The organism is Rhodophyticola porphyridii (assembly GCF_003688285.1).
GTDB lineage: Bacteria > Pseudomonadota > Alphaproteobacteria > Rhodobacterales > Rhodobacteraceae > Rhodophyticola > Rhodophyticola porphyridii.
This window is the reverse complement of the sequence record NZ_RCNT01000002.1, coordinates 222,547-448,579: the sequence shown is the minus strand read 5'-3', so window position 1 is coordinate 448,579 and position 226,033 is coordinate 222,547. Positions and strand designations below refer to the sequence as shown.

Here is a 226,033-nt window from a genome sequence, read left to right as displayed (position 1 = left end):
TACGGTCGCCTTTGCGGCTCTCCCCCGGAATGGCCTCGGTGATGACCACATCGGGCTCAAAGCGCGCCAGCCACTTCCTCATGGTTCGGACGGCTACGGTTGGGCTTAGCCCGGCGATGCGCGAGGTGCCCCAGTCCGTAAGCCGCTGACCAACAAAGAGGGCATAGCCAACCTTGCCGCTGGCCACGGCCACAGACAGCACCCTAAGCCCCTCCATGGCGCGCATCGTTATTGCTCAACCTTGAGCTCAGACGGGTCAGGGTCTTCTCACGCTGCAGCTTGCCCGGCCAGCGGGGGCCGGGCCCGGGCAGGCTCGGCAGCTGCGCTTGTAGCTTTGCCTTGGCATCCTCAGTGACCTCATTGAAGAGGCTTTGAAACGATCGGCCATAGATGAGTGAAAACTGGCAGACCTGTTCTACGGAGGGCAGGCGTTTGCCCGTCTCCAACGCGGACAGCGTGCTTTTGTGAACGTTGAGTAAATGTGCGGTGTCCCGCAGGGAGAGGCCGGACTTGCGACGGGCCAGCCTCAGGTCGAGTGCGAACTCGGTAGACATGATGTTTGTGCTTAAACTGATAAAGCCAGCCCCAGTGTACGGAGCTTCCATCCGTGCTGGTAGGTGCCGTCAGTTGCGTGATGCGCACGATCCTAACGCTTAGACCAGAAAACCACCAAGCCGGCATGGCCTTGCTGAACAAGCGAAAGGGTGAAACCCTTTCGCAGCAACCATACCGCTTTAGTGGTGGTTATAGCGGTTCTCTATTCCTTCGTACCGAACAGGGTATCAAAATCCCCGTCCTGAATGCTAGCCGTGCCCGATTGCCGTTGGAACAACCGAAGACACCATGGTGATGACGGGTGAGTGGCAGGAGTCTTGCGGGATTGACATTGTGAAATTGACAACTCCAGGTTAGCTCGAAAACACAATTTGTGAAATGTAGAGCAATCGTGACGCTAGGTCAGGGTTCACCAGGCAACAAAATCCCTCTACTATCGAATTAAAAGGAGCCGTGCAATGTTCTCTATCGTGTCGATAGGACTTCTCTATTTTCTTTTGCACACTTCCCCTTCAATAGATTTATTTACCTTCGAGCGGATGCTGGTGACAGAAGTCGTGCAAGCCGAAGATAAAATACAATCAAAGGAGTTACGCGCGTTTGCACAGCAAGCAGGTCCTGCTCGTTCTGATGAGCTTACGGATGAGCTTGCAGAGCGCTATGGCACCCCAGAAGACTGCGCTGGTTTCACCCCGGGGCAGCCGCCTGACGTGAGCGCATCCTTTGACTGGGGGGATCTCAATAGTGAGGGGGAGGTTGAAGCCTGTCTTTTTCATGTCTTCTCTGGCTTGAATACTCTCTCTGAAATAGAAGCCTGGCTCGCGCAGGAGGGGTTTGGGGACGTATTCCAAAGAGATGCTTCAAGCGTCGCCCATATCCACGGAGTGACCGGCGATCTGACGCAATTCTCTATGCGATGGGATACGAGAGAAAATGGGGCGCGCTACGGAGGCTGGTGGACTCGCCAGCGCCTTGCGCGCTTATCTCGCTCGACAACGGTAACGGTTTGGCATTCGCCGGAGAACGGCGTTACCCGCGTTATCGTTAACAACAACTCAATCTGGTCAAAGTAGGTGGAAAATGGGGCAGCTCATTCTAGCGGGGAATCGCATCAATCCGGGGCAATCCTTCGGTGAAGAGATTCTCGTAAATCCGGGATTTGGTCATCTGCAAATCGTCTATGGTGGTCAAGAAATCGAAGTGCAGGCTCCGGATAGTGTGTTTTTGGGTAATTGGGTATTCGAGCCAGTACGGCCACATACCGCTCCGGAAAACACCTATAACGCAGGTGTCGATGGATGGTATGCCGCCACCGCGATTGACGTAGGGAACAGAGATCCGGCGGACGTTTGGAATATCCTAGAACAGATTCACGATACTTTTATGGATTGGATCCCTCCAGTTGAGCTCCCCTACAATATCGATTTCAACAGCAATACCTATATAAACTCCCTCCTCTACTCTGTAGGAATTGATTTTGCAGAATATGAAGGTGCCGTCACACCGGCTGACATTGTCGTCACTACGACACCGACGCCAGATCCTTACAACCCCAATCCCGAGCCGGTCGTGACGATCTTTGACATGGGATTGGGTTTCCCAGGCTCTGGGTCGAACCTCATGACCGGAGATGTTCCGCTAACTGTAACCAATCCGATATTACCAACCTCACCACGAGTATCGGTGTTTACGCCGTCCTTCAACCTAACAGGCACCGAGTCAGATGACATCATTAGGACGGGCGGCGCGGATGATTCACTTCTTTCAAGTGTGGGGAACGACTATTGGGACGCAGGTGGTGGCGAGGATACGATCAGTTACCTCGCTGAGACCGGCACGCTCGACGTTACGACCTTCGAAGGTTTGACTTTTGTTAGAAAGGCCGCCGGAGGCGAAGATACGCTTGCGAATGTTGAGCAAGTCAACGGCAGTTCTTCAGACAATGTAGTCTCAATAGATGGCAACTTCTTTGAATTAGTGGCTGTTCCTGAAGTATCCGGCGGCGAAGCAGCGGATGGCTCAGAGCTTTCGGCCAACGAAGACCACGGCGATACGTTTGACATGAGTGGGATCACGGGGGTCTTCGAGACATTCTTTGATATCCGTAACGGCCATGTCGCCGGCGGCGCGTCAGCAGGCGACACTCTCGAGCTGGTGCTTAGCGCGGTCCATTTTGAGAATGTCATCGGTACGGGATCGAATGACGAAGTCATCGGCGACGCGGATAACAATCTTCTGTCCGGAGGCGCTGGTGCGGATACGTTGGACGGGGGCGCTGGCAAGGACTTCATCTATTTCGCCAGCACAAGCGGTGCCGTAGAAGTCGACTTCTCGACTGGAACCGGAACCGGCAGTCATGCCGATGGCGACACATACGACAACATCGAGGGTGTAGTCGGGACAGATGACGACGATACGTTCGTCTCTGCCTCAAACGGTGGGGTGGAGTACTTCGCCGGGGGCGCGGGAAACGACACCATAATCATCAAGAATGACCCTGGAATGGGGCTGTTTGGGCCTGAGGGTCCTCCAGATCCAGGAACAGCCGTTATTTGGGGCGGTAGCGGTCCTGACGAGATTTACTTCGAGGGAAGCACCCGGCTCATGGTCGTCAATATCGAAGGCCTTACGGAAGACAACTTTCACACGTTCGACCTCGATGACCTGGACTTGGGTCCTAGTTTCGACTGGACACTCATCGACGCCGTAATCATCAACCCTGACGCCGGTGATCGAATTTTCTACGAAGGATATGGTGAGCCGCTCTTTGGACCGCCAAATGATGATGCGCCGCCAAGCCTAGATTTCCATATGCTGACAGCACCATCGACCGGCAGCATTACGACGGAGGTGACCATTTCATCTCCAGAAGTGGACCCAGAAGAAGTTGTCGAAGAGGTGACGGTCAGCTTTGACGGTGGGTTTGGATACTATGCGCAGACCTTCCTCAGCGGGTTCAGCGGTCAAATATTTACGAGAGGCGCAGAGGCTGAACTTCTGGTCTTAATTGAATATGTGACTCGTCCTGAAGAATTTCGTTTTCCCGGCGACTGGGACGAAGACTTCGACCCCAATGATGCAGTTCAGGTTGTGCAATCCTTAGACGGCGACCTGAGTTTTCATGTATTCGAAGCCTATACCTTGAATGGCACCAAAGGATACAATCCGTTCGACGAGGATACGTGGCTCCCTACCTTGGATGCCAATGAATTCACCAGCTTTGTGGGCCCACCCGGTTTCTACATCGCGGGTGGGAGCATGAGCGGGGGCGTCATATCAGGCAATGGGTCCATTTCTTATACAATGGAAGACGATGGCAGCGGTTTCGCCACTCTTGTTGACGATGCATTCACAAATGGGGGCGGCACTCCAGCCCCAGCTCCTTCGCGACCGGGTTCTGTGGACGGAACCAACGGAAATGATGTCATCGGGGCCTTCTACACGGACCCTGAGACTGAGGGTGCAGGAACTGGTGACGATACTGTCGACGGCGCTGCGGGCGATGATGTCATCTATGGCGGCGCTGGCGACGATGCTATCTATGACGGTGCTGGCAACGACGCATCCTACGGCGACAGCGGCAATGATCAGTTCTTCGCCAGCGCCGGGGCAGACCACTATGACGGTGGCACCGGCCTTGATGAGCTGACCTACGCAAGCTCAACAACTGGTCTGACAATTGATTTGCTCGATTCTGCAAACAGCACCGGCGATGCAGCAGGCGACACGTTTAATAGCATCGAGCGTGTGGTCCGGACGGGTTTTGCTGACGTCATTCGTTTGTCCGCCGACGTGTCCGGCTTCGGCGGTGATGGTGACGACGAAATCACCGACGCGTCCGGCCTGGAAACCATGACCGGCGGCGCGGGTGCGGATGTCTTCGTCCTGGTGGCCGGGGATGGCGCCGAGGATATCATCACGGACTTCGAGGTCGCCTCGGACCGCATTGATCTCTCCGCCTGGGGTGTGCAGTGGTTTGACCAACTCACGATTGCCACCACACCGACGGACACAGCGGGATTTGTCGACGTGCAGATCTCTTACAGCGGGGAAAGCGTGGCGCTCGTGACGCTCAGCGATGCAGACGCGGCCAATCTCACATCGAGTAGCTTTGTGTTCGCTGCATCTGACCCCGACCTCTTCGGCACCGCCGGCAATGACCGCATTGATCACAACTTCACGGCTGCAGATGGCACAGAGGTTGGCGACACTGGTCAACGCATCTTCGCCGGGGACGGGAACGACCGGACTTTTGATGGCGCGGGTGATGATTTGGTGTTTGGTGAAGACGGCAATGACACGTTCCTCGCAGGTGCAGGGTCTGACCTCTACGATGGCGGGAACGGCAATGACGGCGTCTCTTATAGCGAGCCTACCAGCGGCGTCACAATTGACATGAATGACGCGGCGAACAGCACCGGAAATGCCTTCGGCGATGTCTACGTGGACATCGAGAATATGACCGGCAGTCACCATAACGACATCATCTTCCTAGCCGATGGTGTCCGCGGGTTTGGCGGCACGGGGGATGATGTCATTCATGACGCTGGCGGCTTGGAGATAATGACAGGCCATGGCGGCGTTGACACCTTCGTCTTCCAAGCGGGCGATGGGTTCAAAGATGCCGTGTCTGGATACGAAGCGGGCATCGACCTGATCGACCTCAGTGCCTGGGGCGTAACAAGCGTTGACGACCTCACTTTCGAACTCAAGGACATTAAGTCCAATGGCCAGGCTCATATTGACATTAGTTATGGAGTCGAAAGCGTCCGCCTCCTCAGCGTCGATATGGCGGCTTCGGTCACGCTCACGACAGATGACTTCCTCTTCGCGACGGTCTGATCTGGTTTAAGAAAAAGTCGCTCCCAACGTAGGGAGCGACCTGCTCTAGTACTCACTGGCCAACATCAGTGTCAGCACCCGCACTGTTTCGGTGGGATTGGCCGGATTGTCCGACCCAACACTGAGACTGCGGTCATAGTAGTCGATCTTGAAGAACAGCTTCTCTCCGTTGAGATCAAACGCGCCAAAATCATGCTCCCGATAGACATCATTGTCTGCCGAAAAGTCATTAAACGCGCGCATGGCCTTAACGGCGGCAACGACGAAGGCGCTGCCTTTCGCCTGCACGCCGCTTGTGACGAGCAATTGCCCCTGCCCCTCGCCACGACACCGCCAGGCATCGTTGAGGGTCCGAATCGTTTCCGTTGGTGCCTCGTCAGGTCGAGACCAATCCAGCTTGGTTTGGTCCTCACAAGCATGACAAAAGGCGTCGTCGAAGGTCTTTTCGAGCTCCCAGAGCCCGGCTGCGCTGTTCCAGCACGCCCAGGCATCGAGCGCCACGCGTTCTGAGCCGCAGCTCCGGCAACGCGGCACCATGCCGATCTCGTCCAGTGGTGTTTGTGTATCTGGTGTCATCTTTGCTCTCCTTTCTCCGGCCACGGCGAACGAAAGTGTTCGCCACAGCCCAGGAAAGGCGAGCGTTCAAAGAGCAATCTGAAGGTAGTCTACCAAGAGGCGCTGGCGCCGGTAGTTGCCTTCAGTTGTCCTGGACGCAACTCCTGCCGCCTACGGTCCAGACCTGCCAAGCGGCACACTGTCTGGCATGCGTCAGCCTGCCTCCATCACTCAGCTTGGGATCGCCTATCATCGGTATGGCGACCGGGCTTTCGGCATTACCCAATCCGACCGCCTGTCGCATCTCTATGTGATTGGGCAGACCGGCACCGGTAAATCTACCTTGCTGGGTCAGATGGCCCGCCAGGACGCCGCGCAAGGCATCGGGTTCTGTCTGTTGGACCCGCATGGGGATCTGGCCAGCGAGCTCGCCACAGCGCTGCCTGACGCCCTCTATTGGGATGTGGCTGATCCGGCTTCACCTTACGGATACAATCCGCTGACCCGCACCTCGCCTGCGCTCCGCCCGCTGGTGGCTTCCGGGCTCATCGAGGCGCTGAAAGCCCAATGGGCGGATGCCTGGGGTGTGCGTATGGAGCACTTGCTGCGCTATGCCATTCTGGCGCTCCTTGATACGCCGACGCCCGATCTCACGCAGATCATGCCGCTCTATCTGAACAAAGACTTCCGGGCGACAGTGCTGCCGCAGGTGCGTGACGAACAGGTTCGCGCCTTCTGGATCGAAGAGTTTGGCCGCATGAACTACAAGACCGCCATTGATGGCGTCGCCCCGATTGCGAATAAGCTGGGGGCGTTTTTGGCGCATCCGGTGGTCCGCCGGGCGCTCTGTGAGCCAGTTGAGCCGTTGCGATTTCGTCGGGCCATGGATACCGGTCAGGGGGTGATTGTGAACTTGGGCAAAGGTCGCTTGGGCGGCGACCTCGCCAATGTGATTGGTGGGATGTTAGTATCGTCTTTGATGCACGCCGCTTTCACCCGCTCCACTGTAGCGCATGGCGACCGCCACCCCTTCAATCTTTACGTTGACGAGTTCCATGCCTTCACCAGCGAAAGCTTTGCCCATCTCCTGGCCGAGACGCGCAAATACGGCCTGTCTGCCACGCTGGCGCAGCAGCACACCGCACAAACCAATCCCGGCGTGCTGGCCAGCATTCTGGGGAATGTGGGCACAGTGATGGCCTTTCGTCTGGGCGCGCTGGATGCGCCGCTCTTGGCCAGCCAATTGGGAGACGTGTCGCCGGAGACGCTGACCACCCAGCCGAACCATCAAGCCTACGTACGACTCTTGCATCAGGGACATCCGAGCCGGGCGTTTTCAATGCGCACGGTGCTCTAAGGGGTCGCGAAGTTGACCGGGCACAACCGGCGGCGACTATTGCTCCTGACCGCGCGAACGTAGGCTGTCCATATGATCGAAGACGAACACATCCAGCGACATCTCGAACTCTGCCAACGGGTCTATGAGCGCCTCATGGCGGAGGGCAAATGGCCATGGCCAGATTCGCCAAAATCTGAGGATATGGTAGAGTCCGAGAACCCTAAAACTGATGTATGAAACAGTGCTTTGGATACATTCGAGTGTCCACCCAGAAGCAAGGCGAGGGTGTATCACTCGAAGCACAGAAAGACGCCATCACGGCCTTTGCGAGTCAGAACGGTCTCACCATCACCAATTGGTTTGAAGAGAAAGAAACTGCGGCCAAGCGCGGACGACCCGTGTTCAACCAGATGCTCAAGCATTTGAAAAACGGCAATGCCAATGGCCTCGTCATGCACAAAATCGACCGCTCGGCCCGCAACCTACGCGATTGGGCGCTGATTTCCGAACTGCCAAAATACGGGGTGAAACCATACTTTGCCGCCGATGGGCTCGACTTCGAAACCCGTGGCGGACGCCTCTCCGCCAACCTCCAAGCTGTTATCGCTGAAGACTACATCTTCAACTTGCGGGAAGAGACCATCAAAGGAATGACCGGACGGTTGAAGCAGGGTCTGTACCCGTTTCGGGCTCCAATCGGGTATTTGGATGCTGGGCGAGGTAAACCGAAGGTGCCTGACCCCGCAAAGGCACTTCTTATCCGCACAGCATTCGAACTCTATGCCAGCAGGCAATACTCGTTGCGTTCACTCCAGTCCGAGATGACCCGACGCGGGCTGCGCAATCACGAAAACCAGCCGCTCACCCTGCGAGGCATCGAGACCATCCTCAACAACACCTTCTACACCGGCCTCATTACCATCAAGCGCACGGGCGAGACGTTTGCTGGTGTCCATGAGCCGCTCATCTCAACGCGTCTCTTTCGACGGGTTCAAGACATCAAATCAGGCCGGTGCGGCCCGAAAACGACCCGGCACAATCACCTCTTTCGAGGGTTATTTCGCTGCGGTCATTGCCAGGGTCCGATGACGCCAGAGCTGCAAAAGGGCCACTGCTACTACCGCTGCCAGAAACCGGATTGCCCCACGGCCACCATTCGTGAAGACCGTCTGGATGAAGCCATTCGGTATCGACTGCAAAAGCTGATGCTGACCGGAGATGCCGCAACGAAGCTGGAAGCAAGCTGGTGCAGCACCGACGCCGATGCGCAGTCTCAACGAGACCTCGCGTCGCTGGACCTTCGCATCGCCGACGAGGAGAAACGCCTCGAACGGCTCACAGACCTGCTGTTGGAGGGAACAATCGACAACGACATTTACCGTACCCGCCAAAGAGCAGGACGCATACGCCTTCAAGACCTAAAGGAAGAACGGGCCGCCGCGCCCAGTTTGGGCGACATCGCACGACACCGTCGTGATTTTCTCGAACTCATGAAAACCCTTTGTTTGCTTTACGAAATCGTCGATGCGCCGGAAAAGCGCGAAATCATCGAAAACGCGTTCTCGAACCGCGCGATCGCTGGGAAATATGTTGAACTAGAGCCGTATAATTGGCTCAAACGGCGCAAAAACCCGCCTTGCGTCCCCTTTGGTGACCCAGAGCGACACAAAGATACAGATTTGCCGGGTGTCCCCGCGGGGTGTGAGAGACTTGAGCGATTGCTATCGCTGCAAAGGCGCCAGGTCGTCCGCCCTGGTGGGTTCAGTGCCGTGAAATAAGTGCAGGTCCGGCACGCATACCCGGTGAGTTGCTCGTTGAGCTGTTCGCTCAGATGGCTGTACTTATACGGGCGGCATGAACAGAACTGTTTAGGTGATGGACGCTAAAGCGCCACCACCCTTCCGCCCCATCTATTAGAACTACTATATGTGCTTGAGATCTTCCTGTGTTCGGTCTTCGGTCGGATCCACAGTCGTTAAGGGCGGATTTTGTTGAAAAAGTCGGCATTAGAACGCGTTGAGGGCTGCCCTCATGCTCGGGTGTCGCCGTTTGGTTCGGGCAATCGCCCGTCGCGCCGCCTTGAGGCGTCTATCTGGCCGCTCAGATCATGCCGTGGCCTCCGAGTTGGCGCACTGAGGCCGCAGCTTCGCGAGTTTTCGGAGGTTCTGGGCGATGGCGGCGAGGAGGAATTCGTCTTTGGCACCATTGGGACCGCGCAGGCGTAGCCGGTTCAGGCCGAGGATGCGCTTCAAGTGGGCGAAGAGCATCTCCACCTTCTTCCGCTTGTCTCGGGATACCTTGTAGGCCTTGGTCTTGCGGCATTCGCGGGCGAACTCGCGTGCTTCCTCATGGGGTTCACGGGTGACGTATCGGGCCTCCGCTTTCGGGCAGCAGACTTCCTTGGATGGACAGGCCTGACATGTCGCCTTCAAGGCACGATATTTCTTCCGCCCGCCGGTGTCCTGACCCCTGTTCGGATCGGAGTAGTTCCGGCGATATTGCTTGAGGGCGTGTCCCTCGGGGCAGATGTATTGATCATTCGCCTCGTCCCATTCGAAGTCGGATCTGGACCAGGTGCCATCGGTCCGCTCTGATTTATCGATGACAGGGATGAAGGGGATGATGCTGCGCTTTTCGACCAGCCATCCAAGGTTCTCAGCGTTGCCATATGCCGTGTCGGCCGCCAGCCAATCCGGTCGAATGCCGAACCGCTTCTCCGTCCTGTCCAGCATGATCCGCGAGGCTCCGACCTCAGCCTGACGGATCGCTCTCGTGGCTTCGACATCCATGATCACCGAACTCTTGGTGTCGATCAGGTAGTTGGTGGCATAGGCAAAATACGGGCGGCTTTCCTCGGCGCGGGTCCATTGCGCAGCCGGATCGGACTTCGCCACGAACTTCGGCTGGACCGGCGACGCGGCCCCGAAGGCGGCATCGTCGAGTGTCTCCAGGTATTCCCGCGCCGCCCGGGTCCCGGCCTCACGCGCGACCTCCGGGCTCCAGTCTTCGGCAGCGATTGACCGAACCTTGTTGGCATCGGCGGAGATCAGGCTTGCATCGACAGCGAAACCTTCGCCCGCGACAAGATCCTCCCTCAGGCACCGCTCGACTGTGGCCTCGAAGACCTGCCGCAGCAGATTGCTGTCGCGAAACTTGCCATGGCGATAGCGTGAGAAGGTCGAGTGATCTGGGACCTTTCCCTCCAGGCCCAGCCGACAGAACCAGCGATAGGCGAGGTTCAGATGGACCTCGTCGCAGAGGCGACGTTCCGACCGGATGCCCATGACGTAACCGATGACCAGCATCCGGATGATCAGCTCTGGATCAATCGAGGGACGCCCCATGTGGCTATAGAATGGGCGCACGGCCTCCCGCATCCCATCCACGTCGAGGAAACGGTCGATCTCGCGAAGCATATGACCGGAAGGAACATGACGCTCCAGATCGAAGTCATAGAACAACTGTGCCGGTGCCGTTTGGGTGCCCATCATGACGAAATCCTCCAATCCCCTCATAATCAAGTGAATCAAAGGACTTGCCGCGCTGCAACAAAGACTTTTTCAACAGCATCGGCGGAGAACGGACTTTCGCTGCAGGTCCGAGTTGAGACGTGGTTCTAGCTGAAAGCAGACCTTTTACAATTGAGAGAACTTTAGGTCCAATCCAGGAAACTTTGCGAAACACTAAAAGGCCATGGTTTGCAGGTGTGATTTTCCTAATTGCCAAGATGGGCAGCTCTTGTTCTCCAAATGTTCGCTCGCTAAAATTCTGAACGGCGTCCAAGTGACATTCGAGCAGAGTTGGATTCGCATTGCCAATTTTTGAACCAAGAAAAGATGAGTTAGCGCAGCTAGACGACAGTCAGCTGGAGGAACTCGTTGCTAGACTGTGCGAAGCGGAGCTATCAGCGCGCGGTGGCTTCCTGCGTGATGTGAGATGGTCAGGATCGTTGACAGCGCCCGATGGCGGGGTGGATGTCAGGGTTACGGTAACTCGAGAGGGCTTCGACGGAGATTTTATCCCAAGAGCCGACAACGTGTTTCAGGCCAAGGCCAAAAGCATGGCGCGTGCCGAGATACTTGACGAAATGCTCTCGGAAGGGACGCCGAAACCCATCATTCATGAACTCGTCGAAAACAGTGGCTCTTACATCATTGCTTCGACTGAGGACTGCTCTCCGCCTATGTATCAGCGTCGTATCGATGCCATGAATGAGGCCTTAGCTGGTCTTGATAATCCCGATGCGATCCATGTGGACTACTACGATTGTTCTCGCCTCCTCCTATGGCTACGCCAGCACCCTACAGTCCAGATTTGGGTTCGTGAGGTTGTCGGCAGACCTCTTGCTGGCTGGCGCCCGTTTGGGAGATGGAGCGCCACTCCGGTGGACGCCAACGACGACCTAATATTGGACGATGGCGTTAGAGTGGTCGTTCCCTCAACCTCCCAACAGCCATTACAGCTTGGCGAGGCCATAGACAGTGTTCGGAGGCTAATAAACGCTTCACGAAAATCAATCAGGATCACCGGCCTTTCAGGTGTTGGTAAGTCTCGCTTCGTGCAGGCGCTTTTTGAGGACGGGGTTGGCGACACTCCTTTGGACCGTACCTCAGTGATCTACGCAGATATCGGTGACGAACCGGAACCATCTGCTCGCGCCCTAGTCGACGCAATGATAGCGCAGGGAGTTTCCGCCACTGTCGTCTTAGACAATTGCGCCTCTGACCTACACAATTCGCTGGCGTCGAGGCTCTCCAAGCAAGAGAATTCCCTCCGGCTGATTACTGTCGAGTATGACATCCGTGAGGATAAGCCGCAGACTACAGAAGTGGTACAGTTGGAGGCCTACGGGCCGCAAATTGCGGAGAAGTTGCTCCTTAGAAGGTACCCCGAACTGGGCAATGTGAACGCTGCAAAGATTGCAGAATTTTCAGAGGGAAACGCTCGGCTCGCAATCGCGATCGCTGATGCCGCACCAATTGATGAGACGCTTGGTCGGTTGTCGGATGAAGAACTCTTCAATCGTCTATTTTATCAAAGACACGACCTTGACTCTGGCCTCAAAGAGCAAGCCGAAGCTCTGTCGTTGGTATACTCTTTCTCAATTGAAAGTGACGAAGAGGGCGTAGATGAGCTAGCGCTTCTGGGCGCGCTGTGTGAGCAGACTAGGCTCCGAATGCATCGCGCAGCCCAAACTCTAGTTGATCGACAAGTCGCGCAGAAGAGGTCGCGCTGGCGAGCCGTTCTGCCACATGCGGTTGCCAACCGGTTAGCTTCCGAGGCCCTAAGCAATATTCCACTTGATCAACTCACAGACACCTTCGAGCGAAAGGCAAGCGCGCGCCTTTTGAAGTCCTTTGGCCGCCGCCTTGGCTTCCTGCACGAGCACCCTATAGCGGTCGAAATCGTAGACGGATGGGTATCCGAGGGAGGCCTCCTGTCCGACTTGTCAGCTTTGAACGAGCACGGTCGAGAACTCTTGATGCACATTGCACCCGTTTCTCCGGCTCGCGCACTCGAATTGGTAGAGGCTTCATTTGCAAACCCTGAAACCTTGGCATCCTTTGAGCCACGAGACTCATTTAGGTCGGTCGCGCTTAGCATATTGGTAGGACTTGCATATTATCCTGAGTTCTTTGAACGCGCCGTTGCTGCATTGCTTGTAGTGGCGGACCATGAAGACCCGGACAACAACTATGATAGCGTAAGAGGCAAGCTAAAGGGTTTGTTCCAAGCTTACCTATCTGGAACTCATGCCACTACTGCCCAAAGGGCTGAAATCGTTCGAGCTGCGCTGCACTCCGGCAACGAGACGCGAGTTCAGATTGGCGCCGAACTCTTAGACTCAGCGCTTGAGGCCAGCCGTTGGTCAAGCTCCAACTCGTTCGAGTTTGGGGCTCGACCACGAGACTATGGGCACAGCCCAAGCTTCGAGGAGCGGCTTGAATGGTTTAGGACTTTCATCGGCATCGCCTGTGACGCCTCCCAATCCGACTCTGAGACAATTTCTAAATCGTGCAGAAGGGTCCTCGCCGCGAACTTTCGTGGGCTTTGGCGCTACCCCGACCTTCGCGCTGAAATTATTGACGTTTCTAATGCCATTAATGACAAGCTGCCTTGGGTGGAAGGTTGGCACGCCGTGCGATCTGCGCTGTATTTTGACTTTCGGCGGGTCGCAGAAGAGAAACGAGATGAAGACGGAGCGGCGCTCCTTGCCTCGTTGGAAGAGAAGCTCGCTCCACAAGACTTGCTTTCTGAAATCGAAGCTCTCGTCATTGATCCGGGCAACGATATGTGGTCGCTGGACGAGGACTTCGATCCTGAGGAGCCTTCAAAATTTGAAGCATCTCGCAAGCGATTGAGTGAAAAGGCGCGGATCTTGGGTTGCCGCTGTCGCCAGTCTGATGGGATGCTTGAGGAGCAAGCCCATCGCTTGTTCAACCCGGGTTGGGCTCCGTACTTATTACCATTTGGAGAAGGCCTGATACGGTGCTCTTCGGATTGTCGATCTACATGGGAAACACTCGTCGGCGGCCTCAAGTCGCTCGATACAAAGCACTTTAACTATGGTGTTCTTTGTGGTGCGTTGAATGAGATTTCAAGCACAGATGAAGCCTTGACCGCTATGCTGCTAGATGAAGCAGCCTCTGACGAGTTGCTCCGCCCAATCATCGTGATGCTCCATCCGAAAGGGAGCTTCTCTGATCAAGACTTCGAACGCTGCTTGGCAGCGCTCCGTGGCACGGACAATCCCCGAGGGTTTGAGGATCTGCTTTGGCGGGAGGAGTATCAAGATTCAGGGTCGGCGAGAGCGGAGCAGCTCGCAAGAGTAATGGTGACGAAGGAAGGTGGCGAGCGGGCCCTTTTGGAAGGGCTCTCTATGAGACTTCATGATAAAAAGGACACTGAGGAGTTGCTCGGAACAGGCTTGCGCAGCGTAGCTCTTCGGGCGGCCGCAAAGCACTTGCTTGAACATGACAACGATCCGGGCGGGAATGGTGACTATCGACTGACCAAAGTCCTCGGGCACTGCCTTAGATACGATTGTGAAGATGCTGCGATTGGAGAGCTGCTTGACAGTCTGTTCGACCCGGAAGACGGGGCCGCAATGCGCTACTATCAGTTCGACTCTGCCGTCGCTACTATAGTCAAGTTCTTGTACGACCCGTTCCTTACCCGTGCTCTTCTCCAAGGTGAGATCAAGGATTACAAGCGTTTTCGTGCCTTTGAAGGAAGCTCACACTTCGAGAACCCACTTTCTCAAATTGAACCAACTGATCTTACTGCTTGGTGCGCAAACGCGGGCGAAGCCTCTGCTTGGAGTTTGGTTGCCCGAGCCATTTCGCCATTTGGAAGTAGTCGTGATGGCGGAATTGATGACCTAACGGAACAAGGCTTGGCGCTGATTACGGCCTCGCCGAACCCGGTTGAAGTGCTCTCGGTGTTTGTTGAACACATAGCTCCAATGAGCTGGTCTGGCAGTCGCGCAAACATCGTTGGCCAGCGGATAACGGCGCTTGAAGAAGTCTCCGAAGCGGCAATTCCAGGAGTGGCGGAATACCTTGCAGAGGTGGTGCCAAAGCTAAGAAAGGTGGAACAGGAAGAGCGCGACCGCGAGGCAAAAAGAGACAGAGATGACGAGCAAAGGTTCGAGTGATGTTGTGCGGCCCAGGCTCTCTCGATGCCTCCAATAGCGACAGGGCGGAAACCTCTGTGTTGCAGGTGCTCAACCTGCTGTATTCAGCGCTTGTTTGCGTCGCGTTCCCGACTTCAAAGTGCTAGCGGATGTTGGTCTCGCAGCGAATGGCGGCTCTGGCGGGCCGCGCCGCAGCATCTTGACCCATTGGCCAACGGCGGCTCTGGGCCGGTGTGACGTGGGGGGACGGATTTGCACCGCCCCCTCGCGGTCTACCAGCTCAAACTGAGGGCCCAAACCGCCATCTTGTGGTTGGCGTGGCTGCTCACCCAACTAGGCCCACAGAACCGCGAGAGCATCCATACCAGTTTTAAACGTTGCTTTCATGAAGTCCTCCATCGGTAAGGTGAGATTGATATACCAGTTCACGCAAACCCAGAGGATGAACAGCCACGCCCCGACATCTCCGACGGTGAAACCCAAAGTCATCAGCGCTGACCTCGAAATCTCACTGATTTCAAAGTGGGTAGTATTGGGAAGAAATTCAATGTCTGCTTTGCCGAAATTGCACCGTGGCATTCGCTGGTGTGGCGAAGGTCGGGAATGGGTTGCCATTCCAAGCCGACGCGGCCCGTTTCTTTGAGATACTGCAACCTACCTAATGGCGGCGATGAGCCTTTTCACCTAGTTCGTCATACTGATACCCAGAAATAACGCAGAACGAGGCGGGTAGAGCGGCGGACCAAACAATCGCGAGTAGCCTCAGGGTCATTCACGTGGCATCAGTCTATCGATGCAATGCCCTCCGATCCGCCAACTCGCCATCATATCCGACGACGCCGAATTGGCAGCGCGGCTCTCATGCATTTTCAATCGTCCGGGCTATTACCTGCCGATACTCGACGGCCCGCGAATGACTAGACCGGACGGCCGAAGCGAGGCGGTCCGGCGCAACAACGCGATTGCCAAAGCGGGCGTTAGACGGATCGCTCTTGCGGACCTGTCTGCCGAACAACGAGCGGCTATGGCCGACCTCCTGCCATCGCGAAGTATTTTGACAGCCACTGCTCAAGACCTAGCCCGGGTCCTTCAGAAAAATCTCCCTCCGGCGGTCTTGAAGTGGGGCAGGAGCCACATAGGCGTGGGCCTCCTCACGGCGCTGCGGAACGATCAGGTTATTGAGTTCAGTGATGGTGCTGGGACAAAAACCTACGAGCTAAATGGAAGAAGTCATCTCGTCGTGTGCGAGGCCGGTGAACCGCTCAGTGAGGTGATCGCCGCCAACTATGCATTCGCGCTCGATGCAGATCTTCTCACCATTCCGGAAGTAGACAAGGGCGTCGCCGAGGCACTCACTGAAGAACTGTATAGCCTGTACGACCTCCAAGGTCAGAGCGCCTCGGACAGTTTGGCTAAGCTGACCACGCGCGTCCGAGAGCTGTGCCCCGGAGTCGTTCCTCCCGAAGGTGGAAGTATGACGTTCTTCACCAGTCATATTCCCTACGGCCTTGGCTTTCCCGAGATTCCTTCGACCCATCTCGAAATCTATCCTGATCTCGGCGTATCCGTTCTAAACGGCCTTGCTGCTGGAAATGCGAACACGACGGGCGTCCGAAGTGCTGTCTTAGTGGACCCCGGCCAAACACAGGCGCCGGAAGTCGAGGTCGTTGCGCAATCACTGGCCAAGCGCCGGGTGTTCGTTAGGGCTTACCCTTGGAAGACCGCCAACGTCAGAGACATCACGAACACGGTCGAGCTATTTCCTTATGACTTCTTGCTGTTCGCTACGCACTGCGGCGATGCCGACGGCTATCGTTTCACGTACAAGTTCGAGGATGCCTCTGGGCGGAAGCGTCGTTTAGTTGTCGATACGGCGATTGGTATTGGTCAGACGGATGATCCCGATATCCTAAGCGTAATGCAATTCGAGCGCTTTCATGAGCTCGATGGAGTTAGTTGGAGCGATCCAAAGAAATCGGAAAAAATAGACGTCGGGACGGCCATTAAGGACTTCGTAGAGCTGCACCGCGCTAAGGAACTCGAACCTGTTGAGCGAGAGCTAATACCGCGCGTCTTGGGCTCGGCGGCCCTAAAAATGGCTGACCACAACTACATTGCGATGCCGAGGGAGCTTGCAATTCATGGCTCGCCGGTAATTTTTAACAACGCTTGCGCGTCGTGGCATCAACTTGCAGGTCGCTTCATGTTCGCCGGAGCGCGTGCCTATGTCGGAACACTCTTTCCAGTCACCGGTGCAGAGGCAGCACAAGTTGCTGAATACTTCGTCGAACATGACGAAGACATGCCTCTGGCAGAAGCTCTATGGCGCGCTCAAAGTCAGACTTACGGTCAACCGCAGGCGCGAAGGCCGTATGTTATTGCCGGTGTCTACCCTCAGTGCCTGCGCGTCCTGCTCGATGATGTTCCCTCTTACATTCAGAGTCAGCTTGAGAGTGCGCTTAAAGGCTGGGAGGAGCACAATTCTCAAGATGAATCGGAAAGTAAGTCGGTCGAAGAGATTAAACGGTACTACAAAGCTGAAATTGAGTGGTTTGAGAAGAAGTGGGCAAGCGGCAAAGCCAAGAACCGATCAAAGCCACGCCGCAAACGAAAGAAGCGGCTTTTCCGACCCTAGACACGTGCTTGGCTACGACGCGGCTAGACTTTTCCAATAGCCACAGCCAGACGCGAGCCATCGAACTTGGGACTGACGGAGCTTCGTCTAGATTCGGCACTCGCAGTTCGAAAGGGCGGCTGGGTCCGCATTCTGCGAGTTCACCCATCCCAACATTTCGCACGCGCGGCGAATGGCCGGTATGCGGGTGCGGATGCAGCATCTTGATTGGTCAGTGAACGGCAGCTCTGGGCCGGAGACTTCTTCATCGCAAAAGACGCATAGTCGACCCAGGATACCGCACAGTCGGCGACCAGAGTAGACGCCGATGGTGTTGCGCCGCTATCTCCACTTGGTAGGATCGCCTTGAGCACCGGAGCACTGAAGTATGGACGTTGAAAGCCCAATACCGCGCGCAGATCTTCTGGCGATGATCTCTGACCAGATTCCGGAGGTCTATCCGGACTACGGTATCAACAAGACCGAGGCTCTCGCCGCACGGGTTTTGGAGGATCTCTATATCTTGGCGAGATGTGCGATCAGCAAGTGCCGAGTGACTTACACCGATGCGATCACTCTTCGAGGCTATGGGAATAGGCAAAACGGCAGATGGCTGGATGACGTCTACAGCTTTGCAATTTCTCCTTTAGGATTCCCTGATCTCACTATGCTGGTGGTGAATGCAGCCACCGGTCAGCCGAGTGAGGACGCCTTCGAGGCACGCCGAAGCAAGCTCAGTGAGATCCAGATCTCAGAAGTCCCTCGGGAACAGAACCGGTGCATTTGGTTTGATGCCTATGAGGCAGTGCTCGGTCCACTGGAGCCTATTCCAGCAGAATATCACTACGCACGATCGGTGATGCCGGAGCCTCCATTGGAGGCCGAGATACGTCGGGCAGTCTCGAACGCGATCCAACGTGTGAATGGTGTCGGCAAGATGACCGTGAAGGTCGGAAAGGAGTACGTGGGCTCTGGGGACTACTCGGAGCTTTGTCTTCTGACGAGCCAGCTTCTGAAGAAGCAGAAAGGTCGCTGCGCCTTGACCGGCCAGCCTTTTGAGACGCGCTCGGCCACGGAGGGGGGCAACCAGGATGATCGACTGTCACTCGACCGGATCGACAACTCCCTCGGCTACTACGATGGGAACGTCCAGCTCGTTACGCAGTTCGCAAACCGCGCACGCGGGCAACTGTCGATCCAAGAAGCCCGGCGCCGACTCATTCAGTATGTGGAGACTTGATCGCTCGCATATTTGAACCGTTACCAGCGGCCGCTTTGGGGAAGCTGCAACGCAGCGAGACCGATCCCCGCGAATGACCGCATTGGGCCGTCCTTGCCTGGTTGGTGCTTGTAGGCAGTTGAACATGCTGCAACCGATCTAATAGTGGCAGCGAGCCCAGATTCACCGATGCTGCGCTATGCACGAATGTCGGCAATGCGCTCTCGCGACTACCGCTGAGGCTGAAAGTCTTTGCTCGCCAGTAACGCCGCCGCGCAGATCATAAGTGCTCCGCACACCTTATTCACAAGGCCGAAGGAAAACCGCTTTAGTGCCGTGGCCGCTCGGACTCCAAGCCATCCCCAAACCAGCAGAATTGCTCCATCAACCACCAAATACGTAACACCCAAAACGAGAAGTTGGGGCAGCACCGGCATGGTCGGGTCTATAAACTGAGGAAAAAGAGCACCGAAAAAGACTACGGAAAATGGGTTCGCCATCGAAGTCACAAAGCCTTGACGGAACAGTCGAAACGATTGGCCTGATGCATTGGCGGTAACGTCATCCGGCTGATCTTTTGAGAGAATAAGCTGAACACCGATCCAAACCAAATAGGCCACGCCAAGCCATTTGATCCAGATGAACGCAGTCGCTGAGGTCGCGATGATCGCGGCAAGACCAAAGGCCGCCCCCGTCATTTGCAAACTGTTGGCGGTCAAATCTCCGGCAATGGTGTATGCACTGCGCCTTAGCCCGTGCCTAACGCTGTTGGATATGATGAGAAGTTGACTGGTGCCGGGCGGGGTAGCGAAGAACACGGCGACAGCTGCCAAGTAGATCAAATAGGTTTCCATTGGCATCGTGGCGTTCCTTTATAGCAGAACCATCAAACTACGGCTGATGTCGCAAGATCGTCAAATCATAGTTGCGGTCATTCGCTTTAGAAACTGGGATGGCAGCTTCGTCCCGCGAACTGTGAATTCGTCCACCACCTGATCTTACTGGCGCAGCAAATGTCGGCAATGCGGGCTGCTATCGCAGCATGGCCGAGGGTTGGTCAAGGTCGGCAAAGGGCCGTCTAGATCTCGAAGTCTTCCAGCGACTTCCCCGCGGCCAGCGCCTCGTTAATCCAAGTTGGTCGCCGTCCTCGGCCGGTCCAGGTAATGCTTGGGTTGTCTGGGTGCCGATACTTCGGTGCAGAGACCTTCCTGGATGCATTTCCACCCACAAGCTCTTTCAGACTAAACCCGTGCTCTTTTGCGGCGGCCTCAGCTTTCACCAAAGCCGTAGTGCGCTGGCGGTTTTGATAGTCAGCAATAGCCTTTTGCACCTCTTTGTGGAGGTCCGCAACTCTTTCAGAGAAGGGTCTTTGAGACCCAATTTGGCCATGTTTCCGTTACTTCGTTCGGAAGTCGCAGCTATCCCAAATCGGTTGGGCAAGCAAGGACGTGACCCACAGAAGGACAGGTTAACCGCGAGAGTATCCTAGGCATTTCACACGGCGAGATTGCCCGAGTACGTTATCGCACCTGATTTCGGTTGCACGCCGTGGAACCGCTTAAGCTGTCAGCTCTGCTGCTCCATCAATACCAGGTATAGCGCTCAGCGTTTACCGAGTAGATTAAGCCCAGCCCGTCTCTTTCCGTATCAAATATCTCAACATTGGAGACATTGCAGACCACGCCATTGTGTTGCGGTCGCATCAGGACGCAGCGGTATCTGATGGTAAGGGTACTGTTAGCATAGGCCTCGTACACGCGTTCCGCAAACGCGTCATCGTTCACAAACAGGTTCACCGCTTCCAGGTACCATACGTTGTGCCAGCCGCGTTGCTGTGCAGCCGTTCGGCAGTCTCGTCCCAGCCCGGAAGGGCTGCGACGTGGGGCCATTGGTTCAGCAAGCAGAGCCAAAACCGACCATTCGCCAATATCAATCTGGCTGGGAAGACAGGCCAAGAACCGATGGCTACCCATCTGATAGGCGTCCCACGCGACATAGGTAGGCACCTGTTCCACCCAGATGACGATGTTGTCTGTTTGATAATCTGACCAAAACGCCTCCAGTTCCTCGCGGGCCTCTTCCTGGGCCCGGTTGGCCGCAAACGGAGACAGCCCCTCCGTCTCGACATCCAACCCAACGGTGTTGCGAAGCTGTAAGTACCTCTCCAGGAAGGCGGGTGTCAGGTCACTAATGCGCCATATGCCATCTCGCAAATCGGCCTCGACCGCAGACGCCGCACCGGGCAGCAAGAGGGCTAGGATGAGTGCTCTCAGCATCAGATACTCCCGTTTACTCAGTTCTTTGTTTTATGCACTGCGCCCACCCGGAAGATGTGGCGGGCGACCGCACCTAGTGTTCACGCTGCGCAGGGCGAGCCATGAAGATGCCCACCACCGGGGCGGCCAACATGATGAGGCTCACGATGCGCAAAATGGGGCCATTGCCCGTGGCCGCACCATAGCCGGTGTTATGCGCCAGCGCCTCAACCCACAGCGAGGGGGTGAAGAACCAGAAAGCGACGGCGGCAATCGCGACCACCGCAACGGGCCAACCGCGCGACCCTGCAAACGCGCTGATGGTCGCCAAGCCCAAGGCCACCCAACACATGGGCAGCCCAATGAACGGCATAATGGCACCGATGACCACAAGGATGAGCGCTGCCACGCCAAAACCACTTCCGACTGTCATGATTTTCTCCTTCGATTGAGTACAGAGTTCGGGGTAGATTTGCCTAGCTGGATAGGTTGCAGCCTCTATCGGCGGCAGCAGACACTACTGCCGCGCGCCGACCGGCCCAGCCACCCATCGGATTGACCCGACCCAGGGTGTCTCGCTGCAGACGGGCGTATTCTGTCCGCAACTGACCGCAGTTCATCCGACTGACCCGTGCCGCGTGGCTCACGGTTCGGTCGACTGAGGTGTTAGTGGCAGCTGTCATGCCCGCCGTGGTTATGAGTGGCACCGCGACCGCTGCCGCCGTCAGGCAGCCGCTCAGCAGCGTTGTCGCCAGCCCCAGCGCGACAAGAGTACAGAGTGTCCGGGCCGGTTTTCTCAACGTGTTTTGCATCACTTCCCTCCAAACTGGTTGCTGGCCCTACACCTGGCGGCTTGACTGAGCCGCGGGAGTGAAGCCGCGTCGTGTCAAAGCCTCAGAACCGGTAGCTCAGGCCCAGTGCGACTACGTTGCTACGCAGGTTGAGGTCGGTACCGCGATAGTCGAGCCTTATCCGCTCGACGCTCAGGTTCGTGAAAACGCTTTCGGTCAGCGCAAACTCGGCTCCAACCGTAATCTCCCGGGAGTTGAAATCGAACGAACCGGTTCCAAAATCGTCCGTGCCACGTCCGACCCGCGCGCCAAAGTATGGCATGATGCGTCCCATCGGGTAGCCCACTCTCAGACCAACTGCTGCACCGGTAATCGTTCCATCCAGCGCCGTTGCTGTTGTCACATTCGTCCCAGAGTAATTGCTCCGGCGGTAGGTGAGGTCACCGCCCACCACGAAATCTCCGGCATCGAAGAGGTAGCCAGCGCTGATCGCCAATCCGTTGGATGTGGCCGAGACCACGGATGCTGAATCGAAAGAGTCGGAGCTCGAACGATTTACGTTCAGGCCCAGATAGGCGCCCGAGAAGTCAACGTCGCCGTCTTGGGCGTTTGCGGGAAGGGCAAGCAACGCCAGCATTGCTGCCGAGAGTAGGGATTTCATAGGTCTCTCCATAAAGATTATGGGCTAGACCATTGTTTTGAAGAGCTTTCCCCACACTCACCCTGAAACACTATTGCTAATAGTGTACAATCGTCAAAGTCCAAGGTGTTGAGGATGTTGTGCTCCCTCACTGCATCAGATAGCGTATGCTGGCAATCGGCTAAGCTGTTGTTGTAGAGCATTTATCTGCCGCTGAAACACTATTAGCAATAGTGTTTCACTCAAGCCACACTTTGAGGCCTTGGGACGTACGCCGCCAGTTTAATGTTGGCTGGCCCAAACTATGACGCTCAATCCGTTTCCTCTATGAAGCTCTACAATCCGGCGCGCCAGCGCCTCTATATCAATGCCGAGGAACGGCAGCGTTTCCTGCGGGCGACCGGTGCCGCTGCACCCCAGGTGCAGAGCCTCTGCCTGACCTTGCTCTTGACCGGGTGCCGGATTTCCGAAGCGCTAGCCTTGACGACCTCGGCTGTCCAACCCGACGCGCAGACCATCACCTTCCAAACCCTGAAACGACGCAAGACTGGGGTTTTTCGCGAGGTGCCGGTGCCTGCAAGGCTGATGGTGCTTCTGGCGGAAGTACATGCTTTGGACATGGCAATGCCGCACGCCCCGCTTTGGACGCATGGCGACCGTCCCCTAAACCGGGTTACCGCCTACCGGTGGGTGAAGTCTGTGATGGCCCGCGCTGATATCATCGGCGCGCAGGCCTGCCCCAAGGGCTTACGCCACGGTTATGGCATCCATGCCATCAAATGCGGGGTGCCGCTCAACATGGTGCAAAAGTGGCTGGGTCATGCGTCGATGACCACGACCGCCATCTATACCAACGCGCTTGGAGCGGATGAATTGGCCATTGCTGAGCGGATGTGGCGCTAAATCTGCTTGGAAGTGCTCACCAGAACCGTTTACGCGACATCCTCCCGGTTTCCCTTGGCGACCAGCTGTAGACTGTCATCCGGCAACGGGCGCTGCATCTCCAGCGCGTCTTCGGTTGGGGCAGTGAGCCAGCGGTCAATCTCCTCGGCTGTCTGCAAGATAACCGGCATCGCTTTGGGGTGAATGGCACCGACCTCTCGGTTGGCATCCGTGGTCAAGAAGCCGAATAGGTCGTTGGTGGTCTCACCCTCCTTCAGCTTTCTGACCGATGTCCAACTCGTCCAGATACCCGCGAAAAAGGCCAGCGGACGGTCATCGCCAAGCGCAAACCACACCGGTGTCGGGGATTGTCCAGGCTGTTTCTCGTACTCAGAGAACGATGTGAACGGTACCACGCAGCGGTGCTGGACGCCCAACCAGCGCCGCCAATGGGGAGACTTCGTGTTCCGTACATTGGTCACGCCGGGGTCAGTCTTCTTGTTCTTCAGGGCAAAGGCTGGCGAGGGCATACCCCACCGCATCATGGACAGAACCCGTCCCGCCTCACCATTCCAAACAACAGGGGCTGCATAGTCCGGAAAGATACCCGATAGGGGCGGCATATTCCCGGTACGGTCGTCCCAGGCCTTCGCTATCTCTCGGATAGCGTCTTGCCCTTTGGTCATTGAATAGAGGTTGCACACGCTGAAGATATCCAGTCCCGACCAGGCCGCACTGTGGGCTGGAGACGTGTATATGCCCCGGTCGAGGCAATCGGCAAGCATCAGGTCAGGGAAGGCCTGCAGCAACGCCTGCGCCCCGGCCACATCCCGGAGATACACACCAGTAGCATCCATGGCGAGCGCGCTTGACGAATGCACGGCGTACTCGCCTGACCCCACCTCAGCAGCCAACCAGCGGTGCAGGTCGTCCATCCGTGCGCCGAGACCCCGTTCGGGCACGGCAAACCGCACCCGCACCGGGAAGGCCCGCTCATCAATCTTCTTCTGTGGTGTGGAGCGCCGAGACATCAGAAGAACATTACGCGAACATTTCGGTGAAGCAAGTCCAAATATGTGGTACGGCACTGGCCGAGTGGTCATTGTTTTACCCAAATCCAGTTCTATGAAGCACGCACCCGTCACCTGGAGCAAGACATGCGAATACTCACTGCCATCGTCGCCGTTGCCTTTGGACTTGCGATAGCCGTCGCGGCATCGGGTCAGTCCATCGCGCTCTGCGACAGTCCCAATCGCTACACCTGCATTGTGGACGGCGACACGCTCTGGCTCCAGGGCACCAAGTACCGGCTGGAGGGTTTCGATACACCGGAACCATATACGGATGTCTGCGGCGGCGCGGCAGAGGTGGCGTTGGCGCGCCAGGCGTCAGCGCGGCTGGCTGAGCTCTTGAACACCAACGATTGGGAGCTGGTGCCGAGCGGCGCGGTCGGGGGCCGGGGACGTGATTTGGCCACCATATACATCAACGGGCGTGATGTGGGGGACATCCTGATTGAGGAAGGGCTCGCTCGGCGGTGGCCGGACGGTGATGAGTTTTGGTGTCATTAATCGCAGGGCAACATCAAGGGCCGTCGGATGAGTCTTCTTCCCAGAGCGAGAGCTGGACGTTGCCAGACCCAATCTCCTTTATCTTTTCGTAGCTCACTGGGGCGCTGTTCTGCTCGAACACCTCCCCCAAAACCGCGTAGACGCTCTTCAGATACTGCAAATCAGCTCCATTGTTGTCCCGTCTGCTGGCTCTAATCCTGGTCAGGAAGAGGAACACACCAACGGGAATACCAATATAGGTGGCAATCATTTCCACCTGGCTGAACTTGATGTGCGACTTGTCGGCCATGATAGCATAGAGAATGCTGGCGGAGATTACCTTGTAGTCCCGCTTTGACCGCTTATCCTCCAAGGCAACGCGAGAAATTTCTTCCGCCGCCCTCTGGACATTCCCTTCAAAGTCCGAATCGATAAGTTCGCGGATAACTTCGATGATGATTCGCGGGTTCTTTGTCAAAGAAGCGTCCACTGATGGCTCCGCTAGAGGTTTGATTTCTATAATATCGAAAAAGAAAACTCTCGCAAACCCAGTATATTTTTATCTGAAATCCCGACTTGCTGTTTTGATTCAGCTGCTTAACAGGGGACAACTAAAAACCCGAGTGATTTCCTCGGGTTAAAGCGTCGCGCTCTGTGGATGGATTTGTGGACAGCGGGCTAGGCAGAACCCAACCCGCTGCCGTATTATGGAGTCACTGCAACGCAACTCCAGCTCGGCGGGCTTCCTACAGCCCTCCCAGCTACACCAGCCCTTAGGAGGCCGATATGCCGTCTAACTTTCTTCACCACCTCGAACGCCTCGCGCACATTTCGTACATGGCCACGGGAACGCCACACTATGCAGCTAAGGTCATCCCCAGCGCGTATGACTTCGAACTGGCCACGAAGCTGTTTCCGTGGGCGTTTCTGGTGTATGTCGCACTCGGTATCGTCGGAGCTCTTTTGCGGTTCTGGAGCGCACTCTGGCCCCGCATCACGGCGTTCTTTCGTCGCGACGGCGGAAAGAGCTAGGCGAGAATGAGACAACTTTGTGGCACGTATGTCCGCATCTCTTACTCTCTTTACTATGTCATGTAGGTGGTCAGATGCATAGCTGCAAGGCTGTGGATAACTAGGAGTGTGTCGACGCGACGTGGGCGCGGTGGCACACGTAGTGCGCTGTTCGAACTCACCCAATCGAGACACCGTCAAAGGCATAAGACATTCCGACATTAGTTCCCCCCAGGATGCCGGGCGGTTTCTACACGCTCCAAGCCGCTCCCCCCGACGCACCACCCGGAGTCACCTCAGAAAACCCCGGCGTTGATGAGCAGTAGACCAGCCCAAGAGCGTTCGTAGCCAGAGCCCCCCCGCCCCGTCAAGAATATTGACCATGCGGCTTCCTGACGTAACGATGGCCATTCTCAAAGTCGTTCGCATCGGCAATATTTCCCAATCATTCCCAGTCATGGCTGCCTTCAGGGGAATGAGCCCAGAAGGATGTTCTTTCGGACATGCACCCCGTAGGCTGGCGTGCTACATGTTGTGCAAGACTATGAACGCACAACAACCAATACGCAAGCTTGAAACAACTGCTGTATTCTTAGAGTGCAAAAATTTCGACTGGTGATTACAGGAGAGATAATCGCAGCTTGTAAAAACTCGCGACAAGAATTCGACGACATCGAGTTACGAAACGCATCACGAAAAAGTGATATTTGTTTCAATTGTGTCAACAGGTCGCTAACGGCCCTCAGCGTGTCGCAAAGGGTTCCTGTACCATACACACCTGCCCGTAAATCCCATTTCAAAGTAGTGCGCAGTCATTCAAAAGCTCAAATCACAGCAGAACTCAGCGGTCGCTAAGTCCAATAAATCGAACACCAAAGGATTTCTTGCCTAGACATCTTGCCGTTTCAGCTTCCCGTAACGCGCGATATGAGAGGGTTTTCCGGAGCAGTGAAGCACGAAACAAGGTCTGAGGGTTTCGCGGATTACACCGCTCCACCTCCAAAAACACCAACTCAGACCTCCCGTCAGGATACCTAACCCCATACACCCCATCGGGGATGATGAACGTCTCCAGCCGCTCATGCTTGCCGTTCGGGAACGTGTGCTCGATGGTACAGGGCATCTTCAGCGGGTTTGGCACGGTTGCTTTGGCCAGGATGGTGGCTGCGGGGATGAACGCGTTACCCGCCGTCGCCACTTCGAGCTCAATCTCTGCCAGCGCATCACATATGGCCACGCTATGGGCGAAGTGCTTGGGCGGCCCCTCGGTGTGCGTCCGGCTCAGCGTCGTGACCTCCGGCACCTCTTCGGTCAGCCAGCGCCTGCCCCGCGCGTTGATTTCGTAGATGTCTGGGGCGTTGAGATGGTTGAACCCCTCCACCTGCCGGTGTGGCTTGTCTATCAGGCGCCGGTCGAAGAGCTTGCGCAGGGAGTAGTTCACCGTCGCGATGGGTCGTCCGGTCAGTTTCTGGAGCGTGAGGCTCTTCAGATACCGATACTGCGCCAGACGAGTCAGGACGGCCTTGTCGGTCGCTGTGAAGCGCCAGGGGGCGTGTTTGAGGTGCTTCTCGGGGGTGAGGCGGTGACGGCGCGGCATGGGTCCATTCTAGCCGCCTGAGCGCCCTCTGAGGAGGACGGTCAGGATGGGGCAGCCTGGGTCACCATGTGTCCTCGAACGGCTCTTCCGCCGGAGGCTTGCGCCCCGAATCGCGCATGGTGAACCCCTCGCCCGCCACATTGGGCGCAACCGCATAGCGCGCCCGCTGATAGGCCCGCAGCTCCTCCATAGCATCACGCTTGGGCAGCGCCTCCATCGTGCCCACCGGGAAAGTCACCGGAATGGCCCGCGAGACAAAGCCTTTCACATAGGTGGCGAAGGTGAGCTTCGGCACATCCTTGATGGCATCCACGGACACGTTCATCTCGGAGGCCATGGCGCGGGCATCTGCCGCCGAGGTACCACCGGCCATGCGGATGGACGTATTGGCCTGGATGGAGCTCAGAACGGGTCTCGGGATATGCTCCAAGTCCTGGGTCGCCATGAACAACCCGATATTCTGCTTGCGGGCCTGAGACAGGATGACACTCACGTTCTTGTCCAGATACTCCTGCGCCTCATCGAGATAGACGATGCAGGGGATGCGGTCATCGCGCGGGATAAGTGCCCGCTCCGCCGCCGCTTGGGCAATCATCGCAATGAAGAACCGGCCAAAGGCTTTGGTGCCGGTTTCTTTCAAGGTGGCCTTGGACGTGTTGATAAGGATGAGCTTGCCCGCGTTCATCTCGGCAAACAGGTCGAACTTGCTTTCGGGGTTGGAGAACATGCGGTCGAAGATACGGTTTTCCAAGATAAGGTAGAGCCGCCGGATGACCGCTTCGCGCATCCGCTTGAAGCCCGGGTCATTGAACTGGTTGTCAAAGAAGGAGCGGGCCACGCCTTCCAGCCGGTCGATATACTGGCGATAGTCGCCGCCTTCGAGGATATCGAGGAAGGTGTGCAGCGTGGCGCCGGGGATTTCCAGCATCAGCCGCGTCACATAGCGGAAGATGACCGATTGCTGGCCGGTCAGGCTGGTATCCATGATGGATGCCAGCACAAACTCGTAGAGCTCCACCACTGAGTTGCGCAGCTGTTCCCGCTCCAGCGCCGAATAGCCCGCCAATCGGTCACCACCAGCCGAGAAGAGATTGATGGCCACGGGATAGTCGATGTCCTCGGGGTCGATGAGGACAATCTGCTCTTTCGGGATATCGAGCCGCAGGATGTTGTCTATGAGCTCCCGCTGGCTATCAATCACGATGACCGATTTCTGGCCCAAATCCGCCAGGTCATGGGCAATGTGATGCTGGATGGTCTGGGTCTTGCCGTGGCCGGTGCCCGCCACCATGAAGCAGTGCTCATAGCGCAGGGGCTCCGGCACGCCGAAGGGCACCTTCAGCTCAAACAGCCATTCCAGGGGTGTGCCCTGGAGATAGGCCTGCACCACATCCGGCTTGGTGTAGTCTTCGGGGTAGACTCCCTTGGCGCGGGCCAGGTTGAGGTCGATGGTCTCCCGCAGCCCCGCAAAGAGGTTGTAGTCATTCTCCTGGTAGAAGGGCATCGCCGCCTGCGTAACCGCCTCACGAGTGTCCTTCAGGCAATAGGCCACATCCGCCATCACTGTGCCCTCACTCTCGGGCGCCTGCCCGGCCACCGCGTCTATCGCCTCCGCCACCATGCCGACCGCTAACCGTACTTTGCGGCTATCGGATTTGTTCTGAGATATCTTGGCCAGGCTATCGCGATAGCGCGCACCTTCCACCGAGTTGCAGACCGCAGGTGGCTCGGGCACGTCAGGGGTCAGGAGCTCCCCCCGCAACAGCGCTTCGGCAATTGGCGTCACTTGCAGGCGAATGGCGTCCGGGTAATGCGCCAGGGCCCGCTCCAGCTCACCCGTGACCGAGACCGTCTTCGTTTGCCGCAGCACGTCTTCATAGAGCGCCAGCGTGAGCTCCCGGCTTTCCTGCTCGCGCCGCGCCGGATGGTGATACCAGATGTAACCCAAGAGCCCGGTGCCCCCGATGAGCAGCACATAAGGCGTGAGAAAGACCGCCAGAGTGAAGGTGACGGCCAGGAGGCCACAGATAATGACCAGCCCGGCAATCTCTTCGAAGAAATCAGATTTCAACAGTCTTGCTCTTGGCCGCCGTGCTGCCTTCTTCGAGCAGGGTCTTCAGCAGCTTCAGCCGTTCGACCACCGCCGCTTCGAAGTCTTTCGCGTCCACATGGTTCTCGGCCATGAACTCATACGAGCCGCGCAGCAGATTGCGCACCGTGAGATAGTAGATGCGCTCGTCGCGGTCGGGTCGGGCATTGTGTGGCACACATTCCAAAAGCACATAGGTATCGAAGTTCTCGCGCTTAATGAGCGCGCGCTCTTCTTCTGAAAACGTAACACTCACCGTTACCACCGGATGAGTTGTTTTACGGAGTATTCCTTTGGTGACATCTGAATGCGTGAAGTTGACGCGCATGGTACTCTCCCCAGTTATTCGGAGTAGTAATGCGGATGAACGGAGATGAGTCAAATGGTACTAGCAGTTAGTATTGCAGTATTTCCGGTTAGATATTTCTCATCTCCAAAGCAACACAGGTGGGCGAAGTTGAAACCCTGAGACTTCGCCCGACCAACCATCCCCTGAAAAGGGGATGAGTCACGGAAAAAACGTCGCGCAATGGGATGTGCTATGAAGTCGTATGAGGAGCGATGCGTTGGGTTTGCCCAACACCCAGACTTAGTTGCGGTAACTAACCTGGTCGCTCATTGAGAAACAGGTTTGTAGATACCTTGATTGCTCTCCACCAGACCGGCCTTCTTGAGGGCGGCGAGCGCATTGGCGACCGATTGCTGACTGCGTTTATCGGTCGCGTTTACAGCCTCCATAATCGTCACGCGGGCAATTCCTTCCGGCGCGGCGAAAATGACCTGACGCACCGTTTCCCGCACGCCGCCCCGTCGAGTCGTGGCGGCTCCGGCGCTTCGTGGGGCGGTCAAGCGGTAGGCGAGACCAAGCTGGTTGAGCTCCGCCACAGCGGCTTCAGCGCGCGCCAAGGCATCTGCTTTAGCCTTTGCCAACAGCTCTTGTTTACGCTCTTCCAGCGCGGCGAGTTCTTCAAATACGGACATGAGGTCTTCCTGTACGTCGTCTCCGAGCGGCCAGGCACCAGAACCGGTGCGTTAACTAGCGGATAACGATATAGCACAGCCAAGGCCGAGCGATAGGTGGGGCTATCACAAATGGGGGAAGGCACCACCCTTCCCCCGGCTCCGTCAAGAGCGAGCATTCAGGTGGGCAGCAATCCAGACGTCGATTTCCTCGTCAGACCAGAACACGCGGAAGCCGATCCTTACCCGTTTTGGGAACCGATTGGCGTTCTCCATGCGATCAATATGAGCAAAGCTAAATCCGACCTTTTCGCGCACCTGCTTCTTGGTAAGAAGTTTCATCACAACACTCCATATTGGGAGCATCGCGATGCCCGTGGGATTTGTCCCCAGGGAGCACTACCTTACGGGAGTGCTAGAACTTTGCGAAGTGCTTTCTGTATATTCGGTACGCACCAATAGCCATGAGCACGAGGCCAAAGAGCACCATTCCCGGTGGCGCAGCACCACCCTCGTTCACAATACCCGCCGCCACAAATACCAATCCTGCTATCAACCATACCATTACGCTATTCCTTCCCCAGTAGTTCAGACATAAAGTCTTCGTAGCGTAGTTGTGCTACCTTGGCTTCGGCAAGGAAATTGTGGCGAATGTATATGGCGGCTACTCCAGAGATAGTGCCCGAAACGTGATTGAGGAGCGCTTCGACAATATGAATGGGTGTGCCCAAACGGGCGTGATTGGTAGCAAAGGTGCGGCGTAGGTCGTGGAGCGTCCAGTGCGGCAGCGGCACTTCACGGTCGATGCGATATTTGGCTTTAGAAAAGCCGTTGAAGTACTCTAGGCGCGGCAGCAGCTCCGCCACCATCGGCGTGATAGGCAACCGATGCGTCCGCCGGTTCTTGGTGTGCTCGCCGTCGATGGTGAGCAAATCATCACCCGGCACGACAAAGGCGCATTCACCCTTCCGCAGGCCGGTCAGCAGCATCAGCTTCACGTAGTCTGAGAAGGGCGGGAAGTCATAGGTCCAGAGCTTCCGCACTTCATCATCGGACAGCACGCGGTCACGGGTGCCATAGCGCACCTTGCAGAAGGAAAACGGGTTCTTCTCCGCCAGCTCATGGCGGATGCACCAGTTGAAGAAGACCTTGGCGCTCATAATGGCGTGGGAGGTGTTGGGGAAGTCCTCTAAGCCAACGTCATCGAGGTAGGTCTTCTCTACTTTGCTCAGATAGTATTGGTAGTTCCAGACGGTCGAGGGCCGCAGACGTTTCTCACAATCAGCCAGGAACTGCGCGCGCGCCTCAGCAAGGGTGACGCGCAAGTCCTTTTCCTCGGGACGCTGCGCCAATATCACCTGAGCCTTACGCCGCGCGTCTTTCAAGCTGAGCACCGGGTATCGACCCAGCGTCTTGAGCCGCCGGTTCGGGCCATACATGACCACAAATGACTTGCGCCCGCCTTGGGAAACCCGCACGCCAAACCCATTCTCCCAGTAGGTCTTCTGACCCCGTTCTGGGAGCTTCATATTTTTGATGGAAAGCTCCGTTAGTCGCATTTTAGCCTCCTAAAACACCTGCGTTGCAGGCGATTTTCATGGAAGACTATGAGGAGAAGTCGAGCAAGAAATTATTTCTTTTCAGCTGCTTAGGGTCAGCATGAGGAGGTATGAGCACATCACTTTTTATGTTACAAATCAGATGCTCTACCAGCTGAGCTATAGGGGCAACTCTCTTGGTCTCTTTTCCGAGAACCTGCAGCGGATATAGCAACCAAAACCGAGCGGATGCAACGCAGAAAAGCAAGACGGCCAGTCAGGAGTTTTCTGTTTGAATATCCCCCGTCCCTTCGCGGGACCGGGTCGGCAGGAAGCATCTGGGCAGGCGCGACCGCTTCGAACGATGTGCCGCGCAGCTCAGCGGCTCCAGGCCGGATCTGTCCGGTGGTCACCGCATCCTGCTCAGATCGGGCCTGGCATTTCTTCTACCTGCGGGGGCCGCATTCGGGCTCAGCTCCGCAATACGCGGGGCGCTCCGGCCATTGAGAGCCAAGCCGGTGCACATGGCATCGTAAACCTTGCCGCTGGTTACGGTAACGGACGGCAGCCTGGTGGCCTGACGGGATGCGGCAGGCACCTGAGACCATCTCTGCGCCGGGGTTGCGTCCAGTCAAGGGCGTCCAGTGGGAAAAACTCCCGTTTCACAACCAAATCCACTGCTTTATCAACGCCGCGGGCTTGCAAATGAGAGCCGGACTACGCCGGACCGGACTTCCAATCATTTCGGTTTGATCCGAAGCCGCCCGGCCTGGTGCGCTCTGCCCTTCACCAATCGGCGCCGGTGCGTCATGGTCGTCCGTGTGAACCTGAAGCATATCGAAATCATTCTGGCCATCGAACATGCGGGCAGCCTGCGCGGCGCGGCCAAGGTGCTCGGGCGGACGCAGCCGGCGCTGACCAAGGCCCTGCGCCAGGCTGAGGCGGATCTGGGCACAGCGATTTTCGAGCGCGGTCCAAGCGGGGTCAGCGTCACCGCCCACGGCCGGACGGTGCTTCGCCGTGCCCGCGTCATCCACGAAGAATTCCGGCGGATGCAGGAAGACGTGAGCCAGATCAAGGGCGGGATCGACGGCAATCTGAGCGTGACCGTATCGCCCCTTGCGGCCACGAAGTTCGTGCCACAGGCGATGGCTAGGTTCCGGCGCCGGTTCGCGCGGGCGCATGTGCAGATTGATGGCGGCCATGAACCGATGGCCTTTGGTCCGTTGCGCAACGGCGCGGTCGATTTCGTGATCGGGCCGGCGCCCGGCGGCAGCGGCGCCAACGGTCTTCACGTCACCGAGATCGTGAAGACGCCAATTTGCGTGGTCACCGGGCGCGGTTCCAGATACGCGGGCGCAACCAGCCTCACCCAGCTTCTGGATGCGGACTGGATCATGATCGGCCCCAAGGAACGCCTGCCGATCGTCGCAGAGCGGTTTCGCGCGATGGGGTTGGTCCCGCCGGAGCCGCATCTGAACTCCGACAGTGTGCTGAGTATTCTGTCGATGCTGGCAGACAGCGACATGGTGTGCAGCTTTCCGACCCTGTTTCTGGACGATTTCGAAGGTGTCTGGCCCATCGTGCGGATCCCCGTCACTGAGGCCTTCCCGCCCGTTCCGATTGCCATAACCCATTCCGCGCAACGCCCCCTGACACCGGCGGCGGCGTTTTTCCGCGACTGCGTTCTAGCCGTGGCCGATGAGTTCGCCAGCCGCAAGGCGGGGTATTCCAAAAAGGTATCGCAGTAACTTTTTTGCACCTGCCCTACCCGCGCCGGATGCACTAGGCTTCCTGCGACAAGGGTGGAACACCGCCCCGGGGGAGAGCAGTCAGGGGGAGGACCTGCATGTGAACATTCTGTTCATCATGTACGACCAGTTGCGTTTCGACTATCTGAGCTGCGCGGGCCATCCGCATCTGCAAACGCCCAATTTCGATCGTGTCGCGGCGCGCGGCGTCCGGTTCACCAATGCCTATTGTCAATCGCCCATCTGCGGCTCCTCGCGGATGAGTTTCTACACCGGGCGCTATGCCTCTTCCCACGGGGCGCAGTGGAACGGCTACCCGCTCCGCGTCGGCGAGATGACGATGGGCGACCATCTGCGCAAGCTTGGCATGGAGTGCTGGCTGATCGGCAAGACCCATATGCGCGCCGACAAGGAGGGCATGGCGCGGCTGGGGCTGGACCCGGACAGCATCATCGGCGCGCGCCAGTCGGAATGCGGTTTCGATGCCTGGACCCGTGACGACGGGCTTTGGGGACAGGGGCCAGACGGGTTCTATGATGAAAACCGCTCCCCCTATAACGAGTATCTGAAATCCAGGGGCTATGCGGGCGAAAATCCATGGGCCGACTATGCGAATGCCGGGGTCGAGAATGGAGAGATCGCATCGGGCTGGATGTTCCGGAATGCCGACAAGCCCGCCAATATCCGCGAGCAGGACAGCGAGACACCGTGGCTTACGCGGCAGGCGATCAGCTTCATCGATCAGGCCAGCGGGTCATGGTGCGCACATGTCAGCTATATCAAGCCGCACTGGCCCTATATCGTGCCCGCCCCCTATCATGACATGTTCGGGCTCAATCACGTACCCGCCCCGACCCGGCACGACTGCGAACTGGACGACACGCACCCGGTTTTCAAGGCATTCCTGGAGGGCAAGATCTCCACCGCCTTCCAGCGCGACGATGTCCGCGCGAAAGTGATCCCCGCCTATATGGGCCTGATCAAGCAATGCGATGACCAGCTCGGCGTTCTGCTCGACCATCTGGTGGCCACGGGCCGGATGGAGGACACGATGATCGTGCTGACCTCGGATCACGGCGACTATCTGGGCGATCACTGGATGGGCGAAAAGGACCTGTTCCACGACCCGTCGGTGAAAATCCCGCTGATTGTCAGCGACCCGCGCGCCGGGGCAGATGCCACGCGCGGAACGACATGCGATGCGCTGGTCGAGGCGATCGATCTGGCGGCCACATTCGTCGAGGCGGCGGGCGGCGAGGTGCCGCGGCACATCATCGAGGGCCGTTCGCTGATGCCGTGGCTCCGGGGCGAAACGCCGGACTGGCGGGAGTATGTGATCAGCGAATACGACTACGCGGTGCGGCCCTTCGCGGCGGATCTGGTCGCATCCACGAAGGATGCCAGGTTGTTCATGGTCTTCGACGGACGCTGGAAGATGATCCATGCCGAAGGCGGGTTCCGGCCGATGCTGTTCGATCTGGAAACCGACCCCGAGGAATTTCACGATCTGGCGAAGAGCGGCGGCCACGACGACCAGATCGCCCATATGTACGGCCATCTGAGGGACTGGGGCCTGCGCATGTCGCAGCGCGTCACCCGATCGGATGCGGATCTGGAGGCGATGCGCGGCAAGAGCCTGCGCCGGGGCATCCTGCCCTTCCTGTACGACGGATCGGAAGTGCCGCCCGAACTCACCGAGACGTATCGCGGCGCGGCCCGGCAGATCCATCTGCCGCCGGACACGGACACCGGGTCCCATGACTGATCCAACCGCAGGGGGTGTCACGCGGCCCCGGCCCGACGACCGGATCGCCGATCTCCTTGCGGTGGGTTTCGTTCTGGTGATCCTGACCTATACGGCCAGTGGACCGATCTCGGATTTCGTGCGCTGGTTCGTGGAGACCACCACCGAGGGCTGGGCCGATATGAGCCGCCGCGAGCAGCGGGTTCTGCTGCGCGACCATTGGCTGGGCGGCGGCTATCGCGCGTTCGAGCGGGCATTTTTGCAACCCACCGGCCTGATACTTGGCCTGCCCATCGTCTTCGCCTTCGCGATCTCGCTTCTTGCTATGCGCGACACGGGCCGATGGCGTTGGATGCACCGGCTGATGGCGATCGTGGCGACGGGCTGTTTCGGGGCTTGGATCGTCAAGATCTATGCCACCGATGCCGGGCTGCTGCCCTCGGCGGAACCGATCGATTTCGTCGTGTTCCCGGTGATCATCGTGGTCACGCTTTACCTGACCTGGCGGCTCTTCGGGGCATTCATCGCGATCTTCTGCATCTTGTGGGTGATATACTTCTTCACCCGGGGCCTCCTGCCCGACTGGACGGGTATCCTCGCCGGGTCCGAGGCGACAGCCGCGCAGAACCTCAGGGCCATGGTTCAGAATTTCTGGGCGCAGACCGGGGGGTTGTTCGGCCAGCCGTTGCAGGTCGTCTCGGGCAGTGTGCTGATCTTCATCGTCTTCGGATCCGTTCTCATGGCGTCAGGCGCGGGCGATCTGCTGATGAAAATCGCCAACCGGCTGACCGGGGGATTTGTCGGCGGCGCCGCCCATTCCGCTGTGGCCAGTTCCGCCTTGTTCGGGACGCTGTCGGGGGCTGCGGTTTCCAATGTGGTCTCCACCGGCACGATGACCATCCCGGTCATCAAACGGGCGGGCTTCAAGCCCCATTTCGCAGGCGCGGTGGAGGCCGCGGCCTCCACGGGCGGCCAGGTCATGCCGCCGGTGATGGGGGTCGTGGCCTTTTTCGTGGCCGGCCAGATCGGACTTGAATACCGCTATATCGTGGTCGCCGCGATCCTGCCGGCGCTGTTCTACTATCTCGGCACCTTTCTGACGGTCTATTTCGAGGCGCAGCGTCAGGGTATCGGCGCGCTGCCCGCCGAGGCGCGCCCGCGGCTGGACCCCGGTGAACGCTGGCAATGCCTGGTGTTCATCATTCCGCTTGCCGTCCTGTCGACCTTTCTCTTCATCCAGCCTTCGGTGCCGAAGGCCGGCTTCTACGGCTTTGCCGCGGCGCTGCTCTCGGCGCTGGTGCTGTTTCCCGGGTTCCGCTCCCGCCGACAGGTCTGGCGCGCCTTTGTCGCCGCGGGGCGGATGGCGGCCTCGATCGTGACCATCGTCGCCGCGATCGGTCTGATCGTGGGGCTGATCCAGCTGTCGGGCTTTGCCGGGCGCCTTTCGCTTCTGCTGGCGCAGCTGGCATCCGGGCCGCTCTTTGTGGTGCTGATCGTCGTGGCGTTCGGCTCCATCGTGCTGGGAATGGGCCTGCCGCCGGGCGCCACTTATTTCATCATCGTCATCGCGCTCAGCTCTGGGATCGAGGCGGTGGGAATCCCGCCCCTGTCTCTCCATCTGTTCGTGGTCTTTTTCGCGGTCATGTCGACGGTCACGCCGCCTGTCGCGCTGGCCGCCTTTGCCGCCGCACCCATTGCCGGCGCCGATCCGATCAGGACCGGGTTCGCCGCGGCGCGGATCGGGATCGCGGGATTCCTGATCCCGTTCGTCTTCGTCTATCACCCGGCATTGCTCTACAAGTTGCAGGTGCTGTTCGAATGGTTCGGCGGGGAGCCCGCCAACTCCCGCGCGATGATGGATGCCGCCGAAATCTCCTGGGCGTCGCTTGCCTGGATCATTGCCGCCTTCACCCTGTCGCTCTGGCTTCTTGCCTCAGCGCTGGCCGGGCAGGAGGTGGCGCGGCTGACCCCGGTCGAACGGCTCTGTCGTGTCGCCGCCGGATTTGCGGTGCTTGTGCCCCACGCGGCCATCGCGGCGCCCGCCGCGGCCATTGGCGCGGCACTTGTCGCCATCCACCGCATCAGAAACTCACAAACCCGACCCACGGATCATCAGGAGGAGACGACATGACCCATTTCATCAAGGCCGCCGTTCTGGCGGCGGCGCTGGCCGGCGGGCCTGCGCTGGCCCAGGATCAGACGCTGCGCATGGCAACCATCGCCCCCAGCCTAGGCCAGGCGATCACGATGGCGACTTTCGCCAATATCGTGAATGACAATCTTGACGGGATCACGATCGAGGTTGCCGCAGGCGGGGCCGCCACGTTGCACCAGTTGGAGGTCGGGCGGGGCAATCTTGATTTCGCCATGACCTCGCCCACGATCTATGCGTTGCTGCAAGGCGGGAGGGCCATGTACCAGAACGAGGCCGACGCGCCCCAAGCGGCGGAAAACCTGCGCCTGCTGATGTGGTATCCCTACGGCAACTACCATTTCGCGGTCCGAGGCGACAGCGACATCCAGACGCTTGACGATATCGAAGGTGCAACCGTCTTTCTGGGCCCTCAGGGCGGGGGTGCGTATAACGCCGCCAGCCGCTGGATCGAAGCCACGACCGGCTTTGTGGTCGGCGAGGACTACGAGGCGATCAGCGCCAACTGGCAGACCGGGTTCCAGTCCTTCCTCGACGGCAATATCGAGATGTATGTGAATGGCTGCCTCGACCCGTGCCAGCAGTTCATCCAGTTCACCGAAACCGAAACCGTCCGCTTCATCGGCCCCGAAAGCGCCGAGGGCGCGGCGGTCACCGATTTTCTCGGCACCTTCCGCTGGATCGAAATGGTGGAACCGGGCCTCTATGAAAACCAACTGAACGAAACGCCGGTGATCTCCATGAACACGTCCGTCGGCATCGGCGTGCGCGGCGATCTGGACGAGGAGACGGTGTATCAGATCACCCGCGCCTTCTGGGAAAACCTGGACCAGATCAGCAGCGATGCCCCTTGGGTGGACGGCATCGATATCGACTTTGCCGTACAACAGCTGGGCTCGATGGAACTGCATCCCGGCGCCGCACGCTATTATCGCGAGGTCGGCGCGATCGAGTGATCTGTCGAGAGCCGCGGCCAGCCCTAGGTCGCGGCCATCCGCCATAAGCCGGGCACGTGCCTCCCGCTGCCCGGTCCGGACGCGGCCCTCCGGCACCGTCAGTCAGGATCGCCCGTAAGCAAGGGGGTTTGCGTCACGTCCGGCGCGTGTATAGGTTTGGCCGCAACGGAAAAAAGCGGTTTGGGTTTGTCAGTAATGCAGGTTGTCTATCACCTCGGCGCGCCATGCACCGATGAAGATCAACTGATCCAATCGCTATTGAAAAATCGCGCGGTTCTGGCCCGGAGCGGAATCGTCGTGCCACCGCCCGGGCGCTATCGCGCCGTGATCCGCGATGCGTCGCGCGCCCTGAAGGGCGCGCCCGCATCCATGGACGTTCAGGATGCGTTGCTCGATGCCATCACGGAGAGCGACCGGTGCGACCGGCTTGTCCTGTCGGATCCGCGCTTCATCTGTATCAATCGGCTGGTCGTTCAGGGGGCACAGATCTGGCCGATGATCGAACGGGAGACGACCAAGCTGCGCAATCTCTTTCCCGGAGCGCAGGTGGAATTCTTCATCGCGATGCGCGACCCCGCAACGCTGATCCCGGCAATGTTCAACGCGTCGCGTTTCAACGATTTCGACGAGTTCACACATGGGGTGCAGCCCAAGGCCGTCGCCTGGTCCGAGATGCTGCAACGGCTTAACCGTGCGCATCCCGATTGCCCGATCACCGTCTGGAACAATGAGGATACGCCGCTGATCTGGGGGGAGATCCTGCGCGAAATGGCGGGGCTTGGCCCGGGGCAGGTTCTGAACGGCGCCGACGACTTGCTGGAAAAGATCATGGAACCGGCCGGGTTCAAACGGATGCAGGCCTATCTGGCGCAGCATCCGCCCCAAACCGAGATGCAGAAGCGACGGATCGCGGCCGCATTTCTCGACAAGTTCGTTCTGGAAGAGGCCTTGGAGGAAGAACTCGACGCACCCGGCTGGACCGAGGAGCTGATCGAGGAGATCAGCGCGCATTACGAGGCGGATATGGATCACATCACGGCCGTGCCCAACCTGACCTATATCGCCCCGTAAACGCGGCTTGCCCGCCTTGGTCGGCACCCACCGCGCGGCCCTTGCCACCGGGGGCCGCCGCGCAGGGCTTTCAAGCGCCCCCCGCCGCCTGGCACCGGACAACCCCACGCGAAGCCCGCCGTCGCGCCTTCAGGTCTGGTCGGGAGGCCAGTCCGCCCGGATATGTCCGGCGACGATTTCTGCCCATTTCGCGTAGACATCCGGGCCCGGGTGAAACCCGTCCGGCGCCATCAGGGCCGCATCCATCTCGAAGCTGAGCGGGATGTAGCGGGTCCGAATATCCGCCGAGGCGAGGCGTCGGATGTGGACATCGAAACGTTCCGCCCGCCGGCCCAGCACCCATCTGAGCGGCTGCGGCAGCAGCGGAAAGTACCGCACCGGCGGCAGACCGGAGAGATAGATCAGCCGCGCCCCGAACCGGGTCTCCAGCAGGTCGACCAGCGCGGCCTGCCGCGCAAGCCATCTGCGAAGCGGCACGAGCTTTGTCACGTCATTCACGCCAAGCGCCACGATCGCGATATCGAAGGGGCCCGGGGCCGGGTCCTGCCGTGCCAGCCGGTGCAGCGTATCCTGCGTGGTCGCCCCCGTTTTCGCGATCAGATGCCAGTGAACCTGATACTCGCGGGAAAGCGCCCCGGCCAGTTGCCCGGACAGCGCCTGATCCTGCGTCGCGACGCCGACACCTGCGGCCGAACTGTCCCCCGCGATCAGGATCCGCAATACCGGCCCCTGCCCCACCCGCGCGCGGCGCGGACCGTCGGGTTCCGGCAGGTTCAACGCCTTTTTCCGGGTCCAGATCGCCTGCCCCGCCAAAAGCGGGAACAGGGCCACGCGAGCGAAAAGATCAAGCGCCATTCATCCCCCGGAGCAGGTCTTGCCTAGCGCATGCCAAGCGCTTCCTTGTACATTTCCAGAACCGCCTCTTCCTCGGCGATATCGTCGGGCTCGCGTTTGCGCAGCGCCACCACCTTGCGCAGGATCTTGGTGTCATAGCCACGCCCCTTGGCCTCGGCCATGACCTCCTTCTGCTGATCGGCGATATCCTTCTTCTCCGCTTCCAGCCGTTCGATGCGTTCGATGAACTGCCGCAACTCGTCGGCGGTCACACGGTAGCTGTCGGATTGGGGGGCGCTGTCGTCCATCATGTCACGGGCCTTTGCGTTTGGAGGATCGGGCAAAAGCTCTACCCTTCTGTCCGTGGGCCCGCAAGAGAGGCTGGACCTGTGTCTGGAAATTGCGCAAACTGAACGCCCGCAACGAATAGGAAATACGCCTCATGGAAGTGTTGATCTGGATTGGAACGGGTCTTGCGGCTCTGGGGCTTGTGGCCATAGTTTATTGCATCGTCGCGGCGATCTCCGCAAAGCGGGCCAACCTCTCCGATGACGAATTGCGCGCGCGCCTGCAGCGGGTTGTTCCGATCAATATGGGTGCGGTTCTGGCATCCGCGCTGGGCCTGATGACGGTCGTGATCGGCGTTTTTCTCACCTAGGTCGCGCACTGCCCGGCCCGGGCTTTGGGCGCCATCGCATCCTTCACCCGACCGCGATGATCGGGGACTGATGACAGCCCGCAGCACTAGCGACACGAACCTGTGCATACCGGCCCGGCTTTCGACCTCGACCGGTCTGTGCAGCCCATCTTTTCCGCCTGCCACGGACGGGCCTGCCGTTCGGTCGTCTGGCGCATTTTTGAGCCGCGTCACCTCCGGCCCGCGCGGGTCCGCCGCCAGCGCGCCATTGCCTTGCCGGGCAGTTTGACGCAGGCTCTCCTGACATCATCCCCAGAATGAAAGGTGCCGCCCATGCCTCGCCTCCTCCCTTCAGCCACAGCGCTTGGCCTGATCCTCTTTGCGGCCTCCGCGCTTGCCCAGCAGGCGGCTGATGCCGTCGCACCGGAGATCGCGACCGAAGCGGGGACCATGGCGCTCTCGGAGGCGGCCCTTGCCGCGGTAGCCGCGCGCGATGCGGGCCAGCCTGTGACATCGGAAAACTGGATGCTCGCCGCCGCCAATCCGCTGGCCGTCGAGGCCGGGGCCGACGTTCTGCGCGCCGGGGGCACCGCCGCCGATGCGATGGTTGCCGTGCAGGCCGTTCTGGGGCTGGTGGAGCCGCAATCCTCGGGGCTTGGCGGCGGGGCTTTTCTGGTCTGGTACGACGCAGCCACTGGCGAGATCACCACCCTGGACGGGCGCGAAACAGCACCTCTGGCCGCGACACCCACCCTTTTTCAGGACGAAAACGGCGAACCGCTCGGCTTTTTCGATGCGGTGGTGGGCGGCCTCTCGGTGGGGACGCCCGGCACACCCGCTTTGATGGAGGAGGCGCACCGGCGCTGGGGCCGCGCCAACTGGGGCGGCCTCTTCGACGCCGCGATCGGCCATGCCGAGGACGGGTTCCCCGTCTCCCCACGCCTGGCCGGGGCCATCGCCAATGATGCGGAGCGGCTCTCCACCTTTCCGGCGACGGCGGCCTATTTCCTGCCGGACGGCGCCCCGCTGGCCGAGGGCGCGCTGCTGAGGAACCCCGCCTATGCCACGACGCTACGCGCGATGGCCGCAGGTGGGGCGGATGTCATCTATTCCGGTCCGATCGCGGAAGGTATCGTCGACACTGTCCGCAGCGCCGAGGGCAATCCGGGTCTTCTGTCCTTGCGCGATCTGGAGATTTACGAGGTCGTCGAACGCGCCCCGGTCTGCGTGACGTACCGCGCCCATGAAGTGTGCGGCATGGGCCCACCTTCCTCCGGCGCGCTGACCGTGGGGCAGATCCTGGGCATGGCCAGCGCCTTCGATCTGTCCGCGCTCGGCCCCGACAGCGCCGAGGCGTGGCGGATCATCGGCGATGCCTCCCGGCTCGCCTTCGCGGACCGGGGTCGCTACATGGCTGACAGCGATTTCGTGCCGATGCCCACGCAAGGGCTGGTGGACCCGGATTATCTGGCCGATCGCGCCACGCTTCTTGAGGGCGATGACGCCCTGCCCGAGGTTGCCCCGGGAGAGCCCGCCTGGGATCACGCGTTTCTCTGGGCCGATGACCAGTCGCTCGAACTGCCGTCGACCAGCCACATCTCGATCGTCGATGGCGACGGCAATGTGCTGTCGATGACAACGACTATCGAAAACGGCTTCGGCGCCCGGCTCATGGCGCCGGGCGGGTTTCTTCTGAACAACGAGCTGACCGATTTCTCGTTCCGGACCCATGACGATGGCCGCCCCATCGCCAACCGGATCGAGCCGGGCAAGCGCCCCCGCTCCTCGATGGCGCCCACGATCGTGCTGCGCGATGGCGCGCCGGTGCTGGCCGTGGGCTCCCCCGGGGGCAGCCGCATCATCGGCTATGTGGCGCAGACCATCATCGCCCATCTGGATTGGGGCATGGATGTGCAGCAGGCCGCCGCCATGCCCCATCTGGTCAACCGGTTTGGCACCTATGATCTTGAAGAAGGCACCAGCGCCGTCGAGATGGAGGGGCCGCTGACCGATCTAGGATACGAGGTGAATATACGCGGCCTGAATTCCGGCATCCATGTGATCGCCATCGGCGAGACTGGGTTGCAGGGCGGTGCCGATCCGCGCCGCGAGGGCATCGCCCTGGGCGAGTAACCCTGTCTGCGCTTCCTCGATGCTTGCCGCGCAAGCATTGGGGGAAGCCGCTTCCTGCGGGGCTCAATCCAGACGCGCGCCGGTCTCCGCGTGAAACGGGTGGCAAATCTCGGGCGGCACCGAAATGCCGACCTGATCGCCGATCTCCGCGCGATAGTCTTTCGACGCCTTCACCGCGACCAGCGCGTTGCCCGCGCGCACCGTGACCATGGTCGCATCGCCCAGAAGCTCCATCGTATAGACCGGCGCGTTGATCTGCCCCTGCCCCGCCGTGGTCACCGCCGCATCCTCGGCCCGGAAGCCAAGCGAAACCTTTCCTGCGCCTGCGTTCAGACCACTGATTTCGACATTTCTGCCCCGGAAGGTTCCACTGTCGATCTGCCCTTCCATCAGGTTCATCGCGGGATTGCCGATGAAACCCGCCACGAAGGTGTTCGCGGGCCGGTCATAAATATCCGTTGGTGTACCCACCTGTTGCACCACCCCGGCCTTCATCACCACAACCCGGTCCGCCAGTGTCATCGCCTCGATCTGGTCATGCGTGACGTAGATCGTCGTGACCTTCAGTTCGTGGCTGAGATTCTTGATCTGCGCGCGGGTCGATACCCGCAGCTTGGCGTCGAGATTGGACAGCGGCTCGTCCATCAGGAAGACCTGCGGCTCGCGCACGATGGCCCGGGCAAGCGCCACGCGCTGGCGTTGCCCACCCGACAGCGCCGCAGGTTTGCGGTGCAGGAACTCGGTCAGTTCGACCATCTCGGCCGCTTTCCTGACCCGCGCGTCATGTTCCGCCTCGGGCACCTTGCGCACTTTCAGCGGGAAGCGGATGTTCTGATAGACATCCATGTTCGGATAAAGCCCATAGGACTGGAACACCATGGCCACGTCGCGATCCTTGGGGTCGAGTGTCGTGACCTCCCGGTCGTCGATCCAGATCTCGCCTTCGGTCGGATCCTCAAGGCCCGCGATCATCCGCATCGTCGTGGTCTTGCCGCAGCCGGAGGGACCAAGCAGAACCAGGAATTCCTGATCAGGGATCACAAGATCGAAGTTGTCGACACCGATGAAACTGCCCCAGCGCTTGCAGACATTCTTGAGCCGGATTTCCGCCATGGTCCCGCACCTCCAAGGGTCGCAGATCATCTAGACAGGCGCAGCCGGATCCGGCAACCGCCTTTGCATAGGAATGCAACAGGCTGGCGCACTAAAGTGGACTTATCAGGCAACCTGAAATCCGGTCGCCCGATCCGAAGACGGGAAAAGATCCCCGCCAAGCAAGGTGGCGATGTCAGACAGGCATATCGTTGAACAGATCGTCCAGCCTGTCATCTTCAGCGGATTGGGTCCTTTTCGCCTGCTCCGCCAGCTTGGAGCGTTTGGCAACCGTCGTATCGGGCTTTCGCTCCCCGTCTCTCTTTTGCTTGCGCAATTCCGTATGTGCGCCCTCTTTGGGGCCGTCCTTGGATGTCTCTGCCATGGCAGGCTTTCCTTTCTCTGGGGCCCATCCCTCGCCGTCGGTCGTTCAGATGGGCAAGGAGTTGATCGCCGCGCGATAGGTCACGCGACGGATCTGTCGGGCGTTTTCCGGACCGGTCTTCCGTTCCGGCGTCAGTTCGGCCATTCGCATTTGTGCATCCGCCGCCAGAACCTCCCGCTGCCAGTCCACATAATTGCGGATGAGTCGTTTCTGGACCGCCGTTCCGGCCTTGCGGCTGGTCAGAAAATCGTAAAGGGCCGCCTCCATTTCGGTATCGGGTCGTTTCGGTGCCATTGAATTTCCCCCCTTGCAGGCACCTCCCCACGTGCCTGCATCGAATTGCGTTCCGCTTTTCCTTATACAGCGCATCTCCTGCAGAATGGCGTGAAAGGCAAAAGATCCAACCGCTCTTCCGAGATCGCCTCATCGCATTTGGTGCACAAACCGTATTCGCCCGCCTCGATTCGTGCCAGCGCGGCCTTTATCTGGCGGATTTCCGCCTGACCGCTGACGCCCATCTGTTCCAAAACCTCGTCGTCTTCGCGCTCGGTCGCCAACTCCTCCCAATCCTTCGATTGATGGCTGTCGAGCTCGTCCTCGATTTCGTGCAGCCGCTCTTCGAGATCGGCCAATCGGTCGAGGAGCTGTTGTTTACGCCTTGCCAGATCGGTCATGGAATTCCCCCAATTGAAGGGGCTGCGCCCGTTCACAGCGCTGGCCCGACCCCGATCCTAGCGCCGCCCGACCGGGCCAGCTTTGACCTCGATCAAGCTGATCTGCAGAGCGGCCTTGACCTTGGCGGAAGAAACCCAACATAATTGACAATGCCAACTTAAACGATGGAGAGACCGATGCACCCAGAGATCACACCGTTTTTTGACGATGCGACCAATACCGTGTCCTATGTGGTGCGTGACCCGGGCGGCAAGGCTGCCGCGATAATCGACAGCGTGCTGGATTTTGACCAGCCGTCCGGCCGGACGACAACCGACAGCGCCGACGAAATCGTGGCCTTCGTCAAGGCCGAGGGGCTGGACGTGCAATGGGTTCTGGAAACCCATGTTCATGCCGATCACCTGAGCGCGGCCCCCTATCTGCAGGAGCAGTTGGGCGGCAAGATCGGGATCGGCAAGAACATCACCATCGTGCAGGACACCTTCGGCAAGATCTTCAACGAGGGCACCGAATTCCAGCGTGACGGCAGCCAGTTCGATGCGCTTTTCGCCGATGGCGACAGCTTCCATGTGGGCCAGATGCGCGGCGATGTGATGCATACGCCCGGCCATACGCCCGCCTGCATGACCTATGTGATCGGCGATGCGGCCTTTGTGGGTGACACGCTGTTCATGCCCGATTTCGGCACCGCGCGCTGCGATTTCCCGGGCGGCTCGGCCGAGGATCTCTACAATTCCATCCAGCGCATTCTGGCCCTGCCCGATGAAACGCGGGTCTTCGTCGGCCATGATTACAAGGCTCCCGGACGGGACAAATACGCCTGGGAAACCACGGTGGGCGAGCAAAAGGCCCTGAACGTGCATATCGGCGAAGGCCGCCCGATCGAAGAGTTCGTAAGGATGCGCGAGGAACGCGATGCCACTTTGGGCATGCCGCGCCTGATCCTGCCGTCGTTGCAGATCAATATGCGCGCCGGCCAGATGCCCGAGCCGGAAGACAACGGAACCTCGTATCTGAAGCTGCCGCTCAACACGCTCTGAACCGAAAGTGCCATCATGGAAATCCAGTATCTTTACGGCCTGCTTGGCGGGCTGATCATCGGCGCGGCAGGGGCGCTTTACCTGCTGGTTAACGGCCGGATCATGGGCGCGAGCGGGATCCTGGGCTCGGTCGTCGATGGGTCGGCCGCCGGCGATGACCGGACCGAAAAGCTGGCCTTCATCGGCGGATTGGTGGGCGCCCCGGCCCTGGTGGCGTTGGTCTTCGGCGCAAACCCCACCAATCTGTCCTCCAACATCGCGGTGATCGTCGCGGCAGGGCTTCTGGTGGGGATCGGCACCCGGATCGCGAATGGCTGCACATCCGGCCATGGCGTCTGCGGCATCTCGCGGCTGTCGCTGCGTGGAATCGTGGCGACCGTGTTCTACCTGCTGGCCGGCGGTATCAGCATGGTGCTGTTCCGCCATATCCTGGGGGTGATCTGAGATGCGCAGTGTTGTGGCCGCGCTTGCGGGCGCTCTCTTCGGTCTGGGCCTGATGCTGTCGGGCATGACCGACACCAACCGGGTTCAGGGCTGGCTGGATATCTTCGGTGCCTGGGATCCCACACTGGCCTTCGTTCTGGGCGGGGCGATCCTGCCGATGGCAGTGGCCTGGCGATTGACCCGGGCCACCGCGACGCCGGCGCTCGGCACGGCCTTTCCGCCGCCGCCCGAGCCGAAACTGGGCCGAAACCTGGTGATCGGCTCCACGCTTTTCGGCGCGGGCTGGGGCCTTGCGGGCCTCTGCCCCGGCCCGGCCATGGCGTCGCTTGCCTGGGGCGGATGGGGCGGTGCCCTCTTCCTTCTGGCCATGGTAGCAGGCATGGTGGCCACACCGCCACTGCGTCGGCGGTTTTCCAGTTTGGCCTGACAGAAAGGATGACCTTGCAGATGGACCTGCGACCGATCACCGAAACCTACTCCGTTGCTCCGCAACTGGAACCGTCCGACATGCCGGCACTGGCCCAAGCAGGCGTCAGCACCGTGATCTGCAACCGCCCGGACGCGGAAAACCCGCCCGCCCTTCAGGCCGCGCAGATGCAGGCCGCGGCCGAAGCGGCGGGGATCGCCTTCGTCTTCAACCCGATCATCGGCGGCGGGATGACCATGGACAACGTGGAGGAACAGGCCGACGCGATCGCCGGCGCGGACGGGCCCGTGGTCGCCTATTGCGCCAGCGGCAACCGCAGCAGCATCGTCTGGGCCCTGACCAGAGCGGGCCGGATGCCGACCGACGAGATTCTCGCCGCGACCCGCGCCGCGGGATACAATCTCGACGGCGTCCGGCCCCAGATCGAAGCCCTGGCGGAACAGTCGAAGGGGTGAACCGCTTCACGCCGACGGCGCAGGGCATTCTCTACATGCTGGCCGCGATCTTCCTGTTCTCGGCCATGGATGCGCTGGCCAAGCTGCTGACCGGTCGCTTCGACGTGTTGCAGGTGGTCTGGGCCCGTTATGCGGGCCAGACGCTGGTGGTGATGGCCGTCCTTGCCCCGCGGCTGCATCTGCTCATCCGCACCCGGCATCTTGAACTGCAACTGCTCCGCTCGGGCTTCCTCTTCGCGGCGACGGTCTGTTTCTTCACCTCGCTCAGCTTCATGGAAATCGCGTCGGCCACGGCGGTGATGAACATCCATCCGGTGCTTCTGACCCTGGGGGCCGCCCTGATCCTGCGCGAAGCCCTCGGGCCGCGCCGGATTTTCGGGATCGCGGCGGCGATGGCCGGAGCGCTGATCATCATCCGGCCCGGATCGGACATGTTCACACTTGCGGCCACCCTGCCCCTGCTCGGCGGCGTATTCTATGCAAGCTATGCGCTCAGCACCCGGTTTCTGGGCCGCGACGAGGGCATTCTGACCTCGTTCCTCTATACCGCGCTGATCGGCATGGTGGTGGCTAGCGCCATCGTGCCCTTCGTCTGGACACCGCCCGATCTGGCCGAACTGGGGCTGTTCCTGCTGTTGGGTATCGTCGGCGCGGGCGGGCAGCTTCTGCTGATCAAATCGCTTACCGTCGCCGAGGCGGGCGCTGTGGCGCCGTTCGGCTATGCCGGGGTGATCTTCGCCACGTTGTGGGGGCTCTTCGCCTTCGGGGAAAGACCCGATGCCATGACGATTGTCGGTGCGCTTGTGATCATCGGAGCCGGCGTCTATGTCTGGCACCGCGAAACCCGGGCCCGGCGCGCACCTCTGGCCGCGCCATCGGCCCGCTGAGCCCGCCTTGAGAGGATCCCGAGAGATATGGGCGTGTCCAATGCGCAAAGCTTCACCCCACGGGACTGGCTGACCGACCGCGCCGCGCGCGGGCTGATCGGACTGGCCCGCACCATGCCCTATCGCTGGCGTGTGCCGATGATGGGCTGGCTGATGCGGCGGGTGGTGGGGCCGGCGACCGGCGCGCGCGGGCGGGCGCTTGCCAATCTGGCCCATATCTGGCCCGACATGCCCGACGACCGCGCGGCGCGGATCGCCACCGCCGTTCTGGACAACACCGGCCGCACCCTGATCGAGAATTACTCGACCGCCGGCCTACTGGCGCGCGCCAAGAGCTGGGAGCCGTCGGGCCCCGGTCTGGCGGCCTTGGCCGACGCGCGCGCGGCCGGGCGCCCGGTGCTGCTGATCACCGGGCATTTCGGCAATTACGAGGCGGCGCGCGCCGCATTGACGGTGCGGGGCTATTCCATCGGCGGGCTCTACCGCCCGATGAACAACGGATACTTCAACCAGCATTACGTCACGACAATGGAGGGGTTCGGCGGTCCGGTCTTCCCCCGTGGTCCCAAGGGGGTCGGCGGGTTCGTCAAGCATCTGAGATCGGGCGGTCAGGGCGTCTTGCTGATCGACCAGTATTTCGCCGCCGGTGAACTCCTGGACTATCTCGGACAACCCGCGCCGACTTCGCTGTCAGCCGCAGAGATGGCGCTGAAATACGACGCGCTCCTGATCCCCTTCTATGCCCGGCGGAAGGAGAATGGCCTGGATTTCGACGTAACGCTGGAGGCCCCCGTCGCCCATGGCGACACCCGCGCCATGACGCAGGCGCTGAATGACAGCCTGTCGGCCAGGGTGCGCGAAACGCCAGAGCAATGGTTCTGGGTTCACCGCCGATGGAAACCCGGGCGGCAGGCCCGCTACTTCTCGAAACCTACCGACGACTAATCCAGCCGGGCCGCGCCCAGTATCGCGCCATAGCCGCTTGTCTGCACGATCACCGCCAGCGGGGTGTCATCCTGCGGACGGACGCGCGACTGGAAAACGCCCGCCCCGTCCCATTCACCGATCACCTGCCAGGAGGTGACCACATTGTGATACTCGGCGACCTGGCCCGCATTTTCACCGCGGCTGATACTCACCTCTTCATGGGGGGAGTATCCGACAAGCTGGACAACCATCATCGGGCGCGGCGGGGGCATGCCGGTTTCCGCACGCACGACATACTCCGCCCCTTGCCGGGTCACGACGATCTCGACCGGGTTCGATTGTGCACGGTGCAGGTTGATCAGATCGGCCACATTCATCGGCCGGTAGCCCACCACATGATCGACACCGCCGATGACCATCTGCGGCGTGTAGACCACAGTAGAACCGGCGGCATGCCCATAGCCGTGCTGGCGTGCGGTGTATTCCGGGGTCGCGAATGTGTCCGCCCAGCCGATGTAATCCCAATAATCCACATGCAGGCTGAGCGCGAGGATGTCCTCCCGCTGGGCCAGTTCGCCCAGAAGCGCATCTGCGGGCGGGCACGAAGAGCAGCCCTGCGAGGTGAACAACTCGACCACCACAAGTTCATCTGCCTGTGCGGCTGCCGCAGGCATCAGCCCGGCGCAGGCCATCAGGAAGGACAGTATCAGCCGCATGGGTCGCCTTTCGTCTTGGTGTTGCCCGACATAGCTAGCCGCGCGCGCTGCCAGTTGCCAATCAAGGATTTGCGAGACGGCGTTACAACCAGCGCCGCGTCCTCTGCAGATAGCGGCGGGCCTCAAGCCCGAACGCCCCGATCAGGCGTTCCTCTTCCGGCTCGATAAAGCGTCGGGTCAGGACCGCCACGAACAGAACCGGCAGCAATACCGGGCTGAGAACCCCCAGCCAAAGCACAAATCCCGTCAGGATCATCAGCATGCCCAGATAGATCGGGTTGCGGGAATATGTGTAGGGGCCCTCGACAATCAGGACCTGCGGATCGTGATGAGGTTCGATCGTGGTTTTCTTGCGCGCGAACCAGATCGCGGACCAGACAATAAGGGCCAGCCCCGCAAGGGCCATGACGCCACCCGCAACCCGAAACACCGGCCCGAACGCCGTGACCAAAGGCAACGCGCGCGCCAGAAACCACGCGAGGAAGAGAAACCCCGCCAGCCAGATCGGCGGAAGGTCGGTGAAGCCTTTCATTGCTGACGGGCCGTATTTCGATAGATCGCCGTCACTCGGCGAAACTGCGCTTCGACAAGACGGAATCCACGCTCTGTAAGAAAGCTGTTGACCTCGACGAAGGTGTGCTGCTGCGCGCGACCGCGTTCATATCCGCAATCCACGGCGACATAGTCGATATTCTGCAAACTTGCTTCGGCGCCTGCAAGGACTTCCGGCTCGGCCCCTTCGGCCTCAAGCTTGAAGATGTTCGGGCCGGCCGCATCATCGAGATCAACGGTATCATCCAGTCTGGCGCCCTGAACCTGCGTCGTGCCGATGCTGGAATCCATTTCGAATATCGAGCCATCGCCCGTGTCCGGCTTGCTATGGAATGTCAGCATCGCGGGCTCTTTCCACAGCGCGGCACGATGCGTTTCCGCGCGGCCGTCAAAATTGTTCAGATCGCAGCATCGCGCCTCGGCAGGTTCGGGTTCGAACGCCACGTAACGCATTCCGCGGTTCCGCGCCCAGAATCCCATTTCTCCGACATTTGCACCGCAATCGATGAATGTGCCGCCTCCGGGGATGTCCAACCGGTCGATCTGATACTGTCGGACCAGATCACTGATGGCTGCCTGCACGCCCCGCCGGTAGCGACGATGTCTGCCCCGGCGGCAGATATGGATGGCCGCGTCAGCATCACTGACAAGCAGCGTTCCATCAGGTCCGTGCGGCCTGACCCGGTGTTTGTATCCGCGCAGGGCGGAAACCAGGTTGACCCCCGCGCAATACGCCGGGAGAGGCACGGAATTGAGCAGGGAAATCAACTTGTCTTCCGGCGCCAACAGCATACCCCGTCTCTAGCTTCGCGCGCTCATAACACGGCTTACCAAGGGTTGAAACCGGCGCGCCGCAGGCATCGCACTGAAATCCGTCCACCACAACCCGAGCCGCCGCACGGATCGAAAAACCCTGTCGGCAAGCGGGATGAGGTCAATCCGTACCTTTCGCATCCAGTGTTTTCACATAGATCTCCGGCCAGTCCGCTGCCGGAACGATATGCCGGCGGCTGGCGGTGAACACGCGAAGAACCTGCCGCAAGCCCATCCGTATCTGCGCCATGATCCGCCGCCGTCGGAACCCGTATCTCCGGAGCGTCGAATACCCGTCCATGGCCGCCGGCTTCCGCACCACATCGATGAGAGAGGTCGTGGGGATCGCCTGCGGCACACCATAGGCCGCGCACTGGTCTAGCTGGATCGCCTGCGCCGGATCCGCCTGATAGCTGGCCATGTCGTAGGTCGCGCTGATGATCGCGTCGGATGGTCCGCCTACCGTGGCGGCGTGGCGCAGGAGTTTCCGCGCGCCGGCCGGTGTCACCACGTAGGCCGCGGATCCCGTCCGGTCCTGCCAAAGCCGCCGGATCGGGACCCCCGGATGCGGCACGCGGGCCACCAGCTTCTTCCGTCCGCGGGTTTCCAGACTGATATGCTCCACACCGCCCAGCTCGTCGACAGACTGCAGAAACCCGGGCAGACCGCTGGCCAGAACCGCGTCATCCTCAAGCACCAGACAGGGCGCATCCAGCACTAGAACCCTTCGCCAGGCCGCCATGTGGGACGCGCAAAGCGCCATTTCCGTCACCCGCAACGGGCGCTGCCAGCGATGCCAGACCGGATCCGCCGCCGGCGGGGTCAGCGTGGCCGGGGTGACCGCCTCGATCCGCTCCCAGTCGAACCCGAAATGCCGCATCTGTGCGGCCATGAACGCCATCCGGTCCGTGGCGGCAGCCATGTTGATGATCAGCACGCGCATCGGCTCAATACCGCCCGCCGAAAATCTCGAAATACTGATCCAGCACCCGATCCTTGGTGAATTTCGCCTCCAGCGTGGCGGTGCCTGCGGCCACCAGATGCGCCGCAAGGCCCGGCTCCTCCCTCACCCGCGCGATCGCCGCCTTCATACCCGCCACATCGTCGATCTCGACAAGCAGGCAATCCTGCCCGTCAGCCGCGAACCAGCTTGGCCCTTCGGAGCGTGTGGATATGGTCGGCACCTGCGCCTTCCAGCTTTCCAGAATGACGTTGCCCAGCGGTTCATGGCGCGATGGCATCACGAAAACATCGCAGGCGGCGACATGATGCATCGGCTCATCCACCCAACCCGGAAACCGGGTCCGCTCGGCCAGGCCAACCTCCGAGACAAGCGCCTCAAGCTCTGCGCGCCGTTCGCCGTCGCCCAACAGCCAAAGCCAGGCATCCGGAATCTGCGCGACCGCGCGGATCAGAACATCGAATCCCTTGCGATGCACGAACCGGCCCGAGCCACAGATCACGAAGGCATCGTCAGGCGTGTTCATCGAAGCCCGGTCGACCGGCACAGGCGTCACCTCGCGGGCAAAGTTGGAGATCACGAGGGCCGGTTTCCGCCAGCCCAGATCGCGGCAGGCCCGTACGATGCCGGGCGTGTTGCCGACTATCAGGTCGTTGTACCGGAAATTCCGCAAATGGCGCGGGTAGTCGCCCATACGGGTGAGCTTGACCGCGCCGGGATGGTTCGGGATCAACCGGGAGGAGCGCGACATCCACGCCATGATCACATCCGGCCGCCAATCGCGGATCATCCGATGCACCCGCCAGGTCAGCAGGGCCGAGCCGGGCGAGATGCGGCGATAATGGCTCTCGATGATCGGCCCAAGCGGGGCGATCTCATGCTTCCAGATCCGGTTTGGCCGAGTGACGAACCGCTGCTCCGCGCCGCGCTCGCCGAACGCTTGCACGAGGTTGACGAAAAACCGCTCCGCGCCGCCGTCCTTGCCGAAATGCATGTGCAGGATTTTCTTGCTCATTTCGTCCGACCTCGCGTTCGGCGCAACTGTCGTTCATAGCGCATCTGGTAGCGTAGGTTATGCCATGCCTGCCCGACACGCGATCGGTCTGAGCGCATCGCGCGGCGGGTTTGCCCGATCGTTCCCGTCTCCGCCTCCTGATCACCCACTTCAATCGGTGGCGGAGTGATGAGCGCGACGCGCAGACCCGTTTCCCAGAAGAATTTCTGGTCCTCATCGACGGGCCGGAAGACAGGCAGTGCGCGGGCAACGAGCCGCTCAGCACCGACTTTCGTCACGCCATAGCCGATGAGGCAGGTCGGCACGCGGTAAGGCATGCCGATGGTGAAGGGCCCAAGGGGCGCCGTGTCCAGCATCTTCGGTTCCGCGTCAAAGGAAAACAGTTTGACCATGTCCCAGCGCTTCTGAGGTATGCTCAACAGGCGCAGGGCCTCCCCCAAATGTTCATTGGCCGCGAAATCATCCTCGAAGATGAACCCGCCCCCTGCACTGCCCTCAGCAATTCCGCGCCACGCTTCGATGTGGCTCAGATAGCACCCGATTTCGGGGGGAACCAAAGGGTGCTTGGCGTCGCGCCTATTTCGCTCAGCGTCGTAAACTTCCGCCAGCTCCGCCTCGCTCAGGGCCCAGCCATTCACACCCTCGATCCGCAGCCACGGCAGACCCCGAGCCTCCAATTGGCGGGCACTGTTCTCCATCCGCCGGGTGTTGGCGGCCAGATTGATCACATAGGAGGGCCAGGGGTCCATTGGCAAACGGGCCTTATCTTGCGGAAAGACCCGCCCATTTATGCGCGGCACCGCCTGAAAACAAGCCAAGCCCGCCAGTCTTGCCCAGCCGCCCCTGTTCATGACAGAAGGCGCGAACAAGATCGGCCGGACCCATGCCCCAGACGCTGCCAGCTTTCGTCATCAACCTCGACCGTCGCCCTGACCGGCTGGAGCGGATCGGTGAGCATCTGGCGGAACGCGGGGTGACCTTTGAGCGAATCGCGGCCTGCGATGCCAGATCCGTAGCCGAGGAACAGATCGCGCGCGTCGTCGCCACTCATGGACCGCTTGGGCAACTGGGTCAGGGCGACCGAGCCTGTACCGTCAGCCACACGCTCGCCTGGGAGCAGTTTCTCAAAAGCTCCGCCAGCCACGGATTGTTTCTTGAGGACGACATCTATCTCGCCGGGGATCTGATGCAGATCCTGGCGGATGCTGACTGGATCCCGACCGAAACCCATGCCGTGAAGCTTGAGAAATACGGAGACGGCGCCTCCCGGCTGTTGCTCGGCCCGAAGATCGGACAAACACCCTCGGGACGGGCCCTGCATCCGATGTGTTCACGCCATGTGGGCGGCGGCGCCTATATCCTGTCGCGCGCCGGCGCCCGGGCCGCGCTGGACTGGCGCGGCCGGATCCGAGTGCCGGTGGACCATTTTCTCTTCAACGACACGGTATCCCCTTTGCGCCGGATGCTCAGACCCGCGATAATGGTGCCCGCCATGGCGACGCAGCGCGCCTATGACTACAACTCCGACATCGCCGCTCTGGGTAAGGCGGTCCGGCCCAGGGGCTTGCGCAAGACGCTGCGAACGCTCCGCCGGGGCGGCAACGAGATCAATCAGTCTCCGCGCCAGATCCTGCAATACCTGACGGGCCGGGCCCGGCTGATGGATGTGGAGTTTGCCGAAGCACCGCCAGCTACAACTGATAGCCGCCGCTGACGCCCAGGATCTCGCCGGTGATGAACCCGGCCTCCTGCGACAGCAGGAAGGCCACCGCGGCGGCAATATCCTCGGGCCGGCCGACCCGCCCGAGGGGTGTTTCCGCAATGACCTTCTCCACAATCTCCTGCGGGCGCGGCCTCTCCTCCAATTCGATCAGGCCCGGTGCGACGGCATTCACCCTGATACCAAGCTGCCCGAGATCGCGGGCATAGGCGCGCACCGCCCCGTCCAGCCCCGACTTGCTGGCCGCATAGGCGGCGGCGCCAGCCGGCGGGCGCGTCGCATTGATGGAGGAGATTGCGACAATGGCGCCGCCTTCGGGCAGAACCGCCCTTGCCGCATCCATCATGGCGATCGGCGCTGTCAGGTTGATCTCGATCAGCGCGCGGTGCGCGGCCGTCACCCCGCCGACGGGCCCTTCGGCCTTCCCCGCCGCATTGCACACGATCTCGTCCAGCCGGCCCGTGCGTTCGGCCACATCGCGGACCAATGCCTCAGCCGCTCCGGGCTGGCTCAGATCGCAGGGCAAGGCCTCGACCCGCTTCCCCAGTTCCACCACCAGCGCGCGCGCCTCGGCTTCGCGGCTGAGATAGGTGAACACCACCCGCCGCCCGTCTCGCGCCATGCGTCTGACGATCGCACGGCCGATGCCGCCCGCAGCGCCGGTAACCAAACAAACCCGATCGGACATAGCAACCTCTTTCATTTGCAGAGCATCGGCTGCTCTAGGGTTTCAACCGCAGGGAATACCTGAGCGACAGACAGGATAATCCTCCGTCAAGCAGGGCCGCCTGCGACATCGGCAACTGCCGGATTTCGTAGCCCACCCGGTCCAGCCGCTCCGCCGTCCGCGGGAACCCGTCCGACAGGAACACCGGCGCATTGAACCGGATCGCATTGGCTGCGCCCTCCTCGCCCGACGCGGTCTCGATAACGCGGTAGCCGCTGAAACAACCCGTCGCGGCCAGACGTGGCGACGCGAGGATCGTCTCCGGGTCCAGAAGGCTGCTTTCCGTCTTGAAATGCAATATCTCCGCAGGCGTCTCGACCACCCGCATCCGATAGCCGAGATCTTCGACGATCGGACGAAGCGCGGCGACACCGGCCGCATCCGTGCGGGCCGAAAGACCGACCATCACCTCCGTATCCGAACACAGAATGTCGCCGCCATCGACGCAGCCCGGGCCGCCAAGGTCGCGGATCTCCGGAAACAGGCGCGACAGATCGGGGCGAAGTGCGGCCACCTCTCCGCGGCGGGTCGGGGCCTCCGGGCGCAGAAGGATCGCGACACCGGCAAGACAGAGCGCCGGATCTTCGATGAACACGCTGTCGGGAAAGGCCTCCTGCGGCTCCAGCACAGTGACCTCTGCGCCGGTCCGGCGCAACGCGGCGACATAGGCCGCGTGCTCCCGCGCGAAGAGATCCGCATCGGGCGCACCCCGGTCTTCGGCGCGCAGCCCGGCTGTCACCGACCGGGATGGGGCGCGGCACAACGCATGGGTAAAGGTGATCGAATGCCCGCTCATCATGGGTCATCCTGCCCGCCACAGCCCCGGTGGCAAGCCCCAAACGAAAACAGCCCCGGCGCGGCGGCCGGGGCTGTTTCCCATGATCTTATATCAGGATATCAGGCCACGCGGGCCAGGTCGCGCAGGACGTAATGCAGCACGCCGCCATGCTCCACATATTCCTTCTCGATCGCCGTATCGATCCGGCATTTGAGCTGGATTTCCCTGGTGGAGCCATCCGCGTAGGTGATCGTGCAGGGCACGATATCCTGCGGTTTCAGATCTCCCGCCAGCCCGGTGATCGACACGGTCTCGTCGCCTTTCAGACCAAGGCTCTTGCGGGTGTCGCCGCCCGTGAACTCGAACGGGATCACCCCCATGCCGACAAGATTGGAGCGGTGAATACGCTCGAAGCTTTCGGCGATCACGGCCTTTACGCCCAGAAGGTTGGTGCCCTTCGCGGCCCAGTCGCGGGACGATCCGGCCCCGTATTGCTCCCCTCCGAAGATCACCAGCGGGGTGTCGGCCTCGGCATAGGCCATCGCCGCGTCGAAGATCGAGGTCTGCTGCCCGTCGGGCCCGAGCGTATAGCCGCCCTCGACACCATCCAGCATCTCGTTCTTGATCCGGATATTGGCGAAGGTCCCGCGCATCATCACCTCGTGATTGCCGCGCCGGGCACCGTAGGAGTTGAACTCCCGCACCGGAACCTGGCGTTCCACCAGATACTTGCCCGCGGGTGTCGTGTCCTTGAACGAACCCGCGGGGCTGATGTGGTCGGTGGTGATCATATCGCCCAGAATGGCCAGGATCTTGGCGCCCTCGATATCCGAGATCACGCCGGGCTCCATCCCCATGCCCTGGAAATAGGGCGGGTTCTGCACATAGGTCGATTGCGGCGGCCAATCATAGGTCTGGCTGTCGGTCGTTTCCACGCCCTGCCACTTCTCGTCCCCCTTGAAGACATCGGCATATTTCGACTGAAACGCCTCGCGAGTCACGGTCTTCTCGACCAGTTCGGCGATCTCGGCCTGGCTCGGCCAGATGTCCTTCAGATAGACATCGTTGCCGTCCTTGTCCTGACCAAGCGGCTCGCGGGTGATATCCACATTCATGTCGCCCACCAGAGCATAGGCCACCACCAGCGGCGGAGAGGCCAGATAGTTGGCGCGCACATCCGGGCTGATCCGGCCTTCGAAGTTGCGGTTGCCCGACAGAACCGAAACCCCGATCAGGTCATGGTCGTTGATGGCCTTGGAGATCTCCGGCGCAAGCGGACCGGAATTGCCGATACAGGTGGTGCAGCCATAGCCCACGAGGTTGAAACCGATTGCGTCCAGATCTTCCTGAAGCTCGGCGGCCTCCAGATAAGCGGAGACGACCTGGCTGCCCGGTGCAAGCGAGGTCTTGACCCAGGGCTTGCGGTTCAGGCCCAGTTGCCGTGCCTTGCGTGCCACCAGCCCCGCGCCGATCATCACATAGGGGTTCGACGTGTTGGTGCAGGAAGTGATCGACGCGATGACAATGGAGCCGTCATGCATCTGATAGGCGCCGCCCTCGGCATCGACATAGCCGCGCTTGTGATGGCCTTCGTCGCCGGGGATCGCGACAGGTTCGGGCGCGCCGCCCTCGCCTTCCCAGCGGATTTCCTCCTTCGGGCCGGCATCCTTGCCTTCGCGCTCGCCCTTCACATAGGCCGTGAAGGCCTTCGCGGCGGCATCAAGGGCAATGTGATCCTGCGGGCGCTTCGGGCCGGAAATCGCGGGCACGACCGTGCCCATGTCCAGCTCCAGCGTGTCGGTATAGACCGGCGCATAGCCCGGGTTCCGCCACATGCCGTTTTCCTTGGCATAGGCCTCCACCAGCGCGAGCGTGTCTTCGTCCCGGCCGGTCTGGCGCAGATAGCGGAGCGTCTCGTCGTCAATCGGGAAGAAGCCGCAGGTCGCGCCATATTCGGGCGCCATGTTCCCGATCGTCGCCCGGTCGGCCAGCGGCACATTGTCCAGCCCGTCGCCATAGAACTCGACGAACTTGCCGACAACGCCCTTTTCGCGCAGCAACTGGACAACCTTCAGAACCAGATCGGTCGCGGTGGTGCCTTCGACCATCTTGCCGGTCAGCTTGAAGCCCACGACCTCGGGGATGAGCATCGAAATCGGCTGGCCCAGCATCGCGGCCTCAGCCTCGATGCCGCCCACGCCCCAGCCCAGAACGGCGGCGCCATTGACCATCGTGGTGTGGCTGTCGGTGCCGACAAGCGTATCGGGGTAGGCGACAATCTCGCCGTTCTGATCCTCGTCGGACCAGACGGTCTTCGCCAGATACTCCAGGTTGACCTGATGGCAGATACCGGTGCCCGGCGGCACCACGCGGAAATTGTTGAACGCGGACTGGCCCCATTTCAGGAAGGTGTAGCGCTCCATGTTGCGCTCGTATTCGCGGTCCACATTCATCTGGAAGGCGCGCGGGTTGCCGAACTCGTCGATCATGACCGAGTGATCGATGACCAGATCGACGGGGTTCAGCGGATTGATCTTTTCGGGGTCGCCGCCAAGCGCCACCAGCCCGTCGCGCATCGCGGCCAGATCGACCACCGCCGGGACCCCGGTGAAATCCTGCATCAGCACGCGGGCGGGTCGATAGGCGATCTCGCGGGGGTTCTTGCCGCCCTGCGCCGCCCATTCCGCGAAGGCCTTGATGTCATCCACGCTGACCGTCTTGCCATCCTCGAAGCGCAGCATGTTCTCCAGAACCACCTTCAGCGCGGCGGGCAATTTGGAAAAATCGCCCAAACCCGCGGCTTCGGCGGCGGGGATCGAATAATAGGCGTAGGACGTGTCGCCGACTTTCAGCGTTTTGCGGGTGCCGGATGAATCGTGTCCAACGGTGATGGGCATGGGCTAGGGCCTCCCTATAATCCAGTGGAATTCGGTTGGTGCTGCCCCGGGCTATGCCACCAAGACCGGAGCCGATCAAGACCGGACAGACGGGGTGCGACACTTTTTGTATGCCATTGCATACCGTTTATCAACCCCCCGCCCGCAAGACAGCCGCGGCGCAACGTCCTGCGACACCGATCTGGGCCTTCCCTCGCCCCGGTGTTTCGGATACGCCTCGACCGATGCATATGACGGTCACCGATCTGGCCTGCGCGCGCGGGTCGCTACAAGTGCTTGCGGGCGTGTCTTTCCCCCTGTCGCCGGGCCAGGCCCTGATCCTGCGCGGACCGAACGGATCAGGGAAAACCACGCTTTTGCGCACCCTTGCGGGTTTGACCCCCCCCCTGTCGGGAAAGATCGTGGCCGAACCGGATGCCATTGCCTATGCCGGCCATGCGGACGGGTTGAAAGCGCAGCTGTCCGTGGCCGAAAACCTGCGGTTCTGGGCCGGGATATTCGGCGGCAGCGGGATCGATGACGCGGTATCCGCCTTCGATCTGGCCGAGTTGCTGGACCGGCCGGCCGGCGAGCTTTCCGCCGGTCAGAAACGTCGCCTGAGCCTGGCGCGGCTGTTGGTCACGGGTCGGGCGATCTGGTGCCTCGACGAACCGACGGTATCGCTGGATGCGTCCAATGTGGCGCGGTTCGCCGCCGCGGTCGGCGCGCATCTGGCCGGCGGCGGCAGTGCGATCATCGCAACCCATATCGACCTCGGCCTGCCGCAGGCCGACATCCTCGACATCTCGCCCTTCGTGGCCAAATCGCTGCCCGTAAGCGACCCGTTCAGCGACGAGGCCTTTGCATGATCGGGCTTTTCAAACGGGATCTGGCGCTGGCGGTGCGCGCAGGCGGCGGGTTCGGGCTGGGCCTTGCCTTCTTTCTGATCGTCACGGTGCTGGTTCCGTTCGGCGTTGGACCGAATACCGGCATCCTGTCGACCATCGCGCCGGGGATCCTCTGGCTGGGTGCGCTTCTGGCCTGCCTTCTGTCCCTCGACCGGGTCTTTCAACTCGATTGGGAGGATGGCTCGCTCGATCTGCTGGCCACATCCCCGCTGCCGCTGGAAAATGTCGCGGCGATCAAGGCGCTGGCGCATTGGGTGACCACCGGTCTTCCGCTGGTCGTTGCGGCACCGATCCTGGGCGTTCTGCTGAACCTGCCCGGCCCGGGCTATGGCTGGCTGATGGCATCGCTGGCCCTTGGGACGCCCGCCCTGTCTGCCATCGGAACCTTCGGCGCGGCGCTGACCGTGGGGCTGAAACGCGGCGGGCTGCTGCTCTCTCTGCTGGTGTTGCCGCTTTATGTGCCGACTCTCATTTTCGGCGCGCTGGTCGTAACCCGGGGCGCGGCCGGTCTTGATGCCACCACTCCGCTGGCGCTGCTCGCAGGCATTACGCTGGCCACCATCGCAACGCTGCCCTTCGCCGCCGCAGCCGCCCTCCGCGTCAATCTGCGCTAGACCTGCGCCCGCTTGACGTATTGTGGGCGCGCGCGGCCCCGCCTAAGTTCGCGTGCATGTCTTTCTGGGAATACGCAAATCCGCGCAAATTCATGGCCACTTCGGCCATGCTGCTGCCATGGGTCGCTACACTCGCCGCGCTCTGCCTGATCACCGGGCTGATCTGGGGCTTCTTCTTCACACCTGACGATTTCCGCCAGGGCTCGACCGTCAAGATCATCTATCTGCATGTTCCGGCGGCGCTGATGGCGATCAATGCATGGCTGATGATGCTGGTCACCTCGCTGATCTGGGTGATCCGGCGACATCATGTCAGCGCGCTGGCGGCCAAGGCGGCCGCACCGGTGGGCATGGTCTTCACACTCATCGCGCTGTTCACCGGCGCGGTCTGGGGCCAGCCCATGTGGGGCACGTGGTGGGAATGGGATCCGCGGCTGACTTCATTTCTGATCCTGTTTCTGTTCTACTTGGGCTACATGGCGCTATGGGAGGCGATCGAGAACCCGGATTCCGCGGCCGATCTCACCTCGGTGCTGTGTCTCGTCGGCTCCGTCTTCGCGATCATCTCGCGCTATGCGCTGGTGTTCTGGAACCAGGGTCTGCATCAGGGGGCAACGCTGTCGCTGGATGCGGAGCAGAACATCTCCGATGTGTTCTGGTACCCGCTTCTGGTCTGCATCGCGGGCTTCGTGTTGCTGTTCGTGGCGCTTGTCCTCTACCGCACACAGACAGAGATACGCGTGCGGCGGCTGAAGGCGTTGATCGCACAGGAAAGGATGGCCTGATGCCGGATCTGGGACAGTATGCCACCGAAGTGCTGACGGCCTATGCCGGATCTCTGGCGCTTCTGATCGCCGTGGTCGTCATGTCGGTCTGGAAAGCGCGGCGGGTTCAACGACGGCTGATGTCGGTCGAACAGCGGCGCGAGAAGTCTTCATGAAGCTCAATTGGCTCATGGTGCTCCCGGTGCTCCTGACCCTGGGGTTTTTCGCGATTGCGGGCGCGCAACTGATGACCAATCGCGACAACCTGCAGCAAGGGGTGGACAGCACGGCTCTCCCCTCCACGCAGGAGGGGCGCACGGCCCCCGATCTGGCGCTTGAGCAACTGGCCGACACGCCGCTTCTGACGCGGGCCGATTTGCAGGGAAATGGCCTCGTCATCCTGAATTTCTGGGCCAGCTGGTGCCCCCCCTGCCGGGCCGAACACCCCACGCTGACCGATCTGGCGGAGGCCGGGAACCCGCTTTTCGGCGTGAATTACCGCGACCGGGTCGATCAGGCACTGAGCTTTCTCGATGAACTGGGTAACCCTTACGACCGGATCGGGCGGGACGACGCCGCGCGCAATGGCCGGGACTGGGGCGTGATCGCGATGCCCGAGACGTTTTTCATCAACAATGACGGCGTCGTGGTGCATCACTTCCGTGGCCCGGTCACCCGGCGGGCGCTGGACAGCCAGATCATCCCGGCACTTGCCGCCGCGGGCTACGAGTTGATCCCGATTCCGGACTCAGTCGCGCCGGGCGGGTAGAAAACGCCTGCCCGGCTGACCATCCCATACGCCAAATGCCGCAGATAACCGCCTCAATGGCATCGAGACGCCTGCTTTTCTGGTTGATGATGTCCAGGCAATACGGCAAACCGCCCGAAAGACCTGCGCCGGTCCGATCTGCGCGCCAAGGCCTGCATCCGATGCAGTCGGCAGATCTCAGCCCGTGACTTCGACACGTCACGAGACAGAAGCCCTGCAGCCACGAAGGAATGGCTTTGGATCACGCTTCGGTAAAGATCCCGTCACTCAGCACACGCGATGGGACCAATGCCGCCAGTATGCGCGCTTTTGCTAGATCGCAAAAGGTGATCGCCCGGAAGCCGGACGGCGGCCCCTCAGTAGATGTAGCGGATCTGATCGGCCCAATACCGCTCCACCCGTTTCAGCGAGTGATTGATCTGATCGATTCCATCGGGGCCGAGAACGCCATGGGCCTGCAACCCGTCGGCATGGCGAGAGAACAGGTCGGCCACGACATCGCGCACATGGCGGCCCTTTTCGGTCAGCCGAACGCGGACCGAACGGCGATCGATCTCGCAGCGCTGGTGGTGCATGTACCCCATCTCAACCAGTTTCTTGAGGTTGTAGGAGACATTCGAGCCCTGATAGTAGCCCCGGGTTTTCAATTCCCCCGCGGTGACCTCGTTATCGCCGATGTTGAACAGCAGGAGCGCCTGCACGGCGTTGATGTCCAGAAGGCCCAGACGCTCGAACTCGTCCTTGATCACGTCAAGCAGCAGGCGATGCAGCCGCTCCACCAAAGACAACGATTCCAGATACCCGGCGATGAAGCCATGGTGGGTCGTCTCCGCAAGGGGGGCGTGCATACTCATTTGTAACTCCGCATATCTGCTCGAACCCAGACTTGCGGGAAAAAAACCAACAATGGGTTAAGAGCCGGACAGATTTGCAGAAGACGGCGAAAATTTGCACATATGGCCGGCGAAATCCCGCCGCAGCCTTCGGCACAGCCGAACACCCCGCGCCATACCGACCGTCAGAACTCCAGTTCGAACCCTGCCTCGATCCCGATGCTGAGACGGCCATCCGCGCTGCCGATGCCGTCGAGATAGGCACGCGCACCCGAGGTCAGCCCCCGCCCGTTGTCGAACATATAGCCCAGATCGATCCGGGCCCGTGCCGTTTCCCCCTCCCGCAAGAACTCCCGCGCCGCGCCCTGCCCCTCCGCCCGGGACCAGATCCCGGACATACCCCAGTTGATCGTCAGATCACCCGCATTCAACGCCACCGGCATTTCGAAATCCACGCCGAGCGACAGTTCGCTCAACCGCACCTCCTGCCTGGGAACGAGCGTGCCGAAGCCGTCCCGGTAGGTCTCCTGCGTGTCGCGGACATGGCTGAAGGTGAGACTGGGCAAGGTGCTCACGCGCGCCCCGTGATAGGCGCCCGTGATGCCCAGCATGGCCAGCCAGCGTTCGCCGTCGAACCGGTCAGCGGCCCCACCCGCATTGCGGATCTCGTTCCGCGTCCGCCCGTAGAGCAGGCGGCCTTCCACATAAAGCGGCTGGCTGCGGAGCTGGGCGGCGAAGTAGGGGCCGATCAACCAGCCCGTCCCGGCAAGGCTCATCCCGCCGGCGGTGGTCATTTCGGCCTGATCGAATTGCAGCATCGCGCCCAGAATGGCCGTTTCACCCAGATCCCAATGGCTGCCGAACACCGCCAGCGCATAGGTGGTGTCCCGCCCGGCATCGTCTTCGCTGCGCGCTCCTTGAAGCGACATCCAGACCGGGCCTCGCCCAGCGGTCCGAAGCGCGAAGTCGGTACGCCCCCGGGTGACGGACGCGGCCATGCGCCCGCCCTGCGGCCCGGTGAGAAAGCCGGTCAGCCCCGGTTGATTGGCGATCAGGTCGCGCGATCTTGCGGCCAGAAACGCCGCGATATCCTCGCGAGGGTCCGGCCCCTCCACCACCTCCGCGCTCAGGGCCATGGCCATCGAGGGCTCGCCTGAGCCGTCATGGGCCGCGCCATTCGGCACCGACAACGACATCACCCCCTGCCCGTCCGGCGTGATCGTCACGCTGAAGATCCTTGGGCCGCCCGAAAACTGGCTGGCAACCGCGTGACCCAGCACGATGTCAGAGGGCTCGAAGCCGTAAACGTCTTCCGAAAAGGTGAAGATCAGAGGCACAGGCTGCCCGCGGCGCAGCGGATCGGACAGCCCGGTGATCTGCAAGGCGGGCCGGGTGCCGTCAGGCCGCATTTCGAAGAGCGCTGACGCAAGGCTGGCGCGGCCCGCCGCATCCACCGCCGCACCCGCAGGCAGAAAGACGGAGTGGTCTGTGATCCGCGCGGTGACCTGAATGGAATAGCTGGCCCCGCTGCCCGCAAGCCCCGCCAGATCGGCGCCGGATGTCTGAAAGTCGCCAAGCGTCAGCCCCGTGACCGGCTCGGAGAACGTCACCGCCAGACTATAGGGCGTGCCCGGCGCCGCCGGTGTACCCGACAGCGTGACACCGGGCGCCGTCAGATCGGCAGGAACCTCGACCGATACGGCCCCGTTTCCGAGCCCGGCCAGATCCACCGCCCCGCCGGCCGTCACGGCAAGCCGGACAGGGCCGTCCGCTTCGGGCGTCACCGTCACCTCGTAGCGGTCATCGCTGCCGGAAAAGCCCGACAGCTGCGCATTGTCGGCGGACAGATCGGCCAGGGTGAAGCCGACGACGGGTTCGCTGAAGCGGATGGTCGCCCGTGCGGCCCCGGTGATCGGGTTCGGCAGCCCCTCAATCGTAACGACAGGGGCATTCAGATCGGCATATGTGTTCAGGCTTGCCGCATCGGTGCCGTTCCCAGCCGCATCCAGCGCGGTATCGGCGAAAAGACTGATCACCACCGGCCCTTCGGACCGGGGCGTGACGCGGGCGGTATAGCTGGCTCCGGCTCCGGCAAAATCGGAGACATCCGCATTCACTGCCGCAATATCGGCAGGCTCGAACCCGTTGACCGGCTCCGAAAAGCCGAAGGTCGCCACGAAGGGCCCGGCCACCACGGGGCCCGCTCCGCTTATGACCACGACCGGGCGGCTGACATCGGCCATGGCGCTGAGATCGGCGGAGGGTCTGTTGGCATGTCCGGCGGCATCCACTGCGGCGGCGGCCCGCACGCGGAGCTTGACCGGGCCATCCCCCTGCGGCGTCAGTGTCACGCTATAGGAAGCGGCCCCTCCCTCCAGAGCGCTGAGTTCGGCATTGCTGACGGCAAGCCCCGCCAGATCGAAGCCGGTTACCTGCTCCTCAAAGCGGATCTGCACGATAACCGGCCCCGTGATCAGATCGGGCAGGCCCGTCAGAACCGCGCCCGGTCCGGAGAGATCGGCCACCGCGCGCATCTCTGCAGACGCGAGGGAGCCGTTGCCCGCCCCGTCGACGGCCGCCCCGGCGGGAAGCCCGATCGCAACCGGGCCGTCCGCGTCCGGCGTGACGGTTGCGCTGTAGCTGGCGCCGCTGCCTACGAACCCGGACAGCCGCGCATTGCTTAGGGCGATGTCGCCCGCGTCGAAGCCGGTCACCGGTTCCGAAAACACGATGTCCACAACCACAGGACCCGTCAGGGTCGGCGGCAGTCCGGTGATGGTCCCGTTCGGCGCAGTCCTGTCGGAGCGGCGTGAAAACCCGGCCGGGGCGAAAGAGAGGTTGCCGGCGGCATCGGTTGCCGCACCGGCGTCGATTTCCAGGCGGATCGGACCATCGCCCGTCGGTGCAAGCACAGCGCCATAAAGCGCACCGCTGCCGGAAAATCCGGACAGGGTCGCGCCGCTCACCTCAAGATCGCCGATATCCAGCCCGCTGACCGGTTCATCGAACCGGATCGCAACCGGGATCGAGGCCGCATTGGTGGGCTCCGGCGCGGTGCTGTCGATCACCACGCCGGGGCCGGTATTGTCGAGCAAGATCTCGCGCTCATCCGCGCCGCGGACGGCAAGCTCGCGCAACGGGTTGCCCGCCAGATCGGCGATATCGCGCGAGGTGGCAAAGCCAAGGGTCACGGCCCCGTTCAGATCCGGAATATCGCCGCCGGAGATCTCGACCTCGTAGATCCGTGCCGACACACGCAGCACATCGACCGTCGCCGGGGTTGCCCCTTGAAAGCTCAGATCGCCTGCATCGACGCCGGTCACATCCTCGTCAAAGGCCACGCGCCAGCGCAGTTGATCGGCATTGCCGGGCAGGCTTGGCGGGGTCAGCCGCACGATGGTGTCGATCCGGGGGCCGCTCAGATCGGGCGCATAGACCCGCGCCAGACTGCGCGCCGCCGACTGATTGCCCGCCTGATCCCGAAAGGCACCCTCGGGCAGCGTCACCGTCACCGGGCCAGGTGCAGCGGGGGCGATCGTGATCGCCAGCGTCAGTGCATCCGTAAGGCTTTGGCCGGTGACCGCCCCGTTGGACAGATCCAGCACCGAGGCGTCGAAGCCCGTCAGCGGCTCATCGCTTTGCATCACCACGCGCAGGTCCCCGGTCGCGAACGGCTCCGGCGTGATGGAGCCGAGGCTGATCACCGGCGGGGTGTGATCCAGGTCAACCCAGTTGTCGGGTGCAGGCAGATGATCGGCCATCCCACCCAGCAACAGGCTGTTCCCGGCGGCGTCGACGATGTGGCGCCCGGGGGCGAAATCCAGCGTCACACGGCCCGTCAACGTGGCCAGATCGCCACCGGAGGCTTCGATCTGATAGATGCTCTCTCCCAGCGCGGTGACGGCCAGCCCGGCGCTGCTGCCCGACAGGACAAAATCTGCCGCATCCACGCCGCTGACGGGTTCGCTGAAGACAAGCTGCCAGCTCAGCCGGTCGGCATTGCTGGGATGGGTGGTGGGAAAGACCCGCGTGATCCCCGCCAGCCGCGGTGTTTCCGGGTCGAAGCGCCGCGACAGGCTGACCGGTCCGGCACTGCCCAACCCGATTTCGTCGCGGAAGGCCCCGGCAGGGATGCTCAGCTCCACCTGCCCCGGCCCGCCCGGCGCGATCCGGATCACGGCGCTCTGTGCATCGGGATAGCTGATATCGCGGAGCGAGCCGTTTGCGATCCGAAGCGCGGGCGCCATGCCGAAATCGAAGACCATCGGTTTGCTGAAGGCCAGGTGCACCAGCATCTCCCCGGTGGCGAATGGGCTCGTGGTCGGCGAGCTGGCGACGATGACGGGCGCGGTGTTGTCCACCTGCCATGCGGCTCCGCCGGGTGCCGCCCCCAGATGGCGCAGAGCTCTGACCGGCATCGCATTGCCGGCCCCGTCACGGATATCTGCACCGGCGGCAAAGCCAAGCGTGACGATGCCCGTCAGCCCTGCCAAATCCCCGCCCGAAACCCGGACTCGCGCCAGATCGGGGCGCACCGGATCGACCGAGCTGATCGAGGCCGTCGTGCCAGCCAAGGTGAAATCCGCCGCGCCAAGACCCGTGACATCCTCGTCGAACACGATCTCCCATGTCAGAACATCCGCGCTCGTGACCGGCTCTGCGGGGCTCAGATATCGGGCCTCGATCTGGGACGGGGCCGTATTGTCAATCCGGACCTCATAACTGCCCGATGGCCGCGCCGGGTCGAGCGGGTTGCCCGCCACATCCGTGATCGCGCCAAGATCCGCCAGATCAAGCGCCACAGTGCCAGCCGGCAGATCGGCCAGATCGCCGCCCGAAAACGTCAGGTGATAGACCCGCGGCTGCACCTGTGGCGTCGCCGTTCGGATCGCCGTGCTTCCGGTCAGCCCGATCACGGCCCCGGCGATCCCGGTGACATCCTCGGAAAAGGTCAGCGACCATGTCAGGCTGTCCGCATTGGTGAGTGCGGGGCCAAGACGGTCGACCGATATCAGGCGCGGCGCAGTCATATCGACCGTTCCGGTCACGGGGTCCGAAACGACATTGCCATTGCCGGTCCCGTCGCGAACCGCATCCCCGTCGACCGACACGCTTACCAGACCCGCCCCGACCGGCGTCGCGGTCGCGGAATAGACCGAGCCCGACAGGGCAGACACCGCGCTTAGCATCAGCACGGGCGATACGGTGATATCCTCTTGTGTGAAACCGCTCACCGGCTCGGAGAATGTGAAGGTCAGCGTCACCGGTCCGCGCAGATACTCGGGCATGCCGGTGATCGTCACGGTTGGAGGGGTCCGGTCGACCGGAAGGCTGACCTCGCTCAGCGCCGCGCTCGGGTTGCCGGCGGCATCCATGGCGACGCCCGCAGCCACGGAGAGGCGCACATCGCTGCCGGGTCCCGCCGTCACCCGCAACTCATAGCGCGCCCCCGCACCGCTGAACTCCGACAGGGTCGCGTTGACGGCGGTGACATCATCGATGTCGAAACCTGTCACCGGTTCGTCGAAATCGATGGTCGCGGTGAAGGCATCCGTGATCTCGCCCGGCAGGCCCGACAGGGTCAGGACCGGGCCGGTATTGTCGATGAGATATCCGTCATCCGCACCGATGGGCGCAAGATCGGCAATCGGTGTCCCGGGCAGATCGGTGATATCGTTCGCCGCCGAAAGGCGCAGGCTGACCGGCCCCTCCAATGTTGCCAGATCCCCACCCGACAGGGTGACGTCATAGCGCCGCGCATCGAGCGCTGTGACCGCAACCGCGGCCGTTGTGCCCTCCGCCACGAAATCCGCCGCGTCCAGCTTTGCGATATCCTCGTCGAACACCACCCGCCATGTCAGACGGTCCGCGTTTGTCCGCGCCTCGGCCGGTGTGGCCCGGGTGGTCGAGGCCAGCCGCGGCGCCCGACGGTCCGAGGTGATCTGCACCGCCGCCGCTGCATTTCCGTTTCCCGCCGCGTCTCGGACAGCGCCTGCCGCGATCTCGGCGCGGATCGGGCCATCTGCCACCGGAACCAGATCGAAGCCATAGCTCGTTCCCGTCCCCTGAAACCCCTCGACCGTTGCTCCGGTGACGGAGATATCTCCACCGGTCAGGTCGGCAACGCCCGCCTCGCTCAGGCTGACGGTCACGGGGATCCGTGCCGCATTGCTCGGGTCGCTGACCGGGCTTGAAAGCGTGACGCCCGGAGCCGTCCGATCGGAAATCACCGAGAACTCCGGCGCGGGCAGATTGCCCAGCCCGGCCGCATCCGTCGCCCGGTCCGCCGGCAGCGTCACGCGCAGCAGCCCGTCACCCGCGGGCAGCAGACGGGCGGCGTAACGATCGGCGCTGCCGGTGAAATCCGAAATTGTACCGCCGCTGATCACCAGATCGCCGGCCACGAACCCGGTGACCGGCTCAGTAAAGCGGATCTCCAGCGGGATGGCGGCAAGTGCGCTCGCATCGCGCGCGTCGCTCAGGATCGTGACGCCGGGCGGGGACGTGTCGAGCGTATAACCGGGCGCGTTCGTTCCGGTGGGCGTGAGGTCCGTCAGCGGGTTGCCCGCCGCATCCGCGATATCCTGGGTTGAGGCGAATTCCAGTGCAACTGGGCCATTCATGCCATCCAGATCGCCGCCCGCGGCGGTGACCCGGTAGATCCTGTCGGAAATCGCGCTGACCGACAGGCCCGCCGAACTGGCGCTCAGGCTGAAATCGCTCGCGTCAAGATTGCGCACATCCTCGTCGAAGCTGATCTGCCAGGTCAGCGGCCCCGAGGAGACCAGCGTTTCGGCCGGATCGTGGCGTTCGAGCGAGAGGACCCGGGGGGCGGTGGTGTCGGTCGCACCGGCGGAGGGCTCGAAACTCGTGGCCCGAAGCGTGGCGCTCTTGCTCTGGCCCGTGCCCGCCACAAGGCTCTCCACCGGGATCGTGATCTCCACCGTGTCGCGGGTGTAGCGGGCCGTGCAGCGATGGGCGTCTCCGGCCAGGGGCATGTCATAGGCCAGAAGATAGAAACTGCCTCTGGAACTGCTGATCTGAACCGGCGTGACCCCGGCGCAGGTGAAACCGGCGGCGGTTACGTCGGCGGGCCTGATCCGCAATGTGATCCGGTAGATGTCGTCGCGGGCGGCGAAGGTCTCAAGGCTGATCAGGATCCCGTCGGAAGGGAGGGAAAAGCTGGTGTCGCAGACCCCGGTGCCCAGATCGATGCGCTGCGCAACCGCGCTTCCCGCCGTGTTGGCCGAGGCGGACGGGCATGTCAGGCTTTGCGCCTGCGCGTGGGCAAAGGGCGCCAGACAGGCCAGAGCCAAAAGCACCAGAAACCCCGCGCGGGCCCGGCTGCACACCGCAAGGATAGCCCGGTGCCGCAGCCGCCACGAAAGGTTCGGTTCACTCGTTACTCTCTGAGGGCACGGGTCCGACAGCCCGTTTCTTCTCCCCATCCTGTCCCCAAGACGCTTAACCAACTGTTAAACAATCGTAAGAAACTGTTAATAAAGGATTAAAAGCGCCTGTTTTTCGGGCAGGAAGAGTGCAGGATCTGGGAAGTGGATCGGCGGGCTCGCCTCTTTCGGCCCACGTACCGGCGTCGCGGGTGGCGGGCCGTCCCGGTCAACGCGGCAGCGACGGGCCTGGCCTCACGGTCTCAGGCGCCGCCGCTGCGCACCGTGCCGGCCAATGTGCCGATAAAAGCGGCATAGGCCTCAGGCACCGCGGATTGGCCCGTAACCCATTGATAAAGATCGTGATCTGCCTCCGCCAGAACTGCTTCGAACAGGTCCAGCTCAGCGTCGGAGGCCGTTGGCAGATGCGCCGCGGCCCAACCGCCAAGGATCAGATCCATCTCCTTGATGCCCCGGTGCTCGGCACGTATTTTCAGACGCTTGATCCGGATATCGCGTGGTTCAGTCGTCACACCCGCCCCTCCGACAGGGCGATCCTCAAGCGCTTCTCCAGCCGCCCGAGCTTCTCCGCGATCTGGGATTGCTGGCTGCGCAGGGTCCGCATCTCGCTCAGCATCTCTTCGACGCCGGTCGGCAGAACCTCTTCTCGGTCGGGACCGTCCAGACCTTCGCCCTGCCCGGTCAGAAGCCACATGATCGACACGTTCAGCAGCCCTGCCACCATCTGCAACTTGTTGGCACGTGGCTCGCTCTGGTCGTTTTCCCAGGCCTTGACGGTCTTGGGTTTGATACCCAGACGCCGCGCCAACTCATCCTGACCCAGTCCTGCCGCCTCGCGCGCGCCGGCGAGGCGGTCGCCGAAGGTTGCAGTGTCTTCGTCAAACCAGCTTGATCCGAGTATGGCCTCTTGGGTCATGGGGTCTCCTGTTACGGTGTTGCAATCGGGATTTCGCGCCGATCCTGCGCCGGACATACGCGCGACTGCGCCTATCAAGACTTGATCGAGACGCGGCGCGACCCTAAGCATGGCCCTGCCCGTTGTAAACCGGATCGCCTGACGCAGGCGCGGTCCACGCTCCCCGGAGACCAGATATGCCCCTACTTTCCGAAACCCTGTCTCGTGTGAAACCCTCACCGACCATCGCGGTGTCGAACCTGGCCGCCGAGCTGAAGGCCGCCGGAAAGGACGTGATCGGTCTGGGCGCGGGCGAGCCGGATTTCGACACGCCGGAAAACATCAAGGCCGCCGCCAAGGACGCCATCGACGCGGGCAAGACCAAATATACCGCCGTCGACGGCATCGCGGAGCTGAAACAGGCGATCTGCGCCAAGTTCAAGCGCGACAACGGGCTGGATTACACGCCCGCGCAGGTCACCGTCGGGACCGGCGGCAAGCAGATCCTCTACAATGCGCTGATGGCGACGCTGAACCCCGGCGACGAGGTGGTGATCCCGGCCCCCTATTGGGTCAGCTACCCCGATATGGTGCTGCTGGCAGGCGGCGAACCGGTGATCGCCGAGGCGCAGGCGCAGACCGCGTATAAACTGACCCCCGAACAGCTTGAGGCCGCGATCACGCCCAAGACCAAATGGTTCATTTTCAACTCACCCTCGAACCCCACCGGTGCGGGTTATAGTGCGGAGGAATTGAAGGGCCTGACCGATGTTCTGATGCGTCATCCACATGTCTGGGTGATGACCGACGACATGTATGAACATCTGGTCTATGACGATTTCGAATTTGCGACACCGGCGCAGGTAGAGCCGGGTCTCTACGACCGCACGCTCACCTGCAACGGCGTCTCCAAGGCCTATGCGATGACGGGATGGCGCATCGGATATGCGGCAGGCCCGGAAGAGCTGATCAAGGCCATGCGCAAGATCCAGTCTCAATCCACCTCCAACCCATGTTCGATCAGCCAGTGGGCCGCGGTCGAGGCATTGAACGGGACGCAGGATTACATCCCCGCGAACAACGCCATCTTCAAACGCCGTCGCGATCTGGTGGTGGAGATGCTGAACGCCGCAGACGGGATAGACTGCGCCGTGCCGGAAGGTGCGTTCTACGTCTATCCGTCGATTGCGGGGTGCATGGGCAAGACCACCCCTGCCGGAACGGTGATCGACAGTGACGAGACCTTTGCCAGGGCCTTGCTGGAGGAGAAGGGCGTGGCTGTCGTCTTCGGCGGCGCATTCGGTCTCAGCCCGAACTTCCGCGTGTCCTATGCCACATCTGACGAGAACCTGAAAAACGCCTGCACCCGCATTCAGGAGTTTTGCGCGTCCTTAACCTGATCTCCGAACGGATCGGCGGACAGGAAGATCCTTTTTGGGAGCAGATTATCTGATCCCAAAATGGAATGCGCTATATGAGAGGCATTGGCAGATCTGTCCTTCAGGCGGCCTGCACAAAAAGATATGCTCGCTTGGTGCGCGATATTGGAATGTGGCTGGAACTCGTCGAGCAGGCCCGATCGGCCTGAGATGCATATGTGCGCGCCGCGTTTCCCAATGAGTATCTTTGGGTGAAATCTCTGGCAGTTTCCGCTGTCTACGCCCGGTTCTGCAGTTGAGGCGCAGGTTTGGTATCGGGCGCAGGCCAGGTCGTGGCAAAGGCATTGAAAACATGACGGATATTCGTGTCATAGAAACAGCGAATGGCCACAGTTGGACTTTCAAGCTGCACTAGGGATACGAGAACAAGCAAAGGCATGAGATCCGGTGTTGCACCGGATGGTACGCAACACCCGCCGCGCGAAGCCGTCACCGCAGGGCGCCCTTGTCACCGATCATCTCCGCCAACAGATCGAAAACCAGCCTGATCCGCCTGCTGGTGTGCAACTCGCGGTGAGTGGTCAGCCAGTTCGGCACAGGGATCGGCAGGAAACCAGGCGGATCGATCCTCTCGACCTCGGGGCTCAGTTCTGCCACCCAGTTCGACATTATGCCAATCCCAAGACCCTGCTTGACCAGTTCCCAGCAGGTAACCGTGTTGGCCGACAGCAGCGGGAAATTCGCCGGCGTCAGCGTCAGACCGTGCTGATGCAGGATCTCGATCATCAGTTCGACCCGGTCCATACCGATAAAGGCCGCATCGGCGAGATCGCTCACTGTGCGCGGTCGCCCGAAGCGTGCCAGATAGGCCGGGGCGGCATACAGATGCGCAGGGGTATCCGGCAGTTTCAGGGCCACTAGATCCGGCTCTGTCGGGCGGATATGACGGATCGCGATATCCGCCTCGCGGCGGCGCAGATCGCTCAGCGCATTGGAGGTGACGATCTCCACCGTGATATCAGGCGCCCGGTTTCGCAGCTCGGCCAGAACCCGGGGCAGTAGATAGGCCGCCGTGGCGTCACTGGCCGAGATCTTCACTTTCCCCGCGATCTGCTGGCTATGGCCGGTCGCGGCCAGCGAAATCCGCGTGGCGGCCTCCCCCATCTCGCGGACATGTTCGAGCAGATCCACGCCCGAGGGGGTCAGGGTCAGGCTTTTGCCCACCCGGTCGAACAAGGTCACGCCCAAAGCGGCCTCCAGCGCACTAACCTGCCGGCCAAGGGTCGGCTGCGCCTGGCCCAGGGCGCGGGACGCCGCCGAAAGAGAGCCCTCCTCCACCGTGGCCAGAAACGCCCGCACCTGGTTCCAATCGAAAGAGACAGATCGCCAGTCCATGCAAAAACGCATATATTGAATGCCGAAATATGCAATTTCTTTTATGGACCCGGTTCGCTAGCTGCAGGCTCAAGCAAGGAGACCTCGCAGATGATACCTCAATCGACCTTCTGGGATCGCACCGCGGCCCGCTACGCCAGATCGCCCATCCGGAACATGGGCGCCTATGAACAGACAATGGCCCGCACCCGCAGCTACCTGAACGCTGATGACCGGGTGTTCGAGATGGGCGCCGGCACGTCCTCCACCGCCCTCCTTCTCGCCCCGCTGGTGCGGCACTACACATCAAGCGATATCTCCGCAGAGATGGTGGCGATCGGCCGGGATAAGGCGCGGGATGCCGGGATCGGAAACCTTGACGTGGTGCAGGCGGAAGTCGGCGGACATCGCGCAGAGACCGATCCCTATGATTTGGTTCTTGCCTATAACCTGCTGCATCTGCTGCCCGACCCCGGCGCCGCCGCCCGGCAGGCCCATGCGATGCTCAGGCCCGGCGGGCTGTTCATCTCGAAAACCACCTGCCTGGCAGGTCAGCTCTATCTGCGCCCCCTGATTGCCGCGATGCAGTTTTTCGGCAAGGCACCTTATGTCAACTTCCTCGGCGCCGATACGCTGGAGGCGACCGTCAAGGACGCCGGTTTCGACATCATCGAGGCTGACAATCACCCCGCCGGCAAGCGGAACCGGTTTCTCGTGGCCCGCAAAACCCAGGCAGATCGTCGTATTGGACTTTGACATTGCCCCCACTCTGGCTAATTAAGGCAAAACGAGGGCACGAAAGCGACGATGTCAGATTTACCGGAGTTCTACTTTCGCATTCGGGAGAATGGCGCAGCCGTGTTTCGGATTGATACCGAAAACCGTCAGCGCCGGATCGAAATGCAGGAAATCGCCATGGCGAATATCCGCAATGGCGCGATCAAACCCCATGGCGATCGCATGCTGACCGAAGAAGAAGAAGCCGTGATCTTGGAGTGGATGGCCGAACGGCGTGAGGTGCTCGCAGATCGCGATATAGACGATATCCATCGCGCCATAGACTATCTGAACCTGACTACCCACTGGGTGCAATCCAGCGCCTCGGAAGAGGATCTGGAGGATGTCACCGACCGGCTGTTGCTGGCCATGCACGATCTGCGCAACGTCCTCGTTCGCAAGAAGGCCGACCGCCTGATGAAAGCCGACGACGCGGAGCAGCGCACCGGCTGAGCCTCGACATCGGTGGCGCCGCCGGCTGACCTGGGCCCGACAGAGCATTTCGACGCCTTTGCCAAATGAAAGCCCGGGTCGTTGCCACATATCGCCCGGCCCTGAGATCCATCAGACAGACCGTGTAGATCATCGACGCAGCACTGGTCGAAATTCGGGTCATCTGCCAGTGTTCGATTAGAGGATTGAGCGCTGGAGTTGAGGTTCTGTTTTGAAAATCATGTGCCTGAATGGATGGGGCGGAAAGCTCTACAAGGAGTTGCTTCCCTACCTTCGCGATACATCTCCCGACATCCTTTGTCTTCAGGAAGTGGTGCATAGCCCCGCGTCAGACAAAGACTGGCTGACGTACCGGGACGGCGACCATGTGTTGCCGCAGCGCGCGAATTTCTTCCTGGACGTCCATCATGCCCTTCCGGATCATGTGGCGGTTTTCTGCCCGGCGGCGCAGGGCGTCCTCTGGGACGGCGATCAGCCGATACCTTCGCAATGGGGGTTGGCGACCTTCGTTCATCGTTCATTGCCGGTCATCGGTCAGGTGCAGGGATTTGTGCATAAGGACTACTCCCCTGCGGGTTACGGGGAGCATCCACGCTCACGGGTCGCGCATGGGGTTCGGGTCTACGATTACGCGGGTGAGAGGTCGATAAGTGTAACGCATATGCACGGGCTTCGCGATCTGAACGGCAAGATGGACACGCCGGAACGTTCGGAACAGGCGCGCAGGCTGCTCGCCCAGTCCTGCCATGTGTCGGAGGCGGGCGACCTCAGAGTGATTTGCGGCGATTTCAATGTCGAGCCGGGAAGCGAAACGCTTCGGATCCTGAACGACGCGGGCTTTTCGGAACTCGTGACGGGGCGGGGTTTCGTAAGCACCAGAAACTCGCACTACACGAAACCCGGGAAATTCGCGGACTACATGCTTATCGACCGTGAAGAGGCCGTGCGCGCTTTCGACGTGGTCCGCGACCCCGAGGTGTCGGATCACTGTCCTCTCCTGCTCGATCTCTGACGGCAGATCGAACGCGGTCGTTCAGCCAAGGCCGGCAGACGGCATCGTGACACCGGAAAGCGTTGCGCCTCGGTTCGGAGCGTCTCACCCAGGGGCGGCACGCCGCATTGGCTGACCGCTTTGAAGAAACCGCGCCACTGCTCCCCCCTTAGGTTCAGCGGGCAGCAGTGGCGCGGTCGGTGCGGCGGATCGCGGCGAGCGTGACGGGCGGGCCGATGATCTCGAAGATAACAGTCGCGGCAATCGTCAGCGTCATGATCGTCGCGCCCCACTCCGGCACGGTCTCGGCTGCGAGAAGCGCCATGCCGACGGCGACGCCCGCCTGGGGCAGCAGGGCCGGGCCGTAGAGATGGACCTCCGGCTTCGGAACGCGGCCCAGCCTCGCGCCGATTTCCCCGCTGATCAGGCGCGCGACGATCCTGAGGCCCACATAGGCGGCGGTGATCCAGCCAAGCGACAAGAGCGCCTCCAGTTCAAGCGAGGCCCCTGCCAGCAGAAAGAACAACAGCATGAAAGGCAGCTCGATCCGTTCGATCTCGTTGAAGGCGTAGTCATGATGCCGGGCAAGATTGGCGATCATCGCGCCTGCGGTCATGCCGGCGATGAGAAACGACACATCCAGCCAGAGCGCCAGCCCCGCGGTCAGGAAAACGACGCCAAACGCCTCGATCTGAAGGGGTTCACCGGGCTTCAGCCGACCGGAAAGAAAAGCCGCAGGAGCGCCGATGACAAGGCCCAGCAGCACGGCGCCGCCAATATCGTGGACCGCGATCGCCAGAGGGGCGGACCAGCCATCGGATTGATGGATGAATGCAAGGCAGACGCTGAAGACGATCAGCCCCCAGATATCGTCGATGGCCACAATGCCGCCGATGGTCTCGGTGAAGCCGTTGCGCACGCCGGACTGATGGATCACGTCGGTGATGGCCGCGGGCGCGGTGGCGGTGGCGATCGCGCCCAGGAGCAGGGCGAGACCCGGCTCGAGGCCAATGGCCACAAGCCCCGCCCAGACAATCGCGGTCGTGCCGAAAACGATCAGCACCGATATCGCGAAGATCGCACGGCCATGGCGTGCCATGTTATCGCGGGTCAGATCCGCGCCAAGCAGGAACGCGACCATGGTCAGGGCCACGACCGAAATCGGTTCGAACCAGTTTTCGATGCCGTCGGGCAGAAACCCGAGCCCCGAGGGGCCCACCAGAAGCCCGAGCAAGAGAAGCAGCGTCACCCTGGGAAGGGGCGTCTTGCCGCCCAGATGATCGGCGGCAAGTCCGCAGAGGAAGAGCGCCCCGAGTGTCGCCAGGAATAATGACTGCTCCATGCCGCGGGGCCCGCTTCTGGCTTATGCGCTCGCCGGCGCCTTCGAACCCTAGCGCAACAGCTGGAGATCTTCCATGTCGATACCCAGCGGCGCGCTCAGATCCATGATCGAATCGTAGAGAAGCTCAAGCGAATACTGCGGATTGTGGGCATAGTTGCCGGGATCGGCTGTCACGAGCTTCCAGTTGAAAGCCGTGCGCAGGCTTCTGGGCGTCCATGACTGATAGGCAACCGGACTGCCCTCGGCCGTATCGATGACGCCGTCCCCGTTCGCATCGGAAAAGAAGTACGGAAAGCGCGTGCCGTCATAGATGACCGGCGCCCCGACGACCTCATCGCTGTAGTCCCGGATCATCCCCAGCAGGGTGTCGGCATTTCTTTCGATATCCGAAGAGATTCCCACCGATGTATCGCCGCTGCCATCATAGCTTTGCCGGGCGATGCGGATGTCTTCCGGGCGGTCGGCCAGGTGGCAGGTCAGACAGGGTTCGAATTCGACTTCGAGCGTGTGCGGTTCATGGCAGGAATTGCAGCTGGCAACGGGGCGGGCGTGAAAGAACCGGCCGGAATAGTCCTGCCCGTCATAATGATATCCCGCGGCCCCATAGCCGCCGAGCCATGTGGCCGCCGCCGTGGCGTAATGCGGATTGATGAAACGAAGCTCACTGTTGGGTTCGTCATCCGCAAGGCCCGAGGTCGCTTCCGCCACGTCGATGCCGGCGCTGCGCCCCTGATGACATGTCAGGCAGGACGCCTCGACACCGGTCACCGGATGGACAAGCCCGCTCGGGAAGGTGATTTCGGTAATGTCGGCCAGTCCGGCATTGTGACAGGTCCCGCAGTCGACGACGCCTCCGACATTGATCGGCCCGTCGACAACTCCCGCAGGGGTTCCGTCGAGGCCGTGGAAATCCCGGAATCCCTCCCCGGAGTGGCAGGTGGCGCAGGCGGCCCGGATCTCGCCATCGTCATCCCAATGGCTGAACGCGTCGGATGCCGCATTGGCGTGGGAGGATCTGAACCAGTCCGAAATCGCCTGATCGTTGTCGATCTCGATTTCGGCGGGTGTGAAGGGGCCGGACTGGGGCAGAGCGAAGGGGATGGCCTCCTCCTCCTCGCCGCTTGCGGTGCCCGGGTCTGTCTGGGTCAGGACCGGGCCGGCAAGGAAGATTGCGGTAAGCCCCGCCATCAGGACCATCGGAATCGATGAAGCAGAGGACGGCAACGGCATGATCAATCTCCTGTGCGTGGATCTCGCTGAATTCGGCCACTATATTGCGCCCACTGCACCGCCCACATTGATCTAGCTCATGTTTGGCGCCAAACGCTCTTGCTAACCTCGGCGCCTAGATCGTCACGGCAGGTCCAGAATACGCTGCCGGGCGAAAGCGCAATCAATCGGGGGCAGGATGACCATTCTGGGATCCGGAGCAGGGCTCAGTCCAGATCTCTTCTCTCCATCTTTTCTTCCGGAGACCGACACCGTGGTCACCGAAGAGGCGGCGGTGCGTGCGCCCTCCGGGCGTTCCCTTCATGTCACGCCGCTGGTCAGAGAAGGCGACATGGTCGCAAAGGGCGACGCCGTGGCCTGCCTGCGCCACGCCCCGGATGTCTGTTTCGTGGCGCCGATCGCCGGACAGGTGGCGAGGCTCTCGCTGCTGCCGGGCCGGAAGCTGTCGGAGATCGTTCTTTTTCGCGAGCCTGACGGTGCGGTCCGGCAACACGATCCCGGCCAGGCCGACGCCACGGCGGGCCTAAGGCGGCTGATGCAGGGCGCGGGCCTCTGGCCATGGCTGCGGCGGCGCCCCTTCGGCGGCATGCCGGCCCATGACGAAAAACCCTCGGCCATCTTCGTGATGGCGGCCGACACGCGCCCCTTCGCCCCCGACCCCCGCCAGGCGATTGCGGGGCGGGAGGAGGATTTCTCACGTGGCCTTGCCGCTCTTCTGCGGCTGACGGAGGGGCCTGTCATCGTGTGCCAGCAGGCCGGTGCGCCGCTGTTCGACCGTGGCGCGGATGACGGCCGGATCCGCACCATCACCCGCGGCGCGCGCCATCCGCAGGCCTCCGCCGGAATATGCATCCATCATTTTTTCCCCGCCGGCCTCGACGCACCGGTCTGGGATATTCACGCCGAAGACGCGGCGGCGCTCGGCACCCTGCTCGACACCGGAGAGCTGCCGATGCAGCGATTGGTGCATATTGCCGGCGCCGGGCTGCGCGACGCACGGACGGTTTGGACCCATCCGGGCGCCGATCTCCGCCAGCTGACGCAGCGGGTCGTTGCCCCGGGGCCGCATCAGTTGATCTCCGGCTCACCCCTCGACGGCCATCTGTCGCGCTGGCTGGCACCGCGCCACCGTCAGATCACCGTGCTGCCGCGCGAAACCGTCCACAGCCGCCCGCACTGGCTGGTCTCGGCCCTGACCCAATCGGCCGGCGCGAAACCGGCGATCCCGACCGCGGCCCTCAGCAAGGCGTTCGGAGGCGCGCTTCCGGCCGCACCGTTCATCCGCGCGCTCTCCGCCGGCGACGACGAGACCGCGATGAAGCTCGGCGTGCTGTCGCTTCTGGAGGAAGACCTGGCCCTGGCGGATTACGTGCTGAGCGAGACCGGCCAGCTCACCGCGCAGCTTCGCGGCATGCTGGCCCGCATCCGGACGGAGTTCGACGCATGATCCGGGGCCTCTGGAACCGCGAAACCGTCGCGCTCATGCTTCTGGCGGCCTATCTGCCGCTGGCGCTGTTCTGGCTCTGGCTGGGCGGAACCGGCGCGCTGGCGCAGCTTGCCCTCGCGGTGCTCGTGGTCGGCATATGGCATCTGGTCTTCATGCTGATGCGCGCGCAGGCCCCGTCGCTTGCCGCGCTGACCACGGCGCTCGCCATTGCCATGCTGGCCCCTGAGGATCTTGGCGCGTTTCGCCTTGTGCTGGGCGTCAGCTTCGGCGTGGTGATGGGCGAACTCGTCTTCGGCGGCTGGGGGCGCAATGTGGTGAACCCGGCGATCGTCGCGCTGTCGTTCCTGGGTTTCGGTTTTCCGGCCTTTTCGTGGCCGGTTTTCGACGCCCCGATCGCCTGGGCCGCGATCCCCGCCGCGCTGATCGGCGTGGCAAGCGGGGCCATGCCGGCGGCGGTGCTTGCAGGCGCCGCCCTGGTCGCGACCGGCGCCGTGCTGACCGGTATTCTGCCGGAGCAGGTGCTGCTCGCCGCGGGCATCGTTCTTGTGCTGCTTGTCGCCGACCCGGTGACCAGCGCGGCGACGACGCTCGGGCGCTGGATCAACGGCGCCCTATACGCGGGGCTCGTCACTTTTTTTGCATTTGGCTGGACCGGAGCCGCCCCGGTGCAGATCGCCGTGGCCGCGGCGCTGCTTACGTCGCTTGCCGCGCCGCTGCTGGACGAGGCCGCGTTGGCGCTCTGGGTCGCTCAACGCAGGAGGCGTCATGGCCGCACGTAACTGGAATCCCTGGCTCAGGTTGCTGGCGCTGCCGAACGAGAGCCGCGCCAAGACGGTTCTCGTGGCGTTTCTTGTCTCGGCCGTCTGTGCCGCGCTGGTCAGCGGGGCGACGGTGGCCCTGCGTCCGATACAGACCGCGAATCGCGCGGCCGAAGAGCAGGCACGTATCGCGGCGCTGGTGGAGGGCATTCCCGGCATGGCCACACTTCTGGAGCAATCGGGCGGTGCGCTTTCGACCGTCGTCATCAATCTCCGCAATGGCCGTGCCGCGGCGGATGTGACCCCGGCCACCCTTGATGCGGCGCTGAGCGACCCCGGCAACTGGACGGCGCTTGATGCCGGGCAGGACCTCGCCGGTCTTGGCCAGCGCCCCGATTACGCTCAGGTCTTCCTGCTCCGCGACGGGGACAGTGTGTCGCTCGTGCTGCTGCCGCTCAGCGGTCAGGGCTACGGCGGGCGCATGGATGCGATCCTCGCACTCAGGGGCGATATGAACACCATTGCGGGCATCGCCGTTACGCAGCATTCCGAGACACCGGGACTGGGCGCGCGGATCGAGGAAACCTCCTGGCAGGCGAGCTTTCCCGGCACCGAACTGCGTGACGATGGCGGTGAGATGCGCTTTCGCGTGGCGCGCGGTCCGGCGTCCGGGGTGCATGAAGTCGATGGTATCACCGGGGCCACGCGAACCGGGCGTGGGGTCACGCAGATGGTACGCTTCTGGCTGGGCCCGGACGGGTACGGGCCGCTCCTCGATGCCATTGATCGGGGAGAATTCTGAGCGATGGAAAAACGCACGGATCTCTGGGGCACCCTGACCGATCCGCTGATCCGGCAAAATCCGGTGACGCTCCAGATCCTCGGGATCTGCTCGGCGCTCGCGGTCACCACCACGCTTGCGACGGCCGTCACCATGTCGATCTCGCTGACCGTGGTGCTTACCCTTGCCGCGGGCTTCGTCAGCGTGATCCGCCGGCATATCCCGGACACGATACGCCTGATCGTGCAGATCGTCATCGTGGCCTCGCTCGTCATCGTGATCGACCAGATCCTGCAAGCCTATTTCGCCGAGATCAGCCGGGCCCTCTCCGTCTATGTGGGCCTGATCACCACGAACTGCCTCGTGCTGGGCCGGACCGAGGCCTTCGCCCGCCATCACAGGCCCCTGCCCGCAATGGTCGACGCGTTCGGCAACGGGCTTGGCTATTCGCTCATCCTGATCGTGATCGGCGGCTTGCGCGAACTGTTCGGCAAGGGAGAGCTTTTCGGCATCCAGGTACTTCCGCTGGCCGATGCAGGGGGCTGGTTCACGCCGCTCAGCCTGATGCTGCTGGCGCCGTCGGCCTTCTTCCTTCTCGGGCTCCTCGTCTGGGCAATCCGAAGCCTGCTGCGCGAGCAGGTCGAAGCCCGCGAGCACACACCCCCGCTCAGAACGGAGCCTGCGGAATGACCGATCTCTGGGGTCTCTTTGTCACTGCGGCCTTCGTCGACAACATGCCGCTGACGCTGTTTCTGGGGCTCTGCACCTTTCTGGCCCTGTCGAAGCGGCCCGAGGCCGCCCTGGGTCTAGGGGTCGCCATGACCGGTGTTCTTGGTGTGACGGTGCCGCTCAATCACCTGATCTATCAGGGGCTTCTGGCACCGGGCGCCTGGGCCTGGGCGGGCTTGCCCGAGCTTGACCTGTCTTATCTCTCGCTCATCGCCTTCATCGGCGTGATCGCGGCCTCGGTGCAGTTTCTCGAAATGGTGCTAGATCGGTTCTTCCCGGCGATCCATGCCGCGTTCGGGGTGTTCCTGCCCCTGCTGACCGTGCAATGCGCGATCCTCGCCGGCAGCCTGTTCATGGTCGAACGCAGCTATACGTTGGCGCAATCCGCGGTTTTCGGGCTGGGCAGCGGTTTGGGCTTTGCGGTGGCGGTGGCCATGCTTGGCGCGATCCGCACACGGCTGGCCTATGCCGATCTGCCGGACGGATTGCGCGGTCTGGGCATCGCCTTCGTGCTTGCCGGGCTCATGTCGCTTGGTTTTGCCTCCTTTGCGCAAATGGCAGCGGCGCAATGACGGAGGTTCTGCTTGGCAGTCTGATCATCGTGGCGCTCACCGTGGGCCTGTCAGCCGCGCTCATCGCCGTCCGGCGGCGGCTTGTCCCCGATACCGGGCTCGATGTTGCGGTGAACGGCGCGGTGCATGTGATGGCCCGCCGCGGCGACAAGCTTCTGGGAGTGCTGCATGACGCGGGCATCGCGATCCCCGCGGCCTGCGGCGGCACGGGCACCTGCGGTCTCTGCCGTGTCACCGTCACCGGCGCAGGGGCGGGCGAGCCCCAGGCGACGGAGCGCGGTGTGCTCTCGGCCCGCGACCGCCGGGCCCATATCCGCCTGGCCTGCCAGACCAGCCTGCGCGGCGACTGCGCGGTGCAGGTGCCCGACGACATCCTGAGCGCCGGCGGAGGTTTCGTCTGCCAGATCACCTCGACCCGGATGCTCGCCCCGCTTATCCGTGAGATCGTGGTGGATCTGCCTGCGGATCGCCCGTCGGAGTTCCGCGCGGGCGATTTCATGCAGATCACCGCCCCGCCCTACCAGCTCGACTTCGCCACGCTCGACCTGCCGCCCGCCTTCCGGGACGCGTGGGACGTCGCCGGATGGCGGTCGATGCAGGTGGGCTCCGAAGCCGAGGTGACGCGCGCCTATTCGCTCGCCAGCCGCCCCGAGGACAAGGGGCAGGCCGTGTTCAACATCCGCCTCGCCGTGCCGCCTGCGGGCCGCGAGACGGAGGTACCGCCTGGCATCGTGTCCTCCTGGCTGTTTTCGGTGCAGCCCGGCGACGACATCACGCTGTCCGGTCCGTTCGGCGATTTCCACGTTCAGCCGACCGGGCGCGAGATGATCTATGTCGGCGGCGGCGTCGGCATGGCCCCGCTCCGTGCGATGATCCATCAGGAACTTGCGCGGGGCACCGAACGCCGCATCCGTTATTTCTACGGCGCGCGGTCTGCGGCCGACCTGTTCTATTCCGAGGAGTTCGCCGCGCTCGCCGCTCGGCACGAGAATTTCAGCTGGACGCCCGCCCTGTCGGACCCGGCGCCGGGCGACCGCTGGACCGGCGCGACCGGTTTTATCCACGACACGCTCAGGGCCGAGATGAGCGGCCACCCCACACCCGAGGACTGCGAGTATTATCTCTGCGGACCGCCTGTGATGATCTCGGCGGTTCTGGCTACGCTGGAGCGGCTTGGTGTCGAAGCATCCTCAATCTTTTACGACGATTTCGGAGCCTGATGGACATGACGTGCCTACATACCCCCTCCAGACGCATGGCTCTCGGGCTGATCGGCGCGACGCTGGTCTTGCCGCGGGCCGCCAGCGCGGGTGGCCTCGACACCGTTTCGGGAAGCGCCTTCGGAACTCATTGGCGCATCGCCGCGCCGGCCGGCAGTGGCATTGCCCGGCTGGCACCCGGCATCGACAGCCTGTTTGCGGAGGTCGACCGGCAATTCTCGCCCTGGCGCAGCGACAGCGCCATCAGCCGTTTCAATACCGGCCCGGCCGGTCTGCACACGACAGGGCCGGCCCTGATCGCGGTGACCGCCGCGGCGCTGGACATTGCCGAGAGGAGCGCGGGCGCCTTCGATCCCACCGTCGGGCCGCTTGTTGCACGATGGGGTTTCGGACCGATTGACCGGGGCGGCGCGCCGGACTGGCGCGGGCTGTCTGCCGGACCGGCAGGGCTGGCCAAGGCGCGGGCCGGGCTGACGCTCGATCTCTGCGGCATCGCGAAGGGCTGGGCGCTGGACCGCGCCGCCGATCTTGCGCGCGCCGCCGGTTTCGAAAACCTCCTTCTCGATCTGGGGGGCGAGTTCATCGCACTTGGCCGGCACCCCGACGGGCGGGACTGGCGCCTTGCGGTGGAGGCGCCGCTGACATCCGGACCGCCGCCCGCGGCGTTGCGATTGCCCGACGGGGCCGCCGCCGCCACATCGGGCATGCGGGCGCAAAGCTATAGTCTGAACGGGCGTCTCTACAGCCACATCATCGACCCCGGCGCCCGGTCTCCGGTGGCGGGCGGGCTGCGCTCGGTGACCGTCGTCGCGCGGGACGCATTGACGGCCGATGGCTGGGCCACGGCGCTCTGTGCAGCGGGCGAAGAGGCAGGCCCCGCCCTCGCCGAACGTCACGACATCGCGGCCCTGTTTCTGATCGAGGATCAGGGCGCGGTGCACGAGATCCGGACCGGGCCGATCGCCGAGGTGATCCTGTGAGGGAGAGGGCGCGCTGATGGAAATCCTCTTCGCCATCGCTGTCGTCTCGCTGGCGGCCGGCGGGATCGGCCTCGGCCTCGTGCTCGGGCGGGGGCCGGCGCGGACAAGCTGCGGCGCGGCGGATCACCTTGCGGTCGGTCGCTGCGCCGACTGCCCGCTGCGACGGCGCGTGCAACGAAAGGACGGACAATGACGGAATACCGCATCGGTACGATCATGCGTAAGGACAGCCCGATCCTGACCGCCGAAACACCGATCCGGCGCGCGGTCGCGGTGCTGGTCGATGCACGGGCCGCCGCGGCGGCGGTGCTTGGCGATGACGGGCAACTGGTGGGTATCCTCACGCAGAAAGACTGCTTCCGGCCTGCGCTTCATGCCAGCTATCACCGTGAATGGACGGGACAGGTGGGCGATCACATGTCACGCACGGTGACCTCGGTCGACGTGGACGACGAGGTGATCCGAGTGGCCGAGATGTTCCTGGCGCATCCCCACCGCGTCTTCCCGGTGCTGGACGGCGCGCGTGTGGCGGGCATGCTGCACCGCTCGGATGTGCTGGCCCTTCTGACGCGTTTCGGCTGAGAGACCGCTTGGCCGCCACCGAGGCCGGCTTTGCGCCGCGTGTGGAGGGCATGCAGTTCAAAAGTCCCGGCGTGGCGGGTGTCACGTCACGATCCTTCTAATAAAAGACCGCGGCGAAGACCAATTCTGAAAGCAGACGATTCAAACTGAAAAGAACAGGTTTGAGCGCCACAGCAACCACTTCTGCGTCGCGAATGATGTTTTTGCACGTGGCATTCGTATCACGTTAGGTTTCGCCCGCACCGCCGCTTCATGCTATGCGTGGACCGGCACTTGGAAGGTGAAGTCAAAGCGGCTGGAAAGGTACCGGTGACCGATATGCATCACGCTTTCGAACGGGTATCGAGGCCATTGCTTTGCTGAAGCTTCGCATTGGCTTGATGTGCTTTGCGCTGCTGTTAGCAACGGCATCGAAAGCCGCTGCGTGCAACTTCTCTTCAAACGCGCAAATGGAGTCGCTTCTTTATGAGTTCGGATGGTCGTTGCGGGGCATACCAACAGCAAACAGCTTCGAGCGATCAGTTTCCGACCTGAGCTCCCGACGTCCCGGACGGTACCGCAAGACAGTTTTGACGCCGTTCGTCGGATGCAGCACTGTGCAGATTGAGGTCGTCCACGGCACGGCGATATGGCCGTGGATTGATTTCCGATCAATGGCCACCCGATCCGCATGGGATATTTTTTCCTTTGACCCGGGCGACATCGCCGACATCCGGCTGTCTCAAGGTCAATCGATGTTTTACGACAGCTCTCTCGATGACTCCTTTGGCCCCATAAGGGCGAGTCTTTTCCTTGAATGTCGAGGCGGAGAGAACTGCATAAGCCAATCATTCGAACTTCGAGCGATGGAAGGGGACGGACCCGTCATACAGGAATATGAGGTTGAGATCAGCGAAACTTATCTATGGGTGACCTTTCCAGAGGAAGACAGGGAGCTGTTTCAGATGGTCATTCTGGAATGGCTTCAATCTCGGTGAAATAAGTGTCCATGTCCTCTTTGTAGAACGCAAATGCTGCCGAGAAAACATTGACGTGGGCTAAGACGTGCCGGTCGGAAGAGGGCTATACCGGCTTGTAATCACCGCCTCCTTGCGGGGGCCCGTGACATGCCAGCGGGCGCTCCAATTGGGCCAGTCCGTCAGATCGTACCGCACCTCATATATGTCGGGCGGGCAGATATGGCGGGCCTCGGGCGCATCGCCGGTCAGCTCATGGAACGGTCGGCCGTCGTCGAAATACACCCGCAGCAGCCCCGCCTCCTCCCGCCAGAGATAGCGTCGTGTCGCCTGCATCGGGGCGGTGTCGCCATAGCGCAGCAGCCCGGTTTCGATCTGGGTCAGGCCGGTGCCGTCCGGCTGCCAGACGGCCTCTCCCTCCAGCAGGCCGGACAGCCCCGCGCGCCGGTCCTCGATCTGCCTGTCCAGCCGCCAGACACCTTCCAGATCGGCCAGCGCGATCACTCCGCAAACACTCCGGTCGAGACATTCCCCCAATCGTCGGTGAACCGCACCGCGTTGCCGCCATCATGGTGGAGGTCATAACAATCCCACGCATCGCCGGGGGGCCATTGGCTGCAGTAGCGCCCGCCTTCGGCCCGCCAATAGCCCCAGCTTGTCTCCGCCGCGCGATAAAGCGTGCGCCCTGAGGGCAGGAAGCGCTGGAAATCCCCGTTTTCGTAAACCAGATCATGGGCGGTCAAAAGCGCGGTCATGCCGCTATCGTCCAGCCGCTCCCACACCGTGCCCGCGGCTCCGAGTGTGCGGATACCGGCGCAATCGTCGCGGAACGCAGTAGCCATGGCGCCGATCCCGTCGAGCGGCAGGATCTCGGCCATATCCGCAGACAGCGCGAACTGCATCTCGCGGCCATTGCGCAACGCCTCCCACAGCGGCGAGGTCATCCCGACGGAAAACACGATCCCGCTGATCCCGGACCCGCTGCCGCCGCCCGTCACGCGGCCCTGACCCGGCATGGTGAACCCCGGGGCGATATCCAACGCATAGGCGACGGGGGTGCCGGTCTCGTAGCCGGCGGTCCCGACGCGGATCCGTATCTCTGCAAAGGGCTCCTCCGCACCGATTATGCAGGTTGCACGGAAGACCGCCGCATCCGCATGCGGGGCCCCGAAGGCCAATGTCATGCGGGTGTCTGCGGGGTCCTGATCGACAAGCCGGTCATAGCGCCAGGTCATCGTCTCCTGGGCGGCGCCCGGCATACCCGCCAGCGCCAGAAGGGCAGCCAGCATCAGGGGGCGATGAAAGGTCATGGACGTGGCTCCGCTGCCGAGAGGCTGGCCTCAGGCTAAGGCCAACCGCCCCCGGCGGACAACGGTATTCGCCCGGCCGACCCTGCGACACACCCGTTGCTTGTCCTTCGGGCGCGAGCTTCGTAAGACGGCGGCGCGCCCGCGCTTACCAGAAGGACCACCCATGATCCCCCGATATTCCCGCCCCGAAATGGTTGCCGTCTGGGAGCCTGCCACCAAGTTCCGCATCTGGTACGAGATCGAGGCCCATGCCTGCGACGCGCAGGCGGAACTGGGCGTGATCCCGAAAGAGAACGCCGAGGCCGTTTGGAAGGCGCGCGACGTCCCCTTCGACGTTGCGCGGATCGACGAGATCGAGGCCGTCACCAAGCATGACGTCATCGCCTTTCTGACCCATCTGGCCGAGATCATCGGCCATGAGGAGGCGCGTTTCGTCCATCAGGGGATGACCTCGTCGGACGTGCTCGACACAACCCTGAACGTGCAACTGGTGCGCGCCGCCGATATTCTGCTGGCCGACATGGACGCCCTGCTGGACGCCCTGAAACGCCGCGCCTATGAACACAAGATGGATGTCCGGATCGGCCGCTCCCACGGGATCCATGCCGAACCGGTGACCATGGGTCTGACCTTCGCCCGGTTCTATGCGGAGATGGACCGGAACCGCGACCGCCTGCGCGCCGCCCGTGCCGAGATCGCCACCGGCGCCATCTCGGGGGCGGTCGGAACCTTCGCCAATATCGACCCGGCGGTGGAGGCCCATGTCTGCGACCGGATGGGCCTGACGCCCGAGCCGATTTCCACACAGGTCATCCCGCGCGACCGGCATGCGATGTTCTTTGCCACGCTTGGCGTCATCGCCAGCAGCATCGAAAACATCGCGATCGAGATCCGCCACATGCAGCGCACCGAAGTTCTGGAGGCCGAGGAGTTTTTCTCCAAGGGGCAGAAAGGCTCCTCCGCGATGCCGCATAAACGCAATCCGGTCCTGACCGAGAACCTGACCGGTCTGGCGCGCCTTGTGCGGATGGCGGTGATCCCTGCGATGGAGAACGTGGCCCTATGGCACGAGCGCGACATCAGCCATTCGAGCGTGGAGCGGATGATCGGGCCGGATGCCACGGTGACGCTCGATTTCGCTCTGGCCCGGCTGACGGGCGTGATCGACAAGCTGGTGATCTACCCCGACAACATGCTGGCCAACATGAACAAGTTCCGCGGCCTCGTGCATTCCCAGCGGGTCCTTCTGGCCCTGACGCAGGCCGGTGTCAGCCGCGAGGATGCCTATCGGCTGGTCCAGCGCAACGCGATGAAGGTCTGGGACGATGGCAAGGATTTCCGCGAGGAATTGCTGGCCGATGCAGATGTCACCGCCGCGCTTTCGCCCGCCGAGATCGAGGAGAAATTCGATCTCGGCTACCACACCAAACATGTGGACACGATCTTTTCCCGAGTGTTCGGCGACTGATCGGCCAAGGGCGACCCCAGGGGCGGCAGGGCCGCGACCCGGGGTGCCCTGCTCCCGCGCGCCTGCGCCCCGAAAGTCCAAGCCTATCGTCGTGATAGGGTGTTCCGCATTGCCTTTGGTCCGCCCCATGCTACCCTTTCCCCTGCAAGTGACGACACCCAGGATCCGCACCATCAGGGAGACGCGCCATGCGCATCAGAACTCTACTGGCCGGCCTCGTGCTTATGGCCACGCCCGGTCTGGCGATCGCCGAATGCAATTGGGGCGCCGGCATGAACGAAGCATCGATCAGCTGCGCCCAGGGCACGACTTGGGATGACACCACGCAGCGTTGTGTCGCCAGCGTCAGCAGTTAACCACTCCGTCCCGGACCCTTCGCATCCGGAACGACCCTTAACACGCGTCCCCGTAGCCACGAGGGCGCGTGTTTTGGTAGTCACTCCGCGCGGGTCTTCCCCCCCCGCCTCGCTCAGGATCCTGCATGTTCCGTATCGCCGCCACACTTGGTCTGATCTGCCTGCCCATGGGCGCGCTTGCCGTGGGCCCGGAGGATGACCCGCCCCTTCCCACCCAAAGCACCACGACCTGCAGCGCAGGAATGATCTGGGATCCGGGCCTTGGCCGCTGCGCCGTGATCCGCAACAGCCGTCTGGGCGATGACGCGCTCTATCGCACGGCGCGGGAACTGGCCTATGCCGGGCGCTACGAGGATGCGATCGCCACGCTCGGGCAGATGTCCGACCCCACCGAAAGCCGGGTCCTGACCACGCTTGGATATGCCCACAGACGGGCGGGGCGGGTCGATCTGGGCATGGCATATTACGACCGGGCGCTCGCCGCCGATCCCGACAATCTGCTGGCGCGCGCCTATCTGGGTCAGGGCCATCTTCTTGCCGGACGCTACAACATGGCCCGCAGAGAGCTTGATGAAATCCGCGCGCGCGGCGGGGCGGGCAGCTGGCCGGAAACGGCACTTGACCGGGCCATCGCCGCAGGTGCGGCGTTCAGCGACTACTGACGCGCGGGCGTATCATCCGCCCGCGCCTTCCGGTGCCCGATCCGGCCTGCGCGACCGCCGCGCGCCCGGCCGATCCTCACCAAAAAACAACCCCTCCGGATGATTGTTGCACCCGGAGGGGTCTCCATGTAGGGGGGTGAACCGCCCTCGGTAACATACATGGCCCCGGCCTGCTCGACTGCGTGTGACCGAATGAAAACCGCAGACAGGCCGGGCGCACACGACTACTGGTTACTGGTCACGAGTTACGAAAATCATGAGTGCAGACGATAATCAGCCCCCGAGACGCGAAACGCATTTTTATGACGTGCTTGGCGCCCCCGTGCGGATCACGTATCGCGAATTGCTTCAGGTGCTGCCCCATCGCCAGACGGTTCTTTTCCTGATTGTCGCGCTGGCGCTCTACATCATGACCGACCGGGATGTGTTCTATCATCTGACCGGTCTGGCAGGGCATCAGGATCACGATCTGATCCCTCTCACCACCCTGATCCCGGCGGGGCTCTGGCTGGTGGAGGCAGCGGTGTATATCAGTGTCTATCTGGTCTGTCTCAACCTGGTGGAGCGGGCCGGGTTCACCACCGTCTACCTGCCGGTCGTGTCTCTGGTTGCAACCAGCACCGCCAGTCTTTTGCGCATGCTGATCGGCTTGCTGGTCCTGCCCGGCACACTTCATGACTTCGCCTACCGGCTGCTGGTCACCGAATTGTGGCTCTACATTTCCACCCAGGCCGTGGAACTGCTCTATTTCCGGTTCATTCTACCGGTCTGCAAGGCGCATCTGAACATCGCCGCCGCTCAGCCGAGTGCCCGAAGGGTCGTCGTCGGCAGACAGTCATTCGCGGCGGAGGAGATCGCCTATATGAGGTCCGAGGATCACTATGTCGAAATTCAGGTGCAGGGCGCGTCGCATTTCGTGCGCGCCCGTCTGTCCGACCTGATCGCGATGGCCGGGGAGGCAGGCGGATTTCAGCCCCATCGCAGCTGGTGGATCTCGCGCAATGCCGTGGCCGATATGGTCCGCAAGAACAGGCGTTACGTCCTGCGCCTGAAAAGCGGCGAGGAGGTGCCCATCGCCCGCGGAAAAACGCAGGAGGCACGCAACTGGCTGGATCGTTCATGAAGATCCGGCCCGCAGCAGGCGCCGGCGCTGCGCGGCATCCCGTGAAATTCGCCGAAAATCCGCGCCATTTAGCCGGGCGCTCGAAACCCCGGCTTAACCTCCCGCCGCGATGTTGCCCCGCAGGTGGGACTATTGGGTAACGGGGCGATGCGATGACGCAGGATGCTGAGATATTGGACGATGCGGTGCCTGACGCCGCGAACAGCCATGCGGCGGTGCAGCCGCTGACATCCGGCCAAAAGGCGGCCGTCATCGTGCGCCTTCTTCTGTCCGAGGAGGTGCCGCTTGCCCTTGACCGACTGACCCCCTCCCAGCAGGAGCGGCTGGCCCGCTATATGGCGACGCTCAGCCATGTGAACCGCGCAACGCTGGCCCGCGTGGTGCAGGACTTCACCACCGCGCTCGACAGTCTCGCGCTGACCTTCCCGGGCGGCCTGCCCGACGCACTGACCCTGCTGGAGCCGCATCTGTCCGCCCCCGCGCGGGAGGGGCTGATGGCCGAGGCAAAGGCCAACGTGCCCGCCAACCCGTGGACGCGCCTGGCGGAGCTCGACGACGAGGAACTTGGCGCCCTCATCGCCAGCGAAAGCGCCGAGGTCTGCGCGATCCTTTTGTCGAAGCTGAGCGTCGCGCGGGCCGCGGCCGTTCTGGGCAAGATGCCCGAAGACCGGGCGGAAGTGATCGCCCATGCGGTATCGCTCACCAGTACTGTCTCGCCCGACGTGGTCGAACGCATCGGCATGACATTGCTGGGCCAGATGACCGACAAGCCGAAAGCCGCCTTCAATGTCAGCGCGGTGGACCGGGTCGGTGCGATCCTGAACGCGGCCTCGGGCTCGATCCGCGAGGCGATCCTCGACGGTCTGGACAAGCGCAACGCGGATTTCGCGCAGGAGGTGCGCCGCGCGATCTTCACCTTCGAACACATCCCCAAGCGGATCAAACCGACCGATGTGCCCAAGATCCTGCGAATAGTGGACCCCGAAAAGATGATCGTGGCCCTGTCCTCGGGCCTGGTGGAGGCCCCGATCGCCACCGAGTTCCTGTTCGAGAACATGTCCAAACGCATGGCCGAACAGATGCGCGAAGAGGCCGAGGCCCGCGGCACACCCCGCCTGCACGAGGGCGAAGCCGCGATGGCCGAGGTCGTGACCGCCATTCGCGAACTGACCGATGCCGGCGAGATCCTGTTGATCCCGCAGGAGGAGGAGGAAGAGGTGTAGCCGCCCCGCCCCCCGCGCCCTATCATCGGGGGATATGGCGGAGGTGCGCGGATGGTTCTGCAATTCACGGATCGCGGCATTTATTGCCCGGCGGGAGATTTTCATATCGACCCGTGGAAACCCGTGCCGCGCGCGCTGATCACGCATGGCCATGCGGACCATGCGCGCCCCGGCCACGGAGCCTATCTCGCCACGCGCACGGCGGCCCCGGTGATCCGCCATCGTCTGGGCGATATCCCGCTGGACACGATCACCTATGGCGAAGCGCGCCGCATCGGTGATGCGCAGGTCAGCTTTCACCCTGCGGGGCATGTTCCTGGCTCGGCGCAGATCCGGGTCGAGATCGGCGGCGAGATCTGGGTCGCCTCGGGCGATTACAAGACTGTCGACGATGGCTTGTCGGAACCGTTCGAGCCCGTTCGCTGCCATGCCTTCATCACCGAAAGCACCTTCGGCCTGCCGATCTACAACTGGCCCGATCAGGCGGTGCTGGCTGCCGATATCAACGGCTGGTGGGCGGAGAACGCCGCCGCGGGCCGCACCAGCGTGCTTGGCGTTTACTCCCTTGGCAAGGCGCAACGGGTTCTGCGCCTGCTCGACCCGTCGCTTGGCCCGATCCTGACCCATGGCGCGGTGGAAGCGACCAACCGGGTGATCCGTGGCCAGGGTCTTGCCCTGCCCGACACGATACAAGTCACCCCCGATCTGGACGCCAAGGCCCACTCCGGCGCAATGGTTCTGGCACCGCCGTCGGCGCTCGGATCGGCCTGGATGCGTCGGTTCGGGGCTGTCTCCACCGGCTTTGCTTCGGGCTGGATGCGGCTCCGGGGGGTACGTCGCCGCCGGGCCGCCGACCGGGGTTTCGTCATCTCGGACCACGCGGATTGGGACGGGCTGAACAGCGCCATCCGCGCCACCGGCGCGGACCGGATTTTCGTAACCCACGGCTATACTGCGCAGTTTTCCCGCTGGCTCACGACCCAGGGCTATGACGCGGGCATCGTCGAAACCGATTATGGCGGCGAAACCCTCGACGAGGTGACGGAGGACGACCCGGCATGATCCGCCTGCTCCTCCTTTTCGCGCTGACCGCCACGCCCGCCTTTGCGCAGGATTTCTGCTTCTGCCTGCGCTGCACCATCGGCACCCATCGCAGCTTCGCCCCCCAGACCGAGGCGATGACGCCCACCGTTCCCCGCGGGCTTTGCACCGTGTCCGAGCGCCTTTTCCCCGGCACCGCAAACCCGGTTCCCGGTGATGTGGTGCTCTATATGAACCAGACACGGGGCGACGTGGAAATGGGCCGCGTCGTGGCTCTTGCCGGGGCAGCTGTGCAGATGATCGACGGGCAGCTTCACATCGACGGCGATGCGGCCGCCACCCTTGCGCTCCCGCCACTCACCCTTCAGCGGCGCACGGATGCGACCGGGGCGCGGCCCACCTGCCCCGCCGGCACACCTGTCGACGCGACCAGCTGCACCATCGCGCAAATCCGCGAAACGCTGCCGAACGGCACCAGCTATGCGATTCTGAATCTCGCCGACGGCACGGATCTCGATGACACCGCCCCGGTCACCGTGCCGCCCGATCACGTCTTCATTCTCGGCGATCACCGCGATCTGGCGCGCGACAGCCGCGTCGGCCAAACAGCGGGCGGTCCGGGCTTTGTAGCGCTTGGCGATATCCTTGGCATTCTGGAAAGCCCCGCACCCTATCTGGAGCGCCCGGAATGAACCGCTTCGCCGCCCTTTTCACCGCGCTGGACCAGACCACCAAGACCAGCGTCAAGACCGCGGCACTTGCGGCCTATTTCCGCGATGCGCCGGACGATGACAAGCTCTGGACCATCGCCCTTCTGTCCGGGCGGCGTCCGAGGCGCACGGTGACCACCACCAAGCTCCGCGAATGGGCGGCCGAGGTTGCGGGCATCCCGCTCTGGCTGTTCGAGGAATGCTATCCCGTGGTGGGCGACCTGTCGGAAACCATCGCACTTGTCCTGCCGCCCGCGACACGGCAAAGCGCGCATTCCCTGAGCCACTGGATCACCAGCCTGCGCGCCCTCGACAAGGCGGAGGATGCCGAAAAGAAGGCCGCGATCCTTTCCGCATGGGATCAGCTTCCGCCGACGGAACGGTTCGTGTTCAACAAACTGATCACCGGTGGCTGGCGCATGGGCGTCAGTCAGAAGCTGATGACCCGCGCCCTGTCTCAGGCCACCGGTATCGACGAGCCCGACCTCACCCATCGCCTGATGGGCGACTGGAGCCCGGAGACGACCAGCTTTCACACCCTTGTGGAGAGGCCGGATCCGGATGCCAGCCTCTCGCGCCCCTACCCGTTCTACCTTGCCTACCAGATAGATGGCGCCCCCGAAGATCTCGGACCCGTGACCGATTGGTTGGCGGAGCGGAAATGGGATGGCATCCGCGGCCAGTTCATTCTGCGCGAAGGTCAGCATTTCCTGTGGTCGCGTGGTGAAGACCTGATGACCGATCGTTTTCCCGAACTTGCGCAGCTGGCAGATTTCCTGCCCGATGGCACCGTGCTGGATGCCGAGGTGCTGGCCTTTGCCAATGAAAAGCCGTTGTCCTTTGCCCGGCTGCAACCCCGGATCGGGCGCAAGACCGTGCCCAAAAAGCTGCTGGCCGAGGCGCCGGTGATCCTGATGGCCTACGATCTTCTGGAATGGGAGGGTACGGATATTCGCGCGCGGCCCCTGTCGGAACGCCGCGCCCTGCTGGAGGGGCTGATCGCGGGCCTTCCGGGCCGCGTGCCGCTTCGCCTGTCCGAAGCGGTGCCGGCGTCCAGCTGGCCCGATCTGACCGCCGCGCGCGCGGCCAGCCGCGAGATCGGGGCCGAAGGTCTGATGCTCAAACGCCTGTCGGCGCCCTATCTCGCCGGCCGCAAGAAGGGCGATTGGTGGAAATGGAAGGTCGACCCGCTGACCATCGACGCGGTGATGATCTATGCCCAAGCGGGCTCCGGCCGGCGCGCCACGCTCTACACGGATTTCACCTTCGCGGTCTGGAAGGGCGAGACGCTCGTGCCCTTCGCCAAGGCCTATTCCGGCCTGACCGATGCGGAGTTCCGCGAAATCACCAACTGGGTCCGCAAGAACACCAAGGAACGGTTCGGCCCGGTCCGGTCGGTTGCACCCGAGCATGTCTTCGAGATTGCCTTCGAGGGTATTCAGGCCTCTCCCCGTCACAAATCCGGCGTCGCGCTGCGGTTTCCGCGCATGCTCCGCTGGCGCAGGGACAAACCCGCCAAGGAGGCCAACACGTTCGAGGATCTGCAACAGATGCTGGCGCAATATGGCTGAGCCGCCCGAAACCCCAGCCCTGCGCGCGCAGTACCATATCCGGCAGGGCGCGACAGGCTCGGAGATTTGGGATGTCCGGAAACTTGTCCGGCTGGCCAAAACGCTCCCGGTGTTGGATGTCCCGCTGGCCGAGATCGGAGAGCTGGACGAGGTCTATTGGTACGGCGGCGGCGATCTCCCCACGGTCCGCTCTATCGCCTCCCACGCAAGGTTGATGGCGGAGGCCGATCTCGCCTGGCCGATCCTGCTCTCTGCCGAAGGTCGGGTGATGGATGGCATGCACCGGGTCGCCAAGGCGGCGATGGCGGGCGAGGAAACGATCCGGGCGCGGCGGTTCCCGGTCACGCCGCCAGCGGATTACCGCGACCGCGACCTGGATGATCTGCCTTATGACTGAGATGCATTGGGCACGCCTCGACGCCGACCGCACACTGACCACAGGCGGCGACCCAGGCGCTGTTTTCCCGTTCTGGAGTTTCACCAAAACGGTGATCGCGGCCACTGCACTGAGCCTTGCGGAAACCGGGCGCATCGCGCTTGACGCAACCCTCCCCGGCGCGCCCTACACACTTCGCCAGCTTCTTCGCCATACCTCCGGTCTGCCGGACTATGGCTTACTGCCGAGCTACCATGACGCGGTGGCGCGGGGCGACACATCATGGGCGTTCAGCGATGTTCTCGCGCGCAGCCTTGCCCATACCCCGGCGCAGGATCCGCAGAGCCAGTGGCGTTACTCCAATATCGGCTACCGATTTGCCCTTTCCCATATGGAAACCGAAACCGGGCATCGGCTTGGCGATCTGATCAGGACGATGTTCACCATACCATTGGGCAGCACCACCCTGCGTCTGGCCCCCTCCCCGGGTGGGTTCGCGGGCATTCACTGGCCAGAGGGGCGCGGCTATGATCCAGGCTGGGTCTATCATCGCTGCCTGATCGGCACATCAACGGACGCGGCCCGGCTCCTCCGCCTGATCCTTGCCGCCCATCCTGGCATGGGGTCAGATCCGGTGCAGCTTGGCGACGGGCCTCCGGGGCGGCCCTGGACACATATCGCCTACGGCACCGGGGTCATGTGCGGCCGGATGGGCCCGGCAGGCTCCGCAACCGGGCATTCCGGCCTCGGCCCGTTCTCCGCCACCGCGGTCTATCACTTCCCCGATCTGGCGGGCGCGCCCACCGTCGCCGCCTTCACCACCGGGGCCCATGAGGGGCCCGCCGAACAGGCGGCTGTCGATATTGCACGCGGTCGCGTGACCTGAGCACCACGCCGCCCGTTTCCGCGCCCGGCCCCGTGTACCCGAGACATGGCCGCGCAAATCTGCTATGACTGGTACCTCGTCGAGGGCCGTAGCCGCCCGGGACCGGATGGCGCCGCGCCCTCTCACATGATCTGGGGAGGACCTTGAAGATGACCGCAGCCGATATCATCAGATATGCCCGCGCCCTCTACCGCGCGCATGGCGATCGGGCCGAAGCCGAAGCCGCCCAACGGGTACGCGTTGAAACCGATGCCGGGAATACCGCCGAAGCCGAAACATGGCGCCGCATCCGGCGTTCAATCCATGAGATGCGCGGCCCAAGAGCGACCTGACCGGCGACAGCCGGGCTGAACTGAACCCGACCGGAGCAGCACAACAAAGCGTTGTCGCCCGTATGGCGGCTGTGTGCAGTCACGCATGGCCCGAACGCGCGTCTGGCCTGCCGAACAGGCCGCGCCTTGGGGCAGGGCGAGCGTTGCATGAAAGGGCGCGTGGGCCTTTCCCAAGGGTCGTCAGCAGATGAGGTTGTTGTCCGCCTCTTCCTCGCGGGTTTCGTCATGCGCGGCGACCGCGATGCCGAAGGTCAGAATACCCACTCGTCCGGCGATCATCAGAACGATCACCACCAACTTGCCCAAGGGAGACAGATCCCCGGTTATGCCCATGCTGAGCCCCACCGTGCCCATGGCCGAAATCGCCTCGAACATCAGCACCTCGAAATCCGCCCCCGCTTCGGTCAGCCCCAGCAGGAACAGCGCGACGAACAGAAGGGCAACGTAATAGGCCAGCGCGGCCGTGGCGCTTTGCAGCCTTTCGGCAGGAACCCTGCGTTTGGCCAGCCGCACCTCGTCCCGTCCCTTCAGTGTCGAGCGCACCAGCCCGAACAGCGCCGCCAGCGTGGTGGTCTTCAACCCGCCGCCGGTGCCGGCGGGCGACGCACCGATCACCATCAGCCCCATTAACACCACCAGCCCCGCCATGGAGATCTCCCCAATCGGCCAGGTATTGAACCCCACCGTCGTTGTGGCGGTCATCACCTGAAAAAACGCGGCCAGCAGGCGGTCCCACGGGCTCAGTTCGGCAATCGAGGCGTCGGCCACGTAGAAGAGCACGGTGCCGCCTGCCAGCAGCCAGAAGGTCACCCGCAGGATCACTTTCGAGGTGAAGCCAAGGTGCCGGGCGCCCCCGGTCAGGTTGCGCCAGGCATCGACAACGATCAGGAAACCCACCGCCCCGAGGATCGATAGCGCGGACAAGGTCAGCACGACCGTTGTATTTGCCTGCATCATCTCGAAACTGGAAGAATTCAGGCTGAAGCCCGCCGTGCAAAATGCCGATATCGCGTGAAAAATCGCGGACCAGAGCGGATTGTCCACCCCTTCGGCCAGAAACGCCAGATAGAGGATGATCGCGCCCACGCTTTGCACCACGAAGGTGAAGATCACCACCGCGCTCAAAAAGCCGCGCACACTGAAATCCTCCGGCAGGCTGAACTCCGCCTTTATGGTCCGTGATCGGACCCGGCTCAGCCGGTCCTGAAACGCCAGCAGGGCGAAGGAGCCGATCGTCATGTAGCCCAGGCCGCCCACCTGGATCAGCAGGATGATCACACCCTCTCCGAACCAGGAAAAACTGCTGCCCGGATCGACCGTCACAAGGCCGGTCGTGGACACTGCGGAACTGGCGATGAACAGCGCATCCAGCACCGATACCGGCACCTCATGCGCAAGCGGCAGGCTCAGCAGGAACCAGCCGAATGCGGTGTAAAGCAGATATCCCAGCAGCAGAAGCTTGGCCGGATGCGTGCGCCTCAGCGTCAGGTGCAGACCCGCCCAGATCCGTCGCAGCCGGTTGGTCCGATGCCCGGATTGGGCCGCGTCCTTGTCCATCGCAAATCCTTCGCCAATCGCTGAATAACGCGGCCGGGCCGGGTCGGTTCCCTAGGCTCAGGCCAATGCGGCCCGTATCTTGGCAGCATTGGCCGCCAGAACGTCGCGGTCTTCCATGGTGCCGGGCGGCCGCAGGCTGACCCCCGCGTGACGCGGCAGCACATGGAAATGGAGATGGAACACCTCCTGCCCGCCCGCCGCCTCGTTGAATTGCTGCAAGGTCACGCCATCTGCCTCGAACGCGGCCATGACCGCATGGGAAAGCTTCTGTACCGAGGCCATGCAGGCCGCCAGTTGCTGTGGCGTCGCATCCAGAATGTTGCGTGCGCGGCTGCGCGGAATGATCAGCACATGGCCATCCGCCCGCGGCATGATATCCATGAAGGCGACTGTATCGTCATCTTCATAGACCCGCTCGGACGGCAGGTCGCCGTTCAGGATCTTCGCAAAAATATTGTCGGGGTCATATCTGGTCACGTGCCTGTCCTCGCTGGCTTTCTTCCGCAGACATAGCGTGTCCCCGCGCCTCAGGCCACATCCGCAACCGAGACGGGTCGGCGGCCCTCCGCCCATTCCCGCGCCGCCGCCCCGAAGGCCGCGAAAAGCGGGCGGGAGACGGGATCCTCCGCCGCGCGATACTCGGGATGCCACTGCACCGAAAGGGTAAAACCCGGCGCATCGGCGATGTAAATCGCCTCGGGCGTTCCGTCCCCGGCATGGCCGTCAATCACTACCCGGACCCCGGCCTGTTTGATCCCCTGTCCGTGCAAGGTGTTGGTCATCACTTCGCGCGCGCCCATCAGCCGGTGAAACGGGCCGTTATCGCTGAATGTCACAGTGTGGCGCAGCGCGAATTTCTCCTCAAGCGTACCATCGGGCGGCATCCTGTGGTTCATCCGGCCCGGCAGGTCGCGGATCTCGGGGTAAAGCGTGCCGCCCATGGCGACATTGACCTCCTGAAACCCACGACAGACCCCGAGAAACGGTTGCCCCCGCTCCACGCAGGCCCGGATCAGGGGCAAGGCAACAGCATCGCGGGCACGGTCAAAGGCGCCATGAGCCTCCGTTTCGGCCTCGCCATATTCCTCCGGATGCACATTCGGCCGCCCCCCGGTGAACAAAAATCCGGCGCAGGTCTCCAGCAACTCGCCGGTGGAGACAAACCTCGGATCCGCCGGGATCAGCATCGGCATGCCGCCTGCCACCTCTGCCACCGCTTCGGAATTCATGGTTCCGCCCGCATGGGTCGGGTATTCATCGTTTACCAGATGATGGTTGCCGATAATGCCGATAACAGGTCGCGCCATATGCTCTCCGCGTCGCATGATCCGCTTTCTATACCTGCCCGGCGTGCCTCTGCAAACCCGCAGCGGGGCGAAATCGTCTGTGCACCCACGCACGCGCGACAGGCCCGGCGTTCATGGCATGCGCGCGGTCACCTCGATCTCTATCTTCATGCGCGGGTCCTGCAACGCTGCCACGATCATCGTCGCGGCGGGCCGCACCTCGCCCAGCCAGGCACGGGTGACAGGCCAGCACGGCTCCCAATCCGTCCGGTCGGGCAGGATGTAGCGCACCCGCACTACATCCCGCATCCCGGCCCCGGCCTCGCGCAGGGCGATGTCGATATTGCGAAACGTCTGCTCCGCCTGCTCCGCCACATCCGTGCTGATCTCCATCGTGGCATAGTCGAACCCGGTCGTGCCGGCCACGAAGATCCAATCGTCGGAGACCACCGCCCGCGAATACCCGATTTCCGCCTCGAAGGCAGAGCCTGAGGAAATCAGGCGCCGGTTCACGCGGCCCCCTCGAACCCCGCGGCCGCGATTCCGGCAAGCGCCGCTTCGGCGTCGTTCTCGGAGCTGTCGCCGGTCACGCCCACGGCGCCGATCACCTCACCCGCCACATCCTTGACCAGAACGCCGCCCGGCACCGGGATCACCTTGCCGCCATAGGCCCCGTTCACCGCGGCCATGAAATATGCCTGCGCCTCGGCCCGCGCCATCTGCGCCGAGCCCGGCATGCCCAGCATCACCGCGCCATAGGCCTTGCCCCGCGCGATCTCGAACCGGCCCGGGCTGGCCCCGTCTTCCCGCTCGAAGGCCAGAACATGACCGCCCGCGTCCAGTACAACCACCGACAAGGGCTTCAATCCCATGGTCCGGGCCTTGGCCCGCGTTTCGGCAACCATCTGCCGGGCCTTCTCCAGTGATATCGTCATCCGTTACCCTCCATTAAGGTTAATGCCACAAGCGGCATCCCCGCCGCGCTGTCCTACGCGGCTTTCCATTCCAGCCTCCGTGCATGAAGGATCGGCTCTGTGTAGCCGCTTGGCTGCACGCGGCCCTTGAACACCAGATCGCAGGCCGCCGCGAAGGCGATCCCGTTGAAGCCGGGGGCCATCGGAACATAGGCGGGATCGTCGGCGTTCTGGCGGTCCACGACCTCCGCCATCTTGCGCATCACTTCCATCACCTGAGCCTCGCTCACCACCTGATGATGCAGCCAGTTGGCGATGTGCTGCGCGGAGATCCGGCAGGTCGCCCGATCCTCCATCAGCCCCACATCATTGATATCGGGCACCTTCGAGCAGCCCACGCCCTGATCGATCCAGCGCACCACGTAGCCAAGGATGCCCTGGGCGTTGTTCTCCACCTCGCGCAATATCTGCTCCTCGCTCCAGCGCCGATAGGCCGCAAGCGGGATATCGAGAAGCGCCGTGACATAGGCCCGCCGCCCGCCAGCGGCCAGGCTTTCCTGCACCGCGGCCACATCCACCTGATGATAATGCAGCGCATGAAGCGTGGCCGCCGTGGGCGATGGTACCCAGGCGCAATTCGCCCCTGCCCGCGGATGTTCGATCTTGGCCTCCAGCATGGCGGCCATCTTGTCTGGCATCGCCCACATCCCCTTGCCGATCTGCGCCCGCCCCTTCAGGCCGCATTCCAGCCCGATATCCACATTCTGGTTCTCATAGGCGGTGATCCAGGATTTCCGCTTGATGAAATCCTTGCGGCTGAACGGCCCGGCTTCCATCGAGGTGTGGATCTCGTCCCCGGTCCGGTCCAGAAACCCGGTATTGATGAACGCCACCCGATGTCTCGCCGCACGGATGCATTCCTTGAGGTTGACCGATGTGCGCCGTTCCTCGTCCATGATCCCAAGCTTGACCGTGTAGCGCTCCAGCCCCAGAACCGCCTCGATCTTCGTGAAACTGGCATCCGCGAAGGCCACTTCCTCGGGCCCGTGCATCTTCGGCTTCACCACATAGACCGACCCGGCAACCGAATTGCGCGCGCCTTCGGTCTTGCGCAGGTCGTGGCAGGCGATCAGCGTGGTGATCATCCCGTCCATCAGCCCCTCGAACGCCTCGGAGCCGTCCTTGAGCAGGATTGCCGGATTGGTCATCAGGTGACCCACATTCCGGACCAGCATCAAGGCCCGCGCCCTGACCTCCAGCGGGCTGCCATCGGGTGCGCAATACTGCAGATCGCCGGCCAGCTTCCGGGTCATCTTCCGGCCGCCCTTTTCGAAGCTCTCCTCCAGATCGCCCTTCATCAGGCCAAGCCAGTTGCCATAGGCCAGAACCTTATCCTCGGCATCGACGCAGGCCACGCTGTCCTCGCAATCCATGATTGCCGACACCGCCGCCTCCATGCGCACATCGGCCAGAAGCGCCTGATCCCGGCTCCCGATCGGATGAGCGCGGTCGAAGACCAGTTCCACATGCAACCCGTTATTGACCAACAGGATCCGGTCGGGCGCCCGCCTGTCGCCCACGTAACCCGCGAATTTTTCGGGCGCGACAAGCGGCTTGTCGTCGATCAGCAGGGCGTCCTTTTCCACATGGTAGCGCCTCACATCCGCATGGCTCGCCCCCACGATCGGAAACGCCTCGTCCAGAAACACGCGCGCACGCGCCACAACCCGCGCGCCCCGGCCACGGTCATACCCTTCGGAAGGCGGCAGGCTGCCCATCGCGTCGGTGCCGTAAAATGCGTCGTAAAGGCTGCCCCAGCGCGCATTGGCGGCATTGAGCGCAAAACGTGCATTGGTAATCGGCACCACCAGCTGCGGCCCGGCCACTGAGGCGATCTCGGGGTCGATCCGCGAGGTGTCGATCTGGAAATCCTCGCCCTCAGGCACCAGATAGCCGATCTCCTTGAGAAATACGTGATAGCTGTTCGGGTCATGCACCTGCCCGCGCCGCGTCACGTGCCAGTCATCAATCTGGCGCTGCAGCACCTCGCGCTTTGCCAGAAGCGCGAGGTTTTTCGGCGCCCCGTCATGCAACAGGTCCGAAAACCCTTCCCAGAAGGCCGCTTCATCCACACCGGTGCCCGGCAGCGCCTGCGTTTCTATGAAATCCGCCAGTTCCCGCGCCACCTGCAAGCCCGCCCGCGCAACCCGATCTGTCATCGTTGTCCAACCCTTTGCTGCCCGCCGCGGGGCCTTTCGCCATACAATGGTATGCAGTTAGAAAAAATCGGGCCGGGAGGCAAGGAAGCTGCGCGCCGATACAGCAGGAGATCAGCGCCGGCGCGCCCGATCCGCACGACACCGCAGCGAGCAGTACTGCACCTCGTCCCAGACATCCGCCCATTTCCGGCGCCAGCTGAACGGGCGCCCGCAGGTTTTGCACAGCTTTGTGGGCAAGTCACTTTTCTTCTTTGTAATCATATACCTGAACACCATACTAGATGTGGAAGATTCCGTTCATGACGCTCCCCTCCATCGCACCTAGCGCCGGAGCCCCTCGGGTCCAAACCTGCGCCTTCTTGCCCGCCGCCGCGCGCTGGCCTACCGTGCCAGCAATCCGCAACAATCTGTGAGCCGCTTCCCGTGAAAGACGCCGCCCCTACGGCCATTCATCTGGCCGATTACCGCCCCCCGAATTATTTGATCGACGAGGTGCATTTGAGCTTTCGGCTTGACCCGGGCGCGACGCGGGTGATCTCCCGCATCCGCTTTCGGGCGAATCCCGAAGGGCTGGACGATGGCAATCTTATCCTGGATGGCGAGAAGCTGCGCCTGGTGGAGGCCCGCATCGATGGCAGTCCCCTGACCGCGCTCGATTATCTGCTGACCGATACGCATCTGACCGTGCCCGCCGCGCGCCTGCCCGGAGACAGTTTCGTCTGGGAGGCCGAGGTCGAAATCGCGCCCAGGGACAACACTGCGCTGGAAGGTCTCTACATGTCCAACGGCATGTATTGCACTCAGAGCGAGGCGGAGGGCTTCCGCAAAATCACCTTCTACCCCGACCGGCCGGACGTCATGGCACCGTTCACCGTGCGGATCGAGAGTGAACTCCCAGTGCTGCTGTCGAACGGGAACCAGACCAGCCAGGGCCCCGGCTTTGCCGAATGGCACGACCCATGGCCCAAACCCGCCTATCTGTTCGCGCTGGTGGCGGGCGATCTCAGGCCGGTGTCGGACAGGTTTACCACGATGGATGGCAAGGAGGTGGCGCTCAACATCTGGGTCCGCCCCGGGGATGAAGACCGCTGTGGCTACGCGATGGATGCCCTGAAACGTTCCATGACCTGGGAAGAGAACGTGTATCGCCGCGCCTACGACTTGGATATTTTCAACATCGTCGCCGTTGATGATTTCAATATGGGCGCGATGGAAAACAAGGGATTGAACATATTCAACTCTAAATATGTTCTCGCCAGCCCCGAGACCGCCACCGATCGCGATTTCGATTTCATCGAGCGGATCATCGCCCATGAATACTTCCACAACTGGACGGGCAACCGCATCACCTGCCGCGACTGGTTCCAGCTTTGCCTGAAGGAGGGCCTGACCGTCTTCCGCGACCAGCAGTTCACCGAGGACATGCGCAGCGCGCCGGTTAAACGGATCGAGGATGTGCTGCAACTGCGCACCCGCCAGTTCCGGGAGGATGCGGGCCCGCTGGCCCATAATGTTCGTCCCGACAGCTATATCGAGATCAACAACTTCTACACCGCGACCGTCTACGAGAAGGGTGCGGAGCTGATCCGCATGCTGCGGCTGCTCGTCGGCGTGGAAGCCTATGATCAGGCCCTTCAGCTCTATTTCGACCGCCATGACGGTCAGGCCTGCACGATCGAGGATTGGCTGGCCGTGTTCGAGGATGTCACCGCGCGCGATCTGAGCCAGTTCAAACGCTGGTACACGCAGGCCGGCACGCCCCATGTGACTGTCCGCGAGCATTTCGAGGACGGGACCTATCGGCTCACCCTGCGCCAGACGGTGCCGCCGACCCCCGACCAGCCGCTGAAGGAGCCCGCCGTGATCCCGGTCGCCTTCGGACTGCTCTCGCCCGCGGGGATCGAAACCCATCCGACCCGGATCATCGAACTGGTGGACCCCGAAACCACGATCGTGATCGACGGGCTGGCCGAGAGGCCCGTTCCGTCGCTTCTGCGCGGCTTCTCTGCCCCGGTGATCCTGGATCACGCCCCGAGCTTCGAAGACCGGGCGCTGCTTCTGGCCCATGACACCGATCCGTTCAACCGGTGGGAGGCCGGGCGCAGTCTCGCACGGGAAACGTTGCTAGCCATGCTTGCGGACGGCACGGCGCCCGCGCCCGCCTTTCTGGACGGGCTTGCGCGACTGGCCGCGGACGAGACGCTCGATGCGGATTTTCGCGCCCTGGCGCTGGCGCTTCCGTCGGAGGATGACATCGCCCAGGGCGCGGTCGATGCCGGTCTGGTGCCTGATCCAACGGCGATCCATGCGACGCGCAAGACCCTGAAAGAGACAATCGGCCGTCACCTGAAACCCACGCTCGACGCGCTTTACGAGGCGATGGATCCGGGCCCCGTCTACAGCCCCGATGCCGGGCAGTCCGGCAAGCGCGCACTGCGCAACGCTGCGCTCGGCCTTACTGCACATCTCGATGCCGGAGAGCGGGCGCTCGCCCATTACGAGGCGGCCGACAACATGACCGATCAACTTGCAGGGTTCGGCTGCCTGCTCGATATCGGCGACCCCGACATCGCCACCCGGTTCCACGACCAGTGGCGGGATGACCGGCTGGTGATGGACAAATGGTTCCTGCTCCAGATCGCCCATGCGGCGCCGGAAAAGGCGGTGGCGCTGGCCGAAACCCTTACCGGGCACCCGCTGTTCGACTGGAAGAACCCCAACCGCTTCCGGTCGCTGGTTTCCGGCCTGACGGTGGGCAACCCGGCGGGGTTCCACGATCCGTCCGGGGCGGGCTACGCCTTTCTGGCGGATTGGCTGATCCGGCTCGACCGGCTGAACCCGCAGACCGCGGCGCGGATGTCCACCGCCTTCGAAACCTGGAAACGCTACGATGCAGACCGTCAGGCGCTGATCGCGGCGGAGCTTACGCGGATCGCCGGAACCGACGGGCTCAGCCCCGATCTGAGCGAGATGATCGCCCGGATACGCGCCTAGCGGATCGCCTGCGTCACCAGCCACAGGCCTGCGATCAGCACAGGCTGGTGCACCAGATAGATGATCAGGGAATGCCGCCCCGGCCAGGCCAGACGCCGCGCCACCGGGCCCGGCACCCTCGGGCGCGGCAGCCGGCCGGAAAGATCCAGACCGCGCGCCAGCGCCAGACCGGCCAGAAACGGCGCCAGCCAAGGGAAAACGGGCTCGTAATCCAGGGTTGGCGGCCAATAGGTGCCCAGCCCCGTCCACCAGAACCACGGCGCATTCAGGGCGTCGAACCGGACATATTGCGGCAGCAGGAATACCGCCAGCGCCACCGCCAGCGTGGCCGGCGCGGGCAGCCGCAGAAATGCGAGCCCGATCAGGCTGCATGCGGCAATCGAGTGCAGAATGCCGAAATAGATGAAGCTTTGCGGCATCGCCACATAGGTCGCCGCGGTGACCAGAAAGGCCGCGCCCGTCACCACGCCAAGCCGTCGCCAGAATGCGGGCCAGCGCATGCCGCGCCCATGGGCCAGCCACAGGCTGACACCGGCCAGAAACAGGAAACTGCCCGCCACCAGCTTGGCAAAGAGCGCCCAGCCCCCGGTGATCGCCGTTGCGGGCGGCACATAGCCGAACAGCGCGAGATCGAAGGTGAAATGATAGATCACCATCCCCGCCAGCGCCGCTGTCCGCGCCAGATCCAGCGCGGCGATCCGCGCCACGCCACCCGTTTCCGCCTCTGTCACGCTTGCCACGGTCCTGCCTCTGCCAGTTTCGGGGCAGAGTAGCGTCTCGGGCCGTCGCCGCCACCCCCGATCCGCAAAGACCCGCCCATCATCGTCCCGTCATCTTCGTTTCATCGGGGCGTCACGGAGATCGTGTTTCTGCCTGTCATGGATATCGCGGCCCGCACCGACCCGTTGATCGCCGAACGCGCGCCATGGCTCTTTTCGGACCGCCCGGGCATTGCTCGGGCGCGGGCGCTCTTGAACCTGCTTCTGGGCTATCGGCGCACGCTTGCCCTTGGCGCGGCGCTGCAACCGCTGCCAATGCACCAGATCATGGCCCATCTCGCCCGTCTGATCGCGCAAGACGTCACCGTCCGCGGGCTGGCCCATCTTCCCGTGTCGGGCCCCGCGCTGATCGTCGCCAACCATCCCACCGGCATTGCCGACGGGATTATCCTGCATCATCTGATCGGTCAGCGCCGGAGCGATATCTTCATCATGGCCAATGCCGATATTCTGCGCGTCCTGCCGCAGATGGAGGAGCTGATCCTGCCGGTGGAATGGCGCGTGGAAAAACGCGGGCACGCCAAGACGCGGGCGACGATGCTGGCGCTGCACCGCGCCATTGGCGACGGCAGGCTCGGGGTGATCTTCCCCTCGGGTCGTCTGGCAAAACGCCGGGGTCTGCGGCTTGAGGAACGCCCCTGGATGGCCTCCGCCGCGATGATCGCGCGGAAGTTCGGGCTGCCGGTGATCCCGGTGCATATCCGCGCGCGAAACTCGGCACTTTTCTATGCGTTCGACGCGCTCCACCCCAGCCTGCGCGACATCACCCTGTTTCACGAGACACTGAACAAAGCCCGCCAGCCGTTTCGCGTGACCATCGGCCGTCCCGTGCCGCCCGCCTCCCTGCCCGCTGACGGAACCGAAGCGATCGGTGTCCTGCGCCGCCGGACCTTGTCGCTTGCCGGACGCGATCACCATCCCGGGTTTTCGCTCCTCGCCGCCGGCCGCCCGGTCTTCGGCCAGCCGCTGGCCTAAGCTTTCCCAATCCGTGCCATATTGCGGGCGCAATACCGACCTATCCAGATTCGATGACTGGCGACTTCGAATATCGCGCCCGCCATGGCGGGCTTGCCCTCAGCATCGTGGCGTTTGCGGGCCTCGCCCTGCTTTCGGCGTTCCTGTGGCAATCGATGCCCGGTTTCGTGCTGCTTCTGATGATCCCGGCGCTTGCGGTCTGCCTTTGGCAGATGATCGTGACCCCGGTTTACGGGCTGCATCTGTCCCGCGATGTCTGGCATATTCTTGAAGGCCCGAACGACCGGCACCTGCCCACCGCCTCCATCGCCCATCTGCGGGTCAGCGACCGCGACGGCACCGCGCGGTGCACGATCGTGATGACCGATGGCGCGGAAATCGAGCTGCCCGATCTGGCCGTTCCCTCGCCCCTGGTGCTGATCCGCGAGGCCACGAACCGCGGCATTCCGGTGCGCGAGATCTGATCTAATCCGCCGATGTCATGCGCGCAGGCCGCGGCTGCGGCAGAACCGGCGCGGGCACCAGCCCGGCAGGGCGCAGAACCGGCCGGGTCGGCGGCCTGCAATACGCCTGCCGGCGAACCCAGTTCCGCATCTCCTCGCGCTTGCGGCGCGAATGAAACGGCCCCCAATCGGCGGCCACGCCGCGCATTCCTTCGGCAACGACCCCGTCACGCGGCACCGTGGCGGCCATGATCCGAATTCCGCAGCGCAGATTGGCGGCCCCGTCCAGCAGGCCCTGCCCGGTGCGGACCTCGCAATTGCGCCAGCGCGCGGTGCCGGGCGCGATCTGCACCAGTCCGAACCAGCGGCCACCGCCGCCCACGGCGCGGGGCCGGTGGCTGCTTTCATGCCAGGCCAGCGTGGAAACCAGCCCCGCCCAGAACGCCGCACGCTGTGCCCGGTCGGCCGCCTCATAGGCCGGGCACCAGGCCTCGATATCGCTTGGCACCACATCCAGCAGGTCCGATCCATGCCCGCGCAGGGCTGCCATCACCGCAAGGCTCCATCGCGTGGCCCGCGGATGGCGGCCGTCCCACTGCATCGCGGGCACCGACCATTCGGGGCGCTGAACCGGCATGGGGCTCAGCCACGGGGCCATGGCGGAGCCCTCGAAATCCGCGGGAAGATTGATCTGCGGGCTTACCGTCATCGTGGCGGCCGTCACGCCGCCATCGGCGCGGTCCACCTCCTGCGCGCCGAGCAATCCAGGCCAGAGCCCGATCAAAATTCCATAACAGGCCAGTCGCAAGTTCATGCGTAGCCCCCCTCCCAGATATAGCGCTGCACAGCCTGACGAGTCGTTAACCATACGGCAAGCCCGCCCGGGGCCGGATTCGGGAAACAATCCACAAGCCTGTGGAAAACGTGGGATTCACCCCTTCCGGCACGCCCTCGGGGGGCTCCGTCAGGGCAGTGTTTTCCACATCGCCTCTGTCGCGCATCCACTGTCTTCAGAGGTATAAATCCAGTCATCAACAGGGCATGCGGGCAAAACCGACCATGCAGCGCGGGAGGTTATGCCCGGCAGTAGCTTTGCTGGCTGATCCAGGCGCGCATCTCTTCGCGCTTGTTCCGCATCACCATCGGCCCCCAATCGGCCGCGATCCCGTCGCCACCGGCCGAGATGACACCGTCGCGCGGCACGGTATTGGCCCAGATCCGCAGCGCGCAGCGCAGATTGGCCTCGCCATCCTGAAGCGCCGTACCGCTGCGCGCCGCGCACCCGTAACCCCTTGCCGTCGCAGGGGCGATCTGGACCAGACCGAACCAGCGTCCGCCGCCGCCGACCGCCTCGGGCCGCCACGTGCTTTCGTGTTTCGCAAGCGCGGACAACAGCCCCGTCCAGAAGGCCGCGCGCTCCTGCACACTGGCCTCGGGATAGGCCGGACACCACGCCCTGATATCGTTCGGAACGATCTCGGTCAGCACGGCGGCGTCACCGTCCAGCATCGCAAGGGACGCTTCGGTCCAAAGCGCGCCGTCGGGCCGGAAATCCCAACGCATCGGCGGCGTCATGTTGCTGGTGGACATGTCCGGCGTGGCGGACACACATCCGCCAAGGCCCAGAAGCCCCACACATAAAACGATCCGACCCCAGAACTGGCTCATAACTGACCTCAAAAAGGAAACAATCTTGCAGGCACGGCTATCTGCCCTGCCGGGTGGCAGCATGCAACCTGTCCGAAAGTCCATAGGCCGAACCTTGCCGAAACCTCGCGGATCCGGGCAGTATTCCACTTGCTACATCGCGGTTTCATATGCCTCGCACACGTCGCGGCTCCACACGACAGATGGCCGCCGCCTCTTGCCCCACCCCGGCACCTCGCCTAAACCGCGACTGACATCCTCGTGGAGACCGACATGCTCGATCTGACCTATGACACGCCCAAGCCCAAAGTGATCCCCGGCGCCAAGCAGGACTGGGAACTTGTCATCGGTATGGAGGTGCACGCACAGGTCTCCTCCAAAGCCAAGCTCTTCTCGGGCGCCTCCACCAGTTTCGGGGCCGAACCCAACTCCAACGTCGCCTTCGTGGATGCCGGCATGCCCGGCATGCTGCCGGTGATCAACGAATTCTGCGTCGAACAGGCGGTGCGCACGGGCCTTGGCCTGAAGGCGGAGATCCACCTGCGCTCCGCCTTCGACCGGAAGAACTACTTCTATCCCGACCTGCCGCAGGGCTATCAGATCAGCCAGCTTTACCACCCGATCGTGGGCGAAGGCGAAGTCCTCGTCGAAATGGGTGACGGCACCGCGCGCACGGTGCGGATCGAGCGTATCCATCTGGAACAGGACGCGGGCAAATCCATCCATGACATGGACCCGTCCATGTCCTTCGTCGATCTCAACCGCACCGGTGTCGCGCTGATGGAGATCGTCTCCCGCCCCGACATACGCGGGCCGGAGGAGGCCGCTGCCTATGTCACCAAGCTGCGCCAGATCCTGCGCTATCTGGGCACCTGCGACGGCAACATGCAAAACGGCAATCTGCGCGCGGATGTAAACGTGTCGGTCTGCGCGCCCGGCCAGTACGAAAAGTATCAGGCCACGCAGGATTTCTCTCATCTGGGCACGCGGTGCGAGATCAAGAACATGAACTCCCTGCGGTTCATCCAGCAAGCCATCGATTTTGAGGCGAAGCGCCAGATCGCCATTCTGGAATCCGGCGGCTCGGTTCATCAGGAAACCCGGCTCTACGACCCGGACAAGGGCGAAACCCGGTCCATGCGGTCCAAGGAGGAGGCGCATGATTACCGGTATTTCCCCTGCCCCGACCTTCTGCCGCTGGAGATCGAACAGGAATGGGTCGATCATATCGAGGCCACCCTGCCCGAGCTTCCGGACGCCAAGAAGGCCCGGTTCATGGGTGAGTTCGGCCTGTCGGACTATGACGCCAGCGTGCTGACCGCCGACACCGCATCGGCGGCCTATTTTGAAGCCGTCGCCGCCGGCAGCGATGGCAAACTGGCCGCGAACTGGGTCATCAACGAGCTTTTCGGACGCCTCAAGAAGGAAGATCACGACATCACCGAAAGCCCTGTCTCGCCCGCGCAGCTTTCCGGCATCATCATGCTGATCAAGGCAGGTGACATCTCCGGCAAGATCGCCAAGGAGCTGTTCGAGATCGTCTATACCGAGGGCGGCGACCCCGCCGAAATCGTCACGGCGCGCGGCATGAAACAGGTCACCGACACCGGCGCCATCGAGGCCGCGGTGGACGAGATCATCGCCGCCAATCCTGATCAGGTGGAAAAAGCCAAGCAGAACCCCAAGCTTGCGGGCTGGTTCGTGGGACAGGTGATGAAAGCCACCGGCGGCAAGGCCAACCCCAAGGCCGTGAACGAGATCGTTTCCAGGAAACTGGCGGGCGGCTGACGGACCCAGGGGCCTTGACCTTGCTTCAGGACCCTTTTCGCTTATGATCCCGTCCGTCACGCGCGCGAGGGGCAAATGCAGAAATACGAGTACAAGGTTGTTCCGGCCCCGGAAAAGGGGGTGAAGACCAAAGGTGTAAAACCCGGTACGCCACGGTTTGCCCAGACTCTGGAAAACCTGATGAACGGGCTGGGCGCCGAGGGCTGGGAATACATCCGTGCCGACACTCTGCCCTGCACCGAACGTGCAGGGCTGACCGGCAGCCAGACCGTCTATCGTAACGTGCTGATTTTCCGCCGCGGTCTGGAGGGCGACACCGGTGAGACGGCCGAGACCGCCGCCGACCCCATCCTGATAGAGGCAATGACCGATCCGGAACCCGACCATACCGGCGAGACCGCCGAACCCGACGCAGCCCATGACAGCCCGCGCGAGGACAGCATCGCCGCGCAATAGCCCTAGCTGCGGATATCCAGCGACAGCGCGTGGATTTCACCCATGAGATCCCGACCCAGGGCCTCATGCACCGCGCGGTGTTGCGCGATCCGGCTCAACCCTTCAAAGCCATCACTTTGAATAGTCACGCGAAAATGGCTCTCTCCGCCCTCCTGATATCCCGCATGCCCCCGGTGACTTTCACTTTCGTCGATCACCTCCAGCAGCACCGGATCGAATGCCTGCGCCAGCCGTGACTGGATTTTCTCGGTTCGCGTCATTATTTTCGCCTGCCCCCTCTTCACCTTGCCGCCCAAAACTCTAAACTGGCTGCTCCGAGTCGAAAAGGCACTCTGATGACCGAAAAAGACCCGTTCAATTTCGACCTCCGCGTCTCCACCGACAAAAAGAAGCGCCGGGGTGGTCGTCGCGGCATGTCCGGGGCGTTCGAAACCTCACAACGGGTCTGCGAACATCCCGGCTGCGAGGAGGCGGGCCAGTATCGCGCGCCGAAATCTCCCGATGTGCTTGATGACTACCTCTGGTTCTGCCGCGAGCATGTGCGCGAGTACAATCTGAAGTGGAATTTCTTCGACGGCACGACCGAGGCCGAGATGGAGGCGCAGCTGGACCGCGATCGCGTCTGGGACCGTCCCACCAAGCCCTTCCGGCAATCGGCGGAGGAACGGGCCTGGGCCCGGCTTGGCATTGACGACGCGCATCAGGTGCTTGGCGGCAACGCCACGCGCAACCCCGGGAAAAGCATCACGGGAACCCGCAAGCTGCCCCCGACCGAGCGTCGCGCGCTGGACATTCTGGAGGCCAAGGACCATTGGGCCAAGGCCGAGATCCGCAAATCCTACAAGGCCCTGATCAAGGTGCTGCACCCGGATATGAACGGCGGCGACCGAACCGATGAAGATCGCCTGCAAGAGGTCGTCTGGGCCTGGGACCAGATCAAGGAAAGCCGCAATTTCAAGGACTAAGCTCGTAGCGGGCCCTTCGAACGCCGCCTCTACCGGTATCCGGTCGTGGCAGCGGATGCCGATCCCGGCATGACCGGTCATCGCGTCACGACCCTGATTCTGGGTGCCGGTGCGGCGGGCCTGATGTGCGCGGCCCATGCCGGGCCGGACACGCTCGTGATCGACCATGCCAAGGCGCCGGGAGAGAAGATCCGCATCTCCGGTGGCGGGCGCTGCAACTTCACCAATCTGGGCACGGCGCCTGAGAACTTCCTTTCCGAAAACCCCCATTTCGCGAAATCCGCGCTCAGCCGGTATACGCAGTGGGATTTTCTGGATCTGCTCGCCCGGCACCGGATTCCGTGGCACGAGAAAACCTTGGGGCAGCTGTTCTGCGACCGCTCCGCCAAGGACATCATCCAGATGCTGCTGGCCGAGATGCAGCCCGCCGATCTGTGGCTGAACAGTTCGGTCGAGGATATCCGCCATGATGGCACGGAGTTCGCCATCCGCCTGATCCGCGAGGGCAGGCCGGTCACGGTTATCGCACGCAATCTAGTGGTGGCGACGGGCGGGAAATCGATCCCGAAAATGGGCGCCAGCGCGCTTGGCTATCAGATCGCGGAGCAATTCGGCCACCGGCTGACCGACACGCGCCCCGCCCTCGTCCCACTCACGTTCAATGAAGAGATCAAGGCCGGTTTCGCGGCATTGTCCGGCACCGCTGTGGACACGCGGATCACCTGCAACGGAGCCAGCTTCGAGGAGGCGATGCTGTTCACCCATCGCGGCCTGTCCGGGCCGGCCATCCTGCAAATCTCGTCCTATTGGCGGGAGGGAGACCGGCTTTCCGTTCATCTTCGCCCGGATCAGGATATCTTCGGCTGGCTGCGCGACCGACGCATGGCGGAGGGGGGCAAGGCGATCGGGACCCATCTGGCGGAGATCCTGCCCCGCAAACTTGCCCGGCATCTGGCCGCCGAACTTGGCCTGTCGGGCAATCTTGCCGATCTGTCCGACACCGCGCTTCGCGGCTTGGCCGATGCTCTGACCGCATGGGAGCTGACCCCGACATCGTCGGAAGGCTACCGCACCGCGGAGGTGACGCTCGGCGGGGTGGCGACCGATCAGGTCAGTTCCAAAGCCATGGAATCGCAACGGGTTCCGGGGCTCTACCTGATCGGCGAGGTGATGGATGTCACCGGCTGGCTGGGCGGCTACAATTTCCAATGGGCCTGGGCGTCGGGCGCGGCGGCCGGACGCGCCATCGCCGGGCGGGCGCGCGCGCCCCTTACGTCCGCCAGAACGCCGCGGTGAACAGAACAAAAACCGCCATCAGTTCCAGACGGCCGATCAGCATGGCCGCCGACAAGATCCATTTCGCCGTGTCGTTCAGTTCCGCGAATGTGCCCGCGGGCCCGATCACCGGGCCAAGCCCCGGGCCGATATTGCCCAGTGCGGTTGCCGCACCGGACACGGCGGTGATGAAATCAAGCCCGGTCAGCCCCAGCAAGACGGCGACCACCCCAAGGGTGACGAAGAACAGAACGAAAAACGCCATGACCGAGTTCAGCACGTCCTCCGCCACCGGGCGGCCCTGATAGCGTGGCTCGAAAATGCCATGGGGCGCGTAGAGCCGTTTCACCTGGGTGGAGATTGACGCCATCAGAAGCTGGTAGCGGAACACCTTGATCGAGCATGAGGTCGATCCGGCGCAGCCCCCGATCAGCCCCGCAAAGAAGAAGACCACGACCGCGAAAGCCCCCCATTGCATGTAGTCGGCGCTGGCGTACCCGGTGCCGGTGACGATCGAGACCGTGTTGAACAGCGCCTTGCGCAGGGCAAACTCCCCGCCCGCCGCGTCGCCGAGAACCAGCCAGAGCGTCATGACCGAGACAAGCGCAAGAACGGTCAGGAAGAACGCCCGGATCTGGCTGTCGATCCAGAGCGGCCGGGCCGAGCCCGCCACCAGCTGAACATACCGCACGAACGGCAGGGCCGCGAGCAGCATGAAGACCACGGCGGCGTATTCCACTCCCGGCCCGAACGCGCCGAAAGATGCATCGGAATTGGCAAATCCGCCTGTGGCGACAGTCGTCATGGCGTGCACGATCGCGTCGAAGACATCCATGCCGAGTGTTGCATAGGCCGCCGCGCAGCATAGTGTCAGGGTCAAGTAGATCACCCAGATCCGGCTGGCGATTTCGGTGGCGCGCGGAAGGATCTTTCCGAAGGTGTCGAACCCTTCGGAGCGGAAGATCTGCATACCGCCGACCCGCAACTCAGGCAGGAACACCATCGCCACGACGATGATGCCGATGCCACCGAACCACTGTAGCAGACCCCGCCAGAGCAGGATGCCCTCGGGCAGCTGATCCAGCCCGGTCAGAACGGTCGAGCCCGTGGTGGTCAGCCCCGACATCGCTTCGAAAAAGGCATCCACATAGGCCGCCTCGGTCGCGCCGAAGACAAAGGGCAGCGCCCCGAAGACCGGCAACACGAGCCAGACCCCGGTGGTTAGCAGGAAGGTCTGCTGCAAGGTCAGGCCACGCGTCACCGCGTTGGCGCAGGCCAGTGTCAGGAACACGCCGATCACTATGGTGATCAGCGCGGCTTCGGCAAAGCTCTGCCAGTGACCGTTCTGCATGTAGAGATCGACACCCAAAGGCAGCAGCATCGTTGCCCCCAGCACCGATACCAAAAGTCCCAAAACGTAGCCCACCGGCCGCAGGTCAAACATGGCGCCGAGCGTTGGCGCGACGGCGCTTTGGTGTCAAGCGATAGAGCCTGCCGGGCCCTGCTGACGCCTGACAAACCGCCAGGGAAAACACGCCACTTTCTATTGAGTTGATAGGATAAGCGCGTTAACTTCACGTCAAGTCTCCAGATTATGGTTTCTTTTCATGCGGCCAACATCCGCGACATATCCCAGCCCCCCGTAGCCGCGACGGCCACGAGCAAGCCAGAGGAATTCATTGTGAACGACAAGCAAGACGGCAGAAAAACCCTTTCTGACAGCGAGATTTCCACATCCGTCAATCGCCGAGGCATACTGCGCGGCGCCGGCACCGCAGCGCTGGGCGTGACGATCGCGGGCGTCGGGACGAGCCGCGCCGAAGCCGGAACCGACAACGACAACGGCGCAATCACCGATCCGGGCGGGCGCGGGCGCGGCTATTGCCGGGCCTACGGATCCGGCGTGACCGATCAGGACAATGGCGCCTGGCGCGACCCGGGCGGAAACGGGCGCGGCGACGGCCGTCAGCAACGCGCCGGTTACACCGACCGCGACAATGGCACCTGGACCGATCCGGGTTCCGCAGGTCGTGGCGTGCCGCGCAATGCGGCCAGCGGCGTGACCGATGCGGATAGCGGCAATTGCTCCGACCCGGGCGGCAACGGCCGCGGATGATGCAGGCCTGACCATGTGACCGCGACACGCCCCCCGACCATTCGGGGGGGCGGTCCGCCGGATGATACGCGTTCCCGTAGCTTCCAAAGCCGATGAAAGGCCAGTGCCATGAGTGATGAAGAAAAGCCGAAATCGCCCGGCAAGTCCGATCTCGCCGACAGCAGTATCAAGACATCCCGCGGGTTGAACAGGCGGCGGTTGCTGAGCGGCATGGGTCTGGGCACCATTGGCCTCGGGCTCAGCGGCTGCGTTGCGACCCCCACCACGGTTGGCGGCGGGGTCACGGATTCCGATAACGGTCCGATCACCGATCCGGGCGGGCGCGGGCGCGGCGGCCTGCGCAGCAACCGCACCGGGATCACCGATGCCGATAACGGCCCGATTACCGATCCGGGCGGCTTCGGCCGTGGCGGCGGCGGGTTCACCCAGGTGCGAAGCGGCGTTACCGACCGGGATACCGGCGCCTTCGCCGATCCGGTCGGCAATGGGCGCGGCACCCGCCGAACGGGGCTTACCGATTCCGATCTCGGGATGAACGCGGATCCAGTCGGCTTTGGCCGGCGCGGGTTCTGAGCCGGGGGCGGTTCCCGCGCGCGTCAAAGTGACCGCCGGTTCGCCATCCGCGCCGTAGCGCGCGCGAAAAAAACGCGCCCGCCCCGACCCGACTGGCTCAGCCCACGTGGAACAGCGTGGCGAAAAGTTTCGGGTCCAGGCTGTCGGCGGCGAACGTCTCCCCCTCCGTCAGAACGCTGACCGCATCATGGCTGTGCAGGCTTTCCTGATGGCTGGCCACGACACGGAAATCGCCGATGCGCGGGTCGGCCTGCATCTGCTCGGCAAACAGACGCGCGGCATCTTCCACGAAAATGGGATTGGCGGCGTTCAGCTCAGCGAACGCCTGTTCGTCTTCGCGTTTCACCATCACCTGAGTTTCCGTAGGCACGGCGGCGCGGGCCATTTCCACCAGATCCTCGAACCACAGGCACCCAGCCTCGTTGTTCACCTCCACCGACAGCCGGGCGACGGATCGCTGCGAATGGGGCGTGGCGAGTTGCGCCCGTGTCGCGCGCGCATGCTCGCTCAGTTCCAGCGAACAGGGACAGGTGGAGGAATAGACGTAATCCAGATGGACGATCTTCTTGCGCACACCGCCCTGCTCGACCAGTTCCAGCGCGATATCGTAATACTGGTACCCGCTCAGGCCCGAACGCAGGCTCTCCACCCGCATCGGAAAGCTCAGCCGCATCTGGATGCGGGCATCGAAGCTTTCCAGATCGGTCTTGTAATCCTCCAATGCCGCCTCGATCACCTCGAAGCTGAAGGCCCGGTCCGCATGCCGGTAGAAAGACCGCATGATCCGGGACATGTTGATGCCCTTCTTCTCCGCGTCCAGGCTTACGGTCCCGGTAACCGAGGTTTCCAGGGCCAAGTCGCCATTGTCACGGGTCTGATAGCGGATCGGCAGCCGGAAATTGGAGATGCCCACATGCTGAATCTGCCGGTTTGCCCCCCGGATCAGGGAGGCCGGCCCGTTCTGCAGGTCGGGCAGCGTTGCCTTGTAGCCCGGATCCACCGCGAAATCGGCCGGGTAGTCACGGGCAAATTCCGGGTACGCCACGGCGGTCAGCAACCCGACCGCCGCCGGATCCAGCGCGTCGATCGCGCCCGCACCTGCACTCTCCGCCCAGGCTTTCAACAGGGTCAGCGCCCTTGCGGCCTCTTCCGTGCTTGGGGTTTCCGCCGTCGGTGTCACATGCAAATTCACGGGCAACCCCTCCTCTTCCTTCTCCGAGCTTTCGAATATGGGGCAAATGCCCGCGCATTCAAATCCCTGACCTGCCTTGTTTATACGCAAGTGCAGACCGCGCAGATCACATTCCGGGCAGATTGCGACGCCGCCCCGGTGCCGATCAGCCCCGGTAGCGGCCCACGAAGGCGCGCAGCATGCGTTCGGGCACGGTCACCTCTTCGGCCTGCACATTGGCCTTCAGCGCGTCGGCCTCTTCGGGCGCGAAATAGCCGCGATGCCTGTAGATATCTATCCGCATCACAAAGCTGGCGCTGTCGGCCTCGGGGTGGAACTGCGTGGCATAGAGATTTTTGCCCGCGCGGATCATCTGATACGGGCAAAGGTCGGATCTCGCCAGATGCACCGCGCCGGGCGGCAGCGCCTGAACGGCTTCCTTATGGCCGACGAAAGCCTTGAAATCGCGGGGCAATCCGGCCATGAGCGGATCGGCCGCGCCATTCTCGGTCAATCGGCATTCCACGGCGCCGATGGGTTCGCCATAGCGCGCCTTGCTGACCTCGCCGCCAAGATGCTTGGCCAGAATGCCAAGCCCATAGCAACAGCCCATATAAGGCATGTCGCGCCGCGTTATCTCGGGCATCAGCGACAGGATATCGGCCTCGATCCGCGCCTCCAGCGGGTCCTTGTCCTCAGGCGCGTCGCTCACGCATCCGGGTCCGCCCCCGACGATCACGCCGGAATACGCCTCAAGGCTCAGCGCGGGCAATGCCTGCTGATCGAGGCGGATGCGTCGGGTTTCCGCGGCGGTCAGGCCCGAGCGGGCCAGAAGTGCTGCATATTCCTCGTCCGCCGCCTCGTCTTCCGGCCGCAACTGGATGATCAGGAACGGTTTCAAAGGGACGCCTCCGCCGGCAGGTCGAGCCGCTTTTCCATCCGGTAGCGGTGGATCATAACTTCGTAGCGGAGGATCTCCTCGCGCTCCTTGACCCGCCATCCATGACGCTCGAACAACCGGCGGGCCAATGCGCTCGCCTCGGTCGTCATGCACCCGTGGCCGTCGGCGCGCGCGCGGGTCTCGGCCACCAGATAAAGCGCATCGCCCACCCCCTGCCCCATGGCGGCGGCGGCAACGAAGGCCAGATCGATGTAGCCGCCCCTGCGCGTCATGAAACCTACAGGCGCACCATCACGTTCGGCGACAATCGTGTCGGCGTCGGCCAGCCGCGTGGCCCAACCCGCATCCGTCGGCGGCGCGGGCGACCATGCGGCCACCTGCTCGGCGGAATAGAGCGCAATCGCCCCGTTCCGCACGGCGTCGTGATAGATCTCCCCGAGCGCATCGGCCTCTCCGGGCAGCATATCGCGAATGGTCAGATCCACCGTCATCTGGCCGCCGCCAAGGCCTGGCGCAGATCCGCCAGAAGATCATCCGCATCCTCCAGCCCGACACTCAGGCGCAACACCCCGTCGCCGATGCCGAGCGCGGCGCGCTGATCGTCGCTCAGCCGCTGATGGGTCGTGGTGGCGGGATGGGTGATGATCGATTTCGCGTCGCCCAGATTGTTCGAAATGGTGATGATTTCCAGGGCGTTCAGCATGCGGAAGGCAGCGTCGCGCCCGCCCTGCACCTCCAGCGCCAGAACCGTTCCGCCCAGCTCCATCTGCCGCATCGCCAGCGCGTGCTGCGGATGGCTGGGCAGGCCCGGATAGACCACCCGGCGCAGGCCCGAGGCCCCTTCAAGCCCCCGGGCCAGCGTCAGCGCGGTCGCAGCCTGCGCCCGGCATCTCAGATCGACCGTTTCCAGCGATTTCAGCAGCACCCAGGCGTTGAAAGGCGACATCGACCCACCGGTGTGCTTCAGATAGGGCTCCACCGTGTCCCGGATAAACGCCCGGCTACCACAGATGACACCGCCCAGAACCCGGCCCTGCCCGTCGATATGCTTGGTGGCGGAATAGACCACCACATCGGCGCCAAGCCCGATCGTGTCCTGAAACACCGGGGTCGCGAAAACGTTGTCCACGATCACCAGCGCGCCCGCCGCATGGGCCAGCTTGGCCACGGCGGCAATGTCGATCACCTCCAGCACCGGGTTCGAGATCGACTCGAAGAAAACCGCCCTGGTGTCCGGCCGGATGGCAGCTTTCCACTGGTCCAGATCGGTGCCATCGACGAATGTCACCTCAACCCCGAAACGCGCCAGCACCTCTTCAAGGATGTACAGGCAGGAGCCGAACAGCGCCTTGGCGCTTACCACATGGTCGCCCGCGCGCAGCATGGAGGTCAGCGCGCCATTGACCGCCGCCATCCCGGACGCGGTGGCAAAGGCATCTTCGGTGCCTTCCAGCGCGGCGATCCGGTCTTCGAACATTCGCACCGTCGGGTTGCCGTAGCGCGCATAGATGAACTCATCCTCGCCCGCCTCGATGAACCGGGCCTCGGCCTGTTCGGCGGTGTCGTAGACAAAGCCCTGGGTCAGGAACAGCGCCTCGCTGACCTCGCCGTACTGGCTGCGTCTCGTGCCCGCATGCACGGCGCGGGTGCGCGGCTTCCAGGGTCTGGCGGTGGTGTCCTTCATCGTTTCATCTCCATGCGCGTCCGGGCACAAAAAAACCCCGGACCTGGGGTGGCCGGGGCGCGCATATATCAAAGCACCTACGACCTCTTTAGCGGAGTGTTTTACGTGGCCCGCAATCCGGTAAACAAATCGCCACGCGGAAGGGATTAGGCCGCTGCCGTCTGCGGGTCAAGCGGCAAAAACGGCCGCGTCATCGCTGCGTCATGACCGCGTCACAGGGATTTTGCGCAGCCGTCACCTAAATGTTGCGGAAAGAACTTATCCACACCCCATAGCTTGTGGGGTTCATGCGATGCCGGTTTTGCCCGTCACAGCCAGGTCCAGCCAGATCGACGCGCCGGAGCGGCTGCGCGAGGCGTTGGACGCGCTGTCGACCGGCGCGACGGCGACGGTGATGGTTCACGGCTACCGGTTCTGCCCGCTGTCCGGGCCCGCCGACCCGCACCGCCATATCCTGTCGCCCGCCCCGCAGAGCGCCTGCTGGAAGGCGATCAGCTGGCCCCGGCATCTGCATCTGGACCGGCCCGGCGCGGGGTTGGGCATCGGCTTTGGCTGGCCCGCGACCGGGCCGCTGCGCGAGGTTGCGGCGCGCGCCGTTGTCGCGGGGCATGCGCTGGCCCAAACCATTCGGACCCTGCGCGACACGCGGCCCGATCTGCAGGTCAACATCATCGCCCACTCGCTCGGCGCACGGGTGGCGCTGGCGGCTCTCGACGATCTGGAGGCCCATGACGTGGCCCGGATGATCCTTCTGTCGGGCGCGGAGTATCGGGGCACGGCCGCCCGCGCGCTGGCCGGCCGCAGCACCCGGGTGCTGAATGTCACCAGCGGCGAAAACGCGCTCTTCGACCTGCTCTTCCGAGCCCTCCTGCCCGCGCCCCGCTGGCGCGACCGGCCCCTGTCGGCGGGTCTGGGGCACCCGCATCCGCGCTGGATCGATCTGGCCATCGACGCGCCCGCGCATCGGATGGCGCTGGCCCGGCTCGGCTACCCGATCCGGCCTCCTGCGACGCGCATCTGCCATTGGTCGGGATATCTGCGGCCCGGTCTCTTCCCGCTTTACCGCGCTGTCTTCGACCCCGCCCATGCCGCGCTTTTCGATCGGCTCGGCGCGGCGCTTCCGGCCCGACCGGCGCCGAAAAAGGTTACAAAGATAGCCGAATTCGCGAATTTTCGTAACCTGTTCACGGGCGCCGCCCGATCCTGAGCCCACTTGCCCCGCCCCCGGATCTGCCCGATGCTGCGCCCGAGCCACCCGGAGACCGCCGCGATGATCGATCTGTATTACTGGCCCACGCCCAATGGCTGGAAAATCACCATCGCGCTTGAGGAGATGGGGCTGCCCTATACCGTTCATCTGGTCGATATCGGTGCCGGCGATCAGTTCGACCCCGATTTCCTGAAAATCGCACCCAACAACCGAATGCCCGCGATCACCGATGCCGACGGCCCCGACGGTCGGCCGATCTCGATCTTCGAATCCGGGGCGATCCTGCAATATCTCGCGCGCAAGACCGGGCAGTTCGGCGGCCCGACGGAACGTGACCGGATCACCGTCGATCAATGGCTGATGTGGCAGATGGGCGGGGTCGGGCCGATGGCGGGGCAAGCGCATCATTTCCTGAAATACGCGCCCAATATGGACCCGCCGCAGGACCTTCCCTATGCGAAGGACCGATATCGCCGCGAAACCGGGCGGCTTTACCGGGTGCTGGATACCCAACTGGCCGAAAACGAGTTTGTCGCGGGAGACTTCTACTCCATCGCCGACATGGCGATCTGGCCCTGGGCAAGCCTCTGGGAAGGCCAGCAGCAGACGCTGGACGACAAACCGCATTTGGCCCGCTGGCTGGATCGGATCGCGGCGCGCCCGGCGGTCCGGGCCGGCCGGGCGGTCGCCGCGGAAAAACGCGGCGAAACCCGGGACAAGGCGGCCCAGGACCGGCTTTTCAAACAGAGCTGAGGGGGAAAATCGCCGATGCTTTCCCCCTTGCGTCGCCCCAATTCGCCGGATTTCTGAGCGACAGGCAGGCGACGCCCGGATCAATTCGGGCAAAAACCCTGCGATGTCTGGTTTTTGCATGCGAGACTGCCTATTCTAGTGGCTGAAACGAACCGGAGCTGAAATGACCTCCAACACCCTACGCGGCGTCGCTTTTGCAGCGCTTCTCGTGATCATCATGATGTCCGTTTTCGGCGGGTTCGGAGTGCTGTAAATGGCCAAACGGTACGGCGGAGAGTTCAGCCCCGAAGGCCGGCGGGATACCCGCGAAACGGTCACAGCAACCCCGGCACGCCCGCTGGAGGCGAGTTTCAAGGGCCGCGCGCCCGCCCGGCACGGAGCCAAGATCAACCTTCTGTTCATCGCGCCGCTCGCCGTCTTCTTCACCGCATTCTTCCAGTCGACAGTGGCCATGGCCACGGATCTGGCCGGCGCCGCGGTGTTGCTGCTTGCGGCCTGGTTGCTGCGCGACGGGATCCGCGCCGAGGATGCCTATAACGAACGCAAGGTCGCGCGGCGCCCGGCGATCCCGCGCAAGATATTCGCCTCCGTTCTCACGGCGGCGGGTGTCGGGTTGCTGGTGTTTGGCGGACAGTGGAACCCGCTTACGGCCGCGATCGCGGGTGCCGTTGCCGGTGCGCTGCATCTGTTCGTGTTCCAGCCCGATCCGATGAAGGACAAGGGGCTGGAGGGTGTGGACAATTTCCAGACCGAGCGTGTGGCCCGCAAGGTCGAAGAGGCCGAAACCCTGCTTGACGGGATGAAAGACGCCATCAAGCGCGCGCGGGACAGGCAGCTGGAGGCGCGGGTGGAGGGTTTTCAGCATACCGTGCGCCAGATGTTCCGCACCATCGAACAGGACCCCCGCGATCTGACCGGTGCGCGCAAGTATCTCGGCGTTTACTTGCAGGGCGCGCGCGACGCGACGGTGAAATTCGCCGATCTTTACGGCCGGGGCCGCGACCCGGAGGTCCGTGCCGACTATGTGCGGCTTCTGGACGATCTCGAACGCAATTTTTCAACCCGCACCCAACGGATGCTGATCGACGATCGCAGCGATCTGGATGTGGAGATCGAGGTCTTGCGGGACCGGCTGAACCGAGACAATCTGCATATCACGAGCGAGGAAACACGACATGACTGAAACTGTCCGGCAGCAAGCCGAAGCCGCCGCGAAAATGGTGGATGAGATCAACGCGATTGTGTTGCCCGATCCCTCGACCGAACTGGTGCCGCTGGCCGAGGCGGAGCCGCCCACGGCGCAGGAAATCCGCAGCCGGATGGCCGAGATCGACATGGCGGACACCAACTCCATCGTCAGTTTCGGCTCCAACGCGCAGGCGGAGCTGCAGGTCATTTCGCAGGCCATGCTGCAAGGCGTGAAAAACAAGGACGTGGGCCCCGCGGGCAACTCATTGCGCGAAATCGTGGGCACGATCCGTGGGTTTTCGGTGGACGAGCTGGACCCCAACCGCAAGCAGAGCTGGTGGGAGCGCCTGTTCGGCAAGGCCAAGCCATTCCATGATTTCATGGCGAAATACGAAGATGTGCAAAGCCAGATCGACAAGATCACCGACGAGCTTCTGGCCCATGAACACACGCTGATGAAGGACATCAAGTCGCTCGACCAGCTCTATGACAAGACGCTGAATTTCTACGACGAACTGGCGCTTTACATCGCCGCCGGCGAGGAGAAGCTGAAAACCCTCGACGAGACGGATATTCCCGCGAAGGAGGCCGAGATGCAGGCCGCGCCTGAAAACGATCAGGTGATGAAGGCCCAGGAACTGCGCGATCTGCGCGCCGCGCGCGACGATCTGGAACGCCGGGTGCATGACCTCAAGCTGACCCGCCAGGTCACGATGCAATCGCTCCCCTCGATCCGGCTGGTGCAGGAAAACGACAAATCGCTGGTGACCAAGATCAACTCCACCCTCGTTAACACCGTGCCGCTTTGGGAAACCCAGCTCGCGCAGGCGGTGACGATCCAGCGCTCGACCGAGGCCGCCAAGGCGGTGCGGGAGGCCAATGACCTGACCAACGAATTGCTGACCTCCAACGCCGCCAACCTGCGCGAAAGCAACCGCATGGTGCGCGAGGAGATGGAGCGCGGCGTCTTCGACATCGAAGCGGTAAAACAGGCCAATGCCGAACTGATCGCCACGATCGAGGAAAGCCTGGCCATCGCCGATGAAGGCAAGGCGCGCCGCGCCGCCGCCGAGATCGAGATGCAGAAGATGGAGGCGGAGTTGCGCGACACGCTGGCATCCGCCAGCGCCCGCGGCGACGGGACCGGAGCCAATGTGGGCGGGTCCGTGAACCCGGCCAGCTGACCGGCCTGGCGCGTAGGGGAACGAAAACATGATGCAGGGCAAGGGTCGGATCTGGGCCGGGCTGGTGGCGGTGGCCTTCGTCACCGCCGGGTGCGAGCTGGTCGTGCCGCCGGATCCGCCCGCAGCGCCCGCTCCACGTGTGACCCCGCAGGTTGCGCCGATCCCCGAGCCCTCGGCCGAAAGCCTCGCCTTTGCGCGTTACTACGCCGCCGTGCAGCAAAGGCTGGTGGCCGATGGCCTGCTGCGCACCGATGGCGGCGGGCCCGACACACCGATCTCGGTGCGCAATCTGGTGGCGAATTTCGAGCGCATCGCGCTGTTTGACGAATACGCGCTAACCAATGGCCGGTTCGTTCAGCAGCAGACGCCGTCGCGCCTGCGCCGCTGGCAGGCGCCTGTGCGGTTGCAGGCCCATTTCGGCGCTTCCGTCCCCACTGCGGACCGAAATCGCGACCGCTCGATCCTGGGGACCTATGCAACCCGGCTGGCGCGGGTCACGGGGCATCCGATCCGTCAGGTCAACAGCGGCGGTAATTTCCACGTGCTCTATCTCAACCGGGACGAGCAACGCGCGGCGGGCCCGCTGCTGCGCCAGCTTGTACCGAGCATCGGTGAGGAGACGATAGACGAGATCACCCGGCTGCCGCGCTTCACCTTCTGCTCGGTCTATGCGTTTTCCGAGGCGGGCGAGACCCCGAATTACGTAACCGCGATCGCGATCATCCGCACCGAACACCCCGATCTTCTGCGCCGGTCCTGCGTCCATGAAGAGGTGGCGCAGGGTCTTGGACTACCGAATGACAGCCCCACGGCGCGACCCTCCATCTTCAACGATGACGAGGAATTCGCGCTGCTGACGCGGCATGACGAATTGCTGCTGGAAATCCTCTACGACGAGCGTCTGCGCCCGGGCATGTTGCCCGACGAGGCCCGACCGGTGGTGGAGATCATCGCCGGCGAGCTACTTGGCGGGCAAAGCTGAGCCGCCTACATTCGTGTTCAAAGGAGACTTCACCCATGCCCATTTTCGATTTCCTCTCCGGCCAGTTCATCGACGTCATCGAGTGGACCGATGACACCCGCGACACCATGGTCTGGCGGTTCGAACGCCACGGTCACGAAATCAAGTATGGCGCCAAGCTGACCGTGCGCGAGGGGCAGACGGCAGTGTTCATCCACGAAGGACAGCTGGCGGATGTGTTCACCCCCGGCCTGTATATGCTGGAAACCAACAACATGCCGATCATGACCAGCCTTCAGCACTGGGATCACGGCTTCAAATCCCCCTTCAAGTCCGAAATCTATTTCGTCTCCACCAACCGGTTCACCGATCTGAAATGGGGCACGAAAAACCCCATCATGCTGCGCGATCCGGAATTCGGGCCGACCCGCATCCGCGCGTTCGGCACCTACACCGTCAAGGTCAAGGACGCCGCCCGGTTCATGGCCGAGATCGTGGGCACAGATGGCGAGTTCACCAAGGACGAGGTGACGTTCCAGATCCGCAACATCATCGTTCAGGCGTTTTCCCGTGTGGTCGCGGGCTCGGGTATTCCGGTTCTGGACATGGCGGCCAATGCCGGCGAGATGGGCGGGCTTCTGGCGGCAAAAATCTCGGAAACCATTGACCAATACGGGCTGGTGCTGCCCGAGCTCTACATCGAGAATATCTCCCTGCCGCAGGCGGTGGAACAGGCGCTGGACAAGCGCACCTCGATGGGTGTGGTCGGCGATCTGACCAAGTATCAGCAGTTCCAGACCGCCGAGGCGATGCGCGCGGCAGCCGAAAATCCCGGCGGCGATAGCGGCATGGGGGCAGGCCTGGGCATGGGGATGGGTATGGCGATGGCAAACCAGATGGCTCAGACCGGGCCCTGGGGCGCCGCGCAGGCGCGCTCGGGCGACCCCGCGCCCGCCGCCCCGCCGCCCCCGCCGGTCGAGCATGTCTGGCACATCGCCGAAAACGGCCAGACCAAGGGCCCGTTTTCCCGGGCCGATCTGGGCCGCATGGCCGGAGATGGCAGCCTGACCCGGGAAACCCATGTCTGGACGCAAGGTCAGGACGGCTGGAAAACCGCCGATGAGGTGGACGAGCTGGCGCAGCTCTTCACGGTCATGCCGCCACCGCCGCCCCCGCCTGCAAACTGACGATGCCGGGTCTCATCCCCCGCTCGGAACTACCCTCGTCAAAGGCATAGAATTCATGGCAGACGGCCTGTCCTCAAACCCCGGCGAAGAGCATCGCTTTCCATGCGACAACTGCGGGTCCGATTTCCGTTTCGACCCCGATCAGGGCAAGCTGGTCTGCGATCATTGCGGCAATGAACGAGACATCGAAGGCAACGGCCCATGGGCGGGCAGCGCCATCCGCGAGCTGGATTTCGTTTCGGCCATCCGCGACCAGTTGCCGGCCCAGGAGATGGAGGAAACTCGCGTCCTGACCTGCCCCAATTGCGGCGCGCAGGTGGAGTTCTCGTCGGAAATTCATGCAAAGGAATGCCCGTTCTGCGCCACACCTGTGGTCACCGATACCGGTACGCATCGCCATATCAAGCCCAAGGCCGTTCTGCCCTTCCAGCTGGATGAGGCGGCCGCCCGCGAGGCGATGGTCAGATGGTTGGGCCGGCTTTGGTTCGCGCCGAACGGCCTGCAGGATTATGCCCGCAAGGGCCGCAAGTTGGACGGGATCTACACACCTTACTGGACCTTCGATGCGGACACCCGCAGCGCCTATCGGGGCCAGCGCGGCACGGTCTATTACGAGACCCGGCGCGACAGCAAGGGCAACGTCAAGCAGGTGCCCAAGGTCCGCTGGCGGCGCGTCTCGGGCCGCGTTGCGCGATTTTTCGACGACGTACTTGTGCTGGCCTCCCGGTCGCTGCCCAAAAGGTATACCGACCGTCTGGCCCCCTGGGATCTGACCGCGCTCGACCCCTACACGCCGGAATATCTGGCGGGCTTCCGGGCCGAAGGTTACACAGTGGATCTGGAGGACGGCATGGTCGAGGCCCGGCAGATCATGGATGCGCAGATCGCGCGGGATATCCGCAGCGATATCGGCGGCGACCGGCAAAGAATCGACGCCGTGGACACCACCGTCTCCGACGTGACCTTCAAGCATATCCTGCTGCCGGTATGGCTGGCCGCGTATAAATACCGTGGCAAAAGCTATCGCTTCGTCGTCAACGGACAATCCGGCAAGGTGCAGGGCGAACGTCCTTATTCCGCCTGGAAAATCGCCTTCGCCGTTCTGGGCGCGCTGATCCTTGCCGCGATCGGGGGCTATCTCTACTCCGTTTACGGATAGATTGGCGGCACGGTCGGGCATCCGTCGCCAAGGCGATCCCCGTCTTCTGCCGGAAGAGAGTGCGAGCCTCGGAGTCATGCCTTACCATGCCGCACAAGGATGTATTGCGCTGGCGTTCCGCCCGGTTCAACCGCGCTTGATCGGCACCGATTTCGCGGTCTCATCGCGGGCCGGGGCCTTCTTCGACACCGTGATCGTCAGCACGCCGTCTTTCAGATCGGCCGCCACCTGGTTCGGATCCGCATCGGGCGGCAGGCGAAAACTGCGCGAAAATGCCCCGTATTCCCGTTCACTGAAATACCAGGTGTCGCCACTCTCTTCACGGCTTGATTTTTTCTCGCCTTTCACCGTCACCACACCTTCGGCCACGGTCAGATCAATATCCTTGTCGTCGACGCCGGGCAGTTCCATGACAATCTTGTAGGCGCTCTCGTTCGTCGCCGCCTCGGACGCGGGTGCGAACCAGTCGGCGACACGGGCGCCCATGCTGCGGAACGGGTCGTATAGCGAGGGCCAGAAGCCGCTTGTGTGGGATTTCTCGACCATGAAAACCTCCTTTTCAGATCAGATTTCTTGCATGTGAAAGTATCCAGCTAACGGGGTGGTCGCGCTTTGAGATGGGTCAAATCCGGCTGGTCTAACGCGCGTATCGCGGCTAGTCACATCAGGTGGCGGAGTGAAGGAGGCGTGGATGATCCTGTGTTGTGGCGAAGCGTTGATCGACATGCTGCCCCGCAAGACCGAAGACGGCGCGGCGGGATTTGCGCCCTACCCCGGCGGCGCGGTGTTCAACACCGCCCTGGCACTGGCGCGACTGGATGTGAAAACGGGGCTGTTCACCGGGCTTTCGACCGACCTGTTCGGCCAGCGGCTTGAGGATGTCCTGCGCCTGAATGGCGTCGGCTTCGAACTGGCGGCACGATCCGCCCGTCCCACCACACTGGCCTTCGTGACCCTGACCGACGGGCAGGCTGAGTATGCGTTCTACGATGAAAACACCGCAGGACGGATGCTTGCGGAGGCGGATCTTCCCGCAGATCTGGACGATGTGGAGGCCCTGTTCTTTGGGGGGATCAGCCTTGCAGTGGAGCCCTGCGCAACGGCCTATGAGGCCCTGTGCCTCCGCGAGCCAGAACAACGGGTGATCATGATCGACCCCAATATCCGTCCAGAGTTCATTGCTGATCCGGCTCGTTATCGCGCCCGTCTGGCCGCGATGCTGGCGGTGGCCGACGTGGTCAAGCTGTCCGACGAAGACCTGAAATGGCTGGAAGGCAACGGCCAGATCCCCGAGCTTGCCGCCGGGATTCTGGCGAAAGGTCCCGAGCTGGTGCTGATCACCGAAGGCAAGGACGGGGTGACCGCCTATTGGGCGGATGAGAAGCTGCACGTGCCCGCGCCGGTCGTCGAGGTGGTCGACACCGTCGGCGCAGGTGACACGTTCAATGCGGGGTTTCTCGCCGGGCTGGCGGACGCGGGCCGGCTGGACAAATCCACCATCGCCGAAGGCCTGGAGCCGGGCGTTCTGGAAGCCGCGCTGCGGCTTGGAACCGCCGCTGCGGCCGTGACCGTCAGCCGGGCGGGCGCCAATCCGCCCCGCCGGGAGGATCTTGCGTGAGAGCGCTGATCCAGCGGGTGAGCGAGGCCAGTGTGTCTGTCGATGGCCGCGTGATCGGACGGACCGGGCCGGGGCTGCTGGTACTGGTCTGTGCGATGGAGGGCGACACGGAACATCAGGCCCGGCAGCTGGCGGCCAAGACCGCCAAGCTGCGGATTTTCCGGGATGACGCCGGCAAGATGAACCGCAGCCTTTCGGATTGCGCCGGCAGCGCGCTGGTGATCAGCCAGTTCACTCTGGCCGCGGACACATCGCGCGGCAACCGGCCCGGCTTTTCCGGAGCCGCAGCGCCGGCAGAGGGCGAACGGCTGTATCTGGATTTCGCCAGAGCGCTTTCCGGGTTCGGCATCCCGGTGGAAACCGGCGCGTTCGGCGCGGATATGGCCGTCAGCCTGACCAATGACGGGCCGGTCACGATCTGGCTGGAGAGCCTCCCTGACGCCTAAAATTTAGGCAAACGCTTGAAAATACTTCGAAAACAAGGGGCCAACGCCCAAGCTTTCGCCAATTGGTTGCAGTCATTCCTTAACCCTATAGGTTGTAAGCATGACAAAAAGACCAACTTTTTTTGATGAAATGACCGGTAACACGGACGGCGCGCGCCGCCCCTACCAACCCTATGAAGCGTGGTTCCGGTCGGAAGATCTGCGCGAGTTGCGCAAGAAATCGATCGAGGCGGAGCGCTTTTTTCGCCGGACCGGCATCACGTTCAACGTCTATGGACAGGACGAGGCCGATGAGCGGCTGATCCCCTTCGACATCGTGCCCCGGATCATATCGGGCCGCGAATGGGCCCGGCTGACAAAGGGCATCGAACAGCGCGTGCGCGCGATCAACGCGTTTCTTTACGATATCTATCACCGGCAGGAAATTCTGCGCGCGGGCCGGGTGCCTGCCGAACTGATTTCCCGCAACGAAGCCTTCCTGCCGCAGATGATCGGCATGCCGCCGCCCGGAAACGTCTACACCCATATCGTGGGCGTCGATCTGGTGCGCACGGATGAAGACGAGTTCTACGTTCTGGAAGACAATGCGCGCACACCTTCGGGCGTGTCCTACATGCTGGAAAACCGGGAGACGATGCTTCAGATGTTCCCGGAGCTTTTCAGCCGGATCAAGGTGCGCGAGGTGAAGGATTACCCGGTGCAGTTGCGCCGGTCGCTGGCCGCCTGCGCCCCGCCGGCGGCGAACGGGGGCTGCACTGTCGCCGTTCTGACCCCGGGCATTCACAATTCCGCCTATTTCGAACACGCCTTTCTGGCCGATCACATGGGCGTCCAGCTTGTGGAGGGCAGCGATCTGCGCGTGATCGACGGGCGCATCGCGATGCGGACCACGCGGGGCTATCAACCGATCGACGTGCTCTATCGCCGGGTGGACGATGATTTCCTGGACCCGCTGAATTTCAATCCGGACTCGATGCTGGGCGTGCCCGGGATCATGGACGTGTACCGCGCGGGCGGCATCACCATCGCCAACGCACCGGGCACCGGCATTGCCGATGACAAGGCCATTTACAGTTATATGCCCGATATCGTGGAGTTTTATACCGGCGAAAAGGCGATCCTGAAAAACGTCCCCACCTGGCGCTGTTCGGAGCCGGACGCGCTGGCCTATGTCCTCGACAACCTGTCCGATCTGGTTGTGAAGGAGGTCCACGGGTCTGGCGGATACGGCATGCTGGTGGGCCCCGCCGCGTCGAAGAAGGAACTGGCCACCTTCCGCGCCAAGCTGGAATCGAAACCGGGCAATTACATCGCCCAGCCCACGCTGGCGCTGTCGACCGTGCCGATCCTGACACAGAAGGGGCTGGCGCCGCGCCACGTGGATTTGCGGCCCTTCGTCCTCGTCTCGCCCGACCGGATCAACATCACGCCCGGCGGGCTAACCCGCGTGGCGCTGAAAAAGGGCTCGCTGGTGGTAAATTCAAGCCAGGGCGGCGGGACCAAAGACACTTGGGTTCTGGAGGAATAGGCGCGATGCTGGGCAAAACCGCAGGTGGCCTGTTCTGGATGTTTCGCTATCTGGAAAGGTCCGAAAACACCGCAAGGCTGATCGATGCCGGGTTTCGGATCGCCCTGACGCGGCCCGACGGGGCCGATGACGAATGGGCGAGCGTGCTGCAAACCGCGGGCGTTGCCGATCTCTACCGGTCGCGCCATGACGAGCTGGACGCGGCAAGGGTGATCGATTTCCTGCTGCGCGACACGAGCAACCCCTCCTCCGTCATGTCGGCCATCGCGGCGGCGCGGCAGAATGCGCGGCTGGTCCGCACCGCGATAACCCGCGAGGTATGGGAGGCGGTGAACGACACCTACATGATCCTGAAACAGGCGCTGGCCCGCCCGGTGGCGCCGCGCAACCTGCCGGGTTCTCTGGCCATGATCCGCCAGCAATCAGCGCTGGTGCGCGGCGCGCTGCATGGCACGATGCTGCGAAACGACGTGTTTGATTTCTGCCGGATCGGCACCTATCTGGAACGGGCCGACAACACGGCGCGGATTCTGGATGTGAAATACTATGTCCTGCTGCCGTCGATCAGCCAGATCGGGTCGAGCCTGGACAATGTGCAATGGGAAACGATCCTGCGCTCGGTCGCGGGCCAGCGTGCCTATCGCTGGATCAGCGGCGGGGAATCGAGCCCGATCGGAATTGCCGATTTCCTGCTCTTCGACGGGCGGATGCCGCGCAGTCTGAGGTTTTCGGTGGGCAAGATCGCAACCAATCTGAGCTATCTGGAACGCGAATACGATCACCGCCATCACTGCCACGATCTGGTGGAGGCCCTGTCGGGGCGTCTGAACCAGACCACGATCGAACATGTCTTCGAGGAAGGTCTTCACGAATTCATCGTCGATTTCCTGGCCGATCTGGGACAACTGGGCGCACAGATCGACCGTGATTACAGGTTTCAGGGGTGACGACATGCGGCTGAAGGTTCTTCACACGACCACCTACCATTTCGACACGCCCGTGTCCTACGGGCTGCAACAGTTGCGCCTGGTGCCGAAAAGCAGCGCCGGACAACAGGTGCTGAACTGGCAGATGGAGATCGAAGGCGGCAGCGCGCAGACCTCCTTCATCGACCACCATCAAAATCAGGTCTCGCTGATCTCCTTCGATCCTCAGGCGACCTCGATCGTCGTGCATTGCGCCGGTGAGGTGGAAACCAGTGACGAGGCCGGCGTGATCGGCAAGCATGGCGGTTTCGCGCCGGTCTGGCTGTTTCAGCGACCCACTGATCTGACCCGCGCGGGTCCGAATGTGCGCCGCCTTGCGCGGGGGCTGAAAGACGAGATCGAGGACGATATCCCACGCCTGCACGCACTTTCGACCCGCATCATTGAAGCCGTGGCCTACAGGACCGGCACAACCGGCGCGGAAACCACCGCCGAGGACGCGATCGAGATCGGCTCGGGCGTTTGTCAGGATCACGCCCATATCTTCATCGCCGCCGCGCGCACCATGGGATACCCCGCGCGCTATGTCTCGGGCTATCTGATGATGGACGACCGGGTGCATCAGGATGCCAGCCACGCCTGGGCCGAGGTGCATATCCCCCCCCTTGGCTGGGTGGGCTTCGACATCTCGAACGGCATTTCCCCCGACCCGCGCTATGTCCGCGTCGCCACCGGGCTGGACTATACCGAGGCGGCCCCCATTTCCGGGTTACGCTTTGGTAACGCTGGCGAGGCGATGATGGTCGATATACAGGTACAGCAGCAGTAGCGGCGCGATCGGGCGTCTGCGGCGAAGGGACAAGACGGGTATGACCTATTGCGTGGGGCTGCGGCTCAACCGTGGGCTGGTTATGATGTCGGACACGCGGACCAATGCCGGTGTCGATAATATCAGCATTTTCAAGAAGATGTTCACATGGGAGACCGTGGGGGAACGCTCTGTCACACTGATGACAGCGGGCAATCTGGCCACGACGCAGGCTTTGATCAGCCTGCTGAACGAACGGGCCAAGCCTGCCGACGAACGCGGCGCGCCATCGATTCTCGAAGCGCCCTCGATGTTTCAGGTGGCACGTCTGGTGGGCGCCACCCTGCGGGAGGTGATCGCCGACCAGGCCGGGGAAACCGGGCAGGAGGCGGACAGCCCGTTTTCCGCCACGCTGATACTGGGCGGGCAGATCCGCGGCAGCGACCCCCGGCTTTTCATGATCTATCCCGAAGGCAATTTCGTCGAGGCCAGCGAGGACACGCCGTTTTTCCAGATCGGTGAGGCGAAATACGGCAAGCCGATTCTGGTGCGCGCCTATGATCCGGCGATGACTTTCGAGGATGCGGTGAAACTGCTGATGGTCAGTTTCGACAGCACGATCAAGGCGAACCTGTCGGTCGGGCCGCCGCTGGATCTGCATCTTTACGAGGCCGACAGTTTCCGCAATGGGCGCGTGCAGCGGATCGAGAAGGATGACCCGTTTTTCGAGATGATCTCATCCAGCTGGGGCGAGGCGCTGCGCGAGGCGTTTCAGCGTCTGCCCGCCTATTCGCTGGACGACTGAGCCGGGCCGGGCCGGGCCGAGCGGGCGGCGCTCAGCCGCGCGTGACGTCATGGCCGTAAAGCCATTCGAACTGATTGGCGGCGATCTGCGGCGCAAACCGGCTGGCCAGGCGCAGGGCGCTGTGTGCGGCAAACCGGTAGGGGCCGGGGCGAAGATGGTAGTTTTCGGCATTGCGCGAGGCGGCATCGACGATCCGGGCGCAGCGCGCGCGTCGCCGCGCGGTGTAGCGGGCAAAGCCGGTGGCCTGATCCGCCTCCGCCGCGAGGCTGTCAGCCAGAACCCACGCATCCTCCAGCGCCATGTTGGCGCCCTGTGCCAGAAAGGGCAGCGTCGGATGCGCCGCATCGCCCAGAAGCACCGCGTGGCCGTTGTGCCAGTGCTTGGCCAGCGGATGGCGGAACAGTCCCCACAGGAACACCTCCTCCGCCCCGTCCAGCATCTGCCGGATGCCGGGGGCGAAATCGCGGAAGGCCCGGCGAAGATTTTGCGGATCGTCCCGGTGGTTCCAGCCTTCGGCGGCCCAGCCATCGCGTTCCTCGACCGCGACAACATTCATGAGGGCCCCGTGGCGCAGCGGATAACGCACCAAATGCCGGCCCGGCCCCATGAAAACCTGCGCCTCCGCCGGAGCGGCGGCATCTTCCAGCGGGATCGTGCAGCGCCAGGCGACCTGCCCGGTGAAAAACGGACGGGTGCTGGGGTTGAGCGCGGCGCGCGTCGGCGAATGCAGACCGTCGGCGGCGACCAGACAGGCGACGGTTTCGGTCTCCCCGGTTGCAAAATGAAGTGCGATGCCCCCTGCCCCGTCGCGCAGCTCGCGGACCGCACGGCCAAGCTCGACGGTCACGCCAGCCTCGACCGCGCCGCGCCGCAATATCCCGATCAGATCGGCACGGTGCATCAGGTGATAGGGCCGGTCGCCACGGCTGAGGGGCAGCCGGAAAACCTCCGCGCCGCGCCGGAAATCGCACAGCCGCACGGCGCGCGCCAGGGGCGCCGCCTCGGCCAGCGCCGCGCCCAGACCAAGGGCGCGCAGAACCACCGCGCCATTGGGGCTGATCTGCAGACCGGCCCCCAGTTCGGCAATCCGGTCGCTTTGTTCCAGCACACGCACCCGCGCGCCCCGCTGCGCAAGGGCCGTGGCCGCAGCCAGCCCCGCGATGCCGCCACCCAGTACCGTAATCTCGCGTCCGATCAGCATCTTACTCCCTATCTGGTCGCACCGCTCAATGAAGAAAGGGCACCCGTCATGGATGCCCCTTCCTAATCGGTTCTGTCGCCCCAGGGGCTTGGATCAATCGTCGCGGTGGACCTTTTCGCGCCGCTCGTGACGTTCCTGCGCCTCAAGGCTCAGCGTTGCGATCGGCCGCGCGTCGAGACGTTTCAGCGAGATCGGCTCGCCGGTATCTTCGCAATATCCGTATTCACCCTCTTCGATCCGGCGCAGCGCCGCATCGATCTTGGCAATCAGCTTGCGCTGCCGGTCACGGGTCCGCAATTCCAGCGCGCGATCGGTCTCTTCGGAGGCCCGATCCGCAACATCGGGAATGTTCCGCGTTCCATCCTGCAGGCCGGCAACGGTGTCCCGGCTGCCAGCCAGAAGGTCTTCTTTCCAGGAAATCAGCTTGCGGCGGAAATACTCGACCTGACGTTCGTTCATAAACGGCTCGTCCTCCGCAGGACGATAGTCTTCAGGCAGAAAGACTTCGACTTTCATGTCACTCCCCTTATCGGGGCCGGAACGGTTTTCCATGTCTGGTTTTGCGCCCATCCGGCCACTCCCGCGCTTCGATTATCTGAATGCCACTTGCTTGTCACGTCCCTAATGTGCCGCTATGGCCAAAGCAAGGCGGCAGCCGCTCAGATTGCCGTGAAGCGCCATTTTCCCAAGGGGGTAGCATGAGATTCAGCGGCACGGACGATTATGTGGCAACCGAGGATCTGACGGTCGCCGTCAACGCCGCCGTGACATTGGAACGGCCCCTTCTGGTCAAGGGCGAACCCGGCACGGGCAAGACCGAACTGGCCCGTCAGGTGGCCGGCGCGCTTGGTCTGCCGATCATCGAATGGCACATCAAATCGACCACCCGCGCGCAGCAGGGCCTTTATGAATACGACGCGGTCAGCCGACTGCGCGACAGCCAGTTGGGCGACGAGCGCGTGAACGATGTGGCCAATTACATCAAACGCGGCAAGCTCTGGCAGGCCTTCGAGGCAGAGGAGCGGGTTGTGCTGCTGATCGATGAGATCGACAAGGCCGATATCGAGTTTCCCAATGACCTGTTGCAGGAACTCGACCGGATGGAATTCTTCGTCTACGAGACCGGCGAAACGATCGAGGCCCGCCACCGGCCCATCGTGATCATCACGTCGAACAACGAAAAGGAACTGCCGGATGCGTTTCTGCGCCGCTGTTTCTTCCACTACATCCGCTTTCCGGAGATGGAGGTGATGAAACGGATCGTCGAGGTGCACCATCCCGGCATCAAACAGGCGCTTCTGACCACCGCGCTGACCCAATTCTACGAGATCCGCGATCAGCAGGGGCTGAAGAAGAAACCCTCCACTTCCGAGGTTCTGGATTGGCTGAAGCTGCTTCTGGCCGAAGACCTCTCGCCGGAGGATCTGCGCCGGGACGGGGCCAGCGCGCTGCCGAAACTGCACGGCGCGCTGTTGAAGAACGAACAGGATGTGGCGCTGTTCGAGCGGCTGGCCTTCATGGCGCGCGGACAGCGATAGTGCTGCAGACCCTGGCCGACCCGATCCCGACCGGGCACGGCGTGGGCGACAGGCATCATGCCAGTCATGATCGCCACGCTATACGACGTGTGCGATGTCAACAGCCGATGCGACGTCGATCTCTACCCCTCCGTCGACCGCGCCAGAAAAGATACTGACCGCCTGAAAACAAACTGGTTTTTGGCAAAGGATCAAATTTGTGCCACATTTTCTCCCTAGCGACGAGTGCCAATACCGGACTGGACAAGGCAGGAGTTCCAGTGACATCTGAGATTTCCATCCGCCCGCTCGCACCCGGCGACAGGTCCGCCTGGCGCTCGCTCTGGCGCGACTACCTCGCCTTCTATGAAACCGACCTGCCCGACGAGATCTACGAGCTGACATTTGCGCGCTATACCGATCCGGCCCGGAACGATATGCTTGGCTGGATTGCATGGCAGGGCGGTGACGCGGTCGGCCTTGTCCATGTGATCGTTCACGCCCATGGCTGGAAGGTGGCGCCGGTGACCTATCTGCAGGATCTTTTCACGACGCCCGCCGCCCGGGGCAAGGGCGTAGCGCGCGCCCTGATCGAAACGGTCTACGCCGACGCCGATGTCGCCGGGCGGGGCGCGGTCTACTGGCTGACCCAAACCGACAATACCGCGGCGCGCGCCCTTTATGACCGCGTCGCCATAGCCACCGATTTCATGAAGTATAGCCGGAGTTGATGGTGCTGCGCCTTACGTTGCTTGCCGGCCTCATGGCCCTGTCCGCCTGCACCGCCCTACCGCGGATGGAAATTCCCGAACGTCGCGATGCCGCGCTGCCCGCCACATTGCCGCCGATGGCGCAGTTTGCCCTGCGTAGCGCCCCCGCGCCGGAGCGGTCCAACGCGGCGATTGCACGCGACATCCTCGATCTCAGCTTTCAGATGGAAAGCGGGCGCGAAATCACCCGGCTCAGCCGGTTCGAGGGGCCGATCACGGTGGCCGTGGTCCCGGGCGCGCCGGCCTCTCTCTCCGCGGATCTGGACCGGCTGCTGGCCCGGCTCCGCCGCGAGGCGCGGATCGACATCTCGCGGGTATCGCGTGACAGCGGCCCGGCCTCGATCGTCATCGAAACCCTGCCGCGCAGCCGGATGCAGCGCGTGGTGCCGCAAGCCGCCTGCTTCGTCGTGCCCCGCGTATCAAGCTGGAACGACTTCCGGCGCATGCGCAATGGCCGTGATCTGGACTGGACCACGCTGGAAACCCGACAGCAGATCGCGGTGTTCATCCCGTCCGACGTACCGCCCCAGGAGATCCGCGACTGCCTGCACGAGGAGGTGAGTCAGGCCATCGGGCCGCTCAACGATCTCTATCGCCTGTCCGACAGCGTCTTCAACGACGACAATTTCAACGCCGTGCTGACCGGGTTCGATATGCTTGTCCTGCGGGCCTACAACGACCCCGCCCTGAGATCGGGCATGACAAGGGCCGAGGCGGCCGCGGCCCTGCCCGGCATCCTTGCCCGGCTGAACCCTCAGGGCAATGGCGGTGGCCTCGGCCCGTCGGGGGCCAGCCCACGGGCCTGGATCGACGCCATCGAAACCGCGCTTGGGCGCGGCAGCACCAACGACCCGCGCCGCATCGCCGCCGCCCGGCAGGCAGTGGCGATCGCCCGGTCGCAGGGGTGGCAGGACAACCGGCTTGCCTTCTCCTATTTCGCGCTTGGCCGGTTGAGCCTCACGCGGGATCAGGATCTGTCGCTTGCGTCCTTTCTGGCCGCCGGGCAGATCTACCGGCAGATCGCGCCGGGCGGCATTCACATGGCCCATGTGAACATGCAGTTGGCCGCCTTCGCGCTGTCCTCGGGGCAGGCGGAGCGGGCGCTTGAACTGACCGGCGCGGCCCTGCCCGCCGCCACGCAGGCCGAAAACGCCAGCCTTCTGGCGACGCTTCTGATGATCCGGGCAGAGGCGCTGGATCTGACAGGTCGCCCGTCAGAGGCGCGCGCGGTCAGGCTCGACAGTCTCGGATGGGGCCGCTATGGCTTCGGCCGGACCGATGCCGTGGAGGCCCGGTTGAACGAGATCGCGGGGCTGGTGCCCCGGACCTGAACGACATTGCGATAGGGGGCAAAATGCTGAATCTGGTCGGGTTTGGTCTGGGCATTCTTCTGGGGCTCTGGACCGCCTATAAACGTGGCGGCAGCGCGCTCGATCTGTTGCACTACGCCACGATTTTCGGGCTGATCGGCTTTGTCGTCGGCGCCTTCGCCATGCTTGTGATCCCCGCACCGGCATGAGAGGCTGCGCCTCATGTTCCTGCCGTTCTTCGAAACCCTGCGCATGGCCCGCATACCTGTGTCATTGCGGGAATATCTCGGCTTTCTCGAAGGGGTTTCCGCCGGTCTGGTGACCTATGACGTGGATGGGTTCTACTACCTTGCTCGCACCGCGATGGTGAAGGATGAACGCCATCTGGACCGGTTCGACCGCGCGTTTGCCCATGCGTTTGGCGGGTTGGAGCAAATCACCCCGGAGCAGGTACTGGAGGCCGCCGAGATCCCGCCCGAATGGCTGGAGAAGCTGGCGGAGAAGCACCTGAGCGAGCAGGAGCGCGCCGAGATCGAGGCGCTTGGCGGGTTCGACAAGCTCATGGAAACGCTCCGCGAGCGGCTGAAGGAACAGCAGGGCCGCCATCAGGGCGGCAACAAATGGATCGGAACCGCGGGCACCTCCCCTTTCGGGGCCTATGGCTACAACCCCGAGGGGGTGCGGATCGGGCAGGACCGCTCCCGCCACCGCCGCGCGGTCAAGGTCTGGGACAAGCGCGAGTTCAGAAACCTCGATGGCGATGTGGAACTGGGCACGCGCAACATCAAGGTCGCCCTCAAGCGGCTGCGCCAATGGGCCCGCACCGGCGCGGCGGAGGAGCTTGATCTCGACGGGACGATCCGCGCCACCGCCGAGCATGGCTATCTGGACGTCAAAACCCGGCCCGAACGCCGCAATGCGGTGAAGGTGCTGCTGTTTCTCGATATCGGCGGATCGATGGATGACCATGTGCAGGTTGTCGAAGAGCTGTTTTCCGCCGCGAAATCGGAATTCAAGCATCTGGAACACTATTACTTTCACAATTGCCTGTACGAGGGCGTCTGGCGCGACAATCGCAGGCGGTGGACCGATCAGACGCCAACCTGGGACGTGCTCAACACCTACGGGTCCGATTACAAATGCATTTTCGTCGGCGATGCCGCGATGAGCCCCTATGAGATCGCCTTTGCGGGCGGCGCGAATGAGCATTGGAATGCAGAGGCCGGTCAGGTCTGGCTGGAACGCGCCTGCGCCCAGTGGCCCGATTTCCTGTGGATCAATCCCACGCCGGAGCGGCACTGGCGCTACACCCAGTCGACGCAGATGATCGCGGAGATCTTTCAGGGTCGCATGGTGCCGATGACACTGGAAGGGCTGGACCGGGGCATGCGGGAACTCAGCCGCTAGGACCGCGTGGCGCCCGGCCCGCCATCGGGCACGTCCGGATGGGCCTGTGCCGCGCGCGGTCCGCAGGCGTTGCAAGCCGCGCCCGACGGCCCCGAAATGCCTAGCGCGCGGAATGAGGATGCCAGGCGGGCAGCGCCATCTGCTCCGCCGGGACCCGGCGCAGGCAGAAATCGCAGACGTCGCAGCCCTGGGCCAGGGTGCCCGAGCGGCTGACTGAGACCGGGCGGTCGGAGGCGTTCACGATCTCTATCCATTGCGCATCCCAGGCGCACAAGATCGGGGTCAGATCGCTGCGCCCGGCATCCCAGAAGTAATCCGCAAAGGCGCATTCCGTGACCTTGAGCGTGGCGTGATCAGGCCCGTTTTCCTGGTGAAACCGCATGCCTGCGCCCCAGATCAGCCTTGCGCGCGCGCTCAGCCTGTCACCGTCCTGCGCCTGGCCCACGGGGTCAGACGCGGTCCAGAGCCAGGCCCGTGTCAGCCAGTGCGCCAGCCCCTTCCCGCTTTGCAGAAAGGCGGCCCCGGCCCGGTCGCGGGCGGCCCGCCGGTCCAGCCCGGCTTCCTCCAGCAACTCCGCCGCGGCATGAAGCCCGGTGGCCAGCGCCTCGTTGAAGGCGGTCTGGGCGCCACCGCCGGAGAAACCGCGGCGCGCGGCAAGCTGCGCCGCGCGGATCCTGAGCGCCTGATCGTCGATCTGCACGTCTCCGCCACGGTTCAGCGCCCGCAGGAACCCGCGCCGCCAAAGGGTGATGATCGCGTTGGTCATCTCGGTCTCCTCTTCGCATCTCAATCCATTGCCATCAGCACGCGAAAGGTCTTCACGGGCTACACGGGCGGGGAGCAATTTTCCGTCGAAATTCGGGCTCGGCAAACCGGGCCTTAAGCATGTCATCAAAAATGGTGTAAAGCCGGATGCGGTCTTCCAGCGAGATATCAGGCCTCAGCATCACGATCCCGCTGAAGGCCCCGTAATCGAGCAGCGCGATATCCTGCGCCATCGCCGGATCGACACCAAAGCGCATCTCGTATATCCGCGCAGTGAAGCTCAGCCGAGCCGCATCCGTCGCCGCCACCTTTGCGGCCAGGGCCGGGTCCCGGGCGGCAAGCTTCCGGATGTTAAGTTCCAGGTGCATGTCAAGCGCGATCATCTCCTGCACGATCCGCTCGAACGCCTCCGCATCGAACTGCTCCAGATCGAAATCGGCAATCGGGTTGTCCGTCTGGACCGCGCGCCAGTGATCCACCAGCGCCTCCAGAAACGTCGCCTGATCGGCGAAATGATGGTAGAACGATCCCTTGGTCAGTCCGGCCTCGGCACAGACCTTGTCGATACGCAGCGCATCGGGCCCTTCGGCGCTCAACAGATCAAGGCCAAGGGTCAACCAATCATCGCGATCAAATCTCTTGCGCGGGGCGGTCATGCGGCCAGCCCCCAGAGACCAAGGCCGATCACCGGCAGAAAGAGCCAGCCCTGGGGCAATTGCCCATAGCCCGCCCCGATCACAAGCGGCAGGATCAGACCAAGCGCCGCGAACCCCACCGCAAGGGCAACGCCCGCCATGGCAAGCCCGGTCGCGCCGCCCGCGCCAAGACCCGCGGCCAGAAACAGCCCCGCCATCGCCAACAGCGTGACCGAAACCAGATGCCAGCACAGATAGGCCGTGTCGCGCGCCAGATCGGGCAGATCCCGGCTTGCCCTGAGCGGTGCCGCCACCTGGCTGCCGCCGACGAACAGATGAATGCCGGCCCAAAGACCCGAGAGCGCGGAAGCGGCAAGAAAAGGTGTGGAGATCATCGGACCGACTCAATGTTGTTCAAATTTACATACCAGATGGTATGGTTCATGCAAGTCCCTATTGCCGCCCGCCTGCCAGTGCCCCATATCCTGCCTATGCTCAAGTTTACGCCCATCTTGCTGGCTATCATCTATGCCCTTGTGATGTATCAGTTTTCCGCCTGGCGCACCCGGCGGGAGCTGGATCAGCGCTCCACCGAACTGGCCGATCCGCGCCTGAAGGCGTTGACCGACCGGATGGCCGAGGCGCTTGGCGTGGAGCGGATCAAGGTGAATCTCTACGAGATCGATCCGGTCAACGGGCTGGCGGCGCCGGACGGGCGCATTTTCCTGACCCGTGGATTTTTCAACAAATACCGTCTGGGCGAGGTCAGCGCCGAGGAGATGGCCAGCGTCATCGCTCATGAACTGGGTCACGTCGCCCTTGGCCATGCGCGCCGCCGGATGATCGATTTTTCCGGACAGAATGCGGTGCGCGTGGCACTGGCCACGGTGCTGGGGCGGATCATCCCGGGCGTCGGTGTCTGGATCGCGAATATGCTCGCCTCGCTTCTGATGGCGCGGCTGAGCCGTCAGGACGAATACGAGGCGGACGCCTATGCCTCGGCGCTGCTGGTCAAATCCGGGATCGGAACCGAACCGCAGAAAAGCCTGTTCACCAAGCTTGAGGGGCTGACCGGGATGGGCGGGCGCGGCATTCCCGCCTGGTTGATGAGTCACCCGAAAACCCACGACCGGATTGCCGCGATCGAGGCGTTGGAGGCCCGCTGGGCCCGCGAGTTGCCACAGGAATAGGCGGCGGTCTGCGCCGCTAGACGGTAAGGGCCTTTCCCAGCCGGGGAAGGCGCGCGCGCTTCATCAGCTTGCGCAGATCAAGGTCTTCACCCGACAAGGTTTCGGCCTGCCGATACACCCGACGCACCACCTCTTCGATCACCTCGGGCGCCTCGGCCCAAAGCCCGCGCAGGAGCGCATCGGGATGCAGGACGCTGAGCCCCGGCCCCTCCAGTTCACGGGCCGGGAAATCCTTCAGATTCAGCGTGACGATGGCCTCCGCCCGACCCGAAAGCGCGGTGGCCAGCACATGCACATCGGCGGCATCGGGAAGCCAAAGGCGCGCCTCCAGCGCCGGATCGGGGGCGATTTCGGCGTCGGGCCAGAGGGCGCGCAGACGGGCAATTTCGCCCCGCGCAATCACCTCGTCCGCCGGGTCGCGGCGGGCCGCGGCGCGAGCCCATTCCTCAAGAATGCGCGCCGACCAGACCGGTGTGATCATCCCGGTCCCTGCAACGCCCATCAGGATCTCCCGCAGAACCGTGGGGTAGAGCACGCAGGCATCCAGGCAGGTCCTCATGGCAGCAGCCGGAACGCCAGTACCTTCAGATAACCGGTTTCGGTCAGATCGGGATGTTGCGGGTGATCGGGCCCGGCAAATCCGGTGTGGATCAGCCTCGGCACCCGCCCGGCCCGCCCGATCCCGCGCAGGCACGCCGCGCGGAACTTGCCAAGATCAGCGGCATGGGAGCAGGAACACAGGATCAGCACGCCCCCCGGTGCGACCAGCGGCGCGGCCAGCCGGGCGACACGTTCATAGGCGCGCAGGCCCTTTTCCAGCGCAGGTTTCGACGGCGCGAAGGCAGGCGGGTCGGCGATCACGAGATCGAAGCTCTCGCCCTCCTGCTCCAGCGCCTCCATGACCGCGAATGCGTCGCCCCTGCGCGTGGTGAGATCGGCTGCCCGCCCCATGGCGCGGGCCCCGGCAAGGGCCAGATCCAGCGCGGGTTCCGAGGCGTCGACGGCCATTGCGCCCGTCGCGCCGCCCGCCAGACAGGCCAGTGCGAAACCGCCGACATGGGAAAAGACATCCAGCACGCGGGCCTCCCGCGCCAGTCCCGCCGCGACCCCGTGATTGAACCGCTGATCGTAGAACAGCCCGGTTTTCTGGCCCGCCATAACATCGGCCATGTAGATCGCCCCGTTCATCGGAACCGGCATCGGCCCCTCGGGCGCGGCACCCCGCAAAACCACAGTTTCCTCGGCAAGCCCTTCGGCGGCGCGCGCGCGCCCGCTGCCGTTCTTGATGAGGGCCGTGCACCCGGTCAGATCGGCGAGGATTTCGCTCAACATGTCCAACCGCTCCTCCAGCCAGATCGCATTGGGCTGGATCACCAGTGTCTCGCCGAAGCGGTCCACGATCAGGCCGGGCAGAGCGTCGCCCTCGGCATGGATCAACCGATAATAGGGCGCGTCGAACACCTTCTGCCGCAGATCGAGGGCGGCCGCGATCCGCGCGCGGAGCCAGTCCGCGTCGATCACGGCGGTGGCGTCGCGATCCAGCATCCGAAAGGCGATTTTCGCCTCGACCGTGGCGACCCCCACCCCGACAGGCCGGCGATCCGCATCTTCGAGGATCGCCAGCGCGCCGGCGGGAATGCCGCGGGATCGGCGGTCCAGCACCAGTTCATCGGCCCAGACCCAGGGCGCGCCGTGGCGCAGTCTGCGGGCATCGGCCTTGGGTTTCAGACGCAGGGCGGGCAAAGAAGAAGGGGGCGCAATCATGCGCCCCCTCTATCTTGGATCGATCCGGTCCGAAAGGGATCAGTTGAGCCCGGCCACAAGCATCGGGTCGCCGCCAAACGCCTCGCCCGCCCAGGAACGCAGGCGCGCCTGGATGCGGTCGCGCTGAAAAATGCCGTCGCGCTCGGCAGCCACCGCATCGGGGCCGACAAGGGCCGGGAAGGTCACGTCCACATGGGTCGGCCCGTAAAGAACGGCACCGGTTTCGGCATGGCGGACCACCAGATCGAACTCGATTTCATGTTCGCCGCGGAGATTGCTGTAGCGGGTGCGGTCGGTCAGCGCGTGAAACCGGGTCATCACGAGGCGGACCTGCACCGGCACATCGCCGTCCAGCCGGGCAAGGGCCTGCCGCAGGGGCGGCGTCATCACATCGGCCACTTGCTGGTGCCGATTGCCAATCGGGTCTTCGCGCCAGACGATATCGGCGCGCGGCTTGATCGTATTGGCCTCGGACACGGTGAGCGAGGTCGGGACATCGACGACCAGCCCCTCCACCCGCCAGTCCTGCGCCAGAGAGGCCACGGACGACGGCGCGGATTGAGCGGAGCCGAACTCCAGCGGCGCGTTGCGGGTAACCGTACCGGGTGCGGAACAGGCCGAAACCGCCAATACCGTACCCAGGATCGCAAGTGAGATCAGACGTTTCATTCTTTTCCTCCTGCCCCCGAAAGACGGGCAACTCAGATATTATTCGGGCAAGGCTGCCGCTCAAAAGAGGCCGCAATGCGAAAACCCCGGCGCGCTGCCGGGGTCTTTTGGTGATTAAATCTTGTCTCAAATACGGCGCAATGCCGGTGAAACGACCCGCCCGCGCCGTGGCTGACACAACGGCAAAGACTGCCGCAGGTCAGCCCTGCGCGACCTGCATCCGCTGCTGGCCAAGGCGGTCGATCTCCAGAACCACCTCGTCGCCGGGAGCCAGAAACCGCGGCGGAGACATGCCCGCGCCAACACCCGGCGGCGTGCCGGTGGCGATGATGTCACCGGGATGGAGCGTGAAGAACCCGCTGAGATAGGAGATCAGTCTTGCCACCCCGAAAATCATGTGCCGGGTCGAGCCGTCCTGCCGTAACTCGCCGTTTACCGACAGGCGCAATCCAAGCGTCTGCGGGTCGCCGATCTCGTCGGGGGTCACCAGCCATGGGCCGATCGGGGCGAAGCTGTCGCAGCTTTTGCCCTTGGTCCACTGGCCTGCCCGGTGTTTCTGATAGTCCCGCTCGGACACATCGTTGACGGCCACATAGCCCGCGACATGGGCCAGTGCATCGGCCTCGTCCACATGTTTGGCGGGCCGGCCGATGACCACGCCCAACTCGACTTCCCAATCGGTCTTGGCGGATCCGCGGGGAATGTAGATCGTATCGGTCGGACCCGTTATGGCCGACGTCGCCTTCATGAAGATCAGCGGCTCGGGGGGTGGGGTCGCGCCGGTTTCCGCGGCATGGTCGGCATAGTTCAGACCGATACAGACGATCTTGCCGGTCCCGGCCACGGGCGGGCCGAGCCGGGGCATGCCGTCGACCACCGGACCATCGGCAGCGAGCCGGTCCAGCCGGGTCAACACGTCGCCGCCCAGATCCGCCACCTGGCCGGACAAATCGCGGATCCGTCCCTCGGCATCCAGAACGCCCGGTTTTTCCGCTCCCGCCTCGCCATAGCGCACGAATTTCATAAACTCACTCCCCTTCCTGCATGTCCTTGAGTCCCGTCACCGCGGCCCGTGCACCCGCCAGAATCCAGGCGTGTTCCGAGGCGATGAAAAACGCGCTGACCCCGTGGGCGCTTACGCGCGCGGCCTGCGCCGCATCCGCCACGAATGTCATGTATCCCTTGCCCGCAGTCCGCGCCGCCCGGCCCACCGTTTCGAATGCGGCCCGCAACTCGGCGCTGTCCTGACTGGTTTTTCCGTAAGCGACGCTCAGATCGGCGGGCCCCAGGAAGACCGCATCGATCCCCTCGGTCGCGGCGATGTCATCCGCGCAGTCAACCGCTTCCGGGTCTTCGATCTGGGCGATCACAACCGTCTCGGCGGCGCTTCGGGACAAAAGCTTGGCCATGCTGCCGGTGCCATAGCCCGCCCATCTGCTGGAGCCCGCATAGCCCCGCCCGCCATGGCCGAAGCGGGCGGCCTTGGCAATCTTCGCAGCGCCCGTCCCGGTCATCACATGCGGCACCACGACACCCACGGCGCCCGCATCGAGCGCCTGCAGAATATGCTCCGGCGCGGATGAGGCCACCCGAACCAGAACCGGAAAGCCGCCCGCGCGCGCCACTGCCAGACAATTCCCCAGACTGCAGCGATCGAAGGGCGCGTGTTCCTGATCGATGCATACGAAATCGAGACCGGAGAGCATCAGCACCTCCATCACGTCGACGGCGGGTGTCTTCATAAATGTCCCGGCCAGGACTTCCCCCGAGACGAGCCTTGATTTGAACGATGCCGGTGCCACGCGCCTGCCTCCCCCCAACGGGTAATTCTGCCGAGACCCTGCCGGGATCGCCGGGGGAATGCAATTGCCCATGGCCGGGCCGGTGTCAGGCGATGGGGCGTGCTGCCGGGTCGGAGCCGTCAGGGCCGGGGATTTGCCGGCCCGCAGCTTCGGGCATGCCCGGATCCTGCCCGTCACCGGGTGGGGCGGGCGCAGGGTCCGGCGGTGGCGCGGCCTCGGCGGATGACCCGGGAGACCGGGTGGCCGGCTCGGTTGTCAGGCGCACCGCGCGCCGGCCGCCTTGCTGGCCCAGACGGCCCCGCAAGACGATCCGGCCATTGCGGTCTTCAAGAGAGATGTTGGCCAGATCGGCGGCCTCGAACGGGATCAGATCTCCGGGCGCGAGACGCTCCAGCTCGGCCAGGCTGCGCACCCGGCGCATCAGGATCACGTCAAGATCCACCTCCGCTCCGACGATCGTCTGACGAAAGGCGGTCTGCCACGCCGGGTCCAGCGCGGAGCGCGCCGCCTGCTGCGCCGCCGCCGACCCCGACCCGGCGGGGACGATCAGCAAGACCTTGCCGGTTTTCGCACCCTCGCCCAGGCTCAGCTCCACCTCGAACTGGTGATATGCGGCATCGGGCATCAGAAGCGGCAATTGCCGCCGGTCGGCCAGCGGACCGCCAAAGCTCATCCGGCGGGGCCAGTCGACGCCCTGAACCCCGTCCAGCTCCGCCGCAAAGGCCGAAAGCAGCAATTCGATGAAATCCTTGGTCAGGGCGATGTCGATCTTGGTGAACGGCCGGTCGGGGCCCTGCACCGGATCGACCCGCCCCGTCGTCTGCACCTCGATCAGCGCATCGACGACCGGCTGCTGCAACAGGCACAGGCCGCGCGCGCCGTGGGGCGCATCCAGACCGGTCAGCAAGCCGCCATCGGGCAACCCGGTCAGAAGATCGCCGATCAGAAGCGACCAGCTTACATCGTCCCTGCCCGGTTCGGGCACAAGGCCGGCAAAGGGCGCGCCCGCCCGGCGAAGGGCCCGCTGAAAGGCGCGCCGCGCGCCTGCCCCCCGGTCCGCAGCCGGGGTGGCGCGCGCCCGTTTGGTCATGCGCTGCAGAACGGATAAGCTGGCGGTATCCGCCATGAATGCCGGCCCTTCAATCTGGAAAATCCCGCGGGCTTTATGCCCCATGCAGGGTTAAGAAACCCTTAGGCCGCGCGCAGGGCACGGCCCGGCAGCCGAACCCGGAACCGCGCGCCCCCCTGCCCCGGCACATAGGTCAGCCCGCCGCCCAGACGGCCCATGATCTCCCGGCTGATCGCAAGGCCGAGACCCGCCCCGGGGGCCTCGCCCGCCGTATCGCCCCGGGCGAATTTCTCGAAGATCAGCGATTGCTGGCGGGGTGCCACGCCGGCGCCGTTATCGGCGAACTCGACCTCGACCCGGCCGGGCAGCCGGAGAACCTCGATCCGCAATTCCGGTTGCGCCGCGTCGCAGTACTTCTGCGCGTTCGAGATCAGATTGATGAACACCTGCGCCAGACGGTCCGCATCGGTCCAGAGCGGCACCTCCTCATCGGCGCGGGTGCGCAGAATGCTGAGCCGCGTGCCGCCCACCAGCGCGCTGGTGGCATTCACGGCCCGGTCCAGCACATCGCCAAGCATCGTGTTGCCTTCGTTCAGCGTCACCCGGCCGTCTTCCAGCACGGCCAGATCCAGCAGATCGTCCAACAACCGCGTCAGCCGCAGGCTTTCGTCATGGATGATCCGGCTGAAGCGGGTCCGCCCCTCCGCATCCAGATCCTCGCTTTTCATCAGGATCTCGGAAAATGCCCTGATCGAGGTCATGGGCGTGCGCAACTCATGGCTGATCTGGCTGAGAAAGGCGTCTTTCTGCACCGACAGTTCGGTCAGTTTCTGGTTCGCCTCCCTCAGGCGCGCGGCGGTCTGGGCCAGCTCCGCCGATTTCGCCTCCAACTGGCTGGAATACTCCATCATCTGCGCGGTTTCATCGGCCACCGCGAGCAGATCGCGCACCGACACGCTGGCGCCGCCGGTGATCTGGCCCACCATCGCATTGGCCGTCGCCGCGCCGACGGAGCCTGCGAGTTCGCGCTCCAGCTTTTCAAGAAAATCGGGTGTCGGTTCGGGCAGGCGCGCCTCGCGGCCCTGCGCGGCGGCGGCGTCGCGGAACAGGCGCGCGGCGCGGCCTGCACCCAGAATCCGCTGCGCCATGATCAACAGGTCATCCGCCGTCCCGGCGCTGCCCTTCCATGCCAGCGGCGTGCGCGAATGCTCGTAGACATTCACGAATTGCGCGCCCATCAGACGTTCCATCGGGCTGGGGAACGTGAACAGCGACACCAGCACGAAGGCAAAACTGTTCACCCCGAGCGACAAGACCATCGCGGTCAGAAGCGGGTCTGCCCCGTCCAGCCCCAAGGGCGTGGCCGGTCTGAGCCATGTCAGACCGAAGGGCCCGTTTTCCAGAACACCCTGCATCAGACCCGCGGTCGCCGCATTCGGAACCAGCAACACCCAGCCCCATATCAGGAAGCCTAGCGCGATCCCGGCCGCCGCCCCGGCCCGTGTCGCCCCGCGCCAGAAAATACCGCCCAAGAGGGCCGGCAGTACCTGCGCTACCCCCAGAAAGGCGATCAACCCGATCGAGGCGAGCGCCTCCGTCCCGCCGGACATGCGGTAATAGACGAGCCCCAGCGTCAGAACACCGGCAATGCTCAGACGGCGGGCCATCAGCGCCACGCGGCGCATGTCGCCCGTCATGGGGTTTTCACCCTTCGTGGCGCGCATCCAGAGCGGCACGATGATATGGTTCGACACCATCGTGCTAAGTGCCAGCGCGGCAATGATCACCATCGATGTCGCGGCGGAGAAGCCGCCCAGAAACGCAAACAGCGCAAGCCCGTCCTGCCCCGCGGCCAAGGGCAAGGTCAGCATGAAAAGATCTGGGTTCGCACCCTCGGGCATCATGTGCAGACCGACCACCGCGATCGGGATCACGAAGACGCTCATCAGCAGCAGATAAAGCGGAAAGGCCCAACTGGCGGTGGCCAGGTGCCGTTCATCGGCGTTTTCGACGACCATCACCTGAAACATCCGCGGCAGGCACAGGATCGCCGCGCCGCTCAGCACCGTCAGCCCGACCCACCGCGCGCCGTTCGATGTCCAGGTGGCGATCGGGCTCTCCTCGATCCGCAGCAGAACGTCACGCGGTCCGTCCGCCAGCCCCCAGACGACAAAGCCGCCAACCGCCAGCAACGCGAACAACTTTACGATCGATTCCAGCGCGATGGCCGAGACCAGACCGGGGTGGCGCTCGTTCACATCCAGCGACCGGGTGCCGAAGACGATGGTGAAAAGCGCCAGCCCCCCCGCAACCCAGACGGCCGTGCTTTCCGTATCCGGCGCGCCAAGCGCGCCGGGGCGCGCAAAGACCGAAAAGGACAGCGTGACCGATTGCAGTTGCAGCGCGATGTAGGGCGTCGTCCCGATCACGGCCAGGATCGTCACCATCGCCGCCAGACCGCCGGATTTTCCGTAACGGCTGGAAATCATGTCCGCGATCGAGGTGATCCGCTGCGCGCGGCCGATGCGCACCATTTTCCGCAGCAGCCAGAACCAGCCAATGAACACCAGTGTCGGACCGAGATAGATCGTCATGAATTCCAGACCCGACCGCGCCGCCGAGCCGACGGCGCCGTAAAATGTCCATGCGGTGGTGTAGATCGACAGGCTGAGCGTGTAGACAAGTGGGGAGCTGAGCCAGCGGGCCTTGCCCTCGGCGGCACGTTTTTCGGCCAGAAACGCCACCCAGAAAAGGCCCGCGACATAGAGGACGCAGACCGCGACCAACCCGTCGAAGGACAGCATCCTAGCGCTCGCCCGGCTGATCCGGGTCGCTCGGCGTGATCCGGTCAAGCGCCCGGGCCAGCGCCGCGGCCACCACGATCAGGGCCAGCCAGACACCCAGGAAGTACACCAGCCACCCCGCCGTCGCACCCCCGACACCGGCATCGGTCGTCAGAATGAACACCGGCCCGAAGAACAGGAACGCCCCCAGCACGGGCAAGAGCTTGGCCGCGTCCTGCAACCGGTTCCGCCGATAGGTCCGGCGCTCAAGAAACACACGTTTGGCCATCGTGTCGCGGGTCCCTCTCGGGGTGGATTTGCCATGGCGGTTCATGACCCTTGTTCGGGCAACCCGGCGCCGTTCAGACTGACGCCACGGGCGACATCGCGCAAGGTCTCCACCATCTCCGCGTTCGAAAAGGGCTTGGTCAGATAGGCATTCGCGCCGAGCGACAGAGCCAGATCGCGATCCTTCGCCTGCCCCTTGGCGGTCAGCATCAGGACTGGAAGGGTCCGCGTCTCCGAGGCGTTCCGCAGATCACGCAGGATGTCGAGACCGGAGCGGCCGGGCAACATCACATCCAGCACCACTACGTCCGGCGTCAGGCGCGCCACCGCGTCCAACGCTGTTGCGCCATTGCCATGACCATGCACCTCCCACCCGTCGCGGGACAGGATAAAGCTTATGGCTTCCAGAATATTGGCCTCATCCTCGACCAGCAAAACCCGCGTGCCCAAACCGTTCTCCTCCGATGGTCAGGCGTCATGGAGTCAACACTGCCCGTTTTCTGTGCGAAGTCAAACGCCTGTTGGGCCAGCTCATCCGACAAGACTGTCCATGCGCCGGGCCGTGCAATCCTCTCGCGGGCAAACGGCGCAGCCCGGTCCGACGGGCTGCCCACCAGACCCGGCCCGCTTTTCCTCCACCGGGCGCAGCAGCATCGTCGCCCGCATCACGGGCTCCGCCCCGAACCCCGCCGCGTGGGCCGGCTGGCAAATGGACCAGGCGCTGAAGGTGGTGCCGTTCGGCAGATCCAGCAGGCTTGCCTCGGGCACCATCGGTTTGCTCAACGCCCGGTAGAGCGGCCAGAGCGGGCATCCGGCCCCAAAACGCGGAATCGAAAAAGCCCCGATCCGGCGGCGGAAGATCAGCGCGCCCGCCGCGTCGCAGACCGCCAGCCCGAACGGCGGCGCACCCTTGGACCGCGGCAGGCTTGCCAGACGCCGCAGAACCAGCGCCACGTCACCGCCGGCCATCGGCAAAAGCGGCTCGGGCTCGAAACCGCTGTCCAGTGCTGCGGCAAGAAACGGTTTCAGCGGCAGGCGCGCGGCATCCTCGGCGTAATTGCGCAGCAGGCGTTCGGCCAGCGTCCGCGTCGCGGGATCCTCCATTCCCGCCACGCCGACAAGGATCGCGCCGATCGTCCCGGGGCCGGCCTCCTCGATCATCGGGAAGTGATGGTCCATCGCGTCGAAAAACGCCTCCACCGTTTCCTGCGGCGTGGATGGCGCACCCTGCCGCCCGCCCTGACTTTCGAAATGCGACAGCATCGCCGTGGCCCGCGCCGACAGTCTTTCCGCCTCTTCATGCAGGTTGCGGTGAAAACGCCCGCGCCATTGCGGCTCTATATCCGGCTCGCGCACCAGAATATCCGCGGTCGAGCGGATCGCCGCGACGGTCGACAAAAGTTCGTGCATTGCCTCAGCCAGAACCGGATCATGGGCCAGCCGGTCATGCAGCCCGTCGACCAGCCCCTCAAGGCCCGCGATGCGTTTGTGCTGTGACGCGATCAGCCCGGCCCATCCCGGGAAGCGACCCGCCAGTTCATCGATCCGGCCGGTCTCGGGCGCCGGGCCGAAGGCGGGCGGGCTTTCCCCCGCCGCCCCCTGCAACGCATCGAACAGCGAGGCATCCGCCCCCTCGCTCAGCGCGGTCGGCTCCACCTCCAGTTCCCGGGCCAGATCGACCAGAAGCTTGCCGCCGATCCGGCGGCGGTTATGCTCGATCAGGTTCAGGTAGCTGGCCGAGATGCCCACCGCACGGGCCAGATCGCTTTGTCTGATCCCCATCACCGTACGCCGTTCCCGGATGCGGCTTCCGGTAAGCGCGTGGCGGCGCTGGGGCGCGGAGCGTTGGGTCATGACGTGCCTCGGAACTGGGCGTTGTCAAAAGTTGTATAGAAACGGTGCCGCGTCTCAACACACATGGCGTCGCAGGGTGGAAAAGCCCGTCCCGCCGGAAAATACCTAGAATTTGACCCGTCTGTTTCGCCGCGCATGTATAAGGTGTATGTTGTCCGGTGGGGGCGATAATGGTGTGGAGTACATCCCATGACCACATTCTCTCCGGTGTCCGGTCCTCCGGTTCCGGCACCCATGGCCCAAAGTCAGGCCCCTGTCAGTTCAAGCTCGGAACGGGCCTCTCCTCCCGCAGGCGGCATTCCCGCCCTCGGGCGCGAAGCGGTCACGCCCACGCGCGACAGCAACCGGTCCGACAGGTCAACCAACTCGACCCCTCAGGATCCGCCGAAGAATCCGCCGGTTCTGAAAGGGTTGAACGTGGAACCGCTGGACACCCGGCTGGTGGGCGATCAGGACAAGATCCCCAATCCCCCGCCGCCCCCGGGATCCGACATTCCGACAAGGCTGGCCGAGATGACGCCAACCGCACGACAGGTGGATCTGCGCCGCTGATCCTGCGCGCGCAGCCACTTGCCGCATCGCATCTGCAGACACCCCCGGCCCTGCCGGGCGGGGTGTGCCTGTGCTGCACGCCAACCGCGGATCAACGGTGCCGTTCTGCCAGCATCAGCTGTGTCCGTTTCAACTCGCGCAGGATCCGGTCCGCCTGAATCTGCGGCATCAGGCTCAGCTTCATCTGCAACGCCATCAGCAGTAATACGGCACCCGGCAGGCCCCATCTCAGAGCGCCAAGTGCATCGGCGGCCCCGAAGAACCGGATCGCGCAATAGGTGCCCAGGGCGAACAGGATGATCTGGATCACCATGACCACCCAAGTGACCCAGCCCAGTTTGCCCCGGAACTGCGCCAGCCCAAGCTGGAACCAGCCCTGCTCTTCGGTGGCGTCGAGGATCGCGCGATCCTCGGCTCTCAGAGCCTCTTCGATCAGTTGGTCAAGCTTGCTCATCGCAGTCTCCTTTCAACGCCTCTCTCAGTTTCAAGCGCGCATGCATAAGCCGGGATTTGACGGTGCCATGCGGGATATCCAGCGCCACGGCGACCTCGGCCACGCTCATGTCTTCCAAATAGAACAGCGCAACCGTGGCGGCATGATCCGGCGGCAGGGCGGCAACCGCCCCGCGCACCGCCCTGGCATCCGACGCATCGGGGCCGGCCTCGGGCGTTGCCACCGGCAGTTCGGCCGCGGCAGCGCGCAATGTCTCGCGGGAGGCGATCTGGCGCCTGATCTGCCGGGCCACCCTGCGCGTCACGATCCGCGTGGCCCAGGCCGGAAAAGCCACCGGGTCGCGCAGTCGCGGCAGGCCGCGCAGGATCTCCACCCAGGCCTCCTGCACCACATCGCGCGCCATCTCCCGGTCGCCCAGCAACCGCACCGCATGGGCCAACAGGCGCGGGCCGCGCAGATCGGCGATCTGCGAAAGGGCCGCCCGGTCACCCTGCTGCGCGCGGGCAACCAGCATCTCCTCCAATATCCGACCTGCCTGTCGCATCCGCCGTCTTTCTCGCTCTGTCAGGACTAAGGTGGCCGCCGGTGCCGAACCGGTTCATCGCAGGCGCATCAAATCGGCGAATTTGTATGAAAAAGGGCGCGGCCCGAAGGCCGCGCCCGCGTGTCACCCTGCGAAAGATCTACTCGCTCAATGCCTGATCGGTGATCATGTGGGTCCATGCGCCCTCGGGCTCGGCCGTGATGACCGGGTCGGATCCGCCGGCAAGCAGGGTCGCCACCGTCCGCTCATAGGCGGCCACGTCCAGCGCGCCGTTGGAGCCCGCGGTCAGCAACGCCACCTCCCCCATCATCCGGGTCTGGTGCTCCTCGGTCTGGGCGCCAGTCTCGTCGTAGTCCAACACGATCAGCGCCGCCTCATCGGGGTTTTCCTCGGCCCATTTCCACCCCTCCATGGAGGCGCGCACGAAACGCACCATCCGGTCGACGAACTCCGGGTCCTCAAGGTTCTCTTCCAGAACCCACATCCCGTCTTCCAGCGTCGCGACACCCTGATCCTCGTATTTGAACGTGATCAGATCGTCCGGTGACACGCCCGCGTCGATCACCTGCCAGTATTCGTTATAGGTCATCGTGGAGATGCAATCGGCCTGCCGCTGCAACAGCGGGTCGACGTTGAACCCCTGCTGCAGCACCGTCACACCGTTCTCGCCGCCATCGGTCGGGATGCCCAGCTGGCTCATCCAGCTGAGAAACGGATATTCGTTGCCGAAGAACCAGACGCCAATGGTCCGCCCGGCCAGATCCGCGGGTTCGGTGATGCCGGTATCGGCCCAGCAGGTCAGCATCAGGCCGGAGGAGGCGAAAGGCTGCGCGATGTTCACCACCGGCAGGCCCCGCTCCCGCGCGGCCAGCGCCGATGGCATCCAGTTCAGCATCACATCGGCCCCGCCGCCGGCCAGAACCTGCGGCGGCGCGATATCGGGACCACCGGGCTGGATCGTCACGTCCAGGCCCTCGGCCTCGTAATAGCCGTTCTCAAGCGCCACGTAATAGCCCGCGAACTGCGCCTGGGTGACCCACTGCAACTGCAACGTCACCTCATCGGCGACGGCTGCGCCGGTCGCCAGCCCCAGCGCAAGCGCGGATGTCATCAGATGTTTCATTTTCTTCCCTCCAAGTTGGTTCGTTTGTTGTTTCGTTACCGCTGCGACGGATGCCAGAATGTCAGCTTTCTCTCCAGCATGGCCATCAACCCGTAAAGCCCGGTGCCGGCCAGGGCCGCAACCACGATCGATGACCAGACCATATCCATGGCCAGCCGGCCCACCTCAATCTTTATCCGAAAGCCCATCCCGACCGTCGGGGAGCCGAAAAATTCCGCCACAATCGCCCCGATCAGCGCAAGGGTTGTGCAGATTTTCAACCCGTTGAAGATGAACGGCAAAGCGGCGGGCAGGCGCAGTTTGAACAGGGTCTGCCAATAACTGGCCGCATAGGTCCGCATCAGATCGCGCTGCATCACCTCGGACGCCTTCAAGCCCTGCACCGTGTTGACCAGCATCGGAAAGAACACCATCACCACCACCACGGCGGCCTTCGATTGCCAGCCGAAGCCGTACCACATGACCAGGATCGGCGCGGTCCCCACAATCGGCAGGGCGGCGATGAAATTGCCCACCGGCAGCAGGCCCCGTTGCAGAAAGGGCGAACGATCCACCGCCAGCGCCACCGCGAAGGCCGCTGCGCAGCCCATCACATATCCCGACATCGCGCCCTTCACGATGGTCTGCACGAAATCCGCCCAAAGCGTGTCGGTGGAGGTGATCAGCCGCGCCCAGATCGCCGATGGCGCAGGCAGGATGACGGGCGAAACCTCGTAAAGCCGGACGGCCAGTTCCCAGAGTACCAGCAATGTCGCGCCGAAGAGGATCGGTACCACAAAGCCGCCAATCGCGCGGCCCGAGTTGGACAGCCAGATGTTGATCCCCCATGCCGCCAGCCAGACCGCGAGGATCAGGCCAAGGCCCTGATCGGCGGCAAAACCCGCCAGAACGACCAGAAGCGCGACGGAGGGGCCGAGCCATGGGCTGCGCCAGAACGCGGTCATCGTGCCAATCCCATGCGTTTCAGCGTCACACGTTCCGCAAGGCCAATCAGCGCCACCAGCGCCGCCGCGCAGATCGCCGCCATGAACAGGGCCGACCAGATCTGGATGGTCTGCCCGTAATAGCTTCCCGTGAGCAGCCTTGCGCCCAGCCCGAACCGCGCGCCCGTCGGCAATTCGGCGACAATCGCGCCCACAAGCGCCGCGGCAATGGCAACCTTCAACGAGGTGAAGAGATAGGGCACCGAGGCCGGCAGCCGCAGTTTCAGCAATGTGGCCAAGGTGCCCGCCGAATAGGTTTTTAGCAGATCCATGTCCATCGCGCCGGGGCTGCGCAGCCCTTTGACCATGCCCACCACCACGGGGAAGAAACTCAGGTAGGCCGAGATCAGCGATTTCGGCAGCAGCCCCTCGATCCCGATCGAGTTCAGGACCACGATCACCATCGGCGCGATCGCAAGGATCGGGATGGTCTGGGAGGCGATAGCCCAGGGCATCACGCTCATATCCATCGCCCGGTTGTGAACGATCCCGATCGCCAGCAGAATGCCCAGTGTCGTGCCGAACAGGAAGCCAAGCAGGGTCGGCGCCAGCGTCTGATAGGCGTGGAAAAACAACGACCGCGGGTTGCCGCGCAGCTCGCCACGGCGCTCGCGCATCACCGGCTCCCCCGCCGTCGTCTCCCACAATTCGGCGAAGACCTGATGCGGCGTCGGCAGCACGGGCCGCTCCTGGTTCATCGCGTCGGCGATCACCTCGCCTGCACTCAGTTCCTCGCCTGCGCGCTCTGCCTGATCCAGCGTCCAGGCCCGGTTCATCCCCACGCTCGCCGCGTACCAGAGCGCCACGATCACCCCGAGAACCGCAAGGATCGGCATCACGTGATGAACCGTCCCGGCCATACCCCGCATCAGGCCCCCGCCCAGGCCTGCGCGCATCGCGCCGGTCCGGGACATGTCGGTCATCGGCCGGCCCTTTCCCATCTGAGCAGAACGTCCGGAAGACCCTCTTCATTATCGCCGTCGGTCTGGCGGATCTCGCGAAATCCCTCCCGGGTGTAGAAATTCCGCGCGCCGCGATTGGCGACGAAGGTCCACAACTTCAGCCTGTCGCGCCCGTCCTTCGCGACGTTCAGCAGCCCCCGGCCGATACCCAGCCCCGGCTTGGCGACATAGAGTGCGGTCACAAGATCGTCGTCCTCGTCCATCGCCAGAAACCCGTGGATCGGGTCGCCGGTTACCCAGACCCTCCGCTGCTCAAAGACGAAGTCGCGATAGAAATCGCGCACCTCATCGGCCGTATGCACCCGGGGCATCCAATCCCGGTCGTCGATCCAGCCATTCAGGATATCGGCGCAGGCCACCGCATCCTCGCGTCGGCCAGGCCGAACATCCTGCCTGATCGCCGTGTCAGTCATCATAGGCATGCCCCGCGCGCAGCCCCTCACGCACCCGGTGCGCGATCTCCAGAAACTCCGGCGTATCGCGGATGTCGAGCGGGCGCTCCTTCGGCAGATCGTTTTCGATCACGTCGGTGATCCGGCCCGGGCGCGGCGACATCACGACGATTCTGGTGGAGAGATAGACCGCCTCCGGGATCGAATGGGTGACGAAACCGATGGTCTTCTCCGTCCGCGCCCAAAGCTTCAGCAATTGCTCGTTCAAATGGTCGCGCACGATCTCGTCCAGCGCCCCGAAGGGTTCGTCCATCAGCAGCAGGTCGGCATCGAAGGCCAGCGCCCGCGCGATGGAGGCCCGCTGCTGCATACCGCCCGACAACTGCCACGGGTACTTCTTCCCAAATCCTTCCAGATCAACCAGTTGCAGGACGTTCCTGACCCGCTCTTCCTGCTCTGCGCGGCTGAACCCCATGATTTCCAACGGCAGCTTTACATTCTTCTCGATGGTCCGCCACGGGTAGAGGCCGGCGGCCTGGAACACATAGCCATAGGCCCTGTTTCGCCGCGCCTCGTCCGGCGTCATGCCATTGACGGTGATCGCGCCGCCCGTGGGATGCTCCAGCGCCGCGATGACCCGCAGAAAGGTGGTTTTGCCACAGCCGGAGGGACCGATGAAGCTGACGAAATCGCCCTTGTCGATCTGAAGACTGACGTCTTTCAGCGCATGGACAGGCCCATCGTTCGTCTGAAACGTCAAATCGAGGTTTTTCGCTTCGATGACAGGAGGTTGGGTGGCGGGATCTGCCATCCGATATTCCGGATCTCCCGCCATCACACCCCGCTCGGAATGTTCAGCGGATTACGCTCGATCTTGCGGGGCGTGTTCAGCGATTTCCACTTCGACAGCGCCTTCGACGCGCTGGCATAGGGCTTGCGCTTCACGAATCTTCCGCGCCCCGGCTGGGGCTGGCTGTTCTGCCCATAGGCCCAGACCACATCGCCGCGGGAGAGCGTGTAGCGCGGCTGCGCCGTCACCTCCATACCCTCGAACACATTGTAATCAATAATGGATTTCTGGGTGCTGACATGGATTTCCTTGCTTATGCCCGGATCCCAGACCACCACATCCGCATCCGCGCCGGGCACCAACGCGCCCTTCATCGGATAGATATTCAGGATCTTGGCGATATTCGACGACGTCACCGCCACGAACTCCTCAGGCGTCAGCCGGCCCGTCTCGACACCCTTGGTCCAGAGCATCGCCATCCGCTCTTCCAGCCCGCCGGTCCCGTTCGGGATGGTGGTAAAATTGTCCAGCCCCATGCGCTTTTGCTCATCGGTGAAGGCCGCGTGATCGGTGGCCACCACCTGCAACGAGCCCGCCGCCAGCCCGTTCCAAAGCCCGTCCTGATGCTCTTTCGAGCGGAAGGGAGGCGACATCACGCGGCGCGCCGCATATTGCCAATCCTTGTTGAAGTATTCGCTTTCGTCGAGGGTCAGGTGCTGGATCAGCGGCTCGCCATAGACCCGCATCCCCTTCTGCCGCGCCCGCCGGATCGCTTCATGCGCCTGCTCGCAGGACACATGGACGATGTAGAGAGGCGTGCCGGCCGCGTCGGCGATCATGATCGCGCGGTTGGCCGCCTCGCCCTCCACCTCGGGCGGGCGGGAATAGGCATGGCCCTCCGGTCCGGTGATCCCTTCGGCCAGATACTTCTGCTGCAGCTCCTGCACGATATCGCCGTTTTCCGCATGGACCAGCGGCAGTGCCCCCAACTCGGCGCAGCGTTTGAAGGAGGCATACATCTCGTCATCCTCCACCATCAATGCGCCCTTATAGGCCATGAAATGCTTGAACGTGTTCACGCCGCGTTCGTTAACAACGGTCTCCATCTCATTGAAAATACGCTCGTTCCAGTCGGTGATTGCCATGTGATAGGAGATGTCGACGCAGATCTGGTCCTTCGATTTCCGGTCCCAGTCGTCCAGCGCCGACAGCAGGCTGCCATCCTCCCCCGGCAGGCAGAAATCCACCAGCATCGTGGTGCCGCCCGCAGCCGCCGCGAAGGTGCCGCTTTCAAAGGTCTCCGCCGCGGTCGTGCCCATGAAGGGCATTTCCAGATGGGTATGCGGGTCGATGCCGCCAGGAATGACATAGGCGCCTTCGGCGTCGATCACCTCATCGGCTGACAGGTTCTCGCCAATCTCGGCGATCTTCTCCCCCTCGATCCGCACATCCGCCTTGAACTGGCGGTCCGCGGTCACGACGGTTCCGCCCTTGATCACCTTGCCCATGTCATCTCTCCCCTCATGTCGGCCTTACCCTTGCGTGCAGATCCCGCGCCCCTGGCGTGTCAGCAGGGGAATATACGTGTCCTCCACCGGTCCGCGATGCAGATACCAATAGCAATTGTCGTCCTGCAAAATCACATTGGTCAGATCCTGCCCCGGCGGCAGCAACGCCAGCGTCTGTTCGGAAAACTGGACGGACGGGGCGTTCGGATCCGCGGGCGGGGCCGGTTCGCAGGCGGCCAGCGCAAGAAACCCGCCAAGGACAAGCAATTTCTTCAATCTCTTCACTCCACTATCTGAGCTGTTTCGACAACGGCATGGAACAGCACATTCGCTCCGGCCGCCGCCCATTCCGGGCTGATCTCTTCTGCCTCGTTATGGCTAAGCCCGTCAACGCAGGGGCACATCACCATCGCAGTGGGCGCCACCTTGTTGATCCAGCAGGCATCATGGCCCGCGCCGGAGATCAGATCCCGGTGGGAATAGCCCAACCGCTCCGCCGCGCCCCGCACGGCGGCCACGCAATCCTCGTCGAACTTGACCGGATCGAACCCTCCAACCTTCTCGAACGCGATCTCAAGGCCCATATCCTTGCATATTTCCGACCCACCCGCCTTCAGGCGGTTTTCCATGTCCTCGATCACCGCCAGCTCCGGGGATCGGAAATCAACCGTGAACACGACCTTGCCGGGGATCACGTTGCGGGAGTTGGGATAGACATCGATATGACCCGCCGCGCCCACCGCATGGGGCGCATGGCTCCAGGCGATTTCGTCCACCAGTTCCAGCACACGGGCCATGCCGAGGCCCGCGTTCTTGCGCATCGGCATCGGTGTGGAGCCGGTATGGCTGTCCTTTCCGGTGATCGTCACCTGTGTCCAGCTGAGACCCTGCCCGTGGGTCACCACACCGATTTGTTTGCCCTCCGCCTCAAGGATCGGCCCCTGTTCGATATGCAGCTCGAAAAAGGCGTGCATTTTCCGGGCGCCCACCTCTTCCTCGCCCTTCCAGCCGATCCGTTCCAGCTCAGAGCCGAATTTCAGACCCTTCGCATCCTCGCGCTCATAGGCCCAGTCCTGGGTATGCACACCTGCGAACACGCCCGAAGAGAGCATGGCGGGCGCATAGCGCGTACCTTCCTCGTTGGTCCAGTTCGTTACCACGATCGGGTGCCTGGTCTTGATGCCCAGATCGTTGAGCGACCGGATGATCTCCAGCCCGCCCAGCACACCCAGAACCCCATCATACTTCCCGCCGGTCGGCTGCGTATCGAGATGAGAGCCGACATAAACCGGCAGCGCGTCGGGGTCCGTCCCTTGGCGCATGGCGAACATGTTGCCCATCTGGTCCAGCCCCATGGCGCAGCCCGCCTGCTCGCACCAGCTCTGGAACAGGGCCCGCCCCTCGGCATCTTCATCGGTCAGGGTCTGCCGGTTGTTGCCCCCCGCGACACCCGGGCCGATCCGGGCCATCTCCATCAGCGACTCCCACAAGCGCTCGCCATTGATCTTCATGTTCTCGCCGGGTGCCGGCATAAGATTTCCCCCGATAGTCCAAATTCTTCCGTGGCGATCTTAATCAAGATGCATCAGCACGTCGCGCAGTGTGCCGAACAACTGATCGATATGCGCTTTCTCGATGATCAAGGGCGGGCTCATCGCGATGATATCGCCCGTGGTGCGGATCAGCACGCCTTTCTCATAGCAATCCAGAAACGCCTGGAAGGCACGTTTCGTCGGCTCGCCCGCGATGGGCTCCAGCTCCACCGCCCCGATCAGGCCCATGTTGCGGATGTCGATGACATGGGGGCAATCGGCCAGCGAATGCAGCCCGTCCTCCCAATAGCCCGCCATGTCCGCCGCCCGCTGGAAAAGCCCCTCCTCGCGGTAGGTCTCCAGCGTGGCAAGACCGGCCGCCGAGGCGATCGGATTGCCCGAATAGGTGTAGCCATGGAACAGCTCGATCATGTGTTCGGGGCCCTGCATGAACGCATCATGGATCGCGCCGGTCGCCAGCACAGCGCCCATCGGGATCACCCCGTTGGTCAGGCCCTTGGCGGTGGTGATCATGTCCGGCATCACGCCGAAATGCTCCGCCGCGAAGGAGGATCCCAGCCGTCCGAACCCGGTTATCACCTCGTCGAAGATCAGCAGGATGCCGTGTTTCGTGCAGATCTCGCGCAGTTTCTCCAGATAGCCCTTGGGCGGCATCAACACCCCGGTCGATCCGGCCATCGGCTCCACGATCACCGCCGCAACGGTTTCCGGACCGTGCAGCGCGACGATCCGTTCCAGATCTTCGGCCAGATAGGCGCCATGCTCGGGCTGGCCCCGGGTGAAGGCGTTTTGATCCGGCAGATGCGTATGGGGCAGATGATCCACACCGGTCAGCAGCGCGCCGAAATACTTGCGGTTGTTGACGATACCGCCCACCGAGACGCCGCCGAAATTGACCCCGTGATAGCCGCGTTCGCGCCCGATCAGCCGGGTCCGCGTACCCTGCCCGATGGCGCGCTGATAGGCAATGGCGATCTTCAGCGCGGTTTCGACGGATTCCGAACCGGAATTTGTGAAGAACACGTGATCGAAAGGCTCGGGCGCCAGATCGCGCAGCCGCGTGGCCAGCTCGAAGGCCTTGGGGTGGCCCATCTGGAAGGCGGGCGCGTAATCCAGCTCCGCCGCCTGCGCCTGTATCGCCTCGACGATCCGCGGGCGTTTGTGCCCGGCATTGCAGCACCACAGACCTGCGGTGCCATCCAGCACATCGCGCCCGTCCGCGGTTTTGTAGAACATCCCCTCGGCGGCCACGAACATGCGCGGGTTCTGCTTGAACTGGCGGTTCGCGGTGAACGGCATCCAGAACGCCGACAGATCATTTGGATTGGAGCGGTCAAGCGCCATGGTGCTCACCCTATCTGGCAGAACCGGCGCGCCACCGGTCGGCTGAGATTATTGTTTTGACCATCTGGTCAAGATCACGCTAGCAGAGGCGCATGGTCAGTCAAGAAATTGAACGCCGGAAAATGCCCAATCGCAAGGCAAATGATCGTCAAGCGGGCGTATCTGCCCGGGGCTTGGGCGGTGAGGGCATGACCCTTGCCGCAATGCCGCCCCAAGTGGCAGAGTAGGAACATGAACATTCAGCCGCCGCGCACCCGTATTCAGCGCAAGAACACCCAGGCCATTCTTGAGGCAGCCCTTCTGGTCTTTTCCCGACATGGGTTCCGGGGCGCGACGCTGGATCAGATCGCGGCGGCGGCCGGGCTGTCCAAGCCCAATCTTCTATATTATTTTCCCTCCAAAGAGGCGGTTCACGTCACCCTTCTCAGCCAGTTGATGGACACATGGCTGGACCCGCTTCGCGAGATGGACCCCGACGGCGAACCGGTCGAGGAGTTGCTCGGCTATGTCAGCCGGAAGCTGCAGATGAGCCGTGATTTCCCGCGCGAAAGCCGCCTTTTCGCCAACGAGATCCTGCAGGGCGCACCGCGTATGCAGGAGGTTCTGGCAACCGATCTGAGAAAGCTGGTGGATGAGAAGGTCACGATCATCCGGGGCTGGGCCGCCGCCGGCAAGATCGCCGATATCGATCCGCATCACCTGATCTTCTCTATCTGGGCGCTGACCCAGCATTACGCGGATTTCGACGTGCAGGTGCGCGCGGTTCTGGGGGAGGATCGCGACCCGTTCGCGGAAGCCGAAACCTTCCTGCGGACGCTGTTCACCAAACTTCTCCGGCCCTGAGCGGGGGCAGGAACCTGGCCTGACCTGCCGCGTTGTCTCCCTGAAAAGGAGACATCATGAGCTACAGCCTGACCCTGCAAGATATTTCGACCGTCACCCATGACACCAGATGCCTGCGCTTCGACCGCCCCGAAGGCTTCGCGTTCGAACCCGGCCAGGCCGCCGAGATCGCGCTCGATCGCGACGGCTGGCGTGACGAGGGCCGCCCCTTCACCATGACCTCCCAGCCCGAGGATCCGTTTCTTGAATTCGTCATCAAGATCTACCCCGACCATGACGGCGTGACCGAACAGATCGCCACCATGACACCAGGGGAAAAGGTGCAGGCGGGCGACCCGTTCGGCGCAATCACCGATCACGGGGCCGGAACCTTTATTGCGGGAGGGGCCGGGGTCACGCCCTTCATCTGCCTTCTGCGCCGCCGCGCCGCACAGGCGCAGACGGACGGGTGTCATCTGATCTTTTCCAACAAATCGGAGGCCGACATCATCCTGCGCGACGAGTGGGAGCGGACAGACGGGTTGAAGACGACTTTCGTCGTAACGGATGAAGATGCGGACGGCCTGCCCGGCGGGCCCATCGACAGGGATTTCCTTGACCGGCATCTGAGCTCGAAATCCGGCCCATTCTACATTTGTGGGCCGGGCGGCATGGTCGACGACATCCGCGATCATCTCAAGTCGATGGGCGTCGACGGCGCGGAGATCATAACCGAAGACGGCTGGTGATCCATCACGGGGAACGCTCCGGCCCCCGTGCGAGGGCCGGATCAACGCCGGTCCTCCGGCCTCACTCCGCGGCGCAGGCGCCCGGATTGTTCGGATGCGTTGTCCAGTTGGCGTAATCAGGCTCGACGACCTTGCCGGTCCGCGTGTCCATCGTGCCTGGCTCCAGCTCCTCCATAGTGATGCAGTTCTCCACCGGGCAGACATTGACGCACAGGTTGCAGGCCACGCATTCCTCGTCGATCACCTCGAACACACGCTCCTCGGACATGGAAATCGCCTGATGCGAGGTATCCTCGCAGGCCGCGTAACAGCGCCCGCATTTGATGCAGGAATCCTGGTCGATCCGCGCCTTGGTCACGTAGTTCAGGTTAAGATATTGCCAGTCGGTCACGTTCGGCACGGCCCGTCCGACGATCTCATCTATCGAGCCGTGGCCCTTTTCATCCATCCACTGGCTGAGACCGGACTTCATCTCCTCGACCACTTTGAAGCCATAGGTCATCGCGGCGGTGCAGACCTGCACCGTGCCGCAGCCCAGAGCCAGAAACTCCGCCGCGTCGCGCCATGTGGTCACCCCGCCGATGCCCGAAATCGGCAGGCCCGCCGTTTCAGGGTCGCGCGCGATCTCGGCCACCATGTTCAGCGCAATTGGCTTGACCGCCGGGCCGCAATATCCGCCATGGGACCCCTTGCCATCGATCGACGGCTCCGGGCTCATGGTGTCAAGATTCACCGAGGTGATCGAACTGATCGTGTTGATCAGCGAAACCGCATCCGCACCGCCCGCCTTCGCCGCGCGGGCGGGATACCGGATATCGGTGATATTGGGTGTCAGCTTCACGATCACCGGCATTCGCGTATTGGCCTTGCACCAGCGCGCCACCATCTCGATGTATTCCGGCACCTGCCCCACGGCAGAGCCCATGCCCCGTTCGCTCATCCCGTGGGGGCAGCCGAAATTCAGCTCGATCCCGTCCGCGCCGGTGTCTTCCACCAGCGGCAGGATGCGCTTCCAGGCGGCTTCCTCGCACGGGACCATCAGCGACACAATCATCGCCCGATCCGGCCAGGCGCGTTTGACCGCCTTGATCTCGCGCAGGTTAACCTCCAGCGGACGGTCGGTGATCAGCTCGATGTTGTTCAGCCCCAGCAGCCGCCGATCCGCGCCGTAGATCGCCCCGTATCGCGGCCCGTTGACATTCACCACATGGGGGTCTTCGCCCAGCGTCTTCCAGACGACACCGCCCCAGCCCGCCTTGAAGGCGCGCACCACATTGTACTCCTTGTCGGTCGGGGGCGCCGAGGCCAGCCAGAAGGGATTGGGGGATTTGATGCCCAGGAAGTTCGTCGAAAGATCAGCCATGTCTGGTCCTTTCTTGAGGCGTTATTCGCAGCGATGATAGATCGCCGGGGGCGCCGCCGAGCCCAGATCGACCGCGATCTGATCGGGCGCGACCGGGCGCAACGTGATGGTGGTAGGCCGGTGCATCGGGGTTTCAAACCGCTCGACCGATCCGTCGGGGTTGATCTCCCGGATATAGACGTGGCGGCAGGCGATGGGACTTGTCCAGTCCGTGTTCAGTTCCGGCGCACCTGTGTTTTCGATGGAACAGATCGTGTGATCGTTGAACCCGAGTTCTTCGGTCTCCAGAAACATGATCGCTCCTACCGGGTGGCACCACTGCCCCTGGAACGGGTTGGCCAGCACCGGCGCTCCCGCAAAGATCGCCGCAGCAATACCTCCCGCGGCCCAGCTCATCCCACAAGAGCCTTGTGGATGTCTTCCGCGGCATCGCGCCCCTCGGCCACAGCCGTCACGGTCAGGTCTTCGCCTCCGCTGGCGCAATCGCCACCCGCCCAGACACCCGAAACGCCAGTCCGGCCCGCGTCTGTCACTGCGATCTTTCCATCGCTCAGCGTCAGGCCGTCGGGCGTGCCCCCCAGCGTCTGACCGATGGCCTTGAGCACCTGATCGGCGGGCAGATCGAATGTCTCGCCCGTGCCCATCAGGCTCTTGCCCTCCGCGCGGGTGTATTCCGCCCGCACGCCCGTGACCGCCCCGTTGCCCAGAACCGCCACCGGCATCGCGTTGAACACGATCCGCACCCCCTTGGAGGCCGCCAGATCCTGCTCATACCGGCTGGCGGGCATCGCATCGCGGCCCCGGCGATAAAGGATCGTCACGGTTTCAGCGCCCAGAAGCTTCGATTGGACCGCCGCATCGATCGCCGTCATGCCGCCGCCGATCACCACGACATTGCGGCCCACCGGCAGAGCCGACAGATCCCCGGCCTGCCGCAGATCGGAAATGAAGCCGACCGCATCCATCACGCCCGCCTTGTCCTCTCCGTCCGCGCGCAGGGCGTTCACACCGGCCAGCCCCATACCCAGAAACACCGCGTCGAATTCCGCTTTCAGGCTGTCGAGGGTCATGTCGACACCCAGAGCCTTGCCGGTCTCAAGGGTGATCCCGCCGATCTTCATCAGCCAGTCCAGTTCGGCCTCCGCGAAATTCTCCACGGTCTTGTAGGCCGCGATCCCGTATTCGTTCAGGCCGCCGCCTTTCGGTCTTGCATCGTAGATCGTCACCTCGTGGCCATGCATCGCGAGACGGTGGGCACAGGCGAGTCCGGCGGGCCCTGCCCCCACGACGGCCACGGATTTGCCCGTTGGCGCCGCCCGCGTGAAGGGATGGACGCCCGCCGCCATCAGCGTGTCCGTCGCGTAGCGCTGCAATTGTCCGATCAGAACCGGCTTGCCCTCGGCGATCTCGCGCACGCAGGCCTCTTCGCAAAGCGTCTCCGTCGGGCAGACCCGCGCGCACATCCCGCCAAGGATGTTCTGATGGAAAATCGTGCGCGCCGCAGCCTCCGGCGTGCCGGTCGCGATCTGCCGGATGAAAAGCGGAATGTCGATTTCCGTGGGACAGGCCGTGATGCAGGGCGCATCGTGGCAGAAGTAGCAGCGGTCCGCGGCCACCAGCGCCTCATGCCCGTCGAGGGGCTCGTGCAGATCGGCGAAATTCGCCTCATAGGCCTCGGGCTGAAGCCGGCCCGGGACAATTCCGGGGGTGAAGGGGCTGTTCGTCATGGGGTATCGTCCCTCCCTGATCGAATGGCTATCGTCCCCGGAACGCTGGCACAGGTCCAAAATTTTATCAAATGGTAAATTATTCAGCGGGCCGCGTTTGCCGCTTTTCAGCCGCGCAATGCGGCAAAAACCGGCGCGAATGCCTGTAAAACAGCCGAAACCAGGTGCATACCGCCGGGGAAGCCGGATCGGCTTTTCCCGCGCGCAAGCGCTTTAATCCCTGCGTCTTGTGCAGTATATGGGCGATAAATCAGGCGCGGGCACACAGTCTGGCCCGTATAAGAACAGCCAATACATACGGCGAGGACAAAAACACCATGGCAAACAAAACGCATGACGGGGATGTGGCGTTCATCCGGGCGCTGGCTGAGTTGCTGCGAGAGAATGACCTGACGGAGTTGCAGGTCAAGCGCGATTACGGCGCCGATGACAGCCTGAATGTCCGCGTCTCGCGGCAGATGCAGATGGTGCAATCCGCGCCCGCCCCGGCCATGCAGACCGCGCCAGCGCCGATCTCCGGCCCAGCCACGGCCGCGGCCGCGGCCGACGCCGCGCCCGCCCCGGCCCCGTCGGTCGATCCCGCGCAGGATCCCAATGCCGTCACATCGCCCATGGTCGGCACCGCCTATCTGCAACCGGAGCCCGGCACTCCGTCCTTCGTCGCGGTGGGCGACAAGGTCGCCGAGGGCCAGACCCTGATGATCATCGAAGCGATGAAAACGATGAACCAGATCCCGTCACCCAAATCCGGCACCGTCAAACGCATTCTTGTCGAAGATGGCGCGCCCGTCGAATTCGGCGCTCCGCTCATGATCATCGAATAGGGCGGCGCGCGCATGTTCTCCAAGATCCTTGTCGCCAATCGCGGCGAAATCGCGCTCCGCGTCATCCGCGCGGCGCGTGAGATGGGCGTGGGCACCGTCGCCGTCCATTCCACCGCAGACAGCGATGCGATGCATGTCCGCATGGCGGACGAGGCGATCTGCATCGGCCCCCCGTCAAGCACGCTCAGCTATCTGAGCGTCCCCGCGATCATTTCCGCCTGCGAGATCACCGGGGCGGAGGCGATCCATCCGGGCTATGGCTTCCTGTCGGAAAACGCGCAATTCGTGCAGATCGTCGAAGATCACGGGATCAAGTTCATCGGCCCGTCGGCCGAACATATCCGCATGATGGGCGACAAGATCACCGCCAAGGACACAATGAAGGCGCTCGGCGTGCCCTGCGTACCCGGTTCCGATGGCGGCGTGCCCGATTTCGAGGCGGCGCAGGCCGTGGCAAGGGAAACCGGCTTCCCGCTGATCATCAAGGCGACCGCGGGCGGCGGTGGCAAGGGCATGAAGCTGGCCCGCTCCGCCGAGGAGCTGGAAACCGCCTTCCGCACCGCGCGCAGCGAGGGCAAATCCAATTTCGGAAATGACGAGGTGTATATCGAGAGATATCTCGGTGCGCCCCGCCATATCGAGGTGCAGGTGTTCGGCGACGGACGCGGCAACGCGGTCCATCTGGGGGAGCGCGACTGCTCGCTTCAGCGGCGGCACCAGAAAGTCCTGGAGGAGGCCCCCGGCCCCGCGATCAGCCCCGAGATCCGGGCCCGGATCGGCGCGACCTGCGCCAAGGCAGTGGCCGAGATCGGCTATGAAGGCGCCGGCACGATCGAGTTTCTCTACGAAAACGACGAGTTCTTTTTCATCGAGATGAACACTCGGCTGCAGGTGGAACACCCGGTGACCGAGGCGATTTTCGGCGTCGATCTGGTGCGCGAGCAGATCCGCGTCGCGGCGGGCGAGGAGATGTCCTTCCGACAGGAGGATCTGGTCGTGAACGGCCACTCCATCGAGGTCCGGATCAATGCGGAGAAGCTGCCGAACTTCTCCCCCTGCCCGGGCAAGATCACCCAGTATCACGCGCCCGGCGGTCTGGGCGTCCGGATGGATTCGGCGCTATACGACGGCTATTCGATCCCGCCCTATTACGACAGCCTGATCGCCAAGCTTATCGTGCATGGCCGCGACCGGCCCGAGGCGCTCGCGCGTCTTCACCGGGCCCTTGGAGAGCTGATCGTCGATGGCGTGGACACCACGATCCCGCTTTTCCGCGCGCTGATGGAGGAAGAGGCGGTGCAGACCGGCGAGTACAACATCCACTGGCTTGAAAAGTGGCTGGAAACGAACCTGGGCTGACCCCCCCCGGGCGGCCCTACAGCGCCGCCCGCCCGCGCCGGATCGCCACAAGCGCAAAAAGCGCCACGATGGCACAGGCCACCAGCCCCAGCAGGCGCTCCACCAGCCCGTCGACGCCGGTGGGCGTGATCAGGAAAAGCGGCGCGGAGACACCCCAGAGAAGCCCGAGCGTGATCAGCGCCTTTCGCGCCCGGTTGTGATCCTGCCGCAGACCCGGCGCAAGGCACAGGGGCGCGAGCAGAAACAGCACGCCCAGCCCGTAGACCAGATAGATATGGATAACGACCCCCTCGCTGTCCCCGTCGCCATATTCGTTGCGCGCGCCCACTATCACCACCAGCGCCGCGAGAATCGCCAGAGAGATCAGGCCGATCGACCATCTGACCCCGCCCAGATGCATATGCGCCGCCGCCAGGGAGACGGCAAAAAGCCCGGCCGCGAACCCGTAAAGGGCAACATCCATTATAATCTCGGACCGGCCCGCGGCCAGATCGCTGATCGTATCGGCGACCCAGTCGTGATCGGGCACGAAGAACGGGGCGACCGCGGTGCCCACAATCAGCGACAGGCACCCGAAACAGCCGATAAATCCAAGCAGAATAAGCAGATAGGGCCGGTCCGTCCCTATCGGATGGCCGGTGATGTTACGGGTCATCGGGTCTGCCTTTCCGGGGGTGGTTTGCTGGTGCGGTCAGGAGGGCAACGCCGCGCGGCCGGCACGGGTTCCCCCGTCGCCGCTCGGGCGATCCCGCCGGGGCGGTCGGAAGCCCCCGTCAAAAAACGCGCATGGAGTTTCTTCACCGCAAGCGGTTATGCTGCCGGACGATGGCCCATGATCTCTACCAGCGCCCGACCCTGACCGCGGATCTTCTGCTGCGGGCCTATGCGGCCGGCATCTTTCCGATGTCCGAAAGCCGCGACGATCCCGATCTGTTCTGGGTCGATCCCCAGCGCCGCGGCATCATTCCGCTGAACGGGTTCCATATCTCGCACAGTCTTGCCCGCAGGATCCGGGCCGCGCCATTCGACATCCGCGTCGATACGGATTTCAGGGGCACGGTCGCAGGTTGCGCCGACCGTGAAGAAACCTGGATCAATGCCGAGATATTCGAGCTGTATCAGCAGCTTCACGCCGCAGGCTACGCCCATTCCATGGAGGTCTGGGACGGTCCCATGCTTGTGGGCGGCGTCTATGGGGTCACGCTTGGCGCGGCGTTTTTCGGGGAAAGCATGTTCTCGCGCCGCACGGATGCCTCGAAAATCGCCCTCGCCTATCTGGTCAGCCGTCTGCGCTATGGCGGCTTTCAGCTGTTCGATACGCAGTTCGTCACCGATCACCTGATCCGGCTTGGCGCGGTGGAAATCTCCCGGGCCGAGTATCACCGACGGCTGGAACGCGCGCTCGACTGGGAGGCGGATTTTCTGGCGCAGCCCCAGCCCGTCACGCCTCAGGAAATCCTGCACCTCAGAACCCAGACATCGTAGCGCGGGTGTTCCATCGCCACCAGCGCCGGGCTGGAGGCGACCATCCAGCCGTTGAACACCTCGTCCCCCTCCAGATCCATGACCTGGATATGGGCAAACCCGTCCGAGGCGGGGTTGTCGATCGGATAGCGGCATTCGAACATGCGGATCGCGATGCTGCCGAACACAACGGTCTGCCCGTTGGACATCTCGATATCCGTGGGCCGGCCCAGAGTTTTGTCCAGTGCGCGCAGAACCGCGCCTGCGGCGGGGGCCACATCGGGCGCGCTCACCGATGTGACGGCGCCGGGGTTGCGCCGCTCCTCCAACCGGACCCCATCGCCGCGATCCTGCACGAAGAGGCTGCCATCGTTGTTTTGCACGAAGGGGCGCACCGCCGGATCCTGCGCGACCGAAAGCCCGGGGGTCATGGCAAGCGAAACCGCCGCCGCGAGCATGAGGGAGCGGCGCGTCATTCGCCTTCCCCGTCGCCGGTGACAAAGCGCAACAGAAGCGTGATCAGGCTGACCGAGCTTTGTGTGTCGATGATCTCCCCGCCGGGTTCCAGCGCGAACGGCGATCCCCCCGGCAGGATCTCGACGAAGGAGCCGCCAAGCAACCCTTCGGAGGCGACCGCAATCGCGCTGTCATCGGGGATCTCGATCTCGTCGCGGATGCTGATGGTCGTGTCGGCGCGATAGGTCGTGGGGTTCAGCTCCAGACCGGTCACCGATCCGACGCGTACACCGGCGAGGCGCACATCGGTGCCCAGCCCGATCCCCTCCACCGAGCGGAACGACGCCACCAGTTCGTAACTGCCTGTATCGCGCTCGAACCCGGTGGCCTGTGCGGCATAGATGAAAAACCCCACCGCGGCGGCCAGAACGACGCCGCCCACGACGATCTCGGCAGTGGTGTTCTCGGACATCGCCAGTACTCCCTGCCACTCCCGGCCTATTCCGGGCTCCAGGCCTCGTAATCGCGGCGCTCTTCGGGGTCGCGCCGCCGGATCGAGCCTGCGGGCGCATAGGCCTGCGCCGTGCCTGTCAGGTTCGGCAAATGCGGCTTCTCCCACGCCTTGCGGGGCAGCGGGCGCTCGCTCGGCGGCTCGTCCCAGGTGTGGTGCAGCCACCCATGCCAGTCGGGGCTGACCCGGCTGGCCTCCGCCTCGCCGTTGAAGATCACCCAGCGGCGCACGCCGTCGCGGGTCTGGTAGAAGACGTTGCCCGCCTCGTCCTCGCCCACGCGCTCACCCCTGCGCCAGGTCATCAGCTGGGTGCCGAGGGTCTGGCCGTTCCACCAGGTCACGAGACGTTTCAGAAAGCTCAGCATGGGGCCTCCGGGTCAGGCAAAAGCATATTGGACAGGTAATGCCGCAAGCACGGGCCAAGGTCTAGGGCCAATGGTCGGCGGCGGTGTCGCGGGCGGCGCGGCGCCGTCCGGCAATCATACGCGCCTCGCCCCCGGAGAGGCCCCGGGTTTCGCCGTCGCCGCGGCAGGAAAACGCCGGTCGCGGATGCGGCGGGCTTTCCGAACCCCTGTTCCCGGCGAACCGGCCCCGCTGCACCGCCCGTTCTTTCTGCGTCACGCCACATTGTCGCCCTGTGCCGCTTGCCCTAAAGCTTCTCCCAAACGCGGCATTCCAAGGGAGAGACACCAATGACCGACGGACCCAGCTACGGCTTCGACACGCTGCAGATTCATGCAGGCGCCCGCCCCGACCCCGCCACGGGCGCGCGGCAGACGCCGATCTACCAGACCACGGCTTATGTGTTCCGCGATGCCGATCACGCCGCGGCGCTGTTCAACCTGCAGGAGGTGGGCTTCATCTATTCCCGCCTGACCAACCCGACCGTGGCCGTGCTGCAGGAGCGGCTTGCCACGCTGGAGGGCGGCGTGGGCGCGGTCTGCTGCTCCTCCGGCCATGCGGCGCAGATCATGGCGCTTTTCCCGCTGATGGGGCCGGGCCTGAACGTGGTCGTCTCGACCCGGCTCTATGGCGGCACGGTCACCCAGTTCAGCCAGACGATAAAGCGTTTCGGCTGGTCCGCGAAATTCGTCGATTTCGACGATCTGGATGCGGTAAAGGCCGCGATCGATGACGACACCCGCGCGATCTTCTGCGAAAGCATCGCCAATCCGGGCGGCTATATCACCGATCTGCGCGCGGTCGCCGATGTGGCGGACGGGGCGGGTATCCCGCTCATCGTCGACAATACATCGGCCACCCCCTATCTTTGCCGGCCTATCGAACATGGCGCGACGCTGGTGGTCCATTCCACCACGAAATACCTCACCGGCAACGGCACCGTCACCGGCGGCTGCGTGATCGATTCCGGCACATTCGACTGGTCGGCCTCCGACAAGTTTCCTTCTCTCTCGGCGCCCGAGCCTGCCTATCACGGGCTGAAGTTCCACGAGACCTTCGGCAATCTGGCCTACACTTTCCACGGCATCGCCATCGGGTTGCGCGATCTCGGCATGACGATGAACCCGCAGGCCGCCCATTACACCCTGATGGGTATCGAAACCCTGTCGCTCCGGATGGAGCGCCATGTGGAAAATACGGTGAAGATCGCAAAATGGCTGGAGGCCGATGACCGGGTCGATTTCGTCACCTATGCGGGTCTTGAAAGCTCGCCCTATTTCGACCGGGTCAAGACCGTCTGTCCCAAGGGCGCGGGCGCACTCTTCACCTTCGCGGTCAAGGGCGGGTACGAGGCCTGCGTCAAGCTGGTCGACAGTCTGGAGATCTTCAGCCACGTGGCCAATCTCGGAGATACGCGCTCGCTCGTCATCCACTCGGCCTCCACCACGCACCGGCAACTGACCCCGGAACAACAGGAGGCCGCGGGCGCGGCCCCCAATGTCGTCCGGCTGTCGATCGGGATCGAGGATGCCGACGACCTGATCGCCGATCTGGATCAGGCGCTGGCCAAGGCCGCGGGCTAGTCAGCCGTCGATTTCGTAAACGACGGTCACCGTGGCCGACACGGTGACCTCCCCTTCGGCAATCGGCACCGCCTGCTGCATCGCCATCTCAAGCCTGCCGGCGGCGGGGAAAGGCCGCTCGTCCCCGCCCTCGGTGATGCTGCGAATACCGGTGATCTCCACCCCGGCGGCGTCCGCCAGCAGGTCGGCGCGGGCGCGCGCATCTGCCATCGCGGCCAGCCGTGCCTCGTCGGCAACCGGGTCGGGATCGGCCAGACCGAAGGACAGACCGCGAATCAGATTGGCGCCGTCCTGCGTCACCGCATCCAGAACCTCCCCCAGCTTGCCCAGATCGCGCACCCGGACCGCCACCTCGTTGGTCACGGTGAATCCCGTGATCGCAGGCGTCCGGTCGCTCTGGCCGCTGTAGTCGGACCAGACCGGCTGCACCGAAAACTGCGATGTCTGGATATCCCGCCCCTCGATCCCGGCGATCGCCAGAACCGCCAGCACCGCCTCAAGATCGGCGCTGTTGTCCGCCAGCGCCTGCCCCGCGGTTTCCGCCTGCGACAGAACGCCAAGCTGGATCGTGGCCATATCCGGCGCCACGTCGATCTGGCCCGTGCCGCGGATCGTGAGCGTCGCCATGTCTTCGGCGAGGGCGCCCACGGGAACGCATGCGAGGGCGGCGGCGAGGATAAGCTGTTTCATGATAGGAATGCCCCTTTTGTCATGGTCGAAATCACCATAGGATGATGTTTGCCGCTTCGCACCGGGCAGGAGTGTCGCGTGGTTTTCACCAGCGATTTCCTGCTATAAGGATCAAGCCGTGGGAGGGGCCTGCCCGGTGGCTCCGTGGATAGAGGTCATCCGTGACTGTCGAGTTTGCGTTATTCCTGTCGCCGGAAGGCATCGCGCTGGCCCATCGCCAGGCGTCCGACCATTGGGCGCTGATCGGCGATACCGCGCTGGACGTGCCCGATCTGGGCGGCGCGCTGGCCAGCCTGCGCGCGATGGGCGAGGAACGCGGGGGACCGAACTTCCCCACGCTCTTGATCCTGCCCGACGATCAGATCCTCTATACCGAACTGGAAGGATTGGGCGGATCGGCGGCAATCCCCGGCCGTCTGGAAGGTCTGACCCCCTACGCGGTCGAAGATCTGGCCTATGACTGGCGCGATCTGGGCGGCGGGCGCGCGGCTCTGGCGGTGGTGGCCCGCGACACGCTGGAGGAGGCCGAAGGTTTCGCCCGCGACAACGGCTTCAACGGCGTCGGCTTCGCCGCCTCTCCGCCGGTGGAGAAATATCCCGGCGTGCCGCTTTTCCAGCTTGCCGACGATGCCCGCGGGCTGAACCTGCCCGATAGCGGGCTGGCTTTCGGCCCCGACACATGGACCAGACCGGAACCCGAGGCCCCCCCGGAGCCTGCGGCCGAGATCCCGGTCACACCCGCCCCGGAACCCGAACCCGGTCCCGCAACTCAGGCCGAGCCCCCGGACCAGGCAGCGGAGACCGCCGCCCCCGAGGGTCCGGAAGAGACCAGCGGCGATCTGGCCCCGGTCGTCAAATCCCGACAGCCCCGAAACCGCCAGCCGGCCGGCAAACCCTCCGCCCAGGACGCCCGGGACGAGACGCCGGCTGACGGCGCCGACGATGACAGATCCGGGCGAGCATCCGACGATGAAAAACCCGTGCTCCAGATGCCCACCGGCTTCGGCGCACGGCGCGGCAAGGTTTCGGCCCCCGGCGATCAGCCCGGCAGCCTGATCAGCACCCGCAGCAGCCGCTTCGGTCTTGCGCCGCAGCCTGCCGCACCCGACCCGGCAGAGACCGGGCCGGAGACGGCGCCAGCCACATCAGACGCCGGCGCGCGCGCGCCGTCCCCCAAGACCGCCCCGCCGAGAGACAGCGGGCTGGCCGCGCCCACCGGTCCCCTCGCCGACAGTGGCACCGGCGTCTCCGCCCCGCCCCGGTCGCCCGCCACCCATGCCAGCAGCGTACCGGGCCGCCGCCTGACCCCGGACAGCGATCTGCGGCTGGGCGATCATCCCGCAGGCGGCGTGCCGGTACCGCCTGGCGGGTCCACGGGCAGATCCATGGCCCGCCCGACAGGTGCGCCATTGGCGGAGAAAGGGGCTGCCATCGGCCGCGTCACCGCGCGCATCCTGCGCCGAAAGGATCTGGCCGCCACCTCCGGCGACGCAGCCGCGCCCACCGGCGCGGACATCGCCGAACCCGATGCCCCGATCACCGGCGGTCTGCTGGCGCGCCGGGCCGCCACCGGGGCCGGGCCGTCCCTGAAGACCGGCCTGCTGCTCACGCTCATCCTGCTTCTGATCCTGGCCCTGGTTGCGGTCTGGTCGGCCCTGTTCCTGCCGGACAGCAGCGTCGCCCGATGGCTGGGCCGGGAGGCGCCGGATGTGGAAATCGCGACCGCGCCCGCACCCGCGCGCCCGGCACCCTCGGCCACGGTCAGCGCGCCGGCCGCGCCCGACCGCGCCGAAGAGCTGGCCCGGCTTGAGCCCCCCGCCACCGCCGAGCCCCAGCCCCAAACGGCGACCGAACCGCCGACCGCAACCGCGCCGTCGGACACCGCCGGCCTCGACATGACCCTGCCGGATATCGACGCCGATCTGGATCTGGGCCCCGCCCCGGCGGAGCCCGAAACCCTCCTGCCCTCCCCCGAGGAGACCGAGGCGCTCTATGCCGCCAGCGGCATCTGGCAACGCCCGCCCGAACAGCCCAGCCTCGTCGATCCGAGCCTGCAGGACGAGATCTACATGGCCTCCATCGACCCGGTGGTGGTGACCCATGACGCCTTCGCCATTCCCGCGCCCGATCTGGAAGACTGGATCGGCGTGACCCGGCGGTATGCCTCGCCGCCACCCTTCGGAACCACCTTCATTCTGGGCCCGGACGGTCTGGTCGTCCCCGCGCCCGACGGCGCGCTGACAGCCGATGGCATCCGGATCTTCGCCGGCACGCCGCCGATCCTGCCGGTTCCCCGCGACGGCGGTGCGGCCCCCGAACCGGATGCGGAAACAACCGATAGCGGCCCGGATGGCGGTGCCGTCGAAACCGCCATTCTGGCCAGTTTCCAGCCCACGCCACGCCCCGACGATCTGGCCGAGCGCCGGGAACGTCTGCGCCTCGGAGGCTTCACCGCGAACGAACTGGCCAACCGCCGCCCCACCGCGCGCCCCCCCTCGGTTCAGCAGGTGGCCATGGCCGTCCGCGCCGCGACCGCCGCCACCACGCCCGATCCGCAGACCGGCACACCGGGATCGACCTTCGATGCCGAAGCTCTGACCGCCGAGCGCACGCCCGAGGTGCGGGTGATCGAAGCCAGCGCGCTGGCCGTCGCCTCCTCCCGCATGCCGCGCCTGCGCCCCAGCGATTTCAACGAGATCGTGGCCCGCGCCACCCAGGGCTCCACCGGTCAGGGCAACAGCGGGGCCGCAACGGTGGTCCAGACCGCAAGCGCGCCCGCGCCCGTTCAACCCGCGATCCCGTCCAGCGCCACGGTCACGCGGGCGGCCACCACCAGCAACGCGATCAATCTGCGCAACGTCAATCTGATCGGCGTCAGCGGCACACCGTCGAACCGCCGCGCGCTTGTGCGCCTGCCCTCGGGCCGCTTCGTCCGCGTCAGCGTCGGCGACCGCGTCGATGGCGGCCGCGTCGCTGCGATCGGCGAGGATACGCTGCAATATGTGAAGAACGGGCGGAACATCACGCTGGAAATCCCCGGCTAACTCCGCCCTCCGGCCCCGCCCGGGCGGTCGCCTTGGCAAGGCGCCCATAGGGCTGGCGGGTTCGAGACCGCTCGGATGATGACGATCCGGGGCCTTGCCGCCTCTGGCCTTAAAGCTCTGTATCGCAGCTTTCATCTAAAGCGGGCATGCACCTCGAACACTCGGCCGATCCTTCATCCGTGCGTTGCCAATGGCCCATCGCGGCCGATTGGGGCGCAGGGTTTCCGGCGACGGCACCTCAAAGGCCGGAGAAAAAGGTTCGCAGATCCTCCGCAACGATCTGAGGCTGTTCCCACTCCATGAAATGCCCGCCTTGATCGGTTTCGGTCCAATGCGCCACCGGCCCCTGCCGTTCGATCCAGCTTCGCGGCGTCGGAAAGAAGTCGTTGGACGGCATCAGATAGCCGACGGGAATCTCCGGCACGCCCCAGCCGCCCTCGGCGCGTGCAGCCTCGTAATAAAGCCGCATCGACGAGTTGATCGTTTCCGTCGCCCAGTAGATCGTCAGGTTCGCCAGCAGATCGTCGCGCGGGATCACGCCGTAAAGGTCGCCGTCATGGTCGACCCATCGCTGGAACTTCTCAAGAAACCATGAGGCGAGCCCGGCGGGAGAATCGTTCAGCGCATATGCAACCGTCTGCGGCTTGGAGGAATGCAGGAAGGCATAGGCCATTTCGGTGAAGGTCCACATCTGCGCATTCTGCACGAAGGTCTGCTCCTCTTCCGTCAGATCGCCGGGCAGCGGCTGTTGCAGATAAGGGTTGGTCCCACCGGTATGCGAACCGATGATCGCCTCCGGATAGGCCAGCGCCATGGCCGATGCGACGCCCGCGCCCAGGTCGCTGGACCGGATCCCGTATCGGTCATAGCCCAGGGCGGCCGTCATCAACCGGTGCATCAGCGGCGCCATGGCGGCCGGGCTCATGCCGCGTTCGGACGGCCGCTCGGAAAATCCGAAGCCCGGCAGGGACGGGACGACGACATGAAAGGCCGGCCCGCTTTCGGGCTCGGTCAGAAGCGGTATGATGTCGAGCATCTGCACGAAGGAGGATGGCCAGCCGTGCAGCATGAGCAGCGGAGTCGCATCGTCGCGGGAGGACCGGGCGTAGACGAAATGCATCACCATGCCGTCGATCTCCGACGTGAAATGGTCGAATGTGTTCAGCTCTGCCTCGACGGCCCGCCAATCGAACTCCGCGCGCCAGTAGGACATGAGCTCGGCCAACGCGTCGGCGTCGGTGCCGTAATCCCACCCGGCGCCCTCGATCGCGTCCGGCAGGCGGGTCCGGTCGAGGCGGGCATGAAGATCGTCGAGCGTTTCCTGCGGGATGTCGATGGTGAAGGGAATCACGTCGAGAGCCTCCTGTGCGGGTGCCGGTGCCGAGAGTATCAGGGAGAAAGTCGTCAGTGCGATTTGCCAGCATCTCATATGCGGATCCTCCGAGGTGTCTGGTGTTCCCTCCGAGCTTGATCCATACTGAAAGAAAGTAAAGTACTGACAATTTTGTCAGTAAGGGAGGAGCATTGGCGGAGGTTCCCTATTGCCCGATGGAAGTCGCAAACCGGGTTTTCGGAGGAAAATGGAAACCGGGCATCCTGTTCCGCCTGGTCGAGCGCTCCTACCGCTTCGGCGAACTGAAACGTGACATGCCGTGGATCTCCGAGCGGGTGCTGATCCGTCAGTTGAAGGAACTGGTCGAGGACGGCATCGTGCACCGCGAAGACCACCGGCAGGTGCCGCCCCGGGTCGTATACTCGATCACCGAGCATGGCAGGACACTGGCGCCGCTTCTGAAATCCATGGCCGATTGGGGCGATTTGCATTTCGAGGCGACGACGCGGTGCACCAGTTAGCGCGTGTCAGCGGCAAGTCATCCAGCGGTCGACCGTCAGGGATCGGATTGCCGCGACAGAACATTCACGGCCTTCGCGGTTGATCCCTTGGGGGAGCAGGGCATGTTACACACACCTCGTGCCAAAGCCTTGCTGCGCTTGAAGACTGGAGAAAAGCCACATGCCTCGACCGGATGTCGAAAATGCAAGAAATTTCATCTTCTGTAACGCCAGGCTTCTTGAACGCCATCTGTTCTCGTTTCATTTTGAAGCTGGGTCAGCAGAGATTGTTGAGCGGGCCTTGAATGCGTATCGGCACCAAAACGGGTTATTCGGCTTCGGTCTGGAGCCGGATAAACGCGCCTCAGAACCGCAACCTGTTGATCAGGCGTTTGCGATGGAAATCCTGGATGCAATCGGTGCAAATAAAAGCGGTTTCTTGTCTGTTTGCAATGCGCTGAATGAACTTGCAAATGAAGACGGTGGCTTGCCATTCTCTCATCCCACCGTCGAAACGGCGCCGCATGCACCTTGGTGGGGATGCGAAGAAACCCAATCCAGCTCGATCAACCCAACCGGAATAATACTTTCTTTTCTTTGGAAAAATGGCTTGTGTCACCCGTGGATGAGGCGTGCTGAAGAGTTTTGCTGGGAGGCCTTGAACAGGCTTGATGTCGCAAGTCCTCATTCAATCCAGAATGCGCTGGCATTTCTTTCCACGCATCCCGACAAGCAAAGAGCAGATGCGGCTTTGAGCGAGTTGGGGGACCTCGTAAGAGACTCGACTTGTTTCGATACAGATGCAGAAGGATATGTTTTCTCACCATTGGTTTTTGCGCCGAGTCCGAACAGTCCGGGAGCCTCTTTCTTCACCTATGAAGAAATTCGGCCTCATTTGCAGTTTATGATCGATCAACAGCAGCAGGACGGTGGTTGGCCAATCAACTGGCCGCCCATATCAGACGGTGTGCATTCCGAGTGTCGCGGAATCGTAACTCTGCGCAATCTGAACATACTCAAATGCTATAAGAGGCTTGGCTAAACCGCAGCTATGGATCGGCGGTATTGACCGGTTCCGACAGGGCATCAATGACGGCCAATCTTGCCCCTGACCGCCCCTTCGCAAGAAGGTCCTTCAACGGCGGCCCGCAGGTCAGGCCGGAGCCTCACCCGCCGGTGGCTCAGAGGACGCTCCCGCGTCGATCTGGTCCGGCGCGCGGGGCCGGTGACCCTCAGCCGCCCGGCGCGTCAGATCAGCAGCAGCACAGCAAGGCCCAGGAACGCGAAGAACCCCACCACATCGGTCACCGTGGTCACGAACGCGCCGGAGGCCAGCGCCGGGTCCACCCCAAGCCGGTCCAGAACCACCGGCACCAATATCCCCGCAAGCCCCGCCACCAGCAGGTTGATCACCATCGCCGCCGCGATCACGCCGCCCAGCATGGGCGACCCGAACCAGACCAGCCCCACCAGCCCCATCACTACGGCGAAGATCAGCCCGTTGATCAGGCCGACACCCGCCTCTCGCAACACCACCCGCATAAGGTTCGAGCGGGTCAAATCCTTTGTCGCGATGGCGCGCACCGCCACGGTCAGGCTCTGGGTGCCCGCATTGCCGCCCATCGACGCCACGATCGGCATCAGCACGGCCAGCGCCACGATCTGCGCGATCGCCGCCTCGAACTGGGCAATCACCAGCGACGCCAGGATCGCGGTCACCAGATTGACCGCAAGCCAGGGGAAGCGCTGCTTGGTCGTCTCCAGCACCCGGTCGTTCAGCCCGCCCTCGCCGACACCGGCCAGACGCAGGATATCCTCCTCCGCCTCGGCGTCCTGCACGATCATCGCGTCGTCGATGGTGATCACGCCGACCAGCCGCCCGTCATCGTCGACAACGGGCGCAGAAATCAGGTGATACTGGTTGAACGCATAGGCGACCTCCTCCTCGGGCTGGGTCGCGGGGATCGGGCGAAAGCTGTCCTCGGTTATCTGGTTCAGCTCCACCTCGCGCGCGGTAGAGAGCATTCGGCCAAGCGTGACATAGCCAGTGGGCTTCATCCGCGGATCGACCAGGATGATATGGTAGAACTGCTCCGGCAGATCGGCCTTGTGATGGCGCAGATGGTCGATCATCTCGCCAACGGTCCAGTGCTCGGGCGCGCGCACCACCTCGCGCTGCATCAGGCGGCCGGCACTGTCCTCGGGGTAGCTCAGCGCTTCCTCGACGGCGGCCCTGTCCGCCTCGTCCAGCGCGTCCAGAATGGCCGCCTGCTGGGCATCCTCCATATACTCGACAAGATCGACCACATCGTCGCTGTCCAGCTCGCGCACCGCTTCGGCCAGCACGTGGGAGGGCAGAAACGCGATCACCTCCTCGCGCAGGCCCTCTTCCAGTTCCGACAGAACCTCGCCATCGATCCCCGTGGACCACAGCTGCAGCAGCGACTCGCGCTCCGCGGCCGAGATCTGTTCCAGAAGGTCCGCCACATCCGCCGGGTGCAACGGTTCCATCAGCCGGTCGATCGCGGCCACGTCATCGTCCAGAACGGCGCGCCGCACCTGCCCGCGCAGACTGTCATCCAGCGCGTAGCTGTCTTTCTCTTCCAGCAGGATATCGTCGGTGTCGTCTGCCATGATCCACCTCGCCCCATTGACGCTTTTCGCCTAACATAGCCCGCCGCCCACCGCTATGACAGCAAATGGCGAAACTGAAATTGCTGAAGGCGCGTTCGATGGAAGACAGATTGCTGCTGGGCCAGACCCTCGCCTTCACCGGCGATCCCTTTGTCGAAGGCCCCGGCGCGGCGCGGCACGATCCGCATGGTGCGGTTTTCATCCGCGACGGAAAGATCGCCGATCTGGGCCCCGCCGACAGGCTGCGCGCGGCCCATCCACAGGCCGCGATCGTCGATCACGGGGCCGATCTGATCCTGCCGGGCTTCATCGACGCCCACGCCCATTACCCGCAGACCGCCATCATCGCGTCCTGGGGCAAGCGCCTGATCGACTGGCTGACCACCTACACCTTCCCCGAGGAGATGCGCTTCGCCGATCCGGACCATGCCGCCCGCACCGCGCGGCGATACCTCGACCTCACGCTCGCCCACGGGACCACGACAGTGGCGAGCTACTGCACCATTCATCCCGCAAGCGTCGATGCGTTTTTCGCCGAGGCGGAGACAAGGGGCCTCCGCGCGCTGGCGGGCAAGACCTGCATGGATCGCGACACCGCGCCCGAGGGTCTGCGCGACACGGCGCAATCCGCCTATGACGACAGCAAGCGGCTGCTGGAAAAATGGCACGGGCGCGGGCGGCTTGAGTATGTCATCACGCCGCGGTTCTCGCCCACCTCCACGCCCGCACAGCTTGCTGCCCTCGGTGCGCTCTGGGCCGAACACCCGGACTGTCTGATGCAGACCCATCTGAGCGAACAGACCGACGAGATCGCGTGGGTCAGATCTCTCTATCCCGACGCGCGGGACTATCTCGACACCTACGAGGCACACGGGCTGCTGGGCCCCAATGCGGTGTTCGGCCACGCCATCCATCTGACCCCCCGCGAGGTGGATCGCCTGACCGAGGCCGGGGCCGCGCTGGTCCATTGCCCGACCTCGAACACCTTCATCGGATCGGGGCTTTTCGACATGACGCTGGCCCCGAAGCTGCGCGTGGGTCTGGCGACCGATACCGGCGGGGGCTCGTCCTTCTCTATGCTTCGCACCATGGCCGCAGCTTACGAAATCGCGCAGCTTCGCGGTCAGGCCCTGCACCCCTCCCGACTTCTTTGGCTTGCCACGCAGGGCAGCGCGAAAGCTCTGAACCTGCACGATAAAATCGGAACGCTTGCACCGGGCATGGAGGCCGACCTGATCGCCCTCGATCTCGCCTCCACCCCTGCCATCGCGCAACGCCACGCGCGCGCAAACGACATCTGGGAGGCGATTTTCCCGACCATCATGATGGGCGACGACCGCGCCATTGCCGCAACCTATGTCGCGGGAAGGCCGGTCGGCTGAACCTCGCGCAGATGCCTGCGGGAAGCCCGCGTCAAGCGCCCGCTCCGTAACGCCGTGCCGCCGCTCCGGTCGCCCGGAACCCGGCCCGACCGCGGATCAGCCCATGCTCATCGACACGGCACTTTCCGGCAGTTCCTCGTCGAAGCAACGCTGGTAGAACTCGGCCACGGTCTGGCGTTCCAGTTCGTCGCATTTGTTGAGGAAGGTCAGGCGGAACGCATAGCCCACATTGCGGAAGATGGAGGCGTTTTCAGCCCAGTTGATGACCGTCCGGGGCGACATAACCGTGGACAGTTCGCCATTCATGAACGCGGTCCGCGTCAGATCGGCGACCGTGACCATCTGGGCGATCTGCTTGCGGCCCTTCTCGGTGTTGTAATGCGGGTTCTTGGCCAGAACGATGGCGGTTTCCGCGTCGTGGGACAGGTAGTTCAGGGTCGCGACAAGCGACCAGCGGTCCATCTGCGCCTGGTTGATCTGCTGCACGCCGTGATAGAGGCCGGTCGTATCACCCAGACCCACGGTGTTGGCGGTGGCGAAAAGCCGGAAACACGGATGCGGCGTGATGATCTCGTTCTGGTCCAAGAGCGTCAGCTTGCCGTCATGCTCCAGCACCCGCTGAATCACGAACATCACATCCGCCCGGCCCGCATCGTATTCGTCGAAGACGATCGCCACCGGGTTGCGCAGCGCCCAGGGCAGGATGCCCTCGTGAAACTCGGTCACCTGCTTGCCGTCGCGCAGCTTGATCGCATCCTTGCCGATCAGGTCGATCCGGCTGATATGGCTGTCGAGGTTCACCCGCACGGCGGGCCAGTTCAGGCGCGCGGCGATCTGCTCGATATGGGTCGATTTGCCGGTGCCGTGATAGCCCTGGATCATCACCCGGCGGTTGTGGCTGAAACCTGCGAGAATGGCGAGCGTGGTGTCGGGGTCGAACTTGTAGGTGCTGTCAACGGCGGGTACGCGGTCCGTCGCCTCGGCAAAGGCCTTGACCTTCATGTCGCTGTCGATGCCGAAGGTCTCCCGAACGGAAATCTCTTCGGTTGGTTTGATATCGCTGCTCATGTTGCCGTCCGCCATATCGTCCTCGGGAGGTTTGTCGGTGAAAACTGTCGTCGCGGGATGCAACATATTGCGATGCGCTGCAAGGGGAAGGGCCGGCAAAGCACAGGATTTGGCGGCCCGCACCATCCGGGTGCCCGCTCCCGCCCGGGTGAAGACGGGCCCCGCCGCTACCCTGCCAGCCGCGCGGGCGCGCCTTGCGCACCGGGCCCTTCACGCGGGTTTCGGGATGGTCCCGATCCGCCTGAACGGGCCGGCCGTCGCCCAAGGCCCCATGGGGGCGCTGTCGCCCCGGGCGCGCGGGCGTGTCGCAGCCCCCCGCGCCCGTCCCCGCCGGACGCGCTAGTTCCAGCAGCTCACAAGAACGGTCATGTTCGCGCCAAGACGGGCCAGCGCCTCCCGGCCGAGGGCCTGACCGCCGGGCGCGATCGCGGGCGTGATCCCGGCTTCGGCCAGCACGATGTTGAGCTGATCGGCGCGCAGCGCGAAGCTCACATCATCGGGCAGCGCCCGCCCCGTGCCGTCGCCCGACAGCATCATGCCAAGCACCGCGCCCGTGCTGTCCAGAACCGGCCCCCCCGCCTCGCTGTCCTGCGCCGCGATATCCAGCCGCTGGATCGTCTGCTCGCCGTTCAGCCCGGTCAGATCGGCCAATGTGCCGAAGGTCAGCGACGCGGTGGAAAGCGCCCCGTCGAACGGGAAACCGGCCACCGCGATATCCGAGCGCAGCCGCGCGGGCGCGGCGGCAAAGGCTGCATAGGAAATCGGTGCCAGCCGGGATTGCGGGCTGAGAATGGCAAGGCCCAGATCGTCGTTGCGATAGGCCAGTTCCGCCTCATACACATCGTCGATCAAAAGCCGGGTGCACTGGCCCACCACCTCGCTTGTGGTCAGAACCGTGCCCTGCGCGTCGACATAAAAGCCTGAGCGGCTGATATCCGGGCGGCGCACCTCCAGCCCGGCGATCAGGTCGATGCCCTGCTCCGAGCCGGGATCGGTCGCACCGGGGTCCAGCGCGCCGTCAAGGAAAGTCAGGCTCTGCTCCATCATCGGCAGGACACGGGCCATCTGCTCATCGCGCTCGGGCGGCCAGATCAGGGTGAAGCCCTTGACCTGCCCGTCTTGCAGCCGGGCGACCGTATGCGACCGCAGGCTGGCGCTCTGTCCGGTCAGAAGGAAACTGTCATTGCCCCGCGTCCGCTCGCCGTCAAGCGGCACGATTTCCAGCGTCTGCATGATCTCGTAAAGGCCATGCAGCGTGGCCCGGTCGCCACGCTGGGAAATCAGCAGAACCTGCACGCCGGACCCGTTGACGCTGTTGTAATGCGCGAACGGGTATTCGTAGCGGTCGAAGCCGACCATCGCCATCGGCAGGTTGATCTCGATGCCCGCGCGGGTGTCGCGGACCGGCTCCATGCCCAGCGCGGCCAGTTCGCCGGCATAGGCATCCAGCAGTTGCGCCCGCTGGCGGGTGGTCAGGATGCCGGTGGGCTCAAGACCCTCCGCCGCCTGCCAGTCCGACATGGCGCGCCGTGTGCCGGGGCCGAAGGCGCCATCGATGCCGGCGCGGTAGAACCCGAACCATTGCAGCGCGATCTGCAACGCCTCGCGCGCGGGCCGGTCCAGCGCACGCTCCGACTGGCGGGCCTCCGCCGCGGTTTCTTCCGCCTGAATGAGGGGCGTTGCCGGGGCGGCCGGATCGGCGGCAATGACGGGCTCAGCGGGCGCCGGCGTAACCGGCGCAACGGGCTCGGCGGTCAGCGTGTTGGCCCCGACGGGCCAGAATTGCTGCCGATAGATCGTGCCCAGCTCGATATAACTGTCGCGCGGGATCAGGCCCTGCGCGCGAAGGTTGGAAAGCTGTTGGTCTGCCGTGGCCCGCGTGAAGGGGCCCAGAGCAAGGGCGTACCAGCCGGAGGCCAGCCGGTAACCGTTCACGTTGTCGATCAGACGCGAATAGGCGCGAACCCGGGATTCCGCCGTGGCGAGATCGGGATGCGCCTCGATCTGGACCCAGACCCGATCCTGCGCCTGTGCGCCATTGGCGGAGAATGCCGCCGCAAGGAAACCAATACCAATTGCAAGACACAGTTGCGCAAAGCCGCGTTTCATCAAGACAAACCCCGTATCGTCTGGTTTCAGGGCCCAAATGCCCGCTTCTTATCGGCGCTTTTTAGCAAAGCGGAGGGGATTTGCACGATGAATTATGCCGCCTGCGCCAATTGACCCCTGCACGGGGCACCAGTATGGAGGCCCGTGCCCATGAACCACCGGAAACGCCCGATGTCCGAACCTGTCCGACCGAAGAGTTTTCAGGAAATCATCCTGCGGCTGCAAAGCTACTGGGCGGCGCAGGGCTGCGCGATCCTGCAACCCTACGACATGGAGGTGGGCGCGGGCACGTTCCACCCCGCCACGACGCTGCGGTCACTGGGAACGCGGCCGTGGACCGCGGCCTATGTGCAGCCGTCGCGGCGACCAACCGACGGGCGCTATGGCGAAAACCCGAACCGATTGCAGCATTACTACCAGTTTCAGGTGCTGATCAAACCCAGCCCGCCCGATCTGCAGGCGCTCTATCTGGGTTCGCTGGAGGCGATCGGCATCGACATGGCCCTGCATGACATCCGGTTCGTCGAAGACGACTGGGAAAGCCCGACGCTGGGCGCCTGGGGTCTCGGCTGGGAGGTCTGGTGCGACGGCATGGAGGTCAGCCAGTTCACCTATTTCCAGCAGGTGGGCGGGCATGACTGCCACCCGGTTTCGGGGGAGCTGACCTACGGTCTGGAACGTCTGGCGATGTATGTGCTGGGCGTGGACCATGTGATGGACATGCCGTTCAACGACCCGCAGTCGGACATCGCGCTGAGCTATGGCGATGTTTTCCGCCAGACGGAGGCGGAGTATTCGCGGTGGAATTTCGATCTGGCCGATACCGAAAAGCTGCTGGGCGATTTCGAACGCGCGGAGACCGAATGCGCCCGCATCCTCGATGCGCCGCATGTGGACCCCAAGACCGGCCAGCGGATCGTGATGGCCCACCCGGCCTATGATCAGGCGATCAAGGCCAGCCACGTCTTCAATCTGCTCGATGCGCGCGGTGTGATCTCCGTCACCGAGCGCCAGGCCTATATCGGGCGGGTCCGGGCCCTGACCAAACGCTGCGCCGATGCCTTCGTGCAGACCGAAGCGGGCGGCGGGCGGACGACGGAAACCGGGGCCAAACGTTGAGCGATATCGCGACCATGATCGCCGAGGATCTGCGCCCCAACGGCACAGTGGAGGCATGGTTCTCCGCTCTTGCGCGTCTGCCGGGCGGCATCGGCGCTGTCGGTTATCGCAAGCTCAAACGCCGCCAGCAGCGCTTGGCCGAAGCCCGGTTAGAGGCGCTCTCGGCGGCACTCGGCCCAGGCGATATCGCGCTTGATCTCGGGGCCAATGTCGGCGACGTCACCAATCTGCTGGCACGGGGCGGCGCCACCGTACATGCGTTCGAGCCCGAACCCGAGACCTTTGCCCTTCTGTCGGCCCGTTTCGCCGACCAGCCCCATGTTCACCCACATAACGCAGCCGTATCCGATTATGACGGCACCGCCGCTCTGGTGCTGCCCGCCTCGTACCGTGTCTCGCCGCGCAGCGCGTCAAAGGCGGCCTCGATCGTGCATGACCGCTACCGTGACGGGAACCATGTCGAAACCGAAACCCGCGTCATCGACATTGCCGGTTTCGTGCGCGACCTGCCGCGTCGCCCGAGCCTGATCAAGATCGATATCGAAGGCGCGGAATGGAGAGTGCTCGCCGCTTTACAAGCCGCCGAGCTACTCTCTGACGGGGTCTGTGTCTTCGTCGAAACCCATGAGCGACTGGATCCATCCACGCTGCCGCTAGTCCGCCGGCAACAGGCTTGGGCCGCCCGGCAATCCGACGTCTATGTAAATCTATATTGGGGGTAGGAGAATGACCAGCGGCAGATGGTTGGCGATTGCCATCATCGTCACCACAGCGGTCTTCGGCGCCTTTCTGTGGTACTTCCAGACCCGCGCCTATTACGAGCCGGTGGCGCTGTCCGCGCTGCCGGTGACGCTGGCAGATGGCACGGTGATCCCGCTGGATGTCACCGATTTCGACGGTATCGACGCCGACAGTTCGCCCCTGAGATTCCGGGCCTGTTTCACCGTCGACGAGGCCGCGCTTGCGCTGCTGGCCGAGGCCGCGCCCCCGACCGATCCCGCGCCGCTGATCGCGCCGGCCTGGTTCGAGTGCTACAATGCCGTGCGTATCGGCGAGGCGATTGAGGCGGGCGAGGCGATCGCCGTGCTCTCGCGCCACGAGATCGCCCGCGGGGTGGACCGTATCATCGCTGCCTATCCCGACGGGCGCGGCTTCGCCTGGCATCAGCTGAACGGTACGCTCGAATAAGCCTGCCTTGCCCAAACGACACACCGCGCGATAGACCGCGCACGACGCCACTCACCGCGCGTTCCGCGCGATACGCTTCACAGGACCGATCCGATGCCCGATCTTCTGCTGGAATTGTTCTCCGAGGAAATCCCCGCCCGCATGCAGGCCCGCGCGGCGGATGACCTTAAGCGTCTCGCAACCGATGAGCTGGTCGAGGCCGGGCTGACCTATGCCAGTGCGGGCGCCTTTTCGACGCCGCGCCGGCTGGTGCTGACGGTTGAAGGGCTGGCCGAGGCCTCGCCCACGTTCCGCGAAGAGCGCCGCGGGCCGCGGGCCGACGCGCCCGAAAAGGCGCTGGAGGGGTTCCTGCGCGCCACCGGCACCACCAAGGACGCGCTGGAGCTGCGCGAGGAGAAGAAGGGCCGGTTCTATGTCGCGCAGGTCGTGAAAGAGGGCCGTCCCGCCGCCGAGATCATCGCCGAGGCGATCCCGCAGGTGATCCGCAGCTTTCCCTGGCCCAAATCCATGCGCTGGGGCGCGGGCGCGCTCCGCTGGGTGCGGCCGCTTCACCGGATCGTCTGTGTGCTGAGCGCAGAGGATGGCGCCGAAATCGTGCCGTTCGATGTCGACGGGATCGTTGCGGGCAACCACACCGAAGGCCACCGGTTCATGGCGCCAGAGCCGTTTTCCGTTTCTTCCTTCGCGGATTACGAGACGAAGCTGAAGCGCGCATTCGTCGTGCTCTCGGCCGAGGAACGCGCCGCGCATATCTGGGAGGATGCGGGCAATCTGGCCTTTGCGGCGGGCCTGGAGCCGGTCGCGGACAAGGGGCTTCTGGCGGAGGTTTCGGGCCTCGTGGAATGGCCGGTCGTGCTGATGGGCAGGATCGGGACGGCGTTTCTGGACCTTCCGCCGGAGGTCCTGCAAACCTCGATGCGCGAACATCAGAAATTCTTCTCGGTCCGCAATCCGAAAACCGGCCGGATCGAGCGGTTCATCACTGTCGCGAACCGGGAAACGGCGGATCACGGCGCGACCATTCTGGCGGGCAACGAAAAGGTGCTGTCCGCGCGGCTGTCGGATGCCCGGTTCTTCTGGGAGAACGACCTGCGCATCGCGCGGGACGGGATGGAGCCATGGGCCGATCAGCTGCGCAACGTCACCTTCCACGCGCGCCTTGGGACGCAGGCCGAGCGGATCGACCGGATCGCCCGGCTGGCCCGCGAAATTGCGCCGGTTCTGGGCACCAACCCCGATGACGCGGACCGGGCCGCGCGGATCGCAAAGCTCGATCTGTCGTCGGAGATGGTCTATGAATTCCCGGAACTTCAAGGGCTTATGGGGCGATACTACGCCGAAGCCGCGGGCTTCCCGGCCGAAATTGCCGCCGTTGCCCAGGATCATTACGCGCCCCTCGGCCCTTCCGATGCGGTGCCCGATGCGCCCCTGTCTGTGACCGTCGCCCTTGCCGACAAGCTCGACACGCTGACCGGCTTCTGGGCGATCGACGAAAAGCCCACCGGCTCCAAGGATCCCTATGCGCTCAGGCGGGCCGCGCTCGGCGTCATCCGGATCCTGCTCGGCAACGGGCTCCGGGTCAATCTGGACCGCTTCATCGACAGCCAGCTTGTCAAACACAAGATCGCCCTGAACCGGGCCGAGGCCAAGGAGGGGGAGATCGCGGCACTGGAGGAGGTGCTGGAGGAAATCGCCGATCATGGCGTCTTCGGCGCGGCCTTCGAAACCGTGATGGAGGCGATCCGCAAAAACGGCAAGGACCAGCCACAGACCGGCGAAGGCTCCCTTCTGCGCAGCGTGGGCGATCTGGTGCCGGATCTGTCCACCGACCTGCTGGCGTTTTTCCACGACCGGCTGAAGGTGCATCTGAAGGGCGAGGGTCTCCGCCATGACGTGATCGACGCCTGCCTCGCGATGCCCGGCCATGACGATCTGTCGCTCATCGTGATGCGCGCGCGCGCCCTTGGCGGCTTTCTGGTCACCGAAGACGGTGAAAACCTGCTGCAGGGCTACAAGCGCGCGGCGAACATTCTGGCCCAGGCCGAAGCTGCCGACGGGGTGGAGTATCGCTACGGCGCCGACGTGAAATTCGCCGAGACCGAGGAAGAGCGGGCGCTTTTCGCGGCGCTGGAACGCGCCGAGGGCGCGATCGGACCGGCGCTGAAGGCCGAGGATTTTGCCGCTGCGATGACCGAAATGGCCCATCTGCGCGGGCCCATCGACGCGTTTTTCGAGGCGGTGAAGGTAAATGCCGACAGCCAGATCGTCCGGCGCAACCGGCTGAACCTGCTGCACCGGATCGTGGAGACCTGCACCCAGATCGCCGATCTGGGCCGGATCGAGGGCTGAACCGCCCCCGCGGCGCGATATGAGCCGGCAATGTGTTGGCCGCAGGACGCGGCTCTGCCTAATAACGCATCGTTTCCGATGAAATGCTGGACAGTTCAGGCATCGGCAGTATCTTATGCTGCACCTGCAAAGGACGTGCCGAGACATGTTGACGACCCCCGATTTCACGGAAATCACGCCGACGGCGGATATTCTGGCCACGCGCCATGGCAGCCGGGCCAAATGCCTGCAACGGCTGGCGCGGCTGGATCTGCCGGTACCGCTTTCGGTGGCCTTGTCCTTCGACACGGTACGCCAGATCGCCAAGGGCAAGATCCCGAACATGGCCGCACTTCTGGGTGTGTTCGGCGAGGGCGCGCTGGTCTCGGTCCGCTCCTCCAGCCAGGCCGCGGATTGGGGCGGCCCCGGGACGATCCTGAATGTGGGCATGAATGACGCGGTGGCCAGCCGGCTGGCCAAACTGCACGGGCCGGATGCGGCAGATGCGCTTTATCTGAGCTTTATCAAGGCCTACGCGGTCGATGTTCTGCGTCTCGACGCGGATGTCTTCGAAGGGCCGATCACCCCGCGGCTGGCCAAGACCTATTTCGAAGACGAGATGGAGGAGCCGTTTCCGCAAGATCCCGCCGTGCAGTTGACCGAGGTTCTGCGCTCCATGGCGCGAGCCTGGGAAGGCACCACCGCACGGCTGCTGCGGCAGGCGCAGGGTGCGCCGGCGGATGCGGGCCTCGGTCTCGTGGTGCAGCAGATGGCGCTTGGCATCGGTCAGGGCGCCAGCGGATCGGGCGTGGTGCAATTCGTTTCGGTCGACCGGGGCGCGCCGCAGATCACCGGGCGTTTCCTGCCGCAGGGTCAGGGGCGCGCGGCCCTGAACGAACAGGATGCGCAGTTCATCGAAAGCGATGCCCGCGGCCCGGCGCTGGAGGATATCTGTCCCGAGCAGGTGGAGGCGCTGCGCAAGGCGGCGGCCCTGATGCGGACGCGCCTGCGGGAGGAAATGCAGATCGAGTTCACGCTGATGAATGGCGAGCTGTTCATTCTTGACGCCGTGCGCTCCACCCGGTCGGCCCGGGCCGAGGTGGCGATTGCCGTCGCACTGGCCGAGGATGGCGTGATCTCCCGGGAAGAGGCCATGACCCGGATCCCTCCCTTCACGCTGAACCAGTTGCTGCACCGGCAGGTGGATGCCAGGGCCGCCCGCGACGTGCTGACCAGGGGCATCGCGGCCGCACCGGGTGCGGCCTCGGGCAAGATCGTCTTTACCGCGGAGGCCGCGCAAAGCGCCGCGTCGCAGGGCGAGGCCTGTATCCTCGTGCGCCGCGAAACCAGCCCCGAGGATATCCGCGGGATGCATGCGGCCCACGCGATCCTGACCGAACGCGGCGGCATGACCAGCCACGCGGCGGTGATCGCCCGCGGTCTGGGCCTGCCCTGCGTGTCGGGCGCCACGCAGTTGCAGCTGAACGCGCGCAAGAAAACCCTGACCGTTCCGGGCCGAAAGGTGTTTCACGAAGGCGACGTGATCACCGTCGATGGCTCGTCGGGCGAGGTTCTGGCCGGGGTGGCCGCTATGATCGAACCGGCCTTGGGCGGCGCCTTCGCCAAGCTGATGGACTGGGCCGATGCCGCCCGCGATATCGGCATCCGGGCCAATGCCGACACCGTGGAAGACGCCACCATGGCGCAACGCTTCGGTGTGGACGGGATCGGGCTCTGCCGGACCGAACACATGTTCTTCGATCCGATCCGCCTGACCGTGATGCGGGAGATGATCTTCGCCGAGGAGCCGGGCGACCGGACCGCCGCGCTTGACCGGCTTTTGCCCATGCAGCGCGATGACTTCACGGAGCTTTTCGAACTGATGCAGGGGCAGCCTGTCTGCATTCGCCTGTTCGACCCGCCGCTGCACGAGTTCCTGCCCAATGAACGTGACGGCATCCGCGCCATGGCCGAGGCGATGGACATGCCGGTCAGCCGCGTCGCCTCCCGCATCGAAAGCTTGCAGGAATTCAACCCGATGCTGGGTATGCGCGGCGTCAGGCTGGGAATTACGGTGCCCGAGATTTACGATATGCAAGCCCGCGCGATTTTCGAGGCGACGATCGCGGCCAGCGAGGGCGGCGCGCCGGTCGTGCCCGAGATCATGATCCCGCTGGTCAGCGCGAAGCGGGAGGTGGAGCTGGTCAAGGCCCGGGTCGATGCCGTGGCCTCCGCGGTCCGGGCCGAAAGCGGCAAGGCCTTCGATTACCGGCTCGGCGTGATGGTCGAAACGCCGCGCGCAGCCCTCCGCGCCGGAGAGATCGCCGAAAGCTGCGCCTTCCTGTCCTTCGGCACCAATGACCTGACGCAGATGACCTACGGGCTCAGCCGCGACGATGCCGGGCGCTTCATGTCCACCTATGTGCAGCAGGGCGTGTTTCCCGAAGACCCGTTCCAGCGGCTCGATACCGAAGGCGTGGGCGAATTGCTGCATCTCGGGGCGGAGCGTGGCCGCGCGGCCAGACCCGGGCTGATCCTGTCGATCTGCGGCGAACATGGCGGGCACCCAGACTCGATCGCCTTCTCGCGGAAGGCGGGGTTCGACTATGTGTCCTGCTCTCCTTACCGGGTGCCGGTGGCCAAGTTGGCCGCGGCCCAGCTGGCTGTGCAGGACAGGGCCCCTGCCTCCACCGCGGAATGCAGGGCCGGGGATGACGAATTGCCCTGACTAACCTGTGGGTTACGGGCCGAACTTCATGATTCCCGGACCGGAGCACCGCTATCCCTAGGGGCGGCGGCCCGGCCGATCACAATACTGGGGGTCGGCTTTACGATGTTGTGCCCTGCCGCTATGAGGCACATCGCAATTTTGATGATGTCTGTGCAGAGAAGGGGCAGCGGCCCCGGGGTGGATCGGATGGTGGGACGATTGGCAGCAACCGCTTTGGCGGCAGCCATGGTGATGTGGGCCGGGACGGCGCAGGCGCAGGTGACCGCCAGCACCTCCACCGACCCGACCGCGGGGATCAATATCCGGTTGTCATCCCTGATGGGCGAGGAACGCGCCTCGCTCGGCGCCGTCAGCCCCGACCGGTTGCGCCGGATCGGCGCGCCCTTCGTCGGCCGCGGCGCGACGGGCCAGGCCATTTACGACGCCGCCGCGCTGGATGCGATGCCCCGCGCGCGCGGGAACGCGCAGTGGCAATGCCTGACCGAGGCGCTGTATTTCGAGGCCCGCGGTGAAAGCGTGCGCGGCCAGTATGCCGTGGCCGAGGTCATCCTGAACCGGGTCGACAGCCCGAATTACCCCAATTCCATCTGCGGTGTGGTCAATCAGGGCACTGGCCAGCGGTATGCCTGCCAGTTCACCTATACCTGCGACGGCCGGCCCGAGCGGGTGACCGAAACCGCGATGCATCGCCGTCTGGGCAAGATCGCGCGCATCATGATGGATGGCGGCCCGCGCGACCTGACCCAGGGTGCCACCCATTACCACACCACCGCCGTCAACCCCCGTTGGGCGCGGGTCTATCCCCGGACGGCGCGGATCGGCACCCACGTCTTCTATCGTCAGGCCTATTGACCCTCAGGTCGTTTTGTCGCCGGGCGCTGCCGCCTTTCGCGCGCGCCTGCGGCCCTCTCTGCTGATAAGCTGATACCCGAGACAGCCACGGGAAAGGCCCCCGATGAGTGACGAAACCCGCCTCGCCTTCGCCCATCCCTCGGAACGCGCCAAGGCCACCGCTCCGGCCGGGCCGCTGGACCGGATATCGCTGTCCGACCACGAGCGCGAAGTGGAAATTGGTGCCTTCCAGTCAGAGCGGGGCACGACACAGCGCGTGCGCTTCAACGTGGTGGTGGAGGTGCGCGCGGTCGCCGACCCCGATGCCGATGACGTGGACCGGATCCTGTCCTACGACACGATCATGGAGGCGATCGACGTGGAACTGGCCGCCGAACGGCTGAACCTGCTGGAAACGCTGGCCGCGCGCATCGCCGAACGGATCCTGTCCCACCCGCTGGCCGCGCGCTGTTTCGTCCGGATTGAAAAGCTTGACCGCGGGCCTTTCGCGCTGGGTGTGGAGATCGTGCGCAGCGCGCCCGAGACACCCAAGCTGAGACTGGCCGCGGAAATGCCGCATCCGCTGGTCGTATATCTGTCGAACGCCGCCATTCAGCGGCCCGATCTTGACACCCTGCTGGACCGTCTGGCCCAGGGCGGCGCGCCGGTGATCCTCTGCGTGGGGCCCGCCGACCTGCCCCGGCCCGAGGCCGCGCATGCGATGCCGCAACGGCGCATCGAGCTTCTGGCCATTGAACAGAATGCCTGGGTTCTGGCCGCACGCGACGACCGCTGCGTTGTCGTCGAAAGCCGGACGGAACTCGACTGGGCGATGAAGCACGGGCAGATCAGCGTCTGGGCGCCCTCGAAGCTGGTGCTGGATACCGTGGCGGGCCCCGGCCCAAAGGTGACCGGCGGCATCGATCTGGCGCTTTGGCTGGCCGAAAATTTCGAGGCGGAACGGCTGGTTCTGCTGGGCGGGTCCGCCCCCGAAGGCGCTGGCCTGCCGATGGATGTCTGGCCGGCGGCGGCGCTACCGGAGTTTTAGGCGCAGCTCCGACATCGGCGCGCCACCCACCATGTGGTCCGCACCGCGCGCGAAACCGGCTTTTTCCAGCACCCGGATGGACGCGGTGTTCGAGGGCCGCACAAGGCCATAGACCTCGTCGGCCTTCAGCGCCAGTCCGGCATAGTCGACCGCCCCGCGCACGAACTCACTGGCCAGCCCCTGCCCCCAGAGATCCGGCAGCAGGTGATAGCTGAGATTGAGACCGCGATACTGGAACTTGAGGCTCAGTCCCCCCAGCCCCACCGGGCGGCCCGCATGAAGCAGCGCCCAGCGGCCGAACCCGTGGCGCTGCCAATGGGCCAGATCGCGGCCCAGGCTGGTGGCGCTGCGCGCTGTGTCGAAGGGCGTCGGATCGGGGCGATGCTCCACCAGTTCCTGACGCGCGAAAAGATCGGCGTAAAACGCGGCATCGGACGCCTCCACCGGGCGGCATGTCAGCCGCGCGGTGCGGAAAATCGGCTCCGGCTCTGTGGTGCGAACAGCGATCGTCATGGGCGGAATTTCCCATGCGCGCGCGGTTCCGGCAAGCTGTTTGCGCCCGCGCCGCACTGCGGCGGGCGGGGTTTTGCCACTTGCGATGGCCCCGGCCCGAAGTTACGCGAACGCATGACACGCTATTTCAGACCGATTCCGTTGCGCGATCCGGCCGCGATTCCGGGCGCGAAACTGCTGGCTGGCGGCTGGTGCCATTTCGACCGGGTGGAGGTTTTGTCCCGCAATGCCGCGCCCCGGATCGTTCCAATCGAGGCGGTTCCCCCCGACATCCTGACCCGGCTGACGGCTCCGCGTGCCGATCTGGGCGGCGTTTCGCTGAACACCCCTCGGATCATGGCAATACTGAACCTGACGCCCGACAGTTTTTCCGATGGCGGGCGGTTCAACGCGCCCGATGCGGCACTGCGGCGTGTGCATGAGATGCTGGATCAGGGGGCCGATCTTCTGGATATCGGGGGCGAATCGACCCGGCCCGGCGCGGTGGAGGTGCCCGCGGAGGAAGAAATCGCCCGCACCGGCCCGGTGATCGCGGCCCTCCGCCGCGGCGGCGTGACCGTGCCGATCAGCATCGACACCCGCAAGGCCGCCGTGGCCCGCGCCGCCCTGGCCGCGGGCGCTGGCATCGTCAACGACATCTCGGGCCTGCGTTTCGATCCGCAGGTGGCCGAAGTGGCCGCCGCTGCCGGCGCCCCGATCGTCCTCATGCATTCCGAGGGACTGCCCGAAACCATGCAGGACGATCCGCGTTACGATCACGTCCTGCTCGATGTCTACGACGCGCTGGAGGCCGCCGTGGCCGGGGCCGAGGCCGCGGGCATCCCGCGCGCGCGGATCATGGTCGATCCGGGCATCGGATTCGGCAAGCGCGACCCGCACAACCTTGCGCTCCTCGCCCGGATCAGCCTGTTTCACGGTCTGGGCTGCGGTGTATTGCTGGGTGTCTCGCGCAAGGGCATGATCGGGCGCATCGGCGGGGTCGCGGTGCCCGAGGCGCGCGGTGCGGCTTCGGCGGCGGTTGGCCTATGGGCGATATCGCAGGGGATACAGATGCTGCGGGTTCATGATATAGAAGTGCACCGACAAATGATCGCGCTGTGGGGGGCCGCAAGCGGGACGGGCAGCGAGAAGGACGACCAGACATGACGCGCAAGCTGTTTGGCACCGACGGGGTGCGAGGCCGGGCGAACGAGTTTCCTATGACCGCCGAAATGGCGCTGAAACTGGGCGCGGCGGCGGGCCGGTATTTCCGCACTGATGGAGGCCGGGCGCACCGGGTGGTGATCGGCAAGGATACCCGGCTTTCGGGATACATGATCGAAAATGCGCTGACTGCGGGCTTCACCTCCACCGGGATGAACGTGTTGCTGCTCGGCCCCGTGCCGACACCGGCGGTGGGCCTGCTGACAACCTCGATGCGGGCCGATGTGGGGGTAATGATCTCCGCCTCTCACAACCCTGCGGAAGACAATGGGATCAAGCTCTTCGGGCCTGACGGTTTCAAGCTCTCCGACGAGGCGGAGGTCGAGATCGAGGCCCTGCTGGACGCCGACGTGCAGCCCGCGCAGGCCAAGAATATCGGCCGCGCCCGGCGGATCGACGATGGCCGGTTCCGCTATATGGAGCGGGTGAAAAGCACCTTCCCGCCCGGATTGCGTCTGGACGGGCTGAAAGTGGTGTTGGATTGCGCCAACGGCGCGGCCTACCGCACGGCCCCCGAAGTGCTCTGGGAGCTGGGGGCCGAGGTGGTGGCGATCGGCGTGTCCCCCGACGGCACCAACATCAATGACGGGGTCGGCTCCACCGCGCCCGGCGCCGCCGCGGCCAAGATCAGGGAGGTCGGCGCGGATCTGGGCATCTGCCTCGACGGCGATGCCGACCGGGTGATGCTGATCGACGAAAACGGCGTCCTGGCCGATGGCGACCAGATCATGGCGCTGTTCGCCAACCGCTGGGCCGAAGAGGGGCGCCTGAACGGGCAGACCCTTGCGGCTACGGTGATGTCCAATCTGGGGCTGGAGCGGTATCTGGCCGAACGCTCGATCGAACTGCACCGGACCCCGGTGGGCGACCGCTACGTGGTGGAGGCGATGCGCCAGCACGGGCTGAACCTCGGCGGGGAGCAATCGGGCCATATCGTGATGACGGATTATGCGACCACAGGCGACGGGCTGATCGCGGGCCTGCAGTTTCTGGCGGAAATGGTCCGGACGGACCGCCCGGCCAGTGCGCTGGCCCGCAATTTCGAGACCGTGCCGCAACTCTTGAAGAACGTGCGCTATGCCAACGGGCAGCTTCCGCTGGAGGCGCCTGAAGTCCTGGCCGCGATCGCGGCGGGCGAGGCGCGGCTGAACGGCCACGGCCGCCTGCTGATCCGCAAATCGGGCACCGAACCGCTGATCCGCGTCATGGCCGAGGCCGAGGACGAGGCGCTGATGGTCTCCGTGGTCGACGAGATCGTGGGCGCGGTTCAGGCGGCTGTCTGACACATCGCTCGCAGGGCGCACAGGTCGCCCGGTCCGCCGCACGGGGATACCGATGGCGCAGATCACCAATCCTGATTTGACACCGGCCCGCCCCCGCGCGTCAAATCAACCCGGCTCAAATCCGGGAGGTCGCGCCCATGCATATCGGCCTGATCGGCGGCATCGGCCCCGCCGCCACCCTTGTCTATTACCAGCGCCTCACCGCCCGCATGCGCGCGCTGGACCGCAGGCTGGACCTCACAATCGTGCAGGCCGATGTGGGCGATCTGATCCGCAACAACAATGCCGACAATCGCGCGGCGCAGGCCCGGATCTATGCGGGGCTTCTGTCGCGCCTGCATGCCGCGGGCGCCGATTGCGCCGCCATCACCTCCCTCGGCGGCCATTTCTGCTATGCCGAGACCGAGACGATCTCGCCGCTGCCGCTGGTCAGCGCGATCACCCCGCTCGACAGCGCCTTTGCCGCCGAAGGGCTCGCCACCGTCGGCCTTCTGGGGACAGAGGTCGTCATGCGCACCGGGCTCTACGGCCAGATGCGGCGCACCAGACCCGTCGCGCCCGCCGGCGATCTCAGGGAGATCGGGCTGCTGTATCAGGATATCGCCCTCTCCGGCACCTGCAGCGCGGCACAGCGCCGCCGCCTCTTCGACGAAGGCCGCCGGATGGTGGAGACCGGGGGCGCAGAGGCCATCGTGATGGCCGGCACCGATCTGGGCCTTGCCTTTGACGGCCATGATCCCGGTTACCGCGTGATCGACGCGGTCGATATCCATGTGGATCTGCTCACCCGCCTCGCCACGGATCAGATCGCGCTCGACCGGATCGCGTGATTGACCGCAAGCGCCGGACATGGAACAGCTTTCTCCATGTTGAACCCGACCCAGATCGCCGCCGCCGCGACCCGCATCGCCCCCTACATCCGTCATACCCCGGTTCTGACTGTCGAGCCCGGCCCGCTCGGCCTGCCCTATCCGGTCCGGTTCAAGCTGGAACACACCCAGGTGACCGGGTCGTTCAAGGTGCGCGGCGCGTTCAACAACCTGCTCTCGCGCGCGGTGCCTGCCGCGGGTGTCGTGGCGGCCTCGGGCGGCAATCACGGGGCCGCTGTCGCCTATGCGGCCACCAAGCTTGGCCATAAATCGGTGATCTACGTGCCCCGGGCCATCGCGAAAGAGGAAAAGCTCCGCCGCATGCGCGCCTTCGGCGGCGAGGTGGTGCTGACCGACGGCTCCGTGGCGGACTGCATGACCCGCTATGCCCGGCACGCCGAGGAGACGGGCGCGCTTTCCGTCCACCCCTATGACACCGCGCCCACGCTCGCGGGTCAGGGCTCGGTGGGCAAGGAGATGGAGGAGCAGCTCGACGGTTTCGACACGATCATGGTCGCCACCGGCGGCGGCGGATTGATCGGCGGCATCGCCGCATGGTTCGGCGACCGGATCAATGTCGTCTCGGTCGAGACCGAGGGCACCAACACGCTGGCCCGCTCCCTCGACGAGGGGCCGGATATCGACGTCGCGGCCTCCGGTGTGTCCGCAGGATCGCTCGGCGGCCCCGCGCTCGGCGCACTGCCCTACGAGATTGTCCGCGAGCGGGTCAGGACCGCCATCGTCCTCCCCGATGCGGAGGTCTACACCGCCGCCCGCAACCTGTGGGAAGCGACGCGGCTGCTCGGCGAGCCGGGGGCCGCCACCGCGCTGGCCGCGCTCACCTCGGGGGCCTATGTTCCCGAACCCGACGAACGGGTCGCCGTCCTGCTTTGCGGCGGCAATGCCGAGGTCGACTGGTTCACCGGCTGACCGTCCCGGGCCCTGCCGGATTGATATACCATTGTTATAGGTGACGCGCGCATCACCCGTCGTGATTTCCCCTGCCTTTCAAGCTTTGTTAACCTCCATGGGCGACCTTTCCGGGGTCAAAAGCTGCCGAAATGAGCAGTGTGTCACGACTGAAAGGGTAACACGATGCGCGCAAGACGCCTCTGCGCCGCCATGATCATGGCGGCATCACTACCCCTCTACGCCGCACCGACCGTCGCGGCCCCCATCCTCTGGCCTGCCGATGGTGCAGGTGAGGCCGATCTGGCGCTGCATTGTGCCGCCGTGATGACAGCATTCGGCCAGGCCTATGAATTTGCGGTAGAATTGTCGGGCGCGGAAGACCCGCCCAGGTTCCAGACCCCCGCCCGGCTGATCGATCTGGCAGGCGGCCCCGAGCGTCTGGGCGACATTGCCGAGGTTGCCAGCAGCTGGCGGGATCACTGGGAAAGCCTCGCTCGCACCAGTTTCTATCCCCGCCTCACGCAAACCGGTACGCCCTATCTGGCCGATGACGGGTTGGAACTGCAAAGCGCGGTCGGCCGCTGTGCCGCGTATTTCGACCTGTAAACCCGCCAAACGGGTGTGCCCGCCGCGATAATGCTCTAGCTTTCCCGGGAAGACCCCGCTGGAAAGGATGCATCGTGCGGCTGCAAGCTATTGCAATATATGTGTTTATTTTACCCCTCGCCCCGCTGCCGGCCCTGTCGCAGCCCGCCCTGGATTTCGAGACGCAATTGACCGCCGCCCTGGCCGATACCGGTCAGGAGCGGGGTCTTCTGCATTGCGGCGGGCTGTTCCGCGCCTTTGGCGAGGTGTCCGCCGATGGGACGGAGTTGAGCGATCTTGTCATGGAACTGGAAACCGACATGGCCGTTTTCGCGACCGTCGTGCGCGAAAACGAAACCGGCGAGACCATGGCGCTGGCGATGGAAACGGTCGCACCCGCCATTGAAAGCGTCGCCGTGCTCTACCTCTCCCGATTCCGCAGCAATCATGGCGCGACCGGCACCATCCTCGATCCGGATCTGGAGGAAAACCTGGCCTATTGCCGGGCTTTGCATGACCGCCTCTCGGTTCCTGAAGGCTAGGGAACGACGCCTCCCATCACTCTGTTTTAAAATTATTTTCCAGAATCGTCCGAGGACGTGGCCCGTTACGGCATCGGCCCGGGGCATCCGCATCCGGCTACAGGTGCTGCGAGACGCGCCCGGTTGCATCGCAAGCGCCCCGCACCGCGCCGCCCTCTCTTGCCTCCGCCCCCGATCTGGCCCATCTTCCCCTCATGAGCAAACCTCCCGCCGACAACCCCACCGAGCCGTTCAAGAAGGCCCTCGCCGAGGCGACCCGCGTGCTTGCCGATGATCCGGAGCTCGCCGTCACCTATTCGGTCGATCCGCCCGGCGCCACCGCTGACAGCCTGCGCCTGCCGCAGATCAGCCGCCGGATGACCGCAGACGAGATCCTTCTGGCCCGCGGCACTGCGGATGCACTGGCGCTCCGGCACAAATACCATGATGTCGCCACCGCGACGCGCTATGCGCCGCAGGGTCAGATGGCCCGCGATCTGATGGAGGCGATGGAAGGCGCGCGATGCGAGGCCGTGGGCGCGCGCGACATGCCCGGGACCGCCACGAATATCGACGCCAAGATCGGCAATGACGCGCGGCGCAAGGGCTACGGCGAGATCCGGCAGGCGGCGGACGCGCCGCTGGCCACCGCCGCGGGCTATCTGATCCGGCATCTGGCCACGGGTCGCGACTTGCCGCCGGAAGCGGCAAATGTGATGGAACTCTGGCGCGGATTCATCGAGGAGCGGTGCGACGCAACGCTTGAAAACCTCGAAACCGTACTCTCCGACCAGACCAAATTCGCCCGGCTTGCCCGGCAGTTGATCGACGATCTGGGCTATGGCGATCAGTTGGGCGACGATCCCGACGAAACCGACCCGGAAAACGAGGACAGCGCCTCCGAAGAGGAAGAGGAACAGCCCGATTCCACCGGCGACGCGGATGACGACGACGAGCAGGACAGCGAGGCCGCGCCCGAGCGGTCGCAGGAGGATCAGCAGGACGCCGCGCAGGCCCAGGTCGAGATGGATGATGCCGGCGAGATGGAAGAAGCGGAGGAGCAGGAACTGCCCGATGGCGAGGCCCCGCTGGAGCCCCCGCCCCCTGCCCCGCATTCCGAAGCCGACCCGAATTACACAGTTTTTTCTACGGAATACGACGAGGAGATTCCCGCCGAAGAACTTGCCGAACCGCAGGAGCTGGAACGCCTCCGCGCCTATCTGGATCAGCAGCTCGAACCGCTGAAAGGCGCGGTCAGCCGTCTGGCGAACAAGTTGCAGCGGCGGTTGCAGGCGCAACAGAACCGAAGCTGGGAGTTCGATCTGGAGGAAGGCACGCTGGATGCGGGCCGTCTGGCGCGCGTTGTGGCGAACCCGACCACGCCGCTCAGCTTCAAGCGGGAAAAGGATACCGAGTTCCGCGACACAGTGGTCACGCTGCTGCTGGACAATTCCGGGTCCATGCGTGGGCGTCCGATCTCCATCGCGGCGATCTGTGCCGATGTCCTGTCGCGTACGCTGGAACGCTGCGGCGTGAAGGTCGAGATCCTTGGCTTCACCACGCGAGCGTGGAAGGGTGGGCGCGCGCGAGAGGACTGGCTGGCACAGGGCCGCGCTCAGCAACCCGGGCGCCTGAACGACCTGCGCCATATCATCTACAAGAAAGCGGACGCGCCCATGCGCCGGACCCGCGACAATCTTGGCCTGATGATGAAAGAGGGTCTGCTGAAGGAAAATATCGACGGCGAGGCACTGGAATGGGCGCATCGGCGCATGACGGCCCGCCCGGAGGCGCGCAAGATCCTCATGGTGATCTCGGACGGGGCCCCGGTGGATGATTCAACCTTGTCGGTTAACCCCGCGAATTATCTGGAAAAACATCTGCGGGACGTGATCGCCATGGTGGAAAAACGCCGGGCTGTCGAATTGCTTGCCATAGGCATCGGTCATGACGTGACCCGCTATTACAATCGCGCCGTGACCATCACCGATGTGGAACAGCTGGCGGGCGCAATGACGGAGCAACTGGCATCCCTCTTCGATGCAGACCCCCGCGCGCGGGCACGGGTCATGGGCATCAAACGGGCGTCATGACGCTGCACCTTGCGCCGAGCGGATCGCGGGACATCCGGCACCTCCCGCCTTTGTTTTGCCCATGGAGGCCATGCCTGACCGTAAAGCTGCGGAAACCGAAACACGGGAATTCGGCTTGCGAGTTTTTTCTATCAAACGACTTGCACCGGGGCGGTTTCACCTATCATATCGCCGGACCGAGCCTGAGCGGCGGTCCCGGCGCGGCACAGTCCCGCAAGGCGCGCTGCACGGTTCTGCCGTCTTATCTCACCTGGGAACCGTGATCTCCGATGCCTGACACCGCGCAGAACTTTCAGTCTTTTACCGCGACGACGCGCCCGGATCAGGGCCCGCCACGCCTTGCCGAGCTGCGCGCGGAAATGGGGCGCGCGGGTCTGCAGGGTTTCCTGATCCCCCGCGCCGATGCCCATCAGGGCGAGTATGTTGCACCGCGCGACGAACGCCTGTCATGGCTGACCGGGTTCACCGGTTCGGCCGGGTTCTGCGCCGTTCTGCCCGAGCGTGCGGGCGTGTTCGTCGACGGGCGCTATCGCCTTCAGGTGAAGGCGCAGACCGATACGGCGCATTTCACACCGGTGAACTGGCCCGAGACCAAGCTGGAAGACTGGCTGATCGCTGAACTGCCCAAGGGCGGCGTGGTCGGCTTCGACCCCTGGCTGCACACGGTGGCGGAGATCGAGCGGATGGAGGGCGCACTGTCCCCACATCAGATCAGCCTGCGGCCCGGGGATAATCTGGTCGACGCCATCTGGCCTGACCAGCCCGGCCCGCCTCTGGCCCCCGCGCGCGCCTGGCCGGACCGGTTCGCGGGCAAGACCGCCGTTCAGAAACTCGCCGAATGCGCGGAAACACTGAACGATGCGGGACATGGCTGCGCGCTTCTGACCCAGCCGGACAGTATCTGCTGGCTTCTGAACATCCGGGGGGCGGACGTTGCCCATACACCGCTGGTCCATGCCTTTGCGCTCCTTCATCCCAATGGAACGCTGGATCTTTTCATTGCGGCGGAAAAGCTGGTGGATCTGGATCTGCCGAAGGGAGTGACGGCGCACCCGCCCGATGCATTGAGCGATGCCCTTGCGCAAGCGCCCCAGCCGGTGCGTCTGGACCCGGCCTCGGCCCCATTTGCGGCGAAACAGACGCTGGACGCGGCGGGCCGCGAGAGTGCGCAGGACAGCGACCCGTGCCTCTTGCCCAAGGCCCGCAAGAACCCGGCCGAGATCGCCGCCACCACGCAGGCGCATCTGCGCGACGGCGCGGCCATGGCGCGGTTTCTGCACTGGTTCGATGAAAACGCCCCCACCGGTACCCTGAGCGAGATTGACATTGCCCGCGCGCTGGAGGGGTTCCGTGCCGAAACCGGCGCGTTGAAGGAAATCAGCTTCGACACGATTGCAGGCGCGGGCCCGAATGGCGCGATCGTCCATTACCGCGTGACGGAGGAGACCAACGCGCCGGTGCTGCCCGGCCAGCTGTTCCTGATCGACAGCGGGGCGCAATACGAAGACGGGACCACGGATGTGACCCGCACACTTCCGGTGGGCAAGGTCGGCGCGGAAGAATGCGAAGCCTTCACCCAGGTGCTGCGCGGGATGATCGCGATCCATCTGGCCCGCTTTCCGAAAGGGCTTACCGGGCGCGATCTGGACGCGCTGGCGCGGGCGCCTCTCTGGGCCGCGGGCCGCGATTTCGACCATGGAACGGGGCACGGCGTGGGCGTCTATCTGGGCGTTCACGAAGGACCGCAGCGGCTGTCGCGCAACGGCACCGTCACGCTGGAGCCGGGCATGATCCTGTCGAACGAACCTGGCTATTACCGCGACGGCGCCTTTGGCATCCGGCTCGAAAACCTCGTCGTCGTTGCCGAGGCCCCACCCCTGCCCGGCGGCGACGACCGGCCGATGTTGCATTTTGAAACTCTGAGCTATGTTCCCATCGACCGGCGACTTATTGACCGGGGTCAGCTTGGCGCACTGGAACTGGATTGGCTGAACGCCTATCATGGCGAGGTTGCCGCACGGATTGGCCCGCTTCTGGAGGGAGAAGCCGCCGCCTGGCTGGCCAAGGCCACCGCGCCGCTCTGACATCAAATCGTTACAGGCCCGGGGCACATGCTTGCCCCCGGAGGGGCCGCTTGACCAAAGCCACATGAGGGAGGGGAGATCATGTCCGATCACATCACAATTCGAAAAGCCGCCGGCAAATGGGTCGTCCGCGCAGGCGGCGCCGTCATCGGCGAAAGCGATCAGGCATTGGAACTGGCCGAAGGCAGCTATGCTCCGGTCATCTATTTCCCGCGTGGCGATATCGGTATGGCCTTTCTGGAGAAGACCTCGAAGACAACCACCTGCCCCCATAAGGGTGAGGCGACGCATTACACGGTCACCTCCACCGCCGAAGAACTGACCAATGCCGCCTGGAGCTATGAGACACCCAAGGACAACGTGGCCGAAATCAAGGATCACATCGCCTTTTACACCGACCGCGTGACGGTGGAGCAACTCTAGACCGCACCCGGGCGCCGGGCGCGTGTATCAGCTGTGTTCCTCTGCCGCGGTCGCGGCGAGGGCGCGGTTGTAGGCCTTCAGCGCATCCACGTGGAACAGTGCCCCTTCCAGCGCAGGGGGGCCATCGCCCGGCGCCAGCTGCACGACCGGGACGAAATCCAGCCCCGTGCGCTCGAAGATCGGCAGAGCACGTTCCAGCGTGGCATGTGTGTCGGTGAAAATGCCCTGATCGATCAGCGTCAGCAACGCCTCTTCGGGAGCGGCGTTTTCGTGATCCATCGGGCGCATGACCTTGCCGACGCGGAACATCGACAGAAGATAGGCCTGCGGCCCGGCTGCAAGATGTATGTTACGCCGTTCCAGTTGCGTCAGGAAAAACGAGCGATCCACAAGGCGCGAGGCGAGCGCGGTGGACATGGAGACCGCAACCATCACGGCCAGTCCCGTTTGCCAGTCGCCCGTCAACTCGAACACGATCAGCGTGGTCGAAATCGGCGCGCCCAGAACCGCCGCAGCCACCGCTCCCATCCCGGCCAGCGCATACAACGTCTCCGATCCGGAGACGTTTGGCAGAAGCCCGGTTGCGATGATGCCGAACGCCAGCCCCGCCAGCGCCCCGACCATCAACGATGGCGAGAAGACCCCGCCGCCCATCCGGCCGCCGACAGTGATCGCGACCGCGGCGGTTTTGATCATCGCAAACACGATTGCTTCGTGAAGCAGCAATTCACCGGTCAGCGCGGCGGAGGTCGTCTCGTAGCCGACCCCGATGATATGCGGGAACCAGATCGCGATGGCGCCAAGCATCAGGCCCGCCACCGCCGGGCGCAGCCATCGCGGCAGGTTCGCGAGACGCTGGATCAGCGAGCCCATATCCTCGGCCCAGAAGATCGCCCGCATGAACGCGACCGCGATGATCCCGCAGACCAGCCCGAGGATCAGAAAGGCCGGCAGTTCGACATAGAACTGCAGGCTGCTGTCGCGGCCAAGACTGAACTCGGTCACATCGCCGAATTCCAGCCGGTTGATGACCGTACCGGCGGCGGAGGCGATGACGATGGGCGCGAAGGCGTGAACCGCGAAATGCCTCAGGACAACCTCAAGGGCGAAAATCGCACCGGCGATGGGCGCATTGAACGACGCGCTGACGGCGGCGGCCACGGCGCAGCCCAGAAGATCGCGACCGGTGATCCCGTCGGCCTTGATCCAGTCGGAGACACGGCTGGAGATGACGGCCGCCAGATGAACGACCGGTCCCTCCCGCCCCGAGGAGCCGCCGCTGCCAAGGGTGATCAGCGAGGCCGCCGCGGAGGCGAGCCCCGCTTTCTGCTCCACCCTGCCATCGGCCAGCGCGGCCCCCTCGATCACATCGGCCACCGATCTGACCCGCGCATCGGGTGTGAACCAGTGCAGGATCAGCCCGACCACCAGCCCGCCGAACGCCGGGATCATCAAGATCCAGTACCACGGCAGGCTTTCCGCGAAGGAATGCAGCATCCGCACGTCTTCTACACCGTAAAGCCGCGTTTGCAGCGCGCTGATCCCTATCCGGAACAGCAGCGCCGCAAATCCCGCCGCGATCCCGATGGCCAGCGCGATGAACCAGAATTGCACCTGGCTGGGGCCCTTCTGGCGCAGGACCTGCCAGCCACCGCGACAGGTTGCGACAACAGTGTCGAGCTGATGCTTGAAAACCGAGCGGCTGTCCTGGGCCAAAGAGGCCATCCCCGTATCGCGGACCCGGATAGATCTGTTTGACCGGTGTCGCCGGGTCCGGCGGCGCAGCGGGGGTATGGGGGCCCTTGCACGTCATCCGTTGCTGGCGGGCCTATCTTGGTTGTAAAACAAGACTTTGAAGCTGGAAACCCCGTGGAGGACACAAGCGCATGGCCGCCCTGCCCCAAAGCCCCGGGGAAATCCCTGCCGCCTTCGTCGCCGCGTGGGCGGCGCGGGACGCCGGGGCGCTCGCCGCGCTCTTCGCCCCGGATGCCGATTTCGTGAATGTGGTGGGCATCTGGTGGGAGGATCGGGCCGCTATCGAAGCTGCCCATGACTATGCGCTGACGCGTTTCTTTGCGCAAAGCAGACTTGTGCTTGGCCGGGTGAAAACCCGCAGGATCGGCGAAGGCGTCGCGGTCATTCACGCCAGAATGCGGCTGAGCGGGCAACTGACACCCGACGGGGCGGAGGCCCCGGCGCGCAGCACGATCCTGTCATTCGTGGCCGAAAAGACCGCCCGCGGCTGGCGTGTTCTTTCCGCCCAGAATACCGATATCGTCCCGGGCGCGGAAACGCAGCTTGCATCCGCCACTGGCCTGCGCCCGCAGGATTACCGCCGGTCCTGAGCAGGATCTGCAACGCGGCCTCTTCAGCCGTCTCTCGCCTGAAGCAGTGCCCGGGCCGCATCGCGGGCCGCGGCCGTCACCGTGTCGCCGGCCAGCATCCTTGCGACCTCGTCAACGCGGGCGTCGGCGTCCAGCGGGCTGACCTCGGATGTGGTGATGCCGCCACGGACCGCCTTGGCCACGCGCCAGTGATGCGCACCGCGCGCGGCGACCTGCGGCGAATGGGTGACGACCAGCACCTGCCCCCCCTCGGCCAAGGCTGCCAGACGTTTGCCCACGGCATCCGCCGTTGCGCCGCCGACGCCCCTGTCGATCTCGTCGAAGATCATCGTCACGCCTTCCGCTTCGCGGGTCAGGCAGACTTTCAGCGCCAGCAGAAAGCGCGACAACTCCCCGCCCGATGCAATCTTGCTGAGCGGCCCTGCGGGCGCGCCGGGGTTCGTCGCCACCACAAAGGCCACCGCATCCACCCCGTCGGGGCCCGCCGGCGCCTCGGCAAGCGTGGTGGAAAAAACCGCCCGTTCCATCTTCAACGGGGCCAGTTCGCCGGCCATATCCGCATCCAGCCGCACCGCCGCCGCAGCGCGCGCATCGGAAAGCCCGGCCGCGGCGCGATCATACTCCGCCGTCACATCGGCCAGCGCGATCCGCAGGCCCTCGATCTGATGTGCGCCGCCGTCAAGTGCCGCCAGCCGGCTTTGCAGATCGGCAGCGAAGGCCCCGAGATCATCGGGCGCCACCCCGTGTTTCCGGGCCAGCCCCCTCAAGGCAAAGAGCCGCTCTTCGGTCTCTTCAAGGGCCGCGGGATTGAAATTCAGGGTTTCGGCAAAGCGGTCCACCCCGGCCTGCGCCTCGCCCAGTTCCACCAGCGCGCGTTCGATCGAGGCCAGCGGCTCTTCCAGCCCGCCCTCCGCCTGACCGGCCAGCCCGTCGAGCCAGCGCGCGGCATCCCCCATCGCACCCTCCGCCCCATCCGGTCCAAGCGCGCTCAACGCCTTGGCGAGATCGGCGCGCATCCGTTCCGCGCCCTGCATGAGGCGGCGCCTGCTGTCCAGTTCCGCATCCTCCCCCGGTTGCGGATCCAGCGCGTCGAGTTCGGCCACGGAATGACGCAGGAACTCCTCCTCCGCCTGTATATCAGCCAGCGCCGCCTCGGCCTTGGCAAGGGATTTTTCCGCCGCCGACCGCGCGCGCCAGAACCCGGCGACCTCGGCGCGCATATCGGCAAGCCCGCCATAGGCGTCCAGCATCGCGCGATGCTGACGCGGGTCCAGAAGCCCGCGGTCGTCCTGCTGCCCGTGCAGCTCCACCAAAGTATCGCTCAGCGCGCGCAGCACATCACCGCTGGCGCGGCGATCATTGACCCAGGCCGTCTTGCGACCTTCGGGCGTGTTCACCCGGCGCAGGATCAACTCATCGCCTGCGGGTAGCCCCGCCGCCTCCAGCACCGTGAAAGCGGGATGCCCGGGGGCAAGGTCGAACACCGCGACAACCTCGCCCTGATCGGCGCCGGTTCTCACCAGATCCGCCCGCCCACGCCAGCCGAGCACGAAGCCCAGACTGTCCAGCAGAATGGATTTCCCCGCCCCGGTTTCCCCGGTCAGAACATTCAGGCCCGGCTGGAACGCAAGCTCCAGCCGGTCGATGATCAGCATGTCCCGAATGTCGAGATGGCGCAGCATCCACCTTCAGTCCGTAAGCCGGGGGCAAGACGCCCCAAATCCGGTTAAAGCCAAGCGCCGCGAACCGTCTGCCGCCAGATGTCGCGCAACCATCCTTCACCGGCCGCCTCGGGGCTCAGATCACGCCCCGTGAGGAGGCGGAAACTGTCGTCGTAGAACGGCGAAGACTGGAAGTTGTAGCCCAGAATCGCCGCGGCGGTCTGCGCATCATCGGTGAGTCCGAGCGACAGATAGGCCTCCACAAGGCGGTGCAGCGCCTCGGGCGTGTGGCTGGTGGTCTGGAATTCCTCGACGACGACGCGGAAGCGGTTGATCGCGGCGGTGTAATGGCCGCGGCGCAGATAATAACGCCCGATCTCCATTTCCTTGCCAGCCAGATGGTCGAAAGCCAGATCGAATTTCAAGATCGCGGAGGTCGCATAAGGGCTGTCGGGATAGCGCTCGATCACAAGGCGCAGGGCCTGAAGCGCCTGAAAGGTGATGCCTTGGTCGCGGCCGACCTGATCGATCTGGTCGTAATAGCTGAGCGCCAGCAGATACTGCGCATAGGCCGCATCCTCATCGGCTGGATAGAAATCGATATAGCGTTGTGCGGCGACACGGGCGTTTTCGTAGTCGCCGTCCGCATGGTAGGCGAAGGCCGACATGATCAGCGCACGTTTGGCCCATTCCGAATAGGGATGCAGGCGTTCGACCTCGGTGAACAGGCGCGCGGCCTCTTCTGGGTCATCGCGCGAAAGCTCGAACTCGGCCAGCTGGAAAATCTCCTGCGCGCCCAGTTCTTCCAGCGGCACGTCGTTGCTGCGGTTTCCGCCGAATAGGCCGCCACCACCACCGCATGCGCCAAGAACAAGAACCAAGACCATCGCAACGCTCAGTCTTGTGCGCCCTGTGATGCTGTTCAGCCCGCGTAACATGCCTGCAACCCCGTCCACCGTCTCCGGCAGGCTTGCGCGCCCGCCCTGTCTATGTATGGTCCTAGCACATTAATTCTGAGGGCAAAATGCCTGAATGCAGCGCAGTCGCCCTTCAAGCGACATAGGCCAGATCGGTCGGATTGACGCCGACCCCGGGCAGACGCGCCGCCTGAGCGGGCGAGCATTCGACCAGACGGGTCGCGCCCGGGGTCGAAAAGAGAACTCTGAGCAACCGGTTGGTCAGCATGTGACCGGCCCGGACACCTTCGTAACGGCCCAGAAGCGGGGCTCCTGCCAGCGCCAGATCGCCAAGCGCATCGAGCATCTTGTGGCGCACGGCTTCATCCGCATGGCGCAGGCCGCCGGGGCTGGTCACTTCGTCGCCATCGAAAACCACCGCGTTTTCACCGGGGATGCCGCCGAGCGCAAGACCGTTTGCCTGCATTGCATCCACATCCGCCTGACGGCAGAAGGTGCGGCTGTCGCAAAGCTCGCGCACGAACCGACCATTGGCAAGGTTCGCCACTCGGGTCTGACGGCCAATGGCCGCATCGGCGAAATCGATCGTGAAACTCATCGTCAGGCCCATATCCGGGCTGATCGTGGCCGTCGCGTCGCCTTCGGTCACCGTGACCGTCTTCAGAACCTCGATCGCGTGGATCGGGGCGCCCTGATGCTGGATCCCGCGGGACAGGAAGCCGCGCACGAACTGCGCCGCAGACCCGTCGAGGATCGGAACCTCGGGGCCGTCCATCTCCACAAGCGCGTTATGGATGCCGCAACCGGCCAGCGCCGCCATCAGATGTTCGATGGTCGACACCTCCACACCGGCCTCGTTCTGCAACTTTGTGCACAGGCGGCTGTCCGGCACCAGATCGAACCGCGCCGGGATGAGATTGTCGCGATCCCGGATATCGGTGCGCTGAAACCAGATCCCGAAATGCGCAGCCGCAGGCCGGACGGTCATGCGAACCGGATGGCCTGTATGCAGGCCAACGCCCGCAAAGCTGATGGAGGATCGTAGGGTTGCCTGCACGTGGTTCACCAATCGGTAGCCAAGATCAACGTCTGCTCATATGTCCGGTTCCGTCTCAAACCGGTTCAAAATGGTGCCTATCGGGCGCGCGCGGTAGAGACAATTCAACCTTTATGACGGGTTGCAACATTGCCCGTGAGTATCGGCAAGATTCTGCCACATTTATTGGCAACTCAGGCTAAACGCATGATCGGGAATGAAAAAAGGCCGGCGCGAGGCCGGCCTTTCTTGCGGTGTTGTGATGGTTTAGTTGGCTTGACGCCGCAGGAAGGCCGGGATTTCGATCCGCTCCTGATCGGGGTCGACATGGGCGTCTTCAGGTGCCGGACGGCTGGCAACCGGCGGCTGGCGCCGCTCGACCGGCGCAGGCTGGTCTTCTCCGTGGCCGGTCATCCGGTTGATCAGGGAGTTGATCCCGAAACGCGGTTTGCCCTCGGTCTCGGCCGCGCGGGCCTGTGCTCCGGGGGCTTCCTTGTTGATCGCGGCGCGCAGACGGGCCAGCGCTTCCGGCGAGGGGGTGCTGGCCGAAACGGGCCGCGGGGCGACGAACTCGGCTTCGGGCTCGGCCGCGACAGCGGGCGCTGCAGCCGCGGGCCGCATGAACGCCGGTGCCGCGGCGGGCTGCGGTTGATAGGCAGGCTCCGGCACATCGTCCTCACCATAGCCATCGGAAGCCTGACCTGCATCCAGATCGGAGAAAAGGCTCGGCTCGGGCTGAGCATCGGCCGCGACGGCGGCGATATCCGGCGTTTCCACTTCGTCCGTGTCCACCGGGGCGGCGGCGACCGGCTCACGCAGACGGCTGCGGGTGGTGATCGGAATATCCTGCTGGACCTCGCCGGCGTCGATGCCGGTGGCCACGACACTCACCCGCATCCGGCCCTCCATAGCGGTGTCGAGGGTCGATCCCACGATGATGTTCGCCTCGGGGTCCACTTCCTCGCGAATGCGGTTCGCGGCCTCGTCCAGTTCGAACAAGGTCAGGTCGTAACCGCCTGTGATATTGATCAAAACGCCGCGTGCGCCCCGCAGGCTGATCTCGTCGAGAAGCGGATTGGCAATCGCCTTCTCCGCGGCCTGAACCGCGCGCGATTCGCCATCGGCCTCGCCGGTGCCCATCATCGCCTTGCCCATCTCGTTCATCACGGCGCGGACGTCGGCGAAGTCGAGGTTGATCAGACCCGGGCGCACCATCAGATCGGTCACGCCCTTGACGCCCTGATAGAGCACGTCATCGGCCATCGCGAAGGCTTCGGTGAAGGTTGTTTTCTCGTTGGCGAGGCGGAACAGATTCTGGTTCGGGATGATGATTAGCGTATCGACGACCTTTTGCAGCGCCTCGATGCCCTCATCGGCCTGACGCATGCGTTTCGCGCCCTCGAACTGAAACGGCTTGGTCACCACGCCCACGGTCAGCACACCAAGTTCGCGCGCAGCCTGCGCGATGATCGGGGCCGCGCCCGTTCCGGTGCCGCCGCCCATGCCCGCGGTAATGAAGGCCATATGCGCGCCCGCAAGGTGATCGACGATATCCTCGATCGACTCCTCGGCGGCCGATGCACCGACGGCGGGCCGGGCACCCGCGCCCAAACCCTCGGTCACGCGGGCGCCCATCTGGATGCGCGCGGTGGCGTTCGACTGAGCCAGCGCCTGTGCGTCGGTATTGGCAACCACAAACTCACACCCGTCCAGCGACTGCTCGATCATGTTGTTGACCGCGTTGCCGCCAGCGCCCCCCACGCCGAATACGGTGATGCGAGGTTTCAGGTCCGGCTGATCATCCGGCATGGTGAGATTCAAGGTCATTAGCTCTGTCCGCCTGTTTTCATGGATATAGGCCCCGGTCTTTTGCCGTTTGGCCATGTGCTGCCTCATTTTCAGGCGAGATTAACGCTTTCATTAACCTCCGTCACGCGAAAACTGGCAGAAAACCGCAAAATATAGGGCAAATTTGAGGCTGATAGGCGGTATTTCGCCCGATCACCCCGGATATTGCGGTTACCAGTTGTCGCGGAACCATTTTACCGCCCGTTTCAGAGAGCGCGCGGGGTACCGATCGGCGGGCACTTCGAAGTCCCACCACTCGTCCTGCGGGTAAGCCGCGAAGAGCGACAGGCCCACACAGGCGGAAAATGCGGGGCCGCAAGCCGATTGCGGCAGGCCCTGCACGCGCAGCGGTCGTCCGAGCCGTACCTGATTGCCCAGAATCTTCGATGCCAGCGCATCGAGGCCGGGCACCTGACTGGCCCCGCCGGTCAGAACGATCCGCTGGCTTGGCAGATGGTCGAACCCGGCCGCGTCCAGCCGGGCGCGCACCTCTTCGAGGATTTCCTCCACCCGGGGTCGCATCACGCCGATCAGTTCGGCCCGTGAAATCGTGCGCCGGTCGTGGTGCCAGTCGCCGGTATCGGCTTCGAGTTCGATCCGTTCCCGGTCATCTATGCCGGTGGCGACGACGCCGCCGAAGCGGGTTTTCAGCCGTTCCGCGTCATGCATCGGAATCTGCAGCCCCTGACTGATATCCGAGGTGACGTGGTCCCCCCCCATGCGCACGGTATCGGCGAAAATCATGTGTTTCTTGATGAAGATCGACAGCCCGGTCGAGCCGCCGCCCATATCTATGCAGGCCGCCCCCAGTTCCTGCTCATCCTCCACAAGGCTCGCCACACCGGCCACATAGGACGACGACGCGATGCCGGCCAACTCCAGATCGCAGCGTTTGACGCAGTAAAGCAGATTTTCGATCGCGTGGGCGTCGATGGTCAGCAGATGCATATCCGTGGACAGCCGGTTGCCCACATGCCCGCGCGGATCGCTAAGCCCGGTCCGGTGATCGAGCGCGAAATTCACCGGCTGCGCATGCAGTACCTCGCGGCCCTCGCCGAAATCCGGCACATCGCAGGCGGCCAGAACCCGGGCGACATCGCATTCGCTGACCGTTCCTGTCTGCAGGCTGACCTCCCCGGTCAGCCCGTAGGATCGCGGGCGCGCGCCGGCAAAGCTGACGATCACATGATCCACGCGGGAGGCGGCCATTTTCTGCGCGCCCTGAACCGCCGTCCGGATCGCGCGTTCTGTTTCCTGCATCGTCTCGATCTCGCCGAACTTCACGCCGCGCGACCGCGTGGTTGCCGCCCCGATCACCCGGAACGAGGATTGCCCCGCCATCGCGCCGACCCCGTCGGACGGGCGAAATTCGTCCGAGCTGTCGAAGCGCAGCACAAGACAGGCGATCTTGTGGCTGCCCACATCAAGGATCGCCATTACCCCGCGGCGCATGGCTTCCTGGCGTTTGGCGCGCATGGCCCGCTGCGATTGGTACAGCATACTCATCCGTTCCCGTCTCCGATGTCTGCGCCCCGCATCCGACGCAACTCGGTCAATGCATAAGGGCTGAGTTGAATATTCGGGCGCTGCGGGTTGCGCATGTCGATCCTGAGAACGGCGCGCTCCAGCACGTCCTGCGCGTCATCCAGCGCCAGCACCCGGTCAAGCGCAGGTCTCGGCTCGTCTGCGGGCAACAGGATGCGGCGCCCGTCGCGCAGGACCACATCCCATCGCCGCTCGCCCATGCGCACAAGCCCGCGCATCCTGTCCCGCAAAGGGGCCGCGGTTTCAAAGAGCGACAGCGCCTCCGCCACCGCCAGATCGGCGCCTTCACCGGCGATCATCGGCAAGGGCGCAACCAGTTCCCGATCCACCAGGCGGGCGACAAAATTGCCCTCTCCGTCCAGCAGCACCGGTTCGACGCGGGTCTGCCAGACAACGACCGGCACCCGCTCCTCGATCGTGACGGCAAGATAGCCGCCCGATTGGATCCGCAACTCGGCACGGGATACCGCAGGGATCTGTTCCAGGGTTTCCCGCATCGCCGCGAGATCGAGATCGAAGGAGGACACCGGCAGATCAAGTGCCAGCACCGCGCGCAGATCTTCGGCAAGCTGCGGGCTTGCGCCGTTGATATTCATCAGGTTGACCCGGAATTCCGGCCGGTTCTCGATCTCGCGGCGCAGTTCCGCGACCTGATCGGAGACACCGCGCCAATGGGCCGGGTCGGACAGGTACCACCCGACGCCCATCACAAGGGCGAAGGCCGGCAGCCCCACCCGCAGGAGCGACCGGAACAGCGGTGTCAGCCAGAGCCTCTGGAACCTGTAGGACCAGATCGACGGCGCGGGGTCGCGATGGGTCAGAACCGGGCCGCGGCGGGCAATCAGCGGTCGCATGACGCATCCTCCACCAGCCAGCGGCACATCTGGCCGAAACTCATCCCGACGGCCTGACCCTGTTCGGGTGTCAGCGATGTGGGCGTCATGCCGGGCTGGGTGTTGGTCTCCAGCAGGATCAGACCATCCAGGCCGCGCGTCTCGTCCCAGCGGAAATCCGTCCGGCTGATCCCCCGGCATCCAAGCGCGATATGGGCCGTGAGCGCCATTTGCATGCAGGCATCGAAGACCGACGCGGGCAGATCCGCGGGCACCACATGGCGGGAGCCGCCGGGCTTGTACTTCGCGTCGTAGTCGTACCAGCCATCGGTCAGGATATCGGTCACCGTCAGCGGCCGGTCATCCATCACCGTGGTGGTCAGTTCGCGCCCCGGCACGAAGGTCTCCACCATCACTTCATCGGGCATCGTGCCGGCCAGTTTCGGCGGGCCGTTGGCCGCCTCATGCACCAGATAGACCCCGACCGAGGAGCCTTCGTTGTTGGGCTTCACGACGTAAGGGGGGGCCATCACGTGACCGGCCATGACATCGGCCTTCGCCGCCAGCACGCTGTCGACGACGGGCAGGTCATGGGCCCGGTACATATCCTTGCTGCGCTGCTTGTCGAGCGCCAGCGCCGAGGCCAGAACCCCGGAATGGGTATAGGGTACGCGCAGCCATTCAAGCAGACCCTGAACGCAGCCATCCTCGCCCCACCGGCCATGCAGTGCATTGAAGGCGACATCCGGCCTGATCTCGGCCAAACGCGCGGGAAGGTCGGGGCCGGCATCGACCTCCGTCACCTGAAATCCCTCTCCACGCAGTGCAGCGGCGCATTCACGCCCTGTGGACAACGACACCTCCCGTTCTGCAGAGGGGCCGCCCATCAAAACCGCAACTGTGGGGAGTGTTCTGCCCGAACTCACCGCCAACATGTGCCTCATATACCGCCGGGCTTTTGGCTGCCCGTTTTGGTGTTCTTTTCCACCGGTTAATCCGGTGGTTTATCGCCTGCGGGTTCTCCCACACGCATAATTTCCCATTCTAGCTCTATTCCACTGTGTTGGAAAACCTTTTTTCGAACCTCCTCGCCCAATCCTTCCAGATCGGCGGCGGTGGCGGCGCCGGTATTGATCATGAAATTGGAATGCTTCGGGCTCATCTGCGCGCCGCCGCGCGTGGCGCCCCGCAATCCGGCATCGTCGATCACCTTCCACGCCTTCAGATCATGGGTATCGTCCGCCCGGCCGGTAGAGCTGAACCCGGCGGGGTTGCGAAAGGTCGATCCGGCGCTCCGGTCCCGTGTGGGCTGCGTCGCGTCGCGCCTGGCAAGCTGGTCTTCCATGCGCGCCGCCAGCATCGCGGGATCGCCGGGGTCGGCCCGGAAGGTGACCGATGTGATCACCGCTCCATCGGGCAGATCGGTCTGACGATAGGCGAAGTTGATGTCGCCGGGGCCAAGCCTTACACGCGTCCCGTCGCGCAGGACGGCCGTGGCAGACAGGAAATGATCCGCCACATAGGCGCCATAGCAGCCCGCATTCATTTTCAGCGCCCCGCCGACGGAACCGGGAATGGTGCGCAGAAACGTCAGGTCCAGCCCGGCTTCCGCCGCCTTTCGCGCCACATGGGCATCCAGCGCCGCCGCTCCGGCGATCACCGTACCATCGCCGGTTTCAATCCCGTTGAAGCCCCGGCCCAGCCGGATGACAACGGCCCGAAGCCCGCCATCCCGGACAATCAGGTTGGAGCCGAGGCCCATGGGGAACACAGGCATGTCCGGATCGAGCGCGGCCAGAAACTGCGCCAGATCCTCCTCGTCCGCCGGTTGAAAGAGCACATCCGCCGGGCCGCCCACCCGCATCCAGGTAAGATCGGCGAGCGGGCGCCCCCGGCTGAGCCGGCCCTTGACCTCGGGCAGTTCTCTCACGATCCGTCACCCCCGGCCCGCGCCGCCTTGCGGGCCCGCATGCCCAGCACCCCGCCGCCGAACGCCCCGACGATGGCGGGCAGCGCCACGAATACCAGCACAACCGTCGATCCAAGCGCGTCCCAGCCGACCTGCGCAGTCATGCCGATCAGGATCCAGAGTGCGAAAGCCACGACGAAAGCCCATAACAGATAGACGAACCGGGGCGAGAGGAACCGGCCCAGAACAAAGGCAAGAGCCGCCGATGCAAGCCCCGTTCCCGCAATGATCAGTATGACGTCAGGTTCCATCGCCGCTGCCCCTTCCACCGCGCCACTCTACCGGCAGGTCTTGTAAAGCTGAACCCCGCGCGGACGCCTATTGGCCACCACTGGTTCGCCGGACCCAACGGCCCAGATAGATCAGCGGCCAGCGCAGGATCGAAGCCCCGGCGACCAGCACACCCAAACCCCACCACGGGCCCAGTTGCCAGGTCACAAAGCCCAGTAGCGGAATGCCCGTTGCGATCAGCGCCCAAGCGGCCGGCCAGTGGTATCGCTGCGGCCCCAGGCCGATCAGGCAGGCGATCACCGCCCAGAGACAGGCCAGTGTCAGGGAAATCGGCATCACGCACCCCCTTTCAGCCGTGTCACGGCTCTGCGCAGGAAGTAGATCAGCGGGCGACGGAACATCGACAGCACCGCGAAAGCCACCAGCAGAACCAGCAGCAGCCCATGCTGCGAGGCCACGAAGGCCATCAGCGGCAGCGACAGGATCAGAAGCATGACGCCGGGAAGGTATTGCAGCCGCATCGGCAACATCGCCACGGCGGCGGCGGCCAGAACCCACAGGCAGGAAAGCGTCAGCGACAGGCTCATGAGACCGCCTCCCGCCGGGTCAGGGCGGGGGCCGGTCGCGGATGGCCCGGCCCGCGGATACTCGATGTCAGATCCGGTTCTATCATGCCTGTCATGCCCGCCCCTTTCTGAGTGCAATCGCACAAGGGTTTAAGAAATCGTAACGCTACGTTGGTTAACGTATTGATAATCGGTCAGGCAAACCGTGCGCCCAGGCCGAGATCGTGCCCGCGCCAAGGCAAACAACGATATCGCCATCACGGGTCTGCTCCCGCACGAGGCGTTCAAGATCGTCCTCACTGTGCAACGCGCGGGCATGGCGATGACCGTGGCGGATAAGCCCCGCGACCAGATCATCGCGGCTGGCCCCTTCGATCGGGTCCTCGCCGGCGGCAAAGACCTCGGCGATGGCGACCACATCGGCGTTGTTGAAACAGGCACAGAATTCTTCGAACAGGGAGTGCAGCCGCGAATAGCGATGTGGTTGATGCACCGCGATCACGCGGCCTTCGCTGGCCTGCCGCGCGGCCTTCAGGACGGCGGCGATTTCCACCGGATGGTGGCCGTAATCGTCGATGATCGTCACGCCGCCAACCTCGCCCACCTTGGTGAAGCGACGGTTAACGCCCTTGAACGCGGCCAGAGCCTCGCGGATCTCCTCGACCTTCAGGCCCAGATGACGGGCCACGGCCACCGCGGCCAGGGCATTGGAGACGTTGTGATCGCCCGGCATCGGCAAAGTACAACGTTCGATCAGCTGTCCTTCGGCCTGCAACGCGATATCGAAATGCGCCACCCCCTTGGCATAGCGCAGGTTGACCGCCCGCACATCGGCCTGGGCGTTGAAGCCGAAGGTCAGCACCCGGCGGTCGGTAATCCGGCCCACCAGCGTCTGCACGTCCGGATCGTCGGTGCAGCAGACGGCCAGACCGTAAAACGGGATGTTCGACACAAAATCGAGGAACCCCTGATGCAGCGCCTCTTCGGTTCCCCAATGCTCCATATGTTCGGGATCGATATTGGTGACGATGGCGATGGTTGCGGGCAGGCGGTTGAAGGTGCCGTCGCTTTCGTCTGCCTCCACCACCATCCATTCGCCCTGCCCCATCCGCGCGTTCGAGCCATAGGCGTGGATGACTCCGCCATTGATCACCGTCGGGTCCAACCCGCCGGCATCCAGCAGGGTGGCAACCATCGTGGTGGTCGTGGTCTTGCCATGGGTGCCGGCCACCGCGATGTTGGATTTCAGCCGCATCAGCTCGGCCAGCATCTCGGCGCGCCGCACCACCGGCAGCCCCATTGCCCGCGCCGCGTCCAGCTCCGCATTGCCGGGCTTGATCGCGCTGGAGATAACGACCACCTCGGCCTCGTCGAGGTTTTCGGCCTTCTGCCCGGTGAAAATCCTGGCGCCCAGTTTCTCAAGCCGCTCGGTGATCTTGGTGGCTTTCAGATCGGACCCCTGCACCTGATACCCGTGGTTCAGCAGCACTTCCGCGATTCCGGACATGCCAATGCCTCCGATACCGACAAAATGGATCGGACCAAGCTGGGTGGGAAGCTTCGTGGCGGCATTCATGACTGGCCTTTCCTTACCAGTTCCTCGACCAGAACCGCAAGGCGCTCGGTGGCATCGGGCAGGCCGGTGCCAAGGGCGGCATTTGCCATCTGCAAGGCGGCCTCGGGCTGGTCAAGGATGGCTTTGATATGATCCGCAAGACTTGCGGGGGTGAACTGGCTCTCAGGCATCAGGATGGCTGCATCCGCATCGACCAGCGCGCGGGCATTGGCCGTCTGCTCGTCGCGGATCGCGGCCGCAAGCGGCACCAGGATCGACGGGCGACCGATGACCGAGATATCCGCGACGGATGACGCGCCCGACCGGCTGATGATCAGTTGCGCCTCGGAAAACCGGCGCGGGATGTCCCGGAAGAACGGCGCCACCTCGGCGGTGACACCGGCCTCGGCATAAGCGGCGGCCACACGATCCTGATCCTCGGGGCGGGCCTGCTGCGCGATGCGGATATTGGCGCGGACCGCGTCCGGGAGGGCGGCGATGGCGGCGGGCACCACATCGGACAGGATGCGCGCGCCCTGGCTGCCGCCGATCACGACGACCGACATCGGATAATCCCCCGGCGGAATATAGGCCGCGCCCGCGCGTTCCAGAACGGCGGCGCGCACCGGGTTGCCGGTATGAACGGCGTTCGTGCCCTCGGGCAGTTCCGTGGGCCAGGTGCCGCAGGCCACCACATCCACGCGCCTGGCAAAGAGTTGGTTGACCCGGCCCAGAACGCCGTTCTGCTCGTGCAGCATGCGCGGGCGCCCGGTCAGCCAGGCCGCTGCCATCGCCGGGATCGACGGGTAGCCGCCGAAGCCCACCACGACGCTCGGGCGTTCGCGCGCCATCCGTGCCGTGGCGCTCAGAACGCCGCCCAGAATGCGCAGCGGCGCGATTATCTTCGCCAGAAGACCGCCCCGCGCGAAGGTCGCCGAAGACACCTGTCGTATCTCCACCACATGAGGGAACCCGCCAGTGTAGCATGCGCCGCGCGCATCGGTGGAAAGCGTCACCCGCCATCCCCGGCGCAGCATCGCCTCGGCCAGGGCCTGGGCCGGGAACATATGTCCGCCCGTGCCACCGGCTGCGATGATGAGATGGGGGGTCGTGCTCATGGGATTACCGGTGCCGGCTGAGGAGGATATCGCCGATCTCGCCCTGCGGGCGGGTCCGGGTCAGGGCCAGAAGCATGCCGATGGTGATGCCGGTCGCGATAAGGCTCGACCCGCCGTAGCTCACGAAAGGAAGCGTCATGCCCTTGGCGGGCAGCAGCCGCACCGCCACACCCATGTTGATGATCGCCTGCAACGCCAGAAGGCTTGCCAACCCGGCGCCCGCCAGCCGAATGAACGGATCGCGCTCCTTCGTCAGCCGGAAGAACGCACGCAGCGCGATGGTGGCAAAGAGCGCGATGATGACAAGCACGAGGACCAGACCGTATTCCTCGGCCGCGACCGCGATGATGAAATCCGTATGGGCATCCGGCAGGGTCCATTTCACGGCCCCCTCGCCCAGACCGGCGCCAAAGAAGCCGCCTTCGCGGATCGCGTTTGTGGCATAGGCCAGCTGTGTGTTCGGGTCCAGTTCAGCCGAGAGGAATCCGTCGATCCGCCGAGCGAAATGCTCAGAATTCGAGTACGCGACCGACCCCGCAACACCGACCAGTGCGCCGACCCCGGCCAGCAGGAGCATCGGCGCACCGGCCACGAAATAAACCACGCACCACGCGAAGACGACCAGCGCCGCCTGGCCGAAATCCGGCTGCATCGCCAGAAAACCCACGATCGTGATGGTCACCGCCAGCGAAACGGCCTTGCCCGGCGGGCCGCCGACCTCCTGGCTTGCGGCTATCATCCACGCGGTGAAGACGACAAAGACCGGCTTGAGGAATTCCGAGGGCTGTACCGAGGCGAAGCCGAGCGAGTACCAGCGTACCGCCCCCTGCCCGTAATCGGTCCCGAAGGCCGGAAGCAGGGCCAGCGCTCCGAACGCACCGAAAAAGCCCAGAACGGCCAAGCGCCGGATCTGCACCGGTGTCAGCATCGACACCATGACCATCACCGCAAGGGCCAGCCCGCCGAAAGCCGCCTGCCGGATCACGTAGTGAAACGGGTCATGCCCGTTGCGTTCCGCCAGCGGCGGAGATGCCGCAAAGCCCAACAACAACCCGATTGCGAACAGAGCCAGAATACAACCGATGGTGACGCGGTCGACCGTCCGCCACCAGCGCGGCAAAACAGCCTCGCCCGATTGCACGACAACCGTGCCATGCGCCATTTCCGTCATGGGATACCGCCCAATACTGCCTCATTGATGCCCGGTTTGCCGGGTCTGGGGCAAAGCTTAGCGTGAAATCGCCTGCGGGG

223 protein-coding genes and 1 riboswitch (1 of these 224 cut by a window edge) are annotated in these 226,033 nt (G+C 63.7%); of the genes, 110 read left to right on the top strand and 113 right to left on the bottom strand.

The genetic code is table 11. The features are described 5' to 3' along the window. Positions 1-82, bottom strand: the start of a protein-coding gene (locus D9R08_RS06750; RefSeq protein WP_233557309.1) for a hypothetical protein. It extends 269 nt beyond the left edge of the window; only the first 82 of its 351 coding nucleotides appear in the window; the start codon lies at positions 80-82; its stop codon lies beyond the left edge, outside the window. 121 nt (positions 83-203) lie between these two features. Further along, complete coding sequence (locus D9R08_RS06745; RefSeq protein ID WP_158598945.1) at positions 204-554, bottom strand: helix-turn-helix transcriptional regulator; 351 nt, start codon at positions 552-554, stop codon at positions 204-206. A 459-nt stretch (positions 555-1,013) separates the two neighbouring features. On the opposite strand from D9R08_RS06745, the gene D9R08_RS06740 reads away from it, so the two are divergent. Further along, the gene (locus D9R08_RS06740; protein ID WP_121897237.1) at positions 1,014-1,628 is read left to right on the top strand and encodes a hypothetical protein; all 615 of its coding nucleotides are present in this window, start codon (positions 1,014-1,016) and stop codon (positions 1,626-1,628) included. A 7-nt stretch (positions 1,629-1,635) separates the two neighbouring features. Further along, complete coding sequence (locus tag D9R08_RS06735) at positions 1,636-5,397, top strand: calcium-binding protein (protein ID WP_147450632.1); 3,762 nt, start codon at positions 1,636-1,638, stop codon at positions 5,395-5,397. 45 nt (positions 5,398-5,442) lie between these two features. Here D9R08_RS06735 and D9R08_RS06730 read toward each other — a convergent pair whose 3' ends face one another. Next, positions 5,443-5,973, bottom strand: coding sequence for a DUF3768 domain-containing protein (locus D9R08_RS06730; RefSeq protein WP_233557308.1), 531 nt, complete (start codon positions 5,971-5,973; stop codon positions 5,443-5,445). 187 nt (positions 5,974-6,160) lie between these two features. Between D9R08_RS06730 and D9R08_RS06725 the strand changes: the two genes are divergently transcribed. Both D9R08_RS06725 and D9R08_RS06720 read left to right on the top strand, forming a co-directional pair. Next, complete coding sequence (locus D9R08_RS06725) at positions 6,161-7,309, top strand: type IV secretory system conjugative DNA transfer family protein (RefSeq protein WP_121897235.1); 1,149 nt, start codon at positions 6,161-6,163, stop codon at positions 7,307-7,309. A 215-nt stretch (positions 7,310-7,524) separates the two neighbouring features. After that, complete coding sequence (locus D9R08_RS06720) at positions 7,525-9,069, top strand: recombinase family protein (protein ID WP_121897234.1); 1,545 nt, start codon at positions 7,525-7,527, stop codon at positions 9,067-9,069. Positions 9,070-9,396: 327 nt separating this feature from the next. Here the strand turns inward: D9R08_RS06720 and D9R08_RS06715 are convergent, their stop codons facing one another. Further along, on the bottom strand, positions 9,397-10,782 hold the full coding sequence (locus D9R08_RS06715) for an IS1182 family transposase (RefSeq protein WP_121897309.1): 1,386 nt from the start codon (positions 10,780-10,782) through the stop codon (positions 9,397-9,399). Then, entirely contained in the window at positions 10,742-11,074 is a 333-nt protein-coding gene (locus D9R08_RS18880) for a hypothetical protein (protein ID WP_147450631.1), read from the bottom strand. Before D9R08_RS18880 ends, D9R08_RS06715 begins: the two co-directional genes overlap by 41 nt. A 28-nt stretch (positions 11,075-11,102) precedes the next feature. On the opposite strand from D9R08_RS18880, the gene D9R08_RS06710 reads away from it, so the two are divergent. The 3 genes from D9R08_RS06710 (at position 11,103) to D9R08_RS06695 (ending at position 18,781) form a co-directional block, all read left to right on the top strand. After that, positions 11,103-14,948 carry a hypothetical protein gene (locus D9R08_RS06710; protein ID WP_121897233.1) on the top strand — a complete coding sequence of 1,282 codons (3,846 nt, stop codon included), beginning with the start codon at positions 11,103-11,105 and terminating at the stop codon, positions 14,946-14,948. A gap of 1,003 nt (positions 14,949-15,951) precedes the next feature. Then, positions 15,952-17,562, top strand: coding sequence for a hypothetical protein (locus tag D9R08_RS06700; RefSeq protein ID WP_147450630.1), 1,611 nt, complete (start codon positions 15,952-15,954; stop codon positions 17,560-17,562). 367 nt (positions 17,563-17,929) lie between these two features. Then, a complete protein-coding gene (locus tag D9R08_RS06695; RefSeq protein ID WP_121897230.1) occupies positions 17,930-18,781 on the top strand; it encodes a hypothetical protein in 852 nt (283 codons plus the stop codon). Between the two features lie 209 nt (positions 18,782-18,990). On the opposite strand, the gene D9R08_RS06690 is transcribed toward D9R08_RS06695, so the two are convergent. The 5 genes from D9R08_RS06690 to D9R08_RS06670 form a co-directional block, all read right to left on the bottom strand. Continuing rightward, positions 18,991-19,614, bottom strand: a complete 624-nt coding sequence (locus D9R08_RS06690; RefSeq protein ID WP_121897229.1) for a LysE family translocator — start codon at positions 19,612-19,614, stop codon at positions 18,991-18,993. A gap of 224 nt (positions 19,615-19,838) precedes the next feature. Then, positions 19,839-19,988, bottom strand: a complete 150-nt coding sequence (locus D9R08_RS19610) for an H-NS histone family protein (protein WP_407690599.1) — start codon at positions 19,986-19,988, stop codon at positions 19,839-19,841. Positions 19,989-20,343: 355 nt separating this feature from the next. Beyond that, positions 20,344-21,036 carry a hypothetical protein gene (locus tag D9R08_RS06680; protein WP_121897228.1) on the bottom strand — a complete coding sequence of 231 codons (693 nt, stop codon included), beginning with the start codon at positions 21,034-21,036 and terminating at the stop codon, positions 20,344-20,346. 73 nt (positions 21,037-21,109) lie between these two features. Continuing rightward, complete coding sequence (locus tag D9R08_RS06675; RefSeq protein ID WP_147450629.1) at positions 21,110-21,448, bottom strand: hypothetical protein; 339 nt, start codon at positions 21,446-21,448, stop codon at positions 21,110-21,112. 461 nt (positions 21,449-21,909) lie between these two features. Beyond that, entirely contained in the window at positions 21,910-22,467 is a 558-nt protein-coding gene (locus D9R08_RS06670) for an outer membrane protein (RefSeq protein WP_158598942.1), read from the bottom strand. A gap of 306 nt (positions 22,468-22,773) precedes the next feature. On the opposite strand from D9R08_RS06670, the gene D9R08_RS06665 reads away from it, so the two are divergent. After that, positions 22,774-23,349 (top strand): tyrosine-type recombinase/integrase, encoded by a 576-nt coding sequence (locus D9R08_RS06665; protein WP_158598941.1) that lies wholly within the window; start codon positions 22,774-22,776, stop codon positions 23,347-23,349. 29 nt (positions 23,350-23,378) lie between these two features. On the opposite strand, the gene D9R08_RS06660 is transcribed toward D9R08_RS06665, so the two are convergent. After that, entirely contained in the window at positions 23,379-24,359 is a 981-nt protein-coding gene (locus D9R08_RS06660; protein ID WP_325048867.1) for an SOS response-associated peptidase, read from the bottom strand. A 126-nt stretch (positions 24,360-24,485) separates the two neighbouring features. Between D9R08_RS06660 and D9R08_RS06655 the strand changes: the two genes are divergently transcribed. Beyond that, complete coding sequence (locus D9R08_RS06655) at positions 24,486-24,899, top strand: thermonuclease family protein (protein WP_121897224.1); 414 nt, start codon at positions 24,486-24,488, stop codon at positions 24,897-24,899. Positions 24,900-24,912: 13 nt separating this feature from the next. Here the strand turns inward: D9R08_RS06655 and D9R08_RS06650 are convergent, their stop codons facing one another. After that, positions 24,913-25,368, bottom strand: a complete 456-nt coding sequence (locus D9R08_RS06650; RefSeq protein WP_121897223.1) for a hypothetical protein — start codon at positions 25,366-25,368, stop codon at positions 24,913-24,915. Between the two features lie 347 nt (positions 25,369-25,715). Between D9R08_RS06650 and D9R08_RS06645 the strand changes: the two genes are divergently transcribed. Further along, positions 25,716-25,910 carry a hypothetical protein gene (locus tag D9R08_RS06645; protein WP_121897222.1) on the top strand — a complete coding sequence of 65 codons (195 nt, stop codon included), beginning with the start codon at positions 25,716-25,718 and terminating at the stop codon, positions 25,908-25,910. A gap of 820 nt (positions 25,911-26,730) precedes the next feature. Here D9R08_RS06645 and D9R08_RS06640 read toward each other — a convergent pair. The 6 genes from D9R08_RS06640 to D9R08_RS06615 form a co-directional block, all read right to left on the bottom strand. Beyond that, positions 26,731-27,486, bottom strand: a complete 756-nt coding sequence (locus tag D9R08_RS06640) for a replication-relaxation family protein (RefSeq protein ID WP_121897221.1) — start codon at positions 27,484-27,486, stop codon at positions 26,731-26,733. A 61-nt stretch (positions 27,487-27,547) separates the two neighbouring features. Then, a complete protein-coding gene (locus D9R08_RS06635; protein WP_121897220.1) occupies positions 27,548-29,557 on the bottom strand; it encodes a type IV secretory system conjugative DNA transfer family protein in 2,010 nt (669 codons plus the stop codon). After that, a complete protein-coding gene (locus D9R08_RS06630; protein ID WP_147450627.1) occupies positions 29,547-29,903 on the bottom strand; it encodes a hypothetical protein in 357 nt (118 codons plus the stop codon). Before D9R08_RS06630 ends, D9R08_RS06635 begins: the two co-directional genes overlap by 11 nt. Before the next feature lie 287 nt (positions 29,904-30,190). Beyond that, positions 30,191-30,556, bottom strand: a complete 366-nt coding sequence (locus D9R08_RS06625; protein WP_121897218.1) for a hypothetical protein — start codon at positions 30,554-30,556, stop codon at positions 30,191-30,193. Positions 30,557-30,700: 144 nt separating this feature from the next. Beyond that, positions 30,701-30,877: a helix-turn-helix transcriptional regulator gene (locus D9R08_RS06620; RefSeq protein WP_158598940.1), complete on the bottom strand. Its 177-nt coding sequence runs from the start codon at positions 30,875-30,877 to the stop codon at positions 30,701-30,703. 227 nt (positions 30,878-31,104) lie between these two features. Next, entirely contained in the window at positions 31,105-32,094 is a 990-nt protein-coding gene (locus D9R08_RS06615) for a tyrosine-type recombinase/integrase (protein WP_121897216.1), read from the bottom strand. Positions 32,095-32,882: 788 nt separating this feature from the next. Between D9R08_RS06615 and D9R08_RS06610 the strand changes: the two genes are divergently transcribed. From D9R08_RS06610 to D9R08_RS06590, 5 genes are all read left to right on the top strand, one after another. Continuing rightward, positions 32,883-33,824, top strand: coding sequence for a LysR family transcriptional regulator (locus D9R08_RS06610; protein WP_121897215.1), 942 nt, complete (start codon positions 32,883-32,885; stop codon positions 33,822-33,824). Positions 33,825-33,924: 100 nt separating this feature from the next. After that, complete coding sequence (locus D9R08_RS06605) at positions 33,925-35,589, top strand: sulfatase-like hydrolase/transferase (RefSeq protein ID WP_121897214.1); 1,665 nt, start codon at positions 33,925-33,927, stop codon at positions 35,587-35,589. Further along, positions 35,582-37,699, top strand: coding sequence for a TRAP transporter permease (locus D9R08_RS06600; protein ID WP_121897213.1), 2,118 nt, complete (start codon positions 35,582-35,584; stop codon positions 37,697-37,699). The genes D9R08_RS06605 and D9R08_RS06600 overlap by 8 nt, the downstream gene beginning before the upstream one ends. After that, a complete protein-coding gene (locus tag D9R08_RS06595) occupies positions 37,696-38,676 on the top strand; it encodes a TAXI family TRAP transporter solute-binding subunit (RefSeq protein WP_121897212.1) in 981 nt (326 codons plus the stop codon). Before D9R08_RS06600 ends, D9R08_RS06595 begins: the two co-directional genes overlap by 4 nt. A 195-nt stretch (positions 38,677-38,871) precedes the next feature. Further along, on the top strand, positions 38,872-39,747 hold the full coding sequence (locus D9R08_RS06590) for a hypothetical protein (RefSeq protein ID WP_121897211.1): 876 nt from the start codon (positions 38,872-38,874) through the stop codon (positions 39,745-39,747). A gap of 129 nt (positions 39,748-39,876) precedes the next feature. On the opposite strand, the gene D9R08_RS06585 is transcribed toward D9R08_RS06590, so the two are convergent. Further along, positions 39,877-40,602, bottom strand: coding sequence for an SGNH/GDSL hydrolase family protein (locus D9R08_RS06585; RefSeq protein WP_121897210.1), 726 nt, complete (start codon positions 40,600-40,602; stop codon positions 39,877-39,879). A gap of 23 nt (positions 40,603-40,625) precedes the next feature. After that, positions 40,626-40,889 (bottom strand): DUF2312 domain-containing protein, encoded by a 264-nt coding sequence (locus D9R08_RS06580; protein ID WP_121897307.1) that lies wholly within the window; start codon positions 40,887-40,889, stop codon positions 40,626-40,628. 134 nt (positions 40,890-41,023) lie between these two features. Here D9R08_RS06580 and D9R08_RS06575 point away from each other — a divergent pair, with 134 nt between their 5' ends. Both D9R08_RS06575 and ggt read left to right on the top strand, forming a co-directional pair. Next, entirely contained in the window at positions 41,024-41,239 is a 216-nt protein-coding gene (locus tag D9R08_RS06575) for a hypothetical protein (RefSeq protein ID WP_121897209.1), read from the top strand. 312 nt (positions 41,240-41,551) lie between these two features. Beyond that, positions 41,552-43,351: a gamma-glutamyltransferase gene (gene ggt, locus D9R08_RS06570; RefSeq protein WP_121897208.1), complete on the top strand. Its 1,800-nt coding sequence runs from the start codon at positions 41,552-41,554 to the stop codon at positions 43,349-43,351. 63 nt (positions 43,352-43,414) lie between these two features. Here ggt and D9R08_RS06565 read toward each other — a convergent pair whose 3' ends face one another. The 4 genes from D9R08_RS06565 to D9R08_RS06550 form a co-directional block, all read right to left on the bottom strand. Further along, a complete protein-coding gene (locus D9R08_RS06565) occupies positions 43,415-44,464 on the bottom strand; it encodes an ABC transporter ATP-binding protein (RefSeq protein ID WP_121897207.1) in 1,050 nt (349 codons plus the stop codon). A gap of 175 nt (positions 44,465-44,639) precedes the next feature. Continuing rightward, positions 44,640-44,828: a hypothetical protein gene (locus D9R08_RS06560; RefSeq protein ID WP_121897206.1), complete on the bottom strand. Its 189-nt coding sequence runs from the start codon at positions 44,826-44,828 to the stop codon at positions 44,640-44,642. Between the two features lie 45 nt (positions 44,829-44,873). Beyond that, positions 44,874-45,122 (bottom strand): hypothetical protein, encoded by a 249-nt coding sequence (locus D9R08_RS06555; RefSeq protein ID WP_147450625.1) that lies wholly within the window; start codon positions 45,120-45,122, stop codon positions 44,874-44,876. Between the two features lie 62 nt (positions 45,123-45,184). Beyond that, on the bottom strand, positions 45,185-45,502 hold the full coding sequence (locus D9R08_RS06550; RefSeq protein ID WP_121897204.1) for a TraR/DksA family transcriptional regulator: 318 nt from the start codon (positions 45,500-45,502) through the stop codon (positions 45,185-45,187). Between the two features lie 177 nt (positions 45,503-45,679). Here D9R08_RS06550 and D9R08_RS06545 point away from each other — a divergent pair, with 177 nt between their 5' ends. The 6 genes from D9R08_RS06545 to D9R08_RS06520 are packed head-to-tail and all read left to right on the top strand — an operon-like array spanning position 45,680 to position 49,701. After that, positions 45,680-46,543, top strand: a complete 864-nt coding sequence (locus D9R08_RS06545; protein ID WP_121897203.1) for an MBL fold metallo-hydrolase — start codon at positions 45,680-45,682, stop codon at positions 46,541-46,543. Positions 46,544-46,558: 15 nt separating this feature from the next. After that, complete coding sequence (locus tag D9R08_RS06540) at positions 46,559-46,987, top strand: YeeE/YedE family protein (RefSeq protein ID WP_121897202.1); 429 nt, start codon at positions 46,559-46,561, stop codon at positions 46,985-46,987. A gap of 1 nt (position 46,988) precedes the next feature. Beyond that, the gene (locus D9R08_RS06535) at positions 46,989-47,414 is read left to right on the top strand and encodes a DUF6691 family protein (RefSeq protein ID WP_121897201.1); all 426 of its coding nucleotides are present in this window, start codon (positions 46,989-46,991) and stop codon (positions 47,412-47,414) included. A gap of 20 nt (positions 47,415-47,434) precedes the next feature. After that, positions 47,435-47,869 carry a TIGR01244 family sulfur transferase gene (locus D9R08_RS06530; protein ID WP_121897306.1) on the top strand — a complete coding sequence of 145 codons (435 nt, stop codon included), beginning with the start codon at positions 47,435-47,437 and terminating at the stop codon, positions 47,867-47,869. Next, positions 47,866-48,756 (top strand): DMT family transporter, encoded by an 891-nt coding sequence (locus tag D9R08_RS06525; protein ID WP_121897200.1) that lies wholly within the window; start codon positions 47,866-47,868, stop codon positions 48,754-48,756. The genes D9R08_RS06530 and D9R08_RS06525 overlap by 4 nt, the downstream gene beginning before the upstream one ends. 27 nt (positions 48,757-48,783) lie before the next feature. Beyond that, entirely contained in the window at positions 48,784-49,701 is a 918-nt protein-coding gene (locus tag D9R08_RS06520) for a lysophospholipid acyltransferase family protein (protein WP_121897199.1), read from the top strand. Here D9R08_RS06520 and D9R08_RS06515 read toward each other — a convergent pair. The 6 genes from D9R08_RS06515 to D9R08_RS06490 form a co-directional block, all read right to left on the bottom strand. Continuing rightward, entirely contained in the window at positions 49,698-50,399 is a 702-nt protein-coding gene (locus D9R08_RS06515; RefSeq protein ID WP_121897198.1) for a DUF1223 domain-containing protein, read from the bottom strand. The two genes, D9R08_RS06520 and D9R08_RS06515, sit on opposite strands and share 4 nt — an antisense overlap. 82 nt (positions 50,400-50,481) lie before the next feature. After that, positions 50,482-50,931, bottom strand: coding sequence for a methyltransferase family protein (locus D9R08_RS06510; RefSeq protein WP_121897197.1), 450 nt, complete (start codon positions 50,929-50,931; stop codon positions 50,482-50,484). Next, complete coding sequence (locus D9R08_RS06505; RefSeq protein ID WP_233557305.1) at positions 50,928-51,737, bottom strand: FkbM family methyltransferase; 810 nt, start codon at positions 51,735-51,737, stop codon at positions 50,928-50,930. The genes D9R08_RS06510 and D9R08_RS06505 overlap by 4 nt, the downstream gene beginning before the upstream one ends. A gap of 148 nt (positions 51,738-51,885) precedes the next feature. Then, positions 51,886-52,707, bottom strand: a complete 822-nt coding sequence (locus tag D9R08_RS06500) for a glycosyltransferase family 25 protein (protein WP_121897195.1) — start codon at positions 52,705-52,707, stop codon at positions 51,886-51,888. Between the two features lie 4 nt (positions 52,708-52,711). Then, the gene (locus D9R08_RS06495) at positions 52,712-53,740 is read right to left on the bottom strand and encodes a glycosyltransferase (protein WP_121897194.1); all 1,029 of its coding nucleotides are present in this window, start codon (positions 53,738-53,740) and stop codon (positions 52,712-52,714) included. Next, entirely contained in the window at positions 53,737-54,489 is a 753-nt protein-coding gene (locus tag D9R08_RS06490; protein WP_121897193.1) for a glycosyltransferase family 25 protein, read from the bottom strand. Before D9R08_RS06490 ends, D9R08_RS06495 begins: the two co-directional genes overlap by 4 nt. A 134-nt stretch (positions 54,490-54,623) precedes the next feature. Between D9R08_RS06490 and D9R08_RS06485 the strand changes: the two genes are divergently transcribed. Continuing rightward, a complete protein-coding gene (locus D9R08_RS06485; protein WP_121897192.1) occupies positions 54,624-55,454 on the top strand; it encodes a glycosyltransferase family 25 protein in 831 nt (276 codons plus the stop codon). On the opposite strand, the gene D9R08_RS06480 is transcribed toward D9R08_RS06485, so the two are convergent. From D9R08_RS06480 to acnA, 3 genes are all read right to left on the bottom strand, one after another. After that, on the bottom strand, positions 55,432-56,148 hold the full coding sequence (locus D9R08_RS06480; RefSeq protein WP_158598939.1) for an SDR family NAD(P)-dependent oxidoreductase: 717 nt from the start codon (positions 56,146-56,148) through the stop codon (positions 55,432-55,434). The two genes, D9R08_RS06485 and D9R08_RS06480, sit on opposite strands and share 23 nt — an antisense overlap. A gap of 34 nt (positions 56,149-56,182) precedes the next feature. After that, complete coding sequence (locus D9R08_RS06475; protein WP_121897305.1) at positions 56,183-56,983, bottom strand: dimethylarginine dimethylaminohydrolase; 801 nt, start codon at positions 56,981-56,983, stop codon at positions 56,183-56,185. A gap of 101 nt (positions 56,984-57,084) precedes the next feature. Continuing rightward, the gene (acnA, locus tag D9R08_RS06470) at positions 57,085-59,862 is read right to left on the bottom strand and encodes an aconitate hydratase AcnA (RefSeq protein WP_121897190.1); all 2,778 of its coding nucleotides are present in this window, start codon (positions 59,860-59,862) and stop codon (positions 57,085-57,087) included. Positions 59,863-60,086: 224 nt separating this feature from the next. Between acnA and ccmA the strand changes: the two genes are divergently transcribed. The 5 genes from ccmA to D9R08_RS06445 are packed head-to-tail and all read left to right on the top strand — an operon-like array spanning position 60,087 to position 62,896. Then, the gene (gene ccmA / locus D9R08_RS06465; protein WP_121897189.1) at positions 60,087-60,710 is read left to right on the top strand and encodes a heme ABC exporter ATP-binding protein CcmA; all 624 of its coding nucleotides are present in this window, start codon (positions 60,087-60,089) and stop codon (positions 60,708-60,710) included. Further along, positions 60,707-61,363 (top strand): heme exporter protein CcmB, encoded by a 657-nt coding sequence (gene ccmB, locus D9R08_RS06460; RefSeq protein ID WP_121897188.1) that lies wholly within the window; start codon positions 60,707-60,709, stop codon positions 61,361-61,363. The genes ccmA and ccmB overlap by 4 nt, the downstream gene beginning before the upstream one ends. 56 nt (positions 61,364-61,419) lie before the next feature. Continuing rightward, the gene (locus D9R08_RS06455) at positions 61,420-62,148 is read left to right on the top strand and encodes a heme ABC transporter permease (RefSeq protein WP_121897187.1); all 729 of its coding nucleotides are present in this window, start codon (positions 61,420-61,422) and stop codon (positions 62,146-62,148) included. After that, on the top strand, positions 62,148-62,303 hold the full coding sequence (gene ccmD / locus D9R08_RS06450) for a heme exporter protein CcmD (protein WP_325048866.1): 156 nt from the start codon (positions 62,148-62,150) through the stop codon (positions 62,301-62,303). The genes D9R08_RS06455 and ccmD overlap by 1 nt, the downstream gene beginning before the upstream one ends. Continuing rightward, a complete protein-coding gene (locus tag D9R08_RS06445; RefSeq protein WP_121897186.1) occupies positions 62,300-62,896 on the top strand; it encodes a DsbE family thiol:disulfide interchange protein in 597 nt (198 codons plus the stop codon). Before ccmD ends, D9R08_RS06445 begins: the two co-directional genes overlap by 4 nt. 356 nt (positions 62,897-63,252) lie before the next feature. On the opposite strand, the gene D9R08_RS06440 is transcribed toward D9R08_RS06445, so the two are convergent. The 4 genes from D9R08_RS06440 to D9R08_RS06425 form a co-directional block, all read right to left on the bottom strand. After that, positions 63,253-63,750: a MarR family winged helix-turn-helix transcriptional regulator gene (locus D9R08_RS06440; RefSeq protein ID WP_121897185.1), complete on the bottom strand. Its 498-nt coding sequence runs from the start codon at positions 63,748-63,750 to the stop codon at positions 63,253-63,255. 164 nt (positions 63,751-63,914) lie between these two features. Beyond that, positions 63,915-71,051, bottom strand: coding sequence for an Ig-like domain-containing protein (locus D9R08_RS06435; protein WP_147450624.1), 7,137 nt, complete (start codon positions 71,049-71,051; stop codon positions 63,915-63,917). 329 nt (positions 71,052-71,380) lie between these two features. Then, positions 71,381-71,650 carry an FAD assembly factor SdhE gene (locus D9R08_RS06430; RefSeq protein WP_233557303.1) on the bottom strand — a complete coding sequence of 90 codons (270 nt, stop codon included), beginning with the start codon at positions 71,648-71,650 and terminating at the stop codon, positions 71,381-71,383. After that, positions 71,647-72,054, bottom strand: coding sequence for a helix-turn-helix domain-containing protein (locus D9R08_RS06425; RefSeq protein ID WP_121897183.1), 408 nt, complete (start codon positions 72,052-72,054; stop codon positions 71,647-71,649). The genes D9R08_RS06430 and D9R08_RS06425 overlap by 4 nt, the downstream gene beginning before the upstream one ends. A gap of 176 nt (positions 72,055-72,230) precedes the next feature. Between D9R08_RS06425 and D9R08_RS06420 the strand changes: the two genes are divergently transcribed. Next, the gene (locus D9R08_RS06420; RefSeq protein WP_121897182.1) at positions 72,231-73,433 is read left to right on the top strand and encodes a pyridoxal phosphate-dependent aminotransferase; all 1,203 of its coding nucleotides are present in this window, start codon (positions 72,231-72,233) and stop codon (positions 73,431-73,433) included. Positions 73,434-73,901: 468 nt separating this feature from the next. On the opposite strand, the gene D9R08_RS06415 is transcribed toward D9R08_RS06420, so the two are convergent. Next, positions 73,902-74,807 carry a LysR family transcriptional regulator gene (locus D9R08_RS06415; protein WP_199709271.1) on the bottom strand — a complete coding sequence of 302 codons (906 nt, stop codon included), beginning with the start codon at positions 74,805-74,807 and terminating at the stop codon, positions 73,902-73,904. 90 nt (positions 74,808-74,897) lie between these two features. Between D9R08_RS06415 and D9R08_RS06410 the strand changes: the two genes are divergently transcribed. The 3 genes from D9R08_RS06410 (at position 74,898) to D9R08_RS06400 (ending at position 77,028) form a co-directional block, all read left to right on the top strand. Continuing rightward, positions 74,898-75,542: a class I SAM-dependent methyltransferase gene (locus D9R08_RS06410; RefSeq protein WP_121897180.1), complete on the top strand. Its 645-nt coding sequence runs from the start codon at positions 74,898-74,900 to the stop codon at positions 75,540-75,542. 51 nt (positions 75,543-75,593) lie between these two features. Then, positions 75,594-76,016: a hypothetical protein gene (locus tag D9R08_RS06405; RefSeq protein WP_121897179.1), complete on the top strand. Its 423-nt coding sequence runs from the start codon at positions 75,594-75,596 to the stop codon at positions 76,014-76,016. Between the two features lie 220 nt (positions 76,017-76,236). Continuing rightward, positions 76,237-77,028, top strand: coding sequence for an endonuclease/exonuclease/phosphatase family protein (locus D9R08_RS06400; protein WP_199709270.1), 792 nt, complete (start codon positions 76,237-76,239; stop codon positions 77,026-77,028). A gap of 154 nt (positions 77,029-77,182) precedes the next feature. Here D9R08_RS06400 and D9R08_RS06395 read toward each other — a convergent pair whose 3' ends face one another. Continuing rightward, the gene (locus tag D9R08_RS06395) at positions 77,183-78,349 is read right to left on the bottom strand and encodes a cation:proton antiporter (protein ID WP_121897177.1); all 1,167 of its coding nucleotides are present in this window, start codon (positions 78,347-78,349) and stop codon (positions 77,183-77,185) included. Positions 78,350-78,397: 48 nt separating this feature from the next. After that, complete coding sequence (locus D9R08_RS06390) at positions 78,398-79,537, bottom strand: cytochrome c3 family protein (protein ID WP_121897302.1); 1,140 nt, start codon at positions 79,535-79,537, stop codon at positions 78,398-78,400. Between the two features lie 220 nt (positions 79,538-79,757). Between D9R08_RS06390 and D9R08_RS06385 the strand changes: the two genes are divergently transcribed. From D9R08_RS06385 to D9R08_RS06345, 10 genes are all read left to right on the top strand, one after another. Next, positions 79,758-81,026, top strand: a complete 1,269-nt coding sequence (locus D9R08_RS06385; protein WP_233557301.1) for a Na(+)-translocating NADH-quinone reductase subunit A — start codon at positions 79,758-79,760, stop codon at positions 81,024-81,026. Then, entirely contained in the window at positions 81,023-81,805 is a 783-nt protein-coding gene (locus tag D9R08_RS06380; protein WP_121897176.1) for an RnfABCDGE type electron transport complex subunit D, read from the top strand. The genes D9R08_RS06385 and D9R08_RS06380 overlap by 4 nt, the downstream gene beginning before the upstream one ends. Beyond that, positions 81,792-82,586, top strand: coding sequence for a Na+-translocating NADH-quinone reductase subunit C (locus D9R08_RS06375; protein WP_121897175.1), 795 nt, complete (start codon positions 81,792-81,794; stop codon positions 82,584-82,586). Before D9R08_RS06380 ends, D9R08_RS06375 begins: the two co-directional genes overlap by 14 nt. A 3-nt stretch (positions 82,587-82,589) precedes the next feature. Beyond that, the gene (locus D9R08_RS06370) at positions 82,590-83,255 is read left to right on the top strand and encodes an NADH:ubiquinone reductase (Na(+)-transporting) subunit D (RefSeq protein WP_121897174.1); all 666 of its coding nucleotides are present in this window, start codon (positions 82,590-82,592) and stop codon (positions 83,253-83,255) included. Next, positions 83,252-83,866: an NADH:ubiquinone reductase (Na(+)-transporting) subunit E gene (gene nqrE, locus D9R08_RS06365; protein WP_121897173.1), complete on the top strand. Its 615-nt coding sequence runs from the start codon at positions 83,252-83,254 to the stop codon at positions 83,864-83,866. The genes D9R08_RS06370 and nqrE overlap by 4 nt, the downstream gene beginning before the upstream one ends. Beyond that, positions 83,863-85,086: an NADH:ubiquinone reductase (Na(+)-transporting) subunit F gene (gene nqrF / locus D9R08_RS06360; RefSeq protein WP_121897172.1), complete on the top strand. Its 1,224-nt coding sequence runs from the start codon at positions 83,863-83,865 to the stop codon at positions 85,084-85,086. The genes nqrE and nqrF overlap by 4 nt, the downstream gene beginning before the upstream one ends. A 35-nt stretch (positions 85,087-85,121) precedes the next feature. Continuing rightward, positions 85,122-86,066: an FAD:protein FMN transferase gene (locus tag D9R08_RS06355; protein WP_233557299.1), complete on the top strand. Its 945-nt coding sequence runs from the start codon at positions 85,122-85,124 to the stop codon at positions 86,064-86,066. 16 nt (positions 86,067-86,082) lie between these two features. Then, complete coding sequence (locus tag D9R08_RS19200; protein WP_199709268.1) at positions 86,083-86,259, top strand: hypothetical protein; 177 nt, start codon at positions 86,083-86,085, stop codon at positions 86,257-86,259. After that, complete coding sequence (locus D9R08_RS06350; protein ID WP_121897171.1) at positions 86,256-86,648, top strand: CBS domain-containing protein; 393 nt, start codon at positions 86,256-86,258, stop codon at positions 86,646-86,648. The genes D9R08_RS19200 and D9R08_RS06350 overlap by 4 nt, the downstream gene beginning before the upstream one ends. Positions 86,649-87,004: 356 nt before the next feature. After that, positions 87,005-87,625, top strand: a complete 621-nt coding sequence (locus tag D9R08_RS06345; RefSeq protein WP_121897170.1) for a hypothetical protein — start codon at positions 87,005-87,007, stop codon at positions 87,623-87,625. A gap of 60 nt (positions 87,626-87,685) precedes the next feature. On the opposite strand, the gene D9R08_RS06340 is transcribed toward D9R08_RS06345, so the two are convergent. Both D9R08_RS06340 and D9R08_RS06335 read right to left on the bottom strand, forming a co-directional pair. Next, on the bottom strand, positions 87,686-88,108 hold the full coding sequence (locus D9R08_RS06340; protein ID WP_121897169.1) for a DUF6314 family protein: 423 nt from the start codon (positions 88,106-88,108) through the stop codon (positions 87,686-87,688). Beyond that, entirely contained in the window at positions 88,105-88,914 is an 810-nt protein-coding gene (locus D9R08_RS06335; RefSeq protein ID WP_147450623.1) for a hypothetical protein, read from the bottom strand. The genes D9R08_RS06340 and D9R08_RS06335 overlap by 4 nt, the downstream gene beginning before the upstream one ends. Before the next feature lie 163 nt (positions 88,915-89,077). Between D9R08_RS06335 and purB the strand changes: the two genes are divergently transcribed. The 11 genes from purB to D9R08_RS06285 all read left to right on the top strand — a co-directional run bounded on the left by purB (position 89,078) and on the right by D9R08_RS06285 (position 98,662). Beyond that, on the top strand, positions 89,078-90,382 hold the full coding sequence (gene purB, locus D9R08_RS06330) for an adenylosuccinate lyase (protein ID WP_121897167.1): 1,305 nt from the start codon (positions 89,078-89,080) through the stop codon (positions 90,380-90,382). Between the two features lie 188 nt (positions 90,383-90,570). Further along, a complete protein-coding gene (locus D9R08_RS19090) occupies positions 90,571-90,738 on the top strand; it encodes a hypothetical protein (protein ID WP_158598938.1) in 168 nt (55 codons plus the stop codon). A 125-nt stretch (positions 90,739-90,863) separates the two neighbouring features. Then, positions 90,864-91,400 (top strand): tetratricopeptide repeat protein, encoded by a 537-nt coding sequence (locus D9R08_RS06325; RefSeq protein ID WP_121897166.1) that lies wholly within the window; start codon positions 90,864-90,866, stop codon positions 91,398-91,400. A 256-nt stretch (positions 91,401-91,656) separates the two neighbouring features. Then, a complete protein-coding gene (locus D9R08_RS06320; RefSeq protein ID WP_121897165.1) occupies positions 91,657-92,523 on the top strand; it encodes a LytTR family DNA-binding domain-containing protein in 867 nt (288 codons plus the stop codon). A gap of 152 nt (positions 92,524-92,675) precedes the next feature. Next, complete coding sequence (locus D9R08_RS06315; RefSeq protein WP_121897164.1) at positions 92,676-93,746, top strand: flagellar motor switch protein FliG; 1,071 nt, start codon at positions 92,676-92,678, stop codon at positions 93,744-93,746. Between the two features lie 51 nt (positions 93,747-93,797). Beyond that, the gene (locus D9R08_RS06310) at positions 93,798-94,808 is read left to right on the top strand and encodes a ligase-associated DNA damage response exonuclease (protein ID WP_121897163.1); all 1,011 of its coding nucleotides are present in this window, start codon (positions 93,798-93,800) and stop codon (positions 94,806-94,808) included. Beyond that, complete coding sequence (gene lepB / locus D9R08_RS06305) at positions 94,805-95,479, top strand: signal peptidase I (RefSeq protein WP_121897162.1); 675 nt, start codon at positions 94,805-94,807, stop codon at positions 95,477-95,479. Before D9R08_RS06310 ends, lepB begins: the two co-directional genes overlap by 4 nt. Then, on the top strand, positions 95,476-97,068 hold the full coding sequence (locus D9R08_RS06300) for an ATP-dependent DNA ligase (RefSeq protein WP_121897161.1): 1,593 nt from the start codon (positions 95,476-95,478) through the stop codon (positions 97,066-97,068). Before lepB ends, D9R08_RS06300 begins: the two co-directional genes overlap by 4 nt. After that, entirely contained in the window at positions 97,061-97,465 is a 405-nt protein-coding gene (locus D9R08_RS06295) for a hypothetical protein (protein ID WP_121897160.1), read from the top strand. Before D9R08_RS06300 ends, D9R08_RS06295 begins: the two co-directional genes overlap by 8 nt. Then, positions 97,458-98,330 carry a serine hydrolase domain-containing protein gene (locus D9R08_RS06290; RefSeq protein WP_121897159.1) on the top strand — a complete coding sequence of 291 codons (873 nt, stop codon included), beginning with the start codon at positions 97,458-97,460 and terminating at the stop codon, positions 98,328-98,330. The genes D9R08_RS06295 and D9R08_RS06290 overlap by 8 nt, the downstream gene beginning before the upstream one ends. Before the next feature lie 149 nt (positions 98,331-98,479). Then, complete coding sequence (locus tag D9R08_RS06285) at positions 98,480-98,662, top strand: hypothetical protein (protein WP_121897158.1); 183 nt, start codon at positions 98,480-98,482, stop codon at positions 98,660-98,662. A gap of 180 nt (positions 98,663-98,842) precedes the next feature. Here the strand turns inward: D9R08_RS06285 and D9R08_RS06280 are convergent, their stop codons facing one another. From D9R08_RS06280 to D9R08_RS06250, 7 genes are all read right to left on the bottom strand, one after another. Further along, positions 98,843-100,219, bottom strand: coding sequence for a TrkH family potassium uptake protein (locus tag D9R08_RS06280; RefSeq protein WP_121897157.1), 1,377 nt, complete (start codon positions 100,217-100,219; stop codon positions 98,843-98,845). Between the two features lie 57 nt (positions 100,220-100,276). Continuing rightward, on the bottom strand, positions 100,277-100,696 hold the full coding sequence (locus D9R08_RS06275) for an HIT family protein (RefSeq protein ID WP_121897156.1): 420 nt from the start codon (positions 100,694-100,696) through the stop codon (positions 100,277-100,279). Positions 100,697-100,746: 50 nt separating this feature from the next. Next, a complete protein-coding gene (locus D9R08_RS06270; protein ID WP_121897155.1) occupies positions 100,747-101,526 on the bottom strand; it encodes a gamma-glutamyl-gamma-aminobutyrate hydrolase family protein in 780 nt (259 codons plus the stop codon). A gap of 111 nt (positions 101,527-101,637) precedes the next feature. Continuing rightward, on the bottom strand, positions 101,638-102,018 hold the full coding sequence (locus tag D9R08_RS06265; protein WP_121897154.1) for a RidA family protein: 381 nt from the start codon (positions 102,016-102,018) through the stop codon (positions 101,638-101,640). Then, positions 102,015-102,440 carry a GlcG/HbpS family heme-binding protein gene (locus tag D9R08_RS06260; protein ID WP_121897153.1) on the bottom strand — a complete coding sequence of 142 codons (426 nt, stop codon included), beginning with the start codon at positions 102,438-102,440 and terminating at the stop codon, positions 102,015-102,017. The genes D9R08_RS06265 and D9R08_RS06260 overlap by 4 nt, the downstream gene beginning before the upstream one ends. A 53-nt stretch (positions 102,441-102,493) precedes the next feature. Further along, complete coding sequence (locus D9R08_RS06255) at positions 102,494-104,638, bottom strand: malate synthase G (RefSeq protein ID WP_121897152.1); 2,145 nt, start codon at positions 104,636-104,638, stop codon at positions 102,494-102,496. Positions 104,639-104,749: 111 nt separating this feature from the next. After that, positions 104,750-104,899 carry a DUF2256 domain-containing protein gene (locus D9R08_RS06250; RefSeq protein ID WP_121897299.1) on the bottom strand — a complete coding sequence of 50 codons (150 nt, stop codon included), beginning with the start codon at positions 104,897-104,899 and terminating at the stop codon, positions 104,750-104,752. Between the two features lie 162 nt (positions 104,900-105,061). Here D9R08_RS06250 and pepN point away from each other — a divergent pair, with 162 nt between their 5' ends. Continuing rightward, positions 105,062-107,632 carry an aminopeptidase N gene (gene pepN, locus D9R08_RS06245; protein ID WP_121897151.1) on the top strand — a complete coding sequence of 857 codons (2,571 nt, stop codon included), beginning with the start codon at positions 105,062-105,064 and terminating at the stop codon, positions 107,630-107,632. On the opposite strand, the gene D9R08_RS06240 is transcribed toward pepN, so the two are convergent. Continuing rightward, positions 107,629-108,372 carry a heparan-alpha-glucosaminide N-acetyltransferase gene (locus D9R08_RS06240; RefSeq protein WP_233557297.1) on the bottom strand — a complete coding sequence of 248 codons (744 nt, stop codon included), beginning with the start codon at positions 108,370-108,372 and terminating at the stop codon, positions 107,629-107,631. The genes pepN and D9R08_RS06240 overlap by 4 nt on opposite strands. Positions 108,373-108,510: 138 nt before the next feature. Here D9R08_RS06240 and D9R08_RS06235 point away from each other — a divergent pair, with 138 nt between their 5' ends. Together D9R08_RS06235 and D9R08_RS06230 are read left to right on the top strand one after the other, a co-directional pair. After that, positions 108,511-109,386 carry a lysophospholipid acyltransferase family protein gene (locus D9R08_RS06235; RefSeq protein ID WP_121897150.1) on the top strand — a complete coding sequence of 292 codons (876 nt, stop codon included), beginning with the start codon at positions 108,511-108,513 and terminating at the stop codon, positions 109,384-109,386. Positions 109,387-109,439: 53 nt separating this feature from the next. After that, entirely contained in the window at positions 109,440-109,850 is a 411-nt protein-coding gene (locus D9R08_RS06230) for a hypothetical protein (protein ID WP_121897149.1), read from the top strand. Position 109,851: 1 nt separating this feature from the next. Here the strand turns inward: D9R08_RS06230 and D9R08_RS06225 are convergent, their stop codons facing one another. Together D9R08_RS06225 and D9R08_RS06220 are read right to left on the bottom strand one after the other, a co-directional pair. Then, on the bottom strand, positions 109,852-110,643 hold the full coding sequence (locus D9R08_RS06225; RefSeq protein ID WP_233557295.1) for a transglycosylase SLT domain-containing protein: 792 nt from the start codon (positions 110,641-110,643) through the stop codon (positions 109,852-109,854). Positions 110,644-110,903: 260 nt separating this feature from the next. After that, a complete protein-coding gene (locus D9R08_RS06220) occupies positions 110,904-111,497 on the bottom strand; it encodes a transglycosylase SLT domain-containing protein (protein ID WP_121897148.1) in 594 nt (197 codons plus the stop codon). A gap of 252 nt (positions 111,498-111,749) precedes the next feature. Between D9R08_RS06220 and gatB the strand changes: the two genes are divergently transcribed. Together gatB and D9R08_RS06210 are read left to right on the top strand one after the other, a co-directional pair. Then, on the top strand, positions 111,750-113,264 hold the full coding sequence (gene gatB / locus D9R08_RS06215) for an Asp-tRNA(Asn)/Glu-tRNA(Gln) amidotransferase subunit GatB (protein ID WP_121897296.1): 1,515 nt from the start codon (positions 111,750-111,752) through the stop codon (positions 113,262-113,264). A gap of 75 nt (positions 113,265-113,339) precedes the next feature. Then, the gene (locus tag D9R08_RS06210) at positions 113,340-113,720 is read left to right on the top strand and encodes a DUF4177 domain-containing protein (protein WP_121897147.1); all 381 of its coding nucleotides are present in this window, start codon (positions 113,340-113,342) and stop codon (positions 113,718-113,720) included. A 2-nt stretch (positions 113,721-113,722) separates the two neighbouring features. Here the strand turns inward: D9R08_RS06210 and D9R08_RS06205 are convergent, their stop codons facing one another. After that, complete coding sequence (locus D9R08_RS06205; RefSeq protein ID WP_121897146.1) at positions 113,723-113,980, bottom strand: BolA family protein; 258 nt, start codon at positions 113,978-113,980, stop codon at positions 113,723-113,725. A gap of 75 nt (positions 113,981-114,055) precedes the next feature. Between D9R08_RS06205 and D9R08_RS06200 the strand changes: the two genes are divergently transcribed. Beyond that, on the top strand, positions 114,056-114,685 hold the full coding sequence (locus D9R08_RS06200; RefSeq protein WP_121897145.1) for a DnaJ domain-containing protein: 630 nt from the start codon (positions 114,056-114,058) through the stop codon (positions 114,683-114,685). 69 nt (positions 114,686-114,754) lie between these two features. Beyond that, positions 114,755-115,981 (top strand): BaiN/RdsA family NAD(P)/FAD-dependent oxidoreductase, encoded by a 1,227-nt coding sequence (locus tag D9R08_RS06195; RefSeq protein WP_121897295.1) that lies wholly within the window; start codon positions 114,755-114,757, stop codon positions 115,979-115,981. Here the strand turns inward: D9R08_RS06195 and D9R08_RS06190 are convergent. Beyond that, positions 115,956-117,404 (bottom strand): TrkH family potassium uptake protein, encoded by a 1,449-nt coding sequence (locus D9R08_RS06190; protein ID WP_121897144.1) that lies wholly within the window; start codon positions 117,402-117,404, stop codon positions 115,956-115,958. The two genes, D9R08_RS06195 and D9R08_RS06190, sit on opposite strands and share 26 nt — an antisense overlap. 237 nt (positions 117,405-117,641) lie before the next feature. On the opposite strand from D9R08_RS06190, the gene D9R08_RS06185 reads away from it, so the two are divergent. After that, entirely contained in the window at positions 117,642-118,076 is a 435-nt protein-coding gene (locus D9R08_RS06185; protein ID WP_147450622.1) for a hypothetical protein, read from the top strand. 108 nt (positions 118,077-118,184) lie between these two features. Then, positions 118,185-118,649 carry a hypothetical protein gene (locus D9R08_RS06180; protein ID WP_121897142.1) on the top strand — a complete coding sequence of 155 codons (465 nt, stop codon included), beginning with the start codon at positions 118,185-118,187 and terminating at the stop codon, positions 118,647-118,649. A 97-nt stretch (positions 118,650-118,746) separates the two neighbouring features. On the opposite strand, the gene folE2 is transcribed toward D9R08_RS06180, so the two are convergent. The 4 genes from folE2 to metZ form a co-directional block, all read right to left on the bottom strand. Next, a complete protein-coding gene (gene folE2 / locus D9R08_RS06175) occupies positions 118,747-119,841 on the bottom strand; it encodes a GTP cyclohydrolase FolE2 (RefSeq protein WP_121897294.1) in 1,095 nt (364 codons plus the stop codon). Positions 119,842-119,986: 145 nt separating this feature from the next. Then, positions 119,987-120,721 (bottom strand): glutamine amidotransferase, encoded by a 735-nt coding sequence (locus tag D9R08_RS06170; protein ID WP_121897141.1) that lies wholly within the window; start codon positions 120,719-120,721, stop codon positions 119,987-119,989. After that, a complete protein-coding gene (locus tag D9R08_RS06165; RefSeq protein WP_121897140.1) occupies positions 120,718-121,212 on the bottom strand; it encodes a GNAT family N-acetyltransferase in 495 nt (164 codons plus the stop codon). The genes D9R08_RS06170 and D9R08_RS06165 overlap by 4 nt, the downstream gene beginning before the upstream one ends. Continuing rightward, positions 121,209-122,405: an O-succinylhomoserine sulfhydrylase gene (gene metZ / locus D9R08_RS06160; RefSeq protein ID WP_121897293.1), complete on the bottom strand. Its 1,197-nt coding sequence runs from the start codon at positions 122,403-122,405 to the stop codon at positions 121,209-121,211. Before metZ ends, D9R08_RS06165 begins: the two co-directional genes overlap by 4 nt. Positions 122,406-122,472: 67 nt before the next feature. Continuing rightward, positions 122,473-122,551, bottom strand: a riboswitch (SAM riboswitch). Positions 122,552-122,697: 146 nt separating this feature from the next. Between metZ and D9R08_RS06155 the strand changes: the two genes are divergently transcribed. The 7 genes from D9R08_RS06155 to D9R08_RS06125 all read left to right on the top strand — a co-directional run bounded on the left by D9R08_RS06155 (position 122,698) and on the right by D9R08_RS06125 (position 130,047). Continuing rightward, positions 122,698-123,612, top strand: coding sequence for an alpha/beta hydrolase (locus D9R08_RS06155; protein WP_121897139.1), 915 nt, complete (start codon positions 122,698-122,700; stop codon positions 123,610-123,612). Between the two features lie 63 nt (positions 123,613-123,675). Next, positions 123,676-124,368 (top strand): glutathione S-transferase N-terminal domain-containing protein, encoded by a 693-nt coding sequence (locus D9R08_RS06150; RefSeq protein WP_121897292.1) that lies wholly within the window; start codon positions 123,676-123,678, stop codon positions 124,366-124,368. Between the two features lie 253 nt (positions 124,369-124,621). Further along, positions 124,622-125,551: a 5-bromo-4-chloroindolyl phosphate hydrolysis family protein gene (locus tag D9R08_RS06145; RefSeq protein ID WP_121897138.1), complete on the top strand. Its 930-nt coding sequence runs from the start codon at positions 124,622-124,624 to the stop codon at positions 125,549-125,551. Further along, positions 125,544-126,740: a toxic anion resistance protein gene (locus D9R08_RS06140; protein WP_121897137.1), complete on the top strand. Its 1,197-nt coding sequence runs from the start codon at positions 125,544-125,546 to the stop codon at positions 126,738-126,740. The genes D9R08_RS06145 and D9R08_RS06140 overlap by 8 nt, the downstream gene beginning before the upstream one ends. A gap of 31 nt (positions 126,741-126,771) precedes the next feature. Next, positions 126,772-127,722 (top strand): DUF2927 domain-containing protein, encoded by a 951-nt coding sequence (locus tag D9R08_RS06135; protein ID WP_121897291.1) that lies wholly within the window; start codon positions 126,772-126,774, stop codon positions 127,720-127,722. Between the two features lie 35 nt (positions 127,723-127,757). After that, positions 127,758-128,888 carry an SPFH domain-containing protein gene (locus D9R08_RS06130; protein WP_121897136.1) on the top strand — a complete coding sequence of 377 codons (1,131 nt, stop codon included), beginning with the start codon at positions 127,758-127,760 and terminating at the stop codon, positions 128,886-128,888. Positions 128,889-128,943: 55 nt separating this feature from the next. After that, entirely contained in the window at positions 128,944-130,047 is a 1,104-nt protein-coding gene (locus D9R08_RS06125) for a TFIIB-type zinc finger domain-containing protein (protein ID WP_121897135.1), read from the top strand. Between the two features lie 126 nt (positions 130,048-130,173). Here D9R08_RS06125 and D9R08_RS06120 read toward each other — a convergent pair whose 3' ends face one another. Then, a complete protein-coding gene (locus D9R08_RS06120) occupies positions 130,174-130,593 on the bottom strand; it encodes an Hsp20/alpha crystallin family protein (RefSeq protein ID WP_121897134.1) in 420 nt (139 codons plus the stop codon). Between the two features lie 145 nt (positions 130,594-130,738). Between D9R08_RS06120 and D9R08_RS06115 the strand changes: the two genes are divergently transcribed. The 6 genes from D9R08_RS06115 (at position 130,739) to D9R08_RS06090 (ending at position 136,178) form a co-directional block, all read left to right on the top strand. Further along, on the top strand, positions 130,739-131,665 hold the full coding sequence (locus D9R08_RS06115; RefSeq protein WP_121897133.1) for a carbohydrate kinase family protein: 927 nt from the start codon (positions 130,739-130,741) through the stop codon (positions 131,663-131,665). Further along, entirely contained in the window at positions 131,662-132,111 is a 450-nt protein-coding gene (dtd, locus tag D9R08_RS06110) for a D-aminoacyl-tRNA deacylase (RefSeq protein ID WP_121897132.1), read from the top strand. Before D9R08_RS06115 ends, dtd begins: the two co-directional genes overlap by 4 nt. 100 nt (positions 132,112-132,211) lie before the next feature. After that, positions 132,212-133,639 (top strand): circularly permuted type 2 ATP-grasp protein, encoded by a 1,428-nt coding sequence (locus tag D9R08_RS06105; RefSeq protein ID WP_121897131.1) that lies wholly within the window; start codon positions 132,212-132,214, stop codon positions 133,637-133,639. Between the two features lie 5 nt (positions 133,640-133,644). Then, the gene (locus D9R08_RS06100; RefSeq protein WP_121897130.1) at positions 133,645-134,586 is read left to right on the top strand and encodes an alpha-E domain-containing protein; all 942 of its coding nucleotides are present in this window, start codon (positions 133,645-133,647) and stop codon (positions 134,584-134,586) included. Between the two features lie 4 nt (positions 134,587-134,590). Continuing rightward, the gene (locus D9R08_RS06095; protein WP_121897129.1) at positions 134,591-135,394 is read left to right on the top strand and encodes a transglutaminase family protein; all 804 of its coding nucleotides are present in this window, start codon (positions 134,591-134,593) and stop codon (positions 135,392-135,394) included. A gap of 40 nt (positions 135,395-135,434) precedes the next feature. Beyond that, positions 135,435-136,178 carry a proteasome-type protease gene (locus D9R08_RS06090; protein WP_121897128.1) on the top strand — a complete coding sequence of 248 codons (744 nt, stop codon included), beginning with the start codon at positions 135,435-135,437 and terminating at the stop codon, positions 136,176-136,178. A 31-nt stretch (positions 136,179-136,209) separates the two neighbouring features. On the opposite strand, the gene D9R08_RS06085 is transcribed toward D9R08_RS06090, so the two are convergent. Together D9R08_RS06085 and dksA are read right to left on the bottom strand one after the other, a co-directional pair. Further along, on the bottom strand, positions 136,210-137,379 hold the full coding sequence (locus D9R08_RS06085) for an FAD-dependent monooxygenase (protein WP_121897127.1): 1,170 nt from the start codon (positions 137,377-137,379) through the stop codon (positions 136,210-136,212). A gap of 93 nt (positions 137,380-137,472) precedes the next feature. Next, entirely contained in the window at positions 137,473-137,931 is a 459-nt protein-coding gene (gene dksA, locus D9R08_RS06080; protein WP_121897290.1) for an RNA polymerase-binding protein DksA, read from the bottom strand. A 146-nt stretch (positions 137,932-138,077) separates the two neighbouring features. Between dksA and D9R08_RS06075 the strand changes: the two genes are divergently transcribed. From D9R08_RS06075 to D9R08_RS06060, 5 genes are all read left to right on the top strand, one after another. After that, positions 138,078-138,917 (top strand): AAA family ATPase, encoded by an 840-nt coding sequence (locus D9R08_RS06075; protein ID WP_121897126.1) that lies wholly within the window; start codon positions 138,078-138,080, stop codon positions 138,915-138,917. 260 nt (positions 138,918-139,177) lie between these two features. Beyond that, entirely contained in the window at positions 139,178-139,627 is a 450-nt protein-coding gene (locus D9R08_RS06070; protein WP_121897125.1) for a GNAT family N-acetyltransferase, read from the top strand. A 5-nt stretch (positions 139,628-139,632) separates the two neighbouring features. Further along, positions 139,633-140,997 carry a DUF2927 domain-containing protein gene (locus D9R08_RS06065; RefSeq protein ID WP_407690598.1) on the top strand — a complete coding sequence of 455 codons (1,365 nt, stop codon included), beginning with the start codon at positions 139,633-139,635 and terminating at the stop codon, positions 140,995-140,997. A 23-nt stretch (positions 140,998-141,020) separates the two neighbouring features. Beyond that, positions 141,021-141,185, top strand: coding sequence for a hypothetical protein (locus D9R08_RS19085; protein ID WP_158598937.1), 165 nt, complete (start codon positions 141,021-141,023; stop codon positions 141,183-141,185). Between the two features lie 13 nt (positions 141,186-141,198). Next, positions 141,199-142,383: a vWA domain-containing protein gene (locus D9R08_RS06060; protein ID WP_121897123.1), complete on the top strand. Its 1,185-nt coding sequence runs from the start codon at positions 141,199-141,201 to the stop codon at positions 142,381-142,383. A 100-nt stretch (positions 142,384-142,483) separates the two neighbouring features. Here the strand turns inward: D9R08_RS06060 and D9R08_RS06055 are convergent, their stop codons facing one another. The 3 genes from D9R08_RS06055 to D9R08_RS06045 are packed head-to-tail and all read right to left on the bottom strand — an operon-like array spanning position 142,484 to position 144,178. Further along, positions 142,484-143,149, bottom strand: a complete 666-nt coding sequence (locus D9R08_RS06055) for an L-2-amino-thiazoline-4-carboxylic acid hydrolase (RefSeq protein WP_158598936.1) — start codon at positions 143,147-143,149, stop codon at positions 142,484-142,486. A gap of 52 nt (positions 143,150-143,201) precedes the next feature. Next, positions 143,202-143,804, bottom strand: coding sequence for a TetR/AcrR family transcriptional regulator (locus D9R08_RS06050; protein ID WP_121897121.1), 603 nt, complete (start codon positions 143,802-143,804; stop codon positions 143,202-143,204). After that, positions 143,801-144,178: a hypothetical protein gene (locus D9R08_RS06045; RefSeq protein WP_233557289.1), complete on the bottom strand. Its 378-nt coding sequence runs from the start codon at positions 144,176-144,178 to the stop codon at positions 143,801-143,803. Before D9R08_RS06045 ends, D9R08_RS06050 begins: the two co-directional genes overlap by 4 nt. Before the next feature lie 96 nt (positions 144,179-144,274). Between D9R08_RS06045 and D9R08_RS06040 the strand changes: the two genes are divergently transcribed. Further along, the gene (locus D9R08_RS06040; RefSeq protein WP_121897120.1) at positions 144,275-144,973 is read left to right on the top strand and encodes a M48 family metallopeptidase; all 699 of its coding nucleotides are present in this window, start codon (positions 144,275-144,277) and stop codon (positions 144,971-144,973) included. A 16-nt stretch (positions 144,974-144,989) separates the two neighbouring features. Here D9R08_RS06040 and D9R08_RS06035 read toward each other — a convergent pair whose 3' ends face one another. The 10 genes from D9R08_RS06035 to D9R08_RS05990 form a co-directional block, all read right to left on the bottom strand. Then, positions 144,990-145,532 carry an RSP_2648 family PIN domain-containing protein gene (locus tag D9R08_RS06035; RefSeq protein WP_121897119.1) on the bottom strand — a complete coding sequence of 181 codons (543 nt, stop codon included), beginning with the start codon at positions 145,530-145,532 and terminating at the stop codon, positions 144,990-144,992. Continuing rightward, complete coding sequence (locus D9R08_RS06030; RefSeq protein ID WP_121897118.1) at positions 145,529-146,737, bottom strand: RSP_2647 family RNA methyltransferase; 1,209 nt, start codon at positions 146,735-146,737, stop codon at positions 145,529-145,531. Before D9R08_RS06030 ends, D9R08_RS06035 begins: the two co-directional genes overlap by 4 nt. A 39-nt stretch (positions 146,738-146,776) precedes the next feature. After that, positions 146,777-147,406 carry a DUF6778 family protein gene (locus D9R08_RS06025; RefSeq protein WP_121897117.1) on the bottom strand — a complete coding sequence of 210 codons (630 nt, stop codon included), beginning with the start codon at positions 147,404-147,406 and terminating at the stop codon, positions 146,777-146,779. A 199-nt stretch (positions 147,407-147,605) separates the two neighbouring features. Beyond that, positions 147,606-148,430, bottom strand: a complete 825-nt coding sequence (locus D9R08_RS06020) for a fumarylacetoacetate hydrolase family protein (RefSeq protein WP_121897116.1) — start codon at positions 148,428-148,430, stop codon at positions 147,606-147,608. 4 nt (positions 148,431-148,434) lie between these two features. Further along, positions 148,435-149,148 (bottom strand): HpcH/HpaI aldolase family protein, encoded by a 714-nt coding sequence (locus D9R08_RS06015; RefSeq protein WP_233557287.1) that lies wholly within the window; start codon positions 149,146-149,148, stop codon positions 148,435-148,437. A gap of 145 nt (positions 149,149-149,293) precedes the next feature. Continuing rightward, on the bottom strand, positions 149,294-150,298 hold the full coding sequence (locus D9R08_RS06010) for a FliM/FliN family flagellar motor switch protein (protein WP_158598935.1): 1,005 nt from the start codon (positions 150,296-150,298) through the stop codon (positions 149,294-149,296). Between the two features lie 101 nt (positions 150,299-150,399). Beyond that, on the bottom strand, positions 150,400-153,081 hold the full coding sequence (locus D9R08_RS06005; RefSeq protein WP_121897113.1) for an ATP-binding protein: 2,682 nt from the start codon (positions 153,079-153,081) through the stop codon (positions 150,400-150,402). A 1-nt stretch (position 153,082) separates the two neighbouring features. After that, positions 153,083-153,394 carry a hypothetical protein gene (locus tag D9R08_RS06000; protein WP_233557285.1) on the bottom strand — a complete coding sequence of 104 codons (312 nt, stop codon included), beginning with the start codon at positions 153,392-153,394 and terminating at the stop codon, positions 153,083-153,085. After that, the gene (locus D9R08_RS05995; RefSeq protein WP_121897112.1) at positions 153,391-153,798 is read right to left on the bottom strand and encodes a response regulator transcription factor; all 408 of its coding nucleotides are present in this window, start codon (positions 153,796-153,798) and stop codon (positions 153,391-153,393) included. The genes D9R08_RS06000 and D9R08_RS05995 overlap by 4 nt, the downstream gene beginning before the upstream one ends. 81 nt (positions 153,799-153,879) lie before the next feature. After that, a complete protein-coding gene (locus D9R08_RS05990; protein WP_121897111.1) occupies positions 153,880-155,202 on the bottom strand; it encodes a helix-turn-helix transcriptional regulator in 1,323 nt (440 codons plus the stop codon). Between the two features lie 189 nt (positions 155,203-155,391). Between D9R08_RS05990 and D9R08_RS05985 the strand changes: the two genes are divergently transcribed. Continuing rightward, positions 155,392-155,754: a hypothetical protein gene (locus D9R08_RS05985; RefSeq protein WP_147450621.1), complete on the top strand. Its 363-nt coding sequence runs from the start codon at positions 155,392-155,394 to the stop codon at positions 155,752-155,754. Positions 155,755-155,845: 91 nt separating this feature from the next. On the opposite strand, the gene D9R08_RS05980 is transcribed toward D9R08_RS05985, so the two are convergent. From D9R08_RS05980 to D9R08_RS05930, 11 genes are all read right to left on the bottom strand, one after another. Beyond that, positions 155,846-156,208, bottom strand: a complete 363-nt coding sequence (locus D9R08_RS05980) for a DUF6768 family protein (protein WP_121897109.1) — start codon at positions 156,206-156,208, stop codon at positions 155,846-155,848. Further along, positions 156,195-156,752 carry an RNA polymerase sigma factor gene (locus tag D9R08_RS05975; protein WP_121897108.1) on the bottom strand — a complete coding sequence of 186 codons (558 nt, stop codon included), beginning with the start codon at positions 156,750-156,752 and terminating at the stop codon, positions 156,195-156,197. Before D9R08_RS05975 ends, D9R08_RS05980 begins: the two co-directional genes overlap by 14 nt. A gap of 139 nt (positions 156,753-156,891) precedes the next feature. Next, the gene (locus D9R08_RS05970; RefSeq protein ID WP_121897107.1) at positions 156,892-157,875 is read right to left on the bottom strand and encodes an ABC transporter substrate-binding protein; all 984 of its coding nucleotides are present in this window, start codon (positions 157,873-157,875) and stop codon (positions 156,892-156,894) included. A 35-nt stretch (positions 157,876-157,910) separates the two neighbouring features. After that, positions 157,911-158,819 (bottom strand): ABC transporter permease, encoded by a 909-nt coding sequence (locus tag D9R08_RS05965; RefSeq protein ID WP_121897106.1) that lies wholly within the window; start codon positions 158,817-158,819, stop codon positions 157,911-157,913. After that, positions 158,816-159,727: an ABC transporter permease gene (locus D9R08_RS05960; protein WP_407690597.1), complete on the bottom strand. Its 912-nt coding sequence runs from the start codon at positions 159,725-159,727 to the stop codon at positions 158,816-158,818. The genes D9R08_RS05965 and D9R08_RS05960 overlap by 4 nt, the downstream gene beginning before the upstream one ends. Before the next feature lie 50 nt (positions 159,728-159,777). After that, a complete protein-coding gene (locus D9R08_RS05955; RefSeq protein ID WP_233557284.1) occupies positions 159,778-160,236 on the bottom strand; it encodes a GNAT family N-acetyltransferase in 459 nt (152 codons plus the stop codon). Further along, entirely contained in the window at positions 160,226-161,023 is a 798-nt protein-coding gene (locus D9R08_RS05950) for an ABC transporter ATP-binding protein (RefSeq protein ID WP_199709267.1), read from the bottom strand. The genes D9R08_RS05955 and D9R08_RS05950 overlap by 11 nt, the downstream gene beginning before the upstream one ends. Positions 161,024-161,046: 23 nt before the next feature. Further along, complete coding sequence (hydA, locus tag D9R08_RS05945; protein WP_121897103.1) at positions 161,047-162,510, bottom strand: dihydropyrimidinase; 1,464 nt, start codon at positions 162,508-162,510, stop codon at positions 161,047-161,049. A 24-nt stretch (positions 162,511-162,534) separates the two neighbouring features. Further along, positions 162,535-162,786: a hypothetical protein gene (locus tag D9R08_RS05940; protein WP_147450620.1), complete on the bottom strand. Its 252-nt coding sequence runs from the start codon at positions 162,784-162,786 to the stop codon at positions 162,535-162,537. A gap of 5 nt (positions 162,787-162,791) precedes the next feature. After that, complete coding sequence (locus D9R08_RS05935) at positions 162,792-164,042, bottom strand: Zn-dependent hydrolase (RefSeq protein WP_121897101.1); 1,251 nt, start codon at positions 164,040-164,042, stop codon at positions 162,792-162,794. A 39-nt stretch (positions 164,043-164,081) separates the two neighbouring features. After that, the gene (locus tag D9R08_RS05930) at positions 164,082-165,407 is read right to left on the bottom strand and encodes an aspartate aminotransferase family protein (RefSeq protein WP_121897100.1); all 1,326 of its coding nucleotides are present in this window, start codon (positions 165,405-165,407) and stop codon (positions 164,082-164,084) included. Positions 165,408-165,638: 231 nt separating this feature from the next. Here D9R08_RS05930 and D9R08_RS05925 point away from each other — a divergent pair, with 231 nt between their 5' ends. Then, entirely contained in the window at positions 165,639-166,250 is a 612-nt protein-coding gene (locus D9R08_RS05925; protein ID WP_121897099.1) for a TetR family transcriptional regulator C-terminal domain-containing protein, read from the top strand. Between the two features lie 56 nt (positions 166,251-166,306). Further along, a complete protein-coding gene (locus D9R08_RS05920; protein ID WP_121897098.1) occupies positions 166,307-166,978 on the top strand; it encodes an FAD-binding oxidoreductase in 672 nt (223 codons plus the stop codon). Positions 166,979-167,039: 61 nt separating this feature from the next. Here D9R08_RS05920 and preA read toward each other — a convergent pair whose 3' ends face one another. Genes preA through D9R08_RS05905 form a run of 3 tightly spaced genes read right to left on the bottom strand, consistent with a single transcriptional unit; the run spans position 167,040 to position 170,068 of the window. Then, the gene (gene preA, locus D9R08_RS05915; RefSeq protein WP_121897097.1) at positions 167,040-168,341 is read right to left on the bottom strand and encodes an NAD-dependent dihydropyrimidine dehydrogenase subunit PreA; all 1,302 of its coding nucleotides are present in this window, start codon (positions 168,339-168,341) and stop codon (positions 167,040-167,042) included. Between the two features lie 21 nt (positions 168,342-168,362). Then, a complete protein-coding gene (locus D9R08_RS05910; protein WP_121897096.1) occupies positions 168,363-168,737 on the bottom strand; it encodes a hypothetical protein in 375 nt (124 codons plus the stop codon). After that, on the bottom strand, positions 168,734-170,068 hold the full coding sequence (locus tag D9R08_RS05905; protein WP_121897095.1) for an NAD(P)-dependent oxidoreductase: 1,335 nt from the start codon (positions 170,066-170,068) through the stop codon (positions 168,734-168,736). Before D9R08_RS05905 ends, D9R08_RS05910 begins: the two co-directional genes overlap by 4 nt. Before the next feature lie 317 nt (positions 170,069-170,385). Here D9R08_RS05905 and accB point away from each other — a divergent pair, with 317 nt between their 5' ends. Then, the gene (gene accB, locus D9R08_RS05900) at positions 170,386-170,892 is read left to right on the top strand and encodes an acetyl-CoA carboxylase biotin carboxyl carrier protein (protein WP_121897094.1); all 507 of its coding nucleotides are present in this window, start codon (positions 170,386-170,388) and stop codon (positions 170,890-170,892) included. Positions 170,893-170,904: 12 nt separating this feature from the next. Continuing rightward, positions 170,905-172,251, top strand: coding sequence for an acetyl-CoA carboxylase biotin carboxylase subunit (gene accC / locus D9R08_RS05895; RefSeq protein WP_121897093.1), 1,347 nt, complete (start codon positions 170,905-170,907; stop codon positions 172,249-172,251). Between the two features lie 16 nt (positions 172,252-172,267). Here the strand turns inward: accC and D9R08_RS05890 are convergent, their stop codons facing one another. Continuing rightward, positions 172,268-172,906 carry a DUF998 domain-containing protein gene (locus D9R08_RS05890; protein WP_121897092.1) on the bottom strand — a complete coding sequence of 213 codons (639 nt, stop codon included), beginning with the start codon at positions 172,904-172,906 and terminating at the stop codon, positions 172,268-172,270. Between the two features lie 170 nt (positions 172,907-173,076). Between D9R08_RS05890 and aat the strand changes: the two genes are divergently transcribed. After that, a complete protein-coding gene (gene aat, locus D9R08_RS05885; RefSeq protein ID WP_121897091.1) occupies positions 173,077-173,736 on the top strand; it encodes a leucyl/phenylalanyl-tRNA--protein transferase in 660 nt (219 codons plus the stop codon). Here aat and D9R08_RS05880 read toward each other — a convergent pair. From D9R08_RS05880 to D9R08_RS05870, 3 genes are read right to left on the bottom strand one after another with little or no spacing between them, the layout of a single operon-like run. Then, positions 173,700-174,191, bottom strand: coding sequence for a DUF2155 domain-containing protein (locus tag D9R08_RS05880; RefSeq protein ID WP_233557282.1), 492 nt, complete (start codon positions 174,189-174,191; stop codon positions 173,700-173,702). The genes aat and D9R08_RS05880 overlap by 37 nt on opposite strands. Then, positions 174,188-174,643 (bottom strand): outer membrane lipid asymmetry maintenance protein MlaD, encoded by a 456-nt coding sequence (mlaD, locus tag D9R08_RS05875; protein WP_121897090.1) that lies wholly within the window; start codon positions 174,641-174,643, stop codon positions 174,188-174,190. The genes D9R08_RS05880 and mlaD overlap by 4 nt, the downstream gene beginning before the upstream one ends. 26 nt (positions 174,644-174,669) lie before the next feature. Then, positions 174,670-175,047, bottom strand: a complete 378-nt coding sequence (locus D9R08_RS05870) for an NADH:ubiquinone oxidoreductase subunit NDUFA12 (RefSeq protein WP_121897089.1) — start codon at positions 175,045-175,047, stop codon at positions 174,670-174,672. Between the two features lie 327 nt (positions 175,048-175,374). On the opposite strand from D9R08_RS05870, the gene D9R08_RS05860 reads away from it, so the two are divergent. Beyond that, positions 175,375-176,667 carry an O-acetylhomoserine aminocarboxypropyltransferase/cysteine synthase family protein gene (locus tag D9R08_RS05860; RefSeq protein ID WP_121897087.1) on the top strand — a complete coding sequence of 431 codons (1,293 nt, stop codon included), beginning with the start codon at positions 175,375-175,377 and terminating at the stop codon, positions 176,665-176,667. Here the strand turns inward: D9R08_RS05860 and D9R08_RS05855 are convergent, their stop codons facing one another. Next, positions 176,668-177,357 carry an SIMPL domain-containing protein gene (locus tag D9R08_RS05855; protein ID WP_121897086.1) on the bottom strand — a complete coding sequence of 230 codons (690 nt, stop codon included), beginning with the start codon at positions 177,355-177,357 and terminating at the stop codon, positions 176,668-176,670. 161 nt (positions 177,358-177,518) lie between these two features. On the opposite strand from D9R08_RS05855, the gene D9R08_RS05850 reads away from it, so the two are divergent. Next, on the top strand, positions 177,519-180,401 hold the full coding sequence (locus D9R08_RS05850; RefSeq protein ID WP_121897085.1) for a hypothetical protein: 2,883 nt from the start codon (positions 177,519-177,521) through the stop codon (positions 180,399-180,401). Between the two features lie 238 nt (positions 180,402-180,639). Here the strand turns inward: D9R08_RS05850 and D9R08_RS05845 are convergent, their stop codons facing one another. Next, positions 180,640-181,830, bottom strand: coding sequence for an epoxide hydrolase family protein (locus D9R08_RS05845; RefSeq protein WP_121897084.1), 1,191 nt, complete (start codon positions 181,828-181,830; stop codon positions 180,640-180,642). Positions 181,831-181,925: 95 nt separating this feature from the next. Here D9R08_RS05845 and D9R08_RS05840 point away from each other — a divergent pair, with 95 nt between their 5' ends. Both D9R08_RS05840 and D9R08_RS18875 read left to right on the top strand, forming a co-directional pair. Further along, entirely contained in the window at positions 181,926-182,255 is a 330-nt protein-coding gene (locus D9R08_RS05840; RefSeq protein WP_233557280.1) for a winged helix-turn-helix transcriptional regulator, read from the top strand. A 160-nt stretch (positions 182,256-182,415) separates the two neighbouring features. After that, positions 182,416-183,276 (top strand): hypothetical protein, encoded by an 861-nt coding sequence (locus tag D9R08_RS18875; RefSeq protein ID WP_147450619.1) that lies wholly within the window; start codon positions 182,416-182,418, stop codon positions 183,274-183,276. 206 nt (positions 183,277-183,482) lie between these two features. Here the strand turns inward: D9R08_RS18875 and mgtE are convergent, their stop codons facing one another. Further along, positions 183,483-184,868, bottom strand: coding sequence for a magnesium transporter (gene mgtE / locus D9R08_RS05835; RefSeq protein WP_121897082.1), 1,386 nt, complete (start codon positions 184,866-184,868; stop codon positions 183,483-183,485). A gap of 65 nt (positions 184,869-184,933) precedes the next feature. Between mgtE and guaD the strand changes: the two genes are divergently transcribed. Next, positions 184,934-186,250: a guanine deaminase gene (guaD, locus tag D9R08_RS05830; protein WP_407690595.1), complete on the top strand. Its 1,317-nt coding sequence runs from the start codon at positions 184,934-184,936 to the stop codon at positions 186,248-186,250. Positions 186,251-186,346: 96 nt separating this feature from the next. On the opposite strand, the gene cobS is transcribed toward guaD, so the two are convergent. Both cobS and D9R08_RS05820 read right to left on the bottom strand, forming a co-directional pair. Beyond that, the gene (gene cobS, locus D9R08_RS05825; RefSeq protein WP_121897284.1) at positions 186,347-187,333 is read right to left on the bottom strand and encodes a cobaltochelatase subunit CobS; all 987 of its coding nucleotides are present in this window, start codon (positions 187,331-187,333) and stop codon (positions 186,347-186,349) included. Positions 187,334-187,657: 324 nt separating this feature from the next. Then, entirely contained in the window at positions 187,658-189,427 is a 1,770-nt protein-coding gene (locus tag D9R08_RS05820) for a serine protease (protein ID WP_121897081.1), read from the bottom strand. A 150-nt stretch (positions 189,428-189,577) separates the two neighbouring features. Between D9R08_RS05820 and D9R08_RS05815 the strand changes: the two genes are divergently transcribed. The 7 genes from D9R08_RS05815 (at position 189,578) to D9R08_RS05785 (ending at position 198,672) form a co-directional block, all read left to right on the top strand. Then, positions 189,578-190,546 (top strand): glycine--tRNA ligase subunit alpha, encoded by a 969-nt coding sequence (locus tag D9R08_RS05815; RefSeq protein ID WP_407690594.1) that lies wholly within the window; start codon positions 189,578-189,580, stop codon positions 190,544-190,546. Then, positions 190,543-191,268: an FkbM family methyltransferase gene (locus tag D9R08_RS05810; protein ID WP_147450618.1), complete on the top strand. Its 726-nt coding sequence runs from the start codon at positions 190,543-190,545 to the stop codon at positions 191,266-191,268. Before D9R08_RS05815 ends, D9R08_RS05810 begins: the two co-directional genes overlap by 4 nt. Positions 191,269-191,272: 4 nt before the next feature. Continuing rightward, on the top strand, positions 191,273-191,734 hold the full coding sequence (locus D9R08_RS05805) for a DUF6446 family protein (protein WP_121897078.1): 462 nt from the start codon (positions 191,273-191,275) through the stop codon (positions 191,732-191,734). Between the two features lie 93 nt (positions 191,735-191,827). Next, positions 191,828-194,083 carry a glycine--tRNA ligase subunit beta gene (glyS, locus tag D9R08_RS05800; protein WP_121897077.1) on the top strand — a complete coding sequence of 752 codons (2,256 nt, stop codon included), beginning with the start codon at positions 191,828-191,830 and terminating at the stop codon, positions 194,081-194,083. Between the two features lie 145 nt (positions 194,084-194,228). Then, positions 194,229-196,790, top strand: a complete 2,562-nt coding sequence (locus D9R08_RS05795; protein ID WP_121897076.1) for a putative PEP-binding protein — start codon at positions 194,229-194,231, stop codon at positions 196,788-196,790. Positions 196,791-196,979: 189 nt separating this feature from the next. Then, positions 196,980-197,645: a cell wall hydrolase gene (locus D9R08_RS05790; protein ID WP_233557278.1), complete on the top strand. Its 666-nt coding sequence runs from the start codon at positions 196,980-196,982 to the stop codon at positions 197,643-197,645. Positions 197,646-197,748: 103 nt separating this feature from the next. Continuing rightward, positions 197,749-198,672, top strand: coding sequence for a dihydroneopterin aldolase (locus tag D9R08_RS05785; protein WP_121897075.1), 924 nt, complete (start codon positions 197,749-197,751; stop codon positions 198,670-198,672). On the opposite strand, the gene D9R08_RS05780 is transcribed toward D9R08_RS05785, so the two are convergent. Beyond that, complete coding sequence (locus D9R08_RS05780; RefSeq protein ID WP_121897074.1) at positions 198,658-199,185, bottom strand: GNAT family N-acetyltransferase; 528 nt, start codon at positions 199,183-199,185, stop codon at positions 198,658-198,660. The two genes, D9R08_RS05785 and D9R08_RS05780, sit on opposite strands and share 15 nt — an antisense overlap. 114 nt (positions 199,186-199,299) lie before the next feature. On the opposite strand from D9R08_RS05780, the gene folP reads away from it, so the two are divergent. The 9 genes from folP to D9R08_RS05735 all read left to right on the top strand — a co-directional run bounded on the left by folP (position 199,300) and on the right by D9R08_RS05735 (position 209,158). Beyond that, the gene (gene folP / locus D9R08_RS05775) at positions 199,300-200,331 is read left to right on the top strand and encodes a dihydropteroate synthase (protein ID WP_121897073.1); all 1,032 of its coding nucleotides are present in this window, start codon (positions 199,300-199,302) and stop codon (positions 200,329-200,331) included. Continuing rightward, positions 200,328-201,671 carry a phosphoglucosamine mutase gene (gene glmM / locus D9R08_RS05770; RefSeq protein WP_121897072.1) on the top strand — a complete coding sequence of 448 codons (1,344 nt, stop codon included), beginning with the start codon at positions 200,328-200,330 and terminating at the stop codon, positions 201,669-201,671. Before folP ends, glmM begins: the two co-directional genes overlap by 4 nt. Positions 201,672-201,808: 137 nt before the next feature. After that, on the top strand, positions 201,809-202,501 hold the full coding sequence (locus D9R08_RS05765; protein WP_121897071.1) for an aspartate/glutamate racemase family protein: 693 nt from the start codon (positions 201,809-201,811) through the stop codon (positions 202,499-202,501). A gap of 36 nt (positions 202,502-202,537) precedes the next feature. Continuing rightward, the gene (locus D9R08_RS05760) at positions 202,538-203,470 is read left to right on the top strand and encodes a threonine/serine dehydratase (protein ID WP_121897070.1); all 933 of its coding nucleotides are present in this window, start codon (positions 202,538-202,540) and stop codon (positions 203,468-203,470) included. Positions 203,471-203,635: 165 nt separating this feature from the next. After that, positions 203,636-204,058, top strand: a complete 423-nt coding sequence (locus D9R08_RS05755) for a hypothetical protein (RefSeq protein ID WP_121897069.1) — start codon at positions 203,636-203,638, stop codon at positions 204,056-204,058. Positions 204,059-204,159: 101 nt separating this feature from the next. After that, a complete protein-coding gene (locus D9R08_RS05750) occupies positions 204,160-204,579 on the top strand; it encodes a hypothetical protein (protein WP_121897068.1) in 420 nt (139 codons plus the stop codon). Positions 204,580-204,773: 194 nt separating this feature from the next. Continuing rightward, a complete protein-coding gene (cobT, locus tag D9R08_RS05745; protein ID WP_121897067.1) occupies positions 204,774-206,651 on the top strand; it encodes a cobaltochelatase subunit CobT in 1,878 nt (625 codons plus the stop codon). Positions 206,652-206,920: 269 nt separating this feature from the next. Next, positions 206,921-208,735 (top strand): aminopeptidase P family protein, encoded by a 1,815-nt coding sequence (locus D9R08_RS05740; protein ID WP_121897066.1) that lies wholly within the window; start codon positions 206,921-206,923, stop codon positions 208,733-208,735. 81 nt (positions 208,736-208,816) lie between these two features. After that, positions 208,817-209,158: a DUF427 domain-containing protein gene (locus tag D9R08_RS05735; protein WP_121897065.1), complete on the top strand. Its 342-nt coding sequence runs from the start codon at positions 208,817-208,819 to the stop codon at positions 209,156-209,158. A 27-nt stretch (positions 209,159-209,185) separates the two neighbouring features. Here the strand turns inward: D9R08_RS05735 and D9R08_RS05730 are convergent, their stop codons facing one another. Then, a complete protein-coding gene (locus D9R08_RS05730; RefSeq protein ID WP_121897282.1) occupies positions 209,186-210,874 on the bottom strand; it encodes a chloride channel protein in 1,689 nt (562 codons plus the stop codon). Between the two features lie 170 nt (positions 210,875-211,044). On the opposite strand from D9R08_RS05730, the gene D9R08_RS05725 reads away from it, so the two are divergent. Then, a complete protein-coding gene (locus D9R08_RS05725) occupies positions 211,045-211,503 on the top strand; it encodes an SgcJ/EcaC family oxidoreductase (RefSeq protein WP_121897064.1) in 459 nt (152 codons plus the stop codon). 23 nt (positions 211,504-211,526) lie between these two features. Here D9R08_RS05725 and recN read toward each other — a convergent pair whose 3' ends face one another. The 14 genes from recN to ftsW all read right to left on the bottom strand — a co-directional run bounded on the left by recN (position 211,527) and on the right by ftsW (position 225,953). Next, a complete protein-coding gene (recN, locus tag D9R08_RS05720) occupies positions 211,527-213,185 on the bottom strand; it encodes a DNA repair protein RecN (protein ID WP_121897063.1) in 1,659 nt (552 codons plus the stop codon). Positions 213,186-213,229: 44 nt separating this feature from the next. Next, positions 213,230-214,102, bottom strand: a complete 873-nt coding sequence (locus D9R08_RS05715) for an outer membrane protein assembly factor BamD (RefSeq protein ID WP_199709265.1) — start codon at positions 214,100-214,102, stop codon at positions 213,230-213,232. Between the two features lie 112 nt (positions 214,103-214,214). Further along, positions 214,215-215,138: a UDP-3-O-acyl-N-acetylglucosamine deacetylase gene (gene lpxC, locus D9R08_RS05710; RefSeq protein ID WP_121897281.1), complete on the bottom strand. Its 924-nt coding sequence runs from the start codon at positions 215,136-215,138 to the stop codon at positions 214,215-214,217. Positions 215,139-215,384: 246 nt separating this feature from the next. Further along, positions 215,385-216,944, bottom strand: coding sequence for a cell division protein FtsZ (gene ftsZ, locus D9R08_RS05705; RefSeq protein WP_121897280.1), 1,560 nt, complete (start codon positions 216,942-216,944; stop codon positions 215,385-215,387). Positions 216,945-217,136: 192 nt separating this feature from the next. Continuing rightward, positions 217,137-218,471 carry a cell division protein FtsA gene (gene ftsA / locus D9R08_RS05700; protein WP_121897061.1) on the bottom strand — a complete coding sequence of 445 codons (1,335 nt, stop codon included), beginning with the start codon at positions 218,469-218,471 and terminating at the stop codon, positions 217,137-217,139. After that, entirely contained in the window at positions 218,468-219,364 is an 897-nt protein-coding gene (locus D9R08_RS05695; RefSeq protein ID WP_121897060.1) for a cell division protein FtsQ/DivIB, read from the bottom strand. Before D9R08_RS05695 ends, ftsA begins: the two co-directional genes overlap by 4 nt. Then, entirely contained in the window at positions 219,352-220,278 is a 927-nt protein-coding gene (locus D9R08_RS05690) for a D-alanine--D-alanine ligase (protein ID WP_121897059.1), read from the bottom strand. The genes D9R08_RS05695 and D9R08_RS05690 overlap by 13 nt, the downstream gene beginning before the upstream one ends. Before the next feature lie 56 nt (positions 220,279-220,334). Further along, positions 220,335-221,273, bottom strand: coding sequence for a UDP-N-acetylmuramate dehydrogenase (gene murB / locus D9R08_RS05685; RefSeq protein ID WP_121897058.1), 939 nt, complete (start codon positions 221,271-221,273; stop codon positions 220,335-220,337). Continuing rightward, positions 221,270-221,563, bottom strand: a complete 294-nt coding sequence (locus D9R08_RS05680) for a hypothetical protein (protein ID WP_121897057.1) — start codon at positions 221,561-221,563, stop codon at positions 221,270-221,272. Before D9R08_RS05680 ends, murB begins: the two co-directional genes overlap by 4 nt. 67 nt (positions 221,564-221,630) lie before the next feature. Then, a complete protein-coding gene (locus D9R08_RS05675; RefSeq protein WP_121897279.1) occupies positions 221,631-221,879 on the bottom strand; it encodes a DUF2484 family protein in 249 nt (82 codons plus the stop codon). Beyond that, positions 221,879-222,130, bottom strand: coding sequence for a DUF2484 family protein (locus tag D9R08_RS05670; protein WP_121897056.1), 252 nt, complete (start codon positions 222,128-222,130; stop codon positions 221,879-221,881). The genes D9R08_RS05675 and D9R08_RS05670 overlap by 1 nt, the downstream gene beginning before the upstream one ends. A gap of 154 nt (positions 222,131-222,284) precedes the next feature. Then, on the bottom strand, positions 222,285-223,685 hold the full coding sequence (murC, locus tag D9R08_RS05665) for a UDP-N-acetylmuramate--L-alanine ligase (RefSeq protein ID WP_121897055.1): 1,401 nt from the start codon (positions 223,683-223,685) through the stop codon (positions 222,285-222,287). Then, positions 223,682-224,782, bottom strand: coding sequence for an undecaprenyldiphospho-muramoylpentapeptide beta-N-acetylglucosaminyltransferase (murG, locus tag D9R08_RS05660; protein WP_121897054.1), 1,101 nt, complete (start codon positions 224,780-224,782; stop codon positions 223,682-223,684). Before murG ends, murC begins: the two co-directional genes overlap by 4 nt. Before the next feature lie 4 nt (positions 224,783-224,786). After that, a complete protein-coding gene (gene ftsW, locus D9R08_RS05655) occupies positions 224,787-225,953 on the bottom strand; it encodes a putative lipid II flippase FtsW (protein WP_121897053.1) in 1,167 nt (388 codons plus the stop codon). Between the last annotated feature and the right edge of the window lie 80 nt (positions 225,954-226,033).

What these genes read in the sequence shown, in the direction of transcription:
- D9R08_RS06180 (WP_121897142.1), top strand. Translation starts at nt 118,185, where the DNA reads ATGAGTGATGAAGAAAAGCCGAAATCGCCCGGCAAGTCCGATCTCGCC.
- D9R08_RS05925 (WP_121897099.1), top strand. Translation starts at nt 165,639, where the DNA reads ATGAACATTCAGCCGCCGCGCACCCGTATTCAGCGCAAGAACACCCAG.
- D9R08_RS06565 (WP_121897207.1), bottom strand. Translation starts at nt 44,464, where the DNA reads ATGGCGGAAATCCGGCTCAAGAATGTCTGCAAGCGCTGGGGCAGTTTC.
- D9R08_RS06200 (WP_121897145.1), top strand. Translation starts at nt 114,056, where the DNA reads ATGACCGAAAAAGACCCGTTCAATTTCGACCTCCGCGTCTCCACCGAC.
- D9R08_RS05855 (WP_121897086.1), bottom strand. Translation starts at nt 177,357, where the DNA reads ATGAAACAGCTTATCCTCGCCGCCGCCCTCGCATGCGTTCCCGTGGGC.
- D9R08_RS06280 (WP_121897157.1), bottom strand. Translation starts at nt 100,219, where the DNA reads ATGGACAAGGACGCGGCCCAATCCGGGCATCGGACCAACCGGCTGCGA.
- D9R08_RS06030 (WP_121897118.1), bottom strand. Translation starts at nt 146,737, where the DNA reads ATGATTGCGCCCCCTTCTTCTTTGCCCGCCCTGCGTCTGAAACCCAAG.
- D9R08_RS06745 (WP_158598945.1), bottom strand. Translation starts at nt 554, where the DNA reads ATGTCTACCGAGTTCGCACTCGACCTGAGGCTGGCCCGTCGCAAGTCC.
- ftsW (WP_121897053.1), bottom strand. Translation starts at nt 225,953, where the DNA reads ATGACGGAAATGGCGCATGGCACGGTTGTCGTGCAATCGGGCGAGGCT.
- D9R08_RS06515 (WP_121897198.1), bottom strand. Translation starts at nt 50,399, where the DNA reads ATGCGGCTGATACTGTCCTTCCTGATGGCCTGCGCCGGGCTGATGCCT.
- D9R08_RS05680 (WP_121897057.1), bottom strand. Translation starts at nt 221,563, where the DNA reads ATGGAACCTGACGTCATACTGATCATTGCGGGAACGGGGCTTGCATCG.
- D9R08_RS05870 (WP_121897089.1), bottom strand. Translation starts at nt 175,047, where the DNA reads ATGCTGAGCTTTCTGAAACGTCTCGTGACCTGGTGGAACGGCCAGACC.
- D9R08_RS06075 (WP_121897126.1), top strand. Translation starts at nt 138,078, where the DNA reads ATGAGATTCAGCGGCACGGACGATTATGTGGCAACCGAGGATCTGACG.
- D9R08_RS06655 (WP_121897224.1), top strand. Translation starts at nt 24,486, where the DNA reads ATGCGAATACTCACTGCCATCGTCGCCGTTGCCTTTGGACTTGCGATA.
- D9R08_RS06025 (WP_121897117.1), bottom strand. Translation starts at nt 147,406, where the DNA reads ATGAAACGTCTGATCTCACTTGCGATCCTGGGTACGGTATTGGCGGTT.
- D9R08_RS05860 (WP_121897087.1), top strand. Translation starts at nt 175,375, where the DNA reads ATGACCGACGGACCCAGCTACGGCTTCGACACGCTGCAGATTCATGCA.
- D9R08_RS06010 (WP_158598935.1), bottom strand. Translation starts at nt 150,298, where the DNA reads ATGACCAAACGGGCGCGCGCCACCCCGGCTGCGGACCGGGGGGCAGGC.
- D9R08_RS06210 (WP_121897147.1), top strand. Translation starts at nt 113,340, where the DNA reads ATGCAGAAATACGAGTACAAGGTTGTTCCGGCCCCGGAAAAGGGGGTG.
- D9R08_RS06560 (WP_121897206.1), bottom strand. Translation starts at nt 44,828, where the DNA reads ATGGCAGAGACATCCAAGGACGGCCCCAAAGAGGGCGCACATACGGAA.
- D9R08_RS05975 (WP_121897108.1), bottom strand. Translation starts at nt 156,752, where the DNA reads ATGCGACAGGCAGGTCGGATATTGGAGGAGATGCTGGTTGCCCGCGCG.
- D9R08_RS05905 (WP_121897095.1), bottom strand. Translation starts at nt 170,068, where the DNA reads ATGACGAACAGCCCCTTCACCCCCGGAATTGTCCCGGGCCGGCTTCAG.
- D9R08_RS06455 (WP_121897187.1), top strand. Translation starts at nt 61,420, where the DNA reads ATGTCTTTCTGGGAATACGCAAATCCGCGCAAATTCATGGCCACTTCG.
- D9R08_RS06290 (WP_121897159.1), top strand. Translation starts at nt 97,458, where the DNA reads ATGACTGAGATGCATTGGGCACGCCTCGACGCCGACCGCACACTGACC.
- D9R08_RS06670 (WP_158598942.1), bottom strand. Translation starts at nt 22,467, where the DNA reads ATGAAATCCCTACTCTCGGCAGCAATGCTGGCGTTGCTTGCCCTTCCC.
- D9R08_RS06690 (WP_121897229.1), bottom strand. Translation starts at nt 19,614, where the DNA reads ATGGAAACCTATTTGATCTACTTGGCAGCTGTCGCCGTGTTCTTCGCT.
- D9R08_RS06205 (WP_121897146.1), bottom strand. Translation starts at nt 113,980, where the DNA reads ATGACGCGAACCGAGAAAATCCAGTCACGGCTGGCGCAGGCATTCGAT.
- D9R08_RS06420 (WP_121897182.1), top strand. Translation starts at nt 72,231, where the DNA reads ATGCCCCTACTTTCCGAAACCCTGTCTCGTGTGAAACCCTCACCGACC.
- D9R08_RS05970 (WP_121897107.1), bottom strand. Translation starts at nt 157,875, where the DNA reads ATGAAACATCTGATGACATCCGCGCTTGCGCTGGGGCTGGCGACCGGC.
- D9R08_RS05805 (WP_121897078.1), top strand. Translation starts at nt 191,273, where the DNA reads ATGACCAGCGGCAGATGGTTGGCGATTGCCATCATCGTCACCACAGCG.
- D9R08_RS05950 (WP_199709267.1), bottom strand. Translation starts at nt 161,023, where the DNA reads ATGGCAGATCCCGCCACCCAACCTCCTGTCATCGAAGCGAAAAACCTC.
- D9R08_RS06610 (WP_121897215.1), top strand. Translation starts at nt 32,883, where the DNA reads ATGGTCGTCCGTGTGAACCTGAAGCATATCGAAATCATTCTGGCCATC.
- D9R08_RS06260 (WP_121897153.1), bottom strand. Translation starts at nt 102,440, where the DNA reads ATGACGATATCACTGGAGAAGGCCCGGCAGATGGTTGCCGAAACGCGG.
- D9R08_RS06550 (WP_121897204.1), bottom strand. Translation starts at nt 45,502, where the DNA reads ATGACCGATCTGGCAAGGCGTAAACAACAGCTCCTCGACCGATTGGCC.
- D9R08_RS06250 (WP_121897299.1), bottom strand. Translation starts at nt 104,899, where the DNA reads ATGATTACAAAGAAGAAAAGTGACTTGCCCACAAAGCTGTGCAAAACC.
- D9R08_RS06620 (WP_158598940.1), bottom strand. Translation starts at nt 30,877, where the DNA reads ATGAAACTTCTTACCAAGAAGCAGGTGCGCGAAAAGGTCGGATTTAGC.
- D9R08_RS05760 (WP_121897070.1), top strand. Translation starts at nt 202,538, where the DNA reads ATGTTGAACCCGACCCAGATCGCCGCCGCCGCGACCCGCATCGCCCCC.
- D9R08_RS06640 (WP_121897221.1), bottom strand. Translation starts at nt 27,486, where the DNA reads ATGCCGCGCCGTCACCGCCTCACCCCCGAGAAGCACCTCAAACACGCC.
- D9R08_RS05880 (WP_233557282.1), bottom strand. Translation starts at nt 174,191, where the DNA reads ATGACGCGCCGCTCCCTCATGCTCGCGGCGGCGGTTTCGCTTGCCATG.
- D9R08_RS06600 (WP_121897213.1), top strand. Translation starts at nt 35,582, where the DNA reads ATGACTGATCCAACCGCAGGGGGTGTCACGCGGCCCCGGCCCGACGAC.
- D9R08_RS05960 (WP_407690597.1), bottom strand. Translation starts at nt 159,727, where the DNA reads ATGCGGGGTATGGCCGGGACGGTTCATCACGTGATGCCGATCCTTGCG.
- metZ (WP_121897293.1), bottom strand. Translation starts at nt 122,405, where the DNA reads ATGAAGGACACCACCGCCAGACCCTGGAAGCCGCGCACCCGCGCCGTG.
- D9R08_RS06015 (WP_233557287.1), bottom strand. Translation starts at nt 149,148, where the DNA reads ATGAAGACACCCGCCGTCGACGTGATGGAGGTGCTGATGCTCTCCGGT.
- D9R08_RS06005 (WP_121897113.1), bottom strand. Translation starts at nt 153,081, where the DNA reads ATGCTGTCCTTCGACGGGTTGGTCGCGGTCTGCGTCCTCTATGTCGCG.
- D9R08_RS06590 (WP_121897211.1), top strand. Translation starts at nt 38,872, where the DNA reads ATGCAGGTTGTCTATCACCTCGGCGCGCCATGCACCGATGAAGATCAA.
- D9R08_RS06520 (WP_121897199.1), top strand. Translation starts at nt 48,784, where the DNA reads ATGGGCGTGTCCAATGCGCAAAGCTTCACCCCACGGGACTGGCTGACC.
- D9R08_RS06235 (WP_121897150.1), top strand. Translation starts at nt 108,511, where the DNA reads ATGGATATCGCGGCCCGCACCGACCCGTTGATCGCCGAACGCGCGCCA.
- guaD (WP_407690595.1), top strand. Translation starts at nt 184,934, where the DNA reads ATGGCGAAACTGAAATTGCTGAAGGCGCGTTCGATGGAAGACAGATTG.
- D9R08_RS05790 (WP_233557278.1), top strand. Translation starts at nt 196,980, where the DNA reads ATGGTGGGACGATTGGCAGCAACCGCTTTGGCGGCAGCCATGGTGATG.
- D9R08_RS05985 (WP_147450621.1), top strand. Translation starts at nt 155,392, where the DNA reads ATGACCACATTCTCTCCGGTGTCCGGTCCTCCGGTTCCGGCACCCATG.
- D9R08_RS06540 (WP_121897202.1), top strand. Translation starts at nt 46,559, where the DNA reads ATGGAAATCCAGTATCTTTACGGCCTGCTTGGCGGGCTGATCATCGGC.
- aat (WP_121897091.1), top strand. Translation starts at nt 173,077, where the DNA reads ATGGCCCATGATCTCTACCAGCGCCCGACCCTGACCGCGGATCTTCTG.
- D9R08_RS06195 (WP_121897295.1), top strand. Translation starts at nt 114,755, where the DNA reads ATGACCGGTCATCGCGTCACGACCCTGATTCTGGGTGCCGGTGCGGCG.
- D9R08_RS06615 (WP_121897216.1), bottom strand. Translation starts at nt 32,094, where the DNA reads ATGCGACTAACGGAGCTTTCCATCAAAAATATGAAGCTCCCAGAACGG.
- D9R08_RS05980 (WP_121897109.1), bottom strand. Translation starts at nt 156,208, where the DNA reads ATGAGCAAGCTTGACCAACTGATCGAAGAGGCTCTGAGAGCCGAGGAT.
- D9R08_RS06530 (WP_121897306.1), top strand. Translation starts at nt 47,435, where the DNA reads ATGGACCTGCGACCGATCACCGAAACCTACTCCGTTGCTCCGCAACTG.
- gatB (WP_121897296.1), top strand. Translation starts at nt 111,750, where the DNA reads ATGCTCGATCTGACCTATGACACGCCCAAGCCCAAAGTGATCCCCGGC.
- D9R08_RS06020 (WP_121897116.1), bottom strand. Translation starts at nt 148,430, where the DNA reads ATGAAATTCGTGCGCTATGGCGAGGCGGGAGCGGAAAAACCGGGCGTT.
- D9R08_RS05765 (WP_121897071.1), top strand. Translation starts at nt 201,809, where the DNA reads ATGCATATCGGCCTGATCGGCGGCATCGGCCCCGCCGCCACCCTTGTC.
- D9R08_RS06035 (WP_121897119.1), bottom strand. Translation starts at nt 145,532, where the DNA reads ATGAGGACCTGCCTGGATGCCTGCGTGCTCTACCCCACGGTTCTGCGG.
- dksA (WP_121897290.1), bottom strand. Translation starts at nt 137,931, where the DNA reads ATGGAAAACCGTTCCGGCCCCGATAAGGGGAGTGACATGAAAGTCGAA.
- D9R08_RS06410 (WP_121897180.1), top strand. Translation starts at nt 74,898, where the DNA reads ATGATACCTCAATCGACCTTCTGGGATCGCACCGCGGCCCGCTACGCC.
- D9R08_RS06580 (WP_121897307.1), bottom strand. Translation starts at nt 40,889, where the DNA reads ATGGACGACAGCGCCCCCCAATCCGACAGCTACCGTGTGACCGCCGAC.
- D9R08_RS05815 (WP_407690594.1), top strand. Translation starts at nt 189,578, where the DNA reads ATGAACCACCGGAAACGCCCGATGTCCGAACCTGTCCGACCGAAGAGT.
- D9R08_RS06395 (WP_121897177.1), bottom strand. Translation starts at nt 78,349, where the DNA reads ATGGAGCAGTCATTATTCCTGGCGACACTCGGGGCGCTCTTCCTCTGC.
- D9R08_RS05675 (WP_121897279.1), bottom strand. Translation starts at nt 221,879, where the DNA reads ATGCCGATTTCCCTGACACTGGCCTGTCTCTGGGCGGTGATCGCCTGC.
- ccmA (WP_121897189.1), top strand. Translation starts at nt 60,087, where the DNA reads ATGCATATGACGGTCACCGATCTGGCCTGCGCGCGCGGGTCGCTACAA.
- D9R08_RS06585 (WP_121897210.1), bottom strand. Translation starts at nt 40,602, where the DNA reads ATGGCGCTTGATCTTTTCGCTCGCGTGGCCCTGTTCCCGCTTTTGGCG.
- D9R08_RS06725 (WP_121897235.1), top strand. Translation starts at nt 6,161, where the DNA reads ATGCGTCAGCCTGCCTCCATCACTCAGCTTGGGATCGCCTATCATCGG.
- D9R08_RS06315 (WP_121897164.1), top strand. Translation starts at nt 92,676, where the DNA reads ATGACGCAGGATGCTGAGATATTGGACGATGCGGTGCCTGACGCCGCG.
- D9R08_RS06445 (WP_121897186.1), top strand. Translation starts at nt 62,300, where the DNA reads ATGAAGCTCAATTGGCTCATGGTGCTCCCGGTGCTCCTGACCCTGGGG.
- nqrE (WP_121897173.1), top strand. Translation starts at nt 83,252, where the DNA reads ATGACCGATCTCTGGGGTCTCTTTGTCACTGCGGCCTTCGTCGACAAC.
- murC (WP_121897055.1), bottom strand. Translation starts at nt 223,685, where the DNA reads ATGAATGCCGCCACGAAGCTTCCCACCCAGCTTGGTCCGATCCATTTT.
- D9R08_RS05910 (WP_121897096.1), bottom strand. Translation starts at nt 168,737, where the DNA reads ATGAGCTGGGCCGCGGGAGGTATTGCTGCGGCGATCTTTGCGGGAGCG.
- glyS (WP_121897077.1), top strand. Translation starts at nt 191,828, where the DNA reads ATGCCCGATCTTCTGCTGGAATTGTTCTCCGAGGAAATCCCCGCCCGC.
- D9R08_RS06220 (WP_121897148.1), bottom strand. Translation starts at nt 111,497, where the DNA reads ATGAGCCAGTTCTGGGGTCGGATCGTTTTATGTGTGGGGCTTCTGGGC.
- D9R08_RS06720 (WP_121897234.1), top strand. Translation starts at nt 7,525, where the DNA reads ATGAAACAGTGCTTTGGATACATTCGAGTGTCCACCCAGAAGCAAGGC.
- D9R08_RS06400 (WP_199709270.1), top strand. Translation starts at nt 76,237, where the DNA reads ATGTGCCTGAATGGATGGGGCGGAAAGCTCTACAAGGAGTTGCTTCCC.
- D9R08_RS06680 (WP_121897228.1), bottom strand. Translation starts at nt 21,036, where the DNA reads ATGCTGAGAGCACTCATCCTAGCCCTCTTGCTGCCCGGTGCGGCGTCT.
- D9R08_RS06145 (WP_121897138.1), top strand. Translation starts at nt 124,622, where the DNA reads ATGGCCAAACGGTACGGCGGAGAGTTCAGCCCCGAAGGCCGGCGGGAT.
- D9R08_RS06665 (WP_158598941.1), top strand. Translation starts at nt 22,774, where the DNA reads ATGAAGCTCTACAATCCGGCGCGCCAGCGCCTCTATATCAATGCCGAG.
- D9R08_RS06695 (WP_121897230.1), top strand. Translation starts at nt 17,930, where the DNA reads ATGGACGTTGAAAGCCCAATACCGCGCGCAGATCTTCTGGCGATGATC.
- murG (WP_121897054.1), bottom strand. Translation starts at nt 224,782, where the DNA reads ATGAGCACGACCCCCCATCTCATCATCGCAGCCGGTGGCACGGGCGGA.
- D9R08_RS06095 (WP_121897129.1), top strand. Translation starts at nt 134,591, where the DNA reads ATGCGGCTGAAGGTTCTTCACACGACCACCTACCATTTCGACACGCCC.
- D9R08_RS06230 (WP_121897149.1), top strand. Translation starts at nt 109,440, where the DNA reads ATGACTGGCGACTTCGAATATCGCGCCCGCCATGGCGGGCTTGCCCTC.
- D9R08_RS06105 (WP_121897131.1), top strand. Translation starts at nt 132,212, where the DNA reads ATGACAAAAAGACCAACTTTTTTTGATGAAATGACCGGTAACACGGAC.
- D9R08_RS06660 (WP_325048867.1), bottom strand. Translation starts at nt 24,359, where the DNA reads ATGTCTCGGCGCTCCACACCACAGAAGAAGATTGATGAGCGGGCCTTC.
- D9R08_RS06155 (WP_121897139.1), top strand. Translation starts at nt 122,698, where the DNA reads ATGCCGGTTTTGCCCGTCACAGCCAGGTCCAGCCAGATCGACGCGCCG.
- recN (WP_121897063.1), bottom strand. Translation starts at nt 213,185, where the DNA reads ATGCTGCGCCATCTCGACATTCGGGACATGCTGATCATCGACCGGCTG.
- D9R08_RS05695 (WP_121897060.1), bottom strand. Translation starts at nt 219,364, where the DNA reads ATGCGACCGCTGATTGCCCGCCGCGGCCCGGTTCTGACCCATCGCGAC.
- D9R08_RS06645 (WP_121897222.1), top strand. Translation starts at nt 25,716, where the DNA reads ATGGCCACGGGAACGCCACACTATGCAGCTAAGGTCATCCCCAGCGCG.
- D9R08_RS06740 (WP_121897237.1), top strand. Translation starts at nt 1,014, where the DNA reads ATGTTCTCTATCGTGTCGATAGGACTTCTCTATTTTCTTTTGCACACT.
- preA (WP_121897097.1), bottom strand. Translation starts at nt 168,341, where the DNA reads ATGGCTGATCTTTCGACGAACTTCCTGGGCATCAAATCCCCCAATCCC.
- mlaD (WP_121897090.1), bottom strand. Translation starts at nt 174,643, where the DNA reads ATGTCCGAGAACACCACTGCCGAGATCGTCGTGGGCGGCGTCGTTCTG.
- D9R08_RS05755 (WP_121897069.1), top strand. Translation starts at nt 203,636, where the DNA reads ATGCGCGCAAGACGCCTCTGCGCCGCCATGATCATGGCGGCATCACTA.
- D9R08_RS05930 (WP_121897100.1), bottom strand. Translation starts at nt 165,407, where the DNA reads ATGGCGCTTGACCGCTCCAATCCAAATGATCTGTCGGCGTTCTGGATG.
- ftsA (WP_121897061.1), bottom strand. Translation starts at nt 218,471, where the DNA reads ATGAGTATGCTGTACCAATCGCAGCGGGCCATGCGCGCCAAACGCCAG.
- D9R08_RS06135 (WP_121897291.1), top strand. Translation starts at nt 126,772, where the DNA reads ATGCAGGGCAAGGGTCGGATCTGGGCCGGGCTGGTGGCGGTGGCCTTC.
- D9R08_RS06385 (WP_233557301.1), top strand. Translation starts at nt 79,758, where the DNA reads ATGACCATTCTGGGATCCGGAGCAGGGCTCAGTCCAGATCTCTTCTCT.
- nqrF (WP_121897172.1), top strand. Translation starts at nt 83,863, where the DNA reads ATGACGGAGGTTCTGCTTGGCAGTCTGATCATCGTGGCGCTCACCGTG.
- ggt (WP_121897208.1), top strand. Translation starts at nt 41,552, where the DNA reads ATGCCTCGCCTCCTCCCTTCAGCCACAGCGCTTGGCCTGATCCTCTTT.
- D9R08_RS18875 (WP_147450619.1), top strand. Translation starts at nt 182,416, where the DNA reads ATGCCTCGACCGGATGTCGAAAATGCAAGAAATTTCATCTTCTGTAAC.
- D9R08_RS06045 (WP_233557289.1), bottom strand. Translation starts at nt 144,178, where the DNA reads ATGATCTCCACACCTTTTCTTGCCGCTTCCGCGCTCTCGGGTCTTTGG.
- D9R08_RS05990 (WP_121897111.1), bottom strand. Translation starts at nt 155,202, where the DNA reads ATGACCCAACGCTCCGCGCCCCAGCGCCGCCACGCGCTTACCGGAAGC.
- D9R08_RS06730 (WP_233557308.1), bottom strand. Translation starts at nt 5,973, where the DNA reads ATGACACCAGATACACAAACACCACTGGACGAGATCGGCATGGTGCCG.
- D9R08_RS06535 (WP_121897201.1), top strand. Translation starts at nt 46,989, where the DNA reads ATGCGCAGTGTTGTGGCCGCGCTTGCGGGCGCTCTCTTCGGTCTGGGC.
- D9R08_RS05935 (WP_121897101.1), bottom strand. Translation starts at nt 164,042, where the DNA reads ATGCCGGCACCCGGCGAGAACATGAAGATCAATGGCGAGCGCTTGTGG.
- D9R08_RS06625 (WP_121897218.1), bottom strand. Translation starts at nt 30,556, where the DNA reads ATGTCCGTATTTGAAGAACTCGCCGCGCTGGAAGAGCGTAAACAAGAG.
- cobS (WP_121897284.1), bottom strand. Translation starts at nt 187,333, where the DNA reads ATGGCGGACGGCAACATGAGCAGCGATATCAAACCAACCGAAGAGATT.
- D9R08_RS06100 (WP_121897130.1), top strand. Translation starts at nt 133,645, where the DNA reads ATGCTGGGCAAAACCGCAGGTGGCCTGTTCTGGATGTTTCGCTATCTG.
- D9R08_RS06115 (WP_121897133.1), top strand. Translation starts at nt 130,739, where the DNA reads ATGATCCTGTGTTGTGGCGAAGCGTTGATCGACATGCTGCCCCGCAAG.
- D9R08_RS06050 (WP_121897121.1), bottom strand. Translation starts at nt 143,804, where the DNA reads ATGACCGCCCCGCGCAAGAGATTTGATCGCGATGATTGGTTGACCCTT.
- D9R08_RS05785 (WP_121897075.1), top strand. Translation starts at nt 197,749, where the DNA reads ATGAGTGACGAAACCCGCCTCGCCTTCGCCCATCCCTCGGAACGCGCC.
- D9R08_RS06165 (WP_121897140.1), bottom strand. Translation starts at nt 121,212, where the DNA reads ATGACGGTGGATCTGACCATTCGCGATATGCTGCCCGGAGAGGCCGAT.
- D9R08_RS05690 (WP_121897059.1), bottom strand. Translation starts at nt 220,278, where the DNA reads ATGTTGGCGGTGAGTTCGGGCAGAACACTCCCCACAGTTGCGGTTTTG.
- D9R08_RS05920 (WP_121897098.1), top strand. Translation starts at nt 166,307, where the DNA reads ATGAGCTACAGCCTGACCCTGCAAGATATTTCGACCGTCACCCATGAC.
- D9R08_RS06715 (WP_121897309.1), bottom strand. Translation starts at nt 10,782, where the DNA reads ATGATGGGCACCCAAACGGCACCGGCACAGTTGTTCTATGACTTCGAT.
- D9R08_RS06295 (WP_121897160.1), top strand. Translation starts at nt 97,061, where the DNA reads ATGGCTGAGCCGCCCGAAACCCCAGCCCTGCGCGCGCAGTACCATATC.
- D9R08_RS06255 (WP_121897152.1), bottom strand. Translation starts at nt 104,638, where the DNA reads ATGACAGATCGGGTTGCGCGGGCGGGCTTGCAGGTGGCGCGGGAACTG.
- D9R08_RS06630 (WP_147450627.1), bottom strand. Translation starts at nt 29,903, where the DNA reads ATGCGCGTCAACTTCACGCATTCAGATGTCACCAAAGGAATACTCCGT.
- mgtE (WP_121897082.1), bottom strand. Translation starts at nt 184,868, where the DNA reads ATGGCAGACGACACCGACGATATCCTGCTGGAAGAGAAAGACAGCTAC.
- D9R08_RS06735 (WP_147450632.1), top strand. Translation starts at nt 1,636, where the DNA reads ATGGGGCAGCTCATTCTAGCGGGGAATCGCATCAATCCGGGGCAATCC.
- D9R08_RS06310 (WP_121897163.1), top strand. Translation starts at nt 93,798, where the DNA reads ATGGTTCTGCAATTCACGGATCGCGGCATTTATTGCCCGGCGGGAGAT.
- D9R08_RS06405 (WP_121897179.1), top strand. Translation starts at nt 75,594, where the DNA reads ATGTCAGATTTACCGGAGTTCTACTTTCGCATTCGGGAGAATGGCGCA.
- D9R08_RS06375 (WP_121897175.1), top strand. Translation starts at nt 81,792, where the DNA reads ATGGCCGCACGTAACTGGAATCCCTGGCTCAGGTTGCTGGCGCTGCCG.
- D9R08_RS06225 (WP_233557295.1), bottom strand. Translation starts at nt 110,643, where the DNA reads ATGAACTTGCGACTGGCCTGTTATGGAATTTTGATCGGGCTCTGGCCT.
- D9R08_RS06120 (WP_121897134.1), bottom strand. Translation starts at nt 130,593, where the DNA reads ATGGTCGAGAAATCCCACACAAGCGGCTTCTGGCCCTCGCTATACGAC.
- D9R08_RS06040 (WP_121897120.1), top strand. Translation starts at nt 144,275, where the DNA reads ATGCTCAAGTTTACGCCCATCTTGCTGGCTATCATCTATGCCCTTGTG.
- ccmB (WP_121897188.1), top strand. Translation starts at nt 60,707, where the DNA reads ATGATCGGGCTTTTCAAACGGGATCTGGCGCTGGCGGTGCGCGCAGGC.
- D9R08_RS06575 (WP_121897209.1), top strand. Translation starts at nt 41,024, where the DNA reads ATGGAAGTGTTGATCTGGATTGGAACGGGTCTTGCGGCTCTGGGGCTT.
- D9R08_RS05670 (WP_121897056.1), bottom strand. Translation starts at nt 222,130, where the DNA reads ATGAGCCTGTCGCTGACGCTTTCCTGCCTGTGGGTTCTGGCCGCCGCC.
- D9R08_RS06085 (WP_121897127.1), bottom strand. Translation starts at nt 137,379, where the DNA reads ATGCTGATCGGACGCGAGATTACGGTACTGGGTGGCGGCATCGCGGGG.
- glmM (WP_121897072.1), top strand. Translation starts at nt 200,328, where the DNA reads ATGACGCGCAAGCTGTTTGGCACCGACGGGGTGCGAGGCCGGGCGAAC.
- D9R08_RS05795 (WP_121897076.1), top strand. Translation starts at nt 194,229, where the DNA reads ATGTTGACGACCCCCGATTTCACGGAAATCACGCCGACGGCGGATATT.
- D9R08_RS06320 (WP_121897165.1), top strand. Translation starts at nt 91,657, where the DNA reads ATGAGTGCAGACGATAATCAGCCCCCGAGACGCGAAACGCATTTTTAT.
- D9R08_RS06325 (WP_121897166.1), top strand. Translation starts at nt 90,864, where the DNA reads ATGTTCCGTATCGCCGCCACACTTGGTCTGATCTGCCTGCCCATGGGC.
- D9R08_RS06090 (WP_121897128.1), top strand. Translation starts at nt 135,435, where the DNA reads ATGACCTATTGCGTGGGGCTGCGGCTCAACCGTGGGCTGGTTATGATG.
- D9R08_RS05955 (WP_233557284.1), bottom strand. Translation starts at nt 160,236, where the DNA reads ATGATGACTGACACGGCGATCAGGCAGGATGTTCGGCCTGGCCGACGC.
- D9R08_RS06000 (WP_233557285.1), bottom strand. Translation starts at nt 153,394, where the DNA reads ATGAACCGCCATGGCAAATCCACCCCGAGAGGGACCCGCGACACGATG.
- D9R08_RS06270 (WP_121897155.1), bottom strand. Translation starts at nt 101,526, where the DNA reads ATGGCGCGACCTGTTATCGGCATTATCGGCAACCATCATCTGGTAAAC.
- D9R08_RS06055 (WP_158598936.1), bottom strand. Translation starts at nt 143,149, where the DNA reads ATGACCAACGCGATCATCACCCTTTGGCGGCGCGGGTTCCTGCGGGCG.
- D9R08_RS06130 (WP_121897136.1), top strand. Translation starts at nt 127,758, where the DNA reads ATGCCCATTTTCGATTTCCTCTCCGGCCAGTTCATCGACGTCATCGAG.
- D9R08_RS05715 (WP_199709265.1), bottom strand. Translation starts at nt 214,102, where the DNA reads ATGTTACGCGGGCTGAACAGCATCACAGGGCGCACAAGACTGAGCGTT.
- D9R08_RS06140 (WP_121897137.1), top strand. Translation starts at nt 125,544, where the DNA reads ATGACTGAAACTGTCCGGCAGCAAGCCGAAGCCGCCGCGAAAATGGTG.
- accC (WP_121897093.1), top strand. Translation starts at nt 170,905, where the DNA reads ATGTTCTCCAAGATCCTTGTCGCCAATCGCGGCGAAATCGCGCTCCGC.
- D9R08_RS06285 (WP_121897158.1), top strand. Translation starts at nt 98,480, where the DNA reads ATGACCGCAGCCGATATCATCAGATATGCCCGCGCCCTCTACCGCGCG.
- D9R08_RS06150 (WP_121897292.1), top strand. Translation starts at nt 123,676, where the DNA reads ATGATCGATCTGTATTACTGGCCCACGCCCAATGGCTGGAAAATCACC.
- D9R08_RS05780 (WP_121897074.1), bottom strand. Translation starts at nt 199,185, where the DNA reads ATGACGATCGCTGTTCGCACCACAGAGCCGGAGCCGATTTTCCGCACC.
- ftsZ (WP_121897280.1), bottom strand. Translation starts at nt 216,944, where the DNA reads ATGACCTTGAATCTCACCATGCCGGATGATCAGCCGGACCTGAAACCT.
- D9R08_RS06500 (WP_121897195.1), bottom strand. Translation starts at nt 52,707, where the DNA reads ATGCGCGTGCTGATCATCAACATGGCTGCCGCCACGGACCGGATGGCG.
- D9R08_RS05740 (WP_121897066.1), top strand. Translation starts at nt 206,921, where the DNA reads ATGCCTGACACCGCGCAGAACTTTCAGTCTTTTACCGCGACGACGCGC.
- D9R08_RS06675 (WP_147450629.1), bottom strand. Translation starts at nt 21,448, where the DNA reads ATGACAGTCGGAAGTGGTTTTGGCGTGGCAGCGCTCATCCTTGTGGTC.
- D9R08_RS06335 (WP_147450623.1), bottom strand. Translation starts at nt 88,914, where the DNA reads ATGACCTTTCATCGCCCCCTGATGCTGGCTGCCCTTCTGGCGCTGGCG.
- D9R08_RS06555 (WP_147450625.1), bottom strand. Translation starts at nt 45,122, where the DNA reads ATGGCACCGAAACGACCCGATACCGAAATGGAGGCGGCCCTTTACGAT.
- D9R08_RS06060 (WP_121897123.1), top strand. Translation starts at nt 141,199, where the DNA reads ATGTTCCTGCCGTTCTTCGAAACCCTGCGCATGGCCCGCATACCTGTG.
- D9R08_RS06355 (WP_233557299.1), top strand. Translation starts at nt 85,122, where the DNA reads ATGGCTCTCGGGCTGATCGGCGCGACGCTGGTCTTGCCGCGGGCCGCC.
- D9R08_RS06440 (WP_121897185.1), bottom strand. Translation starts at nt 63,750, where the DNA reads ATGAGTATGCACGCCCCCCTTGCGGAGACGACCCACCATGGCTTCATC.
- D9R08_RS06415 (WP_199709271.1), bottom strand. Translation starts at nt 74,807, where the DNA reads ATGGACTGGCGATCTGTCTCTTTCGATTGGAACCAGGTGCGGGCGTTT.
- D9R08_RS06700 (WP_147450630.1), top strand. Translation starts at nt 15,952, where the DNA reads ATGGCCGACCTCCTGCCATCGCGAAGTATTTTGACAGCCACTGCTCAA.
- D9R08_RS05965 (WP_121897106.1), bottom strand. Translation starts at nt 158,819, where the DNA reads ATGACCGCGTTCTGGCGCAGCCCATGGCTCGGCCCCTCCGTCGCGCTT.
- D9R08_RS05725 (WP_121897064.1), top strand. Translation starts at nt 211,045, where the DNA reads ATGGCCGCCCTGCCCCAAAGCCCCGGGGAAATCCCTGCCGCCTTCGTC.
- D9R08_RS06125 (WP_121897135.1), top strand. Translation starts at nt 128,944, where the DNA reads ATGGCAGACGGCCTGTCCTCAAACCCCGGCGAAGAGCATCGCTTTCCA.
- D9R08_RS06350 (WP_121897171.1), top strand. Translation starts at nt 86,256, where the DNA reads ATGACGGAATACCGCATCGGTACGATCATGCGTAAGGACAGCCCGATC.
- D9R08_RS06370 (WP_121897174.1), top strand. Translation starts at nt 82,590, where the DNA reads ATGGAAAAACGCACGGATCTCTGGGGCACCCTGACCGATCCGCTGATC.
- D9R08_RS06380 (WP_121897176.1), top strand. Translation starts at nt 81,023, where the DNA reads ATGATCCGGGGCCTCTGGAACCGCGAAACCGTCGCGCTCATGCTTCTG.
- D9R08_RS06425 (WP_121897183.1), bottom strand. Translation starts at nt 72,054, where the DNA reads ATGACCCAAGAGGCCATACTCGGATCAAGCTGGTTTGACGAAGACACT.
- D9R08_RS06545 (WP_121897203.1), top strand. Translation starts at nt 45,680, where the DNA reads ATGCACCCAGAGATCACACCGTTTTTTGACGATGCGACCAATACCGTG.
- D9R08_RS06510 (WP_121897197.1), bottom strand. Translation starts at nt 50,931, where the DNA reads ATGAAAGGCTTCACCGACCTTCCGCCGATCTGGCTGGCGGGGTTTCTC.
- D9R08_RS06595 (WP_121897212.1), top strand. Translation starts at nt 37,696, where the DNA reads ATGACCCATTTCATCAAGGCCGCCGTTCTGGCGGCGGCGCTGGCCGGC.
- D9R08_RS19085 (WP_158598937.1), top strand. Translation starts at nt 141,021, where the DNA reads ATGCTGAATCTGGTCGGGTTTGGTCTGGGCATTCTTCTGGGGCTCTGG.
- acnA (WP_121897190.1), bottom strand. Translation starts at nt 59,862, where the DNA reads ATGCCCATCACCGTTGGACACGATTCATCCGGCACCCGCAAAACGCTG.
- D9R08_RS06390 (WP_121897302.1), bottom strand. Translation starts at nt 79,537, where the DNA reads ATGGCGGGGCTTACCGCAATCTTCCTTGCCGGCCCGGTCCTGACCCAG.
- folP (WP_121897073.1), top strand. Translation starts at nt 199,300, where the DNA reads ATGACACGCTATTTCAGACCGATTCCGTTGCGCGATCCGGCCGCGATT.
- accB (WP_121897094.1), top strand. Translation starts at nt 170,386, where the DNA reads ATGGCAAACAAAACGCATGACGGGGATGTGGCGTTCATCCGGGCGCTG.
- D9R08_RS05820 (WP_121897081.1), bottom strand. Translation starts at nt 189,427, where the DNA reads ATGAAACGCGGCTTTGCGCAACTGTGTCTTGCAATTGGTATTGGTTTC.
- D9R08_RS19200 (WP_199709268.1), top strand. Translation starts at nt 86,083, where the DNA reads ATGGAAATCCTCTTCGCCATCGCTGTCGTCTCGCTGGCGGCCGGCGGG.
- D9R08_RS06300 (WP_121897161.1), top strand. Translation starts at nt 95,476, where the DNA reads ATGAACCGCTTCGCCGCCCTTTTCACCGCGCTGGACCAGACCACCAAG.
- D9R08_RS06480 (WP_158598939.1), bottom strand. Translation starts at nt 56,148, where the DNA reads ATGTCCGATCGGGTTTGTTTGGTTACCGGCGCTGCGGGCGGCATCGGC.
- D9R08_RS19090 (WP_158598938.1), top strand. Translation starts at nt 90,571, where the DNA reads ATGCGCATCAGAACTCTACTGGCCGGCCTCGTGCTTATGGCCACGCCC.
- purB (WP_121897167.1), top strand. Translation starts at nt 89,078, where the DNA reads ATGATCCCCCGATATTCCCGCCCCGAAATGGTTGCCGTCTGGGAGCCT.
- D9R08_RS06190 (WP_121897144.1), bottom strand. Translation starts at nt 117,404, where the DNA reads ATGTTTGACCTGCGGCCGGTGGGCTACGTTTTGGGACTTTTGGTATCG.
- D9R08_RS06485 (WP_121897192.1), top strand. Translation starts at nt 54,624, where the DNA reads ATGCCCCAGACGCTGCCAGCTTTCGTCATCAACCTCGACCGTCGCCCT.
- cobT (WP_121897067.1), top strand. Translation starts at nt 204,774, where the DNA reads ATGAGCAAACCTCCCGCCGACAACCCCACCGAGCCGTTCAAGAAGGCC.
- D9R08_RS05890 (WP_121897092.1), bottom strand. Translation starts at nt 172,906, where the DNA reads ATGACCCGTAACATCACCGGCCATCCGATAGGGACGGACCGGCCCTAT.
- D9R08_RS05735 (WP_121897065.1), top strand. Translation starts at nt 208,817, where the DNA reads ATGTCCGATCACATCACAATTCGAAAAGCCGCCGGCAAATGGGTCGTC.
- D9R08_RS05845 (WP_121897084.1), bottom strand. Translation starts at nt 181,830, where the DNA reads ATGAGATGCTGGCAAATCGCACTGACGACTTTCTCCCTGATACTCTCG.
- ccmD (WP_325048866.1), top strand. Translation starts at nt 62,148, where the DNA reads ATGCCGGATCTGGGACAGTATGCCACCGAAGTGCTGACGGCCTATGCC.
- lepB (WP_121897162.1), top strand. Translation starts at nt 94,805, where the DNA reads ATGATCCGCCTGCTCCTCCTTTTCGCGCTGACCGCCACGCCCGCCTTT.
- D9R08_RS06490 (WP_121897193.1), bottom strand. Translation starts at nt 54,489, where the DNA reads ATGGACCCCTGGCCCTCCTATGTGATCAATCTGGCCGCCAACACCCGG.
- hydA (WP_121897103.1), bottom strand. Translation starts at nt 162,510, where the DNA reads ATGGGCAAGGTGATCAAGGGCGGAACCGTCGTGACCGCGGACCGCCAG.
- D9R08_RS06495 (WP_121897194.1), bottom strand. Translation starts at nt 53,740, where the DNA reads ATGAGCAAGAAAATCCTGCACATGCATTTCGGCAAGGACGGCGGCGCG.
- D9R08_RS06475 (WP_121897305.1), bottom strand. Translation starts at nt 56,983, where the DNA reads ATGAGCGGGCATTCGATCACCTTTACCCATGCGTTGTGCCGCGCCCCA.